The sequence below is a fragment of the Vibrio breoganii genome, from assembly GCF_001677275.1.
In the GTDB taxonomy this organism is placed as follows: Bacteria; Pseudomonadota; Gammaproteobacteria; order Enterobacterales; family Vibrionaceae; genus Vibrio; species Vibrio breoganii.
Genome location: NZ_CP016177.1, coordinates 2,247,096 through 2,477,781 on the forward strand (window position 1 = coordinate 2,247,096; position 230,686 = coordinate 2,477,781).

Below are 230,686 nucleotides of genomic sequence, written 5' to 3' on the forward strand. Positions count from 1 at the left end.
TTTTGATTTACCGAAGGACATGGCGCCTTTACCGCCACCGCCTTGCATTTGACGCATGAAGAAAATCCACACACCAATCAGTAGAATCATTGGGAACCATGAGATGAAGATAGTACCTAGAAGGCTTTGCTCTTCTGGTGGTGTACCTGTCACCTTCACGTTTTGATTGATCAAGTCATCAAGAAGCTTTGTGTCGTACACAGGCATATAAGTCACGTTACGTGAGTTATCGCTGCGATAAAAAACGATTTCTTTATCGTTAATCTTGGCTTCGCGAATCTGGCCTTGGCCAACTTCCTGTATAAAAGTGGTGTAATCCACTGATTTTCCGTTACTGTCTCCAGGGCCAAAGCTCTGGAAAACGGACATTAGCACTACAGCTATCACTAGCCACAGAATTAGATTTTTTGCCATGTCACTCAAGGTGTAAGCCTCTCGATAACTAATTGTAATTAAAAGTAGATTACTACAGTTTGGATGCTGTAGCCAGAATGTAAAGCTTTCTCAAGCTTGTTGAGCAGTTAGCCTTTGTAACCTGTTGCTACAATGAAGACTTCACGAGAGCGAGCTCGGGAAGAATCAGGTTTTCGAACTTTAACAGTCTTAAACATTTCACGTACATCTTTGACGAATTGATCAAAACCTTCGCCCTGAAATACCTTAACAACAAAGCTACCATTTGTAGCTAGAACTTGTCGACACATATCAAGGGCTAATTCGACCAAATACATAGCTCTTGGTTGGTCTACAGAGTTATTACCTGCAATATTGGGAGCCATGTCAGACATTACGACGTCCACCATACTCGGTTGAATGCGGTCTAACAGCGCTTCAAGAACGCTCTCTTCACGAAAATCACCTTGTAGAAAGCTTACACCAGCAATAGGGTCCATTGGCAACAAATCACACGCAATAATTTGTCCGTTGTCACCCACTATCTTTGCAGCATATTGCGACCAACCACCAGGAGCGGCCCCTAAATCTACTACGGTCATTCCAGCAGAAAAGAGCTTATCTTTGGTGTGTATTTCTTCCATTTTGAAGTAAGCACGTGAACGGTAGCCTTTTTTTCTGGCTTCGTTGGCGTATTTATCATCAAAATGTTCTTTCAACCATCGACCCGAACTGGCCGAATGCTTTTGTTTACTCATTCAATTTCCAACGTGTTTGGAGAAGGCAATTCGCCTAATATTCCCGTTTCATGGATAAAGTATAGTCTTGAGACCTATATGACGTTAAAATAGGATTTTTCAACCCTTATATAAAAGAAATTGGCCGCGATATGAACTTAAGCACCAAACAAAAGCAGCATCTAAAAGGCTTAGCACACGACCTAAAACCGGTTGTGTTGATGGGCGCAAATGGACTTACTGAGGCTGTTCTAGCGGAGATTGAACTTGCATTGGGTCATCACGAATTGATCAAGGTTAAAGTCGCGTCGGAAGATCGCGAAACAAGAGGCCTAATCATTGACGCTATCGTTCGTGAATCTGGTGCAGAGAAAGTACAAACTATTGGTAAAACACTAGTACTGTACCGCCAATCAGAGCAACGTAAAATCGAACTGCCACGCAAATAGGCCGTAACGATTAATCGTGTTCACTAAAAAAGGCTGCTGATGCAGCCTTTTTGATATCACAAGCCAAATAGCTTAAAGGTATTCTACTCGGTCAATTTCGTAATCTTTTACGCCGCCTGGAGTAGTGATGGTCACTTCATCGCCTTCCATCTTGCCAATAAGGCCACGTGCGATTGGTGAGCTAACAGAAATACGGCCTAGCTTAATTTCGGCTTCATCTTCACCTACGATCTGATACTTGAATTCTTCTTCTGTATCCACATCGATTAGCGTTACTGTCGTGCCAAAGATAACCTTACCTGAGTTATCCATTTTAGTTACGTCAATAACCTGAGCAACAGATAGCTTATATTCGATGTCGCGAATCTGTGCTTCGCAGATGCCCTGTTCTTCACGAGCAGCATGGTATTCAGCATTTTCTTTAAGGTCGCCTAGCTCACGAGCCTCTGCAATAGCGGTAGAGATCAGTGGACGCAGTTTAAGCAGTCTTTCTAATTCTGTTTTTAGTTGCTGTTCGCCACGAACAGTCATTGGTACTTTTTCCATATTTAACCTCATTTGCCCAGCAAATATAGGGCAACAAAAAACCTATTAAGCGAAGGCTCAATAGGTAACTAACTGATAGTGATAGGTCAATTGTACCGAAAAGTCTGCTTTTTTTCATCAAAATTCGACGTGCTAAGTGTTGATAAAAGCGTGATGCAAATCACAGCAAGGTGAGCAAAAAACAAACAAAAACAAGAACCTAAAGATAAATAAATCTAAAATCTGCACATGTCATACCAATTGCAGTGCAACGCTAACGTGTTGTTTTTATTGCACTGCAGTTACATTGACATCTTTTTGATACAAAAAGTTCCCCTCCTTTACAACATTTTACTATCGCCTACTTAATCATCTAGGTCAGAATCCTAACCGAGAACAAATCTTATTAAGCGTAAAACACTGCGTATTACAATAACTTAGTGCAGTGCTTAACCAAGATTTGCTTAAAGGGAGTTTGGGTTTATAACACCCACTTTTTATCGGACAAATACATTCTAGGACTTGGAAATGAACAAAAAGATTATTGCTCTAGCAGTAGCGGCTGCGGCTTTCGGTACTCAAGCATCAGCTGTTGAACTATACAACAACGACGGCTCTACTTTCTCTATTGGCGGTCACGTATCTGTAAGTGCTAAAGGCAACTCAGATGTTGGCGGTACAGACATCATCTCTAACTCGCCTCGTATCAACTTCACTGCAACTCAAGACCTAGGCAATGGCTTCACAGCTGACGCTCGTGGTGAGTACGCTATCAACTACCTTGATGGTGGCGCAGATTCATTCACTACTCGTCTTGGTTACATTGGTGTAACTCACGAAGATTTCGGTCGCGCTGTAGCGGGTACTCAGTGGTCTCCTTACTACGACGTTGCTGGTATTGCTGATATGCCTATCGCGTTCGCGAACGACTTCCTATACGACAACCACGGTGCTCTAGGTACTGGTCGTGCGGAAAACATGGTTTCTTACCGCAACGACATCCAGCTAGGTGACAACCTATCTATCTTTGGTGGTCTAGGTTGGCAGGACAACGCTACTACTGGCTTCGATTCTCGTGGTCAAGTAGCACTTGGTGCAAACTTCTCTGACTTCATGGTTGGTTACTCTTACAACGCTGGTGACCGTACCGACGGTGTAGCTAGCAAACAAGAAGCAACGTCTCACGCGCTTTCTGCTAAGTACGGTTCGTACGGCAACGGTGTTTACGTAGCTGCTGTTTACACAATGAACGAGTACATGCACGGTACTTCTAACTACAACGGTGTTGCTAACCCTGGCGCTGGCATTGCTCTTAAAGACACTGACGCTGTAGAATTCATTGCTGCATACGCATTTGCAAACAGCCTAAACCTTTCTATCAACTACGAAGCAGTTGAAAGCAACGGTAACGACATCACTAAAGGCACTGTATACAGCCAAATGGCTTTCCAAGCTGAATACAACATCACTCCGTCATTCGTTACGTTTGCAGGCTACCAGCTTGACCTAGGTTCTGACCTAACTAACGCAGAAAACGACATGTGGAACGTTGGTGTTCGTTACTACCTATAATGGTATAACAGCCTAAAATCCTAATAAAACACCTGCCTCTTGGCGGGTGTTTTTGTTTATACTGATCTCTAAATTGCCTATTGCCTTGATTAGGGACGTTATGCGCACTCTCACCCTTTTGCTGACCTGTGTTTCAACAGTTGCAGTTGCTTCAATCTCAACTCCTTATGAGGTACTGCCTCCAGGGCAGCTATCCAGTGTTATTGTCACCAAAAATGCCACTGTAGAGTCCTCTGTTAATGCTGAGCAGCTTCTTCCTCCTGCAAGTACCCTAAAGTTGGTCACCGCCCTTGCCGCTAAGCTTCACTGGAAAGAGGGCTATCAGTTTTCTACTCAACTCCTTGAACAAGGCGAAGATTATGCCCTTCGTTTCTCCGGTGACCCTAGTTTAAGCCGCCAAGACCTTGAATCTCTTCTAAAGAATCTAAAAGGCAAAACCATCCTAGGCGATTTGTATTTGGATGGCTCGATATTCAGCGGTTATGACCGCGGTGTTGGCTGGCCGTGGGATGTGCTAGGGGTTTGCTATGCTGCGCCAGCGTCCGCTTTAAGCCTAGAGGGTAACTGCGTTCAGGCATCAATAAAGACGCTGGATAACGGCGCAACTTCGGCATATGTGCCCAAGCACCAGCCGATAAAGGTCATCACCAATGTAAAAGCGGTGAGCTTAGAAGAGAAAAAGAACAGTTACTGTGACCTTAACCTGACCGCCGCGCCCAACAATAACTACACCCTTAGCGGGTGTTTAGTCAATCGAGACAAACCTTTGCCGCTTAAGTTTGCAGTGCAGTCCCCTAGCTTGTTTGTGAAAAAGACTATCGCTGAAATCCTTGAACAAAATAACATCAAGCTCAATGGCAAGGTGAAACTAGGCAAAGCGAAATACAACGCGACACTTGTGGCGGAGCACAAATCAGACTCTTTGGATGAAATGCTTGAGTTCATGCTGCATAAATCCAACAACCTGTACGCGGATAACATAACCAAGCAACTTGGCGCTGATTTTTATGGAGCGCAAGGGAGTTTCAACAGTGGCACCTCTGCCATTAGAGAGATCCTTCTAAAACAAACGGGAATTGACCTTGGCAACGCGGTTCTGGAGGATGGCTCTGGGCTGTCTCGCAATAACCGAGTGTCACCAGAAGTCATGATGCAGATAATGCAGTACATCAAGAATAACGATGAAAAGGTGCACCTTATTGCTTTGCTACCTACATCGGGCTTAGATGGCACCTTGAAGTATCGCCCTAGTATGCGAAATACACCGATCAAGGGCAATATCAAGGGAAAGAGTGGCTCACTGTTTGGCAGTCATAACATGGTGGGCTACAGCTATGATGAGCAAGGAAACATCAAGTACACCTTTGTGCAGTTTGTTAGCAACTACCACCCAGAACCTAAGGTCAAAGGTGTTGAGCCAGCCATTACTCAGTTTGAAAAGGCTTTTTACGAATCCTTAGTGACTCAGTAAACTAGAACATAAAAAATGGGCTCAGTAATGCTAAATTACTGAGCCCGTTTTTTATTGTGCTTTTTATTAGGTTAAGCCTAAGAAGTAATTGACCGAGCTAAAGTAAATCCACATCCCGGTAATATCTACGATAGATGCCAATACGGGGCTCACAAGTACCGCAGGGTCTAACTTGAAGGCTCGCGCTATGATAGGAAGCACACCGCCCAAAGTGGTTGAGATCGAGATCTGAATAAACAAGGCTACCGCAATCGCTAAGGCAATGATATTGAGATCATGACCGCCGGTAGAGACGCCATCACTAAACAATAAAATGCGGCCGACGATGACTATGGCGATAACAAAGCCAATACACAGCGCCACTCGGCTCTCTTTCCAAAGCACTGACAGCCACTGCCTTTTCTTAAGCTCTCCCGTTGCCAACGCTCTGATCACTAGCGTTGCCGACTGAGTACCTGTGTTACCACCCGCAGCGGCAATAACCGGCATATAGATAGCAAGAAGCACCAGTTGGCTTAAGGTATCCTCATAACTTGCGATGATAAGACCTGAAACGATGCCCATCAAAGCCAAGCCAATGATCCAGCCTATGCGCTGCTGCACATGGGCAAGCACACCCGTTGAAAGATACCCTTTGTGAGGTTCAGCCTCAGAGCGTATAAATCCTAATTGATGAGCAAAATGACGCGCTCTTACATCTTCCCCAACCACTTCTAATTCAGCAATAATATGCTGAACATAAGCCACTGAGCACTGATTAAGAATCGCCACTGCCTCTTCAATAGGCATGACTTGTAGCAGTTTAACCTGCTGTTTTTCATCATATTTCAAAAATGCGCTGGTTGCTGCGCAGATTTCCTCACGAGAAAAGTTCGATACATCGTGAGCTAAAGTTGTGTTCATTACCGTCATGGCGAATCTCCCGATTAGCTGTGTCGACACCAGCAAAAAAGCTGATATAAATGGGGTAACGACCATCGAAATAACACGTAAGCTTCGCATCAGAATAGCGAGGCAATTCCGTGATTATTTATGACTAGAATGTGAGGAGAAAAATCGAGAGAGAATCAGAAAAGATTTGATAAAAGTTCTCTACCACTGAGGTAGAGACGAGGAACGTACACACCGACAGAGGGTTATTTTTCTCCCTTCATACTAGGAGGATGGTCGGTAGTGTTCATAGTGTTCTCCAAAGGTTACTGGGATGTCCCAGCGGCGCGTAATATATCAAAAACACGACGCAGTTCACAAGTTCACAGATGTAAAAAAGGCGCCAAACAGGCGCCTATTAATCAACGGTTACAACTTAGCCTATTTAAAGGTAAGTCGAGCAAACTTACGCTTACCTACTTGGAACACATACGTGCCCGCTTGAGGTACAAATTTGCTGTCAGTGATCTTCTCACCGTCAATTTTTGCTGCGCCCTGTTTTACCATGCGCATTGCTTCAGAAGAAGACGAACACAGTCCCGCTTCTTTTAACAGGTTACTTACTGGGCGACCTACCTCAAATTCAAACTCAGGCATTTCGTCTGGGATAGCACCCTTTTGAAAGCGATTAATGAACTCTTGCTCTGCTGCATCAGCATCCGCTTGAGAGTGGAAGCGAGCAATGATCTCTTTAGCAAGTAGGATCTTAACGTCACGAGGGTTCTTGCCGTTCTCTACATCGGCTTTAAACTGCTCAATCTCAGCCAAAGGACGGAAAGAAAGTAACTCGTAGTAGCTCCACATCAATACATCAGAGATAGACATGATCTTACCGAACATCTCGGTTGGAACTTCGCTCACACCAATGTAGTTATGAGCCGATTTTGACATCTTCTTCTCGCCATCAAGGCCAACAAGAAGAGGCATAGTCAATACTGCTTGAGGCTTTTGACCGTGAGACTTTTGCAGTTCACGCCCCATTAGCAGGTTGAACTTCTGATCAGTACCACCAAGCTCAACGTCTGTTTCCATTGCTACTGAGTCGTAACCTTGTAGCAGTGGGTACATAAACTCATGGATAGCGATTGGCTGGCCGCCAGCATAACGCTTTTTAAAGTCATCACGCTCTAGCATGCGCGCTACAGTTTGGTTAGCAGCAAGACGCAACATACCCTCAGCACCTAGCTCACCTAGCCATTCAGAGTTGAATGCAATCTTGGTTTTAGCCGGATCTAGGATCTTGAACACCTGCTCTTTATAGGTTTCCGCATTACGCAGAACGTCTTCACGAGTCAGAGGTGGACGAGTTGTGTTTTTACCCGTTGGATCACCCACCATACCGGTGAAGTCACCGATTAAGAAGGTAACGTCATGACCAAGGTCTTGGAATGTACGCAGTTTATTTAGAATAACTGTGTGACCAAGGTGGATATCTGGTGCCGTTGGATCTGCGCCTAGTTTAATGCGTAGAGGACGGTTTTCTTTCAGCTTGGCGATCAGCTCTTCTTCTGGAATCAGCTCTTCAACGCCGCGCTTGATCTCAGCTAAGGCAGCTTCAAAACTTGCCATATTAGTGTGCTCCCACAAAATCAGGAAAAAATATATCCCGACAGTGTACTTGAATAGCGATTAGTTTTGAAAGCAGTTAGACTAATCAAATACCAATTTTTCACTGATTATTTAACGAATCGGGATATGCTGACCATTTTTCAACGTTTACCTCTTTTGCACCGAGCGTTAATTTGCTGTTTTAGTGCACTTATTGTTGTCGCTCTATTCCTTCTTCCCGATCCTAGAAGCCTTCACGAGCAAGAAAACAACTATCAAGTTGGTCGCATTTACCCTCTAGAAATTAACGCTAAAGCCTTATCTCCTACAGATCAAAAGCTGCCTATGGCGGTCATGCGCTGGGATACTCATAAGGTGCGATCCGGTGAAAGTGCCTCTGTATTGTTTGACCGTATTGGTTTGTCTCCTCGCCTATTGCATACCCTAGTCACCAGTGATGATGAAATTAATAAACAGTTGTCTCGCCTGCGTCCTAATGATGAATTGATTTTTGGGTATGACGATCAAAACAACCTCATTCAATTGCAGCGAAAAATCAGCCCTTACGAGACCTTTAAGGCCGTAAAAAGCGGCGATAAGTTTAAGGCTGTGATAGATAAGAAAAAGGTCTACACCCAGCTAAATTATGCGGAAGCGAACATTACCTCCAGCTTTTGGAACGCCGCGATTGGGGCAAAATTAACACCGAATCAGATCATGAGCGTTGCCGGGATCTTTGGTTGGGATATCGACTTTGCCTTGGATATTCGCCCAAATGACAGCTTTAAGGTGTTATTTGAAGAGAACATTGTGGAAGGCGAGTTCGTGGGTAGAGGCAAGATTTTGGCCGCGCAATTCAGCAACCAAGGGGATACCTTCAAAGCCGTTTTAGATGAAGACAGTGGCAACTATTACGACGAAAAAGGGCGAGCAATGAAGAAAGCCTTCTTGCGTTCTCCAGTTGATTTTCGCCGTGTAACCTCTAACTTCAACCCTAACCGTCGCCACCCAGTAACAGGCAAGGTAAGGGCTCACAGAGGTACCGATTATGCAGCGCCTGTTGGCACCCCAATCTACGCCGCGGGTGATGGTGTTGTACTTAAATCCGGCTACAACCAATTCAACGGCAACTATGTGTTTATTAAACACAGCAATATCTACATCACTAAATACCTACACCTTCAAAAACGTAGAGTGAAAGGTGGACAAAGGGTTAAGCAGGGACAAACCATTGGTACTCTAGGCGGAACAGGCCGAGTCACAGGCCCTCACCTTCACTACGAATTCTTGGTCAATGGCGTTCACAAGAATGCACGCACGGTTAAGCTGCCAGAGGCTAAATCCCTTACTGGCAACAAGAAGAAAGAGTTTATGAAGGTTGCGAATAAGCGTTTAGGCGAATTAGAGCGTTATCAGCATTTGCTTACTGCATCGAAGTAATAACAGGGTGCAAAGCCTACTATGTGCACACTAAGATCCTGAATCAAGTTCAGGATGACGTCTCTTTTGACTTCCGTAGTTGAAGTTATATTCAGATGAGCAACAAAATCCAATTTCACGTCATGCTGGCGAACGCCAGCATCTTGGAGAGTGCAAAATCCAGCTCTGTACGCACTAAGATCCTGAATCAGGTTCAGGATGACGCCTGTTTTGGCTTCCATAGTGGCAGTGGTATTCAGTGCACCCACTGCCTTTGCTCTTCCTGACAGCTGAAAGCTTGAAGCTGTCAGCCAACAGTAGCTACTCCTCTGTCACCTTATTCCTTCCAAACATCAACAAGCAAGGCGTCAGTACCAGCGTGAGTACTGTAGCGAAGGCTAGGCCGCCGGCAATGGCGGTGGCGAGCTGAGTCCACCACTGCGTACTTGGTGCGCCAATTTCAATCTTCTGATTGATTAGGTCTACATTGGTTTGCAGAACCATAGGCATTAAACCAAGGATAGTGGTAACCGTAGTCAGCATTACCGGTCGTAGACGCTGTACACCCGTTCGCAGTATCGCTTCTTCCTTTGATAATCCACGTTGGCGCAACTGGTTAAAGGTATCGATCAATACAATATTGTTATTAACGACAATACCTGCCAACGCAATCACCCCAATGCCCGACATTACAATGCCAAATGGGCGCTGGAACAGCAGCAAACCGGCAAACACCCCAACGGTTGAGAACAACACGGCACTCAAGATCAAAAACGCTTGGTAAAAGCTATTAAATTGAGTGATCAGGATCAGCGCCATTACAGCCAATGCTGCCAAAAACGCCGACTGCAGGAAGCTTGAAGAGTTTTGCTGCTCTTCATTTTGTCCCTTAATTCTAAACTCAACGCCTTCTGCTAGATCTAACTCTTGCAATGCTTGCTGAATCGATGGCAACTCAATGGCGAGATTATAGCCCTCGCTCATGTCCGCCACGACATTAACGATGCGCTTGCCATCCAAGCGGTTAATGGTGTCTTGCTTAGGCTCAGGTTTTACCTTCGCAAAATTGGTAATAGGCACTAGTCCTGCGTGTGTTTTTACCCTGAGTTCATCGAAGCGCCCAATATCTCGTTTGTCTTCAGGGTAACGAACCAATATATCGACCTCATCATCGGTATCATCGGGTAGGTAATCCCCCACCCTTAAGCCATTAGTGACGAACTGAACCGTATTGCCTACCAGCGAGGCATCCGCGCCAAATCGAGACGCATCAGCGCGGTTAACATCGATAGTCCAATCAATGCCTTCCTTGCTTGAGTTATCGCTGACATTGGTCAGTGCAGGGTTACCATCAGCCCATAATCGTATTTTCTTGGCGGCCGAATCAATCAAGTTAGGGTCTCGAGAGGTCACCTCTATGACTAAGTCATTCTCTACTGGAGGCCCTGCATCCGGAAACTTATACTCGATCTCGACACCAGCAAAATTATCCGTTCTTTCACGAAGCTCCTCTATGATTTCTTTCACCGAGCGGCGATCCTGCCAATCTACTGGCGTCACCTGTATCGTGCCGATTTCGTCTTGGCCGCCAGTGCGAGTGTAAACACTCTCAAGCTCAGGGTGACCTATGATCTCACGTTCCAACTCGCGCATTATGCTGTCTTTCTCAACAATAGACAGGTCGCCATAGGAGCGAGCCTTAACATTAAAGTAAGGCGGATCCACCTCAGGAAAGAATTCGGCGCCAAGCCCAGCCTTGTTGTAGGCAAAGCCCACAGCAAATGCTAACAATACCGCGCTCAGCAGCACTTTGAGAGGGTGTTTAATGGCGATAGCCAGGGTGTGGTAATAAAGCTTGGTAATGCCTGTGGCCTTTTCAAAGTCACCATCATGAAGCTGCTGCATACGTGTCTGCGTCGCTGCATTCATAAACTGTGGCTTACCAATCAAACTGCCCAACACAGGGACAAATACCAGCGCCATCACCAAAGATGCACTCAGCGTTGCTATCAAGGTCAGCGGCAGATACTTCATAAACTCGCCGGTCGTATCAGGCCAGAATAGCAGTGGGGCAAATGCCGCTAAGGTCGTTGCGGTAGAGGCTGTGATAGGCCAAGCCATTCTTTTAGCTGCATCTCGATAGGCTTCTTTCCGAGGCGAGCCCTCTTGCATCTTTCTGTCGGCAAATTCGGTGACCACTATGGCCCCATCCACCAGCATTCCCACCGCCATGATCAGCGAGAACAACACGACGATATTCACCGTCAAACCAAATACAGACAGTACCAATAAACCGGTAAGAAAAGAGCCAGGAATTGAGATGCCGACCAACAGAGCGGTGCGCATTCCCAAGATGGCAATGATAACGATCACCACAAGGATGATGGCTGACAGCACGTTATTTTGAAGGTCCGTCAACATGCGATCAACGTCTTCAGAATCATCATAGGTGTACTTAACCAATAGGTTACTCGGCCAATCAGGCAACTTTTGAGCCTCAGCAATAACCGCCTTAACGATATCCACCGACTCTATAATATTTTCTCCTGCGCGCTTCTTAACATCCAGCACAACAGCGCTTTCACCATCTAATCGCGCAAAGCTTTCTGGGTCTCTAAAGGAGCGTCTTACCGAGGCGACATCTCCAAAGGTAATCACTTGTTTGCCATCCACCTTAACCGGCAATTCAAGCACATCTTGTAGCGAGGCAAACACCGAAGGCACCTTCACTGAAAATCGCCCATAGCCCGTATCCACAAAACCTGCTGCGACTACGCGGTTGCTAGCGGCAATTAAGTTGTAGATATCACCTTGATCTAGGCCGTAGCTCTCCATCAATAGGGGATCGACGATCACCTCGACTATATCGTCACGGTCACCGGCTATATCCACTTCCAGGATTTGCTTAAAGCTCTCTAGCTTGTCTTGAATACGACGACCAATCTGAACTATGGTTCGCTCAGGAACAGTGCCATACAAGGCCACCGACAAAATGGGCTGCTCGCTGGCAAGGGTCACTTCGTTTACTGTGGGATCGTCACTATCATCGGGAAGCTTTGATTTAGCAAGGTCCACCGCCTCGCGAACATCCGTCATAGCTTTGTTGAGATCACTGCCTGCGACAAACTCTAAAGTCACGGAGCCGTGACCTTCGGATGCGGTAGAGGTCATTTTCTTAACGCCCTCAATTGAGCGAAGTTCTTGCTCGATTGGGCGTACTAACATGCGCTCGGCATCAAGAGGTGAGATACCTTGATGACCAACAGAAACATAGATAATGGGGATGGTAATGTCTGGACTAGATTCTTTCGGGATCGTGATATACGTGTACACCCCTGCCAGAATCAGCATAAACAGTAGTGTTAATACCGTTCTAGAACGGTTAAGAGCCGCATCAATGATAGAGAGCATAGCTTACCCTCTACTGTCTAATGGCGATGACAGAGTCACCATCACGAACAAAGCCCTGCCCTTTAGTGACAATCTCAACGCTGTCACCTAAGCCACTTAGCCAGACACCATCTTGCTCTGCTTTAACAATCTGAATGCCCACAAAATGAACCTTGTCCTCTTGCAGTGTTTTCACTCCAAGGTTACCGGCCTCATCCAGCGCTAGCATTGCAGGCGTCACCTTAACGGCCATCTTAGTTTCCAACTCCAACTCCACCTCGGCGCTCACACCAGAGGGAAGCATTTGGTCTTTATTGGCTATTTCTATTTCAATCGGAAAGGTATTGGTCGTCACAGAGGAATTGCGCGACACATAGCGCAGGGTGCCCTGAAGTTTTTCGCCCCCTAGTAAGGTGATGTTCGCCGTTTGCCCTTTCTTTACTAACTGGATATGACGCTCACTAAGATCGGCTTCGATAACCAACTTTTCAAGATCAATAAGATGAGCCACCTCATCACCACGGGAGACATAATCACCAAGCTCAACGTGCAAGCGATCGATGATTCCGTCAAATGGTGCTCGAATAATACTGTTCTTTAGGCCTAACTTAACATTAGCGACGGTCGCTTTTGCATTGGCAAGCTCGGCTTCTGCCTTTGTGAAAGCCACTTCATTCTGTAGTCCGCGTTTTTTAAGAGAGGTCGCAGCATCAAACTCTTTTTGCTTAACTCGCAATAAGGCATTGGCACGATCCAACTGGATCTCTAAATCCCCTTTGTCGATCATGGCAATGATTTGCCCACGCTTGACCGTAGCGCCTTTACGAACCCTTAAGGTTTTTATAGTGCCTGCAAGTTCTGCGCTGAGTTCAACATGACGATTTGGCGCTGTTCGTCCATAGAGTTCGATTTTTCGAGCGACGGGCTCGGCATTAAATTGGGTTACAACCACCTTAGCTAAAGGTACGTTGCGTTCTGTTGCTGGGGACTGCTCTGTGGGCTGTTCTGCCCTAAGGGCGCCAGCTGCAAGCCAAGCGCCGAGGGCAACAACAAGAGTAAGCGAGATGATCCAAGGTCGTTGGGCAAAAAATTGCCCTGTCCTTCTTAACGGCATAACTAAATCCTTTTAATTATCAGTAGGCGACCTTGCCTAGCTGTTTATACGGCACAGCCTTTACAACTGACTACTGTACCGATTACTGCCGGGTATTTCTGAGGGTAGGATCACACGCTAAATGAGGCTCCACAACCGCAAGTGGTTGTTGCATTAGGGTTATTAATGAAGAAGCGTGCGCCTTCAAGTCCCTCTGTGTAATCTACTGTACCGCCAATTAAGTACTGCAAAGACATAGGGTCTACCACTAGAGTCACCTCGTCTTTCACTATAATCGAGTCGCCTTCATTCACTTTCTCATCGAAGGTAAAACCGTATTGAAAACCACTACAACCACCACCTGTGATGTATACACGTAGTTTAAGCTCAGGATTTTCTTCCTCTGTAATCAATACTTTAACGCGCGCTGCTGCTGCGTCAGAAAAATTCAAAGGGACATTTAATTCGCTCACCGAGACCTCTCTTTATTCGATGTTGCCACTCTAGGTGACTGTGTTGTTGTGGCGATTATCTAATACCTGAGCAAAGTGTTCAAGTATTGTAATCCGACACTCACACGAATAGTGAGACACAAGCGTTAGACTTGTGGCCAATATTTATTACAATGCTGTCATTCCCAAAAATGCTATCCGAAAAGCAAGGATTCTTTAATGAGCAAATCAGAAGCACTCTATCAGCAAGCCCAAACCATTATTCCTGGTGGCGTTAACTCACCAGTACGTGCATTTAATGGCGTTGGCGGTTCTCCACTTTTCATTGAACGTGCTGATGGCTCTCGTATCTATGATGCAGACGACAAAGCGTACATCGACTACGTCGGATCATGGGGACCGATGATCTTGGGCCACAACAATCCTGTTATTCGCGATGCGGTTGTTGAAGCAGCGCAGCGCGGTCTTAGCTTTGGCGCTCCAACCGAGCTTGAGATCAACATGGCGAAGCTTGTGTCCTCTCTTGTGCCATCAATGGAACAACTGCGCATGGTAAGCTCAGGTACAGAAGCGACCATGAGCGCAATCCGTTTGGCACGTGGCTACACGGGTCGCGATAAGATCATGAAATTTGAAGGCTGTTACCACGGCCACGCTGATAGCCTATTGGTTAAAGCAGGTTCTGGCGCATTGACTCTAGGTCAACCGAGCTCTCCGGGCGTACCAGAAGATTTTGCTAAGCACACATTAACAGCAACCTTTAACAACCTTGACTCTGTTCAAGGGCTGTTTGATGCAAACCCAGATCAAATCTCATGCATCATTGTTGAGCCAGTTGCAGGAAACATGAACTGCATCCCGCCTATCAATGGTTTCCTAGAAGGCTTGCGTGAAATCTGTGACCAAAATGGCGCACTGCTTATCTTTGATGAAGTAATGACGGGATTCCGTGTTGCTCTTGGCTGTGCTCAAGCGCACTACAACGTAAAGCCTGATCTCACTACCCTAGGTAAAGTTATTGGCGGCGGTATGCCAGTAGGCGCGTTTGGCGGTCGTAAAGAAGTAATGCAACACATTGCTCCAACGGGCCCTGTATACCAAGCGGGTACTCTATCAGGTAACCCTATCGCTATGGCTGCTGGCTATGCATGTCTAACTCAATTAGCACAAGCAGGTAACGAAGAGCGTCTTAATGAAATCACAGCGAAATTAGCTCAAGGTTTCAAAGAGCGTGCTGACAAGCATGGCATCCCGCTACTGGTGAGCCAAGTAGGCGGTATGTTTGGTTTCTTCTTTACTGATCAGCAGCAAGTTAACTGCTACGAAGAAGTGGCGAAGTGCGATGTTGAGCGATTCAAACGCTTCTTCCATCTGATGCTAGAAGAGGGCGTTTACCTTGCGCCATCAGCGTTTGAGGCAAGCTTTACCTCTCTGTCTCACTCTGATGACGATATTGAGCAAACCCTCGCTGCTGCTGATCGTTGTTTTGCCGCTTTAGCTGCTTAATAACCCGCTGTACATTGTGAATAAGGAGCCTGCTGGCTCCTTTTTTATTTCTAGCGATTCATGTTGCATAACGCTATGATTTATCATCACAAACACTATAAGTGGGCCGTTCAAAGTGCCAAAAAGATTCCAACTCACGTCTAGCCAATGGCTATTAATTGCTGCGCTACTGGTTTTCGCGTATGCCTGCTTTGTTTTAATCCGACCTTATATCAACTCAATCGTAATGGCGTTTATCATCTCACTGCTGATGTTCCCCATTCACGAGTGGCTTGATAAGAAGATGCCGACCATGAGAAACACCACTGCCCTGCTCTCATGCATCATCTTAACCTTTATCATTGTGATACCGCTGTTGTTTGTCTTCACGGCAATCATCCAGCAAGGTTCCTCTTTTTCGCAGGGTGTTTATCACTGGGTAACCGACGGCGGTGTGCAGGAGCTATTCGCACAGCCTTGGGTGGTTAAGGTCCTCGATATAGTCAATACCTACTTACCGTTCGACACCCTAAAGCCGTCTGAGATTGGGCAAAAGGTCGCAGAACTGGCCAGCACGTTTGGCTCTAACTTAGTGGCTATTAGTGCCTCCGTTGTGGGCAGTGCCACCAGCTTTTTGGTGAACTTCGGCTTGATGCTGTTTGTACTGTTTTTCCTACTGCGCGACCATGACAAAATCATCAACAATATGCGTCACATCCTTCCTCTGTCTCGCTCACAAGAAGACAGGCTACTAGACGAAATTGAGAAGGTCTCTAAATCTGCCGTGATGGGCTCTTTCTTAACGGCGATTGCTCAAGGCGCTGCCGGTGGTTTTGCTATGTGGTTGGTGGGATTCCCCGCCCTATTTTGGGGAACAATGATGGGCTTTGCTTCCTTTATCCCCGTTATTGGTACCGCATTAATTTGGGTGCCAGCCTGTCTGTACCTTCTTTTGACTGGAGAAACTGGCTGGGCCATATTCTTGTTGATTTGGTCAGTAGCGGTCGTTGGTTCTATCGATAATATTCTTCGCCCTCTGCTGATGCAGGGAAGTGCAGGGATGAATACCTTAATGATCTTCTTTTCTTTGCTTGGCGGTTTGCATGTCTTCGGCTTAATTGGTTTAATCTACGGCCCGCTGATCTTCGCCATCACTATGGTGCTGTTCAACATGTATGAGGAAGAGTTCAATGACTTCCTCGATCAGCAAGATAACAACTAGTAAGAGTAAATAAATGAGTGCCTACACCGCCCCAAGCCAGATAGCTGAACGTCAACTTGCCTACTTCGCAGGAAAACGCGTCGTCATTGCAGGAGAAGCAGAGGATCATTTCCCAAAACAGCTACAACAGCACGCTGAAGCGGTAACCGTGTTCACGACGCATTATGGCTATCATCAGCAGATGCAACGTATCGGTGTGGATAGCCAATTTGGTGTTGAGTTTGAAAACAGTGTTGATGCTGACATGCTTTTGCTTTACTGGCCAAAGGCAAAAAGTGAAGCTAAGTATCTGCTAGAGATGATGCTCAGCAAACTGCCCCCTGAGACAGAGGTTGCCGTTATCGGCGAGAATCGTTCCGGGGTAAAAAGCATTGAGAAAATGTTCAAAGAGTTTGGTCTTATTAATAAATACGACTCAGCACGCCGCTGCTCTTTTTACTGGGGCTTAAGCCAAACGCCACCAGCCTCCTTTGAGCTCAACGACTACTTTAAGTCTTATCAGGTTGAGCTAGAGGGTGTCTCTATCGAAGTTCAAAGCCTACCTGGCGTATTCAGCCATGGTGAATTTGATTTAGGGTCTAAACTGCTGCTCGCTAATCTCCCAAAACTCAATGGCAAGGTTCTCGATTTTGGCTGTGGTGCAGGCATTATTGGTGCGGCGATGGCACTGAAAAATTCATCAATAGAACTAGAGATGTGTGATGTGAGCGCTTTTGCGGTGGAATCAAGCAAGCGCACCTTGCAAGCGAACGGGCTTAAAGGGCGTGTTTTTGCCACCGACGTCTACTCTGAGGCGAGCAAGGACTACCAATTTATTGTCAGCAACCCTCCTTTTCACTCCGGATTAGATACCAGTTACAGCGCGACAGAAACCCTACTCGCCGAGGCACCAAAGCATCTTTCTCGTAGAGGTGAACTGGTCATTGTGGCGAATAGCTTCTTAAAATACCCTCCGATTATCGAAAAAGCCTTTGGTAATTGCGAAACGACAAGTAAAACCAATAAGTTCGCGATCTACCACGCAACGAAATAAAACTGTGTGAGGCAACACGCTTTTTTAAGCCTTTGCTTGCCTCACTGTATTTGGCGGGTACATTTCAGCAATGATGATCTCTTTATCAGACCCTAGTACCCTATGTCAAAAAATCACACTCGCCCAAAGTTTAAACGTCTGCAAAGCACCCTTATGGGCGCCTTTATGCTGGTCAGCCTTATTCCTATGCTGCTGGTTGCTTTCTTCTTTCTTCGTTCCCACACTCAAGACCTCCAAGAGCAAAGCACCACGTATCTAACCTCGATGAGGGATGGCAATGCTAATAAGGTTACCGCTTATATCGGCAATCTCGACTCAGAGGTGATTGGTTTTGTGCATTCGGAACTGGCTTACGCCAGTGGTGGACGATTTTATGGGTTGATTGACTCTTTCAGGCGCTTAGGTAAAGACTTAGACGAGTCTAGAAGCATTGGCCAACAGAGATACATTCCAGGCTCTGGAAATGCCATTCGTACGAAAACCGTCAGAGGCAATGAAAACTACACCAGTGTTGAGCGCTACCGATTACTGCACAAGCGCTATCATTCTACCTTCCAAAGTTTGTTAGAGCGCTCGGACTTCGACGATATCGCCTTGGTTGATCTTGAAGGCAACGTCGCCTATTCCGTGCAAAAATACGATTACTACGCAACGAACCTGAATTCAGAGCGCTACAAGAAAACCGAACTGGGTGGGCTATTCAAACAACTCAAAGACTACGTCGCCTCAAACAAAGACTCCTTAGAACAATACAATGACATCGTTCTGATGAGCGACTTTTCTATTGACGGTAACTCTGACAGCACAGAGGAAGTGGCTTGGTTTGCCGCCCCGATTGTGCAAAGAGGCTACTTACACAGCTACGCATTTTTCCGACTTCCACTGTCTGCGCTCACAGACCTTATCTCAGAGGAGCATCTGGTTAACCTGAATGTATCCTTGTTTGATAAGTCTTTAAAACTACTCGCAGACAGTAGCGAGGGCGTTGATTCAAAGCAAAGCTCCCCGGTCGCCATAAAGGCCCTTGAGGGTTCTGCCGAGGTTGAAACGTACGCCAACTTATCTGGCGACAATACCATCGCAGCCTACGCGCCTATCGATGTGCATGGCCTAACATGGGCAGTGGTGGTTGAGACCCCAGAAGAAATCGCATTTGAGCGAGTAAATCAGCTATTTAAGCTGTTTTTTATCATTGTATTAAGCGCTGCTGTTATCGTAGTGATCACCTCTCACTACCTATCGAACTTCATAACCAACCCTCTGCTTAAGCTTACCTGGGCCGCAGAGCGAATCTCGGCTGGCGACCTTAAAGAAAATGTAGAGGGCACTGAGCGCAAGGATGAGATAGGACGACTTGCAGTCAGCTTTGAGAGGATGCAACGTTCAATTCGAGAAAAGATTGAGTTGATCAAAGAGCAGAACAAAGAACTCGAGTTCAACCTAGATACCATCGCCACACAAAATGGTGAATTGCAGCTAGCGGATAAACTAAAAGATGAATTTTTGGCTACCACCTCTCATGAGCTAAGAACCCCACTACACGGCATGATTGGCGTCGCCCAAGCTATGCTCAGTGAGGCGCATGGAAGCGTGCCACCATCTCAAAAATATCAGCTAGAGATCATCATCAATAGTGGACACAGATTGTCCAACCTAGTGGATGATCTTTTGGATTATCATAAGATGCAATATGGCCATTTGCAGCTTGAACCTACTGCGGTTTCACTGTCGTCTGCATCTCAATTGGTTGTGGAATTATCAAAACACTTAGTCGATAAAAAACCCGTTCGCATCATCAATCAAATAGACAGCAGCTTGCCTATGGTCAGCGCCGATCCACAAAGGCTTGAGCAAGTGCTGTACAACCTTGTTGGCAACGCAATCAAGTTCACCTCAGAAGGTAAGGTGATCTTAAACGCAGATCAGCAAGGCGAACAGCTAAGAATACAGGTCATAGATACCGGACATGGCATCCCTAAAGAAGACCTAGACAATATCTTCGAGCCACTGACTCAAAGCAATTATTCTGGCTACCATCAAGGTACTGGTCTTGGGTTATCTATCAGTAAGCGCTTGATTGAAATCATGCGCGGTGAACTGACTGTGACTAGCCAACCTATGCTCGGCACTACCTTTACCATGACCCTGCCACTTGCGAGCAAGCAAGAGCTTGAAACCTTTAATAGTGAATCAGACACAGAGCACTACTCTCGTGAGGAGTTTCATCAAACCGAGTTTGATGAACAGTCTCTCTCTTTGCCCAATAATCCAGACGGAAAACTCGTCATGATTGCGGATGACGAACCCGTTAACCTCAAGATACTGGAGAGTTTCTTGCGAGTAGAAGGGTATAGGGTGGTGAGTGCACATAATGGTCGAGAGGTGCTCGACCTCATTGGCGAAGAAAAGCCCGATATTCTGCTGCTGGATATCATGATGCCAGAATTGAGCGGATTCCAAGTTTGTGAGTACTTACGTAATCAGTACAACTACAACGAGCTGCCAATCATCATGCTCACCGCCTTGAATCAAACAGAGGACAAAGTGAAGGGCTTTGACTGTGGCGCTAATGATTACCTAGTTAAGCCCTTTAATAAGCAAGAGCTATCAGCACGAATTCAGGTGCACATAAATGCCAGTCTCTCGGAAAGGCGCAAGCAGGAAAACGACTCATTGAGCGCTGAGCTAACCCAACGTGAAAGGGTTGAGTCTTTACTTTTGGAAACGCAAACCAAGCTTCTCGAGCAGCTAGAGAGCACTCCAGAGGCGATTGTTTGTATCAATGAGAACCACAAGATCACCTTTGCCAACAAATCTGCGACTGAGCTTCTCAAGCGCTCTATTGAGCAGATTAAGCGCTCACAGATTGAAGAGTTCATCGCGCCTAAGTACCTACAGTTTGATCAGCCTCACCGAAGCATGGATATCGATGTCTTCGTAGGTGAAACCAAGCAGGTCATTGCCAGCGATATCTTTACCTTGCCGTTGGAAACGGGCCTGCGAGGCATGATTATCTTCAATTCAGACCCAGATGACGCTAACCAACGCATCAACAACCTTGAAGTGGCGCTAGATGCCTTAGCCAGTTACGCGTTTGCTGGAGATAAGTCCCAACTGGAAGAGCTCAAAGAGCTTGGCGATGAGTTTGCAGACTTGGTTGGACAGTTGGATAACAGCAAGGACAGCAAGCAGCAGAATATGCGACAGCTTCTTGTAGACTGTATGTCATCCGCACTTGAATATTGGGAAAGCCATGACGGTAATACTAAATTCAATTTTGCTGAACAAAGTGGCCTGTGGCGTGTTTATCTTGATAGAAGCACCTTGCAGACAAGAACGCTAGACAAATACTTAAGGGTAGAAACTCTGCCTAAAACGCCTCGCTGGCGTACCGTTCTCAATTCCTTAGACTTTATTCTTGCGCACTCTAATCACGATGATGCGCAGCGAGCACAGCTGCTTGAATTAAGAGAGCAATTACAGAACTTAGTCGCACAATAATTCTCTCTTAAAGAGCTTATTACGCACTGTAATGAGCTCTTTTTTTTATTTCCGTCCCTTATTTTCCCTTTCTAAATAAGCCCTAAGAAAGGCAATTCATCCCGCTATAAAAAGCTCAATACAGGGCTCTAAGGTGCTGATTTATTCAAAATTGCGAGCATAATCACAACAAACTCATAGTCATATTTTTAACTTGCGAATAAAGTAATAAATCTTTGTTTAACCAAGATCACTGAGTTATAGCAACACATTGCAATCAATGCAGTTAAAAGTACAAAGAGTAAGTAAGCACTAACAATGCACGTACTTAGCATTATTCTTTGTATAAAAAAAGAACTTAAGTAGTGCTCACTAACGACACAATATTAACGATTTTGACATCAAAACCGTCTTGTTTAACGTTTTTGACGGGAATGTAAATTGACGATTTTGACTGGAGAGACAATTCTACTCTCAACCAATGGTTATCAGAGTCATACAGATGATCCGCCACAGTTAAGCAGTCACGTCGTTGGGTGGCACTGTTTAAGCAATAGGCTCAGGCAATCAAGCTTGGTTACTTACTAATAAAGAAGCAAACACAGACTAAGGATAAACTATGCTTGCTAACATAAAAAAAACAGTTCTTGCTACAGCGGTAATCGCAACTGCAGCTACTGCAATCTCAGCTCCAGCAGCAGCAAGATCGGAACTTACTATCGTACCTGATTTCTACCCTACAATGGTTCGCAACTTTAACCCCTACTTAGCAACGAACCTGCGTACTACTAGTGATTTTATCTATGAGCCACTGGTTGTTTTCAATGAGATGCACGGTAATACGCCTGTGATGCGTCTTGCTGAAAACTTCACAATGGCTGCTGACCTTAAGAGCGTTACCTTTGATATTCGCAAGGGCGTAAAATGGTCTGATGGTGAAGCCTTTAGCGCTGATGATGTGGTTTTCTCGTTCAACCTCGTGGCGTCACACGCGGCACTAGATCAAACTGGCATCAACAAATGGGTAAGCAAAGTAGAAAAGGTTAATGACCACCAGGTTCGCTTCCTTCTAACAGAAGGCAACTCAAACGTGCCTTATGAAATTGCCAAAGTCCCTGTTGTTCCAGAACATATTTGGTCAAAGGTTGAAGATCCAACGTCTTTCACCAATGAAAACCCAGTGGGTTCAGGTCCATTTACTGAAATTGATACCTTTACACCTCAGTTGTACATTCAGTGTGAAAACCCTAACTACTGGGATGCAGACAACCTAGATGTTGACTGCCTTCGTGTTCCCCAGATTGCCAACAACGATCAGCTTCTAAGTAAGATTGTGAACTCTGAGCTGGATTGGACATCGTCTTTCATTCCAGACATTGACCGCACCTACAAAGCCGCTAACCCTAATCACGGTTACTGGTACCCACCAGCAGGCACGCAAGCTCTGGTCGTTAACTTTAAGAACCCAGATCCAGCGAAAAACGAAGCACTTACTAATGTAGACTTCCGCCGCGCTATGGGTATGGCCATTGACCGTGAAACCATCATTGATATCGCGTTCTATGGCGCAGGTACTGTGAATGACTTTGGTTCAGGTCTTGGCTATGCATTCGAGGCTTGGTCTGATGAAGGCACTCACAGTCAGTTCCAGAAATTCAACTCATACCACCCAGAAGATGCACAAAAGCTACTGAAAGAAGCTGGGTTTAAGGACACTAATGGCGATGGTTTTGTTGAAACTCCATCAGGTAAGTCTTTTGAGCTGTTAATCCAATCTCCAAACGGTTGGACAGACTTTAACAACACCGTTCAACTGGCTGTAGAGCAGTTAAACGAAGTGGGTATCAAGGCGCGCGCTCGTACTCCTGAGTTTGCGGTATACAACCAAGCCATGCTTGAGGGTACTTACGATGTGGCTTACACCAACTACTTCCACGGTGCAGATCCTCACCTATATTGGAACAGCGCATACAACTCTGCTCTGCAAGAAGGCAGCGGTATGCCTCGCTTCGCAATGCACTTCTACAAAAATGAAGAGCTAGACAACCTATTGAACAGTTTCTACAAAACTGCAGATAAAGGTAAACAAATGGAGATTGCCCATGGTATTCAGCGCATCATTGCTGAACATCAGGTCACCATCCCAATCATGTCTGGTGCAAGTAACTACCAGTACAACACCACTCGATTCACAGGTTGGTGGACTGAAGACAACGCTAAGGGCCGTCCAAATGTATGGGCTGGTATTCCTGAGCGCCTACTTCACGTGCTGGATCTAAAACCTGTCGAGTAATCGACGCTCAAAGGCGCACCAAATGGTGCGCCGTTAATTCCCCTCAAAGTCAATAACAACTATGGCGCGAAAACGTCAGGGGATTCTTCGCTCAAAAAGCGAAATTTATCCGATATAAGGAATAAATCGGATACTTAAGGTGTAGGTATGGGATATTTTCTAAGACGTTTATCGTTCTATTTTATCGCGTTGCTGGTAGCAGCGACGATTAACTTCATTATACCGCGAGCAATGCCTGGTGACCCCGTTACCATGATGTTTGCGAACGCGACAGCCCAAGTGACTCCAGAGCGCATCGAGGCAATGAAACAACTGTTGGGTTTCGTTGATGGTCCTCTATGGATGCAATACATCACTTATATCAAGAGTATTCTTAGCTGGGAGCTAGGTACTTCGATCAAATTCTACCCATTGAGCGTTAATGAATTACTGGGCGGCGCCTTTGGTTGGTCTTTATTTCTAGCTGGAACCGCAGTAGTACTTTCATTCTCTATTGGCTCAATACTGGGGATCTTCGCCGCTTGGAAGCGTGGCAGTAAGTACGACACCTTTATCACCCCAGGCATGCTAGTTATTCAAGCCGTACCTCAGGTCGTTATCGCTATGTTGGCGATGTTCATCTTTGCCATTGGTCTTAAATGGTTCCCTACCGGTTACGCCTATACCGCAGGCATTACACCAGACTGGACAAGTTGGGAGTTCGTAAAGAACGTTGCCTATCATGCCGTACTGCCTTTGGTTTGTGCCTCAATCGTGCAAATTGGTGGCTTCCTCGTGAATATGCGTAACAACATGATCAACTTGCTCGCCGAAGATTACATCACCATGGCAAAGGGGAAGGGGCTTAGCGAAAACCGCGTTGTGTTTAACTACGCGGCGCGAAATGCCTTACTACCAAGTGTCACCGCCCTTTCTATGTCACTCGGGATGGCGATTGGTGGACAGTTAATTATCGAAATCATCTTCAACTACCCAGGCCTTGGCACTGTGCTGTTTAATGCCATTACTGCTCGCGATTACCAAGTGCTGCAAGGGCAACTGTTGATCATGACCCTATTCATGCTGTTCTTTAACTTGCTAGCCGACATGCTGTATGTGCTGCTAGATCCTCGCCTACGCAAGGGAGGCAAGTAACATGAAAGACATACTAAAACTGGTTCGAGGCAATACGGTGGCCATGATAGGTGTGGCGATCCTAAGTACATTTTTATTTATCGCTATTGCTGCCCCATTGATCACTCAACACGCTCCGGACAAACGTACCGGTAAGCCCCATGAGTATCCAGGCTTGATAGTGAAAGCCGCTCAAGCAAACCCGGAGGGGTGGGTTGCACAAAATCTGGCAACGGATAGCCGCACTCTACGAATGTCTAAGAAGGCAGAGCACACCTTAGGCACAACGCGTATGGGACGAGATGTCTGGGCACAGGTCGCCTATGGCGCTCGCGTATCTTTGGCTGTTGGCTTTGGTGCTGGCTTAACCGTGTGTTTTCTTGCCACCATTATCGGTGTTTCCGCTGGTTACTTTGGTGGCAAGGTTGATGAATTTCTGACGGCCGCCATGAACATCATGCTGGTTATCCCTCAATATCCATTGCTGTTTGTTGTTGCCGCATTTATTGGCGAGGCAGGACCACTAACCATAGCGCTAATTATCGGTCTCACCTCTTGGGCGTGGGGTGCTCGCGTTGTCCGAGCCCAGACCCTCGCATTGCGCGAAAAAGAGTTTGTTAAGGCGGCTGAAGTATTGGGTGAGTCCTCATTTAGAATCATCTTTGTCGAGATACTGCCAAACCTTATCTCTATCGTAGGGGCTAGTTTCATTGGCTCCGTGATGTACGCCATCATGATGGAGGCCACCATCTCCTTCTTAGGAATGGGCGACCCTAACACCATCAGCTGGGGCATTATGCTTTACAACGTACAAACCTCCTCTTCTATGCTGATTGGCGCTTGGTGGGAGTTATTGGCTCCTTGTATGGCACTGACACTATTGGTCACAGGCCTAGCTCTGCTTAACTTTGCAGTTGATGAAATTGCTAACCCACAACTTCGTTCTCACAAGGGTATGCGTCGCTGGAAGAAAATGGCCAAGTTAGACAAGAAAGAACGTAAGCCTGAACCGGTTAAGGTTCCAACCCACCCTATCATGCGCGGAGACTGATCATGACTGAACCACTAATTTCTGTGCGCAATCTTTGTGTGGATTACATTACCGATGCTGGCGATGTACGAGCGTGCAATAACGTAAGCTTTGATATCGCTCCCGGTGAAGTATTTGGCCTAGCGGGTGAATCTGGCTGTGGTAAATCCACCGTCGCCTTCTCTCTTATGCGCCTGCATAAGCCACCTGCTTTTATCTCAGGTGGAGAGGTGATCTTTAACGGCGAAGACATTCTTCAATACAGTGATGATCGTATGCAGGCGTTTCGCTGGAGTGAGATGTCTATGGTATTTCAAAGTGCCATGAACGCCCTTAACCCAGTATTGCCAATGGAAGAGCAGTTCTGTGATGTCATCATGCGACACACTAGCATGACTCGAGAGCAAGCCATTAAACGCGCAGAAGGGCTACTGGAGATCGTTGATATCCACCCTAGCCGACTCAGTGATTACCCGCACCAATTCTCAGGCGGCATGCGTCAAAGATTGGTGATTGCGATTGCTTTGGCCTTGAACCCTAAGATGATCATTATGGATGAGCCCACTACAGCACTTGATGTGGTGGTGCAGCGAGAGATCTTGCAGAAGATCTACGCGCTAAAGGAAGAGTTTGGTTTCTCTATCTTGTTTATCACACACGACCTTTCACTGATGGTGGAGTTTTCTGATCGCATTGGCATCATGTACTCAGGTGAGCTGATTGAAGTGGCTCCTGCCAAGCAAATTCTTGAACAGCCGTTCCACCCTTATACTCGCGGCTTAGGCAGTTCTTTCCCTCCGTTGACGGGCCCTAAAACCAAATTAACGGGTATTCCTGGTAACCCATTGAACCTACTAGAAATCCCTGAAGGTTGTCGCTTTCAGGCACGTTGCTCTCAGGTTACTGAGCGATGCAAAACAGTGCCCACACAATTGCGTCAAATAGAGCATCAGCGCTTTTCAAACTGTCACCTGTTTGGTGAACCTATCGCACAACAAGAAGTTAGCTAAGGCCAATGGAGAAGTAACATGAGCAAAGCAACAGGCGAACTACTCATTGAAGGCAAGAACTTAGTTAAAGACTTTCCTGTGAGCAGCAACGCACTAAAAAACCCGATGATGCGCGCGATCAATGACGTGTCATTTAAGATGTATAAGAGCCGTGGATTATCGGTAGTCGGCGAGTCAGGCTCAGGTAAATCTACCACCGCTAAGATGATCGCCAAGATGTATGCACCCAGTGGCGGCAGCATCGAATATCGTGGTCGTGATATCCAAACCATCACTAAAAAGTCAGACCTCATGCGCTACCGCGAGGGCGTGCAAATGGTATGGCAAGACCCGTTTGGCTCTCTCAATCCAACCCACAACATCTTTCACCATATTGCTAGACCCCTTCTGATCCATAAGAAGGTGTCATCAGGAAATAAGAAAGAGCTGCAAGAGCGCGTGTATGATCTTCTTGAGCAGGTGGGCCTCATCCCGCCAAAGGAAACAGCAGAGAAATTCCCGCATCAACTCTCTGGCGGTCAACGCCAAAGGGTAAACCTAGCGCGAAACATTGCCGTTGGTGCAGAGGTGGTACTTGCTGATGAACCCACCTCAATGCTGGATGTGTCTATTCGTGCAGGCGTGCTAAACCTGATGGAAGAGATGAAGTTTGAAAAGCAAATGTCTCTTTTGTACATCACTCACGACATCGCGACGGCACGCTACATAGCAGAAGATATCGCCGTTATGTATGTGGGTCACATGGTGGAATGGGGTGATACCGATGAAGTGATTGCCCACCCGCAACACCCATATACGCAATTATTAGTCTCTGCAGTGCCCGATCCTGCCAAATCTATTCATGAAAAACTGGCAGGAAATAAAGGTGAGATACCGCTTTGGACCCCAGAATCTGCTGGCTGTCCTTTTGCTGGGCGCTGCTTACACGCTACCGATAAATGTAAAGATAAACTCCCTGAAGTCACTCAACTGTCCGATAACCACTTTGTTCGCTGTTACTTGCACGAGGGTTAAGGGTGGCTTCTGTTTTGGCCCCCATTATTGGGGGCTATTTTTCTATAAGGAATAACGACTTATGCAGTTGTTAATCAATCAAATCGGCTACTCCACTACTGCCGATAAACAGGGTGTCCTGCTCTCGCCTCACCCTCTACCTCTTCAAACCGTCGACAATGCCGATATCATCATTGTTGATACAAAGACTCACCAAGAGGTAGCCCGTGTACCCCTTCAGCCCGGCGCTCAGGTGGATCAATGGAATATAGGCTGGTGCTACACTTTTGACTTTAGCAAGATCAACAAGAGCGGCACCTATCAGGCTCGCTTTGAAGGCTGTGCATCGCACTCTTTTGAGATTCAACCTCAGCTATTGTTCAAGCGCACCTTCTCTGATCTTTTGCATTATTTCAAATCGCAGCGCTGTAGCGGTATCTACGATCAAGCGGATCAACAGGCAACACTATTGGGCTCAGAGCGAACTATTGATGTCTCTGGCGGTTGGTATGATGCCTCAGGAGATGTAAGCAAGTACCTAAGCCACCTATCCTACGCCAACTACCTGAACCCACAGCAAATTCCTATGCTGGTTTGGAATCTACTCTCTAGCCTAGACAAGCTAAAAACTGAGCCAAGCTGCCACCCGTTTACTCAAACCCGTCTGATGGACGAGGCGCTATTCGGCGCTGATTTTCTAGTGCGAATGCAAGATGCAGACGGTTTCTTCTACATGACAGTGTTCGACCAATGGAGCAAAGACCCTGCCCAGCGAGACATCTGCGCCTATAAGACCCAAGCCGGTATTAAGCTTGAGAATTATCACGCAGGCTTTCGCCAAGGCGCAGGGGTTGCCATTGCAGCCCTTGCCTCTGCCGCTAGACTTGAACACTGCGGTGAGTTCAACAGCGAAATCTATTTAGAAAAAGCACAGCTTGGTTATTGGCATCTAACAGAGCATAACCAAGACTACCTAGACGACGGCACTGAGAACATTATTGATGAGTATTGCGCGCTCCTTGCTAGCGTCGAGCTGTATAAAACAACCCATGATTCTCGCTATTTAGATGAGGCTCGCCAATGGACTCAGAAGCTAAATTCACGTCAGTCTAGTGATGATGACTGTCACAACTTTTGGTCCGCCAATAGGGATGGTACTCGCCCTTATTTCCACGCAGCAGAAGCTGGGTTGCCCGTAATCACGCTATGCTGTTTTCTTGATATCGAGACAGATACTGCAATAAGAAGTCAGGTAATCGACACCATCAACGCCTCAATGCTGTTTGAGCTGAGCATCACTCAGAGAGTGGCCAATCCTTTTGGCTATCCAAGGCAGTACGTCAAGGATGTGAGCGGCGAGAAGCGTGATGCCTTCTTTATTGCTCAAGACAATGAATCAGGCTATTGGTGGCAAGGAGAAAATGCTCGTCTCGCTTCCCTTACTGCAATGGCTCATTTTGCGCTTCCTTATCTATCTGCGCACTTGATCCCTCAGGTAAAAAACTACGCACAGCAGCCCCTTAACTGGATTCTAGGCCTCAATCCCTATGATATGTGCATGCTCGATGGGCATGGGCACAACAACCCTGACTACCTCCCTGAGTTGGGTTTTTTCAATGCGAAGGGAGGGATTTGTAATGGCATTACCGCAGCCTTTGATAACCCGTTAGGCATTGGGTTCAAACCCGAAGAATACGCCGATAACTTAGAGCAAAACTGGCGCTGGGGAGAACAGTGGTTACCCCACGCGGCATGGTATCTATTAGCAATCGCCCATCAAACCAGTGATGAATTATCAGGAGACTCTCAATGAGCCTATTTCGTCTCGACCTAAAGGTCATTAATCAAACCGAGCAGCGCACTCGATTTTCAATGACCCTTAGCAACCACTCTTCACTGACACTCGAAGATTGGACTCTCTATTTCTCTATTACCCGCTTTTTAGACTCGAGCAGCAACACTCAAGGTAATCTCTCTCAACTCGGTAGCTTTTGCACTTTACAGTCACTGCCAACGCTACAAGCTGATGGTCAATTTACCACTGAGTTTGAGATGCCAACACCACCGTTGCAGCTACAATGTGATGGTATTTTAGAGGCGTTTATTACCGCGCCAGAACAATACGCTGTGGATGTGACGCCCCTGCAGCTCATTGAGCCAAAGTCGAACCCACAACCTATAGAAACCGTAAGCAAGGCGAGCGTAGGCATTATCCCTAAACCTCAAGAGATACAAATTGACTCTGGTGCCTTTGAATTTGCCCATGATGAGGTGATATTCACTGACTGTGACCAAGCAAAAGAAGCCGCTTTATGGTTGATAGAAGCAAAGCCTGAGCTTGACTTATCCCTAAGTGAAGAAGCAAACAGAGTCGAGTTTAAGTTGCTTAAAAGCTTACCTCACCAGTCATACCAATTAGAGGTATCTAGTAACTCAGTCACTCTATTTGCCAGTGATTATCAAGGGTTCAGCCACGGCGTTGCTTCCCTATTGCAACTGCTTGGCAATGGCATCAAAGCCACTTGCATTCAGATATCAGATAGCCCTATTTATGACTATCGAGGAATGATGCTGGATTGTTCAAGGCACTTCCATCAACTAGACCAAGTGAAATTGATCATCGATCAACTCGCCCGCTATAAGTACAACCACTTTCATTGGCATCTCACCGATGATGAAGGCTGGCGCATTGAGATCAAAGCCTTCCCTGAGCTGACCGATATTGGCGCGTGGCGAGGCAAAGATCTGCCCCTTACGGCTCAGTTCAAACACATCGATTCCAAATATGGCGGCTTCTATTCCCAGGAGCAGATTAAAGAAGTCATCACTTACGCCAAGCGTCGTGGGATCACTGTGATCCCCGAAATCGACATACCGGGCCACTGCCGAGCAGCGATCAAGGCCCTGCCCCATCTTTTGCTCGATAGGGATGACAAGTCCATCTACCGCAGTGTGCAGCACTACACCGACAACGCGCTCTCACCCGCGCTAGAGGGAACGTATGAGTTCCTCGATAAGGTGCTCAAAGAGGTGGCAGAATTGTTCCCTGCCCCTTATGTGCATATCGGCGCTGATGAAGTTCCTGAAGGGGTTTGGACAGAGAGCGAAAAATGCCAGGCCGTAATGACTGAGCACGGTTATTCTGATGCCAAAGAACTGCAAGGACATCTTCTACGCTACGTAGAAAACAAACTCAGCAGCTTAGGTAAGCGAATGCTTGGCTGGGAAGAGGCGCAGTATGGCGACAAGGTTAGCCAGCAAACGGTGATCTATTCATGGCAGAGCGAAGAAGCCGCCATAAAATGTGCCCGTAAAGGCTTTGATGTGGTACTTCAGCCTGGTCAATATACCTATCTCGATATGGCCCAAGAATTTGATGCCACTGAGTCAGGCTTCTATTGGGCGAACATTACCCCGCTAAAACACGCTTATCACTATCGCCCTTTGAGTGAGATAGACGCCAATGACCCTATCCAACAAAAGGTATGGGGGATCCAAGCGGGATTATGGTGCGAACTCATTGATAGTGCCGAGCGACTGCAGTATATGGTGCACCCTAGGTTGCAAGCCATCGCAGAGGTGGCGTGGACTAAAGAAACCAACAAAGACTGGAATGATTTCTTATCTCGTTTACAGCTTGATCTGGAAGGATTACAGGGCCGCGGTATCCACTACCGCAACCCTTTTTAGAAGGCCAGAAGTTGAGTTGGCGTTAAGGTAACGTCAACTCGGCTACCAATATCTAGTTGCTCTATGGAGCTAGACAGTAGCTTGTGCCCATCCACATCAATAACGTAGCGGAAGTGATCACCCATGAACTGCTGCTCTAATACCTTGGTCAGTCCCTCTGGGTTTGCGGTCAGTTGCAGATGTTGAGGCCTAAACAATATATGAGCCTGCTCATCGGTACTTTGCTGCTTGGATAGCGCTTTAACCACACCAAGGGCAGTTTGATACAGCCCTTGCTCTACTCTAAGCCCCGGTAAATAACTGCCACCACCAAGAAAATCTGCAACAAATCGACTTGAGGGGTTGTGATACAAATCACTCGCAGTGCCAAATTGCTCAATCACACCCTTGTTCATCACTGCCATTTTATCGGCAAAGGCAAAGGCCTCTTCTCGGCTATGGGTAACAAAAATAGCGGTTACGCCTGCTTGCTTGAAGATAGCGCGGATCTGAGCAATCAATTTATGACGTACTTGGGTATCGATATTTGAGAAGGGTTCATCGAGCAATAATAGATCAGGTTTATAAGCAAGAGAGCGCGCAATAGCCACACGCTGCTGCTGACCACCAGATAGCTGATGCGGATATCGATCGCCAAGCTCCTGCAAATGAACCATCTCAAGCATTTGCAGAACACGCTCTTTTTGCACTTCTTTTGCCAGTTCTTGAATGCCAAAACAGATATTCTCGGCCACCGTTAGGTGCGGAAATAGCGCATAGTCTTGGAAGATCATCCCGATATTACGCTGCTCTGGTGCAACCCAATGCTTACCATCATCAATAACGTTACCGTTAAGTTCGATATAGCCTTTAGTGAGAGGCAACAAGCCTGATATCGCCTTAAGCAGCGTGGTTTTACCACAACCACTGGCACCCAACAAACAGACGATTTCTCCCTGTTTAACCTTCAAAGACAAAGACTCTAAAACAGTCTGATTGTCATACTTACAGGTGAGGTCTTTAATGGCTAAGGTACGGCTCATTAGTGTGGTTGCTCCAAAGAACGGTTGACGATAATTAACGGAATCAATCCAACGAGCACAAGCAGGACTGCAGGCATCGCCGCGATTTCCAGTTGCTCGTCAGAGGCAAAGTTGTATACGTAGGTGGCAAGTGTTTCAAAGTTAAATGGTCGCAATAGCAATGCCGCATTCAACTCCTTCATCGACTCGATAAACACCAATAAAAAGGCGATCAGTGCCCCACGCTTCATTAGCGGAATATGCACGCGCTGTAGCATTTGCGTACTGTTACAGCCCATAGTGCGTGCGGCCATATCCAATGAGGGTGATACCTTGTTCATACTGCTCTCAATAGTGCCAATGGCGACCGCAGAGAAACGCACAACAAAAGCAAATACAATGGCAAACATAGAGCCTGAGAAGATAAGTCCAGGTCTTCCCCAATCCATCGCCTTGGCAATATCATTAATAAAATGGTCAGCCGTTAGTACCGGCACCATCACACCAATCGCAAGCACAGTTCCAGGAACAGCGTAGCCTAGAGAGGCTAAACGCACGAACACATTGCTACTGGTTGTCGCAGATAAGCGATTATAGAAGTTCAGTACCACTGCGATAACCAAGGCAATCAATGCCGCCAGCACTGACACCTGCAGACTGTTCATCGCATATTGATAAAACTGAGTCGTCCAGCTTTCTGAAAAGTAGCGATAGGCGTACTGACAAAGCTGAAGTAACGGGAAGATAAAAGCGACAGCGACAATGGACCAACACCAGGTCACCGCTGCCCACTTTTTCCAGCCTTTCAGCTCATAACGGAAGTTTTCATGGCTATTAAATTGATTTTGGAACAATTTCTGCTTACGACGGCTGTATCGCTCAGCACTGATCAGCAGAATAATCACGAGCAGCATTATCGCTGAAATCTTAGCGGCTGCGCCTAGATTAGAGTAACCAAGCCAAGTATCAAATACCGCAGTGGTGAGAGTATTCACTGCAAAGTAACTGACAGTACCAAAATCACCAATGGCCTCCATTGCTACAAGGGATAGACCAACGGCAATAGAAGGACGAATAATCGGTAGCGATATACGCCAAAAGCTCTGCCATGGAGAGCACTTGAGCAATCTAGCCGATTGCAGAATGCTCACGCTCTGCTCCATGAATGCCGCGCGACACAGCAGATAAATATACGGATAGAGAACTAAAGACAACACCCAGATGGCGCCACCTAAAGTACGCATATCAGGGAACCAGTAGTCTCCTGGCCCCCAACCAGTGATGTCTCGCAAGAAAACCTGTAAAGGACCGGCAAAATCAAACCAATCCGTAAACACGTAACCGACGATATAACCAGGCATAGCCAGAGGCAGTACCATTGCCCACTGCAACACTTTTTCTGATGGAAGGCGACACATGGCCATTAGCCAAGCGCTTGGAATACCAATTAGAAGAGACAGTAACATCACTCCAAATACCAACCAGAAGGTATTTGAGACGTAGGTGGGCAACACCGTATCAAAAAGGTGTGCGAACAAGTCGTTATCACCACCGATACTGGTGTAAAAAATGGCTAAAATTGGCAAAACCAGTAGTACAGCTAAGAGTGCACTACTGGTTCGAAATACGGGATACTTTTCTTTCATCAAATAACTTGAAAAGGCGTCCTAAAGACGCCTTAATTCTAAACCTTAAAGTTTATAGGTGTTTAACCCATGCAGTGTATTACAGGTCAAACTTAGTTTCATCCAATAGCTTCACAGCAATCGCATGATTTTCAGCAATTTTCTCAAGTGCTAGTGTATCTGCTTTGAAATCACCCCATGAAGCTACTAACTCAGAACGCTTCACGCCTTCTTTCACTGGGTACTCATAGTTAATTTCTGCGTACATTTGCTGAGCTTTGTCGCCCGTTAAGAATTCCATCAGCTTCTGAGCATTGTCACGGTTTGGAGAGTGCTTAGCCATTGCCATACCACTCACGTTTACGTGTGTACCGTTAGAATCTTGACCAGGGAAGTTAATGTAAACTGATTCAGCCCACGCAACTTGCTTAGGATCGTTAACCATCTTGCCTAGGTAGTAGCTGTTACCTAGTGCTAGGTCACACAAGCCTTCTTTAATCGCTTTAACTTGTGCGCGGTCGTTACCTTGAGGTTTACGATCTAGGTTTGCTTTAACGCCTTCAAGCCAAGTTTTTGCTTCCGCTTCACCGTAGTGCGCCACCATAGAAGCCACTAGAGAAACGTTGTATGGGTGCTTACCGCTACGAGTACAAATCTTGCCTTTGTACTCTGGGTTAGCTAGGTCTGTGTAATCAAAATCAGAGCCAAGCTTGCCAACGCGATCACGAGAAGAGTATACGTTACGTGCACGTAGAGTCAGTGCAAACCACTCGCCTTCAGTGTCACGGTATTGAGCAGGGACATTTTCATCAATCACCTTGCTATCAACACTCTGTACAACGTCTTTATTGCTTAGTTCAACCAAACGACTGATGTCTGTAGTCAATACTACGTCAGCTGGGCTGTACTCACCCTCTTGAACTAGTTTCTCAGCGATACCTGTATTAGAGAACTTAACGTTTACCGTGATACCCGTTTGTTTAGTAAATTCATCAAACATTGGTTCAACCAAAAATGGCTGGCGGTAAGAGTATACGTTCACTTCTTCTGAAGCTGATGCGATTGGCGCGAATACACCGCTAATAGCAGCAGTCAACACAAGTAATTTTTTCATTCTAGCTCCCTTAATTGAAAGTGAGAATAGTTATCAATGCGTTTATTATATTCAAGAACTCGTTTCAAACAATGATAAAAAACAACTAAATTACGATTTATTTAACTTTGTTATCAATTTCTGTGATTCAGTCAGGCAAAAGCACGTCTTTAAAGATAGAGTGTGCTCCTCAAAATATTCAATTTAGTAGATAAGTTCCACTAAATTACTCGAACTCACGTATTTCACTCACAAAAAAAGGCCTACTCGAAAGTAGGCCTTTTGTTAAATAATTGATTTATAGAATTATTGTTTCACTGTCATGAACTCTGGGTAAGCACCGATACCACAATCGTGAACATCCATGCCTTCCATCTCTTCTTCTTCTGTTACTCGGATACCCATAGTTGCTTTCAGTACAGCCCACACAACCATGCTTGCACCGAATACCCAACCGAAGATTACTGCAGCACCTAGAAGCTGAGCAGCAAATGTTGCATCACCATTGCTTAGAGGCACAACCATCAGGCCGAAGAAACCACACACACCGTGAACAGAGATAGCACCTACTGGATCATCAATCTTGATTTTATCGAAGCCTACGATGCTGAATACTACGATTGCGCCGGCTACTGCACCAATACTCACTGCTGCAAGTGGTGATGGTGATAGAGGGTCAGCAGTAATCGCAACTAGACCTGCCAATGCACCGTTAAGAATCATAGTAAGGTCAGCCTTACCCCAAGTAGTCTTACACACTAGAAGCGCTGCGATTGCACCCGCTGCTGCAGCTGCGTTAGTGTTTAGGAAGATTTGACCTACTGCAGTTGCGTTCTCAAAGTCAGAAACCATTAGCTGAGAACCGCCATTGAAGCCGAACCAACCAAACCAAAGGATAAACGTACCTAGTGTCGCTAGAGGCATGTTTGAGCCAGGGATAGGGTGAACCGAACCGTTTTTAGCGTATTTACCCTTACGAGCACCAAGTAGAATTACACCAGATAGAGCTGCTGCTGCACCTGCCATGTGTACGATACCAGAGCCTGCAAAGTCACTAAAGCCAGCTTCTGATAGGAAACCACCGCCCCAAGTCCAGTAGCCTTCCATTGGGTAGATAAAGCCAGTAAGAACCACTGTGAATGCGAGGAAAGCCCAAAGCTTCATACGTTCAGCTACAGCACCAGAAACAACTGACATTGCCGTTGCTACGAACACTACTTGGAAGAAGAAATCAGACTCTAGAGAGTGATCTGCGCCTTCGGCTTGTGTTCCAATTAGGCTGCCAAATGATGGTAGGTAACCGCCACCGCTATTGTCTACGTACATGATGTTGTAACCCACCAGCAAGAACATAGTACAAGCGATTGCGTACAACACGATGTTTTTAGTTAAGATTTCAGTGGTATTTTTAGAGCGTACTAAGCCTGCTTCTAGCATGGCAAAGCCTGCTGCCATCCACATAACTAACGCACCTGAAATAAGAAAGAAAAAAGTGTCTAGTGCGTAACGAAGTTCCGTTACTGTAGCTGTAAGTTCCATAATAAATTCTCTTGTCCGTTATTCTTAAAGGGCTTCTGTATCCATTTCGCCTGTACGAATACGTACAGCCTGAGATAGGTCGTAGACAAAAATCTTGCCGTCACCAATCTTGCCTGTGTGTGCGGCTTTACTCACAGCCTCAACAACACGGTCAACGTTCTCAGCCTGTGTTGCGATTTCTAGCTTAACCTTTGGCAAGAAATCTACTTGATACTCTGCACCACGGTACAACTCAGTGTGACCTTTCTGACGACCAAATCCCTTGACCTCAGAAACAGTCATACCTTCAATTCCCACATCCGATAGAGCTTCACGGACATCGTCCAGTTTGAAGGGTTTTATAATTGCATTGATAAGTTTCATCGCTTTCCCTCTGCATAATTAGTTTCATCAACACTTTTATATATACAAAGGGCGTGCCAAGTTTTTAAGACTATGAATTTAAAGGATTTAAGGGATAAACAGGAAAAGGAGAGAATTTAATTGCACCACATGAGTGCATGACGCTCACCAAAAGTGCACAAGATGTTAAAAAATGTCACAAGATTGTGCAATTAAGGGGAAAGGGCCTATCGACCCGTAATTAAGAAGCGCTGCCACTGGTGAATAAGGGTCGAGAAGTCCTCTAGGCCGCACATACCAGAGCTTTCGCTGTCATAAAAGTCCATATCTGGCTCAAACTCTTGTTCATATTGCTGCAGTAATACATTTTCTTGCACGGTCACTTCACCCGCTTCAATAATGATGCTGATCTCCGTACCGGGAAGATTAAACACGTCTGCCAGATTATTGTTCGCCTGCTCTATCAAACTAAGAACTTGGCTGATCTTTTCCCTATCATTACCAATCTCTTCATTCAGCCAACGGCCAATGATCTCATGCCCCATGCTGCATTGAACGGAGTACTTTCCAAATACGCGTCTAAATTCAAACTCCATAACTCAACCTATACTGCAATAATAACCAAGCGCTACAAGCTCGGCAGTATACCATTATCTTTTTAGAAACGAGCATCTTGACGCGTTTGCCGTTACTATCCTGCCGCCAATGCCAGAAACAAATGCCTTTAAAGATGAGAGCCCGTTATGCAACTGAATGAAATGATCGCCAGACAAATTGTTGAACGAACAATGAAGATCATTCCCTACTCCATCAATGTCATGGATGATAATGGACGTATTATTGGTTCCAGCGATGCTACTCGTTTGCACCAAAAGCATGAAGGAGCCGTGCTGGCCATCACCGAGTCTCGCGTTGTAAACATCGATGAAGCGACTGCAGAGCATCTGAAAGGTGTCAAACCAGGCATTAACCTACCCATCTTCTTTCAAGACCACGTTATTGGAGCAATCGGTATTTCAGGAACACTGCAACAAGTGCATCATTTTGGTGAACTAGTGAAAATGACCGCAGAGCTTATTGTCGAACAAGCCGCACTCATGTCACAGGTCGAATGGAACAAAAGGCACCGAGAAGAATTGGTGCTTCAATTGATCCGTGGCAGTACCCTAAATGACATGCAACTGCAGGCTATTGCCCAGCGTTTGGATCTCGACCTTGAACAACCTCGAATTGCCGCCGTCGTAAAGGTATTACCTATAGGCAACAAAGCCCCTTCATTAGAGAACCTGCAGCAATTGGTGCACCTATTGGAATACCCAGAGCGGGACAACCTAGTCGGGATCTTATCCGTTTCACAAAATGAAGTGGTGGTATTAAAGCCCATTACACTAACAGCAAGTGGTTGGTCTAAAGAGGCGGAAACCAAGCGCGTGAATCTGCTTCTTAAACGAATAAAGAAAGAAGCCAAGTTTCAAATCAAAATTGCTCTAGGGGATTACTTTGCAGGACTCGCCGGACTCGCGCGCTCCTACGATACAGCCGAACTGACCATGCACAGCGTAGGCAATCGCTCTGGCGAGGTGTTCTTTTATCAAGACCATCGACTTCCTGCCATTATGAGTAGCCTATTAGAAGACCCTTGGATTCGCGAACAGCTGGAGCAGTCTTACCTGCAGCTGCAAAAGCACGACGGCAAAGGGCTACTTATTAAAACCCTTAAGACATATTTGAAGCAGAATTGTGATTCAGCTCTCACCTGTAATGAGCTACACATTCACCGTAACACCTTGCGTTATCGAATAGAGAAGATCAACCAAATAACCTCATTAAATATCAACAACATAGACGATCTATTTCAACTGTATATCGCTATCAATTTGTTCCATTGGAAATAGCCTTAATTGTGCAACTGCACAATTAACGACACCAGAATCCCTCGTTTATTTGTGGCAAGTGCTAAAGACTTGTCACACCTCCCTCTCTATATTTGCCGAAAAATTACAAATTGTTACTTGGGGAATATCACATGATTGAAGTTTCAACCCTCGGCGCACTTGCAGCACTTATTGTCGCTATCGCACTGATCCTGAAAAAAGTTCCACCCGCCTACGGCATGATTATTGGTGCCTTGATCGGCGGTATTGTGGGTGGTGTATCACTGACAGATACCGTTGGCCTAATGATCGGTGGTGCTCAAGGCATAGTGACAGCAGTTCTGCGTATATTGGCTGCTGGTGTGTTAGCGGGTGTACTCATCGAGTCTGGCGCTGCCACCTCTATCGCCGAAACCATAGTTAAAAAAGTGGGTGAAACGCGAGCTCTACTGGCGCTAGCGGTAGCCACCATGATTTTGACGGCTGTTGGCGTATTCGTTGATGTGGCGGTTATTACTGTATCTCCAATTGCCCTAGCGATTGCTCACCGTGCAAACATCTCCAAGACAGCAATCTTGCTGGCAATGGTGGGTGGCGGTAAAGCAGGTAACGTTATGTCGCCAAACCCCAATGCAATTGCAGCCTCTGATGCGTTCAACGTTCCACTGACCTCTGTAATGGCAGCCGGCGTTATCCCTGGACTATGTGGCATGCTATTGGCGTACTTTATCGCTAAGCGCTTAGTCAACAAGGGCAGCAAAGTTTCAGCATCTGAGATCGTCGCCGTTGATCATAGCAAGCTACCGTCATTTGGCGCTGCGATTGTTGCTCCTCTTGTCGCTATTGCTCTACTGGCACTTCGCCCTATTGCAGGCATTAACGTTGACCCTCTTATTGCTCTACCTCTTGGCGGCCTTCTTGGTGCAGTGGTTATGGGGCGCTTCAAAGACTCTAACCAATTTGCGGTTGCGGGACTAAACCGCATGGCTCCAGTAGCAGTAATGCTTCTGGGTACAGGTACCCTAGCGGGCATCGTAGCTAACTCAGCATTAAAAGGTGGGCTTATCGATATCTTGACGGCGTCTGGTTTGCCTTCATACCTACTCGCGCCAATCTCTGGTGCCATGATGTCTCTTGCTACCGCTTCAACCACAGCAGGTACAGCCGTTGCGGCGAGTGTATTTAGCCACACGATTTTAGAGCTTGGTGTTCCCGCTCTTGCTGGTGCTGCAATGATTCACTCTGGTGCGACCGTTCTTGATCACATGCCACACGGCAGCTTCTTCCATGCTACCGGCGGTGCTGTGCATATGGGTATTCGTGAACGTCTAAAACTGATTCCTTACGAGTCTGCAGTAGGTCTGATGATCGCGTTTGTTTCTGTGATGATCTTCGGCGTATTTGGTCTGTTTGTTTAAGTTTAAGGGTTTCAAAATGAAAATTGTAATTGCTCCTGATTCATACAAAGAAAGCCTATCTGCAATGGGCGTAGCTCAAGCAATTGAAAACGGCTTCAAGCAAGTAATGCCAGACGCTGAATACATTAAACTGCCGATGGCAGATGGTGGTGAAGGCACGGTTCAATCACTGGTTGATGCAACGAGTGGCTCTATCATAAAACATACTGTGACCGGTCCATTGGGTGAAGCCGTTGAAGGCTTTTACGGCATGCTAGGTGATGGCAAGACTGCGATCATCGAAATGGCAGCGGCCTCTGGTCTTGATTTAGTTGCACCAGAGAAGCGCAATCCCTTAAAAACCACCACCTACGGTACGGGTGAGCTCATCAAAGCGGTATTAGATAAAGGTGTTGAGCATATTATTGTTGGTATCGGTGGCAGCGCCACCAATGATGGTGGTCTAGGAATGGCTCAAGCCCTTGGCATTCGTATGCTAGATGCTGAAGGCATCGAGCTTGGTTTTGGTGGTGGTGAGTTGTCAAAACTGGCAACCATAGATCTCAACGACCTAGATCCACGCCTGCAAGACGTACGCCTTGAGATTGCTTGTGACGTTGACAACCCATTGTGTGGCCCTAAAGGTGCCTCACATGTATTCGGACCACAAAAAGGCGCAACACCAGAAATGGTTGAACAGTTAGACGCTAACCTTGCCCACTACGCAAGCATCATGAAAGAGCAACTAGGGGCGGACGTCATCAACCTACCTGGTGCGGGTGCTGCTGGTGGACTTGGCGCGGCGCTAGTGGGTCTACTCAGTGCTGAACTTCGCCCTGGCATCAACATTGTCATGGATGCGGTTGATCTAGATAGCGTGGTTGCGGATGCAGACCTTGTGATTACCGGTGAAGGCCGTATTGATAGCCAAACCATTCACGGTAAAACGCCGATTGGTGTTGCTCGCACCGCCAAAAAGCATAACCTACCAGTCATCGGCATTGCCGGCTGTCTCGCTGCAGATTGTGGTGTGGTTCATGGGCACGGTATCGACGCAGTGTTTTCGGTTGTGAATCGCGCGGTAGACCTGCCAACTGCATTGGCAGAAGCGGCTGAGAATATTGAACTCACCGCTCGCAATGTTGCCGCTCTGTATGCGATGAAACGCTAAGCGTATTCGTACTAGATAGAAGCAAAAAATAAGGCCGCTTGATAGCGGCCTTATTCATATCTGCTGTAAATCAGACGTTATGCTGGTTCTTGGAAAATGACCGTGTCTGCTTTTTCAGTGTACTGTCCCATACGATGGAAGTTCAGGTATCGATAGGTATCCGCTGCCGTCGCATCAATCTGCGATGAGTACTCTAGGTATTCTTCTTTGGTCGGAATACGACCTAAGATTGCACCGACTGCCGCAAGTTCTGCTGAAGCCAAGTAAACGTTCGCACCAGTACCTAAACGGTTCGGGAAGTTACGAGTAGACGTAGACATTACCGTTGCTTTGTCCGCAACGCGCGCCTGGTTACCCATACACAGTGAACAACCAGGAGTTTCGATACGAACCCCTGCACGTCCAAAGATGCCGTAGTAGCCTTCTTCTGTCAGTTGGTCACGGTCCATCTTAGTCGGTGGTGCTACCCAAAGACGGGTATCTAGCTGGCCGTTGAATTTCTCCAATAGCTTACCTGCAGCACGGAAGTGCCCAATATTGGTCATACATGAACCAATGAATACCTCATCGATATCAGTACCTTGTACTTCTGATAGTGGACGTGCATCATCAGGATCATTGGGTGCACACAAGATTGGCTCATCGATCTCAGCCAGATCAATCTCAATCACATGCTTATACTCAGCGTCTTTATCCGCTTCCATAAGCTCTGGATTATCTACCCACTCTTGCATAGCGGTAATGCGACGCTCAATAGTACGGCGGTCACCGTAACCTTCAGCGATCATCCACTTAAGCATAACGATGTTAGAGTTCAAGTACTCTTCGATAGACTCTTGAGAGAGCTTAACCGTACAACCGGCAGCGCTTCGCTCCGCAGACGCATCAGATAGCTCAAATGCCTGCTCTACGCTTAGATGTTCAACGCCCTCAATCTCAAGAACGCGACCAGAGAATTCATTGATCTTGCCTGCTTTCTCAACCGTGAGTAGACCTTGCTTGATGCCGTAATAAGGGATGGCATGAACCAGATCACGTAGCGTGATACCTGGCTTCATTTCGCCTTTAAAGCGCACCAAGATAGATTCAGGCATATCCAGTGGCATAACGCCCGTTGCTGCAGCAAAGGCCACAAGACCAGAACCTGCAGGGAAAGAGATACCTAGAGGGAAACGAGTATGTGAATCACCGCCCGTACCGACAGTATCAGGAAGCAACATACGGTTTAGCCATGAGTGGATAACACCATCACCAGGGCGAAGCGATACACCACCACGGTTCATGATGAAATCAGGTAGCGTATGATGAGTATTTACATCAACAGGTTTTGGATACGCTGATGTGTGACAGAAAGACTGCATCACAAGGTCAGCAGAGAAGCCCAAACATGCTAGGTCTTTTAGCTCATCACGCGTCATAGGGCCGGTTGTATCTTGAGAGCCCACTGTGGTCATTTTAGGTTCGCAGTATTGTCCTGCACGTACACCTTCTACGCCACAGGCTTTACCCACCATTTTCTGCGCTAGCGTGTAGCCTTTACTCGATGCCAATGGGTCAACAGGTTTAGCAAACAAATCAGTTTCTTCTAAGCCTAGAGATGTACGAGCACGGCTAGTCAAGCCACGACCCACAATCAGAGGGATACGCCCGCCTGCACGAACTTCATCAAGGAGTACTTTGCCTAGTTCAAACGTAGAGATTACCTCGCCGTTCTTATGCACTACACCTTCATATGGGAAGATATCGATGACATCTCCCATATTCATGCTTTGCACGTCCAGTTCAATTGGCAATGCACCTGAGTCTTCCATAGTGTTATAGAAAATAGGTGCGATCTTTCCACCTAAACAGATACCGCCAGTACGCTTGTTTGGCACGTTCGGAATATCGTCACCCATAAACCACAGCACAGAGTTTGTCGCTGATTTACGAGAAGAGCCTGTTCCAACAACATCACCAACGTAAGCTAATGGAATGCCATCTTTTTGCAGCTCTTCTATTTGGCGAATAGGGCCTACATTACCTTGCTCATCTGGATGGATGCCTTCGCGCTCCATCTTAAGCATGGCTTTTGCGTGCACAGGGATATCAGGACGTGACCATGCATCTGGTGCGGGAGACAAATCATCAGTGTTCGTCTCACCGGTCACCTTGAATACTTTAACGGTGATTTTCTCAGCAACTTTATCTTTTGAGGTAAACCACTCGGCATCCGCCCACGATTGAACCACTTGCTTAGCGAATTCATTACCCGCTTTTGCTTTCTCTTCTACATCGTAGAAGGCATCGAACATAAGCAGTGTATGAGAGAGTGCTTTTGTTGCGATAGGGGCCAGTTCAGAATCGTCTAACAAGCTAACGAGCGGTTCAATGTTGTAACCACCTTGCATTGTGCCAAGTAGCTCAGCCGCCTTTTGCTTGCTCACTAGCGGTGATTCAACCTCACCTTTAGTGATAGCTGTTAGAAAGCCCGCTTTAACGTAAGCGGCTTCATCTACGCCCGGTGGAATACGGTTTTCTAGAAGGTCTAAGATGAAGGTTTCTTCACCTTGAGGTGGGTTCTTAAGTAATTCAACAAGTGCAGCCACTTGTTCTGCGTCTAGGGGCTTTGGAACCACTCCCTGTTCAGCACGCTCAGCTACGTGTTTGCGATAAGCTTCAAGCACAACATCATTCCTCTGGTTGTGGTCTGTGAGCTGAAAAAGCTACAGACATCCTTTGATCAGACACCTTGTCCTATTGTCGTAATATTTCTGCAACACTTATGCATCGCAGTGAACAAGGGCCAAAATGGTGTACCGAGAATATCAAAATTAACCTTAAATTAAAATCTCGCCATTTTGACCAACATAGCAACTTAGGATGAAATTTTTTACAAATTGTGTCTAAAAATGCCTCCAGAGGCGTTATTTAAAGGCGGTACCCATAATCAAATACACCGCCCCCATACCATCTTCAGTATGACCATAGCCAAGAATAATCGGCCCCACTGGAGAGTCGATTCCGGCAAAAACAGAACCGGCAACAAACAAAGGTGCATCACCAATTTCTTTATCTGGACCAGACCACACCCCGCCATATTCTGCGGATGCGCCCAAATAAACCGGCGACTGGAACATACCGAAATCATTTTCAAACCAGCGGTAACGGTAAACTAATTTAGTGAATACTTTGTTCTGACCTATCAAGCTGTTTCTAGGTAATCCCGATAAGTTTTGAAACCCTCCTAACTCATAAGGATCAATCGGTACTGCTGCGGTATTATTCGCATCAAATAGACCAAGTTCTGCCGTTGCCACTAAAGAGTGCTTTTCAAAAAATGTGACAGCGCCAACCAGATCAATTTTATATTCATCAACTCTTTCATCTTGCTCAGTCTTGGTACCTTGCTCTTCTACCGTGTCAAAAGAGCTCACATACTCTAGATAAACAAAAGTACCTTGCGTTGGAAAAGAGAGGCTGTCTAACGTATCGTGTAAATACCTTGCATAGAGCGCCTTTCGTTCAAACTTAGAAGTGCCAAATGATGGCAGGGTGGATAGCTCTGCTTCACCGAGCGTATATCGAAAACCAACTTTGATTTCATTCCACAATGCAGGTTGTAAGCCCATGCCAACATCAGCAATAAATTGCGTATAACTAACAGAAAAATAATCCTCAACCTTGGAAAGATCATCAATATCCTCTTCAAGCACAGCAGCCGTCGCGATATTTCGACGCTCATCTGAGTATTTTAGTGTTAATGAATTAAACAACAGCTGATTGGCAAAAAATGGCGAATAGAGATCGGCAGAAATCAGCTTGTCAGTACCTAATTCAAAATTGGTTCGCAATTCTGCACCTTGTCGACTGATGTCAGTAAAGTTGATAGACGCACCCAGTCCGTATTGACTCTCTGTTGTAAAATCATCTTCAAGATAGAATCTAAAATTCAGATAATTAGGGCCCCAATCCTTTTCATCAACACTGACTACTATGGCATTTTCGTGCTCTCTTTGTTCTACACGGTAGGTGATTTTCTCGAAGCGATCCAAGGCATAGAGACGAGTGATCCCCTTTTCAATCTCTTCTGGGGTAGGCTGTTCATCAGTGGAAAGGTCTAGACGATGGCTCAAAATCTCAGGGTTGTAATGACTCTGATTTTGCACTTCAATCGCTTCAATAGGAATCTCATCTCCCATGATCAAAAGGTCAGCCCTAAGATCTTTGCTTCTGGTATACGCTGCGTACTCTTCCTCGGTAAGCGAGTAGCGCTGTAGCTGTTCGCGATTGGCCATCGCAGCTTCATACCCCAACTCATAAGCCTCGGGCATAGCGCTAAAATCAGTCGTACCTATTTCACCTACCTTTGGTTTCAAATAGGTATCATCTGCTGTCAGTAATTCGGCTTTTTCTAACGTGCCGCGTTGCACTAAGTAGTTAGAAAGCTGCCCACCCACATCCAAAAAACTTCGCAACTCTTCTTTGGTTTTGTAATTACTCGAGATATCAACAGCAATGACGTAGTCCGCTCCCATATCCTTAGCGAGATCGACAGGCATGTTATTCACCACGCCACCATCGACCAACATTCTTCCATTGACTTCATAGGGAGGCAGTGCACCCGGCACGGACATAGACGCCATCATAGCATCCACCAGATAGCCTTTATCAATGACCACTTCTTCAAGCTCGACGATGTCGGTTGCCACCGCGCGGTAACGTATCGCCATATTGTCAAAGGAATCCATTGCAGGAGGGTTGCGAGACGTTTCACGCAAGATACGCAGCATGCCCTGCCCTTGCACAACACCTTTTGGGGTTTTGATGGTGCCCATACCAACACCTAGGTCGGTATTAATCTGGTAGCGATCTTCGTATTCTTTGTCGCGTAGGCGACGATCCGAGCGATTTACTTGGTCGCGATAACCGGAGTTCCAGTCAACTGTCGTCAGGTAACCTTTGATTTGATCCGCACTTTGCCCGGTAGCATAGAGCCCGCCAACGTACGAACCCATACTAGTGCCGGTGATGATATCAACAGGAATTCGCATCTCTTCAAGGGCTTTAAGTACCCCGATGTGGGCAGCACCTTTTGCCCCGCCACCAGCGAGCACTACGCCAATGGTAGGTCTAGAGTTTGGTTTGACCTGTTTAGACTCTGCTGTGGATGCAGATTGCGCCTGTACAGTAAAAGCAAAGACTGCACATATGCCGACAAGGAATGTGTTACGAAGCAATTGATATTCCTATAAATCCGTTTACTAGAATACCTTTAAATCTAACACACTTCGTAACAAATCATTGACCCTACCAAGGTAATATTTTTTTAAACCAAGGCTTTGCGTTAGATTCACACTCCTCAAGCGCCAAGCCACTCTCATCCCAAACAGGAAGTTTGAAGTCGCTGCTGCAATCTACTGCTAGGCTACCATCGTCCAATTTACGGTATCCCAGTGTACGAATGCCTTTTGGCCAAGGCAGACTAAGCACCTCTGGCTCTCGATGTTTTAGGTAGTCGGCATACACTCGCAATGCACCGGATGACCCCGTCAAATGCGCTTGTTGGTTATCATCACGTCCAACCCATAGGGTCACCACTTCTCTGCCATCCACGCCAACAAACCAACTGTCACGCCCATCATTACTGGTACCGGTTTTACCCGCGAGCGCATAGCGAGAATAATTAGCAGAGAGATAGCGCCCCGACCCCTCAGTCACGACTTTCTTCATCGCAAAGGTGGTAAGCCAAGCCGCTTGCTCTGGGACTACCTGCTGAGCACGAGGAAAGGATTGATAAAGAACCTCATCATCTTGGTTTTTGACCACTCGCAGAGCGCTCAATGGCACTTTTCGCCCAGAGTTAGTTAATGATTGGTACATCTGCGCCACTTGATAAGGCGTTAACGAAAATGCCCCAAGGAACATCGAAGGCAGAGGACGAACCTCATCGTCACCTACCCCGAGTTTTTCAATGGTTTGTTGCACGTTTCTAATACCCAGCGTCATACCCAGTTGCACTGTGGGTACATTCAAGGACTGAGCCAGTGAGCGATAGAGCGGCACGTTACCTCGAAACTTTCTATCAAAGTTTCTTGGTGTCCAGTTACTTCCCTTATTTCCTTTGAGTGAGATAGGCTCATCAACTAAAGTGCTCGCCAATCGATACTTATCCGGCTGCATTAACGCATCTAAATAAACCGCAGGCTTAACCAAAGAGCCGATCTGGCGAGAAGCATTCAATGCACGGTTAAATCCATCATAGCCAGTGCGCCTGCCGCCGACCATGGCGCGAATTTCACCCGTCTGTCTGTCCACGGCAATGGCTGCTGCTTCTAGTTGTTCTGGCTTGCCTTTCTCCAGCCTTGGCAGGGTTTCTGTCACGGCTTTTTCCAGCATTGACTGAGACACAGGGTCTAAGGTGGTAAATAAGCGCAGCCCTGCATGTTGCTGAAAGTCTTCACCAACATACTCATTTAGCTCGTTCTTAAGCTGTTGGAAATAAGCAGGCTGCCTACTGGCAATCTGTGGTGTCTTTTGCAGATCCAGCTCTCTACTGACCGCTTGTTGGTACTGGTCGGAATCAAGCGTCCCTTGTTCAAACAGGAGTTTAAGGATCAAATCTCTGCGATCTTTGGCGCGCTCTGGATTACGAATAGGGTTGTAATACGATGGTCCCTTTACCAATCCAACCAGCATGGCCATTTGGTCAATGCGCAGCTCTTGGATAGGTTGCCCAAAGTAGAAACGAGCCGCTAAGCCAAAGCCGTGTATTGCCTCACTAGCACTTTGTCCAAGATAGACCTCATTCAGGTACGCTTCTAGGATTCGGTCTTTGTCATAGCGATGGTCGATAATGAGGGCGATTAAGGCCTCGCGCACCTTACGTACTAGGGTCTTTTCTCTGGTTAAAAATAGATTCTTGCTTAGCTGCTGCGTCAAAGTACTGCCACCTTGCACCGCACGCCCAGCTTTAAGATTAACCACAAAAGCGCGTGCGATTGCGGTAAGTGAGACACCATCATGCTGATAAAAGTCGCGATCTTCCGTGGTTAACAGAGCATCAATCAAAAACTCTGGATAGTCCTGTCGTTTTACAAACAGTCGCTGCTCCGTGACATCTTTTTCCAGCATACCGAGCATCTTCGGCTCAAGGCGTAAAAAGCCCAACTGAGCTTTCTTCTCTACCGATTCAATCTTGGTAACGCTTGAGCTATCAAAATGGAGCATGACATGACGCTCAGCCTCGGGCCCATCCTGAAATTCAAACGGGCGACGAATGAGCTCTATCTTAGTACTAGAGGCGGAATACTCCCCAGGGAATTTAGGATTGCGTACCTTACGATAATGCAAAACATCCAATTCTTTTAGCATCTGAGAGTGGGTAATTTCGGTACCTGGAGCAAGGTTTAATATGCGCGCATAGACGACGGTAGGCAGGTCGAACAGCTGCCCATCAAAGCGGCGCTCTACTATCGTATTCAGATAAATCATTACAAAGGCAAGCACTGCAAACCCGGTAAGCCCAAGCTTCCAGGTAATGCCCCAAAGCTTCTTTAGCCACGAGCGAGGAGCCTTTTTGTTGGCTTTGCTGTTCTTTGAAGCTGGCTTTCTCGGGGCTGCTTTTTTTGCCGGTGTCTTTTTGGCTTGTGGCTTCTTCACCTGACGACTTTTTGGCGGAGTCCGTTTCTCTGGCACGCTATGATTCCATTTAATGTTTAATGACTCAGTATTGAGGTTTATGGCCTCTATCTGAGGTTACTTAAGATGACGTTTCGTTTTACTGGTGGCTTGGTGTGAGGCAGGGTCATCTGGCCACGGGTGCTTAGGATAGCGACCCTTCATCTCTTTTTGCACCTCTTTGTACGCTCCACTCCAGAAACCGGCGAGGTCTTGAGTGACCTGTAATGGCCTTTGCGCAGGAGAGAGTAATTCAAGTGTCACTTTAACTCTACCTTGCGCCACCGTTGGCGACTGAGGCTCACCAAACATTTCTTGAAGCTTGACCGATAGCTTAGGGTTTTGCCCTTCACTGTAGTGAATTGTTTTTGTCGAACCAGAAGGCACCTTTAAAGCCTTAGGCAGTAAGGTATTAATTTCTTGGTTCAATGGCCAGCCTAATTCAGCATTAAGAATATCCAGCATATTCAAGCGCTGTAGGGCTTTTACCGAGCGAACATTATCAAGGTAGGGTAATAACCAGCTCTCTAGGTTATTTAATAGCCCTTGCTCGCTCCAATCTGGCCACTCTTTCTCCGGAAGCCAAGCCATTGCGCAGTTAACGCGACTTCTCAGAGCCTCAGAGTCCTTGCTCCAAGGCAGTATCTGCAAGCCTTTTTTAACAATGTAATCCAGCAGTCCTTTCGCCAACACCTGAGGCGGTATCTCAGAGGGTGAAATAGGTTTACGCTTGATCACCAACTGACCGATTCGAGCTTGATGCTCGGCAAGCATAGCCTGCTTTTCATCGCTCCATTGCACCACATCCTCTTCTTCAAGACGGTGGTAAGTCTCCAGCTCAGACAAGCTAATACTTGCGGCGGCTAATATGCGACTGGCCGACTGACGCCCCTTCTGCAGGTTGGCAACCGCTAAGTACTCATCGCTCGATAAGCGACTATTCTCATCCACAAACGCGCCATGACCGGAGGCAAGTTGGTACTGATTACCGCTTAAAGAGCGACGCTGCCCGAGACGATCAGGATAAGCAAAACTTAGACACACGCCTACCTGGTCTGTCTGTATCGAGGCAACTGAAAACTTACGATGACACCTTGCTGCTAAACTCTCTACTCTTCTTTTTAGCACGCCTTGCTTAGGGTGCTTCCTCTGTGCAAACAGGGCGACTTGAAATGCGATATCATCACTATTTCTCATCGGCTCTTCCAATACTGCTGCGGTCACCAAGGCGGTATCAAAAAGCGCATCAGGCGCGCGTGAAAGCATGGCGCCCAAACGAGGTTCTACACCTAATTGTAGAGTTCGTCTCCCTTGCTGAGTCAGGGTTAAGTCAGAAGTAAGTAAGGTTAGGCGTTGCAATAAATCACTCGCAGCACTTATCGCCGCGGGTGATGGTTGGTCAACACATTGCAGCGCCGTAAGATCGCTACTTCCCCACTGTACAGCTTCAAGCATAAGAGGCGCTAAATCAGAGCGTAATATCTCTGGCGTGGTGTGCGATGGGTTTTGATTGAATTGAGATTCAGAAAAGAGTCTTACGCAAATCCCTGGCTCTGTTCGCCCTGCACGTCCTGCACGTTGGATGGCCGATGATTGCGATATCCATTTCTGCTCAAGGCGAGTAATACCGCTACTCAAGTCAAAGCTCGCTCGATTCTCTAAACCTGAGTCTATTACGATTCTTACCCCCTCAATAGTCAGCGAGGTTTCTGCAATATTGGTGGTTAATACCACCTTTCTTTCGCCCTTATTGCATGGCTGTATGGCCTGCTGTTGAGCGGCAAAATCCAAGCCACCATGCAAGGGAAGTACCTTGACTCCGTTAACCTGTGATAGCTCGTTGCTCAGCGATTCCAAGCAAGCATTGATGAGCCCAACACTGGGCAAGAAAACAAGTATCGAGCCTGCCTCTTCATTTATCGCTTTGATGCTTTGCTGACAAATATGCGCGATGAGATTTTGATTTGGCTTAAGAGGGGCGTATCGCTGCTCAATAGGATAGCCACGCCCTTGTGAGGTATGAATCACCGCATCAGGCATAATGGAATGCAGACCAGCTTGGTCGAGCGTTGCTGACATCACGATGATCTTAAGCTGTTCATTGAAAACTTGCTGCACCTCAAGTGCCAGGGCTAAACCGAGATCTGCATGGATACTTCTTTCGTGAAACTCATCAAATAGCAGCAGTTCAACGTCACTGAGCTCAGGGTCTGATTGAATCATGCGAGTAAGGACACCCTCTGTGACTATCTCAAGCCGAGTAGATGCACTGGTTTTACTCTCGCCGCGGATTCGATAACCCACGCGCCGACCGACAGGCTCGCCAAGCTGTTTTGCAATAAAGGTGGCGATACTCTTCGCCGCGAGTCTTCTTGGCTCAAGCATAATGATCTTGCCCTGCCATTGTGGATCGAGGAGCAACTGCAATGGCAAAAAGGTCGATTTACCCGCGCCAGGAGGCGCTTGAATAATCAACTGAGAATTGAGCGTAAGAGAGGCGGTAATATCCTCTAAAATTGCGCCAATAGGCAAATTGGATAGTGCTTGAGTCAAGAGAAGGGCCTGTGCCATGATGTGTCCTTGGTCAATTCTACCCAAATGATTTAGAAATGGAATTTTCTCCTGCTTTACAAAGTGGCACTTTAATCAAGCGCTATAAGCGCTTTCTTGCCGACCTTTCATTGGATGACGGCTCCGAACTCACTATCCATTGTGCCAATACTGGGGCAATGACCGGATGTGCTGAACCGGGCAATAGAGTGTGGTTCTCTACCTCTGATAACCCTAAACGTAAATATCCCAATAGTTGGGAGTTGACAGAGACACTAGCGGGTCATCGTATATGCGTTAATACCCTACGCGCCAATGCACTGGCTATTGAAGGAATTAGAGCAGGCGCTATCAAGGAACTGTCTGGCTATGAAGAGCTCAAAACCGAACAGAAATATGGCTCAGAGAACAGTCGTATTGATGTGTTATTACGCTCAACGGATAAAGCCGACTGCTATATTGAAGTAAAGAGCGTCACCTTACTTTCTAATGATGAAGGCTTGGGACAGTTTCCAGATGCAGTAACGACTCGAGGACAAAAACACCTTAGAGAGTTGATCGAGATAACAGAATCAGGGCAAAGAGCCGTACTTTTGTTTATTGTTTTACATTCGGGTATTGAAAAGGTGTCCCCTGCAACCCATATTGATGAGCATTATTCAACTTTACTTAAACAAGCGCAAAAAGCCGGTGTTGAAGTACTTTGTTACAATGCAGTTCTATCGGTTGATCAGATGAAGATCTCTCACAAGTTGCCATTTTACGGGCTGTAAAATGACGAATTGTTCACAGTTATTCGTACATCTAGAAATGTAACTAACAGACTCGTTGCTAAAACAAGGACTTTTTGCTATAGATACCCGCCTTAAATTAAGCCACTTAGTGGTTTGATAAGGTTATTAGGAGATGCGGTATGCCAGAATCTAAGAAAAAAGCGCTAGGCATTCTAGCCATAGCAGGCGTTGAGCCGTACCAAGAAAAAGCTGGTGAAGAATACATGTCACCAGAGCAGATGGCTCACTTTACAAAAATTTTAGGAGCTTGGCGCGACCAATTGCGTGAAGAAGTAGAACGTACAGTTGTACACATGCAAGACGAAGCGGCAAACTTCCCAGACCCTGTAGACCGTGCGTCTCAGGAAGAAGAGTTCAGCTTAGAGTTACGTAACCGTGACCGTGAGCGTCGCTTGATCAAAAAGATCGAGAAAACTCTAAACAAGATCGAAGAAGACGAGTTCGGCTTCTGTGACTCTTGTGGTATTGAGATTGGCATTCGCCGTCTAGAAGCTCGCCCAACAGCAGACCTTTGCATTGATTGCAAAACGCTAGCTGAGCTTAAAGAAAAGCAGATGCAAGGCTAACGCCAACAAAGCAATAGTTTAAACTAAAGGGAGCCTAGGCTCCCTTTTTCAGTCATAAGTGTTTGTATGGATTACGTCGGACGTTTCGCCCCCTCCCCTTCTGGCCCTTTGCATTTCGGCTCACTCGTCGCCGCACTGGGTAGCTATTTCCAAGCTAAAAACCAACATGGAACCTGGTTAGTCCGTATGGAAGACCTGGATCCGCCAAGAGAAATGCCAGGCGCAGCGGAGCTTATTCTAAAAACCCTAGAGGCTTATCATCTCTTCTGGGATGGCGAGGTCGTGTATCAAAGCCAACGACATCCAATTTATCAATCACAAATAGAAGAGTGGCTCACGCAACAAGAAGCCTACTATTGCCAATGCACTCGCAAGCAGATCAAAGCCGATGGCGGGTATTATTTAGGTCACTGCAGAGATAAGCACCTTCAAGCTGAAGGCTGTGCGGTTCGTATTAAGGTTGATACTCCAATCACAGAGTTTTACGACCTTAAGCATGGGCGAATCGCTATACCTCAAGCCATTGCCGAAGAAGACTTTATCATTAAGCGTCGTGACGGCTTATACGCGTATAATCTTGCTGTGGTGATTGACGATATTGAACAAGGTGTAACTGAAGTAGTGCGTGGCGCCGATCTCATCGAACCCACGGGGCGACAAATTGGTTTGTATAACACCCTTGGAGTAACACCCATACAGTATCTGCACTTACCACTAGCGGTCACTGATAATGGCGCCAAGCTCTCTAAGCAAAACCATGCCGAAGGTATTAGCCTAGATAACCCCATTCCGACCTTGCTTGAGGCAATGCGATTTTTAGGTTTTTCTCTGCCCAAAGGTATGGATAGCGCCAAAATTGGTGAAATCATCGCCTGGGGAGTTGAACATTGGCACTTAACTCAGCTTCCAGAAGCGACTCAAATCACAACCTTGTTCTCAAATCGCGTCAGCTAGGCTATTATATGCGCGGATTTGAAGCTGATTCAGACCAAACCTTTATTGAGTGCAACACTAACTATCGCACTCTCGTTCCTACTAAAAAAGAAACCGACAAACTCGATGACATCTGATTTCGATACCAATAACTCAGTTGGGAAAATAGACCTTACGATCTACCCAAGAGACAAACACAATATCTCTAGAGAGCATATCAGTGAGAATGCACTCAAGGTATTGTATCGATTACAAAAAGCTGGGTACGATGCGTTTTTAGTAGGCGGTGGCGTTCGCGACCTTCTCTTAGGAAAATCGCCTAAAGACTTTGATATCGCCACCAATGCGACCCCTGAGCAAATCAAACAGTTGTTTCGTAACTGCCGCTTGATTGGCCGCCGCTTTAGATTGGCGCACATCATTTTTGGCCGAGACATTATTGAAGTGGCGACTTTTCGTGGCCATCATCAAGAGCCTGAAAAGCAAACTGCGGTTCAATCTGATGAAGGCATGCTATTGCGTGATAACGTCTACGGCAGCATAGACGAAGATGCTGAGCGTCGCGATTTCACCATCAATGCCATGTATTACAACATTGCCGATTACTCTATCCATGACTATGCCAACGGCATGCAGGACTTAAACGAAGGTATGGTTCGCCTTATCGGTGATGCCGAGGTTCGCTATCGCGAAGACCCTGTGCGTATGCTTCGTGCTATTCGTTTTGCGTCTAAGTTAGACATGGATATCAGCTTTGAAACTGCCAATCCAATCAACTATCTTGCGCCTTTGCTTCAGGGTATTCCTGCGGCACGTCTGTATGAAGAATCTCTCAAGTTACTTCAATCCGGCCACGGTTTAGATACCTATGACCTGCTGCGTGAGTTTGGTTTGTTTGAGCACTTGTTCCCACAAGTGGCAGAGCTATTTACCGAAGAAGAAAATTCAAAGGCTGAGCTCATGATTGAGCTGGTACTGGAATCAACAGACCAACGCATTGCTGAAGGCAAGCGGGTCAATCCTGCCTTCATGTTTGCGGCTATGTTGTGGTACCCGCTAGAAGCCTATGCTGCGCGCCTTATGGCAGAGCAAGGCATGAGCGAATACGATGCCATGATGGTTGCTGGCAACCATATTCTTGATGAACAAGTTCGCAGCACGGCGATCCCACGTCGCCATACCGCAACCATTAGAGAAGTATGGCAACTACAGTCTCGCCTAGAGCGCCGCTCGGGTAAGAGAGCCTTCCGCCTGCTTGAGTTGAACAAATTCCGCGCCGGATTCGACTTCCTGGAAATGCGTGGTGAAGTTGAACAAGGCGATACGCAAAAGCTGGCTCAGTGGTGGCATACCTTCCAGCACTCTGGTCGAAACATGCGCCAAGCTATGGTGAATGATCTTGCGAGTGGTGGTAAATCAGGTAGCGCACGTCGTCGTCGCCCTGCAAAGAAAAAGCCGAAGAAAACTAATTCATGATTAATGCGTATATTGCAGTAGGAAGCAATCTTGGCGATCCTGTCGCTCAAGCAAAACAAGCGATAGAAAGCCTTAAAGATCTTCCTCGCAGCCGTGTTATTCAGGCGTCATCGCTGTATAGCAGCACGCCTATGGGTCCTCAAAATCAGCCCGATTACATTAACGCTGTCGTTAAAATAGAAACTGAACTACAGCCTCTAGAGCTTCTCGATAACACTCAGAAGATAGAGAATGAGCAGGGTCGCGTGCGCAAAGAGGAGCGCTGGGGACCTCGAACTCTTGACCTCGATATTATCCTTTACGGCGATGAGACCATCGACCAGCCACGCTTAGTGGTACCTCACTACGGTATGCGAGAACGAGAGTTTGTGCTTTATCCTCTTCTAGAAATTGAACCTAATTTAATACTTCCCGACGGAAGTGCACTGAGCCAACTGATTGAGTCTGTAGACAGAAATGGGTTGCAAGTGTGGGACCGAAACTAAGTCCAGCTTCCCGTAAAAGGCCTAGAAATGAAAAAAGTAACCATCAATACGCTAATGAAGCTTAAAGAAGAGGGTCGTAAATTCGCCTCTTCAACCGCTTATGACGCAAGCTTTGCTCAACTATTCGAACAACAAGAGATGCCAGTCCTATTGGTCGGCGACTCTTTAGGAATGGTGCTTCAGGGTAAACCAGATACGCTTCCTGTTACCGTTGAAGAGGTAGCCTATCACACGCGCTGTGTTAGAGCGGGTAGCCCAAACTGTCTACTTATGGCGGATATGCCATTCATGAGTTACGCAACGCCTCAGCAAGCCTGCCTAGAAGCGGCAAAACTGATGCAAGCGGGTGCCAACATGGTCAAACTGGAAGGCGGCTCTTGGCTAGCTGAAACAGTGCGCATGTTGACAGAACGTGCAGTGCCAGTATGTGCTCACTTAGGATTAACGCCACAATCAGTGAATATCTTTGGTGGCTTCAAGGTTCAAGGCCGTGAGCAAGAGCAAGCTGACCAGATGGTGAAAGATGCGCTAGAGCTTCAAGCCGCAGGTGCACAAATTATCTTATTAGAATGTATCCCGGCAGAGCTTGCAGAGCGTATCACTAACGCCTTGAACGTTCCTGTTATTGGTATTGGTACTGGTAATGTAACGGATGGCCAAATTCTCGTTATGCACGATATGTTCGGTATTTCGGCTAACTACATGCCTAAGTTCTCAAAGAACTTCCTAGCTGAAACCGGTGACATGCGCAGCGCGGTAGCAAAATACATCTCAGATGTTGAAAGCGGTGCATTCCCAGGCCCAGACCACACCATCGCCTAGGAGTTAACATGCTTACGATTGAAAACACGACTCAGCTTCGCGAGCAGATTCGTAGCTATAAGCGTGACGGCAAAACCATTGGCTTTGTGCCTACGATGGGCAACCTTCATCAAGGGCACCTCACTCTGGTTCGTAAAGCACAACAGATTGCCGATGTTGTTGTGGTCAGCATTTTTGTTAACCCAATGCAGTTTGGCAATCCTGATGACTTGCAAAACTACCCAAGAACGATGGAACAAGACCTTGCATTGCTGAAAGAGCTAGGTACTGACTTAGTCTTTACTCCAACGCCTGAGATCATGTATCCGAAGGGATTGGACAAGCAGACCTTTGTCGAAGTGCCTCTATTATCAAGCATGCTCGAAGGCGCTTCGCGTCCAGGCCACTTTCGCGGTGTCGCCACTATCGTGACTAAGCTATTCAACCTGGTAAGCCCTGACGTTGCGTGTTTTGGTGAAAAAGACTTTCAGCAAGTAGCAGTAATTCGTCAAATGGTTGAAGACCTAGCAATGGATATCAATATTGTTCCTGTATCTACGGTACGTGAGCAAGATGGTCTTGCTATGAGCTCTCGCAATAACCGATTAACCGCAGACGAGCGCAAGGTCGCGCCAGCTCTGGCAAAAATCATGCTTGAAATGGCTGATAGGATTTTACTGGATCCTACGGATGCAAAGGCTGTTATCGCATTTGGTGAGCAAGCCATTACAGAGGCTGGAATGAAGCCAGATGAGTTGTTTATTCGTGATGCTCATACGCTCGAAGAGGTCACCTCCTCGACCGAACAAGCCGTTGTACTCGTTGCAGCCTTTCTTGGCGCGGTAAGACTTATCGACAACAAGCTTGTTGAACTGAGTTAATTCAGCCCAGTCACTAAAAAGGGAGCCTAATTGGCTCCCTTTTTGTTTTTGCTAGCTTCTTAATCCAATGCCTTTATCGACAAGTCGATAAGCCACTGCAAACAAGATAACCACAAATAGCGTTAGGACAGTGAACGAGCTGACGATATCCACATCAGACACGCCCAAGAACCCATAACGGAATGCATTCACCATGTAGACAATTGGGTTGATCTTAGACACGCCCTGCCAGAATTCAGGCAATAAGCTAATGGAATAAAACACACCACCGAGGTAGGTCAAAGGTGTCAAGATGAAGGTAGGGATGATTGAGATATCATCAAAGGTACCGGCAAACACCGCATTGATCAGGCCACCTAGTGCGAATACTACTGAAGTCATAAATACAGTTGCGATGATAACGCCCCAATGCTGAACCTGCAGATCAACAAAGAACAGGGATACAAAGGTCACGATGGTGCCCACTAGGAGCCCTCGAACCACGCCACCCATAACATATCCTGAGATAATCACATAGGTAGGCACCGGAGCCACTAACAACTCCTCAATGTTCTTCTGAAACTTAGAGCTAAAAAATGATGAAGCTACATTGGAGTAGGAGTTGGTAATTACGCTCATCATGATTAGGCCAGGGACAATGTATTCCATGTAGCTAAAGCCATTCATCTGTCCGATGCGAGAACCAATCAAGTTGCCGAAGATAATGAAATACAGTGTCATGGTAATCGCAGGTGGCACAAGGGTTTGTACCCAAATACGCATAAAGCGATTAATTTCTTTGCCTAGTAGACTCTTAAAAGCCGTCCAATATACGCCATACATTACTGCTGTTCCTCGGTTTGATCTCTCACGATAGTGACAAATAGCTCTTCAAGACGGTTGGCCTTATTGCGCATAGAAAGTACCTTCACGCCTGCATCCGTTAGCTGTGAAAAAACATGGTTCAGCCCCTGCTCTTTCTTTAATTCAATCTCAAGGGAGCCGTTCACTAGGTGCTGGCTCACTACATCATTCAGCGGCTGAGGCTGTACCCCTTCCTCAAGATCTAGAATAAAGGTTTCCACCTGCAATTTATTGAGTAGGCTCTTCATACTGGTATCTTCGATCAACTCACCGCGATTAATGATGCCGATATTACGGCACAACATCTCAGCTTCTTCGAGGTAGTGAGTGGTTAGGATAATAGTGATGCCTTCTTTATTGATCTTCTGCAAGAACTCCCACATAGAGCGCCTTAACTCGATATCAACACCCGCAGTAGGCTCATCAAGAATAAGTAACTTAGGCTCATGCATCAGAGCGCGAGCTATCATTAAGCGACGCTTCATGCCCCCTGATAATGTTCTCGCTCTGTCACTGCGCTTATCCCACAATTCAAGCTGAGAGAGGTACTTCTTCGCTCTCTCTTTTGCATCGGCGCGCGATACGCCGTAGTAGCCTGCTTGCTGCAGTACAATTTGCTCAACCGTCTCGAACATGTTGAAGTTGAATTCTTGAGGTACTAAACCCAAATTCTGTTTTGCGAGTTCAAGGTCTTTGTCGATGTCATGACCGAACACAGTAACCGAACCAGAGGTTTTATTGACCAAAGATGAGATAACACCAATGGTCGTGGACTTCCCTGCGCCGTTAGGGCCTAGCAGTGCATAAAAGTCGCCCTTTTTGACGCTAAGGGACACGCCTTTTAGTGCCTCAAAGCCACCTTTGTAGGTCTTTCGTAGATTTTCTATTTCTAATGCGTACATATGAAGTTGATTCTTAGTGGTTATTTGTCACAAATCCGATTTGATTTGAGCGAATTTTAGGTATAGTAACCCAAGATTCAAAAAAGGACTTAACATGCCAGAAATTAAACAGTTATTTGAGAATAATTCCAAATGGTCAAAATCTCGCACAGCTGATGAGCCTGAGTACTTTACTACATTAGCGCAGGGACAAAACCCTGATTTCCTATGGATAGGATGCTCTGATAGCCGAGTTCCAGCAGAACGCCTTACTGGGCTTTATTCTGGAGAGCTATTTGTTCACAGAAACGTAGCAAACCAAGTAATACATACGGACTTGAACTGCTTATCTGTTGTTCAATATGCCGTAGATGTGCTGAAAGTGAAACACATTATTATTTGTGGCCACTATGGTTGTGGCGGCGTTAATGCCTCTATCGATAACCCTAAACTAGGCCTTATCAATAATTGGCTGTTGCACATTCGCGACCTCTACCTAAAGCATCGTGACTACCTTGATGGCTTTTCCGAAGAAGAGCGCTCAAACAAGCTTTGTGAAATCAACGTAGCGGGACAAGTATACAACCTAGGACACTCGACCATCATGCAATCTGCATGGGAACGAGGCCAAGAAGTAGAGATACATGGCGTCGTATACGGTATCGATGATGGCAAACTAGAAGACTTAGGCGTACGTTGCTCAAGCAAAGAAACGCTAGAAGCAAACTTCCCCGTCGCTATGGCGAAGATCCTTAAGCAGGATTAATCGAATCCCCATAAAATAAATACCCGCTCTAAGCGGGTATTTCTCTAACTAGCTTGCGTTAATTATAACGGTACTACTTTACCAATGTATGGCAGGTTGCGATATTTTTGCGCGTAGTCGATGCCTACACCAACCACAAACTCATCAGGGATCTCAAAGCCAATCCACTTCACATCTACCTTAACTTCTCGGCGAGAAGGCTTATCAAGCAGAGTCGCGATTTGAATCGAGTTAGGCTCACGGATAGATAGGATTTCACATACCTTGCTTAGCGTGTTGCCCGTATCAATGATGTCTTCCACCAGCAACACATCTTTGCCTTTGATGTCATCATCAAGGTCTTTCAAGATACGTACGTCACGAGAGCTTTCCATGGTGTTGCCATAGCTAGACGCCGTCATGAAGTCAACGCTGTGGTTTACCGTAACTGCGCGAGATAAGTCAGCCATAAACACAAACGAGCCACGTAGAAGTCCTACCATAACTAGCTCTTCACTGTCTTTATAGTGCTCATTGATCGATGCACCAAGCTGTTGTACTCGCTCTTGAACCTCTTGTTCAGAGATCATCACTTCTACGGTATGTTTCATACTGTTCTCTCGTTTACTGGACTCGCATCAACTATAGCCACCTGTTGCCATACTGTCGCAAAATTTTGCGTTTGAATGGCAAGACGTGCTCAAAAAGTCGTTGCGCTTAAAATGGGCGAGCATTGTAACAAACAATGTTTGAAACCGAAAAAAAACCCAGCTAAAAAGCTGGGTTTTATTTTCAAACTAATTGTTCAGCAAATTAGAAATTACTTCTTCTTCACTGCTTTCTTGTTTGGAAGGTCAGTGATAGAGCCTTCAAAGACTTCAGCCGCAAGACCAACAGACTCGTGAAGTGTTGGGTGAGCATGGATAGTCAGTGCGATATCTTCCGCATCACAACCCATCTCGATAGCTAGACCGATTTCACCAAGAAGCTCACCACCGTTAGTACCCACAACAGCACCACCGATTACGCGATGAGTATCTTTGTCGAAGATCATCTTAGTCATGCCGTCAGCACAATCTGATGCGATTGCACGACCAGAAGCAGCCCAAGGGAACGTAGACACTTCGTAGTTAATGCCTTCAGCCTTCGCTTCTTTCTCAGTCTTACCAACCCACGCCACTTCTGGCTCAGTGTAAGCAATTGAAGGAATAACTTTAGGGTCAAAGTAGTGCTTCTTACCAGAGATAACCTCTGCTGCTACGTGACCTTCATGCACACCTTTGTGCGCAAGCATTGGTTGGCCAACAACGTCACCGATAGCGTGAATGTGTGGCACATTAGTACGCATCTGCTTATCAACATTGATGAAGCCGCGCTCATCAACCTCGATACCCGCTTTTTCAGCGTCGATTAGTGCACCATTTGGCACACGGCCGATAGCAACAAGAACGGCATCATAGCGCTCAGCTTCTGCTGGTGCTTTTTTGCCTTCCATTGATACGTAGATACCGTCTTCTTTCGCTTCAACAGCGGTCACTTTAGTTTCAAGCATTAGCTTGAACTTGTCTTTGATACGCTTAGTGAAGACTTTAACGATGTCTTTATCTGCTGCTGGGATCACTTGATCAAACATCTCAACAACGTCAACTTTAGAACCTAGAGAGTGGTATACCGTACCCATCTCAAGACCGATGATACCACCACCCATGATAAGCAGTTTTTCTGGTACTTCATTCAGTTCTAGTGCATCCGTAGAATCCCAAATACGTGGGTCTTCATGCGGGATGAACGGCAGTTTGATTGGGCGAGAACCCGCTGCAATGATTGCGTTATCGAAGCTAACGGTGGTTGATTCTTCGCCTTCCACTTGGATAGTGTTAGGACCAGTGAATTTACCAAAACCGTTCACAACCGTTACTTTACGCATCTTAGCCATGCCGTTAAGGCCGCCAGTCAGTTGGTCTACAACCTTCTCTTTCCAGATACGGATTTTGCTAATGTCTGTAGTTGGCTCACCAAATACAACACCGTGCTCAGCCATTGCTTTTGCTTCTTCGATAACTTTAGAAACGTGAAGAAGTGCTTTCGATGGGATACAACCCACGTTCAGACAAACACCACCTAGAGTGCTGTAGCGTTCAACAAGTACAGTTTCAAGACCTAAGTCTGCGCAGCGGAAAGCGGCAGAGTATCCAGCAGGACCTGAACCCAGTACCACAACTTGGGCTTTAATTTCTTTGCTCATTTTGACCTCTTGTAGTCATTATCCCTAACAGGCTAATTGGGTATTTGCGTCACCCCAGTTTACAAACTTGTAAACTAAGAGAAAACTAATTCCATTTAGGCTGTGAGCTATACAACAATTCGGCGCTACTTTATCTCAAGTCGCGCCCAATTTTGTTAAATATTTGCGACAAAAAGCAGCTCTTGCGAGCTGCTCTATTTTTTACATTACCAGACGACGGATATCGCTTAGGCATTGGTTTAAGAAGGTAATGAATCTTGCACCTTCTGCACCATCGATAACACGGTGGTCATAAGACAGTGATAATGGAAGCATTAGGCGAGGAGTAAACTCACTGCCGTTCCATACTGGCTTCATCTCAGACTTAGATACACCAAGGATACCCACTTCTGGTGCATTCACGATTGGCGTGAATGCTGTACCGCCGATGCCACCTAGGCTTGAGATAGTGAAACAGCCACCCTGCATATCTGCAGCTGTTAGCTTACCAGAACGTGCCTTCTTAGAGATAGCCGCTAGTTCAGCAGACAACTCGTAGATGCCTTTCTTGTTTACGTCCTTAAATACAGGAACAACAAGACCGTTTGGCGTATCTACTGCGATACCAACGTTCACGTACTTCTTAAGAATGATGCTTGCGCCATCTTCAGATAGAGACGAGTTGAATGAAGGGAACTCTTCAAGCGCTTTCGCTACAGCCTTCAAGATAAACACAAGTGGAGTGATCTTGATACCAGAGTCTTTCTTCGCTTCAAATGCGTTTTGCTCTTTACGGAACTTCTCAAGCTCAGTGATATCTGCGTTATCCCACTGTGTAACGTGCGGGATCATTACCCAGTTACGATGCAGGTTAGCGCCAGAGATCTTCTTGATCTTAGACAGTTTCTGAACTTCAGTGTCACCAAACTTGCTGAAGTCCACTTTTGGCCATGGTAGTAGGCCAAGTGCACTCCCGTCACCTTTGCCTGATGCGCCAGCACCAGATTCAAGGCGCTTAAGTGCGTCTTTAACAAAGTTCTGTACATCATCTTTTAGGATGCGGTTCTTACGGCCTGTGCCTTTAACCTTAGAAAGGTTAACGCCAAACTCACGAGCAAGACGACGAACAACAGGAGATGCGTGTGCATACTCGTGGTTCTCTTGAAAGTCGCCTTTAGTTGCTGGTGCTTGAGCCGCTGCTGGTGCTGCTGCTGCCGATGCGGCAGGTGCTGCCGCTACTGGTGCAGGTGCCGCCGCCGCTGGAGCCGCTGCTCCGCCGCCAACTGTCTCAAATACCATGATTAGAGAACCAGTGGTTACTGAATCGCCTTCAGTAATCTTGATTTCTTTAACCGTACCCGCAAGTGGTGCTGGTACTTCCATAGAAGCCTTATCGCCTTCTACAGTAATGAGTGACTGTTCTTCTTCAACGCTATCACCAACAGAAACCATGATTTCAGTCACTTCGACTTCATCACCACCAATGTCAGGTACGTTAACTTCTTGACGTTCCGGCGTGCCGGCTGCTGATGCTGCTGCCGGAGCTGCAACAGGTGCAGATGCTACTGGAGCAGGAGCTGCTGGAGCACCTGAACCGGCCACCGGAGTGCCGGCCACTTCAAATACCATAACTAGAGAACCAGTTGATACTGAGTCGCCAGAAGCGATCTTGATTTCTTTTACTGTACCCGCAAATGGTGCAGGAACTTCCATAGAAGCCTTGTCGCCTTCAACAGTTAGAAGAGATTGCTCTTCTTCTACTGTATCGCCAACTGCAACCATGATTTCAGTCACTTCGACTTCATCACCGCCAATGTCAGGTACATGAACTTCTTTTAGTTCAGAAGCGCCGCCCGCAGGAGCTGCTACTGGAGCTGCTTCAACTGCTGGAGCTACAGGTGCTGCAGCTGCAGAACCCGCTTCTTCAAAAATCATAATTAAAGAACCCGTCGTTACTGAATCGCCTTCAGATACTTTGATTTCTTTAACGATACCCGCTTGAGACGCTGGTACTTCCATTGAAGCTTTGTCGCCTTCAACAGTGATCAGTGACTGTTCTTCTTCAACCTTGTCGCCAACGTTAACCAGAATCTCAGTTACTTCAACCTCATCAGCACCGATATCAGGTACATTAATTTCGATTGTCATTGTTTATTTCCCTTAATAAATGGAAGTCTTATGCGTATTGCGGGTTAATTTTGTCTGCGTCGATGCCGAATTTAGCAATTGCTTCTGCAACTACTGACTTCTCAACATCGCCACGTTTCGCCAGTTCAGTAAGCGCAGCAACGACTACGTAGCCAGCGTTAACTTCGAAGTGACGACGTAGGTTTTCACGGCTGTCTGAACGACCGAAGCCATCAGTACCAAGAACCTTGTAAGACTCAGAAGGCATGAATGCACGCACTTGCTCAGCGTAGTTCTTCATGTAGTCAGTGACTGCGATTGCAGGCTCGCTACCAAGAACCGTTGTGATGTACGGTACTTTCTCTTCCGCTTCTGGGTGAAGCATGTTGTCACGCTCTACCGCTTGACCGTCACGAGTTAGCTCGTTAAACGATGTTACAGAGAAGATGTCAGAGGCTACGCCGTACTCTTCGCTTAGGATCTGAGCGGCTTTACGCGCTTCGTTCATGATAGTACCAGAGCTCATTAGCTGAACTTTAGACTTGTCACCTGCGTAAGACTCAAGCTTGTAGATACCTTTACGGATGCCTTCTTCAGCGCCTTCTGGCATTGCTGGCATTGCGTAGTTCTCGTTCATTACTGTTAGGTAGTAGTAAACGTTCTCTTGCTCAGGACCGTACATGCGACGGATACCGTCTTGCATGATTACCGCTAGCTCGTAAGCAAACGTTGGGTCATAAGAGATACAGTTAGGTACAGTGTTCGCCATGATGTGCGAGTGACCATCTTCGTGCTGTAGACCTTCACCGTTTAGCGTTGTACGACCTGCTGTAGCACCTAGTAGGAAGCCACGAGCTTGTTGGTCACCTGCTAGCCATGCCATGTCGCCAATACGTTGGAAACCGAACATTGAGTAGTAGATGTAGAATGGGATCATTGGTAGATCGTTGGTGCTGTATGACGTTGCTGCAGCAACCCAAGACGCCATTGAACCTAGTTCGTTGATACCTTCTTGAAGAACCTGACCAGAAGTCGCTTCTTTGTAGTAAGAAACAATGCCTTTATCTTCAGGCGTGTAGTCTTGACCGTGCGGGTTGTAGATACCGATTTGACGGAATAGACCTTCCATACCAAAGGTACGTGCTTCGTCACAGATGATAGGAACGATGTTCTTACCAACGCTCTTGTTCTTCAACAAGATGTTCAGTGTACGAACGTACGCCATAGTGGTAGAGATTTCACGCTTCTGAGCACCCAGTAGAGGAGCGAACTCTTCTAGTTCTGGTACTTGGAATTCTTGAGTGAACTTAGGCAGACGCGCTGGAGTGTAACCGTGTAGAGCGTTACGACGAGCATGCATGTATTCGTATTCAGGAGTGCCAGCTTCAAGCTTCAGGTAAGGAAGTTCAGCTAGTTTGTCATCTGAAAGGATGTCTTCTAGGCCTAGACGGTCACGCAGGTGTTGAACATGAGTCATGTCCATTTTCTTCACGCCGTGTGCAATGTTCTTGCCTTCTGCTGCATCACCCATGCCGTAACCTTTAACGGTTTTAGCTAGGATAACCGTTGGCTTGCCGCCAGTTTCTTTCGCATTGTTGAATGCTGCGAATAGCTTAGATGAATCATGACCACCACGCTTAAGAGCGAAGATTTCGTCATCAGTCATATCGGCAACAAGTGCTGCAGTCTCAGGGTATTTACCAAAGAAGTGCTCACGTACGTACGCGCCATCTTTAGATTTGAATGTTTGGTAGTCACCGTCGATAGTTTCGTTCATTAGCTGAAGAAGCTTACCTGTGGTGTCTTTTGCAAGTAGTGAATCCCAGTTGCTACCCCAGATAACTTTAACAACGTTCCAACCAGCGCCTTTAAATAGGCCTTCTAGTTCTTGGATGATGCTGCCGTTACCCATTACAGGGCCATCTAGACGCTGTAGGTTACAGTTGATTAGGAAACATAGGTTGTCCAGTTTTTCACGAGCAGCAAAAGAGATTGCGCCGCGTGATTCTGGCTCATCCATCTCACCATCACCTAGGAATGCGTAAACGCGCTGAGCTGAAGTATCTTTTAGACCACGGCCTTCAAGGTACTTCAAAAAGCGAGCTTGGTAGATAGCAGAGATCGGGCCTAGACCCATAGATACTGTTGGGAACTGCCAGAATTCAGGCATCAACTTAGGGTGTGGGTAAGAAGGGATACCCTTGCCATCAACTTCTTGACGGAAGTTGTCTAGCTGCTCTTCAGTTAGACGACCCTCAACGAATGCACGAGAGTAAATACCTGGAGAGATATGACCTTGGTAGTAAACCAAATCGCCACCGTCCGTCTCATTTGGAGCGCGGAAGAAGTGGTTGAAGCAAACTTCGTAGAATGCAGCTGCTGACTGATAAGAAGCCATGTGACCACCTAGGTCTAGGTCTTTCTTAGAAGCACGCAATACAATCATGATTGCGTTCCAGCGGATGATTGAGCGAATACGACGCTCAAGCGTTACATCACCAGGGTAAGCTGGTTCTTGTGCGGCCGGAATGGTATTGATGTAGTTAGTGTTAATGCCTGTAGGCATATCAACACCGTCTAAGCGAGCCTTATCTAGAACTTGTTCTAGTAGGAACTGCGCGCGTTCTACACCTTCTTCACGTACTACTGACTCAAGCGCTTCTAACCAATCTTGAGTTTCCAGAGCATCTACGTCATGCTTCATATCAGACATGGCGAACTATCCTTTTTTATTAAGTTAGGTCAACTACTAGGGTGGTATACCCTAAGCAAAAGCTTACTGTTTGTTCTGTTGAATTCGACGCAATGAACGAGCTCTTCTGCCCTGTTCTTCGGTCAAGTCCGACAATGTTTCATCGATAAACGCTAAATGAGTCTCAGACATTTCACGGGCTCGTTGTGGCTCTCTCGATGTAATCGCCTTAACGATGTCCGCTCTGTGCTCATTTAATTTTTGAATTACGTCTTCACGGCTGTGTAGAAGCATCAGGTTTTGTGACACGTTCTTTTGCAACAGTGGAGATAAACTACGAACAATGTGCAATAGCACGACGTTATGTGAAGCCTCTGCAATAGCAATCAGAAACTCCATGATGGCTTCAGATTCTTGCTCAACGTCATCGCTATCCACCGTAACGCTCATCGCCTTTTGGCACTGAGTAATACGCTGGAAGTCCTCTGCTGTTCCTCTTAAAGCTGCAAAATAGGCAGAGATACCCTCGAGTGCATGTCGCGTCTCTAATAGGTCTCTTTGCGTATCAGCATGATTTGAAAGAAGGTTCAAAAGAGGATCGGTTAGATTAGAAGACAAGCTTTCACAAACAAAAGTTCCTCCACCTTGGCGACGAGTTAACAACCCTTTGGCTTCTAGCCTTTGAATTGCTTCGCGTACCGACGGTCTAGAAACATCAAACTGCTTGGCAAGTTCTCTCTCAGGCGGCAATTGCTGGCCTGGAGACAATATGCCATCCAAAATCAATGTTTCCAACTCACGCTCTATCACATCAGATAGCTTAGGTTGGCGAATACTTTGAAAGGAAACTTTTTGCATCTAAATCTCTGCGTCCTGCTCGATGTTAATTGGTATTACCAATTTCAACTTGACGCGAAACTTAACATATCAATTTCTCACCTGTCTAGGGAAAATTTGATTTAAATCATAAAACAGGGAGCGTGATAACAAAATAATGCTAAAGAAACGGGGGGCTGTGACGTATTTGTTAACAAATATGTATTCACGCGAACTATATGTTCACTCACACACTTGTATGACAAATGTATCAATCATGCACTAACCTGCGATCATCTTGCGGAATCTAGACCAATTAAAGGACAAGCCTGGATCGGTCTTTCGCAGCGGCGCGATATACTGATGGCCAGTAATTCTAGATGGAGTGAGCTTAGGATAGGCGTCGAGTAGAAACTGAGTCAGCATGGCTAGGGATTGATATTGATCCTGTGTATAAGACACATAATCCGTTCCCTCTAGCTCAATACCAATTGAATAGTCATTGCACTTATCACGACCGGCAAAAGAAGAAAGGCCGGCATGCCACGCTCGTTTTTCAAATGGGACAAACTGTACTATTTCACCATCCCTTTTAATTAAGCAATGCGCCGAAACTCGCATACCGCTAATGCCTTCAAAAAACGGGTGCAAAGAGGCATCCAGTTTCCCTTGAAAAAAGGCTTCAATATTGCCGTTATTAAATTCAGCGGGTGGAAGGGAAATATTATGTACTACCAGTAAAGAGATGTCCTTGGGATCAGGTCTCTCATCACAATGCGGAGATGGGATGGCTTTGGCGTACGGATACCATAAATTAGCGGACATTTTTCTTCCCTGAGAGCAATTGTTGCTGAATTATAATTCAAGCAAGAGTATCATTCAGCACAAATCAGTATTCGACAACATAGTGAAAGTTTTGGTTATGAAAAATACCCACGACAGTGACGCTCGTTTAGCGTACCTAAAGCAACAACTGCCTCACGAAGTATCTCGCGCAGTAGAAGAGACACTTAAAGAAGATCTTGGGGGCTCTGTTGACGCTTCTGTGGACATCACCGCAAATCTCATTGCAGAAGATACTCAAGGTATAGCAACTATTATCACTCGCGAACACGGTGTGTTCTGTGGGCAGATGTGGGCTGACGAAGTCTTCAAGCAACTTGGCGGACAAGTGACGGTTGAATGGCACGTTGCCGATGGTGACACGGTAGAACCTAACCAAACGCTATGCACTCTTACAGGCCCAGCACGCACGCTATTGACTGGCGAGCGCAATGCTATGAACTTCATCCAAACACTCTCTGGCTGCGCTACTGTTGTTGCCGAGTATGTGAGCAAGATAGAAGGTACTGGTTGTAAGCTACTTGATACTCGAAAAACCATCCCTGGTTTACGCAGTGCATTAAAATACGCTGTTGCCTGTGGTGGCGGTTTCAATCACCGTATTGGTGTATTTGATGCCTACCTTATCAAGGAGAACCACATCATTGCCTGTGGTGGTATTGAGCAAGCTATCTCTACGGCCAAAGAGCTCAGCCCTGGAAAGCCTGTTGAGGTGGAAACAGAAAGCCTTGATGAGCTTAAGCAAGCCATTGATGCTGGCGCGGATATCATCATGCTCGATAACTTCACTTTAGATATGATGCGCGAAGCAGTCGCAATCAACCAAGGTCGCGCGGTACTTGAAAACTCAGGTAACGTTACCCTAGAGACTATCCGCCCTATGGCTGAAACGGGGGTTGATTTCATCTCAGTTGGTGCCCTAACTAAGCATTTGAAGGCAATGGACCTATCCATGCGCTTCAAATAGCCACCAGTTCAACACGCTATACAGAAAGGTCAGCATTGCTGGCCTTTTTTGTATCTCAACGTTTTAGAAATAGTTCACTCTATTGCGACAGGCTTTCCCTTTATTACTGCTTCTACACACATCTGTTACTCCATTCACTGCGAGGCACTTAGCAAGGGCTTGCTCCCTTTCTTTTACCACAGCTCATAGCTTCTAGTTTTATTGCCACCAGCAAACCTTGAGTTACCCAAGGAGAAAACAATAATGAGGAAAGAGCAATGAGCAGAAAACAAACCGGCTTCACCTTAATCGAACTGATGATTGTCGTCGCTATCATAGGCGTGCTGTCCGCTATCGGCATTCCCATGTACAAAGACTATGTAAAAAAGTCTGAACTGGCTTCAGCAACCGCGACCTTACGCGGATTGCTAACCAAGGCTGAACTCTATTATTTAGACCAAGGTTCTTTTCCTACCACTCTGAATCAAATCAATACGGTATCGAGTGCCGGCGGCAGTATTGGGGAGGTGGGGATTAGTGGCAATCAGCTTCAATTCACCTTTAGCTCAACGGGCAGTTCATTAGATGGGGCATCTGTGTCCTTTGCTCGTGACGATACCTCGGGTTGGAGTTGTAGCGTAAGTGGCGCTGGCAGTACTGTCTTACCAAAAGGCTGCCAATGATCCACTCTATTATTGCTTCACTCAGCCCTGCAATACTCAATCAAGCTGATGTGGAGCAATTGTCCAACAGGAGCATAGAATCGACCGCTGACGCACTCTATCAAATATCGCAAGTCAGCCGGCATTCATTAGCACAGCTAGGGCAGATGCTGGCTAATCATCACCAACTTGCTTTCAATCCGAGCCCTAATCGAAGCGTTAAACTTGAAGCTATAATAACCGTCATTAAAGAGCTCCATCTTGAGTCGATTGTTGTTCAGTATCCTATTATCCCAATATCACTGAATGACGGAGTGTTGCACCTGCTCTCCTTTGATCCTCTTCTCAAGTCTCTATTAGCCGAACTGCAATTTCACCATCGCCTTAATACCCAGCTAATTCTCACTGATATCGAGCAATTCCAGTATCTGTATACTCAGGTAAAGCGCCAGCTAAGCTCTTCGCATAATCAAGACAGTGGCGACCTGAATCTTCTTCCCAAAATAATGGAGCAAGGCCAACAGAGGGATGCCTCAGATATCCATATCGAGCCGGATAAACAACAGGCTCGAGTGCGAATACGCTGTGATGGGTTACTCGTGACCATCATGCAGTTCCCAATAGATAAAATGATGGCGCTTGTCAGTCAGATAAAAATCTATGCCGAGCTGGATATCACCGAGCAGCGATTGCCACAAGATGGGCGCATGAGCTATGCCCTTTCTGAAAAAGAAGAAATAGAAGTTCGCGTCTCCACCCTCCCTACCCTATGGGGTGAAAAGCTAGTGATGAGAATTGCAAGGGAGAGAGAAAGCCTGCCCAAGCTTGATCAACTAGGACTCAAGCAAGAACAGCACCACGCATTAAAGCAGGCACTTAAACAACCTCAAGGGCTCATATTGGTGACTGGGCCAACCGGCAGTGGCAAGACCATCACGCTCTACTCTTGCCTCAGCGCCATCGCTAACGCCAGTATCAATATCTGCACAGTAGAAGATCCCGTAGAGATCCACTTTGAAGGGTTCAATCAAGTCCAAACCAATGTCCATATTGGCCTTAACTTTGCTAGGTGCCTTCGCTCCTTACTACGTCAAGATCCTGATGTGATCATGCTAGGCGAGATACGTGATGCTGAAACCGCAGAGATCGCCATTCACGCAGCACAAACCGGTCATCTGGTGCTCTCGACCCTACACACTAATTCAGCCTTTAGCGCTTTAGAGCGCCTATATCAGCTTGGCATTAATCAAGCAGACCTTATCGACAGCCTGCAGTTAGTTATAGCCCAGCGCCTGCTACGCAAGTCGTGCCCGAACTGCGTTCAAAACATCTCCAGCGATATTTGCCATCACTGTAATGAAGGCTACAAAGGTCGAACTGGTGTATTCGAACTGTTACCCATCACTCGCCAACTACTGTGCAATATTACGCAACTACAAGATGGCAAAGAAGAGATAAACGATTATCTCATTGGTGAGCAAGGTCTACATAATGTCGCCAAAGAGCTTTGCTTGAAACGAGTTACTACCCATCAAGAGATCGAGCGAGTGCTGGGGCATGAGTAGCTTACAGCTGTTTATTTGGCTCGGCGCTGGCGACTCTAAACCTAGGATTACCGGCCACCTTTTAGCCTATTCAGCTCTCCAACTAAAAAGGATATTAAGGAGTAAAGGCATTGAGCTTCGTAAATTCATAGCAAAGCCGGTTCCCTTTACCTCAGCTTACAAGCATGAGGTGAAATATGGTGATGTCACCACTTTTACCCATCAGTTATCCTTAATGCTTGAGGCTGGACTGCCACTATCTCTGGCTTTGAATGAACTGCAACACTCCAGCCAACGACAAGGCGTGCGGGCCTTGTTAGAAGAGCTGCATTTTCAGATTCAGCAAGGTCAAAGGCTTTCTGTAGCAATGCAGATGTTTAGCTTTCTCGATTCTATTTACCTTCAGTTTGTACGAATCGGTGAGGAGAACGGTGACCTTTCCACAGCACTGGGGTATTGCACCCAGCACAGAGAGAAAAATCAGCAATTACTCAAGCAGGTAAAGTCAGCGCTCATCTATCCCGCTTCCGTCATCATAACGGCGTGTGTGGTATTTGCTGTAATGATGGTATTTGTCATCCCGCAGTTCTCGAGCTTGTTCCATAGTTTTGGCGCCGAATTGCCAGCACTCACTCAGTTCACCGTAGAGCTCTCAACTTGGCTTCAGCGGTATTTTGGGGCACTACTATTGTGCCTATCGGTAATCACTAGCCTTATCTATCTGTGTTATCGGAAAAGTCAGGCTTTTCGTCATAGCATTGCTAAACACAGCTTAAGCATCCCGATACTGGGTCACTGCATTCTTGTGAGTGAGTTAGCTCGTTTCAATTTGCTATTGTGCAATGGAATACAAGCGGGTCTTCCGCTCGTCACTTGTCTGAACAACGCCTCGTTTGGCGTGCGCAATGACTTTATACGTCAGGCACTAAGTAGTGCAAATGATAGTATCAAGGAAGGCAAAAGCCTTTATTACTCCCTAGAAGCCCTTACTTTCCTCCCATCAATCATGCTAAAGATGATTAAAATTGGCGAAATAAGCGGAACCCTAGCGGTGATTACCGGGAGATTGGCTACACTTTTTGAACAGCAACTAAAGGAAGCAACGGACAAATTAGGCCAATTAATAGAGCCCTTAGTCATTGTTTTTCTTGGTACTCTTGTGGGAGGACTGGTGTTAAGTATGTATTTACCTATTTTCAGCCTTATGAGTGCAGTTGGATAAGATTATCTCTGAGATAGGTGTAAACAAGCACTTAAAGTTGCGATAACATACCCACAGACTTTCTCAATATTGGCTCAAGATGCTCGATTTTTATTTTTTGCACTACCCTTTGCTATTTCCGATACTCGCCACCATTCTTGGCTTGATCATTGGTAGCTTTCTCAATGTAGTGATCCATCGACTTCCGATCATCATGGAAAGAGAATGGCAGAAAGAATTTGCGGAAGCCTACCCAGAGCTAAAACTAAAAGTACCTGAAGGGGTCTTTAACATAAGCCTCCCCCGCTCACGTTGCCCTAAATGTGAAGCGCCAATTAAAGCGATACATAACATTCCGGTTATCGGTTGGCTAAGCCTTAAAGGGCGTTGCCGTGCCTGTGGCGATAAAATCAGCCCTAGATACCCACTAATAGAGCTTCTTTCGGGTGCTCTTAGTCTCACCATCGCTCTCCTATTCGAACCAAGCTTATACGCTGTCGCAGTACTTGGATTTACCTGGGTGCTGCTTTGCGCCACCTTCATCGATTTAGACACTATGTTGCTGCCAGATAGCTTGACCCTACCTCTAATGTGGGCAGGTTTGGCTTTATCGGTATTTGGGATCAGCCCATTATCACTGCAAGATGCGGTTATCGGTGCGATGGCAGGTTATCTTTCTTTGTGGAGCGTCTACTGGTTATTCAAGTTGCTCACTGGCAAAGAAGGCATGGGCTATGGTGACTTCAAACTATTGGCGGCGCTGGGTGCGTGGTTAGGTTGGCAGTCGTTACCACTTATCATCTTACTTTCTTCTTTAGTTGGCCTAATATTTGGCATTATCCAGCTTAGACTCAAGCAACAAGGCGTTGAAAAAGCCTTCCCCTTCGGTCCATACCTAGCCATAGCAGGTTGGGTCTACTTGATAGTTGGTGATGATATTGTAACTTGGTATCTCAGTCGCTACATTGGAGGGTACTAATGTCCAAGATAATCGGTTTGACGGGGGGGATAGGAAGTGGAAAAACTACCGTAGCCAATCATTTCCATGACAATTACCATATCGATATCGTTGATGCTGACATTGTTGCTAGAGAGGTGGTAGAGCCAGGTAGTGAGGGCTTAACGGCGATTGAACATCACTTTGGTCGTTCAATTCTAAATGAAGATGGCACCCTAAATCGCGCTCAATTGCGTGAACGGGTATTTGCCGATCCAAGTAATAAACAATGGATCGACAATCTGCTACACCCAATGATCCGCCAGCGAATGCAACAACAGCTAGAAATGGCCACCTCACCCTACTGCCTACTGGTCATCCCATTGATGGTAGAGAATGGCTTGCAAAGCATGGCTGATCGCGTTTTAGTTGTGGATGTTTCTCCTGATACACAAATAGATCGAACTTTAGCGAGAGATGGCGTATCTAAACAGCAAGTGCTGTCAATATTAAAGGCACAAGCAACGCGAGAGCAAAGATTGGCCATCGCCGACGATATCATCAACAACGATAGTGACAATGGACATTTAGCAGAAAAAATTGCTGAGTTGCATCGTAAATATCTAGCCTTGTGTCACTGATTTCTGGGAGAATAACCATTATGTCTAAAGCAGGATGCAATGTATGACAATCCAAAGATATGAACATCCTCTGAATGAGAAAACCAGAACTTATCTGCGTATTGAAAGCCTTCTTCGTCAAGCGCAACACTGCGCGACGTTTTCAGACCCGCAACACTATCAAGTTCTTTTTCGTTCCTTGTTCGATCTATTAGATATATTTGAACAAATACAGCTAAAGCCTGAGTTGCTAAAAGATTTAGATAAACTAAAACTGACCTACAGTAACTGGTTAAATGTACCGGGTGTAGACCAACAGCGCCTACAAGGTCTATTAAGCGAAATAGCTCTAGTGCACAAAGAGGTATTAGGGGCTCAACGATTTGGCACCAAACTTAAAGAAGACAGTTTTTTGTCTTCCATTAGACAGCGCTTTAACCTGCCTGGCGGGGCATGCTGCTTTGATCTTCCTGCGTTGCACTATTGGCTTCATCAGCCTCTAGAAAAGCGCATGGCGGATGCTCAGCAGTGGCTGAAATCATTGGCTCCATTAAACCATGCGTTGCAGCAGTGGCTAAACCTCACTCGCAGCTCCGCACAATTTAAAGCCCAGATTGCGCGCAATGGCTTCTTCCAAAGCGATGCAGACGAAGCCAATATACTCAGACTGCACTTTGCCCACGATTATGGGGTATATCCCATGGTTTCAGGGCATAAGAATCGCTTTGCCATCAAGTTTATGCACTTTGATACCGGCCAAGCCAGCACCCAAGATATCGAATTTGAACTGGCTATTTGTAGCTAATCAATACAGTAAGAGAAGTAACACTATGAGCAAGATTACCATCGTACCCTGCCCAACCTGTGGCAATGATGTTGAGTGGGGAGAACAAAGCCCACACCGTCCTTTCTGTAGCAAGAAGTGCCAAATGATCGACTTCGGTGACTGGGCAGACGAAGAAAACTCCATCGCTGGTGCACCAGATATGTCGGATAGTGATGGGTGGTCGGAAGATCAATACTAAGTGGATTAGCTGTCAGCTATCAGCTGCAAGCCGTCAGACAGAGCTGCATCTTTCACACCGTCATCCTGAACTTGATTCAGGACCTTAGAGCCAACAGAACTCAAAGCAGATATGTGTTCGCATCGACAATGCTGTAATCATTTGAAATAACCAGCTATAAACCGAAAACAAAAAAAAGGAGACCGAAAGGTCTCCTTTTTTCTTATGAGAAATGCAGGTTTGCATTACTTCTTAGTAAGTTTCTCTTTAATACGAGCTGACTTACCAGAACGCTCACGTAGGTAGTACAACTTGGCACGACGTACTGCACCACGGCGTTTAACTTCAATGCTATCAACCATTGGAGAGTGAGTTTGGAATGCACGCTCAACACCTTCACCGTTCGAGATTTTACGAACTGTGAATGCAGAGTGTAGACCACGGTTACGAATAGCGATTACAACGCCTTCGAATGCCTGTAGACGCTCACGGTCGCCTTCTTTTACCTTAACCTGAACTACAACAGTATCACCTGGTGCGAATTTAGGAAGGTCTGTTTTCATTTGCTCTTGCTCAAGAGCGTTGATGATATTACTCATGTTTCTATACCCTAGAATAAACTGAATCTAAATTTAATAGGTTACTTGCTGTCTTTATTCGTGCGCTTTCGCTCCATCACGAACTCGGCAAGTAAGTGTTCCTGTTCGTCAGTCAGAGCTAGGTTTTCCAGCATCTCTGGCCTTCTTAGCCAAGTACGGCCTAACGATTGTTTCAATCGCCAGCGACGAATGTCCTTGTGGTTTCCAGATTTTAGTACCGCTGGTACCTCTTTTCCATCCAACACTTCAGGACGCGTATAGTGGGGACAATCCAGTAACCCATTTGCAAAGGAGTCTTCCTCTGCTGACGCAAAATCACCTAGTACACCCGGTATAAACCTTGATACTGAGTCGATTAAGGTCATGGCTGGCAGTTCACCACCTGTCATCACAAAATCTCCAATTGACCATTCTTCGTCAACCTCAGATTGTATGATGCGCTCATCTACCCCTTCATAGCGGCCACAAATAAGAAGCAAGTTCTCGTTTGTTGCCAACTCTTCTACGCCTTGCTGGTCGAGTTTACGACCTTGAGGGCTAAGATAGATAACCTTCGTCTTTCCAGGAGCCGCTTGTTTGGCAGTGTTAATAGCATCGCGCAAAGGCTGTACCATCATCAACATACCAGGGCCACCCCCGTAGGGTCTATCATCGACAGTTCGATGTTTGTCTTGTGTAAAATCGCGGGGATTCCACGCTTCTACCGACAAAAGACCTTTTTTAACCGCTTGACCTGTTACACCAAAATCAGTGACAGAGCGGAACATTTCTGGAAACAGGCTTATTACGCCAACCCACATAGTTCACTCTCTAATTTTGATTTAAAAGGCAGGATCCCAGTCAACTTCGATCCGTTGAGCTTCGCGATCAACTTTGATGATCACTTGCTCTTCAAGGAACGGAATTAGTCGTTCCTTTTGGCCAAAAGCATCTTTCAGATTAGCTTTCACCACCAAAACATCGTTTGAACCCGTCTCAAGCATGTCTGAGACTTCGCCTAGGTCATAACCTTTAGTGGTTACAACTTTCATTCCAAACAATTCACGCCAGTAGAATTCTTCTTCTGACAGTTCCGGTAATGAAGATGAGGCTACTGAGATTTCAAGGTTAGTCATTAGATGTGCATCTTCACGTACATCAAGACCTTCCAGCTTACACACATAACCTTTGTTATGACGCTTCCAGCTTTCTACCTTGCACTCAACCCATGTCCCCTTTTGGTTCAAGAACCAAGGGCTATAATCGAAAATGTTTTCAGCATTGTCTGTAAAGGAATGAACTTTAAGCCAACCACGAATGCCATAAGTAGCGCCTAGCTTTCCTACAACAATTTTTTCGTTTTGTTCACTCATTCATTCTTTTCCTTAACATCGAGATAAATTGCTGATTAAGCCGCTTTTTGAGCGTCTTTAACTAGCTTAGCTACGCGGTCAGAAACTGTAGCACCTTGTGAAACCCAGTGGTTCACACGGTCTAGGTCTAGACGTAGACCTTCTTCTTGACCTTGAGCTGTAGGGTTGAAGAAACCTACTTTCTCGATGAAACGACCTGTAGCTGCGCGACGGCTGTCTGCTACTACGATTTGATAAAATGGACGCTTTTTAGCGCCGTGACGTGCCAAACGAATGGTAACCATGTCGTCCTCTTTGCTTTCTCAATAAAATAATTAACCCCAAACTACTCTTAGAGTTGCATGGGGTCTCGTGCCAAAATAAAGCTAGCGAATTTTACTCTTATTCCCAGTCTTTGCAAGGACTTTAGCTACTTTTTAAACAACTAATTGAATGTGAGCTAGTTAACAACTTGAAATAAAAAGGCTCTATCTAAATAGAGCCTTAAAAATACAGAGATTAGCTTAGAGCTTTCAGCGGTAGAGCCTATCGGCCGAATGGACCACCCATTCCGCCCATACCACCGCCGCCCATGCCGCCCATCATGCCTTGCATGTTACGCATCATGCCGCGCATTCCACCTTTCTGCATTTTCTTCATCATCTTCTGCATCTGAGTGAACTGCTTCAGTAGGCGGTTTACGTCTTGTACCTGAGTACCTGAACCTGCAGCGATACGCTTCTTGCGAGAGCCTTTGATTAGTTCAGGGCGCAGACGCTCTTTCATGGTCATTGAGCTGATGATGGCTTCCATCTGCTTAAACATCTTGTCATCTACCTTGTCTTTCATATTGTCAGGTAGATTACCCATGCCAGGCAGTTTGCCCATCATGCCAGCCATGCCGCCCATGTTTTCCATTTGGCCTAATTGTTCACGGAAGTCTTCAAGGTCAAAACCTTTCTTCTCCTTGAACTTCTTAGCCATCTTCTCTGCTTTATCGGTATCTACGTTGCGCTGTAGATCTTCGATAAGAGAAAGAACATCACCCATACCAAGGATACGAGAAGCCACTCGATCTGGATGGAAAGGTTCTAGTGCGTCAGTTTTTTCACCCACACCCAAGAACTTAATGGGCTTACCTGTGATGTGTTTAACCGATAAAGCCGCACCACCACGTGCATCACCATCGACCTTAGTTAGAATCACACCGGTCAGTGGCAGTGCATCGCCAAATGCTTTTGCTGTATTTGCCGCATCTTGACCCGTCATGGCATCAACGACAAATAGCGTTTCAACAGGATTAATCGCAGAATGAAGCTGCTTGATTTCTCCCATCATCTCTTCATCGATGGCTAGACGACCTGCGGTATCCACCAAGAGTACGTCGTAGAATTTCTTCTTCGCATGGTCGATAGCCGCATTAGCGATATCTAGAGGCTTTTGGTCTGCGCTTGATGGGAAGAAATCCACACCGACATCAGATGCTAATGTCTCTAGCTGTTTGATCGCTGCAGGACGATATACGTCGGCAGAAACAACCAATACTTTTTTCTTATCTCGCTCAGAAAGAAGTTTAGAAAGCTTACCTACACTGGTGGTTTTACCCGCACCTTGTAGACCTGCCATTAATACTACAGCCGGTGGCTGAGCAGCGAGGTTGAGACCTTCGTTGGACTCACCCATTACAGCTTCTAATTCAGACTGAACAATTTTAATGAACTCTTGGCCTGGAGTGAGAGATTTAGATACCTCTACACCTACCGCACCCTCTTTAACACGCTTGATGAAATCGCGTACTACAGGAAGGGCGACATCCGCCTCTAAAAGCGCCATGCGAACTTCGCGCAGCGTCTCTTTTATATTGTCTTCGGTCAGACGACCTTTACCGCTGATGTTCTTCAGCGTCTTGGATAATCGTTCTGTTAAGTTATCAAACATCGTGCTCTCTTCGCGTTGAATTGCGATTAATTACTCGAAGTATACCCCACAGCCACTATTTACAAAACCATGCGCAATAAGTACATAGCCAGTAATGTGGTATTGGGTGTATAATTTCCTTTTAAATCCAAATACTAATGTCGACTAAATATGGACTTTGTGGTTGTTATCCTAGCCGTACTTTTATACCTAACGGCAACCTTTCTTATTCTTCCGGGGCTATTACGTCAGTCGGAAATCAATAAAAAGGTCGTTTTAGGCATAGCGTTTGTTGCTTTGATCCTGCACTTTTCAACGTTAGTTGAGGGTATCTTTGCGCCCTACGGGCAAAACATGAGTATTCTCAATGTCGCTTCATTGGTGAGTAGTATCATCTCACTGGTGCTGACCTTGGCTATGTTTAAAACTCGCTTGTGGTTTTTGCTGCCCATTGCCTACGGATTTTCTTGCCTTAGCCTTATTGCTGCCGAATTTGTTCCGGGTACCTTTATCACCCACTTCGAGCATTCACCGGGCTTAATTGTTCACATCACGCTCGCTCTGTTTTCGTATGCCACTTTGATGATTGCGGCTTTGTATGCGATGCAGCTGGCTTGGCTTGATTTCAAGCTAAAACAAAAGACTTCTCAAGCATTAAACCCTAACCTACCTCCTTTAATGAAGGTGGAGCGCCAACTTTTCAATATCATTTTGATCGGAAATGGCTTACTTACCCTTACATTGATGAGTGGCCCGCTATTTGTTGAAGACTTTTTAAGTAGCGGCAAAACCCATAAAGCCTTGCTGTCCTTTATCGCTTGGCTGGTATTCAACGTGTTATTATGGGGTCATTATAAGCTGGGATGGCGTGGTAAAAAGGTCACTTGGTTCTCAATTATCGGGGCATTTTTGCTAACCCTTGCCTACTTTGGTAGTCGATTTGTCCGTGAGATCATACTGACCTAATCGGCACATATGGTTGACAGTTGCCGGTAAATCATTCATTAATTGAAAAGAGCTAAATAAAAGGATTCATTTAATTTGGACGACATATCAACCGGGGTACTGTTTACCCTCCTTGCATGTCTTATCATTATATCAGGCTACTTTTCAGGTTCAGAGACTGGGATGATGTCCCTGAATCGTTATAGATTAAAGCACCTTTCAAATCAGGGGCATAAGGGAGCGCGTCGTGTAGAGAAGCTTCTTACCCGCCCCGATCGCTTAATCGGCCTTATTCTTATTGGCAACAACCTCGTCAATATTTTGGCATCTGCCATCGCTACCATACTCGGCATGCGTTTGTACGGTGATATCGGTGTTGCCATAGCCACAGGTGTCCTCACCTTGGTGGTGCTGGTTTTCGCCGAAGTCACGCCTAAAACCCTCGCAGCCATGTATCCTGAGCGCGTCTCCTACACCAGCAGTATTTTATTAAAGATACTGATGAAGTTGCTGTCACCTCTGGTCATTCTGGTTAACTTTATTACCAATGGTTTTTTGAGGCTATTAGGCATCAAGGGCATAAGCAATAAGTCTGATCACCTTAGCTCTGACGAACTACGAACAGTGGTGAACGAAGCGGGTAGCTTGATACCGAGTCGTCACCAAGACATGCTGGTCTCCATTTTGGATCTCGAGAACGTCACCGTGAACGATATTATGGTGCCGCGAAATGAAATTACCGGTATCGATGTTAATGATGATTGGAAGTCGATTGTTCGTCAGCTGACCCACTCCCCTCATGGCCGAGTGGTTCTATACCGCGACCAAATCGATGAGGTTGTAGGTATGGTTCGTCTGCGCGAAGCGTATCGCTTGATGCTTGAGAAAAATGAGTTTAATAAGCAGACTCTACTCAAGTCTGCTGATGAGATTTATTTCATCCCAGAGGCGACGCCACTCAATGTGCAGCTGATAAAGTTCCAGCGCAACAAAGAGCGTATTGGATTAGTTGTGGATGAGTATGGCGACATCATTGGCTTGGTCACCTTAGAAGATATCTTAGAAGAGATCGTAGGGGAGTTTACTACCTCGATGGCACCGAGCCTTGCTGAAGAAATTACACCACAGCCTGATGGTAGTTACCTTATAGAAGGTAGTGCAAACATCAGAGACATTAACAAAGGGCTGCAGTGGGACTTACCTACCGATGGGCCAAGAACGCTTAATGGACTCATACTAGAGCACCTGCAAGACCTTCCTGAAACTCACATCAGTATTATGGTGGCAGAGCACAATATGGAAGTGATCGACTTTTCGGAAAACAAAATCAAGATGGTGAAGGTTCATCCCATTCAGTAATTCGCGATTTTGCATCCACTAGAAACCAAAAAGGCTCCCATCGGAGCCTTTTTATTAGTAGAAGTAACACTACACCTTAAGCGTTTGTAGCATCTCTTCTGGCAGTGCAAGCTCATCATTTTTGTTCACTGATACGCCCGCTTCTAAAATAGCGCTAGCAATGGCTTTCGCTTCTTCTAGAGAGTGCATATCTGCAGTGCCACATTGATATTCATTCAGCTCAGGGATCTTGTTTTGTCCCTCAACCTTAAGTACGTCTTCCATTGAGGCAACCCATGCAGTAGCTACATCAGATTCTGATGGCGTACCAATCAGGCTCATGTAAAAGCCTGTGCGGCAACCCATTGGAGAGATATCGATGATCTCAACAGAATCACCATTTAGATGGTTACGCATGAAACCCGCGTAAAGGTGCTCAAGTGTATGAATCCCTCTTTCTGAAAGGATATCTTTGTTTGGTTGAGTGAAGCGAAGGTCGAATACTGTAATAGTATCGCCACTTGGAGTCTGCATCGTTTTTGCCACACGCACTGCTGGTGCATTCATTTTTGTGTGGTCAACTGTAAAACTGTCTAATAGGGGCATAATCGGCTCTCCAAGGTTATTTCAGATACGCGAAGTATTCTTCTAAGTATTGTTCAAAATCTACCGAATCGGCAGCTTCAATGTGTTGTTGTTTTTTCACAGAGTTCGCGACTTCTTGATCCATCGCTTGCTGAGAATAAACGCTGTAATTGTGTTGACGGTACTGCTGCTGATAGCGATCGCCCAACTGCATACCGAACTGGCCATTTCCGCCTTTTTCTTTTACTTCGGCAAGCATTTTACCAGACAGGGTTAATTCTGGTTCATCAATCCAATCACGCAGTTCGTTGCAAACATCTTGATAACCCGTACTGCCGTTAGCTTCATCCATCACCTTGGCGATCTCTTCAAACTGATCAAAGATGCGATGCACCCATTGTTGCAAGGTGAGCTTTTCACCATCACAGCCAATCGTCAGGTATACACCCTTGCGTCGGCCTTCGGTGATCACTGAATTCCAGTTGTGTTTCCAGCAATTGAGCTCACAGTCATCCATTGGGTCGGATTCTGTCAGCGCACACCAGGTCAGGAAGATATCAAGGAAGCGGATCTGACGCTCACTAATACCCACAGGGTTAAACGGGTTGACGTCTAGCGCACGGATCTCAATGTATTCAACACCGTCACGTTCAAGCGCTTCTGAAGGCTTTTCACCACTCTTCGCAACTCGTTTAGGTCTGATAGGCGCGTAAAGCTCATTTTCTATCTGCAGAACATTGCTGTTTAGCTGCTTGAATTGGCCATTTTCTTTAACGCCAATCTTAGAGAATTTTGCTGAAGGCTTACGAATCGCTCGATTCAAGCCTTCAAGATACTCACCGACGCTATTGAAGCTTATCTTTAGCTCGCTTTGCTCACTATTGGTATAACCTAGGTCACTCATGCGCAAAGAGGTCGCGTAAGGCAGGTACAAGGTACCAGTGCCTTCCAGCTTTTTAAACGGCAGGTCTGTTTCGCGGCCTTGAATAAAGGTTTCACAAATGGCAGGAGATGCACCAAAGAAGTAAGGGATCAACCAGCCAAAGCGATAGTAATTTCGAATCAATCCAAAGTAAGCATCGGACTTAGAGTCTTGACGCTGTTGCGTGTCTTGCTCGCCATATAAACTGTCCCAAAAACTCTCAGGAAACGAAAAGTTAAAATGGACCCCAGAGATAATCTGCATCAAGCTTCCGTAGCGATGCTTTAACCCCTGGCGGTAAAGGGTTTTCATTTGGCCTGAGTTAGAAGAACCATACTGTGCAAGCGCAATGTCGTCTTCATCAGCGACAGCACACGGCATAGACAATGGCCATAGCTGCTCTTGGTCCAACTTGCTATGAGCGTAGTGATGGATATCCTGCAATTGAGATAACAGAGTAGGGATATCATTTGAAACAGGAGTAATAAACTCCATCAGTGATTCAGAGAAATCAGTGGTAATCCACTCATGGGTCAAAGGAGAACCCAAGCTTTCTGGATGAGGGGTTGTTGCTATGTGGCCATCGGGTTTATAGCGAAGCGTTTCTCGCTCCACGCCGCGTCCATACTGCGTAAATACCTGCTTATTGGCAGCCACCTGTGCTAGGCGGTTAGAAAATATAGTCAAAACAAGGCCACTTTTATTTTTAGAGAGTACTCTCTCAATAGACAGCCCTGCACTTGAGAACAAGCACAGGGCATACAACTACCCCATAGATGGGTCGACTAAGGCGCAATTTCAAGTGTTTGAATAGGGAAATTTAGCGTCTTAAGTTGAGGCATTAGCTGTTTCGCATCCCCGACAACAATAATTTGATAATCGGCTGGATCAAACCACTTACTCGCCATTTCGTTGAGCGTCTCTTTTGATACGTCAGCAACAATATTATTGCGCACAGCGAGATAGTCATGATCTAAGTTGTAGGTCAGTATTGAGCTTAACAAATAGGCTTTTTGCCCCGGTGTTTCATACTTGAGCGCGTCTTGTTGCCCAACTGCTAATCGCATGAATTCAATTTCTTTATCAGTAAAGCCCTCTTTTGCAGCACTGTCCATTTCTTTGATCAGTTCTTTAATCGCAGGTGCGGTTGAATCTGCTCTGACTTGAGCTGTTGCAACGACAGCCCCAATCTCTCTATTTGCTGAAATGTAGCTACTTGCCCCGTAGGTGTAACCCTTGTCTTCACGCAAGTTTTGATTGATTCGGCTGTTAAAGTTACCGCCTAGATTAAAGTTAGCCAGCTGAGTAAGGTAACTCTCACCCGTGGCATCAAACGGCAGTCCTCTGCGAACTAGGCGCACCGCTGTTTGAGGTGCTCCTGGTTTATCGACCAAGAATAGCGTTTGCTCTCCCATCTCTGGCAGGCGTCGCTGGCGCAGCATCGGCGGTGTTTCGCCCTGCCACTCTTGTAAGCTATCAAGCTCTTTGCGCACTTGCTTCTCAGACAAGTCACCGACGACTAAGATCTGTGTGCCCTTTGGCGTGTAGTACTTATCATAAAAGGCTTTTACATCATCAAGGGTTAGGCTTTTCACAGACGCCATAGTGCCCGATGAAGAGCGTCCATAAATGGTATCGCCGTATAGCACTTGTCTTGTTGCTTGAGAGGCCAACCAGCTTGGCGTTTGGTGCTCGTATACAATCCCTTCTAACATCTGGCGCTTCACACGCTCAAAGTCTTCTTCTTTCAGTAATGGATTGAACAGCGCATTTTCAACCAGTTCCATTGTGGCAGTGAAGTTTTTACTCAAGCTCGAAATCGTCAGAGTTGTATTGTACTGACCGGCACTGAGTGAAGCGCTACTGCCCAATTTGTCCAGTTCAGCCGTGAGCTCTTCACTGGTTAGGGTTTTATCTCCCTCTGACACCATAGATGCAGTAAGGCTAGCGAGCCCTTCTTTACCAACTGGGGCATAGCGGTTACCTGCAGGCATCTTAATCTGCATAACAACGGTAGGAGTTTCCGATGTTTCACTGCCCAGTACTTCAATATCATTGTTTAAGTGGAATGAATAAAGCTCAGGCATAGTGCCAGTGACCGCAGACTGCACTTGCGGCATAACCGAGCGATCAAACGAATCATTCACGAAGCGATAATCGAGCTCGCTCTCTTCGATCTTCTGGTGTTCCGGCAGTGTTCTTGGCGGCGTTTCAAAGGTCGCTGTCTTGGCCGCTAGATCGAGTTTACCGCGAGGGACTACCGATAAGGTCACCTTGTGCTTATTGTCGATAAACTCTTGATATACCTTATAAATAGACTCTGGTGTCACCTTACGTAAGCGATCAAGTTCAATCTGCAGACGATCGGGCTGCTGATAGAAGGTCTCATTAGACGCCAATTGCGTCACCTTGCCACGCACACTCTGCAGGGCAAAGATTGAGCTTGCTTCTGCGCTACCTACGATTTGTTGTAGCGAATCAGGATTGATATCAGCAAGCTGCAGATTCTCAATGATGTCATACACTTCATCGTACAAAGGCGTTAAATCGGCTCGCTTACTGGAGTCGGCCATGACGTAGACATAAAAATTACAAGCGAGCTCAGTACATTGATGGAACGCACCTGCATCAAGCGCCTTTTCAGTCTTAACGAGTTTTTGGTAAAGAATACTATTTCGCCCGCTCCCCAATACCTTAGCTAATACGTCAAGATCAGCATTGCGCGCTTCCCCTTGGTAAGTCGTTGGCCACCCCATGACAAGCATTGGCTGTTGGATCATACGATCTTCAAGGGTAACGTAGCGATCTTCATTGAGGACTGCTGGTTGCTTAGGTTGTGCCTCTACTTCTGGGCCTCGAGGAATTGGACCAAAGTACTTCTCTACCCATTCAAGTACTTGTTTTGTTTCAAAATCACCACCTATGGTCAGAACGGCATTGTTCGGACCGTACCAACGTAAGAAGAAGGCTTTAAGATCATTCACATCGACCTTATCTAAGTCTTCAACATAACCAATGGTCTGCCATGAGTAAGGATGCCCTTCCGGGTACATAGCCTCACCCATTTTTTCCCACATTAAGCCATACGGGCGGTTATCATAGTTTTGAGCACGTTCGTTTTTAACGGTATCGCGCTGAATCTCGAATTTACGTTGTGAGACAGCCTCTAGTAAAAAGCCCATGCGATCGGACTCTAGCCAAAGCATCTTCTCTAGCTGATTCGATGGCACTGTTTCAAAGTAGTTGGTGCGGTCACGGTTAGTCGTACCGTTGAGAGAGCCGCCAGCTTCGGTGATGATCTTAAAGTGTTGCTGATCTGCCACATGCTTTGATCCTTGAAACATCATGTGCTCAAAGAAGTGGGCGAAGCCAGATTTACCAATGTCTTCTCTCGCTGATCCCACATGATAGGTCACATCAACGTGAACCAGAGGATCTGAGTTATCAGGCGCTAAGATTAAGGTTAACCCATTGGCAAGCTTGTATTTAGAATAAGCGATCGAGGCCTTGCCCGGTGTGGCATCGACTTTTTCAACTAACTGAATAGCTGAATCATTTGATGTTGATTCAACGGTATTCTCTTGAGTCGAGCAAGCCGCTAATAGAGTCACGGCCGTCAGCGTGCCCACAAGCTTATACTTGGACAATGACAGGTTGAGACGAGATAAGATCATTGTTATTCCTTATAGATTACCCAGCCCAGTGTATAACCCTACTAGTACCGCATAACGAACCAGTTTTCCTAGGGCTATCAACACCAAACAGGGAAGAAAGCGCATTCGAAGCCACCCAGCGGCTAAACACAAAGGGTCACCAATAACGGGAGCCCAGCTAAACAATAGACTCCAATAGCCATACTTTTGCAACCAAGCTATGGCTTTGTGACCATGTTTTTCTTGCTGAGTTCGATTTGGTATCCACAAACCTAGCCAATAGTTGGTTAAACCGCCGAGAGTGTTGCCTAACGTAGCCACCAACAAGATGCTAAAAATTGAATATTGATTAAGGCTCAGTGTTGCGATGAGCGCCGCTTCTGAACCACCAGGAAGTAGCGTTGCGCTCAAAAAGCCCGTAGCAAACAGTAAGGTTAGAGCCGAGTCTGCAAACCAAACACCGAGCTGAGAAAACACAGCATCCATTAGTTTACGGTCTCAAAACAATAAGCATTAACAAGGTATACGTGACGAGTAAACGAGATAAGCCATAGAGGCATACTTTTCTGACCATTTGAGATGCATATCGTTACATATTACCGACAATTCTCAGGAATATCATTGTTTTGCTGTCAGAGATAAGTGAAAAAAAAGGATGCAAAAATGCATCCCTTTCTCAATATAGAAATTGATTAGCTCAAGATCATCCCACTAGTGCAAGTAGAATACCAGCCGCCACTGCCGAGCCTAATACACCCGCTACGTTCGGGCCCATAGCATGCATTAATAAGAAGTTCTGAGGGTTTGCCTGCAGACCGACCTTGTTAACCACGCGAGCCGCCATTGGAACCGCAGAAACACCTGCTGCACCAATGAGAGGGTTAATGTCTTCTTTAGACACCTTATTCAGCAACTTAGCCATCAATACGCCACCCGCAGTACCGATGCTAAAGGCAACAGCGCCAAGACCAAGGATACCTAAGGTTTCAATGTTCAAGAACTTGTCCGCTTGCAGCTTTGAACCTACGCCAAGACCTAAGAAGATGGTGACTATGTTGATGAGTTCGTTCTGAGCCGTTTTACTCAAACGATCCACAACACCCGCTTCACGCATCAGGTTTCCAAGACAGAACATTCCAACCAGAGGCGTTGCCGATGGCAAAAATAGAATGGTCATGAGCAGAACACCTAGCGGGAAGAAGACCTTCTCACCTTTACCCACATGACGTAGCTGCGCCATTTTAATAGTGCGCTCTTCAGGAGTGGTCAAAGCCTTCATGATCGGTGGCTGGATAATTGGAACCAAAGCCATGTAGCTGTAGGCAGAAACAGCAATCGCACCCAGTAAATCTGGAGACAATCGACTTGCCAAGAAGATAGCGGTTGGACCATCCGCACCACCGATAATGGCAATAGACGAGGCATCCGCCAAGCTAAATTCCATACCCGGTACATAGTTAAGCAAGATAGCGCCAAACAAAGTCGCAAAGATACCAAACTGAGCTGCAGCGCCTAACCATAAGGTTTTAGGGTTCGCAATCAAGGCGCCAAAATCCGTCATTGCCCCTACGCCCATAAAGATAAGCAATGGGAATACCCCAGTTGAAATCCCTACCTCATAGACGTAGTACAGCAATCCACCGGGCTCGGTAAAGCCAGCATTGGGGATATTCGCTAGGATGGCACCAAAGCCAATCGGCAATAGCAGTAAGGGCTCAAAGCCCTTACGAATAGCAAGAAACAGCAGCCCGCAACCCACCAAGATCATGCAGATCTGGCCAAATTCAAAGTTAGCGATGCCCGTCTCTCTCCAGAGAGTAAGTAAACCGTCCATGTTGTATTGGTTCCTTACGCTAGGCTAAGCAGCGGTGAGCCAACAGAGACAGAATCACCTTCTTTCACATGCAAACCTTGTACTACGCCACCTCGTGCCGCTCGTACTTCAGTTTCCATCTTCATGGCTTCTAGGATCAGTAGCACATCGCCTTCTTCAACCACAGCGCCACTCGACACATTCACCTTGAAGATATTGCCTGCCAAAGGTGCTGGAACATCTTCTGCATTGCTCGCCACAGGTGCTGCAACTGGCGCAGCAGCCGCAGTCGCACCTGCTGGAGTTACAGAAGTAAGCTCTCCTTGAGGCCCCACTTGCACATCAAAGACCTGTCCATCGACCTTGACGCTATAGGCTTCTACTGTGGTATTTGCGCTTGCAACCGGAGCAGGTTTTGTTTCTTCAACCTCAGTGCCTGGTACAGGTTCGAACATAGATGGGTTATGACGATTCTTAAGGAACTTAAGACCCACTTGAGGGAACAGCGCATAGGTTAGTACATCATCTTCAATGTCTTCAGCCAGTGAAATATTTTCCGCTTTGGCCTTCTTCTGAAGATCCAGTGTCAAAGATTCAAACTCGTCTTCTAGCTTATCCGCTGGGCGACACGTAATTGGCTGTGCACCGTCTAATACTTTCTGTTGCAGCTCGGCATTTAGCTCCGCTGGTGCTTTGCCGTACTCGCCCTTAAGGATACCGGCTGTTTCTTTAGTGATGCTCTTATAGCGTTCGCCCGTTAAGACATTGATCACCGCTTGTGTACCCACAATTTGAGAGGTCGGTGTAACCAAAGGAATATAGCCAAGGTCTTTACGTACGCGAGGGATCTCTTCTAGCACTTCATCTAAACGATCAGCAGCGCCCTGCTCCTTTAACTGGCCTTCCATGTTAGTGAGCATTCCACCAGGAACCTGAGCAATCAAGATACGAGAATCAACCCCTTTCAACTGGCCTTCAAACTTCGCGTATTTTTTACGCACTTCTCGGAAGTAAGCCGCAATCGGTTCGATTTGGTCTAGTTTCAGGTTGGTATCGCGCTCTGTGCCTTCAAGCATCGCTACTACTGTTTCCGTTGGCGTATGGCCATAGGTGCAGCTCATAGAGGATATAGCGGTATCTAGGATATCTACGCCCGCCTCAACCGCTTTAACCGCAGTTGCTGTGCTCAAGCCTGTTGTTGCATGACAGTGAAGGGCTAGTGGAACATCACACGCATCTTTAATACGCGTAATCAGCTCTTCAGCCTCATAAGGCTTAAGTAAGCCTGACATGTCTTTAATACATAGAGAGTGACAACCTAGGTCCTCTAGACGCTTAGCAAGATCAACCCAGGTATCAGAATTGTGCACAGGGCTTGTTGTGTAAGAGAGTGTGCCTTGAGCATGAGCGCCCACATCCACCACTGACTTAACGGCTTTCTCGAAGTTACGCACGTCATTCATCGCATCAAAGACGCGGAATACATCCATACCGTTGGCATGAGCACGCTCTACAAACTTTTCAACCACATCATCCGCGTAGTGACGGTAACCTAAAAGGTTTTGTCCACGCAGCAACATTTGCATTGGGGTATTGGGCATGGCTTTCTTAAGCTCACGCAAACGCTCCCATGGGTCTTCTCCAAGAAAACGAATACACGAATCGAAGGTCGCTCCGCCCCACGTTTCTAGTGACCAATAGCCAACTTTATCCAGTTCAGCTGCAATCGGCAGCATATCTTCTAGTCGCATACGGGTTGCGAATAAAGATTGATGCGCATCTCGCAGTACTACGTCTGTTATTGCAAGTGGTTTAGACATGCTCATTAACTCCTTTTAATTTTTGTTGTCTATTGGGCTACAGCTGAACGATGACGATGCACAGCGGCCGAAATAGCGGCCACAATTTTTGGATCGACTCGATGGGTAGATTCAGCTTGAGTAACTTGTTTAAGATTTTGCGGGCTCACTGGTGCCACTGGTTGTTCTGCCGGAAGTAACTTCGACATCAAACGAACCACAAACACCAATAAAGTAAGAAAAAGAAAAACCATAGCCATACCAATGGCCATAATTGAGGCAGCTTCCGATAGCAAACCTGAGATGTTATCCATAATAAAATTCCCTTATTTGTCTTCCTGACAATTCGACGTTTTTACATCGAGCACCTGATTATCTAGATTGATGAAAATTTGTCAATTTTCTTTATACAGGTGCATGCAGGCAAACCATTGCATAGAAAGTATGCGAATTGAAGACAAAATACTGAGATCAGACCAGAATTTATCAAAAACACTTAGAAAACAGTGCTTTATGTAAATAAACGGTTATGGGAATGCTAATGAAATGTTATAAAAAAAACCCCGCCGAAGCGAGGTTTTGTGATGTGGCGCGTCCTGGAGGATTCGAACCTCCGACCGCCTGGTTCGTAGCCAGGTACTCTATCCAGCTGAGCTAAGGACGCGCAATGCTTCTTTTCAGAAGACTTTATAGAAAAGCTGATACTGATACCAACCCTTCGTTGTAGTGGCGCGTCCTGGAGGATTCGAACCTCCGACCGCCTGGTTCGTAGCCAGGTACTCTATCCAGCTGAGCTAAGGACGCGCAATGCTTCTTTTCAGAAGACTTTATAGAAAAGCTGATACTGATATCAACCCTTCGTTGTAGTGGCGCGTCCTGGAGGATTCGAACCTCCGACCGCCTGGTTCGTAGCCAGGTACTCTATCCAGCTGAGCTAAGGACGCGCGATGCTTCTTTGCAGAAGACTTTATAGAAAAACTAATACTGGTATCAATTCTTCGTTATAGTGGCGCGTCCTGGAGGATTCGAACCTCCGACCGCCTGGTTCGTAGCCAGGTACTCTATCCAGCTGAGCTAAGGACGCGCAGTGCTTCTTTACAGAAGGCTTATATAGAACCGTTAATATTACTATCAACCATTCGTTGTAAAGTGGCGCGTCCTGGAGGATTCGAACCTCCGACCGCCTGGTTCGTAGCCAGGTACTCTATCCAGCTGAGCTAAGGACGCACAGTGTTCTCGTTCTGAGAAGGGTGCGAAGTCTATCACACTTTCCAGTTTAGAAAACAAAAAAATTGACCATAAGGTCAATAAATGGCGGTGAGGGAGGGATTCGAACCCTCGATACGGCTACAAACCGTATACTCCCTTAGCAGGGGAGCGCCTTCGGCCACTCGGCCACCTCACCGCATTATCACTAACAAGTTAGTATTGTCATATCAAAAAATGATATGGCGCGTCCTGGAGGATTCGAACCTCCGACCGCCTGGTTCGTAGCCAGGTACTCTATCCAGCTGAGCTAAGGACGCGCATTGTGTTCCGTTAAGAACGTTCGCAAGAATGGCGGTGAGGGAGGGATTCGAACCCTCGATACGGCTACAAACCGTATACTCCCTTAGCAGGGGAGCGCCTTCGGCCACTCGGCCACCTCACCGTCTTGCGGAGGCACATATTACGATTTACCAAAAATATGTCAAACATTTTATTGGCAAAATCACATAAAAAACGGTTAACAGAACAACTTTCAACCAAACCGCTTAAAAATGCTAGTTATATGTACTTTATGCCTACTATAAAACAAGAAAGGCTAGTCCTATGACCAGCCTTTCAATAGAAACTTAGTAGTTGCCTGATGCAACGTTTCCATTACCTTTTTCTGCTTGAATGCGCATGTAAATTTCTTCACGATGCACAGAAACTTCTTTAGGTGCGTTTACACCGATACGCACTTGGTTTCCCTTAACACCCAGTACAGTAACGGTCACTTCATCCCCAATCATTAGGGTTTCACCAACACGGCGAGTCAAAATTAGCATTCGATAGCTCCTTGCTGTCACTCAAAATACTTTGAGATCTATTATTCAATAAAAATAACAACTTGGTAAAGAACTTATTACAAAATAAGCGCTTTTTTGTCTGTAGCAACACTATGAGACTGCTCAATGTATTGAGCATGAATAAAATTGGCAGCCCGATCCAGATGTTCCGGTAATAGTAGCAACTTCACTACCCTATCACACCTAAAACTATCAAGAACTTTGATATCTTTCGCCAACAATTGAGGTAAAACATTAAGATGTAGCCCCTCAAGCTCAGCACCGACAATAGTCAAAGCGCTAATAGGTTCAACATTGTTGACGTCTTCAGATAGGATCTGTAATAGCTTGGAGACATCATTATTGTTAACAATTAAATGTTTGGTCGTTTGAGAATGCACGGCGATGCCCAGCAATTGACACTGCATTGCAACCTGCTCCGCTTTATCTTCATTAACAATTAAGCGAGCAAGCTCTCGCTGCAGTGCTAAACCACACACATTTTTTTTGCTTTGTAAGCGAGTAACCAAGGTACCTTGTTTTGGTGAGAACGAAGATAAGACTCGAATATCAAGATTGTACTTAGCGGCAAACTCTACACACGGTTCGTGTAAAACCTTAGCGCCGTGCCTTGCCATGGTTTGCATGTCATCAAAGTCGACATGTTCTAGTTTCAAAGCCGATTCAACAACCCTAGGGTCGCAGCTATACACGCCATCAACATCAGTGAAGATCTGGCATTCACTAGCCCCTAATAGCCCAGCAAGAGTCACTGCGCTAGTATCTGAACCGCCGCGTCCTAGAGTGGTAATCGCGCCGGCTTGGTTAACGCCTTGGAAACCCGCCACAATCACTATCTGATCGTCATTGAGTAATTGGTTAAATTTCTCATTATCCACCGACTGAATCGTTGCTTGATTGTGCATATCATCGGTAACAATGCCCGCTTGCCATCCCGTTAACGAGGTTGCTTTGTGGCCGAGCTTATTGAGAGTCATCGCTAATAGAGCAATGGTGACCTGCTCCCCAGCGGACAAGATGACATCGAGCTCTCTAGAGTTAGGTACGCTATCAACTTCATAGGCTAAGCCTTGCAAGCGATTCGTTTCACCGGACATAGCCGAAACCACAACCACAACTTGATTGCCCTGCTCTTTGGTCTTTATGACCTGCTCGGCAACCGCTCGAATTCGCTCAACTGAACCTACAGATGTCCCACCAAACTTTTGCACGATTAATCGGTTCTTCACTTACTTTCCACCTTCCTAAAACAGTCTTCTGTTCTTTGTACACAGGACACTTTAAAAACAACAAAACCAAGCACTTTGCGATAACAAAAATGCTTGGTTCCTATTACTTTCCTTGGGCACTGAATGTACCCAAGTTAATCACTCTTCGCTTACAGGCGCTCTTCCAACCACGGAATAACAGACTGTAGGGCTTCCGGTAGTGCAGCCACGTCTGTACCGCCCGCTTGAGCCATATCAGGACGACCGCCGCCTTTACCACCGACTTGAGTCGCAACCAAGTTAACTAGCTCACCCGCTTTCACTTTACCAGTGAGGTCTTTCGTTACGCCCGCAACCAAGCCGACTTTGTCGTTGGCAATATTGGCGAATAAAATGACACCAGTACCAATACGGTTTTTCGTATCATCGACCATGTTGCGAAGGTTCTTGTTGTCCGCGCCTTCAAGTGCAGCAATAAGCACTTTAGTACCGTTGATTTCCTGTACCTTACCCATGATATTGGCGCTTTCTGCCGCTACCATTTTGTCTTTCAGGTACTGAATCTCTTTTTCTAGTGATTTCGCTTTCTTCGCTGACTCCACTAGCTTCTGTTGCAGCTTTTCTTGCTCAGCATCGATAGCGTCTAGAGCTGCATCAGCGGTTACCGCTTCGATACGACGAATACCGGCAGCAATACCCCCTTCAGAGGTAATCTTGAACAGGCCGATATCACCGGTGTTAGCCGCGTGAATACCACCACATAATTCAGTAGAGAACTCACCCATAGAAAGCACGCGAACTTCATCGTCATACTTCTCACCGAACAGTGCCATCGCACCTTTCTGCTTAGCAGACTCGATATCCATGACATTGGTTTCAATGTCGTGGTTAGTACGAACTTGTGCGTTAACCATACGCTCAACTTCTTTCAATTCAGCAGCCGTTACCGCTTCTAGGTGAGAGAAGTCAAAACGAAGGTTCTCAGCTTTAACCAGTGAGCCTTTCTGAGTTACGTGCTCACCTAGAACCTTACGCAATGCAGCGTGCAGCAAGTGAGTTGCTGAGTGGTTCAGTGAAATTTGTGCACGACGCACTGCATTAACAGCGGCTTTAGCTTTTTCACCTAAGCTCATCACGCCTTCAACAAGCTCACCATGGTGTGCAATGGCATTGCCTAGCTTCTGCGTGTCAGTAACCTTAAATTCACCGAGCTCAGTTTTTAGGATACCCGTATCACCAGATTGACCGCCTGATTCGGCGTAGAACGGAGTTTGCTCAAGAACAATAATGGCCTTTTGACCACTTGATAGGTTCTCTGTTGGTTGACCTTCTACAAAGATAGCTTCAATGTTGCTCTCGCCATCTGTCGCAGCGTAACCACAAAATTCTGTTGTGCTGTCTAGCTTGATTGTTTCATTGTAATCAGTGCCAAACTGACCCGCTTCACGGGCACGCTTGCGCTGTGCTTCCATCGCTTTCTGGAAGCCTTCTTCATCAATGTTGAATTCACGCTCACGTGCAACATCATTGGTTAAGTCAGCTGGGAAACCATAGGTATCGTACAATTTAAATACTGTCTCACCATCAAGCGTTGATTTACCTTCGCTCTTCAAGCCATCCAGTGCGTCGTTAAGAATGCTCATACCGCGCTCTAGGGTGCGGCCAAAGTTCTCTTCTTCAATACGAAGTACTTTCTCAACCAGTGCTTGCTGTTTCTTAAGTTCAGCGCCAGCTTCACCCATAACATCAGCCAATACGCCCACTAGAGTGTGGAAGAATGCACCTTGAGCACCTAACTTATTACCGTGACGAACTGCGCGACGAATAATACGGCGAAGTACGTAGCCACGGCCTTCATTTGACGGCATAACACCATCAACGATAAGGAAAGAACATGAACGGATATGGTCGGCGATTACACGCAAAGACTGATTTGAAAGGTCTTCGTATCCAACCGCTTCTGCAGAGGCTTTGATTAGCGTTTGGAAAACATCAATTTCATAGTTTGAATGCACGCCCTGCATGATTGCAGAGATACGCTCAATACCCATACCTGTATCAACAGCCGGCTTTGGAAGAGGTTCCATAGTACCGTCAGCGTGACGGTTGAACTGCATGAATACGTTGTTCCAGATCTCGATGAAGCGATCACCGTCTTCTTCTGGTGTGCCTGGACGTCCGCCCCAAATATGCTCACCATGATCATAGAAGATCTCTGTACATGGACCACAAGGACCTGTGTCACCCATTGTCCAGAAGTTATCAGACTCGTAGGCTTTGCCACCTTTTTTATCACCAATGCGGATGATACGATCAGCTGGAATGCCCATCTGCTTATTCCAGATATCAAAGGCTTCATCGTCAGTTTCGTAGATAGTAACCAACAATTTCTCTTTTGGTAGGCCAAGAGATTCAGTAAGGAATTCCCAAGCAAACTTGATTGCGTCTTCTTTAAAGTAGTCACCAAAACTGAAGTTACCTAGCATTTCAAAGAAGGTGTGGTGACGAGCAGTAAAGCCAACGTTTTCTAAGTCATTATGTTTACCACCAGCACGAACACAACGTTGCGCCGTAGTCGCTCGCGAGTAGCTACGCTTTTCAGCTCCTAGGAAGCAGTCTTTAAACTGGTTCATACCTGCGTTAGTAAACAGCAGTGTAGGATCGTTGTGAGGTACAAGAGAAGAACTCTCTACAATCTGGTGCCCTTTGCTCTCAAAGAACTTTAAAAAGGCACTACGAATTTCGGCGGTGCTCATGTACATGTGGCAATTCCTGAAACGTTCAAGTTAGATTTTTGCCACATTGTAAATCAAGCAAGGGAGAACGACTAGTTTTCTGTCTAATTTGCCTGAAAATGCTAGTGAATTAACGAAGATTTGTTAGAAGGGCTTTACTTACTGCTGGGTAATAGAAGTAAGTGTGCTGTTTATATCTCTGAATTTACTCAGGATTTAGCGCATATTGGATCTGCTCGGGGCTAAACCCGCGATATTGTAGAAAACGCACTTGTTTGGAGTGTTCGTAACTCTCGCAGGTAAGATTATCTTCTAAGTACTTTTTTACTGATAGCTTAGCCAGTTCAAACCAATTTTGAGGCTCTTCTGCTAACGCTTGATCGATAACCTCACTGCGCACGTGCTTAACGTGCAAATCCTGACGAATCCTACGTTCACCATGGCCTTTTTTCACATGCTGTTTGATTTGATCTTTAGCGTAACGCAGGTCATCTAAATAATGATGTTCTCGACAAAACTCGACGGCTTCATCAATATCACTTAACTCAAAACCTTTGTTCAGTAACTTTTGTTGTAGCTCGTACCGACCATATTCACATCGGCTCAATAGATCTAGTGCGGTCTTTTTAGCGGTCCAAGTAGGAGTAAGAGAATACATACACACCTCGTTAGATTCAGTGCGAAGAAAAAAGAGAGAAGCTAAGGGAAAGTACTGAGCCTTAGGATAAAGGCTCAGTATATTAGGAGCATAATTGAGCTAAGGTTACTCTACCTCAGCCTCTTTAGTGTCTTCAAGCTGAGCCGTAGTCAGCAGCATTGCACGTAGCTTGCTATCGATTTCTAGCGCTGTTTCTGGGTGCTCACGAAGGAATTTACCTGCGTTTGCTTTACCTTGGCCAATCTTGTCGCCTTGGTAGCTGTACCAAGCACCGGCTTTTTCGACTAGCTTGTGCTTCACACCTAGATCAATCAACTCACCTTCACGGTTAAAGCCTTGACCGTACATGATTTGGGTTTCAGCTTGTTTAAACGGTGCAGCAATCTTGTTCTTAACAACCTTAATACGGGTTTCGTTACCAACAACCTCATCACCATCTTTAATCGCGCCAGTACGACGGATATCAAGACGAACAGAAGCGTAGAACTTAAGTGCGTTACCACCAGTGGTGGTCTCTGGGTTACCAAACATCACACCAATCTTCATACGGATTTGGTTGATGAAGATACACATACAGTTAGATTGTTTCAGGTTACCGGTTAGCTTACGCATTGCTTGAGAAAGCATACGAGCTTGAAGGCCCATGTGGCTGTCGCCCATCTCACCTTCGATTTCAGCTTTTGGTGTTAGTGCCGCGACTGAATCGACAACCAATACGTCGATAGCGCCAGAGCGAGCGAGTGCGTCACAGATCTCTAACGCTTGCTCACCTGTATCTGGCTGAGAAACTAAAAGAGCATCAATGTTTACGCCAAGCTTTTGCGCATAGATAGGGTCAAGTGCGTGCTCTGCATCGATAAAGGCACACGTTTTACCTTCACGTTGAGCTGCAGCAATCAACTCTAGCGTTAGTGTTGTTTTACCCGATGATTCAGGGCCGTAGACTTCTACGATACGTCCCATTGGCAAGCCACCAGCACCCAGAGCGATGTCTAGAGACAGTGAGCCAGTAGAAATAGTTTCTACGTCCATGGTGCGGTTATCACCAAGGCGCATAATTGAGCCTTTACCGAATTGTTTTTCTATTTGGCCAAGTGCAGCCGCGAGAGCTTTTTGCTTGTTGTCGTCCATTTTATGCTCCATGGAATCGGGTATTTCTAATTGATGAATCAATTATTACTGTTAATTCATACAGTGTCTAGATGAAAAAGTGTTTTTTTTGCATCCAACAAAGAATTACTTACTTTCTATATATTTTTCAATTAGTTGAAGAGCATGATAAACGGACTGATTTCTCACCTGTGCACGATCACCAGCAAAAATACAGCGTTGTACCTGTATAAGATCAGTATTTAACGCTAATGCAAAACACACAGTGCCAACGGGCTTATCTTCACTGCCGCCACCAGGACCTGCAATCCCAGTAATAGAAACCGCAATTTGAGCTGCAGAGTGCTCTACCGCGCCTAACGCCATCTCTTGTGCAACCTCTTCACTCACTGCGCCAAAGCGCTCTAATGAGCTAGAGTTCACGCCCAGCATCTCCATCTTAGCCTCGTTGCTATAGGTGACAAACGCTCGATCAAACCACGCTGAGCTACCGGCAATTTCCGTTACCGCTTGCGCCACACCGCCACCAGTGCATGATTCAGCGGTTGCCATCATCCAGCCATTTTTCTCAAGCAGTATTCCCACTTGAGCACTTAAGTTATCCAATGTTCTTTCCGACATCTGACTGATTCGCTTTACCCATTAGTTGTGAATCATTTATCCTAAGCCTCTATAGAAATAATGAAAAGCAACAGAAGTGATTATGTCGGTAAAATCAAAGCCAAAACACACCCCAATGATGCAGCAATATCACAAGCTCAAAGCAGAGAACCCTGAGATCCTGCTTTTTTACCGCATGGGTGACTTCTATGAATTGTTTTATGATGATGCAAAGCGCGCCTCTCAGCTGCTCGATATCTCGTTAACCAAACGCGGCGCATCTGCGGGCGAACCTATCCCAATGGCCGGCGTGCCTTTTCATGCTGTTGAAGGCTACTTAGCCAAGCTGGTTCAATTGGGTGAGTCTGTGGCTATATGCGAGCAAATTGGCGACCCTGCTACGTCAAAAGGTCCCGTTGAGCGTAAGGTCGTTCGTATCATTACCCCAGGTACCGTTACCGATGAAGCCTTGCTAGCAGAACGTGTAGATAACCTGATTGCCGCTATCTACCAGCACGATGACAAGTTTGGTTATGCCACTTTAGATATTACCTCTGGCCGCTTCTTAATATGTGAACCACAAACCGAAGAAGCGATGCTCGCAGAGCTGCAGCGAACCAGCCCTAAAGAGCTGCTATTTCCAGAAGACTTCGCGCCAGTGCACCTAATGGAAGGTCGTCATGGCAACCGTCGTAGACCCGTTTGGGAGTTTGAGTTACAAACAGCAAAGCAGCAGTTGAACATCCAGTTTGGTACAAAAGACTTAGTGGGATTTGGCGTTGAAAAAGCAGAGCTGGGCCTTTGCGCCGCAGGCTGCCTGATTCAATACGTCAAAGATACGCAGCGCACCGCTATGCCACATATCCGTTCGATCACAATGGAGAGGCAAGATAACTCGGTTATCCTAGATGCCGCCACAAGACGCAATCTAGAGATCACGCAAAACTTATCCGGTGGCCTTGATAATACCCTAGCTGAGGTATTGGATCATACCGCGACAGCCATGGGCAGTCGTATGCTTAAGCGTTGGCTGCATCAACCTACTCGTGAAGTCTCAGTGCTGAATAATCGCTTGGACGCAATTTCCGAGTTAATTGAGCAGGGGCTTTTCCCCGAGCTGAGCCAAACCTTAAAACAGATTGGCGACATTGAGCGTATTATCGCCCGATTGGCGATTCGCTCTGCTAGGCCGCGCGATCTCGCTCGTCTACGCACCGCACTGCAACAGTTGCCCGAACTAGAAACAACACTAGAAAGCTTAGTGAATCCGCACCTGAAAGGTTTATCCAACGATGCGAAACCTATAGACAGTTTATGTGAACTGTTAGAGCGAGCAATCAAAGAGAACCCACCTGTGGTCATTCGTGATGGCGGCGTACTCGCTGAGGGGTATAACGAAGAGCTTGACCAATGGCGCGATCTTGCTAATGGCGCTACTGAGTACCTAGAGAAACTTGAATCCGACGAGCGAGAGCGACACGGCATAGATACCTTGAAGGTAGGCTACAACGCCGTTCACGGCTTTTACATTCAAGTCAGTCGTGGGCAAAGCCACCTTGTGCCGCCTCACTACATTCGTCGTCAAACGCTGAAGAATGCTGAGCGCTACATTATTCCCGAGCTAAAAGAGCACGAAGACAAGGTACTCAACTCTAAATCTAAGGCTCTAGCGGCTGAAAAGGCATTGTGGGAAGAGTTATTTGACCTGATATTGCCTCACCTTAATAAGCTGCAACTGCTGTCGTCTGCCGTCTCTGAGATTGACGTATTGCAAAACCTTGCTGAGCGCGCGGAAACCTTAGAATACTGCCGCCCAACCATTAAAAGTGACATCGGATTATCCGTTACTAACGGCCGACATCCCGTTGTAGAGCAGGTACTAGAAGACCCGTTCATTGCCAATCCTATTGAGCTTCACCCTAAACGTAAAATGCTGATCATTACAGGCCCGAACATGGGGGGTAAATCCACCTATATGCGTCAAACGGCCTTGATTGCGCTGCTTGCTCATATTGGCTCTTATGTTCCTGCAGAGTCTGCAGATATTGGCTTGCTTGATCGTATATTCACCCGCATTGGTGCTTCCGACGATCTGGCCTCAGGGCGCTCCACCTTCATGGTGGAAATGACGGAAACAGCGAATATCTTGCACAATGCCACCAACCGAAGCTTAGTGTTGATGGATGAGATTGGGCGAGGAACCAGTACCTATGACGGACTCTCTTTGGCATGGGCTAGCGCGGAATGGCTGGCGAACCAGATCAGTGCTCTTACCCTATTTGCCACCCACTACTTTGAATTAACAGAGTTACCTGCTCAGCTAACAGGATTGGCAAACGTGCATCTTGATGCAGTAGAGCACGGCGATGACATTGCCTTTATGCACGCAGTACAAGAAGGCGCTGCCAGCAAGTCTTATGGCCTAGCAGTGGCTGGGTTAGCTGGTGTACCTAAGCCTGTAATCAAGCAAGCGAGACAAAAACTCAACTTACTAGAACAGCTTAGCCACCAGCCACAAGCAAACAACCCAAGTAGTGTAGAGATTGCGAATCAGCTTAGTTTGATCCCAGAGCCAAGTGACGTGGAGCTCGCGTTGGGCGCCATTGATCCTGATGATCTGACACCAAGACAAGCTTTAGAAGCACTGTATCGGTTGAAGAAGATGATGTAAAAACAAGCTATCAGATGTCAGCTTCAAGCTTCAAGCTTCAAGCTAGGAGCTAGGAGCTAAAACAAAAAAAGGTCAGCGAATGCTGACCTTTTTATTGGGTACTTATAGAGTGTTATTCACTGTCGAAGTTAAACAGCGACTCCATATTCAGTCCTTGCTTCAATAGAATCTCACGCAATCGACGGAGACCCTCAACTTGGATCTGACGTACGCGTTCACGAGTTAGGTTAATTTCACGGCCTACCTCTTCTAACGTAGACGGTTCATAGCCAAGCAAGCCAAAGCGACGAGCAAGTACTTCTTTCTGTTTTGGATTCAGCTCATCAAGCCAATCGATAAGAGAGTGCTTAATATCGTCATCTTGAGTGGACACTTCAGGGTCTGAGTTGTTGATGTCAGGAATGATATCAAGCAATGCCTTATCACCGTCACCACCAATTGGAGTATCTACTGAACTGACACGCTCATTAAGACGTAGCATTTTGCTGACATCATCTACTGGCTTATCCAGTTGCTGAGCAATCTCTTCGGCTGTTGGTTCATGGTCAAGCTTCTGAGATAACTCACGAGCCGTTCTCAGATAAATGTTCAGCTCTTTAACCACGTGGATCGGCAAGCGAATTGTGCGGGTTTGGTTCATCAAGGCACGTTCGATGGTTTGTCGAATCCACCAAGTTGCGTAGGTTGAGAACCTGAAGCCACGTTCAGGATCGAATTTTTCTACGGCGCGAATTAGACCAAGGTTCCCCTCTTCAATTAGGTCTAATAGAGCTAAGCCACGATTGCTGTAACGACGCGAGATCTTAACAACCAGACGCAGGTTACTTTCAATCATACGCTTGCGCGCTGCTTCGTCTCCGCGAAGTGCTCGTCTTGCGTATAGAACCTCTTCTTCTGCTGTTAGTAGTGGGGAGAAGCCGATTTCGCCTAGATAAAGTTGAGTTGCGTCTAGATTCTTTGTTGAGGCATCAAACTCTTCTTTTACCTGAGTTTCTATCTTTTCAACAATGCTACTTTCTTCTACTTCCGCACTAACTTTGTCTTCTGTTAGGTCTTCCACTTTTGCTGCAGTGTTATCCATACTCATAGCGCCTCCAATGGCTCAACAGGTTGGCATTACCGCTTTTAATGCCATCAGTTAGGGTAAATATCTTTCCGGGTTAACGGATTTTCCTTGATACCTAATCTCAAAGTGCAGTTTAACGCCGCTAGTGCCAGAGCTACCCATGGTTGCAATCTTTTGCCCCGCCGATACTGTCTGTCCTTCATGGACCAACAAACTATCGTTGTGAGCATAAGCACTAAGGTAATCATCATTATGTTTAACAATAATAAGGTTGCCATAACCACGAAGGGCGCTACCGGAATAAACCACACTACCATTGGCAGTTGAGATAACCGATTGGCCACGTTGACCTGCTATATCAATCCCTTTATTGCCTTGTTCTCCTGATGAGAACTTGCTGATGACTCTTCCTTTAGTTGGCCACTCCCATGACGAGACCGCTTTATTTGCTGGCGGTTTCGATGTTGCGACACTGTTAACACTTTGTTTAGAACCAACATACTCCTTTGTGGACTGCTGATCAACCTTTGCGGTAGCACTTTTTTGTGGATTTGTCGAAGTCTGTCCCGAATTTTGTGCTGTACTCTGCGCAGGTGGAGGACTCTTTGTAGTGGAAGTTTGAGCTACAGCAACAGGTTTACTTGAACTATAAGCTGGAGTTGTATCTTTATAATCAGGATGCCAAAGCTTAATTCTTTGGCCGACACGCAGGGTATAAGGTGCTTTAAGATTGTTGAAGCGGATAAGATTATTGACGTTGCGATCCGTAATATAAGCGATGTAGTAAAGGGTATCGCCCTTATCTACCTCATAAAAACTGCCTCGAAAGCTACCACGATCGAGCTGCTTATAATCACGATTTTTGGCAGAAAATCCGCTAGGGGCGCAACCTACTAAGGCTGCTATCAGAGCAATACCAATGATCGAACGCAAAATCTTATCCATAAACCTAAGCTAGCTCTCCCTGAACTAAAGGCACAAATCGTACATCTTCTATAATTTCAGACTGAACCCCAGACTCGTGCTTCACAATTTTCAATAATTGTTGCTGTGAGTCTCCAATTGGTATGATCAGTCGTCCGCCAACCGCCAACTGGTCAACAAGAGCTTGGGGAAGCTCCGCTGCTGCCGCTGTTACAATAATAGCGTCAAATGGTGCATGTGCGCCCCACCCTTTCCAACCATCACCATATTTCGATGACACATTATAAATATCGAGTTTAGACAAGCGACGCTTTGCATCCCACTGCAGCGTTTTAATACGCTCAATGGTATGCACACGTTCAACCAACTGTGCTAACACCGCTGTCTGATAGCCTGAGCCTGTTCCCACTTCTAAGACCTTAGAGGTGTAATCCAGTTCTAATAGTTCTGTCATTCTTGCGACAATATAAGGCTGAGAGATGGTTTGCCCATTACCGATAGGCAGGGCGTTATTATCATAGGCCTGATGTCTCATTGCCTCAGATAAAAATGATTCTCTAGGCAGATTAGCCATCGCCTTCAACACAGCAGAGTCTCGTATGCCCAACTGCTGCAAATGCTCTGACAAACGTTGAGCTTGATAATGTCCCATCTACGATCCTTTCAACCACTTATTCATACTAGGCAGAGACTCATGCGCAGTCAGGTCTACTTGTAGAGGTGTGATAGAGACCTTTTTCTGCTCAAGTGCATAAAAGTCAGTACCAATTCCTGCATCTTGCTCTTTACCCGGAGGACCAAGCCAGTAGATCTGCTTTCCTCTCGGGTCGAGTTGCTTAATCATGTTTTCTGCGTGATGTCTCGCGCCTAAACGAGTCACTTTAATGTCACCGAGGTCTTCCCAGGCAACATCAGGAATATTTACGTTCAGCAGTCTATTGGTTGGTATAGGTTGACGCTGGTGGTGCTCCACCAACTGGCGCGCTATCTTAGCCGCGGTATTAAAATGTGTGTTTCCAACCAAAGACAATGCAATAGATTGCACGCCAAGAAAGTGCCCTTCCATTGCCGCTGCAACGGTTCCAGAATACAGCACATCATCACCTAGGTTTGCACCATGGTTGATACCACTCAATACCAAGTCTGGATAATCGTCTTTCATTAGCTCATTCAAGGCAAAGTGCACGCAGTCCGTTGGCGTTCCCTGCACGGAATGAACATTAGGGGCAATCTCATTAACCCTAAGAGGGTTTTCCAACGTCAGTGAGTTTGACGCACCGCTGCGGTTTCTGTCTGGTGCCACAATGATCACGTCTGCAATCTGTTTTAGCTCCTCAGCTAAAACTCGAATACCTTCGGCATGTACGCCATCATCATTACTTAAAAGAATCTTCATTAAACTTAGGTACTCTTAATCAAACGAACGTTCGAAAGGAATCTCTTCAATTACCTCTCGCATGATAGAGGTAGCGAAACAGCCTGAATCCAGCCAGAACTTCACTACCACTTCATCGTTACTGCTTTCCCAACTCAGTTGCTCAGGCAGCAATTTAATGGCTCTGCGGTCATGACGCATGCGATTGCCTCGAATCAAAGCCATTAGATCGGGTTCTGCATCTACAGCGGCCTGCTCTATCTCTAGTGCAGTGTCTGAGGTTGGCAGTGCATTATCACCGGCTAAAGCTGCGGTAATTTCACCCGACTCAGAGAGCACATCACCATCAATAACTGAGTCAAAACACTCTTGGTTTAGGCGCTCAGAGACAATCTGATTAAAGATCCATGAGCGTGCTGTTGAGAGATATAAGCTACGTTTGTTTTGATTTCGAGTACGAACGTTATCTCGGCCCCAGCGACGAGCTTCATCAAGGTTATTGCCGTTGTTTCCAAAGCGCTGTGCACCAAAGTAATTTGGCACGCCACTTTCTAAAATAGCCTGCAAGCGTGCTTCAACTGCCATTACGTCCGTCACTTCACTTAAGGTGAGTTCGAAAAAATTCCCCTTTAAATCACCAGGGCGAAGTTTCTTGTTGTGCCTAGTGATTTCTAGGATCTCGACACTTGGATGCATTTTTGTAAATAGTGCGAAGTCCAAGTCATCGTTTTTTGGAAGGTGCACACTTAGCCATTGCTCAGTGACGGCATGGCGGTCTTTCAAGCCAGCCCAACTTACGTCTTTAGACTTTACGCCACAGAATTTAGCTAACTCATTTGCTACAAAGCTGGTGTTCTCGCCAGTTTTGCGAACACGTAACATCAAATGCTCGCCAGTGCCTAATAACTCAAAACCTAAATCTTCTTTCACTACAAAATGTTCGGCTTTAGCTTTAAGTTTGGCTTTAGCGGTTGGCTTACCGTGTTGGTAAGCAAGATTTGATAGTATGTCACTCATAGTCTGGAGTGCGCCTCTAGTTAGAATGTTGAATCAGAACCACGGCTTCCACCGCAATCCCTTCTTTACGTCCGGTAAAGCCCAAACGCTCTGTTGTTGTTGCTTTTACGTTGACGTTGCCAAGCTCAGTCTGCAGGTCTTGCGCAATCGCTTCTCGCATACTTTGAATATGTGGCGCCATTTTAGGCGCTTGTGCCATGATAGTGACATCGAGATTGCCCAGTACATACCCAAGCTCTTGCACACGTCGGTATACCTCTTTGAGTAACTCGCGGCTGTTTGCGCCTTTCCACTTATCATCTGTATCAGGAAAGTGATGGCCAATATCTCCCGCGGCAATAGCGCCAAGCAATGCGTCGCATACGGCATGCAGGGCCACATCACCATCAGAGTGAGCAACTAGGCCTTGTTCATAAGGAACAGCAACACCGCCTATGATAACTGGGCCTTCGCCGCCAAATTTGTGTACATCAAAGCCGTGTCCAATACGGATCATAACTGCTCCTGAATCGTAGGTTTTAAATAGAATTCAGCCAAGGCTAAATCCTCTGGCTGGGTTACCTTGATATTATCCGCGCGTCCTTCAACAAGAAGTGGTGATAGCCCTATCAGCTCCATACAGGAGGCTTCGTCAGTCACTTGAGAGTGATTATTCAAAGCCGACTGCAGGGCTTGCTGCAGTGGATAGCAGCGGAACATTTGCGGCGTTAAGGCATGCCAGAGGTTCACGCGATCGACAGTGCTTTTGATCTCGTTAGCCTGCGATGAACGCTTCATGGTATCGCGCACCTTTGCCGCCAAAATAGCGCCTACTTGATGTTTGCACCCTTGTTCAATGAGCGTTGTGATATCCTCATGACTCACATTAGGCCTTGCAGCATCATGCACCAACACCCACTCTTGATAGTCTTGTTGTTTAAGATAATCCAGAGCATTCAATACTGAGTCGCAACGCTCTTTTCCACCCGCAACACGAGTCACTAGTGGGTGGTTCGCGATAGTCGTCTCAGAGAAATATTCATCCTCTGCACTCACAGCAATCACCACCTTAGAAATGGCAGGGTGCGATAGCAGTTTTTCTACTGTGTGTTCTAAGATAGTTTTTCCGTGCAGCATGAGATACTGCTTCGGTCGATCTGCCTGCATTCGACTGCCAACTCCGGCAGCAGGGACAATAACGATATATTTATTCAAGTTGAGAACCGGTTATACAAAATTAGTCCGAATCGATAATACGGTAGAAGGTTTCGCCTTCTTTCACCATTCCGAGTTCATGGCGAGCTCGCTCTTCGATGGCATCAAGTCCTTGTCTTAGGTCGTCAATCTCAGCAAACATCTCATCGTTGCGCTTGCGTAGCTCCGAGTTCACTGAGCTTTGAATTGCAATCTCATCTTGAACCTGGCGATAATCGTTAACGCCATTTTTACCGGCCCACAGCTTTGCTTGCATCAGCACCAGTAAACCAAACAGCAATACGGAAAATACACGCACGAAAAAATCCTTCTCTAATAACTGACTCTCATAGCCTTTCAGCCCAAGAACCCGGCTAACCTTAGTTAATTAATATTTATAACATATTCGTGTAATAGACGACACGCATCAAACTTAATGACAAGAAAAATACAAAAAAAAACACCCCGCAAACGCGAGGTGTTTATGATTTAAAGCTGACAGCCAAAAGCTATAAGCTTCAAGCTAAGCTAATAATTAAGCTTGGCCTTTAACTTCTTTAAGACCGTTGTAAGGAGCACGTTCACCTAGTGCTTCTTCGATACGGATAAGTTGGTTGTACTTAGCAACACGGTCAGAACGGCTCATAGAACCAGTCTTAATTTGACCTGCAGCAGTACCTACCGCTAGATCAGCGATAGTTGCATCTTCAGTTTCGCCAGAACGGTGAGAGATTACAGCTGTGTAACCTGCATCTTTAGCCATCTTGATTGCAGCTAGAGTCTCTGTTAGAGAACCGATTTGGTTGAACTTGATAAGGATAGAGTTAGCAACACCCATTTCGATGCCTTTAGCAAGGATCTTAGTGTTAGTAACGAATAGGTCATCACCTACTAGTTGAAGCTTGTCACCTAGTAGTTCAGTTTGGTGCTTGAAGCCAGCCCAATCAGACTCGTCTAGACCGTCTTCGATAGAAACGATTGGGTATTGGTTAGCTAGGTCAGCTAGGTAGTGGTTGAATTCTTCAGAAGAGAAGATCTTACCTTCACCTTTCATGTTGTAGTTGCCAGCTTCTTTGTCGAAGAACTCAGATGCAGCACAGTCCATAGCTAGAGTAACGTCTTTACCTAGCTCGTAACCAGCAGCTTCTACAGCTTCTTTGATTGCAGCTAGAGCAGCAGCGTTAGACTCAAGGTTAGGAGCGAAACCACCTTCGTCACCAACTGCAGTGCTTAGGCCTTTCGCCTTAAGTACTTTAGCTAGGTTGTGGAATACTTCAGCGCCTACACGTAGAGCTTCTTTAAGAGTTTTAGCGCCAACTGGTTGGATCATGAACTCTTGGATGTCAACGTTGTTATCAGCGTGCTCACCACCGTTGATGATGTTCATCATTGGTAGAGGCATAGAGAATTGACCTGGAGTGCCGTTTAGCTCAGCGATGTGCTCAAAAAGAGGCATGCCTTTAGCTGCAGCAGCTGCTTTTGCGTTAGCAAGAGAAACAGCAAGGATTGCGTTAGCACCGAACTTAGACTTGTTTTCAGTACCGTCTAGGTCGATCATCACTTGGTCGATAGCAACTTGGTCTTTAGCGTCTTTGCCAGCTAGAGCAGTAGCGATTTCACCGTTTACAGCGTCAACAGCTTTAAGAACACCTTTACCTAGGAAACGTGCTTTGTCGCCGTCACGTAGCTCAAGAGCTTCGCGAGAACCAGTAGATGCGCCAGATGGTGCAGCAGCCATACCTACGAAACCGCCTTCTAGGTGTACTTCAGCTTCTACAGTTGGGTTACCACGTGAGTCGATAATTTCACGACCTAGAACTTTAACGATCTTAGACATTAAATGTTTCCTCTTATAATCAAAAAAATGTCAATTTTAAGGGGTGCTATACATCTCCGCTCAACACCCCTGCATTCCTTTACTTGTCGAATTCACCGCGTTGGAATTGACCAGCCGCTTTAACGAAACCAGCGAATAATGGGTGCCCATCACGTGGTGTCGAAGTGAATTCTGGGTGGAACTGAGCCGCCACGAACCAAGGGTGCGCAGGGTTCTCGATAACTTCCACCAATTTTTTGTCTGCTGATAGACCTGATACTTTAAGACCAGCTTTCTCGATCAACGGACGTAAATTGTTGTTCACCTCATAACGGTGACGGTGACGCTCGTGGATCTTAGCGCTGCCGTAGAGTTCATAGGCTTTAGTGCCCTTCTCTAGGTGACATAGCTGAGAACCAAGGCGCATTGTACCACCAAGGTCAGAGGTTTCGGTACGCTCTTCAACGTTACCTTCTTTATCAACCCATTCGGTGATCAAGCCTACCACAGGGTTTGGTGTTTCTTTGTTAAATTCTGTTGAATGCGCATCAGCGAGGTTAGCAACATTTCGCGCGAATTCAATCAGCGCTACCTGCATACCAAGGCAGATACCTAGGTACGGGATGTTGTTCTCACGAGCGTATTGTGCAGCACGAATTTTACCTTCAACACCACGGTCGCCAAAGCCACCTGGTACTAGAATTGCGTCTAAACCAGCAAGTGCTTCTTCGCCCTTGCTCTCAACATCTTGAGAGTCCACATACTTAATGTGGACGTTGAGACGGTTTTTCAACCCTGCATGCTTCAATGCTTCGTTCACAGACTTATAAGCATCTGGTAGTTCGATGTATTTACCGACCATACCGATGACCACTTCACCTGTTGGGTTTGCTTCTTCGTAGATGACTTGTTCCCACTCAGACAAGTCTGCTTCTGGCGCATTAATGCCGAAACGGGTACAAACTAGATCGTCTAGACCTTGTGACTTGATAAGCTGAGGAATCTTGTAGATAGAATCTACGTCTTTCATTGAGATAACTGCTTTCTCTTGTACGTTACAGAACAAAGCAATTTTCTTGCGCTCATTTGCAGGAACCATACGGTCACTACGACAAACAAGAATATCAGGTTGGATACCAATCGAAAGCAACTCTTTCACTGAGTGCTGGGTTGGTTTTGTTTTCACTTCGCCCGCTGCCGCTAGGTAAGGTACCAGCGTTAGGTGCATGAACATAGCGCGTTCACGGCCTAGTTCAACAGCTAGCTGACGAATCGCTTCCATAAATGGTAGTGATTCGATATCGCCCACGGTGCCACCGACTTCAACGATCGCTACATCATGACCTTCAGAACCCGCGATTACACGGTCTTTGATAGCGTTAGTGATGTGAGGGATAACCTGAATGGTCGCGCCTAGGTAGTCGCCACGACGCTCTGCTGCTAGAACGTCTGAATAAACACGACCCGCTGTAAAGTTGTTACGCTTGGTCATCTTGGTGCGAATGAATCGCTCGTAGTGACCAAGGTCAAGGTCAGTTTCAGCGCCATCTTCCGTGACAAACACTTCACCATGCTGAGTTGGGCTCATTGTACCCGGATCAACGTTGATGTAAGGGTCAAGCTTCATCATGGTCACTTTAAGACCACGAGCTTCTAAAATAGCCGCAAGAGATGCTGCTGCAATACCTTTACCGAGTGAGGAAACAACCCCGCCAGTAACAAAAATGTAATTTGTCGTCATGTTTAACCTGAAATTGGTTGAATGAGGGAAATGGATATCTTCTGGACGGGATGCAAATATACCAGAAGCCCTTTATCGCCACAACGTGAAACTTATCACAGGCATTTTTTTTATTTTTTGCTTCAAATCAATTCAATCTTCTAAAGCCAATTTTACTTCCGCTCATCTTGTTTTACTAAATCCCACAAAGAATCAAGATACTCAAGGTCACAATCATCTAGCTTGCGACCTTGTTCTTGAACCTTTTTTTCTACTGCTCTAAAGCGTCTTTCAAATTTGTTGTTTGCCTTGCCCAGAGCGACCTCTGGGTTGCAATTTAGGTGCCTAACTAGGTTAACTGTAGCGAACAAAAGATCACCCAACTCATCCTCGACTTTCTCTTGCACAACAGTTACTTGCAAGGCTTCATCGAGCACCTCTTGCACCTCTTCATGCACCTTGTCTACCACAGGTCCTATGGTGTCCCAATCAAAGCCATGTTTAGCACAACGTTTTTGAATTTTGTTGGCACGACTCAGTGCAGGTAAAGACTTAGGTACAGAGTCTAGAATACTTTTTTCAACATTGCCCGAACGAGCTTTCTCTTTCGCTTTTTCGGCTTCCCAGTTGTCATTTATTTCTTGTTCATTGGCAAACTTCTCGTCAGAAAAAACATGCGGATGACGGCGCATAAGTTTTTCATTGAGCACTTCTAGCACATCTTCAAAATCAAACAGTTGCTGCTCTTTTGCCATTTGCGAGTAGAAAATCACTTGAAAAAGTAGGTCGCCCAGCTCTTCTTTTAGATTATCCCAGTCTTGATTTTGAATGGCATCGACCACTTCATAAGTTTCTTCAATGGTATGGGGAACGATAGTGTCAAAGCTCTGCTTTTTGTCCCATGGGCAACCCTGTTCAGGGTCACGGAGCGTGGCCATTATGGATAGCAATTGTTCGATGGAGTTTGAAGCTGACATAATATTTCCAATTCACATTCAAAAAAGAAAGCCCCTTTTCAGGGGCTTGTTAGATGGGTTAGCCAAGACGTTTGACGGAGATAACGTCTTTGATCTGCTCGATTCGAGATTGAACCCGAGAGCTAATTTCAACACTGTTCACTTGAACATCGAGATCCATAATCGACATTTGGCGCTTGTGATCGGTGCGTGAACGCATACTCGCTACCTTGAGCTTTTCGTTAGTAATCAAGGTAGTAATGTCCTTTAACAGACCTGTGCGCTCTAGCGCTTCCACTCTCAAGGTCAGAATAAACGAGCCAACAAAACCACTTCCCCATACCGTATCTATGATTCGTTCTGGGGCATGATGCCTTAGCTCGTTGAGTTGGTCACAATCACTGCGATGCACAGAGATACCGCGACCTTGTGTAATGTAACCACTGATTCGGTCACCCGGTATCGGCTGACAACAGCGCGCCAAGTGGGTCATGAGATTATCAACCCCTTCAACCACCACCGCGTCTTTGTGTGGCTTGCTCTCAATCGGCGCTGTCGAGTCTACACTCTTAAGCTTTTCAAGGGCTTGCTTATCTTCCTCTTCCGCTGTTGGCTTGTTGACTAGGGCATTGATGTGATTAACCACTTGGTTAATACGCAAGTCACCACTGCCGATCCCAGCATACAACTCATCAGCTGAATTGACGTTAAAGCGTTTCAAGGCGTAGAGGTCAGCGTCTTTTAAATTAGCGCCAATCTTAGCCAGTTCAACTTCTAGGATCTCTTTACCCGCATCGATGTTCTTCTCTCGACTTTGTTTTCTAAACCAAGCATTTATCTTGGCACGAGCGCGGCTTGAGTGAACAAAACCTAATGATGGGTTTAGCCAATCTCGAGAGGGATTTGGCTCTTTTTGCGTGATGATCTCAACCTGATCGCCCATTTCCAATTGATGGGTAAACGGTACGATTCTTCCTGCGACCTTAGCGCCAATACAACGGTGCCCTACCTCAGAGTGAATGTGGTAAGCAAAGTCGAGAGGCGTCGCCCCCATCGGCAGGTCGACTACATCACCACGAGGGGTAAAGGCATAAACGCGATCATCAAACACTTGAGAGCGCAACTCGTCCAGCATCTCACCGGAATCCGACATCTCTTCTTGCCAATCAAGCAGTTTGCGCAGCCAAGTAATCTTCTCATCGTAGCCACTGCGACCACCTGAACTGCCCTCTTTGTATTTCCAGTGGGCAGCCACACCAAGCTCAGAGTCTTCATGCATTTGCTTGGTACGGATTTGAATCTCTATGGTTTTGCCTTCAGGCCCAAGCACAACGGTATGAATAGATTGATAGCCGTTAGGTTTTGGGTTCGCGACATAGTCATCGAACTCACTGGGAAGGTGCTTATATTTGGTGTGTACGATGCCTAGAGCGCCGTAACAATCTTGCAGTTGGTCAGCAATGATTCGCACTGCACGCACATCAAAAAGCTCATCAAAGGCGAGCTTTTTCTTCTGCATCTTACGCCAGATACTAAAGATGTGTTTCGGACGACCACTTACCTCAGCATTAATATTGGTGCGCTTCATTTCTGATTCGAGATCATCAACAAATTCGGTGATGTAGCGCTCGCGGTCTATGCGTCGTTCAGCTAATTGCTTGGCAATTTTTTTATAGGTAGTCGGATTTTGATAGCGAAACGCGTAGTCTTCGATTTCCCATTTTAGCTGACCAATACCCAGGCGATTAGCAAGCGGTGCATAGATGTTGGCACACTCTTTAGCAACGGCTTGGCGCACTTCATCTGGGGCGTTTTTCACTTCACGTAAATTACAGATCCGCTCGGCGAGCTTAATGATGACACAGCGGAAATCATCCACCATAGCCAGCAACATGCGTCTAACGTTATCAATCTGGGAAGAAGCGCTACTGCTCTCTAAGGAGGCGTTTAGTTGGCCAATGGCGGCCATCTCTTCAACGCCCTCAATCAATTTCATGATCTCTTGGCCGTAACGCTCTTTAAGCTCTTCGGTGTCAAATAAACCACTGGAGACAACTGGGAATAATTGCGCTGCAAGCAGGGTCGCTCTATCCATAGATAGAGTGATCAATATTTCGATCATCTCACGCCCACGCCATAGCAATAATTCCTTTTGCTCATGACTTGCTAGCATCTCTTCACAATCGATGTACAGCTTGCGCAGCTTGTTCTCGGTTTTTTGCCCTTGCTTTAGACTGCCTATCCAGCCATCAAGGTTAAACTCTTCATCCTTTTTTATGTGCGCACTGCGTACCGCAACCATATTTCGTCCCTAAATAACTATGATTTTACTCTCGTACATTTCTTGCAACAGTATACCCCTAGGGCGATTCAGCTGTTTAGCAAAATTTGGAAATTTGCGTCATTTCTCAAATAACACCATGGATTCTAGATGCCCAGTATGTGGGAACATATCTAAAATTCTCATTTTCACCACCTTATAGCCTTGCTCAAGTAAAGATTCACTATCACGAGCTAGAGTCGCAGGGTTACAAGATACATACACGATGCGCGAAGCCTCAAATGAAGAGAGCTTTTCCACCACACCCGCAGCGCCCGCTCTGGCAGGATCCAAAAGGATTTTATCAAAGCGCTCCGTTGCCCAGCCTTCCTTTCCGGTAAGCTCTGCAAGGTTAGCTTGATAAAATTCGGCCGTATCTATGCCCAGCGTCTTCGCATTGTCACTCGCTCTAGAGACCATCTCATCGACCCCTTCAATGCCAACCACCGCTTTTGCCTTAGCACTGAGTGGGAAGGTAAAGTTGCCAACGCCACTGAACAGATCCAGCACTCTTTCATTCTCGTTCACATCAAGCCATTCGATAGCTTGAGAAACCATCTGTTGATTCACAGAGCGATTAACCTGAATAAAATCGGTAGGCAAGAAATCCAACTCGAAACCTGTCTCATTGCACCTTGGTGATTCGCCGCACATTTTTTTCGGCTTGCTCTGCCCCTCATGAAGATACAAGGTAAGGTTATGCTGCTGGGCAAAATCTAACACTGCTTTGCTGTCTTTCGCTCTTAGTTCAGCACTAGTGCGAAGCAAGATAACCTTAGTATTATCCGCTTCTACCAGTTCTAGGTGACCAAGAATCTTAGGTTGAGATACCCCTTCTAAGAGGGTCTTCATTTCAGGAAATAGACCTGCAAGAGAATCGGCTAGCACGGGACACTGATTAACGGTCACTATATTTTTGCTCTGCCCTTCTCTGAAGCCAAAATGCAATTTGCTCTTTTTGGTATCCCACAGCAGGCTAATGCGCGCTCTACGACGATAGCTTTTACTATTACCCACTATCGGCGCTTCTAATTCTTGTTGCGGTGCAACCTTAGACATCACCTTAGAGAAGGCCTGTTGCTTCACCTCTAACTGCTGCTCGTATGGCATATGCTGCAAGGTACATCCACCACATTGCTGAAAGTGCGGGCAAAATGCCGCCACACGCTCATCACTGACCTTTAATACTTTGATTAATTTAGCCTTTATGAATTTCGCTTTGCTCTCTACAGGCTGACATACCACTTCTTCACCCACCAAGGCTCCAGAAATGAACACTGGCTTTCCTTGGGCGTATGCCATCCCTGCACCCTGAAAGTCGTATTTTTCGATGGTCAGACTCAAGTGCTTTTGGGTACGGTTGTTATTTTTTTGCGGTTTGTAAAAGTTAGCCATAGAGGTGTGCCTAGTAAGTTTTAACGGTCATGCATCAAGCTTTTGACTGAGTTTTCAGTCTGACAGAGTTCTTGGGAAGCAATTTTAATTTCAATGATTTAGACTTAGGTTCAAGTTTAGGAAACTCAAAAGCCTTTGAAGGCTTATTTTTTCACATCCGGCACATTAATAAAACATGACAAGATACGGACTTCGCGCACGCGTAATAACATTGACTCTCGCCCCAACACTCATCGTTGGGATGTTGTTGAGCGTGTTCTTTACTTCAAATCGATACAACGACCTTGAAGCGCAATTGATCACCGCCGGTACCAACATTGTGGAACCTCTGGCGATTGCCAGTGAATTCGCCATGTTACAGCAAAATCGCGAAGCGGTGAGAAGGCTGATCAGTTACAGTCATCGCAAGCGCTCAGATGTGGTGCGAAGTATCGCAGTATTCGATGCCAATCACGAACTATTTGTTACCTCAAACTTTCATCCTAATTTCCAAAGCCTGATGTTCCCACAATCAGAGCCCATTCCACTGCACAGCACCGTTCAGTTAATTGATACCAAGCTGATTATCAGAACGCCAGTCATCGCCGAGGCTCAATTTGTCGCGCCTCAAGCAGACTCAAAAGAAAGTAATCAAGTGTTGGGCTACATCGCCATAGAGCTGGATCTCTCTAGCTTGAGGCTGCAACAGTATCAAGAGATCGTGGTAGCGCTGGTTGTGATGTTCCTTGGCGTAGGGCTATCCGCCTTTTTCGCCTATCGATTAATGCAAGATATTACTGCGCCGATTACCCACCTCAAAAATAGTGTGGACCGAATTCGACGCGGACAGTTAGACGTACGTATTGAAGGCAAAATGCATGGTGAGCTTAATTCACTGAAGAACGGTATCAATGCCATGGCAATGTCGCTCTCTGAATACCATATAGAGATGCAGCACAGTATCGACCAAGCGACTTCCGATCTTCGTGAAACCCTAGAGCAGCTGGAAATCCAAAACGTTGAGCTGGATATTGCTAAGAAACGCGCTCAAGAAGCCGCGCGCGTGAAGTCTGAGTTCTTAGCCAATATGTCACACGAATTAAGAACACCGCTCAATGGCGTGATCGGCTTTACTCGTCAAATGCTCAAGACCAATTTGTCGCATAGCCAAACCGATTACCTGTTAACTATCGAGCGTTCAGCCAACAATTTACTTAGCATTATCAATGACATCTTAGACTTTTCTAAACTTGAGGCGGGTAAACTGCTTCTAGAAAATATCCCATTTGATTTCCAAGAATCTCTGGAAGAAGTGGTCAATCTTCAGGCCCCAAGCGCGCACGAAAAAGGACTCGAGTTAACCCTGAAGATCGACCCTAAGATCCCGGCTGGGGTGGTAGGCGATTCATTACGCATTCAGCAAGTACTGACTAACTTAGTGGGTAATGCAGTTAAATTTACCGAACGCGGCAACATTGACGTCAGCATTGAACTTCGAACACAAAAAGAAGATCAAGTTGAGATCCAGTTTATGGTCAAAGATAGCGGTATCGGTATCTCTGAGCGCCAGCAAGCCCAACTGTTCCAAGCATTTAGCCAAGCGGATGCCAGCATCTCAAGACGCTATGGTGGTACAGGTCTTGGCCTTGTCATTACCCAGAAACTGGTGCGCCAAATGGGCGGTGAGATCAGCCTAACCAGTCGTCTGCACCAAGGCTCAACCTTCTGGTTCACTATTCGCCTCAATACCACCGACTTGCCACTTGAACAGATCGATCTTTCAGATATTCGTGGCAAAGAAGTGCTGTTGATTGAGCAAAACCTGCAAGCGGCCAATGTACTGCAACAACTGTTAACTCAAGAAAGTATTGTTACTCAGTATCGCTCGGCAATTCCTGAGTCCATTACTCCCCATGATTATATTATCTATAACGTTCCAGTGAATGAGATCATGGGAGAGGCAGAACTGGTCGAGTTTATCTATCAAGCCAAAGCGGTTTGTCCGAATGTGATTATTGGTCTGCCAAGTAACCAGTTAGCCCTATCTGAAACCTTGATGGCTCAGCATTCTGTGACCTGTATTATCAAGCCACTGACACGTACCAAGATCATGCAGGCGATGCTACGCGGCCAAGACAGCAGTGTGCCTATCTACGAAAAACCCGAGCCTCTGTTGCTTGAGAAACTACCACTTAAAGTGATGGCCGTTGACGACAACCCTGCCAACCTAAAACTCATCAGCGCCTTACTTGATGAGCACGTAGAATCCGTAACGACCTGCTCCAATGGTCAGAGCGCCGTCGACGAAGCCACTCGCACCCACTTTGATTTGATCTTGATGGATATTCAGATGCCAGGGTTAGATGGTGTGGCGGCTTGCCAAGCCATTAAGCAAACGGCAACCAACAAAGATACGCCTATCATTGCGGTGACCGCTCATGCGATGAGTGGTGAGCGCGATAGACTGCTGCAAGCGGGTATGGATGACTACCTCACCAAACCTATTGAAGAGCGAGTTCTGCTTAAGGTACTCAATCATTGGGGTGGAAACCCAATTGATGAGCCAGTGGCAGTCTCTGCACCAGAAGTCGTCTCTACGCCAAGCAGCGACGTCATCATTGACTGGCGAGCGGCCTTAGCTCAATCCGCCAACAAGGAAGATTTAGCCAAAGAGATGCTGCAGATGCTCGTGGATTACATTCCAGAGGTGAATGAGATTGTAGAGCAAGCAATTGATGAGCAGTTAGGCTCACGCGAAGACCTTATCCACCATATCCATAAACTGCATGGTAGTAGCAGCTATTGCGGTGTTCCTAAGCTTAAGAAGGCCTGTGCGTTGCTCGAACAGATGTTGCGCTCAGGAGAGACCATTGAGGATATTGAGCCTGAGTTGTTAGAGCTTCAAGATGAAATGGAGAAGGTACAAACGACCGCTCGCTTGTACCTACAGGGTTAACGCTCGAGAATAACCGTAGCGACGGCGTAGTGCCTTTCATCAGATATTGAGAGATGAATATGCGCAACGCCAAGCTGCTGCGAAATGTCTTGAGCCTTACCCGACAGCAGTAGCACAGGTTTGCCCAAGGCGTCATTACTAACGGTGAAGTCTTGGAATGACACACCTTTTGCTATGCCAGTACCTAAAGCCTTAGAGGCGGCTTCTTTGGCGGCAAAGCGTTTGGCTAGGAACTTAGCCTTTGAGGTGAGCTCATGAAATCGCTCCATCTCAACCTCAGTTAGAATGCGCTCAGCAAAACTAACACCGGTACGATTGAGCGCCTTTTCTACGCGCTCAATCTCTGCAATGTCAGTTCCTAAACCAACAATGGCCATTACTTACGAGCCTGATCCATGATGGCTTTCATGTCAGCGACCGCTTTGTTCAAACCATCGAATACTGCACGACCCATAATCGAGTGACCTATGTTCAGCTCATAGATTTCAGGCAATGCCGCAACAGGGCCAACGTTATGATACGTCAGACCGTGTCCCGCATTTACCGTGATGGCTAAGCCTGATGCATAGGTTGCCGCTTCGGCAATAACCTTAAGCTCTTTGTGTTGCTCTTCTTCAGTCTGCGCTTCTGCATAGTGACCCGTATGAAGCTCAATGAAAGGCGCGCCAGCCGCCTTCGATGCATCGATTTGCTTCGAATTTGGATCAATAAACAGCGATACCTTGATGCCTGCTGCTGCCAGTTTTTCTGTAGCGGCTTTGATCTTGTCGAACTGACCTACTACGTCTAGACCGCCTTCCGTCGTTAGCTCTTCACGCTTCTCAGGAACCAAGCAGACGAATTCTGGCTTAGTCTTAAGGGCGATATCCACCATCTCGTCAGTGACGGCCATCTCAAGATTCATGCGAGTCTGAATCGTCTCAGCTAGGATACGAACGTCTCTGTCTAGGATATGACGACGGTCTTCGCGTAGGTGAATCGTGATGCCATCAGCACCTGCACGTTCGGCGATTTCTGCTGCGTGAACTGGATCTGGATACTTAGTTCCGCGCGCATTTCGTAGGGTCGCAATGTGGTCAATGTTGACCCCAAGTAAGATTGGATTCATTTTCCGATACTCCGTGTTCGGGGCATAAATAACTCCCGACTTTTTATTGGTTTTCCGCCAAGATAAGGCTTCAAGGCTATACGTGTAAAGCGCTTTGCCGCGCTCAACTGAGATTTTGAGGTAAAACGTCTTTCACTCAAGGCGATCAACTCTTCCCCCATAAAGGTTAGGTTGTCTTTTCGCACCGATGCAATGAAGCCTTGCTGTTCCCGATAACGATAGGTCATCTTAGGGTCTATGGGTTCGCCTGTGCCCGAGCAGTGCATAAAATCAACGCCATACCCAAGCGCATTCAGCAAAGCGAGTTCAAAGCGGCGCAGTGCGGGTTCTGGGTTATCGGCTTGAGCAAGCTCGGTTAACGCATGCAGATAGTCAATAAACAGCTCAGGATAGGGCACCTCTTGTGCAATCACTCGCACCAAGATTTCATTGATGTACATGGCTGAATAAAGAGTTACGCCACTCAAAGGTAAACCGAGACTAATGGGTTCGGCTTGGCGTAGGGTTTTCATAGAACCGCCCCCCGACCACTTGAGCAGTAGGGGTGTAAAGGGTTGCAGAGCCCCTTTTAATGGTGAGCGCTTGCTTCTGCCGCCTTTACTCAGGATGGTCACACGACCAAATTCCTCAGAAAAGACATCTAAGATCAAGCTAGATTCTGTATAAGGACGACGATGCAATACAAAGCAACGTTGGAAGCCTTCAATTACCGACATAGTATTGATGCCATAAAAAACTCCACGTCTAAGGTGGAGTTTTGAGTTTAATCTTTATAGGTCATCCATGTAGCCCAATGAACGAAGTGCTCGCTCATCGTCAGCCCAACCAGATTTGACCTTAACCCAAGTCTCTAGGTAAACCTTGCGACCAAATAACTCTTCCATATCTAAACGAGCTTCTCGTCCGATGGTTTTTATCTTGTCACCACCCTTACCAATGACCATTTTCTTCTGGCCACTACGCTCAACGAGGATCAGAGCGTTAATGTGGAAACCATCATTATCAGGGTTGTAATCAAAGCGTTCGATTTCCACAGTCACTGAGTATGGTAGCTCGTCACCAGTGAAACGCATTAATTTCTCACGCACGATCTCTGAGGCCATAAAGCGCTGAGAGCGGTCTGTTACGTACTCTTCAGGGAAGTGGTGAGTCGCCTTTGGTAGGAAGTCACGAACGTGCTTGCGCAATACGTCGGTGTTCTTGCCTAGTTTTGCAGAGATAGGCACCACATCAACGAAGTCCATCTTCTGCGTCATCTCTTGCATGTGCTGCATGACAAGGTTGCGGTCTTGTACTTTATCAACCTTATTCACACACAATACAACAGGGAAGTTTGCCGCTCTTAGCTTGTTTAGCACCATCTCATCATCAGCAGTCCAGTGGGTGCCATCGACCAAGAAAAATACCAGGTTTACATCACTCAAGGAACTGTTCGCTGCGCGGTTCATCAAACGGTTGATCGCGCGCTTTTCTTCGATGTGAAGCCCTGGGGTATCCACAAAGATAGCCTGAAAATCACCGTCAGTGTCTACACCCATAATACGGTGACGAGTTGTCTGAGGTTTACGCGAGGTAATCGAGATCTTCTGACCAAGGATATGGTTAAGAAGCGTTGATTTACCTACGTTAGGTCGACCCACAATAGCGATAAAGCCACAGTGTTGGTTGTCCACAGAGGTTGCTTTTTCTTGGTTGTGCGAAGCAAAGTACGCATCAAGGTCGATACCTTGATCTTCTGGCTGATCGTGATTAGACATTAGTTAATTTCTCCAACGCAAGTTCAGCCGCAGCTTGTTCAGCTTTGCGACGACTGGTGCCTTTACCCGTAAAAGGTCTTTCTACACCTGATACTACGCAATCAACGGTAAACTCTTGGTTGTGAGCCTCACCCTTAATCTTAGTTACGTCGTAAGTCGGTAAGGGCTTACGACGACCTTGCAAGAACTCCTGAAGACGTGTCTTAGGGTCTTTTTGCGATACACCAGGTTCTATCGCCTCAAGGCGACTCATGTACCAGCTAAGAACAATCGCTCGCACTGGCTCTGTACCGCTGTCTAGGTATATAGCTCCGATAATGGCTTCTACCCCATCTGCAAGGATAGAGTCACGACGGAATCCGCCACTCTTCAACTCACCTGGACCTAATTTTAAGTAGTCTCCGAGTTCAAATTCACGCGCGAGTTCAGCCAGAGTTTTACCTCTTACCAATGTGGCACGCATTCGACTCATGTCACCCTCGTTTACCTTAGGGAAACGGTGGTACAAATCATCTGTGATGACAAAACTTAAAATTGAATCGCCCAGAAACTCCAGTCGCTCATTATGTTTGCCATTGGCGCTGCGGTGGGTCAGCGCCAAGTTCAGTTTATCTAAGTCATTGAATTTGTATCCAATGCTCTTTTCTAATCTAGCTAATTGAGAAGTCATACTCTCTGATTACTCTATGCCGCCAATGCGGTTTAAACGGATACCGGTTGGAATCCAAGATGGCAGGAAGCTGTCGTCACTGCGATCAAACTCAAAGCTCACCCATATTCCAACTGCTTTACCAACTAGGTTGGCTTCGGGAACAAAGCCCCAATAACGGCTATCTGCGCTGTTATCACGGTTGTCACCCATCATGAAATAATGCCCTTGTGGCACAATCCATTCACGAACACCAGCTCTAGGCTGATACGCCGCTACGTTATCCTGACGCAGTGGATTCACCAATATTTGGTGCTGATGTTCACCCATGGTTTCGTCTAGACGAATCAATGGGATGTTATTTTGTATAAACTCACTTTCCGTATAGTTGATTAGAGGCACTGGCGTACATTGCTTCTCACCACTTGGCTTAATACAAAGTTTCTTATCTTGAGTATAGCGAACCGTATCACCCGGCAAGCCGATTACTCGCTTAATGTAGTCAATGTTTGGTTGAGGTGGGAATTTAAAGACCGCTACGTCACCGCGCTCTGGCTTGCCCGTTTCAACTAACTGGTTGCGCCATACAGGGTCTTTCAAGCCGTAAGAGAATTTCTCAACAACGATGAAGTCACCAATCAGCAAGGTTGGCATCATAGAGCCCGATGGGATCTGAAAGGGTTCGTAGATAAACGAACGCAATACCAACACGAAGGCGATCACAGGGAAAATAGAAACACTGTTCTCAATCCACCATGGCTGATGAGCAATCTTAGCCTTGGTTTTATCGTCCAAACCCGTTGTTTGAGCCTCAACCTCTGCCACCTTGGCCGCTCTTTTCTTTGCCCAAACGAACTTTTCTAGAGCGTAGACAATACCAGTAACCAAAGTCACACAGACTAGGATTAGTGAAAACGTATTAGCCATTGAAATCCCTTAAATTTAACTGTTTCTAAAACAACGAAAGTGAAAGGGTCATTAACCCTTTCACTTTGTAATTCTTACTTAACCATTTTTAATGGTTAGTCTTTGCCTACGTGAAGAATCGCTAGGAAGGCCTCTTGCGGAAGCTCAACGTTACCGATTTGCTTCATACGCTTCTTACCTTCTTTCTGCTTCTTCAAAAGCTTTTTCTTACGACTTATATCACCACCGTAACATTTAGCGATTACGTTTTTACGCAACTGCTTAACGGTTGAACGAGCGATAATATGGTTACCAATTGCCGCCTGAATAGCAATATCAAACATCTGGCGAGGAATGAATTCCTTCATTTTCTCAACCAACTGACGACCGCGTGTTTGCGAGTTGTCTTTATGAGTGATGATAGCCAATGCATCAACGGTATCGCCATTAAGCAATACGTCTACACGCACCATGCTTGACTCTGCGTAGCGGTGGAAATTGTAGTCTAGAGATGCATAACCACGTGATGTTGATTTTAGACGGTCAAAGAAGTCTAGTACCACTTCTGCCATTGGCAGATCGTAAGTAAGAGCAACTTGATTTCCGTGATAAACCATATCAACCTGAATACCACGCTTCTCAACACAAAGGGTAATAACATTACCTAGGTAGTCTGATGGTACTAGGATGTTACAGCGAGCAATAGGCTCACGGATCTCTTCAAGATCATTTACCGCTGGTAACTTCGCTGGACTATCAACGTACAGTAAATCACCACTGGTCTTAACCACTTCGTATACTACCGTTGGTGCCGTAGTAATAAGGTCTAGATCGTATTCACGCTCTAGACGTTCTTGGATAACTTCCATGTGAAGCATACCCAAGAAACCACAGCGGAAGCCAAAGCCTAGCGCGGCTGAACTCTCTGGCTCATAGAACAATGACGCGTCGTTTAGGCTCAATTTACCTAGTGCATCACGGAAGTTTTCGTAATCGTCAGAGGATACAGGGAATAGGCCCGCGTAAACCTGTGGTTTCACTTTTTGGAAACCAGGCAGTGCTTTTTCACAGCCGCCTTTAGCGTGAGTTAGGGTATCGCCTACTGGCGCACCTAGGATGTCTTTAATACCACAAACAACCCAACCTACCTCACCGGTGTTCAGTTCTGTTGTATCAAGCTGTTTTGGCGTAAAGATACCGATACGGTCAATGCCCCAAACTTGGCCTGTACTCATTACTTTGATCTTGTCGTTCTTCTTAAGCTTACCGTGTTTTACACGCACTAGAGATACAACGCCAAGATAGTTATCAAACCATGAATCAATGATCAGCGCTTGCAGAGGTCCTTCAGGATCACCTTCTGGCGCTGGAATAGAGCTAACGATGGTCTCAAGAACTTCATCAACACCGACGCCTGTCTTAGCAGAACAGCGAGTTGCTTCCATCGCATCAATACCAACGATCTCTTCGATTTCTTCTGCGACACGCTCAGGATCAGCGGCTGGAAGGTCAATCTTATTCAAGATTGGCACTACCTCTAGATCCATTTCGATTGCGGTATAACAGTTAGCTAGCGTCTGCGCTTCAACGCCCTGGCCTGCATCAACCACCAGCAAAGCACCTTCACAGGCCGCTAGAGAGCGAGAGACTTCATAAGAAAAATCCACGTGTCCTGGAGTATCGATGAAGTTCAGCTGATAGGTTTCCCCATCATTTGCTTTGTAGTCTAGAGTCACACTCTGAGATTTGATCGTGATGCCACGCTCTCTTTCAAGATCCATAGAATCAAGAACTTGCGCTTCCATTTCGCGATCACTAAGGCCTCCACAAACTTGAATCAGGCGATCTGATAAGGTGGATTTACCATGGTCAATGTGGGCAATAATCGAAAAGTTACGAATGTTCTTCATAGTAAGGTGCGGTTAGACTCATACAAAATTGAAAGGGAAAATGATGGTTTTTTCATCATCATTTTGCTCAGGTTGGCAGATTCTACCCAATTTCAGCGCTTGCCGCTATCTTCATTTTACTTCTAATTGTTGGCCTAGGGTACGAATCAGAGTTACTTGTTGTTCTGCGTCATGATTAGTTTGTCGGAGTTTGGCTTTCACAACCATCCCACTCAACAAGGCAAAACCGGCTCCAAAGAGTATACTTACCCATTCTTGGCCATTGAACATGACCTCAGAAATCTCAGCACCAATCACAGCACCAAGGAACAAAAACAATAGAGGAACGAGATAAACTAAGGCTGCAGCAGACAGCAAGGCTTTTTCTGGTAGGCCAATCTCTACGATGTCGCCTTCTGAGACCTGTACAGGTGTTGTCAGCGACCAAGCGTGTTGTTTATTGCCAATGGCTTTGGTGACTTGACCTGTGGCACAACTGGATTTAGAGGCGCAGCTGTTGCAACTGGTCTGTTGCTCACAGGATAGATCGACTTTAAAAAGTTTAGCTCGTGAGTTGGGTGACGCTACCTCTGTCACCCTTGTCACTTGAGCCAGTGCGTTCATCATGATCAGTTACCTAATGAAAAGTCACTGATTGTAATATACGTTGCGCAGTACTAGGAGGAATATCTCCCACTACAATTATTTCATGCTGATTCACTACAGCACTTTGCAGAGTACGTCTGCCCTGCCTGACAAGCTGACGCTTCAACGATAAATCATCTTCAGGGGCAACATAGATAGAAAACTGAAACAAGCCATCTGAATAGATCTGGCTCTCTACCATTCGGTCTGAACCAAACAAGGGATGACTTTGCATCTTCTTGCTTTCAAAACCTCTAGGCATCCAATCGGCACTCCAGGAGATCTCATCAACACTACTGTCTGGCAATGTCACCACATCTGGCAGTGTTGCTTGCTCTAAGCTCTTCATGATTGGGATAAGATGATCGGTCACAGAGTAAGACACCGTTCGATATTGCTCTAGGATTTCGCCATCTCTGTCAATCAAATCGGCTCGAAGAGGTAGGGCTGATTGTTCATCAATCCACACGATGTACGAATATCGTTGCCCGTCTTTAGGCACAACACGCACAACTTGAGTCGGGGCTCCCGCTTCACGAGCACGACCAACCTTAACAAAGTCGTAGTAGTCTTTTAAACGCTCGGTATCGACACGGAGCATAGGCATTAACGGCGCGACCATTTTATCTGACGCAATCGTGAAAGGGTCGATACCCGGTTCGATATAACTGACTTGATCGCCTCTACGAATCACTTCTCGCACAGGACCACTCAAATACATGAGTTGGGCAAATCGCGTGTCGTTATCATTGGCTTGGCGATAGACCAAAGGCTCAATACTGCTCTTTCGAATCAACACATACGACATCTCATAATTGAGGGTATCGCTAGCATCGCTCATCTTGTGGAGAAGAGCCTCAGCAGGATTATCTTCTGCTAAGGCTAAAGGAGAGGCTGTTAAGCTGAGCAGCGCTAAAGCGCTGGCCAGAAATTTCTTCATTTGACTTCCGTTTCTACGTCAGAGTTCGTTTCGCTATGGTTAAGGCGAAGCTGCAACTCATAGTCTTGCAACACAGTGTTAATGCGGCGACGTTGCTCTGCAATTTGCTCATCCTGTGGCGAAACCTTGTTCGCATCAGTTTTTGCACGCACAGAGTCACGAGTTAAGCTTACTGGCTCAACACTACCCGCCATAGGGATAGTCTGCAGAACAGGAAGGGTTTCCGCTACCTGTGAAGGCTGTCCATCAACACTACCACCGTACTGTTGAACCCCTAGAATGACCGCAAAGGATACACAAGCAGCGACCGCTACTTGACTAAATTGGGTTAGCCATTGAGGGAGGCCTTTTTTAGCCTTAGTCGGCGCAGGTTGCTCTTCGAGCATTGGCTGAACCTTGTTTGAGTGAGCTGGCTCATCTTCAAGGGCAAGGGCCACTCGGCTGGCGATATCCCAGTTAGGGTTATCCGGAGCGTCCCCTCGCATCACATCACCAATCAGATGGTAGTTCTGCCACGTCTGTTGAGCATCCTTCTCATTTTCCACCTCAGAGATCAGGCCGAGGTCTACCGACTCGCCATCCATCAAAGCTGAGATTTTCTCTTTGTTAGACATTACTTTCACCATTGTGATTATCTTCTAACGCTGAAGAAGCGGTTGCATTTTTTTCTCTACCGCTTCTCGAGCTCTAAATATTCGCGAACGAACTGTGCCCACAGGGCAATCCATAACAGCTGCGATCTCTTCATAACTTAATCCATCAAGTTCTCGCAACGTCATAGCGGTTTTCAGGTCTTCTGGTAGTGCTTCAATTGCATTGAAAACTACCTCCTTCAATTCATTCGACAACGTTAAGTTTTCTGGGTTCGATATTTCTTTTAGCGCATTCCCAGTTTCTAAGTATTCGGCGTCCTCAGCGTCTACGTCAGTAGCAGGCGGCCTGCGTCCTAGTGCGACAAGATGATTTTTAGCCGTGTTCACCGCAATGCGATATAGCCAAGTATAAAATGCACTTTCTCCCCTAAAATTAGGGATAGCACGATACGCCTTAATAAAGGTCTCCTGCGCCACATCGGCTACATCGCTTTGATTATTCACGTATCGAGAAATCAAGTTACACACTTTATTCTGATATTTAACTACCAGAAGATTAAAGGCTTGCTTATCTCCATTTTGAATGCGCTCAATCAGTACCTGATCGGTCAACTGCTCGTTCATTCGAGCTTTTACTCCTATGTTCAGCTCTCATCTTCTCAGATATGAGTTTTTTCAGTGCATAATGTATTATTGACAGCACCAATTACTTGAGCACTATTGTGACTCAATCAAAGTACAAAAGTTCATTTTGATTAAGGTTTTTTTAAAACTTAGTCAAAAATGTGATGTACTAGGCGCTTGATAGCCAATTAGAAGCGAACTTCAGTCTAAGGTTAGAACTGTTGATGCAGCGCAATGCTTTGCGCGACAAGTAGTAGTCGAATAGTAGCACCCTAGTACCCGGGTGGGTTAAGAACACGTCAAAAACTATAACATTAAGCGAGTGTTCGGCTAGGGGTTAATAGTTAGCGCATAGGCTAACAGACAACAAAGGAAACAACGTCTCAATGAATTCAATCTCTCAGCATCAATGTGATGTACTGGTTATAGGTAGCGGTGCAGCTGGGCTATCTTTGGCTCTTCGTGTTGCCAAAAAATCCAAGGTTATCGTATTAAGTAAAAGTCTAAGTCGTGAAGGCGCTACCTTCTACGCACAAGGCGGCATCGCTGCCGTATTCGATGAAGCGGACACTATAGAGTCTCACGTTGATGACACTTTAATTGCCGGCGCTGGCCTTTGTGAAAAAGACAAGGTTCAGTTTATTGCTGAAAACGCCAAAAAGTGTGTCCAATGGCTCATCGATGGCGGTGTTCCATTTGATCAAGAAGAGTCCGACGATGACGATGATACGCCTCGCTATCACTTAACTCGTGAAGGTGGACACAGTCACAGACGTATTTTGCATGCGGCAGATGCCACGGGAATGGCCATGCAAACCTCTCTTCAAGAGAATGTCCTTAACCACCCAAACATTACAGTGTTAGAGCGACATAACGCCGTCGATTTAATCACTGAAGATAAGATTGGTGGTGATGCACAAAAAGTTGTGGGCGCATATGTGTGGAATCGCGATTCAGAACATGTAGAGACGATCGCAGCTAAGTTTGTCGTGCTGGCGACAGGTGGCGCTTCGAAGGTGTATCAATACACCAGTAACCCTGATGTGTCTTCTGGCGATGGTATAGCCATGGCATGGCGCGCAGGATGCCGTGTTTCGAACCTTGAATTCAATCAGTTCCATCCAACGTGTTTATTCCACCCTGAAGCGCGAAACTTCTTATTGACCGAAGCGCTTCGCGGTGAAGGGGCGTACCTTCTAAGACCTGACGGTTCGCGCTTTATGCCGGACTTTGACTCTCGCGAAGAGTTGGCACCACGCGATATCGTTGCTCGCGCTATCGACTTTGAAATGAAACGCCTAGGTGCCGATTGCATGTACCTCGATATCAGCCATAAATCCGCTGATTTCATCACTAAGCACTTCCCTACAATTCACATGCGTTTGCAAGACCTTGGACTTGATATGACCAAGGAACCCATCCCGATTGTTCCTGCGGCACACTACACCTGTGGTGGTGTAATGGTGACCCCAGAAGGCCAGACAGACGTTAAGCAATTGTATGCCATAGGCGAGGTAAGCTATACCGGATTGCACGGCGCAAACCGCATGGCGTCGAACTCTTTACTTGAGTGTGTGGTGTATGCATGGTCTGCAGCGAAGAGCATTCTTAAGCAACTGGACCAAGCTGAAATGCCCGATAACTTGCCATGCTGGGATGAGAGTCAGGTATGTAACTCTGATGAAGAAGTTATCCTTCAACACAATTGGCATGAGCTAAGGCTGTTCATGTGGGATTACATGGGCATAGTCCGCACCGACAAGAGGCTTGAGCGCGCCCTGCGACGCATTCAGCTCCTGCAACAAGAAGTAAACGACTACTACAGCAACTTCCGCGTCTCAAACAACCTACTTGAGTTACGTAACCTGTTGCAAGTCGCGGATCTGATGGTTCGCTGTGCGATGGAGCGAAAAGAGAGTCGAGGCCTGCACTACACCCTGGACTACCCAGAGATGCTAGAAGAAGCTAAGCCGACCATCTTGGTGCCTAACCGTTCAGATAAAAGCTACCCAAACTGATCAAAACACTCTCATTTAGAGTAAAGACTAAAAAGGCGCTCATTGAATGAGCGCCTTTTCTATAAATGCTGTTCGTGCCGCGAGCTTAAGAGCGAACCTTACTCAGGTTATGCGCAACGACTTTATCAATCATCGAAGCTAACGCTAAGTTTTCACTGCGACCATGACCCATCACCCAAGTAAATAGATCCGGATCATCACACTCTAATAGCGCTACAAAATCCTTCTTTTCTTGGTCGGTCAGCCCGTCAAAGCATTCTTCAAAGAAGGGCATAATAACAACGTCCAACTCCAACATACCGCGTCGACACGCCCATTTAATACGTGCTTTTTGCTCTGGTGTGTACATGCGTTACCTCAAAAATAAATCATTCCTTTTGCCCGAGTGTACCAGTCCCGCCAAACTGTAACTATTAGCTTAATCACAGCTTGCAGCTTACATCCGATGATTTATCGACCTTAGGGTTGAAATTGCATCCTTAGACATACACATCAATAGTGATTACCATATACCCAACGACTTAGCTCAAGGAATCACTATGAGTGCAACATCTTCTGTTTCTTTACACTTGCCTTCACTCGCATGGACTTCACTCTCTGACTGGCAAGCTATCGCAGTAACCGGTGCGGACAGCAAATCTTATCTTCAGGGTCAGGTAACCTGTGATGTCGTCCAATTGGACGCTGAGCGTTCTACCTTAGGTGCTCACTGCGATGCTAAAGGGAAAATGTGGAGCCTGTTTCGACTGTTTCATCACAATCAAGGTTACGCCTTATGGCAGCATAAGTCGGGTATTGAAACCGCCCTACAAGAAATAAAAAAGTATTCGGTTTTTTCAAAGGTAGACCTTGAGCTGTCATCGCAAATCAGTATTGGTGTGCTCGGCGAACAAGCTGACAGCTTTATCGACTCTATTACTGACGGACAAGGGGATGTGCGTTCTATCGCTTCTGGCAGCGCGATAAAAATTGATTCGCAGCGCTGGCTATTGCTGGTTAATGAAGATGAACACGAAAGTCTAAAGCCACAGTTGCAAAACGCCGAAGAGATCAGCGCTGATGCGTGGGACTATGTTGATGTGGTTAATGGTATCCCTCGAGTGATTCAATCTCAGCAAAACACCCATATTCCTCAAACATTGAACCTGCAAGCACTCGACGGCATTAACTTTGAAAAAGGCTGTTACACCGGTCAGGAAACCGTTGCCAGAGCCAAGTATCGCGGGACAAACAAAAAAGTCATGCGCTTACTGCAAGGCACAGCAAACGAGAACGTTGCTTTCACCTTTGAGCGTCAGGTGGGCGAAAACTGGCGTGGTGCCGGTGAAGCGATCGCGCAATATCGCAACCAACAGGGTGAGGCTTTGGCATTGATTGTCCTTAACAAGGACATTGAGTTTGATACTCAGTTTAGACTGGCTGGCGACACCACTAACACTTGGTCTTTGGTGGAACTGCCCTACGATATCGAACAGTAAATGCTAGAAACTGCGGTCACCCAGTTTTTACAAAGGAATGGAGTGGGTTTCACTATGTTGCCCCACTCTACTCCTGCTATCTCCATTGACGATGCAGCCAAACAGCGAGGTATCTCCTCATACATCATGTTAAAAACGGTGTTGCTGAGAGATATGGGCGGTAAGCTTTTCTTGGCGTGCATACCTGGAGATCAGCAAGTCGATCCTAAAAAGGTTCGCGCACACTTCAACTGCCGGCGCACAACCTGCGTCAATGCAGAGGAGGTGGCTCATATCACTGGCTTTAAGCCAGGCACTTTAACTCCTCTAATGCTCCCTGAATCGATTACGGCGATCTTCGATCACTCTGTTTTGCAGCTCGCAGAAGTCACCATCAGTAGTGGTAGCGATATGGCTGGGATCATGCTTCGCACCGAGGACGTTCTGAAGTTTTGTAAGCCTCAGTTTTCACACATCACAAAAGCTATTAACACCCCATAAATCCGCATTTCCTCCCTGCACATTAACACTTAGTTACACCTACAATTCTATTGGCTAGAACTTTTTCAGCAATTTCACGGTCTATATGAAGGTAAATGCAGTTTATAGGCGACAAAGTCAGTACTTAAACCTATACAAACCTAGATGGACACCATTTAAATCTGAGCTAAATCGCAAAATCAGTTTAAAACATCAGATCAGATGAGCGTTCTGTTTATTAATCCAGTTGCATCACAATTTCGTAGAAACAAATAACCTATAATCGTTCTCGCCATGGAGGCAGAGAATAAATAAAAATTAGAAAGGGTTCAGAAATGAGACTGTTTAAGCGTTATGTTCCTAGCATGATTGCAAAACACGTAAGTAGACTATTCAAGGGAAGAATTTATATTTACGGCGTCGGTAAGTTTGAGTTTGATAACGGGAAGTTAATCCTTCCTCATCACGCTGAAGAACGTCACTTCAAAACAGTAAAAGAAGTGAACGTCGAAGTGAAAAGACTGCGAGCTTGCTACATTTAGTTGGCTAAAATAAAGGAGGCTCTCGCCTCCTTTTTTTTATTTCAAGTTTTGCTATTTGGCTAGCCTAGGAAGGTCTCCCTTCAAGCCTAAAGCATGCTTCATTACTTCATTCTTTACGCCCGGTAATGTCCCAGCAAGATTCATCCCTACGCCGCGCAGTAATTTCTTTAACGGATCGCCTCCGTTAAACAACTCTTTAAAGCCCTGCATACTAGAGATCATCTTCACCGCTTCAGTTTTTCTCCAGCGCTCAAAATGACGCAAATTGGCGTAATCACCAATATCTTTGCCTGTGTTCCAGTATTGTTCGATTTCTTGGGCCAAGGTTGCCGCATCAAGAAGGCCAAGGTTAACGCCCTGTCCTGCCAGAGGGTGGATCGTATGCGCTGCATCACCAATCAGAGCCACTCTGTTCTTTGCAAAGTCTCGTGCATAGCGCATCTTTAAAGGAATGGCTTGTCTGGTGGTTAAGTGCTTAACCTGACCTAAGCGCATATCAAAATCGACTGCTAATTGCTTGCAGAAGTCTTCCTCTGACAGCGCCATTAACTGCTGAGCTTTATCTGTAGTTTGTGACCAAACGATAGAGCACAGATTCGGTTCATGAAGAGGTAAGAAGGCTAATGGGCCGGTTTCGGTAAAGACCTGTCTTGCTATACCATTATGGGGCTCCGCCATTGTCACATTGGTCACGATGGCAGTGTGGTCATAGTCCCACTCAGTCAACGGGAAGTCTTGCTGTTGGCGCACCCATGAATTCGCTCCATCAGCGGCAACCACAAGCTTGGCGGTCAAGTTCAGGCCATTATCAAGGGTTAACCACGCTTCTCTTTCTCCTACCGCTAAGTTAGAGCACTTATTGGGCTGGAAGAGGCTGACGTTTGGCAATTGCTTCACTTGTTCAACAAGGAAGTGCTGGATAATCTGATTCTCAACAATATACCCAAGGTTCGTTTCATGCAGGTCTTTGGCCGAGAAGTCTATCTTGGCAAAGGTATCTTTTTCCCATACTTGCATGGCTGAATAGGCGGTGCAGCGATGATGAGCAATACCCTCCCAAGCCCCCAGTCTTGCTAGAATTTTTTCACTGGCACGGCTCAATGCTGATACGCGAGAAGTGGCTAACGGAGTAATCTCGTTGGGCTCGTTGCTTTCAATAATCGCAATTCGAATATCGGTTTCTTTTAAGGCCAGGGCAAGCGTCAATCCAACCATGCCGCCACCAACAATCACCAAATCTACATTTTTCATCATTCTGTGTTCTACACCAGTCCTAGGCTACGATTTTTAACCGGGCCTTGCATGGAGGGGGCTATATCAAAAATAGCGAGCCCTAGATTTCGAGCGACCACCATAGGCAGCCATTCATTTGAAAATATTCTTACCAAAGAAGAGGTCATAGTGCAGGTCGCTTCGCGATCTTGTTCACGAAGGCACTTAAACTCCGCCAAACAAGCATACTCACCACTATCTGTGTATTTAGTAGCGACATCAACCAGTGTTGCTACATCGCGAATACCAAGGTTAAAACCCTGCCCTGCTATGGGATGAAGCGTCTGAGCCGCATTGCCGACAAACGCCACGCGGTGATGAGTCAGGCGATCTCTTTTGTGTAGTATCAAAGGATAACTGGCAAGGCTTCCCACTTTATTAAAGCGACCTAAGCGCCAGCCAAACTCTTGTTGTAGTTCAGATAAAAATTGCTCTTCATTCCAAGATAAAGCCTGCTGCAACATAGACTCTGTCATGCACCACACCAATGACATACGATTGTCTGCCATTGGTAATAACGCCACAGGGCCATGAGAAGTAAAACGTTCATAGGCTCGATTGTGATGCGGTTGTTCAAGTTCAATATTTGCTATCAACGCATGCTGCTCGAAATCATCCACAGATTTGGACACATTGATAAGCTCAGCCACTTTGGAATTTGCACCATCCGCCGCTACGACAAGCTTTGCACTCAGCGTTGTTCCTGAGCGAAGAACCGCTTCAACACCCTCTTGATGCTGAATAAGTTGCTCGATTGCATCAGGACAAAAGAGATCGATGTTGGGATCTAGCTGCAGCTTTTCTCGATAGACTGCGCCTACATCAGCGAGTTCGACCACAGAACCGAGCAACTCTTTGCCCAGTTGCTCTGCATCAAACCCTGTTTGCGCAAAGTGACCACGGTCCGATACATCAATAGATTTAATTGCGGTAGCCTTCGGCTGGATGTCATCCCAAAGCCCATAATGGCGTAATAGATCGACACTGCCTAGTGAAAGGGCAATGGCTCTGGAGTCAAACCCAGGGTGCTTTGAAGAATCGGCAATCGCTTCTACTACAGCTACTTTTTTATTTGCCATGCGACTCAATGCCAGAGCTAACGTTGCCCCGCTCATCGCACCACCAATCACCACCACATCGTACTGCAAAGCAAACTTCCTTATTGTATCGCGCGATTAATGAACTGTTTTCGTTTCAGGCTTTGCGGGCTTTGTGCCCAGCTCAGCGTGAACCGTTAACGCACAAACTTTAACATGCTCTAGCACCTGCTCCAGCAGAACCGCCTGTTCCTCTAGATCATCTTCAGGGTCAACTTCTAACTTTGCGATCTCTAGCAAGTCTTGAAGTGCCTCTTTGGTTTGCTCACTGGCTTTGTTTACCTGTGCATCTATCAAGCCTAACCCTGATACAAAGTGGCTTACCCATTCACTCAATGCCCCTGAGTACTCAACGATATTGCTGTCTACCGGCAATAAAATACTTAATTCAAAGTTGTCATCAGCCAACTCTTCTCGAGCGACCTTTAAGGTCTGCTCTGCGAGAGCCAAACATGCCATCGGCCAGCCCATACCGTCATTGGTGTAGTCAAACAACAGTGCTTGCCATGCATCACTGTCTTTCGCTAATCCACCACTTAACATACCAATAAGTAGGCCATGCATCTCTGCTGGGGTCACGGCAATGCCGGCTGTTTTAAGTTCATCAGCAACGGATAGGTAATTAGGTAAAGAGGTTTGGCTCATAAAAGGGTGTCCTAAATGGGAGTAATGTGGTTATCTTATCATTTGGTTAAGACTCGATACAGACGCAAAACTAGACTCAGCTCTCTCATTTTTCGTATCAATCACATCTAGGTTATACTGAGAATGTCGAGCAATTGAGCAAATTGCTCTGTTTCTAGCTAGTTGAGCCCCCTATCTCTCGTACATGAGCGGAAAAGCTTGAATCTTAGTGGGGGTTTTTCTATAGTTTCTTGCCTAAAGGTGCACTGGACGCACAAGGCTTTTTTGGAGCGGTAACGAGTTGTCGAGCATGAGCAATCAAGCAGTTGAAGTCGAAATTTTAGGTAAGATTACTCGCGTTAATTGTCCAACGGGCAAAGAGGGTGCTTTACGTCAAGCAGCGCAAAATCTTGATCAGCGCATCAAGGATATGGCTGAGAAGACAAAAGTCGCCAATACCGAAAAACTTCTAACTATCGCAGCGCTTAACGTTTGCTACGAATTACTAGAAAAAGAAATTTCTTCTGAAATTCAGCATGATATCGAGCAACGCTTAGAACTACTCGATGGCAAGCTAGACAAAGCTCTAACTAAAGAGTAACAATACATAGCCAAGTGGATGGCAGAATTAAAATTACCCTGGGGTGTGCGTCAGCTGGATTTATGTCCCTGAGCCGATAAGCAATCCTTAAGGGTTAGTACTTGATGGCTATTGAGCAAGCTCGACTCGTATCGAGAAGCCTACGGTCAACATTGCTGATCCGCCTTGAACCAGCTGGTTCAAGGGCCAAAATCCGCAACGGCACTCTGGGGTCCCTCATGCAATCACTCATCACTCGTAGTGACATTCGCAAACACATCCGCACGCTTCGTGTGGCACTCACTGAATCAGAACAACACTCAGCAGCCTCTCAATTAGTGACTCAGTTTCGCCAACTACCTGAACTGGCAAGCGCCAAAAATGTAGCCCTGTATCTCGCCAATGATGGCGAAATAGATCCAAGCCTAGCCATACAATGGTGCTGGAAGAACAACATCAACACTTGTATCCCTGTACTTCATCCGTTTTCTAAAGGGCAGCTACTGTTTCTTCGTTTCACCGCAAACACCAAGCTCATTCCCAACAAATATGGCATTCTTGAGCCCAAATTATCGGTGACGGAAATCGTACCGGTGGCCGATTTGGATATCATCTTTACGCCGTTAGTGGCCTTTGATACTCGGGGGCACAGACTAGGAATGGGCGGTGGATATTATGACCGCACCTTAACTCCCTTTATTGATAGTCCCACTCCAAAGCCGATAGGTATCGCACACGAATGCCAACAACTCGAGAAGTTGCCGAGCAAGGACTGGGATGTGCCATTGGACAAAATCATTACTCCAAGTAAAACCTGGAGTTGGTAATCCCCCCTTGTCGATTCAAATATTCTATCAATGAGTATATAATCGCGACGACCCCCTTTACCTCTTATCTGGAGAATCAGAATGACCCAAGATGAAATGAAAAAAGAAGCTGGTTGGGCAGCGCTTAATTACGTTGAACCTGACACAATCGTCGGTGTTGGTACGGGCTCTACCGTAAACCACTTTATCGACGCCTTGGGTACCATGAGCGATAAAATTAAAGGGGCAGTATCAAGCTCTGTTGCATCTACAGAGAAACTTGAGCAACTGGGCATTAAAGTGTTTGATTGCAATGAAGTTGCCTCTTTAAGTGTCTATGTTGATGGCGCTGATGAAATCAATGCGGATAAAGATATGATTAAGGGCGGCGGCGCTGCACTGACTCGCGAAAAAATTGTTGCCGCTATCTCAGAGAAATTCGTGTGTATCGTTGACGGCACCAAAGCGGTTGATGTGCTGGGTGAGTTCCCTCTTCCGGTTGAAGTTATCCCTATGGCACGCTCTTATGTGGCGCGTGAGCTAGTTAAATTAGGTGGTGACCCTGTCTATCGTGAAGACTGCATCACAGACAACGGCAACGTGATCCTTGATGTGTACAACATGAAGATCACTAACCCTAAACAACTTGAAGATCAGGTGAACGCTCTACCTGGTGTAGTTACCGTTGGCCTATTTGCTCATCGCGGTGCGGATGTGGTTATTACAGGCACGCCAGAAGGCGCGAAAATTGAAGAATAAGATATAGTTTTTAGCTATTAATGCATAGCTAACCACTTGATTTTGCTATTCAAATGAAAAAGCAGAGGCTCAAAAGAGCGTCTGCTTTTTTTTTATTGTAATTTTCTTACCCAAATTGTTCTTTTTTTGATAATTTAGAGAGAGTTCACTTTTAGAAAACGTTTGCTTTTCGAAATTAATTTACCCATATGTTAAGGAATAACCGTTATGACCAGAGTCTCTTTACACAAAGATAAGATAAAAATCTTGCTTCTTGAAGGTCTGCACCCTTCGTCAGTTGAAGTGTTAGAGGCGGCAGGTTACTCCAACATTGAATACCACAAAGGCTCAATCTCGGAAGAAGAGTTAATAGAAGCGATAAAGGATGTGCATTTCGTCGGTATTCGCTCTCGCACTAACCTAAATGAGCGCGTATTGGCTGCGGCCAACAAGTTAGTTGCTATCGGTTGTTTCTGTATCGGTACAAACCAAGTTGACCTGAATGCAGCGGCGGCTAAAGGCGTGCCGGTATTCAACGCACCATTCTCTAATACTCGTAGTGTTGCTGAATTAGTGCTGGGACAAATCTTATTACTTATGCGTGGCATTCCAGAAAAGAACGCCCTCGCCCACCGTGGTATCTGGAAGAAAAGTGCAGACAACTCTTACGAAGCTCGTGGAAAGCGTTTGGGTATCATCGGCTACGGTCATATCGGCACCCAGCTAGGTATTATCGCTGAAAACCTTGGCATGCGAGTCTACTTCTATGACATTGAGAACAAGCTTTCACTAGGTAACGCGACCCAAGTACAAACGATGGCTGAACTACTCAACAAATGTGATGTTATCAGTCTGCACGTGCCTGAAACCCCAGGAACCAAAGATATGATGGGCGCTAATGAGTTCGCTCTAATGAAGCCTGGCGCTATCTTTATCAATGCGGCACGCGGCACAGTTGTTGATATCCCAGCACTGTGTGCTTCACTTGACTCAGGCCACCTTGGCGGCGCAGCTGTGGACGTGTTCCCTGTAGAGCCAAAAACCAACGCTGACCCATTTGAATCTCCACTAATGCAGTTTGATAACGTTATCCTGACTCCGCATGTGGGTGGTTCAACACAAGAAGCTCAAGAGAATATCGGTGTAGAGGTTGCTGGAAAGCTAGCGAAATACTCAGATAACGGTTCAACGCTTTCAAGCGTGAACTTCCCTGAGGTATCTTTGCCACAACATCAAAGTGCTTCTCGCTTACTTCACATCCATGAAAACCGTCCAGGTGTACTAACACAAATCAACACCATCTTTGCGAGCGCCGGCATTAACATCGCAGGTCAGTATCTACAAACAAACGGTGATCTTGGTTATGTGGTTATCGATGTTGAAGCTGAGCGTTCAGAAGAAGCATTGGCAAAACTTAAAGAGATCGACGGTACTATCCGTGCCCGCCTACTTCACTAAGCTGTTGTAAAGTATAAAAATACAAAAGCCCCTGTAGCGAATATCGTTACAGGGGCTTTCTTCTCTCTGGTGTTCACTACTTCAGTTTATAAACTACCTGCACTCTATCTTTGATCACTATGGTTGCATCTTGATAGCTATTTGAGCGCTCTGACGCATCCATAGCCATACTTCTAGAAAGCATAGGTCTAACTTGTGGGGATTGGTAATTAACCTGCCACACGCCTTCTAAGGTCTTATCAAAGCCTTCAGCTACTGACTTTGCTTTTGCTTGTGCGTCTTTAATGGCTTCACTACGGGCAATGGCTTGATACTTCGAAGGATCTTTTACGCTCAGCTGTACTTGATCGATACGATTGATGCCTGATTCCAGTGCTACATCAAGTAACTTGGGTAAAGATGTTAATTCATCAACGGTCACCCTCACTTGCCTAGAGGCTCTATAACCCTTTTGTTCTGGCTTGGCATTTTTCGGATAATGCATTTGAGGCATGAGTTGGATGTTACCACTTTGAATATCTTCTCGAGAGAGTCCCGCAGTTTGTAAACTGGCAAGGAACTTATCCACCACTGAATCAACCTCTGATTTCGCTTCTTCAGCACTGTCCTTGATTGCCACTACCTGTACTGAAAATTCCGCCATATCTGGTTCGGCAAGAACCTCTCCATAACCGGTCGTGCTTAAGTGAGGGAAGTCGAACGACTGCGCCTGCGCACTGACAACCCATATCGATAAAAGCGCACCAAACATCAACTTGACCATTTTCATATTACTCTCCATTTGCTGTTTCTTTTTTGACTACTCAAAGCGCAGAAGGTTGCACATGCCCATAAACGAAAAAGCGCGCCATCAGGCGCGCTATATAAACTATCAATATCGATTACGACTCGACTTTGTTGAGATGTACATCCATTTGCGGGAATGGGATCTCGATACCATTCTCATCAAGCGCAATCTTAATGGCTTGGAGGGTATCAAAGTACACATCCCAGTAATCTTCTGTACGACACCAAGGGCGAACGACGAAGTTTACTGATGAGTCTGCAAGAGCAAGTACACCAATCTGGATACCCTTGTCTTTTAGAAGACGCTCGTCGGCTTCAAGAGTCTGACGGATAACCTGCTCAGTCTTCTTAAGGTCTGCGCTATAAGAGACGCCGATGATATGGTCAACACGTCGCGTTGCATGCCTTGAGTAGTTGGTAATAGGACTGCCAATTACGCCACCATTAGGCACTACTACCATTTTGTTATCTGGGGTAGTCAGCACTGTTTGGAAGATCTGAATAGAATCTACAGAACCTGCAACACCGCCTACCTCAACATAGTCACCCGATTTAAATGGACGGAAAGCGACAATAAGAACGCCTGCTGCAAAGTTTGATAGTGAGCCTTGCAATGCAAGACCAACCGCTAAACCTGCGGCACCAATGACAGCAACAACCGATGCCGTTTGAACCCCTAAACGTCCAAGGGCAGCAATCAGAACAATAACAAATAATAGATAACGAACTAAAGCATGAACAAAATCAACGACCGCTTTATCCATACGACGTTTTTCAAGCATCTTGGAGACGCTATTAGCGACCATCTTGGTAACGATATTACCGATAAACAGGATCAGTACAGCGGTAATAATATTCACAGCATAACCAATCAACAAATCAGAGTTATTGGTTAGCCAGGTATGCGCTTCCTGCATCCCTTCGTGAAGGGCATCGACGCTTGGGACTTCTGGTACTTCAGGGGTTTCTTGTGACATTGTAAGTTTCTCTTCCGTAATAAAGTGTTACAACTGAAATGCGACAGCATCATACTTGTGTATGTGCATTTTAGGTCAGGTATCTGTTAAAACTCAGCTTCCTGCAAATTATAAGAATAACACTAAAAAACTATAGTACAGAAGACAAAAAAAACCCGCTATAAAAGCGGGTTTTTCTAAATTAATTAATAAGTTGCAAACTTATTACAGTACGTCAACCGCGTTAAGGTCAGCAAATGCTTTCTCAAGACGAGTAACCATAGAAGCTTGACCTGCACGTAGCCATACGCGTGGATCGTAGTACTTCTTGTTTGGTTGGTCTTCACCTTTAGGGTTACCGATTTGACCTTGTAGATAATCACGGTTTTCAGCTTCGTAAGAACGGATGCCGTCCCAAGTAGCCCACTGTGTATCAGTATCGATGTTCATTTTGATAACACCGTAGCCGATAGACTCTTTGATTTCTGCTTCAGAAGAACCAGAACCACCGTGGAATACGAAGTTTAGAGCGTTAGGTGCGATACCGAACTTCTCTGCACAGTATGCTTGAGAGTCACGTAGGATAGTTGGAGTAAGAACTACGTTACCCGCTTGGTAAACACCGTGTACGTTACCGAAAGATGCTGCGATAGTGAAACGAGGGCTGATAGCGCTTAGTTTCTCGTATGCGTAAGCAACGTCTTCTGGAGAAGTGTAAAGCTCAGATGCGTCCATGTCAGAGTTATCTACGCCGTCTTCTTCACCGCCAGTACAACCTAGTTCGATTTCTAGAGTCATGCCTAGTTTAGCCATACGCTCTAGGTACTTAGCACAGATTTCGATGTTCTCTTCTAGAGACTCTTCAGAAAGGTCAATCATGTGAGAAGAGAATAGAGGCTTACCAGTTTGAGCGAAGAACTCTTCACCTGCGTCTAGTAGACCGTCAATCCAAGGAAGAAGTTTCTTAGCTGCGTGGTCAGTGTGAAGAATAACTGGCACACCGTAAGATTCAGCAACAGCGTGCACGTATTTAGCGCCTGCAACAGCACCAAGGATTTGAGCACCTTGACCTTCTAGTTTCACGCCTTTACCAGCGAAGAAACCAGCACCGCCGTTAGAGAACTGAACTACTACTGGAGCTTTAGCTTTAGCCGCAGCTTCTAGTACACCATTTACAGAGTCTGTGTTTACAACGTTTACCGCTGGAAGAGCAAATTTGTTTTCTTTTGCTACTTCAAAAACTTTTTGAACGTCGTCGCCAGAGATAACACCTGGTTTTACAAAATCGAAGATCTTAGACATGGAATAAGTCCTATTTTCTGTCGTTTAGTATTAAATTGCACTTTTGCAAAGATTAAAAAACCTTGCTTACAACGCAAAGCATTGTAGCAAAATTAACAAAAAGGCGAGAACAAAGTCCTCGCCTTAAAAAATTACGCTTTTGCGCGCTCTTCTAGCATAGCAACTGCTGGAAGAACTTTACCTTCTACAAACTCAAGGAAAGCACCGCCACCCGTTGAGATGTAAGAAACGTCAGCCTTGATACCGAACTTGTCGATAGCTGCTAGCGTGTCACCGCCACCTGCTACAGAGAAACCTGCAGAGTCAGCGATTGCTTTAGAGATACCCGCTGTACCCGCTTCGAAGTTTTTAAATTCGAATACGCCTACAGGGCCGTTCCAAAGGATAGTTTTTGCATTGCCGATGATTTCAGCAAGTGCTGCAGTTGAATCTGGGCCAAGGTCGAAGATCATGTCGTCGTCTTGAACTTCAGAAACATGCTTGATTTCAGCTTCTGCGTTTTCGTCAAATGCTTTTGCACATGCAACGTCAGTCGCAACTGGAATTGCACACTCTTTCATTAGTTTCTGAGCCGTTTCAACTAGGTCTGCTTCGTATAGAGACTTACCTACGTTGTGGCCTTCAGCTGCGATAAAGGTGTTTGCGATACCGCCACCAACAACAAGTTGATCAGCAATTTTAGAAAGTGACTCAAGAACAGTCAGCTTAGTAGATACTTTAGAACCGCCTACGATAGCAACTAGTGGACGCTCAGGGTTATCCATTGCTTTGCCAAGAGCTTCAAGCTCAGCAGCAAGTAGAGGACCAGCACAAGCTACAGGAGCGTGAGTACCTACACCGTGAGTAGACGCTTGCGCGCGGTGAGCTGTACCAAATGCATCCATAACGAAGATGTCACAAAGAGCAGCGTATTTCTTAGATAGCTCTTCTTCGTTTTTCTTCTCGCCTTTGTTGAAACGAACGTTCTCAAGAACAACTAGCTCACCAGCGTTTAGTTCAAGACCTTCTAGGTAGTCTTTCGCTAGTTTAACTTCGCAATCTAGTGCGTCGTTTAGGTAGTTTACTACTGGTAGTAGTGAGAACTCTTCTGCGTATTCGCCTTCAGTTGGACGACCTAGGTGAGAAGTAACCATTACTTTAGCGCCAGCTTCTAGGCAACGCTTAATAGTAGGAAGAGATGCAAGGATACGAGCATCAGAAGTTACTTTACCGTCTTTTACAGGAACGTTTAGGTCGGCACGGATAAATACGCGTTTACCTGCTAGTTCCAGGTCAGTCATCTTGATTACAGACATTGTTAGTCCTCTAAGGTTTTAATTTAAAAACTTTCCACCTGCCCTCGCAACCTGCAAGCACAAGCGTTCGAAATCCATCTAATGTAAGCTTACATTGGGCCGTTTGTTTAATAGTTCAAGAGCTAGAACAAAAAAGCTACTGATTTATTTCACGCAATGTAATTAATGTGAAGTATGCATCGCTAAGGCCGTATCTAGCATCCTATTTGCAAAGCCCCATTCATTGTCACACCACACTAGCATCTTCACTAGTTGGCCATCACTGACACGGGTCTGCGAACCATCGACAATCGCACTGTGGGAGTCGTGGTTAAAATCTATCGAAACAAGCGGCGCTTCAGTATAGTCAACTATCGACTGTAATGTACACTGAGACGCCTGCAGGATGGTTTGATTTACGTCATTAACTTTCACGTTTGTATCTAAAGTTACACTGAGATCCATCGCCGTGACATTTACTGTGGGCACACGCACAGATATCGCCTCAAACTTGTTTTCAAATTTCGGGAATATTCTTTCTATGCCTTTGTGGAGCTTGGTATCCACAGGAATAATCGACTGGCTGGCACTGCGTGTTCGTCTCAGATCCGGATGATAGGCATCAATCACCTGCTGATCATTCATCGACGAGTGAATAGTAGTAATAGTGCCTCTTTGAATACCATAGGCATCATCTAACACCTTGATAATTGGCACAATACAGTTTGTGGTACACGAACCATTAGACACCACTTTATGCTCAGGCTTCAGGGTTTCGTGGTTGATGCCGTAGATAATGGTGTTATCAAGGTCCTGAGAACCAGGATGAGAAAATAGAACCTTATCCGCCCCAGCTAAGATATGCTGCTGACCATCCGCTTGAGTGCCGTAGACGCCGGTGCAATCCAGCACGATATCCACATCAAGATCACGCCAAGGAAGCAAATCCAGCTCAGCAAGATGCAAGATACGAATCTCATCCTTACTACCATCGAGGTGATGGATATTCAGATACTCTTGAGTATGGCTAACCTTGTGGTGAAAGCGTCCGTGACTGGTGTCGTATTGAAGAAGATGCGCCATAGCATCCGGCTGCGCCAGTTCATTAACTGCCACCACCTTTATTAAGTCTTGCTTACCGCTCTCATAAACTGCACGCAACACATTGCGCCCGATACGACCAAATCCATTTATTGCGACTCTTAGCATACCTACACTCCCACCAAGGCCTACTATTATAGTAATGGTGCGAGAGTTTATCAGATCACAACATTATTCCGAACATAAAAAAACCAGCAGTAAACTGCTGGTTTTTGTCTTTCAAGAAAGTCCTAAGCTATTAAGCTAGAAGCTCTTTCGCTGTGTTCACTACGTTTTCAGTAGTAAAGCCGAACATCTTGAATAGTTCGCCTGCTGGAGCAGATTCACCGAAGGTAGTCATGCCGATGATCTTGCCACCGAAGCCAACGTACTTGTACCAGAAGTCAGCGATGCCCGCTTCTACCGCGATGCGTTTAGTGACTGATGATGGTAGTACTGACTCGCGGTACGCTTCATCTTGCTTGTCGAACGCGTCAGTAGAAGGCATTGATACTACACGTACCGCTTTGCCTGCTGCTGTTAGTTCAGCTTGCGCTGCAACTGCTAGTTCTACTTCAGAACCTGTTGCAATGATGATGAGCTCTGGAGTGCCAGCACAATCTTTAAGGATGTAAGCACCCTTAGCGATGTCAGCCACTTGAGAAGCGTCACGCTCTTGCTGTGCTAGATTTTGACGAGAGAAGATTAGCGCCGTAGGCGCGTCTTTACGCTCGATAGCCAGTTTCCATGCTACTGCAGACTCAACTTGGTCACATGGACGCCATGTGCTCATGTTTGGAGTCAGACGTAGAGATGCCATTTGCTCAACCGGTTGGTGAGTTGGGCCATCTTCACCCAGACCGATAGAGTCATGAGTGTAAACTTGAATGTTCTGAATCTTCATCAGAGCAGCCATGCGCATTGCGTTACGGGCGTATTCCATGAACATTAGGAAGGTTGCGCCGTACGGTACGAAACCGCCGTGTAGAGCAATACCGTTCATGATAGCCGTCATGCCGAACTCACGTACACCGTAGTGGATGTAGTTGCCCGAGAAGTCATTTGCTTCAAGAGACTTAGAGCCAGACCACATGGTTAGGTTTGATGGCGCAAGGTCAGCAGACCCACCCATGAACTCAGGAAGCATTTGACCAAACGCTTCTAGTGCGTTTTGTGATGCTTTACGTGATGCAATGTTGGCAGGGTTTGCTTGAAGGTCAGCAATGATTTGGTTTGCTTTCTCTTCCCACTCTGCTGGAAGTTCGCCGTTAACGCGACGTTTAAGCTCAGCCGCTTCAGCAGGGTATGCTGCTGCGTAAGCTTCAAATTTTGCATTCCAAGCCGCTTCTTTTGCAGCGCCAGACTCTTTAGCGTCCCACTCTGCATAGATGTCAGCAGGAACGTCAAATGGACCGTGCTCCCAACCAAGGGCTGCTTTAGTCGCAACGATTTCGTCTTGACCCAGTGGTGCGCCGTGACAGTCGTGCGTGCCCGCTTTGTTTGGAGAACCAAAGCCAATCACTGTCTTAGTACAGATAAGTGTTGGACGAGGGTCTGCTTTTGCCGCAAGGATAGCCGCGTTGATTGCTTGTGCATCATGGCCATCTACTGCTGGAATGACATGCCAGCCGTACGCTTCAAAACGCTTAGGCGTATCATCAGAGAACCAGCCTTCAACTTCACCATCGATAGAGATGCCGTTGTCATCCCAGAAAGCAACTAGCTTGCCAAGACCTAGAGTACCCGCAAGAGAACACGCCTCGTGTGAGATACCTTCCATCAGACAGCCGTCACCCATGAATGCATAGGTGTAGTGGTCAACAATGTCGTGACCTTCTTTGTTGAACTGTGCTGCAAGTGCTTTTTCAGCCATTGCCATACCAACCGCGTTGGTGATGCCTTGACCTAGAGGACCTGTCGTGGTCTCGATACCAGGTGCGTAACCATATTCTGGGTGGCCTGGAGTTTTAGAGTGCAACTGACGGAAGTTCTTAAGGTCATCGATAGATAACTCGTAACCCGTCAAATGAAGCAGAGAGTAGATCAGCATTGATCCGTGACCATTTGACAGAATAAAACGGTCGCGGTCAGCCCACTCTGGGTTTTGTGGGTTATGGTTCAAATGACCACGCCAAAGTACTTCAGCGATGTCAGCCATACCCATAGGTGCACCTGGGTGACCAGAGTTAGCTTGTTGAACACCATCCATGCTAAGAGCACGGATTGCATTGGCTAGATCTTTACGAGAAGACATGTCTGCTCCTGAATGCATAAGCAATTTATTAAAAATAAGTCCTGATCCCAACGGAGGGTGTTGGGCGCCGTTATTGTCGCAAAGCGCCTCTATTACTGCAAACCCTTTCCCGAGCAAAATTCAAACTATGAGAGATTAATTTGTTTAACATCTCACTATTTTAACTAAAAACTTGTGTGACCCAGCGCAAACGTTTGGCTCACTTAAATCGTAAAAAAGCTTGTATTTCACACATTCAAAATTAGAATAGACGTCTAGAAGTAGAAACACCTACTAAACAGCACGATTCAAAAGACGCCAAGATGCGTCTTTTCTTAACTAAGAAATAAGGGAGCCCATCATGGCTAAGCACCTGTTTACTTCTGAGTCAGTATCAGAAGGCCATCCAGATAAAATCGCAGACCAAATCTCTGATGCGGTTCTAGATGCAATTCTTGAGCAAGACCCAAAAGCTCGCGTTGCTTGTGAAACCTACGTGAAGACAGGCATGGTAATGGTGGGTGGTGAAGTCACTACCTCTGCTTGGGTTGATATCGAAGAACTAACTCGTCAAACCGTTCGTGACATCGGTTACGTACACTCAGACATGGGCTTTGATGCGGACTCTTGTGCGGTACTAAACACCATTGGTAAGCAGTCTCCAGACATCAACCAAGGTGTTGATAAAGCAGACCCTAAAGATCAAGGCGCAGGCGACCAAGGTATCATGTTTGGTTACGCGACTAATGAAACGCCTATCCTAATGCCAGCTCCAATTACTTACTCTCACCTTCTTGTTAAGAAGCAAGCTGAAGTACGTAAGAGTGGCAAGCTAGACTTCCTTCGTCCAGATGCTAAGTCTCAGGTAACCTTCCAGTACGACCAAGGTAAGATTGTTGGTATCGATGCTGTTGTTCTTTCAACTCAACACTGTGATTCAGTAACAACACCTGACCTACGTGAAGCAGTGATGGAAGAAATCATCAAGCCAGTACTTCCTTCTGAGTGGATCAACAAAGACACTAACTTCTTCATCAACCCAACAGGCCGTTTCGTAATCGGTGGCCCAATGGGTGACTGTGGTCTAACGGGTCGTAAGATCATCGTTGATACCTACGGCGGCGCAGCTCGTCACGGTGGCGGTGCATTCTCTGGTAAAGATCCATCAAAAGTTGACCGCTCTGCAGCATACGCCGCTCGTTACGTTGCGAAAAACATCGTTGCTGCTGGCATGGCTGACCGTTGTGAGATTCAACTGTCTTACGCTATCGGTGTTGCTGATCCAACGTCTATCATGGTTGAAACCTTTGGTACTGAGAAAGTAGCTCACGAGATCATCATTGAAGCGGTTCGTCAAAACTTTGACCTACGCCCATACGGTCTACAAGAGATGCTGAACCTACTTCAGCCTATCTACAAGCAAACTGCTGCATACGGCCACTTCGGTCGCGAAGAGTTCCCATGGGAAGCAACCGATAAAGCAGAAATCCTTAAAGATTTCGCAGGCATCAAGTAAGCTTAAAAACACGATTGCTAAGACCTCAGCCATGGTGCTGAGGTTTTTTTTGCTTCAAACCTACCTCCTTCTGATTAATTTCCGCACAAAATTTGTAATTCCCCTCATCCAAGACGATAGTTATAAAAGTTAACAAACTGTTAAACTGATCAACTTTTTTAACAAGAGGGTCGTATTAATAACAGGCAAACTCCCTTGGTCTTTCTATTAGAGATGCGCTGCTCTATGCATCGAGGGTAATCATTACGGGACAGAATCAGGAGGATTACCATGCCTCGTACATACGATGAAGACGGCTTCCAGAAAACAACAGAAGTCAAAGACAGTGACTACGCAAAGACACTGCCGTGCAACAAAATCACCATTAGCGATCCCTTTCAGTGGTTATCGCTGGGGCTTAATGACCTTGTTAAGTCACCACTAATTAGTCTTTTCTATGGAATCTGCTTTGCCGCCGCGGCGGCTGGCATTGTTGGCCTTATCTATCTGCAAGGGAATCATTCACATCTAGTGATACTCCCCGCTCTTATTGTGTACATGCTAATCGGCCCCTTCCTCGCTCTGGGTCTATACGATGCCAGCTGGGCGAGAGAACGAGGAAAACAGCCTAGCTTGCTTCATTCCATGAAAGCCATTGGGCGTAATTCAACCTCTCAATGGAGTTTTGCCGTCCTGTTAGTGGTAGCCATGATTTTCTGGATGAGAGTGGCTGCATTACTACACGCTCTCTACCCTTCAGTTGAAGGGGCTAGCATCGTTGAATTTGCGCCCTTCCTCATTACAGGGTCAATTGCAGGCTTCATCTTGGCATCCGTCGTATTCAGTATTTCAGTATTCTCAATGCCACTGATGCTAGAGCGCAGGGTAGATATTATGACCGCGGTATTTACCAGCTTTAACGCTGTTCGCAGCAATCCAGGACCAATGCTAGTATGGGCTGCAATGATTTGTGGTGGCGTATTGATAGGATTTGCAACTTACGGGATCGGCATGATAGTCACCATGCCAATTCTTGGGTATGGCACATGGCATGCTTATCATGCCACCATTCAAAAGAAGCACTAATTTAGCTGTTCTTTACTAGGGAAGCATTCGCTTCCCTTTTTTATCTCTGTGACCCATCCTAAATAAGGTTGCCTCTTTTTTGTATAAACAGATTGCGCTAGAGTGCATGCATATACAGTTAGTACACTCAATTTAATGACCCCGATTCAGTATCAACTCTCCAAGACAACAGCACAGCTAATAGAGGTTGCAAATAAGCACTTCCAGCAAAGCTTCCCTATACCCAAAGTAGAAGTCGATATGCGAGGAAAAGCAGCCGGCAAAGCGTTGTTGCAACTCAATACCATCAAACTGAATAAAGTGTTATTTGCTGAAAACCAACAAGCGTTTATAGATGAAGTGCTACCACACGAGTTAGCACACCTAATCACCCATCAGGTGTTTGGCAGAGTTAGGCCTCATGGTAAAGAGTGGCAATACGTGATGGCTAAAGTGTTTGGCATTAAGCCTGAGCGAACCCACACTATGGATGTCAGTTCAGTACAAGGTAAAACCTTTGAATATCAGTGTGGCTGTCGTAGCTATCCTCTTTCTATTCGCCGCCACAACAAGGTCCTGCGCAGAGAGAGCCAATATACCTGTCGCAGTTGTGGTAACGGATTAACCTTCACTGGCAAGCAGCTCAGCTAATCAACGCACCTGTTTCTTATAAAACGAACTAACTCCACTGGAAGTACCGTCATACTCAGTTGAACAAAATCTGGTCAATTTATTTAAAAATCGTTATCCTACGCTCTGTTTCTCCTCATTGAACGTTGTTTATTCTTGATACGCTTTATTTTTCCAATTATCAGCCTAGTACTTGTTGCTGCATCGGTTGATGCTAAACCGCAATCCTTCTATAAGTCTAAGCAACTTGCCGTTGGTATCTATCAGCAACACCCCGAGTCCTTTTACTGTGGGTGTAAGATAGATTGGCAAGGGAAGAAAGGTACCCCGCAACTGGCTGATTGCGGCTACCAAGTTCGCAAGCAAGAGCGACGCGCAAACCGTATTGAGTGGGAGCATGTCGTTCCTGCAGCACACCTTGGCAAGCAAAGACAATGCTGGCAAGAAGGTGGCCGCTCGAATTGTACTAAGAGCGACCCCATCTATAAAGAAATGGAAGCCGATCTGCACAACCTAGTGCCCGCGATTGGCGAAGTGAATGGTGATCGCTCGAACTTTGATTTCAACCAATGGAACGGGGAACGCGGGGTTAGCTATGGTCAATGCCAAATGCAGATTAGCTTTAAAGATGACAAGGCGATGCCACCAGCGCAATCTCGAGGCGCTATTGCTCGCACCTATCTGTATATGGAGAAGCAATATCCCATCACTCTATCCGATCAACAAATCAAGCTAATGCAGGCGTGGAACAAAACCTACGCTGTGACTGACTGGGAATGCCAGCGCAATCAATTGATCTCCGAAGCTCAGGGCAATTCAAACCCATTCGTTGAGCAAGCGTGTATACACTAAAAATTCATCTCTATCAGACTGCGCTACACCTCTTGTTATTTGCTACCATAGCAACCATATTTAGTGAGTTCAGTTAGTTACGGGTAAGAATTTAATGCGTACACCAAGGATATATCATCCTGAGTCTTTGTCTTCAGCTACACATGTCCAGTTATGTGATGATGCCGCAGGGCACATTGGTCGTGTATTAAGAATGCAGACAGGACAAGCAGTTACCTTGTTTGATGGCAGCGATGTAGAGTATTCCGCTGTTATTACAGAGGTTTCTAAGAAAAATGTCGCAGTTGAGATAACGGATTCTCAACAGCACAGTGTCGAATCACCACTCGATATCCATCTAGGACAAGTCGTTTCTCGCGGCGATAAGATGGAGTTCACCATTCAAAAATCGGTGGAACTTGGCGTCAATACTATTACCCCTCTTATTTCTGAACGTTGTGGCGTTAAACTCGATGCCAAACGATTTGAGAAAAAGCTCATGCAGTGGCAGAAAATCGCGATTGCAGCTTGTGAGCAAAGTGGTCGCAATGCCGTTCCCGTGATTAGACCTATCATGCAATTAGAAGAGTGGTGCAGTGAAGAGTATCAAGGGCTTAAGCTCAATCTTCATCCTAGAGCTCCCTACTCTATTAACACCCTTCCACAACCAATCAAACACGTTAAGTTATTGATTGGTCCTGAGGGTGGGCTATCTGGCTCTGAAATCGACATGACCACTGAACATAACTTCGAACAAACACTGTTGGGGCCGCGCGTTCTTAGAACAGAAACAGCAGCCCTTACCGCAATTACCGCACTCCAAGTTCGCTTTGGCGACCTTGGCTAGGAGAAATAAATGATCAAGATCGGCATAGTGATGGACCCTATCTCGTCCATCAACATCAAGAAAGATTCAAGTTTTGCCATGCTTCTCGAGGCACAAAAACGTGGCTACGAGATCCATTACATGGAAATGAACGATCTGCACCTAGATCAAGGTGTAGCGGTTGCTGATACGAAAACCCTAAGAATCGAGAAGAACGCCGAATCTTGGTATGAATTCCTTTCAGAGCAAACCATCAGACTCTCTGAGCTAGACGCTGTATTGATGCGTAAAGACCCTCCGTTTGATACTGAGTATATTTACGCGACCTACATTCTTGAGCGTGCCGAAGTTGAAGGCACACTGATCGTCAACAAGCCTCAAAGCCTGCGCGATTGCAACGAGAAGCTATACACAGCTTGGTTTGCCGATATGACCCCAACCACTATCGTGACCCGTAAAGCCGAGAAGATCAAAGCCTTCCAACAGGAGCATGGCGATGTGATCCTTAAGCCACTAGATGGTATGGGTGGCGCATCTATCTTCCGCGTAAAAGACGGCGATCCAAACGTATCTGTCATCATAGAAACATTGACTAACCACGGACAAAATTACGCGATGGCACAAGCATTTGTGCCTGACATCAGCAATGGTGATAAGCGCATTTTGATCGTTGATGGTGAGCCAATGCCTTACTGCCTAGCTCGTATTCCAGCGAAGGGCGAAACTCGCGGCAACTTGGCTGCAGGCGGACGTGGCGAAGCGCGTCCTTTAAGTGAGACAGATTTTGCGATAGCCAATGCGATAGGTCCTACACTTAAAGAGAAAGGATTGATCTTTGTTGGTCTAGACGTCATCGGCGATAAAGTTACTGAAATCAATGTCACCAGCCCAACCTGTATTGTTGAGATTGAAACTGAGTTTGGTATTTCAATCACAGGCAAACTGATGGACGCTATTGAGCGACGCATTGGCAAGTAACTCAAGGCCCCGTCTTGGCATAACGCGTAGCCACCGCACAGCGGTGGCTTGTTTTCGGAGGTAGCGCATGAACCTTACTAATCACTTCTTAGTAGCCATGCCATCAATGCAAGACCCCTATTTCAAGCGCTCTGTTATCTATATCTGTGAGCACAATGAAAATGGCGCTATGGGTATCATGATCAACGCCCCAATCGACATCACTGTCGGTGGCATGTTGAAACAGGTAGAACTGAAATCAGAGCATATCCAGGCCGGTGATAGCCTAAAGCAGCCTGTACACAATGGTGGCCCTGTCGCAGAAGACCGTGGGTTTATCCTTCATCAGCCTAAAGGCAGTTATCAGTCCAGCATAGAAATGGCCAATGGCCTAACTATGACGACGTCTAAAGATATATTGTCAGTGCTAGGAACCCAAGAAGAGCCAGAGCAATACCTTGTCACACTCGGTTATTCGGGCTGGGAGGCTGGGCAGCTGGAGAATGAGTTAGCTGAAAACTCATGGTTAACGATGGAAGCTGACCCCAATATTATTTTTGCCACACCGGTACAAGATCGCTGGGCTAGCGCCGTACAGTCGCTAGGCATAGACGCATCTCAATTATCAACACAAGCAGGACATGCATGAGCAGAACCATAATGGCGTTTGATTACGGCACCAAGAGCATTGGTAGCGCCATCGGCCAAGACATAACAGGCACCGCCACTCCGCTAAAGGCCTTTAAGGCGAAGGATGGTATCCCACACTGGGATGACATAGGAGCACTACTAGAGGAATGGAAACCCGACCTTGTGGTTGTAGGCCTGCCAACAGATCTACATGGTAAAGACCTAAAGACCATAACTCCAAGAGCAAAGAAATTTGCTCAGCGCATTCATGGCCGCTTTGGGGTGCAAGTAGAGCTTCACGATGAGAGGCTTTCTACTACTGAAGCGAGAGCAGACCTATTTGCCATGGGTGGCTACAAAGCCCTAAGTAAGGGCAATGTGGACTGTCAGTCTGCTGTGGTTATTTTAGAAAGTTGGTTTGAGAGTCAATGGGGAGAATGATCCTCACCCCATATCAATTTTAATATCATCTAACGGACCGCTACTGCTAGTCCCTTGATGATTCTTAAGCATTAAGCGCAGATCGTTTGCAGAGTCTGCGCTTCGCAAAGCCTCTTCCTCACTCACCCTACCCTGCACGACTAAATCAAAGAGTGATTGATCAAAGGTACAGATCCCCTGCTGCTTGGTCTTAGACATGTAGTTCTTGATCTCTGCGATCTCTCCCTGACGAATAAGATCCGACGCTCTCGGCGTCACCAATAAGATCTCTAGTGCGGCATGGCGTCCGCTATCATCTTGTGCCTTAAGCAGTTGCTGACCTACGATCCCTTTCAGGTTAAGAGAGAGATCGAGTAAAAAGTGCTCTCGCTGACCTTGAGGAACTAAATGTAAAATACGTTCTAGTGCTTGGTTGGCATTGTTTGCATGCAAGGTCGCAACACACAAGTGCCCCGTCTCCGCAAAGGTCATCGCATAACGCATGGTTTCTGGTGTTCGAATCTCACCAATGACGATCATATCTGGAGCTTGTCTTAGAGAGTTCTTTAAGGCAATTTCATAGCTCTCAGTATCTAAGCCAACCTCACGCTGAGTGACTATGCTCTTTTGGTGCTGATGCACAAACTCGATAGGGTCTTCTACCGTAAGAATATGCCCTCGTTGGTGTTGATTTCTATGTCCCACCATAGCGGCTAACGTCGTCGATTTACCTGAGCCCGTCGCGCCAACCACCAGCACTAAACCGCGCTTGACCATTGCGAGATCTTTTAGCGTATCCGGTAAGCCAAGCTCATCAAAAGAAGGAATGTTGGTTTCAATATGACGAATGACAGCGCCAGGAAGATCTCTCTGAAAGAAAGCACTGACCCTAAAGCGTCCCGATTCACTTTCTATGGCAAAGTTTGCTTCCCTAATGGCTCGATATTCTTTACGCCTATCGTTGTCCATGATGCTATCAAGGATGGCGGTTACTCCAGATTGATGCAGTTTTTCGCCAAAAGGCTGAAGCTCACCGTCCACTCGAAACATACAAGGAGAATCTACAGTGATATACAGATCCGATGCCTTATGCTCTGTCATCGCATCTAACAGTTCTTTTAATTCCATGTTCTTCTCCTTGTCGGTTTTGCCAACACCTAAAAGCCAGAACCTAAGCTAGGTTGTATCTCAACCTTAGCCTCTGCTTCTTCGCGGCTAACCAGATTTTGTTGCATCAATTGATTTACCGATTGCTCCATAGTTCTCATGCCTTGAGCCGCGCCAGTTTGGATAATGGAATACATCTGCGCCACCTTATCCTCTCGAACAAGGTTGCGAATAGCAGGGTTCGCCAGCATGAGCTCATGACAGGCTACTCGGCCTCCGCCAATACGCTTTAGCAATTTTTGCGCGATAACGGCGCGCAATGACTCTGACAACATAGAGCGAACCATGTTTTTATCGCCCGCAGGGAATACATCAATAATACGGTCTATGGTTTTGGCCGCAGAACTGGTGTGCAGGGTACCAAAGACCAAATGCCCCGTTTCCGCTGCAGTAAGCGCAAGACTTATGGTTTCTTGATCTCGAAGCTCACCCACTAGAATCACATCCGGGTCTTCACGCAGTGCAGAACGAAGCGCCGCCTTGAAGCTATGCGTATCACGATGCACTTCTCGTTGGTTGATCAAACACTTAGAGCTTTGATGAACAAACTCAATAGGGTCTTCAATGGTTAGGATGTGTTTATTGTGATGACGATTAATGTAATCAACCATGGCCGCTAAGGTGGTTGATTTACCCGACCCCGTAGGCCCAGTCACCAAAACCAATCCCTTTTCATAATTCGCTATTTTTTCAAATATAGGTGGGCAATCAAGTTGCTCAAGAGTCGGAATAGTAGTGGGAATGGTTCGAAACACCGCAGAGGCACCACGGCTTTGATTAAAAGCATTAACCCTAAATCGACCCACTCCACCCAGCTCAATGGAAAAATCCAACTCAAGATTGGACTCAAACTCACTTCGCTGTGCATCATCCATAATGTCGAAGATAAGTTCATGCACCTCAGCTTCACTAAATTCAGGCATTTCCAAGCGTCTCACATCACCATCAATCCTTACCATTGGCGGTAGTCCCGATGAAAGATGTAGATCTGAGGCATTATGCTTTACACTAAAGCGAAGCAATTCGGTGATATCCATAAAATTTCCTGTTAAGTCAAAACTATGCAGACAATCCAATCAAATTTAGAACATATTCATCAGCAGATTAAAGAGTCTGAACGTAAGTTTGGGCGCGCAACTGATTCCGTGCAACTTCTTGCCGTAAGTAAAACTAAGCCCAACCAAGCAATTGTAGACGCTTGTGTTGCCGGACAGCGTCTATTTGGCGAAAACTACGTGCAAGAGGGTGTTGAAAAAGTTCAATACTTTCAAGAACATCATAGCGACTTCGAAATAGAATGGCACTTTATTGGACCGATACAATCCAATAAAACACGCCCTATTAGTGAGAACTTCGACTGGGTTCACTCTATTGATCGAGCTAAAATCGCACAGCGTCTTAATGACCAAAGGCCTGACGATAAAGAGCCATTGCAGGTACTCATCCAAGTCAATACCAGTGGTGAGGCGAGTAAGTCCGGCATTTCAGCTCAGCAAGCGTTAGAGTTAGCCTCTTCTATTGAAGCGCTACCAAATCTAACCTTGCGTGGATTAATGTCCATACCCGCAGCGGTTGCAGGGTATGAGGAACAACTCGTTGCCTTTAATCAGCTCAAAGACTTGTTTGAGGCGATTAAAGCCCAATATCCTCAGGTAGATACCTTATCTATGGGCATGAGCGGTGATATGGAAGCCGCTATCGAAGCCGGTAGCACTATGGTTCGTATCGGCACCGCCATTTTTGGTGCGCGAGACTATTCAAGCAAACAGTAAGTCAAACAAACAGTAAGGGATAAAGCTCTTGGCAAATTCAGCACGTAACATCGCCTTTATTGGTTCGGGCAATATGGCTAGCTCCATCATTGCAGGGCTTTTAGACAGCGGTTACCCCGCGAACGCATTAACAGCAACCGCTCCGTCACAGCAAAGCCGTGACAGAATCAGTCAGCGCTTTTCCATTACTGCGACATCGGATAACCGAGCTGCAATCACTCAAGCGGATGTCATAGTACTCTCGGTTAAGCCGCAGATTATGTCTGAGGTATTGGCTGAACTTTCTGATATCGACTTTAGTAACAAGTTACTGATCTCTATTGCGGCAGGTATTACGATCCCTAGATTGCAGTCAATGCTGGGACAAGATGCTGACTTTGTACGTGTCATGCCAAACACCCCTTCCTTGCTTGGGCTTGGTATGAGTGGCCTTTATGCACCAGAGCAAATCAGTGAAGAAGATAGAGCCTTTGCTGGAGAACTCATGCAAGCGGTAGGTAAGATCTGCTGGGTGGAGACAGAGGCTCAAATCAATTCCATTATTGCAGCGGCGGGAAGCTCTCCTGCTTACTTCTTCTTGTTCATGGAAGCCATGCAGCAAGAAGCCATCGCCCAAGGTTTTGATAAAGACACCGCGCGCATGCTTGTACAGCAATCGGCCATAGGCGCTGCACAAATGGTCGCTGAAAACCCAGAATTAGAGCTATCAACTCTTCGTCAGCAAGTGACCTCAAAAGGCGGCACTACCGCTGAGGCCATTGCCACATTTAATCAACACCAACTCTCTGACACCGTTGCTACCGCCATGCAGGCTGCAGTAAAACGTGCGCAAGAGATGGAATCCCTTTTTTAACCTCATCAAGGATTTGTAATGAATTCAATGCAGTTTTTAGTGACGACCTTTTTTGATCTCTACATCATGGTTGTCATCCTTAGAATCTGGTTGCAGGCAGCTCGCGCTGATTTCTATAACCCGTTCTCTCAATTTATAGTGAAAGCTACCCAGCCGGTATTAAAGCCTTTACGTCGCGTCATTCCATCCATTGGTAATATCGACTTAGCCACACTGACCTTTGCTTATGCACTGTGTGTACTGAAGTTTGTACTTCTGATGTTGATGGCGTCAAATGGCGCAGTAGGCTTTAGCCCTGATTTTCTGATCATTGGCTTGCTTGCCCTAATCAAGGCTGGCGGTAAGCTTCTGTTTTGGGTACTGCTACTTCGCGCAATCCTTAGCTGGGTTAGCCAAGGCCGCAGCCCTATCGAATACGTATTCCATCAATTAACCGAGCCAATGCTGGCACCGATTCGTCGCATTCTTCCTTCTATGGGTGGACTAGACTTAAGCGTATTGGTGCTATTTATTGCATTGCAGTTTGCTAACGTTTTGATGGGTTATATCACCAGCACCCTATTTGGTCCAATTTGGTACCGCCTGTAATAAGGCTCAAACATGATTTTAGGGGGAAGAATGACAAAGCTACTCACCAGAGCACTGTGCACATTATTGATTGCCGGGTTTGCCATGCCCAGTTGGGCTGAGCAGTTTGTGCGTATGAAGGATATTGAATTGCATTACTCTGCATTTAATTCCACCTTCATTGCCCCTGAAATTGCCAGAGATTTGAAACTAAAGAGAAACCCAAACGTTGCTCTAATCAACATCAGTGCCCTTGATCTCTACAGCGTTGGTAAAAAACCAACGCAGGTAGCACTTAAAGGCACAGCCAAAAATCTTGTTGGCAATACTCGAACACTAGAGTTTCGAGAAATCACTCAAGGCGAGGCCATCTACTACCTTGCTGAGTTGCCAATCACAGAGAATGAAACCTATCGCTTTGAGATAAAAGCAGACGCTGGCTCTAAAGGCAGTGGCATTCTCCGATTTAACCAAACTTTCCATATTCAGGAGTAATCCTTTGTCTGCAAAAAATAAACTCGTGCTTGCTACAGGAAATCAAGGCAAGGTACGTGAAATGGCGAACCTGCTTTCTGACTTTGGCTTTGAGGTGCACGCCCAAAGTGAATATCAGGTCTCAGATGTCGCTGAAACAGGCACAACCTTTATTGAGAACGCCATCATCAAGGCTCGCCATGCCGCGAAAGAAACGGGTCTACCTGCCATTGCTGACGATTCAGGATTGGAGGTCGACTTTATTAAGGGTGCACCTGGGATTTACTCTGCACGCTTTGCAGGCGAAGGGGCAACTGACCAGCAAAACCTAGACAAACTACTCAATGAGCTAGACGGTGTTGCTGAGGAACAACGCAGTGCGCGCTTTCACTGTGTATTGGTGTACATGCGTCACGCGGATGACCCTACACCTATCGTTTGCCATGGAAAATGGGAAGGACGTATCTTAACTAAAGCCCATGGTGACAATGGCTTTGGTTATGACCCGATCTTCTATGTTCCAGAAGATGGATGTGCCTCTGCAGAATTATCCCCTGAGCGTAAAAAGCAGCTCTCTCATCGAGGAAAGGCGCTAAATGAGCTATTCCAACAGCTAAAACAGGCTCTATGAGCACGCTAACGCCACCCGCACTAGGCCTTTATATTCACATACCTTGGTGTGTGCAAAAGTGCCCCTATTGCGACTTCAACTCCCATGCTCTGAAGGGTGATATCCCTGAAGAGTTGTATATCGATGCCCTTCTCGAAGATTTGGATAGCGATATCAGTAAATATACGGACTCCGTTGGCGAAAGAGTGCTTACCTCCATCTTCATTGGTGGCGGTACGCCAAGTCTGATCTCTCCACAGCAAATTGCACGCTTGCTCAGTGGCGTTCAACAGCGCGTTGCCTTCTCGAAAGATATAGAGATCACCATGGAGGCGAACCCTGGCACCATTGAAGCGGAGCGATTTGCTCAGTATGTCTATGCGGGAGTCACACGTATTTCCATAGGCGTGCAAAGCTTTGAGCAGCAAAAGCTTGAGCGCTTAGGTCGCATACACGGTAAAGATGAAGCGGTGAATGCAGCCAAGCTAGCCCATACCATTGATTTGAATAGCTTCAATCTAGACCTGATGCACGGCCTTCCGGAGCAAAGTATTGAGCAGGCGCTGGATGACTTAGGCAAAGCCATTGAACTGGATCCACCACACCTATCTTGGTACCAGTTAACCATTGAACCCAACACTCTGTTCTATTACAAAACGCCGACACTGCCTGATGATGATGACCTTTGGGATATCTTCGAAAGAGGGCATGAGAAGCTGAATGCTGCAGGGTATGTGCAATACGAAATATCAGGTTACAGTAAGCCCGGTTATCAGTGTCAGCACAATCTTAACTACTGGCGCTTTGGTGATTACCTCGGTATCGGCTGTGGTTCACATGGCAAGCTTAGCTTTAGCGACGGACGCATTGTTCGCACTACCAAGACAAAGCACCCTAGAGGCTATCTAGCCAGCTATCAAAACATGGTTAAGCCATACCTAGATACAGAACATATAGTGGCCGATGAAGACCGTCCATTTGAGTTCTTTATGAACCGCTTTAGATTGATCGAAGCCTGCCCTAAGCAGGACTTTGTGAACACAACGGGGCTGCCAATTAGCGCGATTCAATCCACTATCGATTGGGCAATTGAAAAGTCTTACTTAAGTGAAACCGAAAGCCACTGGCAAATCACCCAAAAAGGAAAGCTATTTCTAAATGATTTGCTCGAGGCCTTTATGGTCGAAGAGGATTAGTGGGCAGCTGTCAGAAGAGTAAACGACGGTTAATGGCTTTTCACTAAACACTCAAAAAATTGAGCGCCCTATGCGCTCAGATAGAAGCTCTAAAGCTCTCGTACCTGCCAATGAGTTGCCTGATGCATCAAGCTCAGGCGACCATACTGCGATAGTCATATCACCGGGCACAACAGCAATGATGCCTCCACCCACACCAGACTTCCCCGGCATGCCCACTCGGTAGGCAAATTCACCCGCACCATCATATAAACCACAGGTGGCGAGTAAGGCGTTTAACTGCTTACTTTGAGTCACGGAGACCACACGTTTACCGGTTCTCACCGATATACCCTTGTTGGCCAAATAACTAAAGGTTTTCGCTAGGTCAACACAGCTCATCTTAAGGGCGCAGGCGGTAAAGTAATTCTCCAGAACCGGAATCACCTCACTGTTAAAGTTGTCAAAAGAACGCATTAAATAGGCAATGGCCGCATTGCGATCTCCGTGCATCATCTCCGATGCCGCAACCACCTTGTCATAGACAATATGCGTATCACCTGACAACTGACGCACAAACTCCAGAAGATACTGCCTTGGAGCAGACAAGCGACAATTAAGCAGATCAGCAACCACTATAGCCCCGGCATTGATAAATGGGTTGCGAGGAATGCCTTGTTCCATTTCCAGCTGGATCAGTGAATTAAATGCTTGGCCAGAGGGCTCTTTTCCGACTCTTGTCCAAATGTCTTCTTGCTCATACAGGCGCATGGCAAGGGTTAAACTAAGAGCTTTAGATATAGACTGGATGGAGAATGCCTCGTCCGCATCTCCTGCCTTGAAAACTTCACCTTGATTGGTATATACAGCGATGCCGAGTTTAGTACTCGGGACTTGAGCGAGTGCAGGAATGTAGTTTGCCACTTTCCCTTGCCCTATCAAGGGAGCGACTTCTGCTAGGATGTCTTGCAATAATTCAGCTGTTGGTTTCATTTCTTACCTTGGGTTATTCAAGGACAAAAAAGCCAACACTAGGTTGGCTTTAGGGAAGTCGCTATTTAAGGCTAGTTTAAGGTTTAACAGCAATAAAGATATTGCGGTTAATTGACTGGTCTACGCGGTGCAGATATCCAGTGTAAGGTTCTTTATCTTGCACCTCAAAGCCTTGCTCGGCAAACAGCTCTGCTAGCTCAGTCCACTTCAGAGTGAACTCATTGAACGACAACACTATCGCGCCCTTTGGCTTCAATACACTCTTCCACGCTGGAAGTGCTTCCTCAATCAACTCTAGTGGGCTTCGAGCCATCTTAGTGTCTTTGGCACTCTTGCTACCATGTTGCACACCATAAGGAAGGTCAGAGACCATCACATCACATGAGTTCTTCTTGATGATTTGATTCACAATGCGTGTATCAGCTGCGTACAACTTCATCGATTGCCCAAGGTCTTTCACAAAGTCTTCTTTGTTGACCGCTGCATTAACCACAAAGCCATCGGCAATCTTTTTGCCCGCACTTCCGGTACGTTTTTCCTTGGTCACTTTATGCTTATAACGACCATTTTTCATGTACTTAACGATAAAGGTTTGGATCTCTTGAACCCATTTGGCATTGATCTCTACACCCATAACGTCTAGACCTTGGATCAAGCCCTCATATAGGGTTGTTCCTTTGCCACACATAGGATCCATCAGACACTTTCGCGTGCTGTTAGTTGTAGCCGCACTTAAACCTAAATTAACCATCAAGCGAGTAAATTGCTCATTGGTTTTTCCTGTGTAGCGCAGGATCTGACTCATGCTTTCAGGGAAGGTATTGAACGCTTCAGGTTGCAGTGGCTTGAGTAGTCCCGCCTCTACGACTTGGAAAATGGCATAGTAAATCGACGACGACGACAGTCTTTTGAGTTGCTGCGCGTCCAGTTCTTTATCTGTTTCAAACACTAGAGCTGCAGGTAAACCGATATCCTTTTCCAAGACTTCATCCACGATGATGTCCATAGAAGCAAGAATCGCTTTTAGCTCTGAACACGCGATCTTTACTGCGGTATCAAAGTAGATACGGTTGTGACCCGGATTGGCCAAAATAGCGTATTGAAACATCCAAAAACCTTATTGTTAAATTTGAGCAAGATAGAAATAAAAAAGGGCTACCTAGTAGCCCCTCGATATCAATTAAGCAGTGCGCTTATATTTAATATCCCAGACACCATGTCCAAGGCGATGACCTCGAGCCTCAAACTTGGTCAAAGGACGCTCCTCTGGGCGAGGAATATAGTCACCCTCTGTAGCAATGTTAGCAAAGCCTGGAGCTTGATTCATAATCTCAATCATGTGCTCTGCATAGTTTTCCCAGTCAGTCGCCATGTGGAAAATACCCGTTTCCATCTGAAGCTTTGAACGAAGCATCTCAGCAAACTCAACCTGCACGATACGACGCTTGTGGTGACGCTTCTTGTGCCATGGGTCAGGGAAGAACAGCTGAACGGTCTGTAAGCTGCCATCCTGGATCATGTTCTCAAACACCTCAACGGCATCGTGACACATAACACGAAGGTTAGTGATACCCTCATCACGAGCAAGACCTAGACAAGCACCAACACCTGGGCGGTGAACTTCAATACCAATGAAGTTCTTCTCTGGAGCAGCCTTCGCCATTTCGACTAACGAAGCGCCCATACCAAAGCCAATCTCAAGTACGACTGGGTTAGTGTTACCAAACACCTGTGCCCAATCTAGCAATTCATTTTGATAATCGATGCCCATCGTCGGCCAACATTCGTTCAAAGCGGTTTCCTGACCTTTAGTCAATCGACCTTCTCGACGCACAAAACTGCGGATTTTTCTCACCAGTTTGCCATCTTCGGTATATTCGTTAGTCGTTACTTCGCTCATTCTGTTGCCTGTTCATCGATTAATCAAAGCGGGAATTATCCAAAGAAATCTTCATTACGCAAGTGCATAAATCATTTCAAAGGCAAATTATTCCAATTTCTATGCATATTGGCTGTCTATCGCGCTTAATCAGCACAACTTAGTTTTACTTAACCTAACTATTATGGTGCAATTTCTAACCTTTGATGACTAATTTTGTGGGCTCTCAGTGACACCATTCGCAAATCAGATACTTACTTGGTATCAGCAATACGGTAGGAAACACCTTCCTTGGCAGCAAGACAAAACAGCTTACAAGGTATGGCTATCAGAAATAATGCTACAGCAGACGCAAGTGGCCACTGTCATCCCTTATTTTGAGCGCTTTTTAGAACAATTTCCTGATGTTAACTCTCTGGCTAAGGCTCATATTGATGAGGTGCTGCACCTTTGGACAGGGCTTGGCTATTACGCCAGAGCGCGCAATCTACACAAGAGTGCACAAATCGTAGCAGACCAATATAACGGTAGCTTCCCATTAGATATTGAAGAGCTTAATGCTCTGCCCGGCATTGGTCGCTCTACTGCAGGCGCGATATTGTCATCGGTATTTAATCAGCCTCACCCTATCCTAGATGGCAATGTAAAAAGGGTTCTTGCACGATGTAATGCCATTGATGGTTGGCCTGGTAAAAAGGTCGTTGAAAACGCGTTATGGGCAGTGGCTAGTGAGCATACCCCTGACAAGCGAGTAGACGAATACAACCAAGCTATGATGGATATGGGAGCCATGGTTTGCACTCGCAGCAAGCCTAAGTGTTCGTTGTGCCCCGTTTCTGAGCACTGCGTTGCTTTTAAGCAGCAGAACCAAACTGACTATCCGGGTAAAAAGCCCAAGAAAGAGAAACCTACAAAACAAACTTGGTTTGTGATTCTTCATCATAACGATGAGGTGTGGCTGGAACAAAGACCCTCATCAGGTATCTGGGGAGGCTTACATTGTTTTCCCGAGCAACCTAACGCCGATATCCAACACTACCTACAGACCTTAGGTTGTAGTGAGGGTGAAATTAACAATGCGAAAACGTTGATCGCCTTTAAGCATACTTTCAGTCATTATCACCTAGATATTACGCCTGTATTGTTAAACCTAGAGCAAGTTCCTAGCCTTGTAATGGAACAAAACCAAGGTCTTTGGTATAACTTGTCTCAACCACAGAAACTTGGGCTGGCTGCACCGGTTAAGAACCTGCTAGCAAACCTCAAGTATGATCTAACATAAGGAACACTCATGAGTCGCACAGTATTTTGCGAGCATCTAAAGAAGGATGCAGACGGTCTGGATTTTCAACTGTATCCCGGTGAACTTGGCAAACGCATCTTCGATGGCATCTCTAAAGAAGCTTGGGCCATGTGGCAAAGCAAGCAAACCATGCTAATCAACGAGAAAAAGTTGAACATGATGGATCCTGAGCATCGAAAATTACTAGAAACAGAAATGGTTAACTTTCTGTTTGAGGGCAAAGACATCGTTATCGATGGCTATACGCCACCTAGTCAATAATCCTATCGAGTGGCTTTTGCCACTCTTTTTTTAGTTTTTGGATGCCAATGAAAAAGCTGCTTTATCTTGCCCTTCCCTTAATTCTTGCTGGTTGCAGTCGTGAATTTGTAGAAAAAATCTACGACGTAAACTACGAACCTACTAGCCGATTTGCGGAGAAAAATTTAGCGCCTAAGCCCGGACAGTTTGAAAAAGACACCGCAGCTCTCGACTCATTGATCAGTAGTTTTACCGGTGATATTGAGAAAAAGTGGGGGAAGCAGCAGGTCAAGGTTGCTGGTAAAAGCAACTATGTGAAGTACATAGATAACTATGACAGCCGAGCTGAAGTTAACTTTTCAACAGGTAAGATCACGATCGAAACCGTGGCCTCTAATGATCCAAAAGCCCACCTAAAAACGGCGATCATCACCACTCTATTGACGCCTGATGATCCTGCGCATGTTGATCTTTTCTCTTCATCCAACATTAAGCTAGAAGGTGAACCCTTTTTATATCAACAAGTTGTAGATCAAGAAGGCAAGCCAATCCAGTGGAACTGGCGAGCGAATAAGTTTGCAGACTACCTCATTGCAAACAAGATGAAGACTAAAAAAGTGGACTATAAAATAGCCCACTATGTAGAAATACCTATGGTCGCTACGCACTCAGATGTGCGCTCCTATAAGTACGCCGATATTGTACGAAGGGCGTCGCAGCGCTACGACATTCCAGAAGACCTGATCTACGCGATCATTAAAACAGAAAGCAGCTTTAACCCCTACGCAGTGAGTTGGGCGAATGCCTACGGACTTATGCAGGTGGTACCCAAAACCGCAGGTGCCGACGTGTTTAAGCTGGTTAAAAAGAAGCCTGGCATCCCTACCCCGGAGTATCTGTTCAATCCTGAAAATAATATTGATACCGGTACCGCTTACTTTTACATTCTGAAGAACCGCTACTTGAAGGATGTGAACAATTTCTTATCCCTTGAGTACAGTATGATCTCAGCATACAACGGCGGAACGGGTGGAGTATTGAACACCTTTGATCGAAACAGTCGTAGTAATGCGATGAAAAACTTAAATTCTTTGCAGCCAAATCAAGTTTATTGGGCATTAACCAATAAACATAGCAATGCTGAAGCTCGAAGATATTTGGAGAAGGTGACCAAATATAAGCGCGATTTTAACCAAGGAAAGGGATAATTTGAGCAATATGCTCAAATTAAAAGCAAACAACACGCTTTTTGAAAAAAAACCAAAAAACAGGTTGACGAATTCCTCAAAAATACGTTTAATAGCGCTCCGTTGCCCGGATAGCTCAGTCGGTAGAGCAGAGGATTGAAAATCCTCGTGTCGGTGGTTCGATTCCGCCTCCGGGCACCACAATTTGATTGTTGGTGTTCAAGTAACGTCAACATTGCACAAAGAATAAAGTGTGCCGACTTAGCTCAGTAGGTAGAGCAACTGACTTGTAATCAGTAGGTCACCAGTTCGACTCCGGTAGTCGGCACCATTCTTTATGCCTCGATAGCTCAGTCGGTAGAGCAGCGGATTGAAAATCCGCGTGTCGGTGGTTCGATTCCGCCTCGAGGCACCATTATTTGGTGCTGAATGTGAAAACATTGCACAAATAATTCCCCTTTAGTTCAGTTGGTAGAACGGCGGACTGTTAATCCGTATGTCGCAAGTTCAAGTCTTGCAAGGGGAGCCACATTATAAGCCCTAGTCTTCGGACTGGGGCTTTTTTGTATCTATCGAATTTTGAAAAATAGCTTTGTGAACAGTGAATATGTCACAACCGAAACTCGGCGTGTTAAGTCTCACAAGGGGAGCCACATTAGAAGCACTAGTCTCCGGACTGGGGCTTTTTTGTATCTGTTGGTTTTGGAAGATCATTAGCTTTGTGAACAATGAATATGTCGCAACCGAAACTCGGCGTGTTAAGTCTTGCAAGGGGAGCCACATTATAAGCCTCAGTCCTAGGACTGGGGCTTCTTTGTATCTGCTGGTTTGGAAAATTAGCTTTGTGAACGATGAATATGTCACAACCGAAACTCGGCGTGTTAAGCCTTGCAAGGGGAGCCACATTACAAGCCTCAGTCTTCGGACTGGGGCTTTTTTGTATTTATCGAATTTTGAAAAATAGCTTTGTGAACAGTGAATATGCCACAACCGAAACTCGGCGTGTTAAGTCTTGCAAGGGGAGCCACATTATAAGCCTCAGTCTTCGGACTGGGGCTTTTTGTATTTGTTGGTTTTGGAAGATAATTAGCTTTGTGAACGATGAATATGTCACAACCGAAACTCGGCGTGTTAAGCCTTGCAAGGGGAGCGACATTATAAGCCTCAGTCCTAGGACTGGGGCTTTTTTGTATCTGTCGAATTCTACCTGCGTTCAGCAACCAAGCTTCCCCATTACCGTCGTCTCCGAAGTCTTTTATCGGAGACCTCTTCAATTGCAGATCTAACCAGATCCCCGATAAAACCATTCGGGGATGACGCTGATTAACCCTTTATACAAGTTAGCTACCAATCAGCTCACTTCTTACTTCATCAAGTGCTAACCATCTTCAGCAACTCAAGCTTTCCCACTACCGTCGCCTCCGAAGTCTTTTATCGGAGACCTCTTCAACTGCCGAACTCATTAGATCCCCGATAAAACCATTCGGGGATGACTTTGTTTTACCTTTTGGACGCAAGGTAACTGGTAAGCTGCGCACTTCTTTCTTCATCAAGTGCTAACCAATCTTCAGCAACTCAAGCTTTCCCACTACCGTCGTCTCCGAAGTCTTTTATCGGAGACCTCTTCAATTGCCGAACTAATTAGATCCCCGATAAAACCTTTCGGGGATGACGTTGATTTGCCCTTTACGCACCAGTGAACCAGCCATTAGCAGAATCAAGCTCACTTAATATTTCTTCTCTCAATAATCCCCCTCTTTACCTCTGCTACTAAAAGAATAATAAACCAACACTCAAAAACTTATCTCTCAGCTAATCTCTAGATATGCTCACAGTTAGCGACCAATAAGTTATTACTCAGTACGATCTCCCTGTCATCATCACTAAGTCATAGGTTTATCAATCGCTACCCTATATGTGGTGAGCGATGAATGTAGCAATAAGAAAAGAATTCGTTATTAATTGGTGAAAAAATCGCTCTTTTATACATAAAATGTACGCTTCGGACTAGAATTTCATCAAGCGGAATATTTTTTGCATTTTTTTGTTGACCTGAATAACGAAAAACCGTTTAATACCCCCCGTCGCCCGGATAGCTCAGTCGGTAGAGCAGAGGATTGAAAATCCTCGTGTCGGTGGTTCGATTCCGCCTCCGGGCACCACAATTTAATTGTTGGTGTCTTAGACATCAGTAAAGAATATAGTGTGCCGACTTAGCTCAGTAGGTAGAGCAACTGACTTGTAATCAGTAGGTCACCAGTTCGACTCCGGTAGTCGGCACCATTTATTTACTTTAAAAGTAATTCCCCTTTAGTTCAGTTGGTAGAACGGCGGACTGTTAATCCGTATGTCGCAAGTTCAAGTCTTGCAAGGGGAGCCATTTTTCATCACTAGCTAATGCTATTGATACGGCGCCGACTTAGCTCAGTAGGTAGAGCAACTGACTTGTAATCAGTAGGTCACCAGTTCGATTCCGGTAGTCGGCACCATTTATTTGCTTAAAAGTAATTCCCCTTTAGTTCAGTTGGTAGAACGGCGGACTGTTAATCCGTATGTCGCAAGTTCAAGTCTTGCAAGGGGAGCCACATTATAAGCCCAGTCCTCGGACTGGGCTTTTTTGTATCTGTCGAATTTTGAAAAGTAGCTTTGTGAACAGTGAATATGTCGTAACCGAAACTCGGCGTGTTAAGTCTCACAAGGGAAGCTACATTAGAAGCCCTAGTCCTCGGACTAGGGCTTTTTTGTCTCTGAAGAACTTTGTGTACAGCGGATATGTCACTACGGAGGCTAGGCTAATTACATCGTCATTCCAGCCTTGAGCTGGAATCTTAGGTAGATCTGAAGCATCCAAGATACTGGCCTTCGCCAGTATGACACTTTAAAACGTTGGCTACAGGGAAGGTACTCAAAAGCCCTTCATCTAAATATTCCTCTTTCCAAAAAAGTACTAACCACTATTGATTATTCGCTCCCACATCATTCTGGCAATGCAGCATCCAACGGATACCAAACTTATCAACGAGCTGCCCAAAGTGTGCCCCCCAAAACATATCGGTTAGAGGCATAATCACCTGCCCTTCTTCCGCCAATGCATTAAATATCTCAGCCTGTTGGCTCATATCGTCAAGCATTATAGATAGGGCAATAGGTCCGTCTCTCTCTGTGCTTTTCAGGCCGTCTGACATCATCAGTGAGAAGTGAGGGCATTTAAACTCGGCATGCATAACCCAATGAGGCTCGGCGCCCTCTATAACCTGGGGAGCGTCAGAGAAGAGCTGCTGTGAAACAACCTCACCAGAGAATACATCACAATAAAAAGCTAGGGCCTGTTCGCATTTCCCTGAGAAAAATAAATATGGAGTCAGTTGGCTCATATGTACACCTTGAGTGAGTTTGTCTGTATCTCAAAACTAGGAGTGTCACGAACAATCTTCAAGTTAGAGCCTTCATAAAAACCCGGTAATTCCCTAATATTAATCACTACAATATAAAGCAGACTCCACGCCCCCAAGATCAATGGCTCTACATCTGTTTGCCAGTTCACATAGGTTAAAACGCAGATCCTCACTTTTTTAGAATATCACCCTGCCAATAATGTAATTTAATTACAAGATGTTACTGACACCCCTTACTCGCGCAAAAACCACACAGACAAAGTCTACAAACCAACCATTTATTCACTGTAATTATGCATGAAATGCAATAAATGAGATCTGCATCACAATAAATATTCTCCCCAAAGAGGAAAAACTGTGACCTACATCTGCAGTAAATGAGAGTAAATCTCAATAAGTTGTTTGTGTAATTTATTGACACCCACTTTATGTGACCTAGATCACCCTTAATTGATAATACAAACAGCTCGACCGTGATTGTGATCACATTTAATGGGTGTCACGTGCGTTTTTAAATTTATGTGATAGATTTTTGTCAACGTTAACCAGAACAACACTGCCAACTGGCTCAAATAATAAACGAGGTCACCCTATGCTATCTCCCGAAGCTAAGATCAAAGTACAGAACTTTGGTCGTTTCCTCTCCAACATGGTTATGCCTAATATTGGGGCATTCATTGCTTGGGGTTTCATTACCGCCCTATTCATTCCAACAGGCTGGATTCCTAACGAAACGTTAGCCGCTATGGTTGGTCCTATGATTACCTACCTTCTACCGCTCTTAATCGGTTATACAGGTGGTAAAATGGTCGGAGGCGACCGTGGAGCTGTAGTAGGTGCAATCACTACTATGGGTGTTATCGTTGGTACTGACATTCCAATGTTCATGGGTGCAATGATCGTAGGTCCTCTAGGCGGCCTAGCAATCAAGAAATTTGACGCTGCTGTTCACGGTAAAGTGAAGAGTGGCTTTGAGATGTTGGTAAACAATTTCTCTGCCGGTATCGTTGGTATGATTTGTGCCATCCTAGCATTCTTAGTTGTTGGTCCTGCGGTTAAACTTCTATCTTCAGCACTTGCTGCTGGTGTAGACGTAATGGTAAACGCTGGCTTGCTTCCTTTAGCTTCTATTTTTGTAGAGCCTGCGAAGATTCTGTTCCTAAACAACGCAATCAACCACGGTATCTTTACTCCACTAGGTGTTCAGCAATCTGAAGAACTAGGTCGTTCAATCTTCTTCCTGATTGAAGCGAACCCAGGTCCAGGTCTTGGTCTACTTCTAGCGTACATGGTATTTGGTAAAGGCAACGCTAAGCAATCTGCTGCTGGTGCTTCTATCATCCACTTCTTTGGTGGTATTCACGAAATCTACTTCCCATACGTATTGATGAACCCTCGTCTAATCCTTGCTGTAATCGCAGGTGGTATGACTGGTGTATTCACTAACGTAGTATTTAGCTCAGGTCTGATTTCTCCAGCATCTCCTGGCTCTATCTTTGCTGTTCTAATCATGACACCTAAAGATTCATTCATCGGTGTAATTCTTTCTGTAGTAGCAGCGGCAGCGGTATCATTCCTTGTTGCATCATTGCTAATGAAAACTCAAGCTCAAGCAGACGATGAAGAAGACTCTCTAGAGAAAGCAGCAAGTCAAATGAAAGACATGAAAGCGTCTTCTAAAGGCCAAGCTGCAAACGCTGACGTAAACATGTCAGCAGTAAAAAACATCATTGTAGCGTGTGACGCAGGTATGGGTTCAAGTGCAATGGGTGCAGGTCTACTACGTAAGAAAGTAGAAGCGGCTGGCCTAGATATTTCAGTAACTAACCTAGCAATCAACAACCTACCGCAAGATGTCGATATCGTTGTAACGCACAAAGATCTTACTGACCGTGCTCGTTCAGTTGTTGATAGTGCTTACCACATTTCACTGTCTAACTTCCTAGACGGCGCTGTGTACGACAATCTCGTTGCACAACTCCTAGAAGCTCAAGGTGCTTCAGAAGCCCCAGCAGTTGCTAAAGAAGAGACAGAGCAGCAAGGTACATTGAAACTGTCAAACGACAATATCTTCCTTGGCATGCAAGCAAAGACTAAAGAAGAAGTCATTAAATTTGCCGGTGAGCAACTGGTTAAGCTTGGCAATGTTCGCCCAGAATATGTAGACGGCATGCTTGCTCGTGAAGAGTTGGTATCAACCTACCTAGGTGAGTCAATTGCTGTACCACACGGCACTATCGAAGCTAAGCAGTATGTTGAAAGCACTGGCATCGTGTTCTGCCAATTCCCTGAAGGTATTCAGTGGGGTGAAGACGAAGATGATGTTGCGAAGATGGTAATCGGTATCGCGGCACAAGGTGACGAACATATTCAAGTTATCACCGCTATCACTAATTCACTTGATGACGAAGAAGCTGTTGAACTGTTGAAGACTACATCGAACCCTCAAGATGTATTGAATATCCTCAACGGAAAATAAAATTGCTTTAAGTCACGCTCCTAAGTAAGTGACGAGGCCAGCTCCCCTTATTATTACGCTGGCCTCCTTTTTATTTTTATTAATTTCTATTGGTTAGGTACTGTTATGAAAGCTTTACATTTTGGCGCAGGTAACATTGGTCGTGGTTTTATCGGTAAGCTGCTTGCTGACGCTGGTATCGCAGTGACATTTGCAGATGTAAATGAAACTGTAGTGAACGCTCTTATCGAGCGAAATGAATATTCAGTTAAGGTTGTTGGCGCAGATTGTGTTGTAGACACAGTTTCAAACGTAACCGCTGTTAACTCAACTAGCCCTGAAGTTGTGAACTGCATTGCAGAGTCAGACATGGTGACAACTGCAGTAGGACCAACGGTTCTAAACATCATCTCAAAAACCATCGCACAAGGCCTTGAGCTACGTTTCTCACAAGGTAATGAAGCACCACTAAACATCATTGCTTGTGAAAACATGGTACGTGGTACGACTCAGCTTAAAGAAGCCGTTTACGGCCACCTAAGTGATGAAGCACAAGCGAAAGCCGACCAATATGTAGGCTTTGTTGATTCAGCAGTAGACCGTATCGTTCCACCAGCAGAAGAAGGTGAAACGGACCCACTAGCCGTGACCGTTGAAACCTTTAGTGAGTGGATCGTCGATCAAACTCAATTCAAGGGCGAGATTCCTAACATCCCTGGTATGGAATGCACTGATAACCTAATGGCATTTGTTGAGCGTAAACTATTTACCCTGAACACTGGCCACTTAATCACTGCATATCTCGGCGTTCTTGCAGGTCACGAGACCATCAAGGATTCTATCGAAGATCCTGCGATTCTTGCAGAAGTACAAGCGGCAATGGAAGAAAGTGGTGAAGTATTGATTCGTCGCTACGGCTTCGACCCTGAAGCTCACGCTGCTTACATTCAAAAGATTCTTGGTCGATTCGCCAACCCGTTCCTTCGTGATGAAGTGGATCGCGTAGGCCGCCAACCTATTCGTAAGCTAAGCCCTCAAGACCGTTTGATCAAGCCGCTTAACGGTACTCTAGAGTACAACCTACCGAACACGCACCTGCTAAAAGGTATCGCTGCTGCATTCCATTATAAGAATGACGACGATCCACAAGCAGTTGAACTTCAAGCTATGTTTGCTGAAAAAGGCTTTGCTGAGACATTAGCGCACTACTCTGAGCTGAATGTTGATGCTGAAGTTGTTAAACTAGCGGAACAAGCTTACCTAGCGATTAAATGATCCAAACAATAGGTGCCTCTTATGAGGCGCCTTTTAATTTTAGTCCCCACAACAATAAGAGTAGTATGCCCATAACCCCTGAGCATGAAACAGAACTCCTTGAGGCCCTTTCTGAAGCAGAGAGCGCTCACGAGTGCCTGCTAACTGCCTATGATGCATTAGACGATACCGTTGACGCATTGCTCAAGAGTATCTTTTTCAAAGATGATTATGCGGTTAAATTTGTGGTTGATCCCTTACTAACGAACGATGGTCCTTTAGGGGAAATCCAAGTAAGAACCAAGCTTTTGTTAGGGTTAGGAAGTATCTCCAAAGAGATTTACGACGATATAGAGATCTTCGTGACGTTAAGGGAATGGGCTAAGATTCAGGGAGAAGAAGTCAGCTTCACAGAGGTTGATGTGTTATTTGAGCTCAACAAGATAAACTCAATTAAGGGCATTATGCCACTTGAGTTTGATGCGACCTTTGCTGAAGGTATGAGTGGCGCCACATTAGACATGTTTCTAACTCGGCACTTCCAGAGAGTACGCTCTACCCTAGTGCTCGCCATCACGGATATCATCAACAAACTCTGTCGTGAAAATGACTTAACCTCCTAAGACAAAAAAACCACCTTGCGGTGGTTTTTTATTAACTATTCAATCGAACCAAGCTTATAGATCTTTGATGTTCTCAGCTTCTAGCTCGTTAAAGTACTTAACCGTTTTCACTTTAAGCTCTTGCTGTGCTGGTTCATCAGCAACGATGATTGCCTTATTGTGAAGCTGTAGAGCCGTCACTGTCCACATGTGGTTTACGCTGCCTTCAACTGCCATTTGCAATGCTTGCGCTTTGTTGTGGCCTAGGGAAAGAATCATCACTTCTTCCGCATCAAGCAAAGTAGCAACGCCGATAGTTAGTGCGTATTTTGGAACTTGGTTGATGTCGCCATCAAAGAAGCGAGAGTTCGCAATGCGAGTATCTTCAGTTAGAGTCTTGATACGTGTACGCGATGATAGAGATGAGCCTGGCTCATTGAAAGCAATGTGCCCATCAATACCAACACCACCCATGAATAGGTTAATCTTGCCGTAAGACTTCATTTTAGCTTCGTATGCTGCGCAGTGAGCATCGATATCGTCAGCCAAGCCATCAAGCAGGTTGATGTTTTCTTCTTGAACATCAACATGATTAAAGAAGTTGTTGTACATGAAAGAGCGATAAGATTCTGGATGCTCAGGGTCAATGCCTACATACTCATCCATGTTGAAGGTAACAACGTTCTTGAAGCTCACTTCACCCGCTTTATACAATTCAATTAATGCTTTGTAAGTGGTTAGTGGAGTGCCACCTGTTGGTAGACCCAGAACAAATGGTCGCTCTGCTGTTGGTTGGAACTTGTTGATGCTTGCAACGATATGACGAGCAGCCCACTTACCTACTTTTTCAGCATTGCTTAACGGAATCAGTCTCATAACTCTACCTTTCTAGTAATTAGGGTTTTAATGTTTTTTTGTAGTGTAAAATAAGTAGTAATTTTGTCCAACCCTTATTAGCGATTTTTTGACCTAGATCAGCCATAATCAGCAAAACTCAGGCCTTAAACCTTCAATAAATGCCCTTTCATTGCCTTTCTAAACGAAAGATAGCAAGCGTAAACACCCAAATAATTCTCTTCGAAAATTATGCTTTTCAATTCATAAATAACAGTACCTTATGACAAAAGGCCGTGACCTTACTGGTTTCGACTGGCTTTCGAAGTGTAGACATTTAAGTTTCGATATGAAAGAATGCACCCACTAAAACGAAAGAAACCGAATATGACTAAACGAAATACTCAAATTCGACGCAGTGCTATCGCCTCTCTTGTAGAGGAACAAGGCGAAGTGACTGTTGAAGAACTAGCAAAACGCTTTGATACATCAGAAGTTACTATTCGTAAAGACCTCGCATCGTTAGAACAAAGTGGACAGCTACTCCGTCGCTATGGTGGCGCCGTCTCTATCCCAACCGAAACGGTAGCCGAAGAGCTCAATATACTGATTTCAGAAGAGAAGCTATCTCTAGCCTCAGTCGCCGCCTCCTTGGTTCGTGACCACAATCGAATATTAATCGATAGCGGCAGCACCACTGGTGCTCTTATTTCTAAGCTAAATACCAAGAAAGGCTTAGTGGTAATGACCAATTCATTAACCGCAGCGAATGCGCTTAATGAGCTAGAGAGTGAGCCGACCCTATTGATGACTGGTGGCACTTGGGATGCACATTCAGACTCATTTCAAGGCCAAGTCGCCGAAGCAGCTCTTCGTTCGTACGATTTTGACCAGCTGTTTGTTGGCGCCGATGGTATCGACCTTGAGCGAGGAACGACTACCTTTAATGAACTTATTGGTTTAAGTCGCGTGATGGCTGAGGTATCTCGCCAGGTTATCGTCATGATTGAGTCAGACAAGATTGGTCGTCGCATTCCCAACTTAGAACTCGCTTGGGACAGCATCGATATCGTAATTACCGATAAAAACCTGTCTGACGAATACAAACAAATTATCGAATCAAAAGCTGTTCGCGTTATCCGAGCAGCCAACTAAATTTAAAACTACTATCGTCTTTGCTGTATACGTAAAGACAAACCGGAGAATAAAACATGTGTGGAATTGTTGGTGCAGTAGCACAGCGTGATGTAGCAGAGATCCTTGTCGAAGGCCTTCGTCGTCTTGAGTACCGTGGTTACGACTCAGCAGGTGTTGCTGTTGTTGACGCAGAGTCAAACCTAACTCGCGTTCGCCGCTTAGGTAAGGTTCAAGAACTTGCAGACGCTGTAGATGCACAAAACGTTCTAGGCGGTACAGGTATCGCACACACTCGCTGGGCAACGCACGGCGAGCCAAGTGAAGTAAACGCTCACCCTCATATGTCGGGTGACATTGCTGTTGTGCACAATGGCATCATCGAAAACCACGAAGAGCTGCGTGAGCTTTTAGTTGGCCGTGGCTATGTCTTTACTTCTCAAACCGATACTGAAGTTATTGCTCACCTAGTTGAGTGGGAACTAAGAACATCAGCATCTCTAGTTGAGGCTCTACAAAAGACCGCTAAGCAACTAGATGGTGCTTACGGCACAGTAGCAGTTGATCGCAAAGACCCAAGCCGTATCGTTGTCGCTCGCTCTGGTAGCCCAATTGTGATTGGTTTAGGTGTAGGTGAGAACTTTCTTGCTTCAGATCAGCTAGCGCTACTTAACGTAACGCGTCGCTTCATCTACCTAGAAGAAGGTGATATCGCAGAAATCACTCGCCGTGACGTATCTATCTTCGATGCAGAAGGTCACTCAGTAGAGCGTGAAGAGCACGAATCTAACGCTGAGCACGATGCAGGTGATAAAGGTAAATACCGTCACTTCATGCAAAAAGAGATCTTCGAGCAACCTACAGCGCTAATTAGCACTATGGAAGGCCGTATCTCTGCAGATTCAGTCATCACTAACGCTATCGGCGTTAAAGCAGAAGAAATCCTTAGCAAGGTAGAACACGTTCAGATCATTGCTTGTGGTACTTCATACAACTCAGGCATGGCTGCTCGTTACTGGTTCGAATCTATCGCTGGTGTAAGCTGTGACGTAGAAATCGCATCTGAGTTCCGTTACCGCAAATTCGTAACTCGTCCAAACAGCCTACTTGTGACTCTTTCTCAATCAGGTGAAACGGCCGATACGCTAGCTGCACTTCGCCTAGCAAAAGAAAAAGGTTACATGGCGGCAATGACCATCTGTAACGTGGCAGGCTCTTCTCTTGTTCGTGAATCTGATTTTGCCTTCATGACTCGCGCAGGAACAGAGATCGGTGTTGCTTCAACAAAAGCATTCACCACTCAACTTGCAGCAATGCTGATGATGGTAGTTTCAATTGGTCGTCTGCAAGGTCGCGTCGATTCAGCTCGTGAAGCTGAGATTGTTCAAGCTCTACATGAACTGCCAACGGCTATTGAAAAAGCGCTAGCGTTCGATAAAGAAATCGAAGCTCTAGCCCCTGATTTTGCTGACAAGCACCATACATTATTCCTAGGCCGCGGTGAGTACTACCCAATTGCTATGGAAGCATCTCTTAAACTCAAAGAGATCTCTTACATCCATGCTGAAGCTTATGCAGCAGGTGAATTAAAGCACGGTCCTCTTGCTCTTATTGATGCCGATATGCCAGTAGTGGTTATCGCACCAAACAACGAGCTTCTAGAGAAGCTGAAATCTAACGTTGAAGAAGTACGTGCACGTGGTGGACTACTGTATGTATTTGCTGACGAAAAAGCGGGCTTTGAGAGCGATGAAAACATGAAGATCATCAAGATGCCTCATGTAAATGAAATTACAGCGCCTATCTTCTACACAGTTCCAATGCAGCTACTGTCGTACCACGTAGCATTGATCAAAGGTACCGATGTAGACCAACCTCGTAACCTAGCAAAAGCGGTTACTGTTGAGTAAGCAAAACATAAGTTTATGAATTAAAGGGACCTTTGGTCCCTTTTTTATTATCAAACTTATAATAATCGCCATTACATATAATTAATCAACAAGTAAATAAAACTCCATTCGATATATTATTAATAACTAATCATTACAGGTTATTCTACTCTTTATACAGACTGTTAAGACTTGGTTACTAGATTGGTATATAAGTTACAGGTTTAACCTATCTTTTTATTTATCTAAGATATCTTCATTGTGAAAGTGTTCATTATGTTTTTTCGTATCACGTTTATTATATTCACCGAATGAGTTTAAGATCACAACATCGTATTGACTCAGTGTATGAGTTTGCACTCTACTGGTAGACTCATGCGACTTTGTTTTGACTCTATGGCTTATTGTTTTTATGGATAGGAAATATCGAATAAACTTGCTATTCAATGCAAATAAGGTTTATGACCGACAAGTAATTGAAGGCATTGGCGAATACTTACAAGCAACTCAGTGTGACTGGGATATTTTTCTTGAGGAAGACTTTACGACTCACTTGGAGAATGTTCAAGCTTGGCAAGGCGATGGCATCATTGCAGATTTTGACAATCCGGAGATAGAGCGCTTACTTTCAAACTCAAACATTCCTGTGGTCGGCGTGGGTGGCTCTTACCAGTCTGAAAATGATTACCCCGACGTCCCCTATGTGGCTACAGATAACCAAGCCTTAGTGGAAATGGCATTCCAACACCTAAAAGGCAAAGGGCTACAAAATTTTGCTTTTTATGGCATCCCTGATGCGCCTTGTCGCCGCTGGGCCAGCGAAAGAGAAAAGGCATTCAAAAACATCGTCGCTCGCGAGGGCTATGCTAGCGCAGTGTTTCGTGGCAATGAGACCTCATCAGGCAGTTGGCAATATGATATGAACCGCCTTGCTGATTGGCTACAAAGGCTTCCAACCCCCACAGGGATTATTGCAGTAACAGACTCAAGAGCTAGACATCTGTTGCAGGTATGCAGCCATTTAAACATCATGGTCCCTGACAAAGTTGCTGTGATTGGCATCGACAATGAAGAGGTAACTCGATACCTCACAAGAGTATCCCTGAGCTCTGTGGCTCAAGGTAGTAAGGAAATGGGTTATCGCGCGGCTAAGATGCTCCACAACATCTTAGATACCCAAGCTAACTCTGAAAATGCAGCCTTAGTTCCTACAGCAAGACCTAGAGTCATGATTCCACCATCAATGGTGTATGAGCGTCAAAGCACTGACTACCAGGCCTTAAACGATCCTTATGTGATTCAGGCGATGCACTTTATTCGTCACAATGCCTGCAAAGGAATCAAGGTCGATCAGGTACTCAGCTATGTGGGTATCTCTCGTTCAAACATGGAAGTGCGATTTAAAGAGGCCAGAGGACACTCTATCCATCAAGAGATTCATAACTCAAAATTGAAGAGAGCTTGCAACCTACTCACCAGCACCTCACTCTCGATCAATGATATCGCAGAGGTCTGTGGCTACCCATCGTTACAATACATGTATACGGTATTTAAAAAGAACTTTGAAATGACACCTAAAGACTTTAGAGAAAAGTCAGCTTAGAGAAGTAAAAACTCTTTCATATTAAAAAGCCCCGTTATAAATACGGGGCTTTATTAATTAAAGCTCTGTTTGGGGGTGAGCTTATTATAAATAATCAATCAGTAATTATTATATCAATCAATTTAAATAGTAATACCTAGGCGATTGATTGAAATTACTGTTATTAGCAACTTAATTATGCAATCTGGTTTATGTGATAAACATCTAAAAACTGATAAGGCTTGCTCAATAATCCATCACAAATAATTCGAGAAACGTTTTTCAGTTCCTGAATGAGACTTGTCGCACAAATAACAAATACATGAATTTTAGTACTAAAAATCGTAATTGAAGGAATGAGATAAAAAGTAAATTATGACTATCGAAGCCTGTTACTCATTTTGGATATTACGATTATGACCGAATTCTTTAAAAACATTAATAAAATTAAATTTGAAGGCACCGAGTCTTCAAACCCTCTTGCTTTCCGCCACTACGACGCCGACAAAATGGTACTGGGCAAAAGCATGAAAGAGCACCTGCGCTTTGCTGCATGCTACTGGCACAACTTCTGCTGGGCTGGCTCTGACGTATTTGGCGCTGGCACTTACGACCGTCCGTGGCTAAAAAGCAACGACCCAATGGAAGTGGCTCGCATGAAAGCCGACCACGCCTTCGATTTCTTCTCAAAGCTAACCGTGCCTTACTACTGTTTCCACGACACCGATGTGGCTCCTGAAGGCAACTCTATCAAAGAGTACATCAACAACTTCCAAACTATGGTTGACGTACTAGAGCAGAAACAAGCCGAAACCGGCACCAAACTACTTTGGGGTACAGCCAACGCCTTCTCTAATCCTCGCTACATGTCAGGTGCAGGCACTAACCCTGACCCGAAAGTGTTTGCGTATGCGGCAACTCAAATTTTCAACGCTATGGGCGCAACTAAGCGTCTAGGTGGTGAGAACTACGTGCTTTGGGGTGGCCGTGAAGGCTACGAAACACTGCTTAACACTGACCTTCGCCAAGAGCGCGAGCAATTAGGCCGCCTAATGCAGATGGTGGTTGAGCACAAACACAAGATTGGCTTTAACGGCACTATCTTGATTGAGCCAAAGCCACAAGAGCCGACTAAGCACCAATACGACTACGATACAGCGACTGTATATGGCTTCTTGAAGCAATACGGCCTAGAAGATGAAATCAAGGTCAACATCGAAGCAAACCACGCTACTCTTGCAGGGCACAGCTTCCACCATGAGGTGGCAACTGCGACCTCTCTAGGTCTATTCGGCTCTATTGATGCAAACCGTGGTGATGCTCAGCTAGGTTGGGATACTGACCAGTTCCCTAACAGCGTTGAAGAAAACACATTAGTGATGTACGAAATCCTGAAAGCAGGTGGCTTTACCACTGGTGGCTTTAACTTTGATGCCCGCCTTCGTCGCCCATCTATCGACGCTGAAGACCTATTCCACGGCCATATCGGCGGCATGGATGTGATGGCGAAATCTCTAGAAAATGCAGCCGCAATGCTAGAAAACGACGTGCTAGGTAAGCTGACTTCTGAGCGCTACGCAGGCTGGAATGACGACCTAGGTAAGAAAATCCTAAGCGGTGAAATGAACCTTGAACAAGTGGCTAAGTTTGCTCAAGAGAAAAACATTGCACCTAAGATGGTATCGGGTCGTCAAGAGCACCTAGAAAACATCGTTAACAACTTTATTTTTAAATAACAAAGCGATACGTTAACCAATCGAGCCCGAGCACCATATACATTAAGGTTCTCGGGCTTTTTAATAAACAAATTCGCAGTGAACTACAAGAATAAGAAATGACAATGACACATGTAATCCAAAACCCAATACTTAAAGGCTTTAACCCCGATCCTTCCATAGTTCGAGTGGGCGATGATTATTACATTGCCACTTCAACGTTCGAGTGGTTTCCTGGCATTCAGATCCACCATTCTAAAGACCTAGTCAACTGGCGTCTCGCCGGGCATGTTCTTACTCGCACCTCACAACTAGACATGAAAGGCATGGATAACTCTGAAGGTGTCTACGCCCCTACTCTTACTTATGCTGACGGTAAGTTCTGGGTTTGTTTTTCCAACGTACACTCATGTCGAGGTGGCAACTGGATGGCAACCCCTTGCTTTGTTGTGACCGCAGAGGACATCGAAGGTCCATGGAGTGAGCCAGTTTCCATAGGAAACTATGGCTTTGATCCTTCACTGTTTCATGATGACGACGGCAAGAAATACATGGTCAATATGGTGTGGGATGGTAGACAAAAAACCAATTTCTTTGGTGGCATTGTAGTTCAAGAATTTGACGTCGATACACAGTCTCTGGTTGGAAAGCCGCACAATGTGTTCAAAGGCACCCAACTTGGCTGTACCGAAGGGCCACAGATCCTCAAGAAAGACGGCTACTACTACCTAATTACTGCAGAAGGTGGCACTGATCGTAATCATGCTGTCACTGTATGTCGTTCTAAGAATATATTGGGGCCTTATGAGGTTCATCCTGAAAACCCAATCCTAACTACGCGCTTTCAAGAAAATGCGCCTCTTGAGCGTGCTGGACACGGCTTCTTTGTTGAGACCCAAAATGGTGAGTGGTATTTAAGCCATCTATGTAGCAGACGCATTCCAAATCCAGAGGGCTATCAATTTATACCCGATTATGACAATGGCTACTCGATTCTTGGGCGTGAATCGGCGATTCAAAAAGCGCACTGGCAAGAGGGTTGGCCTTATGTCACTTCAGGTCGTATACCTGCCCTCGAAGTAGAGGCTCCAGATCTTCAGCCTCATCCTTGGCCAAGTAAACCAAGTCGTGACAACTTCGAATCCACAACCCTTGCAGTTGATTATCAAACACTAAGAGAGCCCGCTGACGAGTCTTGGTTGTCTCTAACCGAGCGCCCAGGGTATTTGAGACTAAAGGGCCGCCACTATCTCTCGTCAAGGTACGATCAAAGCATACTGGCTCGCCGCTTTCAGGCTTTCTATTGCACCGTAGAAACTAAGCTAGAGTTTGCACCTGAAACGCCTTATGAGATGGCCGGCTTGTGCGCCTACTACTCGCGCAATGGCCACTATTTCTTAAAGATGAGCGCCGATGATGAAGGAAACAGACTGCTACAAATAGTTGGAAATATAAACGATGTCTACGGGGAGTATTCTGAGGAGGTGTTTATTGGTGATACCGACGCTGTCTTTATGCGTCTCGAGCTCGATTGCCAGTGGTATCGCTTTAGTTATTCATTAGACGGACAGACTTGGCAACAGATAGGCCCTTCTCTAAACAGTACGCCACTGTCCGATGAAGGTGGCCCAGATATCTTCCGTTTCACCGGCAGTTTTGCAGCGTTATTTGCTGCTGATATTCGCGGACAAAAGCGAGCTGCTGACTTTGAGTATTTCGACTACATCGAACATCAAGACAAGCAATAAAACCCAACAAAAAGCGCATTGCCCAATCAGGTAGTGTGCTGTTAAAAGATTAAATGACTATTTGAGTGAGAATATTATGAATGACACGACAGCAACAGCAAGCGAACTGAGTGATGCAGAGAAGGTAACGGCACGCGATCTTGAGCGTGCTAGCTCACTAAAGCCGATCTCTTCGCCTTTGGTTACCCACATGTATACAGCGGATCCCTCCGCGCATGTTTTTAATGGCAAGATCTACATCTATCCTTCTCATGATATCGAAACGGATCAGCCTCTAAACGACAACGGTGATCACTTTGATATGCGTGATTACCATGTCATCTCTCTTGACCAACCTTTTGGCAAGGCAACAGATCACGGCAATGCACTAGACGTTAAAGACGTGAAATGGGCAGAGCGTCAAATGTGGGCGCCAGATGCCGCTGAGAAAGACGGTAAATATTACCTGTATTTCCCTGCTAAAAATGCCGAGGGCATCTTTCATATAGGCGTGGCAGTCGCAGACCAACCAGAAGGTCCTTTTACCCCAGAAGAAACTCACATCCAAGGTACCTACAGTATTGATCCTGCGGTATTCCAAGATGAGGATAACCAATACTACCTTTACATTGGTGGCCTATGGGGCGGTCAACTGCAAAATTGGCGTGATAACCAATATGGTGAAGAGATATTCCCACAAGATCACGAACTAGCCCTTTTACCAAAAGTGGCCAAACTCGCAGACAACATGGTTGATCTTGCAGAAACACCTCGTGACATCGAGATCCTTGATGAGAATGGAGACCTGCTTCTAGCAGGAGATACCGACCGTCGTTACTTTGAGGGCCCATGGCTACACAAACACAACGATACTTACTACTTCTCATACTCTACCGGTGATACCCATAAAATAGTGTATGCCACCAGCGAGTCACCGTATGGTCCGTTTACTTATCAAGGCGTTATTTTAGAACCAGTTTTAGGCTGGACAACTCACCACTCAATTGCTGAGTTTGAAGGTAAGTGGTACTTGTTCTACCATGACAGCACCTTATCCGGAGGTCAGACACACCTTCGCAATATCAAGATGACAGAGCTGATTCATAACGAAGATGGCAGTATTCAAACCATTACTCCTTATCTCGATATCTAAAATTAAGACACCAATTCCCCTTCAAGCGCACACCAAAACGGTGTGCGTTTTTTATGGTTTCTGTTAATTATCTAGGCACAAAAAAAGAGGTGACCTAAGCCACCTCTATTTCAATTTACTCAATAATCTAACGCAAGGTTATCCTAGTTAACTCCTCACCAAGATAAGACATATTGCTCCCCGGTACTGGGTAAAGTTGATAGTTACGTCCCTCTCCGTCGTTGTCTGACAGGGCAATATTCCACTGAATGCTTTCGCCATCTTTTAGCTCTGAATCAAGTTCAATAGCAAACATTAACTGTGTGCCCTCCTCGTTCCATTGCGCTTCATAGCCAAGTGCATAGTTGGTCGGCTCAAAACCTTTCCCAACCACAGTTCTAAACTGCGTCATATCCTTGTCGCCCTGCTGAACAAACACCTCAACGTTATCGTTTTCATAGCTTTGTTCAGCGCCAGTAAAGGTCACATCATCTTGTCTTTCTACAACACCGTACAACCATTTACCGTGAACACCAACCTGCCACGAGCCCGATACATCCGTATCATCAAAGCTCATATCCCTCTGATTTAGCTGATTAAAAGCAAACGAGTAACGATAGGCATTTTCCCAAACAGCATCATCAGAACTGCTTGGTGCCTTGCTTAATTGACTCATAGAAAACGTCGGTGGTGTAGAGATTGGATTCGGTGACACAACAGCATTCTGTCCATTCATGAACAGCTCGCCAAACTCTTCTCCCTGCCAACCCACGTTGTTACCCGTCAGCGGATAAAGCTGAGCTTTGCGGTTGCCATCGTCTGTATCGTTATCATTATCCGATAGCGCAATATTAAAGCCTAACGTCTCACCCACTAAGTCTTCAAAACCGTCAAATTCAATGACAAAATCAAACACCTTACCGTCGTCACTCCAAGTTCCAGAGGCTTTTCCAGGGAAACCTAACGGAGCAAAGTCTTGGCCTACGATTGAACGGAACTGCCAGTATTGTTCACCAAGTCGAATGAACACCTCAACATTGTCATTCTCATGCACAAGGCTATGGTTGGTCACCGTTGTCTCGTCTGAGCGAATCACTTGGCCTATGAGTTTGTTCTTGTAGTAACCCACGCCCCATTTGCCGCTCACCGTCTCTGAGTTAGGCAGTCTTTGGTCTTTGCCATTAAGTTGGTTGTAAACAAATGGGTAATAAACCACAGCTTCAGCATTTAATGATTCTGACGACAAAGGCTTAGCATTGAATGGGCTGACATGGCGTTTTGCATTACTTAGGTCGGTAATGGGTTCATAGCCAAAGTTTCCGGTTACCGCATCCACCAATACATCTTGCACCGCCAAATAGGCCGGTTTTGCGCGGTAGTCTTTATCCAGCATCAAGGCTCTGCCGTAACCCTCAAACCAAGACGGCACCCAAGAGTATTTGTCACTTAATCCCCAGGTGGTATACATGTCCACTTCAGGATAATAGGCCGCAAGCTTCATTAACGTCTCATAATGCTTTGCTTGGTCATTGAGCCCCGCCTGACCTTCACTGTCTCGCATACGCACATCTATCTCAGTGAAGTGCGTATCCAGTCCAATCTCAGAGAATCGTTCAATATTGCGGGCGATAGACGCCTCACCAATAGGGTATTCACTCATCAGGTGTAACTGCGTACCTACGCCATGGATTGGCACACCTTTATCTAGCAAGGCCTTTAAGTGACGATACACGGCATTGGATTTAGGCCCCATGGCTTCTGTGGAGTAATCGTTATAAAACAGCACAGCATCGGGATCCGCTTCATGCGCCCATCGAAAAGCCATCTCGATATATTCTTCACCTAATACTTGATACCACAGTGTTTCTCTAAAGGTGCCGTTGTCATTAAAGGCTTCGTTGACCACATCCCAGTAAGCTACCCGACCTTTATAATGGCCGACCACTGTCTTAATGTGCTGCTCTAGAACCTCACTCAGCTCTTCTTTAGTCCATTTGGTTTCTTCTAGCCATTTAGGGTTTTGGATGTGCCAAACGAGGGCGTGTCCTTTGACGACCATGTCATGCTCTTCAGCAAACTCAACGAGTTGGTCTGCTTTACTAAAATCGAACTGACCACGCTCGGGCTGAACATAGCTAAACTTCATCTCATTCTCTGGCGTGATTTGCGAAAAGTCGCGGATCAATACCTGACGAAATAGAGGGTCTTCTAAGTGTCGAGTCTCTACCGCAGCACCTATCGCAAGGTTGATTTGATCAGCCAGAGATTTAAGAGGCATACCCGGAAGTTCGCCCGGTTTAGCCATAGCGGGTGTGGTTTCTTGAGTGGGCTGATTGGATTGTTCGGCGGAGCAAGCTGAGAGTAATGCGAGACAGAGCGAAGGGAAAAGTAACTTTCTCATCTTTATTTCCTTTTCTAGATGCAATTACACAACTGGATGCCTTAGTAGCATCCAGTATGTGGTTGTCATCAAATAGTGAGTAGGTGAAGGTTTATCCTTTAACAGCACCAGAGGTAAGTCCGTCGATGAGTCGACGTGATGCCAGTATAAATAGAATAAGTAGTGGCAATACTGCGATGGCAGCACCGATAGAGACGGCGCCCCAAGGCACTTGTCCCGTTCCCTGCAGGGCACGAAGAGCCAGCGGCACTGTAAACATCTTCATGTCGTTCATTACCACCAAAGGTCCCATGAAGTTGTTCCATGTTCCGATAAAGGTAATCAAACCTAAAGTACCGAATGCAGGCGTAATTAGAGGCACGATAACTCGGTAGTAGATCTTAAACTCACCACAGCCATCCATTCGCGCCGCTTCAACCAGCTCTTTAGGAATAGAGCTTGCAATGAACTGTCGCATCATGAAGATCCCCATCGCTCCACAAGCCGCAGGGATGATCAGTGCCTTAGGATCGTTCATCCAACCGATAGTAGACATGATCATTGCCGTTGGGATCATTCCTAGGAATGGAGGTAGCAACATGGTCGCCATAATGCCAACAAAAAGCGCGTTCTTGAACTTAAAGTCAAACATAGCGAAGGCGTAGCCAGCCAGTGAACAGAACAATAGGTTCAAGAAGGTCACCACAATGGCAACATATAAACTCAAGCCAAGGTTGTGCCAAAAGTAAGGTAGAAACTCCAATAAGGTATTAAAGTTTTCTACTAAGTAATCACCCAACCCAATCGGTGGCGGTACAGACAAGATGCCCGCATTCGAATGAGAGGAGAATATAAACATGAAGTAGAACGGAGCAATCATGATTACTGCTCCAACGGCTACAAAACCGTAGGCAATGAGCTTATCTTTTTCTATTACTTTTCTCATTGGTTGTTCCCACCTAAAAGCTTGTTATTTATTAGCGTCAATCCGGCAATAATCATGAATAGAATCCAAGAGATTGCTGACGCTGTACCAAAGTCACTTTCAACGAATGCTGTGATGTACATGTGCATCGCGGCTGTCTTACCCGCTTGCTCTAAGCCACCAGTACCGCCAGTGATGATGAAGGGTTCTTCAAACAACTGCAGGTTACCGATGATGGTGAGTGTTACTGCAAAGAAGGCCATCGGTTTTAGCATTGGCAAGGTGATATGCAGGAACTGCTGATAACGGTTCGCACCATCGATGATGGCTGCTTCATAGATATCTTTTGGAATAGTCTGCAGTGCTGACAAGTACAACACGGTGTTCCAGCCAACAAATCGCCAGAAGACCACAAATGAGATCATATCTTTGGTATAGGCAGGTTTAGCCCAATCAATGTTCTCTGTAGGGAATAGCCACGACAGAACCTTGATATCAGCAATAGTGAAGTTACCCAGTGAGGTAAGCACCTGGTTGATCATGCCAAAATCACGCGAGAATAAGGTAGTGAATACCAAAGAGATCGCGACCGTAGACGTAATGTAAGGAACAAAGTAAATACCAATCACGGTATTTCGCATTCTCATAAAGCTAGTATGAATGAAAAATGCTAACGGCAGAGCAACAGCGTGTTGCGGAATACCCGACTTAAGGGCAATAACAAAGGTGTTATATATTGAGGTTTGGAACCATTCATCTTGTAGGGCGAATGTATAGTTCTCAATACCTACCCACTCCATTGCAGCGAGACCCGCTGCAGGCTCCCAATAATGGAATGACAAATACAAAGAAAATAAAAGTGGAAATAATCCGAAGATGCCAAATATTACGAAGAATGGCAGCACAAAAATATAAGGGGCAACTTTGTTGCCTTTGCGCAGCCAAAAACGACTCTTTTGTGGCGAAGTAGGACTGGTAGCTAATAAAGAACTCATAATCTTATCCCAACTAAAAAACAGCGGGTTAGGGTCATTGCCCTAACCCGGGCGTTACTTAACGACGACGTGCACGACGTTTGATTTGCTTCTCAGCATTCGCTAGTACCTGATCGATATCAGCGTCTTTTTCTAGCACTTGCTCAAGTGCATCATTGATAACTTGGCGAGCGACTTCGTCATAGCGGTCAGCAACACGTGCTGGTACTTTCTCTGATGCGGCACGCCAAACTAAGCGAGCTTGTTGTCCACCTAGGTAAGGCACTTCTTCGTTGAAGAACTCAGCTGAATGAACTGATTGCAGTGCAGGGAATGCGTTGATCTCTACGAAACCTAGCATTTGTACTTCAGGGTTCGTTGCCATGAACTCGATGAACTTCCATGCCGCTTCTTTGTTTTTCGCTTTCTTAGGGATGCCGTAGAAAGATCCACCCCAGCTTGCATATGCCTCAGCAGGAAGTTGAGCCGTACGCCACTTACCTACTTCTTCAGGAGCAATCCAGTCTTGTAAGTGACCGCCTAACCAAGCACCCATCATTTGCGATGCAATCGTTCCGCGACGCAGACCTTCTGTCCACTCATTTGACCAAGCACCTACTTCAGCATCAATGCCAGCATCACGCGCTTTTTTCGCTAAACGGAAGGCTTCTTTAAAGCGTGGAGAGTTAACCAAGATGTTATGTTCACTATCGAAGTAAACACCCTCGCCATCTTTTAAATTGGCACGAATGTAAATGTCTTTGATATCAACCGCATTTGCTAGCAAGTAGCTGCCTGTTGTCTCCTTAACCTTGATACCAGCCTCAATGAATGAGTCCCAATCCTTAGTCAGTTCTTCTTCAGTCACACCCGCTTTATCAAGTATGTCTTTACGATAGAACGTCGCACCAGGACCGATGTCAGCCGGGACACCAGACAATACGCCTTTTGAGTTTGTGCCTTGAGCTACAGCATAAGGTACAAGCTGATCGGTAAATTGAGTGGCGTTGTATGGTGCTGCACCTAGGTCTTCTAAGCCGCCCCCTTCAATGAATCGACCAACATAGCCATACTCAATGCCCATCACGTCAGGCACATTGGCACCAGTCGCAAGCGCTGTTGTCATCGCATTATGGTGATCGCCGTAAGCTAGAGTGACGACTTTGACCTTAATGTCTGGGTATTGCTTCTCAAATAAAGGAACTGCAGCTTCTGCTACCTGGTTAAAGTTGGGAAAAGAGGCAACGCTAAGCTCCACAGTCTCTGCCTGAGCATAGCCAGCAACGGCGGATGCTATCGCAAGAGACATTACCTTGAGATTTAACTTTTTCATTATTCTTCCTTTTTATAGTAGGGTAATGCTTTGATTTTCATCGAAATAGTGAACATTTCGAGAGTCAAAATACACGTTAATACGATCGTCTAGATCTTCTTCTTGGTATGGGGTTTCGATGGTGATTCGCTTTGAACCAAGCAAACCATTCACATGAATAACGGAGCCCAAGACTTCATGCCCAATAACATCGACCTTGGCAGAACAGCGGTGAGTCGCATCGACATCGTTCTCAGTTAAGGTGAAGTCCTGTGGACGAATACCAATGGACTCAACCGTATTGATATCGATGGAATGCGGCAGGCAACTGACGAAGTCTTGTTCAGTAGAAGGCATGATGTTGATTTCAGGACTACCGATGAATTTGGCGACAAACTTAGTGCGAGGCTTTTCGAATATCTCTTTTGGCGTTCCCACCTGTTCAATAACACCGTTATTCAGAATCACAATTCGATCCGCTAGCGTCATCGCTTCAACTTGGTCATGGGTAACGTAGATAACCGTGGTTTGAACACGCTTGTGTAAGGCTTTTATTTCTTTGCGCATTGCTCCGCGCAGCTTCGCATCCAAGTTAGATAGGGGTTCATCAAATAGGAATACCTCGGGGGTACGAACCATTGCACGTCCCATCGCGACACGCTGTCTTTGACCACCCGATAGATCTTTAGGCTTTCTATCAAGTAGAGGCGTCAGCTCCAAAACCTCTGCCACTTCAGCAACCATCTCTTTACGCTTAATCTTATCCACCTTCATGTTCTCTAGCGCAAAGCCGATATTTTGTTCTACTGTCATATGCGGGTAGAGAGCATAGCTTTGAAATACCATTGCGATATTTCGCTCAATTGGGTGCAGGTCGTTTACAAGTAGGTCATCAATGTAGATTTCGCCGTCACTGATGTCTTCTAGGCCCGCTAGCATTCTTAAGGTGGTGGATTTACCGCAGCCAGAAGGTCCTAACAGAACCACAAACTCACCATGTTTTATGTCTAGGTCAACGCCTTTTACTACTTCCGTATCGCCGTAGGATTTTTTTAAGTTGTTAAATTTTACAGATGCCATTTACATCACCTAAGAGTAATAAACCTTCAAAATTTTCTGTCATTCATACTGTGAAATAATAAGCTCATCAGCAATTGTGAAATTTCATATCAAATTTATTCTTTTTATTTGTCAGCGAGGTTTATCTCAATAATTAGCTATTGCTCACATTTATAATTCCTTTACAGCACATGGCATTGACAGGTTGAGTTTATTTATCAAGATTCCCAAATCAATTAATAGAGATGAGCTAAATAGAGCTAAGCCAAAACCTAATTCCTTCTACTTTTATATGTGAACTCGGTCACTTATTTTATTATTTTTGATGCTAAATAACTTAGAGATGTGATCATTCGCAAATTAGTCAAATAACTTAAAGTCAGTAATAAATTTCATAATTGAGGAAATAGCTAAAACTAATTCATGATAGGGCAAATGATTCATCCTTTTGGACTTAGGTAGAGACGATGGCAACTGTAGAGTTTAGAGGCGTAGACAAGATTTACTCCGGAGATACGCACGTAGTAAAGGACTTCAATCTTAAGATTGAGGATGGCGAATTTGTAGTATTGCTAGGTCCCTCTGGCTGCGGTAAATCCACCACCCTTAGAATGTTGGCTGGCCTAGAAGACATCAGCAACGGTGAAGTTGTCATTGATGATCTGGTCGTCAATGACCTGAATCCAAAGGATAGAAATATCGCAATGGTATTTCAAAGCTATGCCCTATACCCACATATGACGGTGGCAGAAAACATAGGTTTCTCCCTTAAGATGGCAGGGGTAGATAAGAAAGAAGTTGAGCAACAAGTTCGCCGTGTTTCTGACATGTTGCAACTGACACCACTACTAAATAGAAAACCAAGAGCCTTGTCTGGAGGACAACGTCAGCGTGTCGCTATGGGTCGTGCAATGGTTCGTACACCCGAGGTATTCTTGTTTGATGAACCCCTATCAAACCTAGATGCTAAGCTGCGTAATACCATGCGCACTGAACTAAAAGAACTGCATAGAAAACACAACAAAACCACCGTTTATGTCACCCACGATCAAATAGAAGCAATGACCCTTGCAGACAAGGTAGTTATATTACGTGATGGTTTAATAGAGCAAGTTGGAACGCCAAAAGAGATATTCCATAAGCCGGTAAACCAGTTTGTTGCGACCTTTATCGGCAGTCCAACTATGAATATGTTGCCTGTGAATATTCATAAAAAGGCTGAACTATGGGAGCTTAGAGTAGAAGATACAAACTACCTTCTTTCTGAGGCCTATCACAATTCAAGTATCCAAGAAGGCCCGGCAACCTTAGGTATCAGACCATCGGATATCAGCAGTGAAGAAAGTGACAACTCGATCCCTATCGAATTGTTTGTTGAAACAACTGAGCTACTGGGTGCAACGGTGCAAATCAATGGCATTTACCAAGATGTAAATGTAGTGATTGAAGTTGATTCTGATAAAAGTGTGTCTGCCAATAAAATGCATCGCTTCTATATCGATAGAAATAGAATGCATATTTTTGATAGTGCAGGTAAGGCTTTAATTTAGTTCTTATATAGAATTATTAAAAATAACCGCAGTGATCATTAATTCACTGTGGTTATTTTGCTGTCATAAATAAACTCAAATCAATAATAAATTACCTAAACAACAAATAAAATTTCATAATTGTAATTAAAACGCTGAACATTGATCATTGAATTCGAAGATTAATCCTACTAACTGGGTACAAAAATTATGTCCGAATTCTTTAAAAACATCGATACTATTAAGTTTGAAGGTTCTAACTCTTCAAACCCTCTTGCTTTCCGCCACTACGACGCCGACAAAATGGTACTGGGCAAAAGCATGAAAGAGCACCTGCGCTTTGCTGCATGCTACTGGCACAACTTCTGCTGGGCTGGCTCTGACGTATTTGGCGCTGGCACTTACGACCGTCCGTGGCTAAAAAGCAACGACCCAATGGAAGTGGCTCGCATGAAAGCCGACCACGCCTTCGATTTCTTCTCAAAGCTAACCGTGCCTTACTACTGTTTCCACGACACCGATGTGGCTCCTGAAGGCAACTCTATCAAAGAGTACATCAACAACTTCCAAACTATGGTTGACGTACTAGAGCAGAAACAAGCCGAAACCGGCACCAAACTACTTTGGGGTACAGCCAACGCCTTCTCTAATCCTCGCTACATGTCAGGTGCAGGCACTAACCCTGACCCGAAAGTGTTTGCGTATGCGGCAACTCAAATTTTCAACGCTATGGGCGCAACTAAGCGTCTAGGTGGTGAGAACTACGTGCTTTGGGGTGGTCGTGAAGGCTACGAAACACTGCTTAACACTGACCTTCGCCAAGAGCGCGAGCAATTAGGCCGCCTAATGCAGATGGTGGTTGAGCACAAACATAAGATTGGCTTTAACGGCACTATCTTGATTGAGCCTAAGCCACAAGAGCCGACTAAGCACCAATACGACTACGATACAGCGACTGTATATGGCTTCTTGAAGCAATACGGCCTTGAAGATGAAATCAAGGTCAACATCGAAGCAAACCACGCTACTCTTGCAGGGCACAGCTTCCACCATGAAGTGGCAACTGCGACTTCTCTAGGTCTGTTTGGTTCTATTGATGCAAACCGTGGTGATGCTCAGCTAGGTTGGGATACTGACCAGTTCCCTAACAGCGTTGAAGAAAACACATTAGTGATGTACGAAATCCTGAAAGCCGGCGGTTTTACTACTGGTGGTTTTAACTTTGATGCTCGTCTTCGTCGCCCATCTATCGATGCTGAAGACCTATTCCAAGGCCATATTGGCGGTATGGATGTGATGGCGAAATCTCTAGAAAATGCAGCCGCAATGCTAGAAAACGACGTGCTAGGTAAGCTGACTTCTGAGCGCTACGCAGGCTGGAATGACGACCTAGGTAAGAAAATCCTAAGCGGTGAAATGAACCTTGAACAAGTGGCTAAATTTGCTCAAGAGAAAAACATTGCACCTAAGATGGTATCGGGTCGTCAAGAGCACCTAGAAAACATCGTTAACAACTTTATCTACAAATAACTCCAACGGATGCCAGGGTCTACTCGCTGGCATCTCCCCCTAGATTTCACTTTCTCCTAACACCCTAGGATTAATTAACATGAACAATGCACTGCAACAGCTAAGAAAATTCACTACTGTCGTTGCCGATACCGGCGAAATAGATGCCATTAGAAAATACGCACCTCAAGATGCAACCACCAACCCATCATTGATCTTAAAAGCAGCGCAAGTGCCTGAATACGCGCCCTTGATCGATGAAGCGATTGTCTATGCAAAATCGCAAAGCAATGACAAAGCAACGCAGATCCAAGATACCTGTGACCGACTTGCTGTAAACATAGGTAAAGAGATCCTCACCACGATTCCAGGCCGTATTTCAACAGAAGTAGATGCGAGATTGTCCTATGACACAAACGCGAGTGTCAGTAAGGCTCGCCAATTGATCAAGATGTACAACGACGCAGGCATTAGCAATGACAGGATCCTGATCAAACTCGCCTCTACCTGGGAGGGGATCCGCGCCGCAGAGATCTTAGAAAATGAAGGGATCAACTGTAACCTAACACTGTTATTTTCTTTTGCTCAAGCTCGTGCCTGTGCGGAGGCGGGGGTATTTTTGATCTCGCCATTCGTGGGCAGAATCATGGATTGGTACAAGGCCAAGCAAGGCCAAGAGTTCGAAGCGTCAGAAGATCCTGGCGTGCTGTCTGTTACTACGATCTACAACTACTACAAACAGCATGATTACAACACTATAGTGATGGGTGCCAGTTTCCGAAATATCGGCGAGATCATCGAACTTGCGGGCTGCGATCGCCTCACCATTAGCCCTAATTTACTTCAAGAGCTCGAAGAAACTGAGCTTGAGATCAGCGAAAAGCTACATGCCAATCAGTCGGTGCAACATCGCCCAGAGCCATTAACTCATGCCGAGTTTCTGTGGCAGCACAACCAAGATCCAATGGCCATAGAAAAGCTTGCGGAAGGCATTCGTAACTTTGCTATCGACCAAGGCAAACTTGAAACGATGATCGCTGAAAAGCTTTAACCCATTTCCTTGTATCTAATCAGAGCGTTTGTCATCGTAAACTCATACCGTAAACAAATGCTCTGTTAGATAAGCCAACCACTTTCCTTTTATCTATAGAGACATTCACATATGGACCGTAAACTCCTCGCCAACGCGATCCGTGCATTGAGCATGGATGGTGTGCAGCAAGCCAATTCTGGACACCCAGGTGCACCAATGGGCATGGCTGACATTGCCGAAGTACTTTGGCGTACACACCTAAACCATAACCCGACCAATCCTAACTGGGTAGACCGTGACCGATTCGTGCTATCAAATGGTCATGGCTCAATGCTTATCTATTCTTTGCTCCACCTCAGTGGCTACGACTTATCTATTGATGACTTAAAGCAATTTCGACAATTGCACTCTAAAACACCAGGTCATCCTGAATATGGCTATGCCCCAGGCATAGAGACGACCACAGGCCCGCTGGGACAAGGGATCACTAACGCTGTAGGTATGGCCATTGCAGAGAAAACCCTAGCGGCGCAGTTCAACCGTGACAATTTTGATATCGTTGACCACCACACCTACGCGTTTATGGGCGATGGCTGCCTAATGGAAGGCATCTCCCATGAGGCTTGCTCTTTGGCTGGAACCTTGGGCCTAGGCAAGCTTGTCGCTTTCTGGGATGACAATGGTATCTCCATTGATGGTGAGGTTGAAGGCTGGTTCTCCGATGATACTCCTAAGCGATTTGAAGCCTACGGTTGGCAGGTAATTGCGGACGTTGATGGTCATGACCCCATTGCCATCAATACTGCAATTGAACAAGCGAAGGCAGACAGCTCACGCCCTACCCTAATCTGCACCAAAACCATTATTGGTTTCGGCTCTCCAAACAAGTCGGGTTCTCATGATTGCCACGGTGCACCATTGGGAGCTGAGGAAATTCTTGCAACACGAAAACAACTAGGTTGGAACTATGGCCCGTTTGAGATTCCATCGGAAATCTACGCACAATGGAACGCGGCTGAGGCAGGCTCAGCTAAGGAAGCAGCGTGGAACCAGAAGTTTGCTGATTATGAAAAGGCACACCCTGAACTCGCCAGCGAATTCAAACGCAGAACCCATGGTGAACTCCCAGAGCAATGGCAAGAGCTAAGCCAAAAGGTCATCGATGATCTACAAGCAAACCCTGCGGATATTGCCTCTCGAAAAGCATCGCAAAACGCCCTTGAGGCCTTTGGTAAGATCTTGCCTGAATTCTTAGGAGGATCAGCTGATCTTGCCCCATCTAACCTCACTATGTGGTCAGGATCTAAGGCGATCTCTGCGGAAGATGCCACAGGCAACTACATGCATTACGGGGTTCGTGAGTTTGGTATGACCGCTATCATGAACGGCATCACCTTACATGGTGGCTTTGTTCCCTACGGCGCTACCTTCTTAATGTTCATGGAATATGCGCGCAACGCCATGCGCATGGCCGCATTGATGAAGATCCAAAACATTCAGGTGTACACCCACGACTCAATCGGCCTTGGTGAAGACGGACCCACCCACCAGCCAGTTGAACAGATAGCATCATTGCGCTTAACGCCAAACATGAGTACTTGGCGTCCTTGTGATCAGGTGGAATCAGCTGTAGCTTGGAAGCTGGCTATAGAACGTAAAGATGCGCCAAGCGCATTGATATTCTCTCGCCAAAACCTTACTCAGCAACCAAGAAACCAGCAGCAACTCGCAGACATTACAAGAGGCGGATACATCCTGAAAGATTGTTCTGCCAAACCTGAGCTTATCCTGATTGCGACGGGCTCTGAAATGGAGTTAGTCGTTAATGCGGCGGCAGAACTAACCGCACAAGGCAAGCAAGTGCGCGTAGTCTCTATGCCATCAACAGACACATTTGATAAGCAGAGCGCGGAATATAGAGAGTCTGTATTGCCATCTGCGGTTACCAAGCGTATTGCTATTGAGGCCGGTATTGCTGATTACTGGTACAAATACGTAGGCTTTGATGGCGCTATCGTTGGCATGACCACATTTGGTGAATCCGCTCCAGCGGGTGAGCTATTTAAAATGTTTGGTTTTACCGTCGATAACATTGTTGACAAAGCAGCTGAACTACTGAAATAACACACCAAAAAGCGAGTACTGAGGCGCTTAGTCTTCAGTGCTCGCTTTTTATGCTTTCCGTAAGATAAAACCTACCCTCGATTTCAAAAACAAAAAAAGGCCAGCCTTATAGGCTGACCTCAAATAATCAAATCAACAATGCTTAGAACAATCCCTTAAGCTGGGAATATAGCGCCTGATAAGTTCCGCGTTTACTCGCGTACAGCTCTGTAACCGCTAGGTCAGGCATATGTACTTGCACGACAGGAGGCACAGGGCATACATCAGTTATAGTAGCACCTTCTTCAACGCCTAATCGTGCCAGCCTTGCAGCGCCTAGAGCCGGACCTACATCACCACCTTCTCTGAACACTACCTTCATACCAAAGATATTGGACAGCATTTGACGCCAGTACGCACTGCGCGCACCACCACCAATCAATGAAATTTCTTCTGGTACTAGTTTTGTTTCGTGCAAGGCATCAAGGCCATCTGCAAACGCAAAACCAACCCCCTCAAGCACAGCCTGAACAAGGTCATACTTAGTCGTAGAGTGCGTCATTCCAAAGAATACGCCCTTTGCAGTAGGGTCATTGTGTGGCGTTCTTTCACCAGAAAGATAAGGCAAGAAATAAACCGCTGATTCTTGATTTGCCTTAGCTTCAGTTTCCGCCAGCATCTGACCAACATCTTCAAAATCACTCAGCTGCGCAACCCAATCTAGACATGAAGCCGCACTCAAGATCACTGACATTGCATGCCAAGTACCTGGCAGCGCATGACAGAAGCTGTGCAGCGCCGATTCAGGATTAGAGATATAGCCGTCACTCACTGCGAAATACACACCCGAGGTACCAAGAGACAGCATCGCTTGTCCTGGTTCGGTAATACCAACACCGACAGCGCCTGCAGCATTATCACCACCACCAGCAATAATCGGCACCTCTTTCATTCCCCAGCGAGCAGCAAGCTCAGAGTTGAGATGACCTGTCACCTCACTACCCTCAAACAATTCTGGCATTTGCTGACGAGTCAGTCCGGTTGCTTTGAGTAACTCTTCGCTCCAATCTCTCTTAGCGATATCAAGCCACATTGTACCGGCAGAATCAGACATGTCTGATGCGTAGTCACCACTGAGTTTAAAGCGCAGGTAATCCTTAGGAAGTAGCACCATATCGACCTTAGCAAAGACTTCTGGCTCATGGTTGGCCACCCACTTCAGCTTAGGGGCAGTGAACCCTGGCATCATCAAGTTACCGACAATATCGCGGCTGTTAGGCACGGCTTTCTCAAGCTCAATACACTCGGCAGCACAGCGACCATCATTCCACAAAATAGCCGCTCTTAGCACTTCGCCTTGGCTATCCAATAGGGTCGCACCGTGCATCTGCCCAGATAAACCTATCGCTGTAACCGCTGACATATCTATTTGCTCAGCAAGGCTATCAATAGCCGTTTGTGTTGCCTCCCACCAAGCATGAGGGTCTTGCTCTGACCAAAGAGGTTGTGGCCTTTGTACCATCAGCGACTGTGTAGCTTGTGCGACGATTTTATCTTGATTATCCAGTGCGATAACCTTCACACCAGATGTGCCTAAATCTACTCCAATATACATACCGATTACCTGCTCATTGAAAACTAATATCATCGCGTATTGTTCAATACAACGAATTGCTTGATATCGATAATGAGCGCTCCAAGGCACACCCTCAATTACGTTTTTTGTTTCTTAAATTCAGGGATTTCACGACTGGGGGGTGGATCACATTGAAATAGTCCATCAAGCCTTGCCGACTTCGCTGAGGCTTTTTGTATGTGAGTACTTATAAGTTTTGGACTGTAAATAAGCATTGCACCAATTTCCCCCAAAACGACGAAAGACCGCTATAAATAGCGACCTCTCTTTGTCATGGTACCGGCGGGCGGAGTTGACTGGGCTTGCATCCAACTGGGCTTGCATCCAACTGGGCTTGCATCCAAGCCACCACTAAAGATACAACATCACTACAATGATTACGTTCCAGACACGAAAAAGCCCTAGTCTTTCGACTAGGGCTTTATCTAAATATGGTACCGGTGGGCGGACTTGAACCGCCACGCCCGAAGGCAACGGATTTTGAATCCGTCGTGTATACCAATTTCACCACACCGGCATTGCGCACCTTTAAGGTACGTTTTGCATTATACGTAAGCCAAAGGGGCACGCAAGGGCAAATATTGTAATTATGATTCGTTCGCATGTTTTTTAGACATGGATGCCACTTTTTTACACTGAATCTCTTTGCAGTCAGGCAACAAATGGCTATTCTGAGCCACAAATTACAATGATTAGAACTTCAAAACGAATGAATTCACAAAACTCTCTACCTAAAGCAGGCTTGATGCGACGTCTTGGTGCTTGGCTTTATGACGCACTAATTGTAATTGCGATTGAGATGATGGCGGCCGGTGTCGTCGTTGCAATCTTTGAAGCATTAGTTGCAGCCGGTCTAATGGACTATGGTCAATACATTGATGTCAGTGACTATCTTACTCAGCACCCGCTATGGAGTGTTCTATTCACTTCCTACCTAGCCATTATCTGGATTGGATTCTTTGTGTATTTCTGGACTAAAGCAGGACAAACCCTGGGAATGCGAGCTTGGAAGCTGAGAGTACAGAACAAAGACGGCTCACTCATCAGCGTGACTCAAGCCTGTATCCGCATTGCAACCTCAGCCTTCGGTTTGAGTAACTTAGCGGTTCCCGTCGATACTGAAAAACGCGGTTTCCACGATATCTGGGCAAAAACTGAAGTGGTCGTGTTACCGAAGGCTATCTAGAAAACTGGCCCATAAAAAAAGGATGGCAAATTTGCCATCCTTTTTTATTTGTTTCGTTTAAAGCTTACGCCTCAACAACATAATGGCTACCAGCATAAAGGCGACGCTCGGAGCTAGGGCTCCCCACATTGGCGGGATTTGATAAACAACACTCAAGGGTCCAAAAAACTCTGACGAGATATAGAAAGAGAATCCCGCAATAACCCCAGAAAGTATCCTTGCCCCCATAGTCACACTACGCAGCGGACCAAATACAAAGGACAGCGCCAACATCATCATTACCGCAATGGATAAGGGCTGAGTTATCTTCCGCCAGAAGGCCAGTTCATATCGAGAGGCATCCTGCTCTGAGTCTTTAAGGTAGGTGACATAACTGTACAGCCCCGATAAAGATAGCTCTTCAGGCTTAACCGTTACAATCTCAAGTCTTTCTGGCGCTAGCGTGCTCTGCCACTCCAGCTTACTTTGCTTGCTTTTATCAATCTCTGTTTCGTTGGTATACAAGGTTGTAGTGACATTATTCAAGGTCCAAATATTGTCACCCTTGTAGTCCGCACTTTTCGCAAACAGGCTGCGCATCAGGTCTTTGTTTTCGTCATACTCCCAAATGTTTATGGCAGTTAACTCTTCGCCATTCACTCGACCAATATAGATAAAGTCGTTGGCATCTTTAGCCCAAACACCTGCTCGTGTTGATACCATTTGGCCACCAGAGACTGAGATTAATCTCAAGTCACGCGCCATTTTCTGCGCTTGCGGAGCACCCCACTCACCTAACAGCATGACCATCATCATTAGCGGCAGTGCTGTTTTCAGCACTGACATGCCGATGTTAACTTTGGAGTAACCCGAAGCCTGCATTACCGTTAACTCTGAGCTTGTTGCCAAGGTTCCCAACGCAATCAATGCGCCTAGTAAGGCTGCCATAGGGAAGAACAGTTCGATATCGCGTGGCACACTCAACAATACAAAGTAAAGTGCATGCAACAAGTCATAAGTACCACGTCCAACTTTACGCAATTGTTCAACGTATTTGATGATGCCTGACAAACCCACCAAGGTAACCAAACAGATAGTGGTGGTACCGATAATGGTTCTGCCAATGTATAAATCTAGAATCTTAAACATCTAGGCAGCCCTCTTTTGGCGAATCTTATCTTTCCAGCGTCGTACCGGTAAACTATCCATTGAATTAAGCGCTAACCCCACTACCAATAAACCAATATTCATCGGCCACATCCCTAGTACTTCGGAGATTTTTCCATCTTCAATCGCCGACTTTGCCGCACTAATAGACATAAAGTACGCCAAATAAAACAGAATAGCGGGTCCCATTTTAGCAAAGCGACCTTGTCGAGGGTTTACCGCAGAAAGCGGGATAACCACAAGGGTGAGCAGCGGAATACAAATAATCAAACTGAGACGCCAATGAAGCTCAGCCTTTGCTCGCTTATCCGGATTGTTCCACAGTTGAATCGTTGGTAGCGCCTCAAAGTCTCGCCCCTTAGGCTTGACCTCACGCTGACCGATTAACGCATCGTACTCATCAAAATCCGTTCTCATATAGTCAAGCTGAGTGGGTATCCCCTCCCAGCGCGTACCATTGAACAACGTTAAGATCTGGCGACCGTCAGACAACTCTTGCGCTAGCCCTGAATCTGCAAATGCAACGCTTGGGCGAATCGAACCTTCACCCACAGTTTGTGCAATAAAGACGTTAGTCAGTCGTTTATCTTTCAACTCATCGATAAAGACTACAGCAGTGCCATCAGGCGTTCGCTGGAACTGACCTTTCTGCAATAGCTCAACGCTCGTGTCAGCAGCCAAATCCTCCATTATCTGTGCTTCTTTATCTTGAGCCCAAGGCGAGAAGTACAAAGAGTTAAACGCTGCCACACCAGAAGTAATAAGTGCCAGATACAAAGCCGCCTGAATCAAGAACTTGTTCCCGATCCCTGTTGCATTCATAACAGTTATCTCACTTTCAGCGTACAAGCGGCCAAAAGTAAGCAAAATACCAATGTATAAACTCAGCGGTAGCATTAACAAGCCCATAGCGGGCATGTTTAAACCAACCACTGTCATGATAAGTCTGGCGGGAATATCGCCATTTGAGGCTTCGGCCAACACACTGATAAACCTTTGGCTTAAAAAGATTAAAAACAGTACGAAAAAGATGGCCAGCTGGCTCTTGATTGTCTCGCGGATCAAATATCTAACAATAATCACGCTAAAGTCCCTATAAGCTCGGATGCAAAACTTGTATTTTTACAGGAATCGCTATAATTTCTGATTGAACCTTTTATTTTTCAATTTTTCTGACTAATCGATAATCAATTAACTTGCTTACGCTCATTGAGTAAACATAGCTCTTGACCAAGATTCAACAAGTTAAGCAGTTATTATCTAACATTTATTGTGGTTTGTCTTCAGGATGTAGGAGTAGGCATGGAGTTCAGTGTAAAAAGTGGTAGCCCAGAGAAACAACGTAGCGCATGTATCGTTGTTGGGGTGTTCGAACCACGACGCCTTTCACCAGTTGCAGAACAACTGGATAAAATCAGTGATGGATACCTAAGTTCACTGCTACGCAGAGGCGATCTAGAGGGTAAACCCGGCCAAATGCTGTTATTGCATCAAGTACCAGGTGTGTTGTCCGAACGTGTTCTGTTAGTAGGTTGTGGTAAAGAGCGTGAGCTTGGCGAGCGCCAGTACAAAGAAATTATTCAAAAAACCATCAGCACGCTAAACGAAACAGGTTCAATGGAAGCAGTTTGTTTCCTGACTGAGCTTCACGTTAAGGGACGCGATACCTACTGGAAAGTACGCCAAGCAGTAGAAGCAACACATGATGGTCTTTACACTTTCGATCAGTTTAAGAGCAATAAGCCAGAGACACGTCGTCCACTGCGTAAGCTAGTGTTCAATGTGCCAACGCGCCGTGAACTCAATATCGGCGAGCGCGCGATTAGCCACGGTCTAGCAATAGCATCGGGTGTTGCCGCTTCTAAAGACCTAGGCAATATGCCACCAAACGTGGCCAACCCAGCTTACCTAGCCTCACAAGCGCGCCGTCTAGCGGATGACTATGAAACGGTCACCACTAAGATTATTGGCGAGCAAGAGATGGAAAAACTGGGCATGACCTCTTACCTAGCGGTAGGTCGTGGCTCACACAACGAATCTATGATGTCAGTCATGGAGTATAAGGGTAACCCTGAATCAACTGCTAAGCCTATCGTGCTTATTGGTAAAGGTTTGACCTTTGACTCTGGCGGTATCTCTCTTAAGCCGGGTGACGGCATGGATGAGATGAAGTATGACATGTGTGGCGCGGCGAGTGTCTTCGGCACAATGAAGGCCCTTGCTCAGCTTAACCTACCCATCAATGTGGTAGGTGTACTTGCTGGCTGTGAAAACATGCCGGGAAGCAACGCATATCGTCCTGGTGACATCCTAACAACTATGTCAGGTCAAACAGTCGAGGTGCTAAACACCGATGCTGAGGGCCGCCTAGTATTATGTGATGCTCTAACGTATGCCGAGCGCTTTGAACCGGATTGCGTGGTTGATGTCGCAACCCTAACCGGTGCTTGCGTGATTGCCCTTGGCCATCACATCAGTGGCGTTATCTCAAACCATAACCCGCTATCTCACGAACTCGTGAATGCATCAGAGCAATCGGGTGACCGTGCGTGGCGTTTACCTATGGCTGACGAGTACCAAGAGCAGATTGCTAGCCCGTTTGCAGATATGGCAAACATCGGTGGTCGCCCTGCCGGTACTATCACTGCGGGTTGTTTCCTTTCTCGCTTCACCAAGAAGTACAACTGGGCTCACCTGGATATCGCAGGTACCGCTTGGAAGTCTGGTCAAGCAAAAGGCTCAACGGGCCGCCCTGTATCACTATTGGTTCAGTTCCTACTAAACCGTAGCGGACAAGAAACCGAAGAGTAATAGCCTCAATACTGTGTGCTAACCTAAATTAAGTAACGCCTCCTCCGGGAGGCGCTTTTTATTGAGAAAGAGCATGTCTATAGCCACCTTCTACTTGATTGAACCCAACAGTGTTGCCGACTCAGAGCAAGGCTTTCGTGATTATGTCTGCTACCTAGTGAGACACTTTACCAAGCAAGGAGCACGCATCTACCTGAATACCAAAGATAAACAACATTCAGACATCTGGGATGACTATCTATTTCAGCTTGATGGTGCAGACTTTATTGCCCACAACCTAACCGGAGAAGGTCCCCGGCAAGGTACTCCAGTCGAGATTGGCAGTGGTTCAACTCAACTTAATCGCAGCCGTAATATTGTCATTAATCTGGCTGAAGATAATACAAACTTTGCGGGAATAGTGTCTCAAGTGGTAGACTTCGTGCCTTGCGATGAAAAAGCGAAGCATATCGCCCGAGAAAGGTATAAAATTTACCGTCAGGCTGGCTATCAAATGCAGACGATATCCATTGCAGAACTGAACAAATAGACCAAACTTCATAGCTAAAGCATTTATCAACTGGCGGTTGATAAACCCTTAATTTATGCAGTTTGCCATCAACCAATTATCCATGTAAGAGCATTATGGAAAAGACATATAACCCACAATCTATCGAACAAGATCTGTATCAGACTTGGGAAGAAAAAGGCTACTTCAAGCCACACGGTGACACCTCGAAAGAATCATACTCAATCATGATCCCACCGCCGAATGTCACAGGTAGCTTGCACATGGGTCATGCATTCCAAGACACCATCATGGATACGCTAATCCGTGCTGAGCGAATGAAGGGCAAAAACACCCTTTGGCAAGTGGGTACCGACCACGCAGGTATTGCCACTCAAATGGTTGTTGAGCGCAAGATTGCGGCAGAAGAAAACAAGACTAAACACGACTATGGTCGTGAAGCTTTCATTGACAAGATCTGGGAATGGAAAGCGGAATCTGGCGGTACCATCACCAAGCAGCTTCGTCGCCTTGGCGCTTCTGTAGACTGGGATCGTGAGCGATTCACTATGGATGACGGCCTATCAGCGGCAACTCAAGAAGTCTTCGTTCGTCTATACGAAGACGACCTTATCTACCGTGGTAAGCGCCTAGTTAACTGGGATCCAAAACTGCACACTGCAATTTCAGATCTTGAAGTTGAGAACAAAGACAAAAAAGGCTTCATGTGGCACTTCCGCTACCCGCTAGCAAATGGTGCTATGACGGCAGACGGTAAAGACTACATCGTTGTTGCGACCACTCGTCCAGAAACCATGCTGGGTGATACTGGTGTTGCTGTAAACCCGGAAGATCCTCGTTATAAAGATCTTATTGGTCAGCACATTGAACTGCCAATCGTAGGTCGTCTAATTCCAATCGTAGGCGATGAGCATGCGGACATGGAAAAAGGCACTGGTTGTGTGAAAATCACTCCTGCTCACGACTTTAACGATTATGAAGTTGGCAAGCGCAACAGCCTTCCAATGATCAACATCCTAACGTTCAACGCTGATATTCGTGATGCTGCTGAAGTATTCAATACCAACGGTGAAGAAAGTGATGAATACAGCACTGACCTTCCTGCTAAATACCATGGCATGGAGCGTTTCGCTGCTCGTAAGGCTATCGTTGCTGAATTTGAAGAGCTTGGCCTTCTTGATGAGATCAAAGATCACGACCTAACCGTTCCTTACGGTGACCGTGGTGGTGTGGTTATTGAACCAATGCTAACGGACCAATGGTACGTACGCACCGCTCCTCTAGCGGAACCAGCTGTAAAAGCGGTTGAAGACGGTCAGATTCAATTTGTACCTAAGCAGTATGAAAACATGTACTTTGCGTGGATGCGTGATGTACAAGACTGGTGTATCTCTCGTCAACTTTGGTGGGGCCATAGAATCCCAGCATGGTACGACAATGACGGCAAAGTCTACGTAGGTCGCACTGAAGAAGAAGTTCGCGAGAAGAACAACCTAGCGCCAGTTGTAGTACTGCGCCAAGACGATGACGTTCTCGATACCTGGTTCTCTTCTGCACTTTGGACATTCGGCACGCAAGGCTGGCCTGAAGATACTGATGCACTGAAAACATTCCACCCATCTGAAGTTCTAGTATCAGGCTTTGATATTATCTTCTTCTGGGTTGCTCGTATGATCATGATGACCATGCACTTCGTGAAAGACGAAGACGGCAAACCTCAAGTACCGTTCAAAACCGTGTACATGACGGGTCTTATCCGTGATGAAAACGGCGACAAGATGTCTAAGTCGAAGGGTAACGTACTTGACCCTATCGATATGATTGATGGTATTGGCCTTGAAGAGCTGGTTGAAAAGCGTTGTGGCAACATGATGCAGCCACAACTAGCGAAGAAGATCGAAAAGAACACTCGTAAGACCTTCGAAGACGGCATTGAACCTTACGGTACTGATGCACTGCGCTTTACTCTAGCAGCAATGGCCTCAACGGGTCGTGACATCAACTGGGACATGAAGCGCCTAGAGGGTTACCGTAACTTCTGTAACAAGCTGTGGAACGCAAGTCGCTATGTTCTCATGAACACAGAAGACCAAGATTGCGGCTTTGCACCAGATGCAGAACTAGAGTACTCAATCGCTGACAAGTGGATTGAATCTCAGTTTGAACTTACTGCGAAAGAGTTTAACGCTCACCTAGACAACTACCGTTTAGACATGGCTGCGAACACGCTTTATGAGTTCATCTGGAACCAATTCTGTGACTGGTACCTAGAGCTAACTAAACCTGTTCTTTGGAAGGGTACAGAAACTCAGCAGCGCGCAACACGTCGCACTCTGATCACGGTTCTTGAGAAGACTCTGCGTCTTGCTCACCCTGTTCTTCCTTACATCACAGAAACAATCTGGCAGAGCGTGAAGCCACTTGTTGACGGTGTAGAGGGCGATACCATTATGACTCAAGCTCTGCCTCAGTATGACGCAGCTAACTTCAACCAAGAAGCGCTTGATGATATTGAATGGGTTAAAGCCTTCATTACTAGCATCCGTAACCTGCGTGCAGAATACGACATTGCTCCAAGCAAGCCACTAGACGTAATGCTGAAAGCCTCTGATGCAAGCGACGTAACTCGCCTAGAAGCAAACAAGGCCGTACTTATGTCTCTAGCCAAGCTTGAGAACATCACGGTTCTAGAAGATGGCGCTGAGACTCCTGCATGTGCAACTTCTCTAGTTGGCAAGTCTGAGCTAATGATCCCAATGGCAGGTTTGATTGACAAAGACGCTGAACTTAACCGTCTAGCGGGCGAAATCAAGAAGACTGAAGGCGAGATCAAGCGCATCGAAGGCAAGCTAAACAACCAAGGCTTCGTTGCGAAAGCACCTGAAGCGGTTGTTGCTAAAGAGCGAGAGAAGCTTGATGGTTACAAAGATACACTGACTAAACTCGCTGAGCAGCAAGCGACCATCGCTGCGCTGTAATAGTAAGTATTTGAATAGAAAGGGTTGACGAGAGTCAGCCCTTTTTTGTGTCTGCTGTTCCTTATTGTTGCCGGTATCGAGTGTAGAGTGAGTCATTTGTCTAAAGAAGCTTTCGTGCTTTCTAAGGTTCTGGATCAAGTCCAGAATGACGGGATCGCACAACTGAACTCGTACACTATTCCCAATCTCACCAGCATCGTCATTCCGGCCAACGAGCCGGAATCTTGGGTTGCACGGAGTAAGTCCTTCGTACTCACCAAGGTTCTGGATCAAGTCCAGAATGACGGGTTCACATAACTGAATTTATAAACTTTCCCCAACCTCACCAGAATCGTCATTCCGGCCAACGAGCCGGAATCTTGGGGCGCACAGAGTAAGTCTTTCGTACTCACCAAGTTTCTGGATCAAGTCCAGAATGACGGGATAACACAACTGGATTCATACCCCCCCCTCAATCTCACCAGAGTCGTCATTCCGGCCAATGAGCCGGAATCTTGGGTCGCACAGCGTAAGTCCTTCGCACTCACCAAGGTTCTGGTTCAAGTCCAGAATGAGGGGATCGCACAACTGAACTCATACACTATTCCCAACCTCACCAGAATCGTCATTCCGGCCAACGAGCCGGAATCTTGGGTCGGACAGAATAAGTCCTTCGTACTGACTAAGGTTCTGGATTAAGTCCAAAATGACGGGCTAAATACCTTCATCGTTTTTCCCTATCAAACTAATCATAAAATAACCATTGAACAAATGAGAATAATTATCAATACTATTTTTAACAAGGAAAAACACTATAGGCTCAACAATGAAAAAGACACTTAGCTTTGCAGTATTACACTTCTCAATTGCGTTCACCGTAGCTTACGTTCTTACGGGTGATGTGATCCTAGGTAGTCTAATTGCAATGATTGAGCCTAGCGTTAACACTGTGGCATTTTACTTTCATGAAAAAGTTTGGAACTCAGTGCCTTACCTAAAAGCGAAGCAGGCGTTCTCACAGATTAAAACCACCAGCTTTGCCATTGTTCATTTTAGTGTTGCGTTTACTGTGGTGTACCTAATCTCTGGAGATGCTTTAGCGGGTGGTTTGTTGGCTTTAGTCGAACCTACTATTAATACTGGAGCTTACTACTTTCATGAACGTGTATGGCGTAAATACTTCACTCAGCCAACACTTAGCCACGCTTAATAGCAACTAGAAGTACTTTCCTATAGACACAAAAAAGCTCGCTAAATAGCGAGCTTTTTCAATTAGAAAAACAAATAACGATTACTCGTCTTCATCATCTTCTTCGTCATAAACAAGTGCGTCTTCGCCCTCGTAGTATGTGCCCCAGCCGTCATAAATAATGTCGTATTTTTCAGCTAGGTTAATCAGCTTCTCAACTTGCTGATCGATCAGCTCAGGGTCTAAAGTACAAGTCATTGTAGCATCACAGCACAATAGCTTTTTGCCATCTTCGTCTTCAGTTTCTTCTGCTTCTAGAACCTCAAAACCCATCTTGAAGGCTTCAACAACCGCTTTTTCTAAAGTCTCAAAGTCTTCAGCAAAAAGATGATGTTCAATTTCATACAAAGCATCAGGTTCACTACCGTCTTCAAGCAAAGCGGCGATAATGTCGCGCGTCTCTTCTTTCTGAAATTCGATAAGTTCTTCGACTGATAGATACTCTTCCACTTGTGACATGGGTGTGCTCCCGAACAGGTAAAAATAATAGATTTATATACCGACGAAATATGGCACGGTTCGACACGAAATACCATATCTAGGCTCGATCTAGGGGGAGATTTCTCAATTATCTCCCTTGCTTACCTCTGTAACTTGCAACTTCACTCCATCCTTGTCATAAAGGGTGGGTCATAATGAGAAAGGATGCATAATGAGTAAGCTGTACGTCGGTTCAGAAGTGGGACAACTGCGCCGTGTTTTACTTAATCGCCCAGAAAGGGCACTCACCCACTTAACACCGTCAAACTGCCAGGATTTACTGTTCGACGATGTACTGGCGGTGGAAGCCGCTGGTGAAGAACATGATGTTTTTGCCCAGGCACTGCGTGACCAAGATGTCGATGTACTCCTGCTGCACGATCTTCTAGCCGAAACACTCGCGATTCCCGAAGCCAAGCAATGGCTACTGCAAAATCAAATCTCAGATTATCGATACGGCCCCACTTTTGCCAATGAGCTCCGTGAGCACCTAGCAGAAATGGACAACGATCATCTCGCCACCGTACTCACTGGTGGTCTTGCCTATTCAGAGCTGTCCATAACTTCGACGTCAATACTGCCGAAGATGCACAAGGCACTGGATTTTGTTATTGACCCACTGCCCAACCATTTATTCACTCGCGATACCTCCTGTTGGATCTATGGCGGTGTCTCGCTAAACCCAATGATGAAGAAGGCCAGAAAGAGAGAAACCAACCATCTTCGAGCTATTTATCGTTGGCACCCGACCTTCGCCAAGCAAAGTTTTGAAAACTATCTCGGAAATGAAAATGAGCACTACGACAACACCAATATCGAAGGCGGTGATGTACTAGTAATTGGCCGAGGTAGCGTGTTGATCGGTATGTCTGAACGCACGACTCCACAGGGTGTGGAAAACTTAGCCCATCGACTCTTTGAGACAGGACAAGCGACGCAGGTCATCGCATTGAGGTTACCTAAAACACGTTCATGCATGCACCTAGATACGGTAATGACCCAGCTAAATGTGGATACCTTTTCTATCTACCCAGAAGTCATTAATTCCTCTTTAGAGACTTGGGTTCTCACACCGTCAGATAAAGGCCGTGTGCACGCAGTTCAAGCTGACTCATACGCTAGCGCCATAAAAGATGCCCTTGGTTTACAAGAACTGAAGATAGTCACCACGGGAGGCAACAGCTATGAAGCAGAGCGCGAGCAATGGAATGATGCCAATAACGTTTTAACCGTGAAGCCTGGCGTAGTGATTGGTTACGAGCGCAATGTCTATACCAATGAAAAATACGAACAAGCCGGCATCAAGGTGATATCCATTCCTGGAAACGAACTCGGTAGAGGACGTGGTGGCGCTCGTTGTATGAGTTGCCCTATTGAAAGGGATGCGATCTAAGTGAATTTATATTTGATTTAAAAGAATTTATATGCAATAAATCATAAATAACACCGAATGAGAGAACCCGTATGGCCTACAACCTAAGAAACCGTAACTTTCTAAAACTTTTAGATTTTACTCAAAAAGAAATTCAGTTCTTATTAGACCTATCTGCAGACCTGAAAAAGGCTAAGTATGCAGGTACAGAGCAAAAGCGATTACAGGGAAAAAACATCGCTCTAATTTTTGAGAAGTCTTCTACAAGAACACGCTGTGCATTTGAGGTAGCGGCCTTTGATCAGGGCGCTCAGGTTTCTTATTTAGGCCCATCAGGTTCTCAAATTGGCCATAAAGAGTCGATGAAAGATACCGCTCGCGTCCTTGGACGCATGTATGACGGCATCGAGTATCGCGGTTTCGGACAAGCTATTGTCGAAGAACTGGGCGAGTACGCTGGCGTGCCTGTTTGGAACGGTCTAACGGACGAGTTCCATCCAACACAAATCTTGGCAGATTTCCTAACCATGCAGGAGCATGCACGCGGCAAGCAGCTTCATCAAATCAGCTTTGCTTATCTTGGTGATGCGCGCAACAACATGGGAAATTCGTTACTGGTGGGCGCTGCCAAGATGGGTATGGATATTCGCTTAGTTGCGCCAAAAGCCTATTGGCCAGAAGAAGAGCTCGTCGCGCAATGTCAGGAAATCGCTCAAAGCAGCGGCGCGACCATCACGCTCACTGAGGATGTCGCCTCTGGCGTAGAGGGCTGTGATTTCTTGTACACTGACGTTTGGGTCTCTATGGGCGAGCCTGCTGAAGCTTGGGAAGAGCGCATTGCCGTAATGAAGCCCTATCAAGTGAATATGGATGCCATTAAGGCAACCGGCAACCCACACGTTAAGTTCATGCATTGCTTACCGGCTTTCCACGATGACCAAACCACTGTGGGTAAAGAAATAGCCGCCAAATATGGCATGCAAGGTCTTGAGGTTACCGATGAAGTCTTTGAGTCTGAGCACTCAATTGTCTTTGATGAAGCGGAAAATCGCATGCACACCATCAAGGCAGTAATGGTTGCCACCTTAGGTCAATAATTCTGACGCAAACGCTTGCGATCGTATACTTAGCGCGTATAATCCCAGACGATAAATAGGAGGGTTGTATGCTACACCGTGGCAATCAAAACGTGACTAAGGAACACTGCCAACGCCGTGTTCCACTCCTATTCATTCAGAATTGATTCTAGCCTCCCTTTTTAGGGGGGCTTTTTTATGTGCGTACTATCAGGGGAAGAAACCATGCAAAACACGCTTTTCAATAAGCACATCATCTCCATTCCAGAGCTAAACCGCGAAGAGCTTGAGCTTATTGTGCAAACGGCAGGAAAACTCAAATCAGAGCCAATGCCTACACTGCTAAAGAACAAGGTTGTCGCTAGTTGCTTTTTTGAGCCTTCTACGCGCACACGCCTATCATTTGAAACCGCTATTCAACGCGTTGGCGGCAGTGTCATTGGTTTCGACAACGGCGGAAATACCTCACTGGCTAAGAAAGGTGAGACCCTAGCGGACTCAGTACAGGTAATCTCAACCTACGTTGACGCATTTGTAATGCGCCACCCTCAAGAAGGTGCAGCGCGACTAGCATCTGAGTTTTCCAACGGCGTTCCAGTGATCAATGCTGGTGATGGTTCAAACCAACACCCTACGCAAACCTTACTCGACCTGTTCTCAATCTACGAAACTCAAGGCCGTCTAGACAACCTTAACGTTGCCTTTGTTGGCGACCTTAAATACGGTCGTACTGTGCACTCTCTTACTCAAGCATTGGCGAAGTTTAACAACGTTCGCTTCTACTTTATTGCACCAGAAGCGTTAGCCATGCCAGATTACATCTGCGAAGAGCTAGATGAATCAGGCATTCAATATAGCCTGCATACGGATATGGAAAGCGTCATTCCTGAGCTAGATATTCTGTACATGACTCGTGTTCAAAAAGAACGTTTTGACGAGTCTGAGTATGCGCACATCAAGTCGGCTTACATTCTCACAGCAGCACTGCTGACAGAAGCACGTGACAACTTAAAGGTGTTACACCCGCTACCACGCGTTGATGAAATCACCGTTGATGTCGATAAAACACCGCATGCCTACTACTTTACGCAGGCTGAAAATGGTGTGTATGCACGTGAAGCCCTGTTAGCGCTTGTTCTTAACCAAACCCTGTAATAGAGGAGATTTAACCATGACTAAACCAACTCAATTACAAGTTGAAGCCATTAAAGACGGTACTGTAATCGACCATATCCCTGCACATGTGGGTATCAAGGTACTGAAGCTCTTCTCAATGCAAAAATCGAACGAGCGTGTCACCGTTGGCTTAAACCTGCCTTCATCGGCACTGGGCGCGAAGGATATCCTTAAGATTGAAAACGTGTTCATCAATGAAGAGCAAGCGAGCAAGTTAGCCCTTTACGCTCCTTATGCGACAGTCAATCAGATTGAAGACTACAAGGTGGTAAGGAAGCTTGAGCTTGAACTGCCAAGCCAAGTTCGTGGTGTGTTTGCTTGCCCGAACAGCAACTGTATCACCCACGGCGAACCAGTAGAAAGCCAGTTCAATGTGGTGGAAAAGAAAGACAGCATTCGTTTGAAATGCAAATACTGTGAAAAAGTGTATTCACGTGAAGTGGTCACTGAGTTATAACTAGTATTCGCTAAAACAAAATAGAAATGGAATGAAAATGACGAAAGTACTGCATACTGACAATGCTCCAGCAGCAATCGGCCCTTATGTTCAAGGTGTTGACCTAGGCGGCATGGTAATGACTTCAGGTCAGATCCCTGTAAACCCAGAGACAGGCGAAGTGTCTTCTGATATTGCAGAGCAAGCGAGACAGTCTCTAGAGAACGTAAAAGCTGTGGTTGAATCATCAGGTCTAACTGTTACTGACATCGTTAAGATGACGGTATTCGTTAAAGACCTAAATGACTTCGGTACAGTCAACGAGGTATACGGTAAGTTCTTCGACGAGCATAACGTAGCAAACTACCCTGCTCGCTCTTGTGTAGAGGTTGCTCGTCTTCCAAAAGATGTAGGCATCGAGATCGAAGCGATTGCAGTTCGCAAATAAGACGATCTGCTTTTGCGAATGACTAAAAAGGGAGCCTCGGCTCCCTTTTTTCTTGTTTAGTTTTTCGCGCCGTCAGCGGCATTTCTTGCGTCGACTTCTTCATCCAAGTCTTTCAGCTTCGCTTCCATCTGACTACGACAAAGCTCTGCAAGTTCGCGCACATTAGACTTACTGTATTGTGATGTATCCACTGGTGGTAGCATCTCAATAATAACGTGACCGTTATTCCAACGATTCAGTTTTACCTTATCTTGAGTCGTGCTACATACAATAGGAATGATGGGGGTCTCAGCGCCAATCGCGGCATGAAAAGCACCGGTCTTAAATGGCAGTAAACCACGTCCGCGTGAACGCGTCCCTTCAGGGAACATCCATACTGACAAGCGAGTTTGCTTCATCTTATCGACCACCTGATCAATCGTGCCCATGGCTTTTGAGCGGTTAGCTCGGTCAATCAAGATATTACCCGTTAGCCAATAAAGCTGACCAAACAGTGGTAACCAAAGCAGACTTTTCTTACCTACTGTTACTACGTTTGGGGTCACCGCAGAAGATACAGTAAACAGATCCCATGAGTTCTGGTGATTAGCGATATAGGTTGCCTGACCACGCTTATAAGCATCTTCAGGAAGACGCAGTTCCAACTTGATACCAAATACGCGGTGCATTGCGCCAAAGTAGCGACCAAATCTAAATACGTGTTTTGGGTTTCTAGGGCTAAATAGGCAGTAGCCACAGCCAAACACAAACATCAGTACAGCAAAAATTGCGACCATAAATATGCGCAGTAAAGCAATCATTGTTTCATTCCTAGCGATATCCTTCGCAGTTATATGGTTATACCCGACATATCCAAATCTCGGGGACATTATTCTTTAAGAAGGTTGCGGCCCATGTTGACCTAGGGCTAATTGCATAAGCCCGCAGACAATAGCGGTATTTAGCCCTACAAGTCTACCAAATAAAAAAGCCGAAACCATATGGTTTCGGCCTGAAATAGCATCTAAATAACCTAATTAGTCACTAAACCTTTCGATATTGGCACCCAGCAAGCTGAGCTTATGTTCAATGCGATCATAACCACGATCAATGTGGTAAATACGATCGACGATTGTTTCGCCCTTAGCGATGCAACCTGCAATCACCAAACTCGCTGATGCACGAAGGTCTGTTGCCATAACCTGAGTACCACTTAGCTCATCACTATCACCACAAATCACTGTGTGGCCTTCGATTTCTGCTTTTGCGCCCATACGCTGCAGTTCAGGCACATGCATGAAGCGGTTCTCAAAGATGGTTTCAGTAATGACACCGCCACCTTTAGCCATCATGTTAAGCAGAGTAAACTGCGCTTGCATGTCGGTCGGGAAACCTGGGTGTGGGGCTGTACGAACAGTGATAGCCTTAAGCTCACGACCTGTCATATCAGCAGAGATCCAATCTTCTCCGGTTTCAACCTTAGCGCCCGCCTCTTCTAGCTTCGCTAAAACGGCTTCGAGCAAAGATGCACGAGTATTGCGACACACGACCTTGCCACCTGACACAGCAGCAGCCACAAGGAAGGTACCGGTTTCGATGCGATCAGGAACAACGGTATGCTCACCACCACCAAGACGCTCTACACCCTCGATAGTAATCGTATCCGTGCCTGCACCCGAGATTTTTGCACCTAAAGTATTTAAAAACTCAGCGGTATCAACAATCTCAGGCTCACGAGCCGCGTTGTCCAAAACCGTAGTGCCTTCTGCTAGTGTTGCTGCGCTCATAATGGTGATAGTAGCGCCTACGCTCACTTTATCCATTACGATGTGTGAGCCCTTTAAGCGCCCATCAACCTTAGCTTTCACATAGCCATCTTCTAGAGTGATTTCTGCGCCAAGATGCTCAAGCCCCTGAATGTGCAAATCCACAGGGCGTGCGCCGATAGCACAGCCACCCGGCAGACTCACTTGGCCTTCGCCAAATCTTGCCACTAGTGGGCCCAACGCCCAAATTGATGCACGCATGGTTTTTACTAGCTCATAAGGAGCACAGAATTCGTTGATGCCCGATGAATCTACCTGCAAAGTGGTGGTATCGCCATCGCGTGATGCTTTTGCACCCAACTGCTGCAGCAGTGCCATGCTTGTATCGATGTCACGCAGTTTAGGTACGTTGTGCAGCGATACAGGCTCTTCTGCTAAGATCGCAGAGAATAAAATAGGTAAAGCCGCATTTTTAGCGCCAGAAATCGAAACCTCACCACTGAGTGGTGCCGACGATCCAGTTACTCGAAATTTTTCCATTACTTATCCTTAAAGCGACATAAGTTTTTTATCGCGCTGCCACTCATCAGGAGTAAAAGCTTTGATTGATACCGCGTGGATATCATTGCGTTGGATGTATTCCATCAAAGGTGCATAGATAAGCTGTTGCTTCTTAACACGACTCATACCGTCAAAAGATTCGTCAACGGCAATGACCTCATAGTGGCTACCTTCGCCTTTCACATGAATTTCTGCTAGCTGCAACGCGTCGTCGAGCAATTTCTTAACTTGTGTACTATCCACTTTTACCCTCAATCTCGATTTCTATATGCCCCGCCAGTAACGGCATTGCATTACTTACTTCAAATAGTGTAAGCAGTTTATTTGGTACAGATCGCAACATTATATGGCAGTTACAATTTTTTGCATGTTCAATTAAGTGCAGAATGAGTGCCATTGCCGCAGAATCGGAATTTAGCACCTCATTTAGGTTGATTTCTAGCCGCTCTGCACTTGGGGACCATTGCAATATCTGCTGCCAAAGCTGCGGAACACTGTTTCTATTTAACACACCACTAATCTCGGCATGCTGTTCATCAATGACGATCCAAGACGCTGTAGTGCTCATTATTTTGCAGGCTCATAGCGAATTGGAGTCTTAGCAAGCCTTGCTAGCTCTTCTGTTACCGCAGGAAGGCCATCACTACGGATCTTTCCGCCCCACTCGGATTGCTTGCTGGATATCAGACTGACACCTTCAGCCACCATATCAAAGGCTTGCCACTCGCCGGTTTTCTTATCTTTACGCCACTTAAATTCAATCTTAATCGGTGGGCGATCACCTTGCACAATTTCAACCGGAATAGACACGATACGTTGGTCAGCTCTTATAGGTTTAGATTTTGAGTAATTAATCTGTTGGTCTTTGTATTGGGTAAGCACCTGTGCGTATGAGGTGACCAAATACTCACGAAAGGCCACCAAGAAGTCAGCCACTTCGGCTTTATCAGCTTTTTTCAGGTAACTCCCTAATACCTTTAAGCCTGCATAACGGTCATTAACGTACGGCATTAGCTCTTCTTCTACGACAACTTTAAGTTGGTCTGGAGATTCTCTTAATTGCGTCTGCTCATTTTTGAGTCTGTCAAACGTATTGCTCCCAACTTGCTCCATCATCTGATACGGCTGAGTTTTATCAATAGTTGCGCCCAAGACAATCGGCGAACAAAGCATTAAAATCAATGAGATAAATCTAAGAATGCATTTCATACTTATTCTCCTGAGCCATCACCAACGCTATATAAGAACTGTCCAATCAAATCCTCAAGCACCAGTGCCGATTTAGTATCCTCTATCAGGTCACCATCTGCGAGTAAGTCTACATCCTCGTCAATAAAGCCAGGTATCAAGCTAATGTATTGCTCCCCTATTAGGCCTGAGGTCAAGATATGTGCACTTGAGGTATCAGGAAAATGACCATAGTTTTCGCCAATCGAAAGGGTCACTATGGGAGTATAGTACTCGGTATCTAAGCTAATATCCGATACTCGCCCTACCACTACCCCACCGACCTTGACCGGGGAGCGCACCTTAAGGCTACCTATATTGTCGAAATAAGCTCTTAACTTATAGCTGTCTTGGCTTCCTATTGACTTTACATCAGCAACCTTCAGCACCATAAATAGCACCGCTATGATGCCAAGGATCATAAAACTACCGACCCAAAACTCTAACTTCCTTGATTGACTCATACTTAACTTCCAAACATTAATGCGGTAAGCACAAAATCTAGCCCCAATACGGCTAGAGATGAATGCACTACTGTGCGAGTAGTTGCTTGACTGATGCCCTCTGAAGTAGGCACTGCGTCATAGCCATTGAACAAAGCAATCCAAACCACGGTAATAGCAAATACCAAAGACTTAATGAGGCTGTTGCCAATATCTCTGCCTAATTCCACAGAAGACTGCATTGCTGACCAAAAACTTCCGTGGTCGATGCCCTTCCAATCAACACCCACAAACTGGCCACCTAAGATGCCAATGGCAATAAAAATCATAGTAAGTAGTGGCATCGATATCACACCGGCCCAAAATCTTGGATTAATGATGCGTTTTAGTGGATCGACAGCCATCATCTCTAGGCTTGATAACTGTTCTGTTGCCTTCATTAAACCTATTTCAGCGGTCAACGCTGAGCCCGCACGCCCAGCAAACAGTAGAGCAGTGACCACAGGACCCAACTCTCGCAATAGCGACAAGGCAACCATCTGCCCCAAGCTGCCTTCTGCACCATAATCGACGAGCACGACATAACCTTGAAGGCTCAACACCATGCCGATAAACAGCCCTGACACCATAATGATGGCCAAGGATTGCACACCAACCGAGTGAAGCTGCTTGATCAGCAGAGGGAAGCTTTTTAACGGCTCAGGTTTACTAAACAAAGCACCGAGCATCATAAAGGTCGCTCTACCAAAAGAGCGGCTTAGCCTCACTCCTGAAGCGCCAAAATCAGCCACCTTGTTAACCACTTTAGACATCATCGCAGAAACAAGTCCTTTTCTAATTGCTGTGATGGAAACGCAAAGGGCACCGCACCATCCGCATTGCCTTGCAAAAACTGCTGAACCCTTGGATCGGCGCTTTGCTCAATCTCTAACGGGTTTCCTTTGGCTATGATCTTCTTATCCGCCATCAAATACACATAATCCGCGATACTCATTACCTCAGGTACATCATGCGAAACCACGATAGAGGTAATGCCCAAGGCTTGGTTGAGCTTTTGAATCAACTCCACCAGCACCCCCATAGTAATAGGGTCTTGCCCCACAAAAGGTTCATCGTACATGACCACTTCAGGGTCCAGCGCTATTGCTCGAGCTAGAGCCACTCTTCGCGTCATACCTCCAGACAGTTCGCTAGGCATTAAGTCTGCAGCACCTCTCAAACCAACCGCTTCCAACTTCAAAAGTACTATGGTGTGAATGAGCGACTCGGGCAAAGTCGTATGCTCACGAATAGGAAAGGCGACGTTGTCAAAAACGGTCAGGTCGGTAAACAGTGCCCCCGACTGAAACAGCATGCTCATTTTCTTTCGGGTTTGGTATAGCAACCCTCGGCTCAGCGCTGGAATATTACGGTCTTCAAACCATATCTCTCCGCTATCGGGCTGAATCTGCCCACCAATGAGCTTCAATAGTGTGGTTTTACCAATGCCCGACGGTCCCATAATTGCCGTGATCTTCCCTTCTGGAATCGACAGACTGATGTCATCAAAAATCACCCTATTGCCACGCGAGAAGGTGACATTATTGAGAATGATTTTGGGATTTGGTTCAGCCATCGACACTCCTTGTCCAGACTCTGTACGCGCAAAATATTAAAAAGGTTGAATAAATCAGTTAGTTGCTCGACTTAATCATAGGAATTTTATTAGACTTATGTGTAAATAATTTGTCTAAAATCTTCCCTTTTTGACAGCTTAACGTCAAAATCACTGTTTAACTCGCATCAATTAATAAAGAGTCCACTAATGATCGTAGCGATTTGTCTTCTTATCGTTGGCTTAATCTTGCTGGTATGGAGTGCCGATAGACTGGTATTCGGTTCCGCAGCCCTGGCCAGAAACTTCGGGATTTCTCCACTAGTCATCGGTATGACCATTCTTGCCATGGGCTCTTCTGCTCCTGAAATGATGGTATCTGCAACGGCGGCTCTAGAAGGTAAAACCGATACTGCGGTAGGTAACGTGCTGGGCTCTAACATCGCAAACATCGCCCTTATTCTCGGTATCACTGCGCTAGTTAAACCACTTTCAGTAAGCTCTGGCGTATTGCGTCGCGAACTGCCTCTAATGATAGGTGTGACCTTGGTTGCCGGCGGCATCATGTGGAACCACTACCTAGGTTTTATGGAAGGTGTATTGTTGGTCGTGTTGTTTGCCGCATTCATCATCACCATGCTACGTATCTCGCGCGCAGAGAAGCTCAAGGGCGATACCATGATCAGCGAGCAAGAGTCTGAAGTACCCGATGGCGTAGAAAATAAAAAAGCCATTTTTTGGGTCGTTGTGGGTCTTATCGTCTTGCCTATTTCAGCAGATCTACTGGTCAACAATGCTGTCATCATTGCCAAGTACTTTGGCATGAGTGATTTGGTTATCGGCCTGACGATTATCGCAGTGGGTACCAGCCTTCCTGAGCTAGCGGCTTCTCTTGCCGGTGTGATGAAAGGCGAAGATGACATGGCAGTGGGTAACATCATCGGCTCAAATGTATTTAATATTCTTGCTGTAATGGGTATTCCAGGCCTTCTTAATCCATCATTCCTCAACGAAGACGCGATGAACCGTGATTTTTGGGTGATGCTAGGCGTTTCTTTGCTATTAGTGGTGATGGCGCTCGGTAAGTCCAGAAGCATCAACCGAATCGAAGGTAGTATCCTGTTCCTGTTATTCATCGCCTATCAAGGCTACTTGATCATGAACGTATAAAATTGAACATCAAAGGAATCAACCGTGTCTTCAAAATTTGACTATCAAAAAGCTGCACAAGAAGTTCTAGATATAGAAATTGCAGGACTGACTCAGCTGTCTCAATATTTTAATGCCGATTTCAATCGTGCCTGTGATGCCATATTAGAAAACAAGCACGGCAAGGTTGTGGTAATGGGTATGGGTAAATCTGGCCATATTGGTAACAAGATTGCAGCCACATTGGCAAGTACGGGCACCTCTGCCTTTTTTGTTCACCCAGGAGAAGCAGCACACGGCGACCTTGGTATGATTGCTCAAGGAGATATCGTTATCGCTATCTCCAATTCTGGTGAATCTTCTGAGATTTTATCGCTGTTTCCAGTATTGAAGCGTCTGAACATTCAGATCATCAGCATGACAGGTAAGCCAAACTCAAACATGGCTAAACTGGGTGATATTCACCTGTGTATCGCCGTTCCTCAAGAAGCTTGTCCTAGAGAGTTAGCACCAACGAGCAGCACAACCGCTACCTTGGTGATGGGCGATGCCTTAGCTATGGCTCTGATGCAGGCGAGAGGCTTTACCGCTGAGGACTTTGCACTGTCTCATCCGGGTGGTGCACTGGGTCGCAAGTTGTTATTAAAATTAGAAAACATTATGCACACTGGCTCAGCAGTTCCTAAAGTTAAAGCAGGCGCTTTGATTAAGGATGCCCTGATTGAAATCAGCCAAAAAGGCTTAGGCATGACGGCCATTGTTGATGATCAGGACAAAATCCAAGGCATATTCACCGATGGTGATTTACGACGCCTTTTAGATAAGCGTATTGACATTCACAGCACTAAGATTGGTGATGTAATGTCAAAGAATCCAAGCTTTGCCTCGCCATCTCTATTGGCGGTTGAAGGGTTGAATATGATGCAAGAACGCAGCATCACAGCCTTATTACTATGTGAAGACGACAAACTGGTTGGTGCTCTCAATATGCACGACCTTCTTAAAGCCGGAGTAATGTAATTCATGACTGAAATGGTCAACTCTCTATACGGTCCAGTTTCAACATCTGTTTTTGCCATAGCAAAAGAGATAAAACTACTCATCTGTGATGTGGATGGCGTCTTTTCTGACGGCCTTGTTTACATGGGCAATGATGGCGAAGAATTAAAAACCTTTCACACCCGAGATGGCTATGGTGTGAAGTCGCTGATGAACGCAGGAATTGAAGTCGCCATCGTTACTGGTCGCAAATCGCAAATCGTTGAAAACCGTATGCGCGCTTTAGGTATATCTCTTATCTATCAGGGCCAAGATGACAAAATCAAAGCCTACAACGACATCGTAGATAAGTTAGGTATTCAACCAGAACATACCGGATACATCGGTGATGACCTGATTGACTGGCCTGTAATGGATAAGGTTGCTCTCAAGGTATGCGTCAATGATGGACACCCATTATTGGTTCAGCGTGCCAACTACGTCACCAAGATTAAAGGCGGACACGGCGCAGTGCGCGAAGTCTGCGATCTCATCCTAGAAGCTAGGGGTGAACTTGAGCAACACAAAGGCTTGAGTATATGACGGGTTCTCGCATTTTTCAGATAGTGCTAATCGGAGTCATCTGTTTTTCCGGTTACTACTTACTGACAAATCAAGAACAAATGGTCATTCAGGTGGAGCCGAGTGCCGAACTGCCTATGTTTACAGGGCGATTAGTGACGAATACCAATTATGACCTAGAGGGTATTCGTAATTACAAGATCACCTCAGAGAAGCTCGAGCATTATGCCGACAGTGGTGATACCTTATTTGATAACCTCGTGATGTATGTGTATCGTGAGGGGATTGTCGAAGAGTGGCAAGTAGTTTCAGATAAAGCCGTTTTAGATAAAAATCATCACCTGACGCTGGAAGGTAATGTCATTGCGACCAACTTACTGCCCGACGCCAGCTTTGAAACATTAACTACAGACAAAATGACAATTGAACTGGACACCAAAGACTTCAACTCTGACGTTCAAGTTACTCTAGAAGGGCCACAGTTTGTGAATATTGGCCAAGCACTAGAGGGCAACCTGGATGACAATGAAGCGGTGCTGTTCAATAGTGTACAAGGGATCTATGAAAACTCTCAGCCTTAGTCTTTTACTAGGAATATTGCTGTCTCCTGCTGCTCTCGCGCTATCAACAGATTCAGAGCAACCGGTTTACATCGACTCAGACAGTCAGCACCTCGACATGAAGAGCAACAAAGTGACCTTTATTGGCGATGTAAAAATGCGCCAAGGAAGCATCAATGTTGAGGGCGATAAAGTCATTGTTTTCCGTAATCCAGAAGATGGCTCAATCAAAGAAATCGAAGCCTATGGAGAGCTAGCTAAGTTCTCTCAACTTACTGATGACGGTAAAACCATTCGCGGTCACGCAGAAGAGCTCTACTACAACATGTCTGAAGACCAATTAACCATGGTCAAGCAGGCGATGCTGGCTCAGGATGACAGTACAATTAATGGTCAGCGCATCGTATACCATATTACTACCGAGAAAATGATCGCCGAAAGTGGCGAGGGCTCTCGAGTTTCAACGGTATTACAGCCACAGCCAAAAGAGAAGAAATAGTCAACCTATGGCAATACTCAAAGCTGAACACCTAGCGAAAAGCTACAAGAACCGCAAAGTGGTTGCTGACGTGAGTCTGCAAGTAGAATCAGGACAAATCGTGGGTCTATTAGGGCCTAACGGTGCGGGTAAAACGACATCGTTCTACATGATTGTAGGCCTAGTGGCTCGCGATGAAGGTCAGATCCTCATTGACGATCAGGACATTAGTATTCTTCCTATGCATAGCCGCTCAAGAATGGGTATCGGCTATTTGCCTCAAGAAGCTTCCATATTCAGAAAGCTTTCTGTTGAAGATAACATCTATGCCGTATTGCAAACTCGCAACGAGATATCCAAGCAAGAGCGAGACGAGAAGCTAGAAGAGTTGCTCGACGAGTTTAATATTCAGCACATTCGCAAGAGTAACGGTATGGCACTTTCTGGTGGCGAACGTCGCCGTGTAGAAATCGCTCGAGCGCTAGCTGCAAATCCACAGTTTATCTTGCTAGATGAACCCTTTGCTGGTGTTGATCCAATCTCTGTTATCGATATCAAAAAGATCATAGAACATTTACGAGACCGTGGCCTAGGTGTACTCATCACTGACCACAACGTTCGTGAAACATTAGACGTATGTGAACGCGCCTACATTGTTAGCCAAGGACACCTAATAGCAGAAGGAACCCCTGAGCAAGTCCTAAGCAACGACCAGGTTAAGAAAGTTTACCTTGGTGAACAGTTCCGTCTGTAGACGGTTCGTTTCGGGCGACTCATTATCATGAAAGCGGCATTACAACTCAAATTTGGTCAGCAGCTCGCTATGACCCCTCAGTTGCAGCAAGCGATTAGGCTGTTGCAACTGTCGAGCCTTGAGCTTCAGCAAGAGATTCAGGAAGCCCTAGATTCCAATCCACTTCTTCAAGTTGTAGAAGACAACAATCAAACCGAAGAAAAAACAGATTCCTCACAAGACACATCGACAGAAAACGCCACTGAAACGAGCGCTCAAGATAGTGCAGAACTGATGGCATCTAATTCCATTGGTGAAGACTTGGCGATGGACACTTCATGGGAAGACGTTTACAGCTCTAATTCAGGTAATACGGGTATCGCAGCGGATGATGAATTACCCATTTATCAAGGCGAGACCCAAACCAGCTTGTATGACCATCTGTTATGGCAATTGGAGCTCACTCCCTTTACCGAAACAGACCATGCCATTGCAATAGCCATCATCGATGCTATCGATGACAGAGGCTTTCTAACCCTTACCACTGCTGACATTACCGCGAGCTTGTCTCTTCCCGACATCGAAGAAGATGAAACTATCGCAGTGCTTAAACGCGTTCAACAATTTGAACCTTTAGGGGTGGGTTCGCGTAACCTACAAGAGTGTTTGTTACTGCAGCTTAATGCTCTCCCTGACGATACTCCGCGTAAGCAACAGGCTTGCGAGATCTTAGAAAACTATATCGAACATTTAGCCAATCGCGACTACAAAATGATCGTTAAAGAAACTAAGCTCAAAGAGAGTGATTTGATCGCGGTTTTACAGCTAATTCAGCAACTCGATCCGCGACCGGGAAGCCAAATTGGTGAAAACGACATCGAGTACGTGATACCTGATGTTAATGTGATAAAAGTGAATGGTAAGTGGACGGTATTTCTCAATAACACGAGTACACCTAAACTAGAAGTTAATCAGCATTACGCGACCATTACCGGTGCAAATAGCGATGACAATCAATACATCAAAGACCAGCTTCAAGAAGCAAAGTGGCTCATTAAGAGTTTAGAGAGTCGTAATGATACTCTGCTCAAAGTTGCTAGATGCATTGTCGAGACTCAACAAGAGTTTTTCGACAAGGGCGAAGAAGCCATGCAACCGATGATATTGAACGACGTTGCGCAAGCTATTGATATGCACGAGTCGACTATTTCACGTGTCACAACTCAGAAATATATGCACACACCGCGTGGTATTTTTGAGCTAAAATATTTCTTCTCAAGTCACGTCAGCAATGATGAAGGTGAGGACAAGTCCTCGACAGCTATCAGAGCATTAATCAAAAAATTGGTAGCCGAAGAGAACAGTGCTAAACCATTGAGCGATAACAAAATTGCCACCCTACTCGCTGAACAAGGGGTGAAGGTAGCGAGACGCACCGTGGCAAAATACCGTGAATCACTGGGTATTGCCCCGTCGAGTCAGCGAAAACGCCTAGTTTAGGCATCACTAGAAGGAACGCTTATGCAAATCAATATCAAAGGCCATCATGTAGAGCTTACAGAGTCACTTCAAGAGTACGTTGATACCAAGTTTCAAAAATTAGAGCGTTTCTTCGAGCACATCACCAATGTGCACGTGATCTTAAAACTCGAGAAAGTTAATCATATCGCAGAAGCCACATTACACGTTAGCCAAGGCGATATTCATGCAGCAGCAGAAGAAGACAACATGTACGCTGCTATCGATGCACTAGTTGATAAGCTAGTACGCCAGCTGACCAAGCATAAAGAAAAGTTAAGTAATCACTAACCATGCAAATTAATGAAGTATTGTCGTTGGACTGCACTAAAAGTGCAGTCCATTGTACGAGTAAGAAGCGCGCACTAGAACTCATCAGTCAAATCGCAGCCACACACACAGGTCATGATTCAACGGACCTGTTTGAATGCATGCTGGGCAGAGAAAAGCTAGGTAGTACCGGTATTGGCAATGGCATTGCTATCCCTCACGCACGTATGAGTAATTCAGACAAGGCGATTGCTGTGCTCCTGCAGTGTGATGAGGCCATTGAATTTGATGCCATCGATAATCGTCCGGTTGATCTGTTGTTTGCGCTACTTGTTCCTGAAGACCAGTGCAAAGAACACCTTAAAACCCTTTCTTGTATGGCTGAACGCCTTAACGACAAGAAAATCCTCAAACAACTTCGTCATGCCAAGTCCGACGAAGAACTATTCGAGATCATGATCTCTGAATCGATTGAGTGTCCAAAGGGATAAATAGATGTCCGAACCACGCCAGCTAGTTGTTGTCAGCGGTAACTCCGGTGGTGGCAAGAGTGTTGCCTTACGTGCTCTAGAAGATATTGGCTACTACTGTGTTGATAACCTTCCGGTAACGCTGCTTAGCGCTTTTGTTGATGGTCTGAGCCCACAGCAAAGAAAGGTTGCAGTCAGTATTGATATTCGCAACCTACCGACAAATCCAAGTCAAGTTGCTGCTGTACTGACAACCCTTGATGATTCGGTTCAGGTAACCGTCTTGTATCTCGAAGCCAATGAAGAAACGCTGGTTAAACGATACAGCGAAACTCGAAGGATTCACCCGCTCTCTCTCGTTGAAGATTCACGCTCATTGCAGCAAGCCATAGTAGAAGAGAAGCGACTGCTCTCCGCACTTAAAGAGCAAGCTGACCTGGTCATCGATAGCAGTAAGCTTTCTATTCATGAGCTGAGCGAGATGGTGCGTAAACGCATTCTAGGTCGCGATGGCCAAGAGTTGGTCATGGTGTTCCAATCCTTTGGTTTCAAGCACGGCCTGCCCTCAGATGTCGATTATGTGTTTGATGTACGATTCCTACCGAACCCTCACTGGGAACCAGAACTTCGCCCTCTTACGGGTTTAGATAAGCCCATTCAAGACTACTTGTTTGGCTTTGAGGATGTGGTTGAACTCAAGGGTCAGATACAGGCCTTCATCGAGCGTTGGCTACCCTCTTTAGAAAAGAATAATCGTAGTTATCTTACTGTGGCTATAGGTTGTACTGGCGGTAAACATCGTTCCGTTTTTCTAACTCAGCAAATCGGTGAACACTTCCTAAAACAAGGCCAACACGTACTGATTCGTCACAACGAATTGGAGAAAGGCCAATGACAGAATCTCGCACCCTGCTTATCGTTAATAAGCTAGGCTTGCATGCGCGCGCTGCCGTTAAACTGGTCGAATTGGCACAAAGTTTCGATGCTAAGGTCAGCGTTCATAACGAAGAAAGCAGTGCTGAAGCAGACAGTGTAATGGCCTTATTGATGCTTGAGTCTGCTCAAGGTGAGCACGTAACAGTCACGGCCGATGGTGCTGAGGCATCGCAAGCTCTGAACGCCATCTGCTCGCTTATCGAAGGAAAGTTTGAGGAAGACGAATAGTTTTCGCCCACTCAAGTTAATTTTATCTTTTAGCTCTAATAACTTATTAACCCCTTGAATAAAATAAGCTAATATCCTTCTATTAAACTATTCAGTGAACAAAAATCTAACGGAGGCAAATAATGGCGGAACAGATCGAGTTTGATCAAGCCCACCAAACGCTCCAAGAAGTTAGTGATGCACTGGATAATGGTCGCTTTGTCTTCGTACGACGCCAACTGCAAGGTATGGAGCCGGAGGATATTGCTCACCTCCTCGAAGCCTCTCCAAGAAAAAGTCGTGAAGTCTTATGGCAACTCACCGATCCTGAAGATTACGGTGAAATCCTTGATGAGCTAAGCGAAGATGTAAAAGATAACCTCGTCTCTAAAATGGCCCCTGGTAAGCTTGCAGAAGCAACCGAGGGTATGGATACCGATGATGTTGCCTACGTACTTCGAAGCCTACCTGATGACGTCTCACAGCAAGTTCTAGGTCAAATGGATGCGGCAGATCGACTTCGTGTCGAGAAAGCCCTCTCTTACCCAGAAGATACTGCTGGCGGTATCATGAATACCGACGTAACCACTATTCGTGATGATGTCGATATTGACGTAGTTCTTCGCTACATGAGAATGAAGGGCGAACTGCCAGAGGCAACAGATACCTTATATGTTATTGATAGTGATGACCGACTCATCGGTAACTTATCTCTAACAACACTACTGACCACTCAGCCCGACATTCCTGTCATTGATGTAATGGAAGATGCCGATGAGGCTATCTCCGTAGACCTCAGTGATACCGATGTCGCTAGCCTGTTTGAACGTCGAAACTGGGTATCAGCCCCTGTTGTCGATGAGAATCAACATCTGGTCGGTCGTATCACCATCGATGACGTAGTTGATATCATTCGTGAAGATGCCGAGCACTCGATGATGAGTTTGGCGGGTCTCGATGACGACGAAGATACCTTTGCCCCGGTAGTAAAATCAGCGCGCCGTCGAAGCGTATGGCTAGGGGCGAATGTTCTAGCCGCATTGGCAGCAGCTTCTGTTTCGAACATGTTTGAGGCAACCCTCGAACAAATGGCCGCGATTGCTATCTTAATGACTATCGTGCCATCAATGGGCGGTGTTGCGGGCAACCAAACCGTGGCATTGGTTATTCGTGGCTTGGCATTGGGTCATATTGGTGACAGTAACCGAAAAGAACTATTGATGAAAGAGGCTGCCATAGGCTTCTTGAACGGCATTCTATGGGCGCTGATCATCGGTGCGATTGTGGTATTCTGGAAGGGTGATTGGGTGCTAGGCATGATCATCTCCGCCGCTATGCTAACCAACCTATTTATCGCTGGCGTCGCCGGTGTAACTGTACCTATTGTGCTGAAGAAGATGAATATCGACCCTGCGCTCGCGGGTGGTATGGCTTTGACTACCATTACGGATGTTATTGGACTATCGGTGTTTCTTGGATTGGCGACGGTGTTTTTGCTTTAGCAGAATTAAAGCTGACAGCTTTAAGCTATCAGCAATAAAAAAACGAGCCAAACGGCTCGTTTTTTTGTTTCTAATTAGCGGGTTTAAGCGCCTGCCACCTTCATCGATTCAATGAGCATCGAACCGGTTTGGATTTGAGAGCGGGTCTCCACATCGTTGCCTACGGCAACAATTTTCTGGAACATATCTTTTAGGTTACCGGCGATAGTGACCTCGGATACAGGGTATTGAATCACGCCATTTTCTACCCAGAAGCCAGCCGCACCGCGAGAGTAGTCACCGGTTACGCCGTTAACACCTTGGCCCATCAATTCAGTGACCAAGAAACCTGTGCCTAGCTCTTTAAGCATGGCTTGATAATCTTGACCTGTAGATTGAACAAACCAGTTGTGAATACCACCAGCATGTCCTGTGGTAGTCATGCCCAGTTTACGAGCGGAATAGCTGGTGAGTAGATAGGTCGCAAGCTTACCATCTGTGATGATATCGTAGTCTTTAGTCTGAACACCTTCGCTATCAAACGGCGTTGATGCCAATCCACGTAGCAGGTGTGGCTTCTCGTTAACATTGAACCATTCTGGCAATATTTGCTTGCCTAGGTGATCAAGTAAGAATGACGACTTACGATATAGACTACCACCGCTGATCGCACTGACTAGGTGGCCCATCAATCCAGTTGCTACTTCTGCAGCAAACATAATTGGGTATTCACCGGTTTCAATCTGGCGAGCATCGAGACGGTCTACGGTTCTTTGCGCGGCCTTCAAGCCCACTTCTTTCGCTGACCAAAGGTCTTCAGCACGACGAGCCACACTGTAGCTATAGTCACGCTCCATATCGCCCGTAGCACCCGCGCCAATCACACAGCAGCTCACACTATGACGACTCGATGGGTAGCTTGCTAATACGCCATGAGAGTTACCGTACACTCGAATACCATAGTGGGTATCGTAGCTTGCACCGTCACTTTGCTTGATCTTATCGCTGTAGCTAAGAGCGGCTTCTTCAGCCTCAATAGCGATTTGTGCAATTTGATCAGGGTTAGGTTCATAAGGATGGAAAAGATCTAGGTCTTGTACCTCTTTGACCATAAGCTCTGCAGGAGCGGGTCCTGCACACGGATCTTCAGAGGTATACTTGGCAATATCTAGGGCTGCAGCCACGGTTTGAGCGATGGCTTTCTCACTCAAATCAGAGGTAGAGGCACTTCCCTTCTTTTGACCTCGGTAAACTGTGATACCCAGAGCACCGTCGCTGTTAAACTCGACGTTCTCCACTTCACACATACGAGTGGATACACTGAGACCGGTAGATTTGTTGATCGCAACCTCAGCACCATCGGCTTGAGCAGAGGCTAAACTCAATGCTTTTGAGACAGCTTCTTCTAATTCTACTTTTTGTTGGGCAATTTGTTGTCTAGCGTCCATAGTTAAATCAAATATTTGCAGGCAATAAAGGTTAGAATAACAAGCTTTTCGCATTCTCCCCACTTTGTTTGGTAAAATAAACGACATAAAGCGAAATACGCATTAAGAATTGAGTAACTAAGAGCAGATTATGGCCAGAAAAAATCAGAAAGCCCCTTGGGAAGAAGAAGAGGAAATCATTTGGGTAAGTAAAACCGAAATGAAAGAGGACATGGAAGCCTTGCAGAAACTCGGTGAAGAACTAGTAGAATTGAAACCTTCTGTACTAGAGAAGTTTCCACTACCTGATTCCCTTGCCGACGCAATTAAAGATGCTCAACGCTTCAATAAAGAAGCAAAGCGTCGCCAATTGCAGTTCATTGGTAAGCTAATGAGACAAATTGACGTCGAGCCAATTCAAGCTGCGCTCGATAAGCACCACAACAAACACTCACAAGCATCAGCAGAGCTACACAAGCTAGAAGCGTTGCGTGACCGCGTTGTAGAAAATGGCGACTCAGCCATTGAAGAAGTGCTGAATCAGTTCCCATCAGCAGACAGACAGCGCCTGCGCCAGTTATCACGCCAAGCGAACAAAGAGAAAAAAGCGAGCAAGCCACCTAAGGCTTATCGTGAGATCTTTCAGCTGCTGAAAGAGTTGAACGAAGAAGCTTAATACGCCAACTGGCGCCCTGAACTTGATTCAGGATCTTCGGTATAACCTTGGGTAATGCTTATAAAGAAATGGTAAAGTTCTGCACTGCCCAAGATTCTGGATAGTCGCTAGGCGACTTCCAGAATGACGTGATTGTAGCTACAAAATGCCATTAAACGTCGTCATCCTAGAAAGTTCGGAGAACTTATCTAGGATCTTAGAGAGTGCCTAACCCAACCATGTGCACTCTAAGGTTCTGGATGAATGCTTTGCATTCTCCAGAATGACGTAATTTGGTTTATTAAGAGTATATACAACTCTACTCAGTACCACCCACAGTAATACTGTCTAGCTTCAATGTAGGCTGGCCAACACCAACAGGGACACTTTGTCCTGCCTTGCCGCACACGCCAACACCCTTATCGATCTGTAGGTCATTGCCGACCATAGAGACTTGTTGCATCGCTTCAATACCAGAGCCAACCAAAGTTGCGCCTTTCACTGGACGAGTGATTTTACCGTCTTCAATCAAGTAGGCTTCCGAGGTTGAGAACACAAATTTACCTGACGTAATATCAACCTGGCCACCCGCAAAGCTTGGGGCATAAATCCCCTTCTTCACGGTAGAGATGATCTCTTCCGGAGTATGTTGACCCGGCAGCATGTAGGTATTGGTCATGCGAGGCATTGGAAGATGAGCAAACGACTCACGACGGCCGTTACCCGTAGGTGCTACCCCCATCAAACGAGCGTTAAGCTTATCTTGCATGTAGCCCTTCAGAACGCCGTTCTCAATCAGGGTATTGTATTGTCCTGCAACGCCTTCATCATCAATATTCAATGAGCCACGGCGATCTGTCATGGTGCCATCATCAACGATAGTACAAAGATCTGAGGTTACCTTTTCTCCCACTTTTCCAGAGAAAACAGATGACTGCTTGCGGTTAAAGTCACCCTCTAGACCATGCCCAACCGCTTCGTGCAGTAGCACTCCTGGCCAGCCCGCACCCAGTACTACGGGCATAGCACCTGCAGGTGCCGCATCTGACTCTAGATTCACAAGAGCAAGACGGATTGCTTCATCAGCCATGTGTGTCGCTACTGTCTTGTCACCGTCCATGTCTAGGAATCGCTGATAATCGTAACGACCACCACCACCTGATGAGCCGCGCTCACGGCGCTCTCCCCGCTGAGCAAGCACACTGATAGAGAGACGTACTAGTGGACGAATATCGGTGGCATAGGTGCCATCGGTTGCTGCGACTAGCACCTGCTCATAGACACCACTAATGCTGATATTCACCTCAGAAACCAACGGCTCCTTAGTGCGAATATAAACGTCTAGCTCTTTAAGCAGATCGATCTTTTGTTGTTTCTCAAGACTTTGAAGCGGGTTTACTCCAGAGTAGTGCTGGTTAGAGTGATGACGAGAAAATGCCTGCACTTTCGCTGTTTGGCCTTGCTTTGCAATACCACGAGCGGCAATCGCACTTTGTTTTAAGCTATCAGCCTGAATTTGGTC

General features: G+C 45.9%; 204 protein-coding genes, 18 tRNA genes and 1 other RNA gene (2 of these 223 only partly in view). 110 read left to right on the forward strand and 113 right to left on the reverse strand.

The features are described from left to right. Together ftsH and rlmE are read right to left on the reverse strand one after the other, a co-directional pair. Positions 1-414 carry the 5' portion of an ATP-dependent zinc metalloprotease FtsH gene (ftsH, locus tag A6E01_RS10360; protein WP_017028358.1) on the reverse strand. Its footprint begins 1,506 nt before the window's first position, so only the first 414 of its 1,920 coding nucleotides appear in the window; it begins with the start codon at positions 412-414; the stop codon falls past the left edge of the window. 107 nt (positions 415-521) lie between these two features. Further along, positions 522-1,151 (reverse strand): 23S rRNA (uridine(2552)-2'-O)-methyltransferase RlmE, encoded by a 630-nt coding sequence (gene rlmE, locus A6E01_RS10365; RefSeq protein WP_017028359.1) that lies wholly within the window; start codon positions 1,149-1,151, stop codon positions 522-524. A gap of 131 nt (positions 1,152-1,282) precedes the next feature. On the opposite strand from rlmE, the gene yhbY reads away from it, so the two are divergent. Further along, positions 1,283-1,579, forward strand: a complete 297-nt coding sequence (gene yhbY, locus A6E01_RS10370) for a ribosome assembly RNA-binding protein YhbY (protein WP_017028360.1) — start codon at positions 1,283-1,285, stop codon at positions 1,577-1,579. A gap of 72 nt (positions 1,580-1,651) precedes the next feature. Here yhbY and greA read toward each other — a convergent pair whose 3' ends face one another. Next, a complete protein-coding gene (gene greA, locus A6E01_RS10375; protein WP_017028361.1) occupies positions 1,652-2,125 on the reverse strand; it encodes a transcription elongation factor GreA in 474 nt (157 codons plus the stop codon). A gap of 507 nt (positions 2,126-2,632) precedes the next feature. Here greA and A6E01_RS10380 point away from each other — a divergent pair. Further along, positions 2,633-3,676, forward strand: coding sequence for a porin (locus tag A6E01_RS10380; RefSeq protein WP_065210180.1), 1,044 nt, complete (start codon positions 2,633-2,635; stop codon positions 3,674-3,676). 100 nt (positions 3,677-3,776) lie between these two features. Further along, a complete protein-coding gene (gene dacB, locus A6E01_RS10385; RefSeq protein WP_065210181.1) occupies positions 3,777-5,147 on the forward strand; it encodes a serine-type D-Ala-D-Ala carboxypeptidase in 1,371 nt (456 codons plus the stop codon). A 66-nt stretch (positions 5,148-5,213) separates the two neighbouring features. Here the strand turns inward: dacB and A6E01_RS10390 are convergent, their stop codons facing one another. Together A6E01_RS10390 and tyrS are read right to left on the reverse strand one after the other, a co-directional pair. Further along, complete coding sequence (locus A6E01_RS10390) at positions 5,214-6,059, reverse strand: magnesium transporter (protein ID WP_017028364.1); 846 nt, start codon at positions 6,057-6,059, stop codon at positions 5,214-5,216. A 399-nt stretch (positions 6,060-6,458) separates the two neighbouring features. Beyond that, positions 6,459-7,646 (reverse strand): tyrosine--tRNA ligase, encoded by a 1,188-nt coding sequence (gene tyrS, locus A6E01_RS10395; protein WP_017028365.1) that lies wholly within the window; start codon positions 7,644-7,646, stop codon positions 6,459-6,461. Between the two features lie 126 nt (positions 7,647-7,772). Here tyrS and A6E01_RS10400 point away from each other — a divergent pair, with 126 nt between their 5' ends. Beyond that, positions 7,773-9,065: a peptidoglycan DD-metalloendopeptidase family protein gene (locus A6E01_RS10400; protein ID WP_017032745.1), complete on the forward strand. Its 1,293-nt coding sequence runs from the start codon at positions 7,773-7,775 to the stop codon at positions 9,063-9,065. Positions 9,066-9,160: 95 nt separating this feature from the next. Further along, the gene (locus A6E01_RS21495; RefSeq protein ID WP_198598460.1) at positions 9,161-9,331 is read left to right on the forward strand and encodes a hypothetical protein; all 171 of its coding nucleotides are present in this window, start codon (positions 9,161-9,163) and stop codon (positions 9,329-9,331) included. A gap of 34 nt (positions 9,332-9,365) precedes the next feature. Here A6E01_RS21495 and A6E01_RS10410 read toward each other — a convergent pair whose 3' ends face one another. The 3 genes from A6E01_RS10410 to erpA form a co-directional block, all read right to left on the reverse strand. Next, positions 9,366-12,455 (reverse strand): efflux RND transporter permease subunit, encoded by a 3,090-nt coding sequence (locus A6E01_RS10410; protein ID WP_017032746.1) that lies wholly within the window; start codon positions 12,453-12,455, stop codon positions 9,366-9,368. 10 nt (positions 12,456-12,465) lie between these two features. Then, positions 12,466-13,548 carry an efflux RND transporter periplasmic adaptor subunit gene (locus A6E01_RS10415; protein ID WP_065210182.1) on the reverse strand — a complete coding sequence of 361 codons (1,083 nt, stop codon included), beginning with the start codon at positions 13,546-13,548 and terminating at the stop codon, positions 12,466-12,468. A gap of 110 nt (positions 13,549-13,658) precedes the next feature. Beyond that, positions 13,659-14,000, reverse strand: coding sequence for an iron-sulfur cluster insertion protein ErpA (gene erpA, locus A6E01_RS10420; protein WP_017028370.1), 342 nt, complete (start codon positions 13,998-14,000; stop codon positions 13,659-13,661). 198 nt (positions 14,001-14,198) lie between these two features. Between erpA and hemL the strand changes: the two genes are divergently transcribed. The 11 genes from hemL to A6E01_RS10475 all read left to right on the forward strand — a co-directional run bounded on the left by hemL (position 14,199) and on the right by A6E01_RS10475 (position 31,328). Next, complete coding sequence (gene hemL / locus A6E01_RS10425) at positions 14,199-15,485, forward strand: glutamate-1-semialdehyde 2,1-aminomutase (protein WP_017028371.1); 1,287 nt, start codon at positions 14,199-14,201, stop codon at positions 15,483-15,485. A gap of 115 nt (positions 15,486-15,600) precedes the next feature. Beyond that, positions 15,601-16,686, forward strand: a complete 1,086-nt coding sequence (locus A6E01_RS10430; RefSeq protein WP_065210183.1) for an AI-2E family transporter — start codon at positions 15,601-15,603, stop codon at positions 16,684-16,686. A gap of 13 nt (positions 16,687-16,699) precedes the next feature. Further along, positions 16,700-17,719, forward strand: coding sequence for a 16S rRNA (guanine(1207)-N(2))-methyltransferase RsmC (rsmC, locus tag A6E01_RS10435; RefSeq protein ID WP_065210184.1), 1,020 nt, complete (start codon positions 16,700-16,702; stop codon positions 17,717-17,719). 102 nt (positions 17,720-17,821) lie between these two features. Next, a complete protein-coding gene (locus A6E01_RS10440) occupies positions 17,822-21,220 on the forward strand; it encodes a hybrid sensor histidine kinase/response regulator (RefSeq protein WP_065210185.1) in 3,399 nt (1,132 codons plus the stop codon). A 598-nt stretch (positions 21,221-21,818) separates the two neighbouring features. Next, positions 21,819-23,492, forward strand: coding sequence for an ABC transporter substrate-binding protein (locus tag A6E01_RS10445; RefSeq protein WP_017242574.1), 1,674 nt, complete (start codon positions 21,819-21,821; stop codon positions 23,490-23,492). A gap of 147 nt (positions 23,493-23,639) precedes the next feature. After that, positions 23,640-24,626, forward strand: a complete 987-nt coding sequence (locus A6E01_RS10450; RefSeq protein WP_017028376.1) for an ABC transporter permease — start codon at positions 23,640-23,642, stop codon at positions 24,624-24,626. A 1-nt stretch (position 24,627) separates the two neighbouring features. Further along, positions 24,628-25,656, forward strand: a complete 1,029-nt coding sequence (locus A6E01_RS10455) for an ABC transporter permease (protein ID WP_017028377.1) — start codon at positions 24,628-24,630, stop codon at positions 25,654-25,656. Between the two features lie 2 nt (positions 25,657-25,658). Then, entirely contained in the window at positions 25,659-26,645 is a 987-nt protein-coding gene (locus A6E01_RS10460; RefSeq protein WP_017028378.1) for an ABC transporter ATP-binding protein, read from the forward strand. 18 nt (positions 26,646-26,663) lie between these two features. Next, positions 26,664-27,659: an ABC transporter ATP-binding protein gene (locus A6E01_RS10465; protein ID WP_065210186.1), complete on the forward strand. Its 996-nt coding sequence runs from the start codon at positions 26,664-26,666 to the stop codon at positions 27,657-27,659. A 61-nt stretch (positions 27,660-27,720) separates the two neighbouring features. Then, on the forward strand, positions 27,721-29,451 hold the full coding sequence (locus A6E01_RS10470; RefSeq protein ID WP_017032751.1) for a glycoside hydrolase family 9 protein: 1,731 nt from the start codon (positions 27,721-27,723) through the stop codon (positions 29,449-29,451). Further along, positions 29,448-31,328, forward strand: coding sequence for a beta-N-acetylhexosaminidase (locus tag A6E01_RS10475; RefSeq protein WP_065210187.1), 1,881 nt, complete (start codon positions 29,448-29,450; stop codon positions 31,326-31,328). Before A6E01_RS10470 ends, A6E01_RS10475 begins: the two co-directional genes overlap by 4 nt. On the opposite strand, the gene A6E01_RS10480 is transcribed toward A6E01_RS10475, so the two are convergent. The 6 genes from A6E01_RS10480 to A6E01_RS10505 all read right to left on the reverse strand — a co-directional run bounded on the left by A6E01_RS10480 (position 31,325) and on the right by A6E01_RS10505 (position 37,524). Further along, positions 31,325-32,350, reverse strand: a complete 1,026-nt coding sequence (locus tag A6E01_RS10480) for an ABC transporter ATP-binding protein (RefSeq protein ID WP_017028382.1) — start codon at positions 32,348-32,350, stop codon at positions 31,325-31,327. The genes A6E01_RS10475 and A6E01_RS10480 overlap by 4 nt on opposite strands. Then, on the reverse strand, positions 32,350-33,975 hold the full coding sequence (locus tag A6E01_RS10485) for an ABC transporter permease (RefSeq protein ID WP_017028383.1): 1,626 nt from the start codon (positions 33,973-33,975) through the stop codon (positions 32,350-32,352). The genes A6E01_RS10480 and A6E01_RS10485 overlap by 1 nt, the downstream gene beginning before the upstream one ends. A gap of 79 nt (positions 33,976-34,054) precedes the next feature. After that, the gene (locus tag A6E01_RS10490) at positions 34,055-35,068 is read right to left on the reverse strand and encodes a Fe(3+) ABC transporter substrate-binding protein (RefSeq protein WP_065210188.1); all 1,014 of its coding nucleotides are present in this window, start codon (positions 35,066-35,068) and stop codon (positions 34,055-34,057) included. Between the two features lie 285 nt (positions 35,069-35,353). After that, positions 35,354-36,586, reverse strand: coding sequence for an ammonium transporter (locus tag A6E01_RS10495; protein ID WP_017032754.1), 1,233 nt, complete (start codon positions 36,584-36,586; stop codon positions 35,354-35,356). Between the two features lie 24 nt (positions 36,587-36,610). Next, positions 36,611-36,949 carry a P-II family nitrogen regulator gene (glnK, locus tag A6E01_RS10500; RefSeq protein ID WP_017028386.1) on the reverse strand — a complete coding sequence of 113 codons (339 nt, stop codon included), beginning with the start codon at positions 36,947-36,949 and terminating at the stop codon, positions 36,611-36,613. 206 nt (positions 36,950-37,155) lie between these two features. After that, the gene (locus A6E01_RS10505; RefSeq protein WP_017032755.1) at positions 37,156-37,524 is read right to left on the reverse strand and encodes a YacL family protein; all 369 of its coding nucleotides are present in this window, start codon (positions 37,522-37,524) and stop codon (positions 37,156-37,158) included. A gap of 147 nt (positions 37,525-37,671) precedes the next feature. Here A6E01_RS10505 and A6E01_RS10510 point away from each other — a divergent pair, with 147 nt between their 5' ends. The 3 genes from A6E01_RS10510 (at position 37,672) to A6E01_RS10520 (ending at position 41,370) form a co-directional block, all read left to right on the forward strand. Beyond that, a complete protein-coding gene (locus tag A6E01_RS10510) occupies positions 37,672-38,823 on the forward strand; it encodes a sugar diacid recognition domain-containing protein (protein ID WP_065210189.1) in 1,152 nt (383 codons plus the stop codon). 131 nt (positions 38,824-38,954) lie between these two features. After that, positions 38,955-40,220 (forward strand): GntP family permease, encoded by a 1,266-nt coding sequence (locus A6E01_RS10515; RefSeq protein WP_065210190.1) that lies wholly within the window; start codon positions 38,955-38,957, stop codon positions 40,218-40,220. Positions 40,221-40,236: 16 nt separating this feature from the next. Continuing rightward, positions 40,237-41,370 carry a glycerate kinase gene (locus tag A6E01_RS10520; RefSeq protein WP_065210191.1) on the forward strand — a complete coding sequence of 378 codons (1,134 nt, stop codon included), beginning with the start codon at positions 40,237-40,239 and terminating at the stop codon, positions 41,368-41,370. A 77-nt stretch (positions 41,371-41,447) separates the two neighbouring features. On the opposite strand, the gene acnB is transcribed toward A6E01_RS10520, so the two are convergent. The 4 genes from acnB to hrpB form a co-directional block, all read right to left on the reverse strand. Next, positions 41,448-44,036, reverse strand: a complete 2,589-nt coding sequence (acnB, locus tag A6E01_RS10525; protein WP_017032759.1) for a bifunctional aconitate hydratase 2/2-methylisocitrate dehydratase — start codon at positions 44,034-44,036, stop codon at positions 41,448-41,450. A gap of 240 nt (positions 44,037-44,276) precedes the next feature. Continuing rightward, a complete protein-coding gene (locus A6E01_RS10530; RefSeq protein ID WP_017028392.1) occupies positions 44,277-46,589 on the reverse strand; it encodes a patatin-like phospholipase family protein in 2,313 nt (770 codons plus the stop codon). A 70-nt stretch (positions 46,590-46,659) separates the two neighbouring features. Then, complete coding sequence (gene mrcB / locus A6E01_RS10535) at positions 46,660-49,047, reverse strand: penicillin-binding protein 1B (protein ID WP_065210192.1); 2,388 nt, start codon at positions 49,045-49,047, stop codon at positions 46,660-46,662. A gap of 60 nt (positions 49,048-49,107) precedes the next feature. Beyond that, on the reverse strand, positions 49,108-51,600 hold the full coding sequence (gene hrpB, locus A6E01_RS10540) for an ATP-dependent helicase HrpB (RefSeq protein ID WP_065210193.1): 2,493 nt from the start codon (positions 51,598-51,600) through the stop codon (positions 49,108-49,110). Positions 51,601-51,638: 38 nt separating this feature from the next. On the opposite strand from hrpB, the gene sfsA reads away from it, so the two are divergent. From sfsA to panC, 7 genes are all read left to right on the forward strand, one after another. Then, positions 51,639-52,352: a DNA/RNA nuclease SfsA gene (gene sfsA, locus A6E01_RS10545; RefSeq protein WP_017028395.1), complete on the forward strand. Its 714-nt coding sequence runs from the start codon at positions 51,639-51,641 to the stop codon at positions 52,350-52,352. 140 nt (positions 52,353-52,492) lie between these two features. Then, on the forward strand, positions 52,493-52,939 hold the full coding sequence (dksA, locus tag A6E01_RS10550) for an RNA polymerase-binding protein DksA (RefSeq protein WP_065210194.1): 447 nt from the start codon (positions 52,493-52,495) through the stop codon (positions 52,937-52,939). A 66-nt stretch (positions 52,940-53,005) separates the two neighbouring features. Beyond that, the gene (gene gluQRS, locus A6E01_RS10555) at positions 53,006-53,893 is read left to right on the forward strand and encodes a tRNA glutamyl-Q(34) synthetase GluQRS (protein ID WP_065210195.1); all 888 of its coding nucleotides are present in this window, start codon (positions 53,006-53,008) and stop codon (positions 53,891-53,893) included. A gap of 105 nt (positions 53,894-53,998) precedes the next feature. Beyond that, a complete protein-coding gene (gene pcnB, locus A6E01_RS10560) occupies positions 53,999-55,348 on the forward strand; it encodes a polynucleotide adenylyltransferase PcnB (RefSeq protein ID WP_065210196.1) in 1,350 nt (449 codons plus the stop codon). Beyond that, positions 55,345-55,833, forward strand: a complete 489-nt coding sequence (gene folK / locus A6E01_RS10565) for a 2-amino-4-hydroxy-6-hydroxymethyldihydropteridine diphosphokinase (protein ID WP_065210197.1) — start codon at positions 55,345-55,347, stop codon at positions 55,831-55,833. The genes pcnB and folK overlap by 4 nt, the downstream gene beginning before the upstream one ends. 27 nt (positions 55,834-55,860) lie before the next feature. Continuing rightward, a complete protein-coding gene (gene panB / locus A6E01_RS10570) occupies positions 55,861-56,655 on the forward strand; it encodes a 3-methyl-2-oxobutanoate hydroxymethyltransferase (RefSeq protein WP_065210198.1) in 795 nt (264 codons plus the stop codon). A gap of 8 nt (positions 56,656-56,663) precedes the next feature. Continuing rightward, positions 56,664-57,515, forward strand: coding sequence for a pantoate--beta-alanine ligase (panC, locus tag A6E01_RS10575; RefSeq protein ID WP_017028401.1), 852 nt, complete (start codon positions 56,664-56,666; stop codon positions 57,513-57,515). Between the two features lie 51 nt (positions 57,516-57,566). Here panC and A6E01_RS10580 read toward each other — a convergent pair whose 3' ends face one another. Further along, positions 57,567-58,337 carry an ABC transporter permease gene (locus tag A6E01_RS10580; protein WP_017028402.1) on the reverse strand — a complete coding sequence of 257 codons (771 nt, stop codon included), beginning with the start codon at positions 58,335-58,337 and terminating at the stop codon, positions 57,567-57,569. Further along, a complete protein-coding gene (locus A6E01_RS10585) occupies positions 58,337-59,260 on the reverse strand; it encodes an ABC transporter ATP-binding protein (protein WP_017028403.1) in 924 nt (307 codons plus the stop codon). The genes A6E01_RS10580 and A6E01_RS10585 overlap by 1 nt, the downstream gene beginning before the upstream one ends. A gap of 94 nt (positions 59,261-59,354) precedes the next feature. Between A6E01_RS10585 and can the strand changes: the two genes are divergently transcribed. After that, complete coding sequence (gene can / locus A6E01_RS10590; protein WP_065210199.1) at positions 59,355-60,005, forward strand: carbonate dehydratase; 651 nt, start codon at positions 59,355-59,357, stop codon at positions 60,003-60,005. A 62-nt stretch (positions 60,006-60,067) separates the two neighbouring features. Here can and hpt read toward each other — a convergent pair whose 3' ends face one another. The 6 genes from hpt to ampD form a co-directional block, all read right to left on the reverse strand. Then, complete coding sequence (gene hpt / locus A6E01_RS10595) at positions 60,068-60,595, reverse strand: hypoxanthine phosphoribosyltransferase (protein WP_017028405.1); 528 nt, start codon at positions 60,593-60,595, stop codon at positions 60,068-60,070. A 209-nt stretch (positions 60,596-60,804) separates the two neighbouring features. After that, complete coding sequence (gene lpdA, locus A6E01_RS10600; RefSeq protein WP_017028406.1) at positions 60,805-62,229, reverse strand: dihydrolipoyl dehydrogenase; 1,425 nt, start codon at positions 62,227-62,229, stop codon at positions 60,805-60,807. 201 nt (positions 62,230-62,430) lie between these two features. Further along, positions 62,431-64,356: a pyruvate dehydrogenase complex dihydrolipoyllysine-residue acetyltransferase gene (aceF, locus tag A6E01_RS10605; RefSeq protein ID WP_065210200.1), complete on the reverse strand. Its 1,926-nt coding sequence runs from the start codon at positions 64,354-64,356 to the stop codon at positions 62,431-62,433. A 28-nt stretch (positions 64,357-64,384) separates the two neighbouring features. Beyond that, complete coding sequence (gene aceE, locus A6E01_RS10610; RefSeq protein ID WP_065210201.1) at positions 64,385-67,048, reverse strand: pyruvate dehydrogenase (acetyl-transferring), homodimeric type; 2,664 nt, start codon at positions 67,046-67,048, stop codon at positions 64,385-64,387. Between the two features lie 63 nt (positions 67,049-67,111). Then, positions 67,112-67,885 carry a pyruvate dehydrogenase complex transcriptional repressor PdhR gene (pdhR, locus tag A6E01_RS10615; protein ID WP_017027448.1) on the reverse strand — a complete coding sequence of 258 codons (774 nt, stop codon included), beginning with the start codon at positions 67,883-67,885 and terminating at the stop codon, positions 67,112-67,114. A 240-nt stretch (positions 67,886-68,125) separates the two neighbouring features. Continuing rightward, positions 68,126-68,668 carry a 1,6-anhydro-N-acetylmuramyl-L-alanine amidase AmpD gene (gene ampD / locus A6E01_RS10620; protein WP_017032773.1) on the reverse strand — a complete coding sequence of 181 codons (543 nt, stop codon included), beginning with the start codon at positions 68,666-68,668 and terminating at the stop codon, positions 68,126-68,128. A 97-nt stretch (positions 68,669-68,765) separates the two neighbouring features. Here ampD and nadC point away from each other — a divergent pair, with 97 nt between their 5' ends. From nadC to yacG, 8 genes are all read left to right on the forward strand, one after another. After that, on the forward strand, positions 68,766-69,653 hold the full coding sequence (gene nadC, locus A6E01_RS10625) for a carboxylating nicotinate-nucleotide diphosphorylase (protein ID WP_017032774.1): 888 nt from the start codon (positions 68,766-68,768) through the stop codon (positions 69,651-69,653). 257 nt (positions 69,654-69,910) lie between these two features. Next, positions 69,911-70,315, forward strand: coding sequence for a pilin (locus tag A6E01_RS10630; RefSeq protein ID WP_065210202.1), 405 nt, complete (start codon positions 69,911-69,913; stop codon positions 70,313-70,315). Continuing rightward, on the forward strand, positions 70,312-71,859 hold the full coding sequence (locus A6E01_RS10635; RefSeq protein WP_065210203.1) for a GspE/PulE family protein: 1,548 nt from the start codon (positions 70,312-70,314) through the stop codon (positions 71,857-71,859). The genes A6E01_RS10630 and A6E01_RS10635 overlap by 4 nt, the downstream gene beginning before the upstream one ends. Next, the gene (locus A6E01_RS10640) at positions 71,852-73,060 is read left to right on the forward strand and encodes a type II secretion system F family protein (RefSeq protein ID WP_065210204.1); all 1,209 of its coding nucleotides are present in this window, start codon (positions 71,852-71,854) and stop codon (positions 73,058-73,060) included. Before A6E01_RS10635 ends, A6E01_RS10640 begins: the two co-directional genes overlap by 8 nt. 79 nt (positions 73,061-73,139) lie before the next feature. After that, positions 73,140-74,018 carry a prepilin peptidase gene (locus A6E01_RS10645; protein ID WP_017032777.1) on the forward strand — a complete coding sequence of 293 codons (879 nt, stop codon included), beginning with the start codon at positions 73,140-73,142 and terminating at the stop codon, positions 74,016-74,018. After that, positions 74,018-74,617, forward strand: coding sequence for a dephospho-CoA kinase (coaE, locus tag A6E01_RS10650; protein WP_017032778.1), 600 nt, complete (start codon positions 74,018-74,020; stop codon positions 74,615-74,617). Before A6E01_RS10645 ends, coaE begins: the two co-directional genes overlap by 1 nt. 43 nt (positions 74,618-74,660) lie before the next feature. Continuing rightward, a complete protein-coding gene (gene zapD, locus A6E01_RS10655) occupies positions 74,661-75,401 on the forward strand; it encodes a cell division protein ZapD (protein WP_017032779.1) in 741 nt (246 codons plus the stop codon). Between the two features lie 25 nt (positions 75,402-75,426). Continuing rightward, the gene (gene yacG / locus A6E01_RS10660) at positions 75,427-75,621 is read left to right on the forward strand and encodes a DNA gyrase inhibitor YacG (RefSeq protein WP_065210205.1); all 195 of its coding nucleotides are present in this window, start codon (positions 75,427-75,429) and stop codon (positions 75,619-75,621) included. A 224-nt stretch (positions 75,622-75,845) separates the two neighbouring features. On the opposite strand, the gene rplS is transcribed toward yacG, so the two are convergent. From rplS to ffh, 5 genes are all read right to left on the reverse strand, one after another. Beyond that, positions 75,846-76,199, reverse strand: coding sequence for a 50S ribosomal protein L19 (rplS, locus tag A6E01_RS10665; RefSeq protein ID WP_017027439.1), 354 nt, complete (start codon positions 76,197-76,199; stop codon positions 75,846-75,848). Between the two features lie 41 nt (positions 76,200-76,240). Then, the gene (gene trmD, locus A6E01_RS10670; RefSeq protein WP_017027438.1) at positions 76,241-76,999 is read right to left on the reverse strand and encodes a tRNA (guanosine(37)-N1)-methyltransferase TrmD; all 759 of its coding nucleotides are present in this window, start codon (positions 76,997-76,999) and stop codon (positions 76,241-76,243) included. 21 nt (positions 77,000-77,020) lie between these two features. Next, complete coding sequence (gene rimM, locus A6E01_RS10675) at positions 77,021-77,551, reverse strand: ribosome maturation factor RimM (RefSeq protein WP_017027437.1); 531 nt, start codon at positions 77,549-77,551, stop codon at positions 77,021-77,023. A gap of 35 nt (positions 77,552-77,586) precedes the next feature. Then, a complete protein-coding gene (gene rpsP, locus A6E01_RS10680; RefSeq protein ID WP_017027436.1) occupies positions 77,587-77,835 on the reverse strand; it encodes a 30S ribosomal protein S16 in 249 nt (82 codons plus the stop codon). A 241-nt stretch (positions 77,836-78,076) separates the two neighbouring features. After that, complete coding sequence (gene ffh, locus A6E01_RS10685; protein ID WP_017027435.1) at positions 78,077-79,468, reverse strand: signal recognition particle protein; 1,392 nt, start codon at positions 79,466-79,468, stop codon at positions 78,077-78,079. 150 nt (positions 79,469-79,618) lie between these two features. On the opposite strand from ffh, the gene A6E01_RS10690 reads away from it, so the two are divergent. Together A6E01_RS10690 and A6E01_RS10695 are read left to right on the forward strand one after the other, a co-directional pair. Then, positions 79,619-80,413, forward strand: a complete 795-nt coding sequence (locus A6E01_RS10690; RefSeq protein ID WP_017027432.1) for a cytochrome C assembly family protein — start codon at positions 79,619-79,621, stop codon at positions 80,411-80,413. A 75-nt stretch (positions 80,414-80,488) separates the two neighbouring features. Next, the gene (locus A6E01_RS10695) at positions 80,489-81,751 is read left to right on the forward strand and encodes an HlyC/CorC family transporter (RefSeq protein ID WP_017027431.1); all 1,263 of its coding nucleotides are present in this window, start codon (positions 80,489-80,491) and stop codon (positions 81,749-81,751) included. 69 nt (positions 81,752-81,820) lie between these two features. On the opposite strand, the gene luxS is transcribed toward A6E01_RS10695, so the two are convergent. The 21 genes from luxS to pncC form a co-directional block, all read right to left on the reverse strand. Next, positions 81,821-82,336, reverse strand: a complete 516-nt coding sequence (gene luxS, locus A6E01_RS10700) for an S-ribosylhomocysteine lyase (protein ID WP_017027430.1) — start codon at positions 82,334-82,336, stop codon at positions 81,821-81,823. A 16-nt stretch (positions 82,337-82,352) separates the two neighbouring features. Next, entirely contained in the window at positions 82,353-83,924 is a 1,572-nt protein-coding gene (gene gshA / locus A6E01_RS10705; protein ID WP_065210370.1) for a glutamate--cysteine ligase, read from the reverse strand. 98 nt (positions 83,925-84,022) lie between these two features. Then, complete coding sequence (locus tag A6E01_RS10710; RefSeq protein WP_017243659.1) at positions 84,023-86,911, reverse strand: M16 family metallopeptidase; 2,889 nt, start codon at positions 86,909-86,911, stop codon at positions 84,023-84,025. A gap of 9 nt (positions 86,912-86,920) precedes the next feature. Next, positions 86,921-87,376, reverse strand: a complete 456-nt coding sequence (locus tag A6E01_RS10715) for a YqaA family protein (RefSeq protein WP_017029619.1) — start codon at positions 87,374-87,376, stop codon at positions 86,921-86,923. A 217-nt stretch (positions 87,377-87,593) separates the two neighbouring features. After that, the gene (locus tag A6E01_RS10720; protein ID WP_017029620.1) at positions 87,594-88,724 is read right to left on the reverse strand and encodes a sodium ion-translocating decarboxylase subunit beta; all 1,131 of its coding nucleotides are present in this window, start codon (positions 88,722-88,724) and stop codon (positions 87,594-87,596) included. A gap of 14 nt (positions 88,725-88,738) precedes the next feature. After that, entirely contained in the window at positions 88,739-90,523 is a 1,785-nt protein-coding gene (gene oadA / locus A6E01_RS10725) for a sodium-extruding oxaloacetate decarboxylase subunit alpha (RefSeq protein ID WP_017029621.1), read from the reverse strand. Positions 90,524-90,552: 29 nt separating this feature from the next. After that, the gene (locus tag A6E01_RS10730; protein WP_017029622.1) at positions 90,553-90,816 is read right to left on the reverse strand and encodes an oxaloacetate decarboxylase subunit gamma; all 264 of its coding nucleotides are present in this window, start codon (positions 90,814-90,816) and stop codon (positions 90,553-90,555) included. A 273-nt stretch (positions 90,817-91,089) separates the two neighbouring features. Continuing rightward, positions 91,090-91,166: transfer RNA gene (locus A6E01_RS10735), tRNA-Arg, on the reverse strand. Positions 91,167-91,229: 63 nt separating this feature from the next. Beyond that, positions 91,230-91,306, reverse strand: a tRNA-Arg gene (locus A6E01_RS10740). Positions 91,307-91,369: 63 nt separating this feature from the next. Further along, positions 91,370-91,446, reverse strand: a tRNA-Arg gene (locus A6E01_RS10745). A 63-nt stretch (positions 91,447-91,509) separates the two neighbouring features. Beyond that, positions 91,510-91,586, reverse strand: a tRNA-Arg gene (locus A6E01_RS10750). Positions 91,587-91,652: 66 nt separating this feature from the next. After that, positions 91,653-91,729, reverse strand: a tRNA-Arg gene (locus A6E01_RS10755). An 85-nt stretch (positions 91,730-91,814) separates the two neighbouring features. After that, a tRNA-Ser gene (locus A6E01_RS10760) sits at positions 91,815-91,907 on the reverse strand. Positions 91,908-91,951: 44 nt separating this feature from the next. Next, positions 91,952-92,028 (reverse strand) — tRNA-Arg (locus A6E01_RS10765). 32 nt (positions 92,029-92,060) lie between these two features. Next, positions 92,061-92,153 (reverse strand) — tRNA-Ser (locus A6E01_RS10770). A gap of 184 nt (positions 92,154-92,337) precedes the next feature. Further along, positions 92,338-92,535, reverse strand: coding sequence for a carbon storage regulator CsrA (gene csrA / locus A6E01_RS10775; RefSeq protein ID WP_004415691.1), 198 nt, complete (start codon positions 92,533-92,535; stop codon positions 92,338-92,340). A 77-nt stretch (positions 92,536-92,612) separates the two neighbouring features. Then, positions 92,613-93,785 (reverse strand): aspartate kinase, encoded by a 1,173-nt coding sequence (locus tag A6E01_RS10780; RefSeq protein ID WP_065210206.1) that lies wholly within the window; start codon positions 93,783-93,785, stop codon positions 92,613-92,615. A gap of 149 nt (positions 93,786-93,934) precedes the next feature. Beyond that, positions 93,935-96,526, reverse strand: a complete 2,592-nt coding sequence (alaS, locus tag A6E01_RS10785) for an alanine--tRNA ligase (protein WP_065210207.1) — start codon at positions 96,524-96,526, stop codon at positions 93,935-93,937. Between the two features lie 178 nt (positions 96,527-96,704). Next, the gene (recX, locus tag A6E01_RS10790) at positions 96,705-97,157 is read right to left on the reverse strand and encodes a recombination regulator RecX (RefSeq protein WP_017027201.1); all 453 of its coding nucleotides are present in this window, start codon (positions 97,155-97,157) and stop codon (positions 96,705-96,707) included. A 105-nt stretch (positions 97,158-97,262) separates the two neighbouring features. Beyond that, positions 97,263-98,288 (reverse strand): recombinase RecA, encoded by a 1,026-nt coding sequence (gene recA / locus A6E01_RS10795; RefSeq protein ID WP_017027200.1) that lies wholly within the window; start codon positions 98,286-98,288, stop codon positions 97,263-97,265. A gap of 105 nt (positions 98,289-98,393) precedes the next feature. Beyond that, positions 98,394-98,888 carry a nicotinamide-nucleotide amidase gene (gene pncC / locus A6E01_RS10800; protein ID WP_206191624.1) on the reverse strand — a complete coding sequence of 165 codons (495 nt, stop codon included), beginning with the start codon at positions 98,886-98,888 and terminating at the stop codon, positions 98,394-98,396. Between the two features lie 82 nt (positions 98,889-98,970). Here pncC and mutS point away from each other — a divergent pair, with 82 nt between their 5' ends. Then, positions 98,971-101,538 carry a DNA mismatch repair protein MutS gene (gene mutS, locus A6E01_RS10805; protein WP_017027198.1) on the forward strand — a complete coding sequence of 856 codons (2,568 nt, stop codon included), beginning with the start codon at positions 98,971-98,973 and terminating at the stop codon, positions 101,536-101,538. Positions 101,539-101,650: 112 nt separating this feature from the next. Here mutS and rpoS read toward each other — a convergent pair whose 3' ends face one another. The 13 genes from rpoS to rlmD form a co-directional block, all read right to left on the reverse strand. Continuing rightward, entirely contained in the window at positions 101,651-102,625 is a 975-nt protein-coding gene (gene rpoS, locus A6E01_RS10810) for an RNA polymerase sigma factor RpoS (protein WP_017027197.1), read from the reverse strand. A gap of 51 nt (positions 102,626-102,676) precedes the next feature. Beyond that, positions 102,677-103,549 (reverse strand): murein hydrolase activator NlpD, encoded by an 873-nt coding sequence (nlpD, locus tag A6E01_RS10815; RefSeq protein ID WP_065210209.1) that lies wholly within the window; start codon positions 103,547-103,549, stop codon positions 102,677-102,679. 4 nt (positions 103,550-103,553) lie between these two features. Then, on the reverse strand, positions 103,554-104,180 hold the full coding sequence (locus A6E01_RS10820; protein ID WP_017027195.1) for a protein-L-isoaspartate(D-aspartate) O-methyltransferase: 627 nt from the start codon (positions 104,178-104,180) through the stop codon (positions 103,554-103,556). Further along, positions 104,181-104,924 carry a 5'/3'-nucleotidase SurE gene (surE, locus tag A6E01_RS10825; RefSeq protein ID WP_065210210.1) on the reverse strand — a complete coding sequence of 248 codons (744 nt, stop codon included), beginning with the start codon at positions 104,922-104,924 and terminating at the stop codon, positions 104,181-104,183. A 15-nt stretch (positions 104,925-104,939) separates the two neighbouring features. Next, a complete protein-coding gene (truD, locus tag A6E01_RS10830; protein ID WP_065210211.1) occupies positions 104,940-105,920 on the reverse strand; it encodes a tRNA pseudouridine(13) synthase TruD in 981 nt (326 codons plus the stop codon). 16 nt (positions 105,921-105,936) lie between these two features. Continuing rightward, positions 105,937-106,416 (reverse strand): 2-C-methyl-D-erythritol 2,4-cyclodiphosphate synthase, encoded by a 480-nt coding sequence (ispF, locus tag A6E01_RS10835; RefSeq protein WP_017027192.1) that lies wholly within the window; start codon positions 106,414-106,416, stop codon positions 105,937-105,939. Then, positions 106,413-107,114, reverse strand: a complete 702-nt coding sequence (gene ispD, locus A6E01_RS10840; RefSeq protein WP_082961361.1) for a 2-C-methyl-D-erythritol 4-phosphate cytidylyltransferase — start codon at positions 107,112-107,114, stop codon at positions 106,413-106,415. The genes ispF and ispD overlap by 4 nt, the downstream gene beginning before the upstream one ends. A gap of 22 nt (positions 107,115-107,136) precedes the next feature. Continuing rightward, entirely contained in the window at positions 107,137-107,412 is a 276-nt protein-coding gene (gene ftsB, locus A6E01_RS10845; protein WP_017027190.1) for a cell division protein FtsB, read from the reverse strand. A 216-nt stretch (positions 107,413-107,628) separates the two neighbouring features. Then, positions 107,629-108,930, reverse strand: coding sequence for a phosphopyruvate hydratase (eno, locus tag A6E01_RS10850; RefSeq protein ID WP_065210213.1), 1,302 nt, complete (start codon positions 108,928-108,930; stop codon positions 107,629-107,631). A 79-nt stretch (positions 108,931-109,009) separates the two neighbouring features. Further along, on the reverse strand, positions 109,010-110,650 hold the full coding sequence (locus tag A6E01_RS10855; protein ID WP_017027188.1) for a CTP synthase: 1,641 nt from the start codon (positions 110,648-110,650) through the stop codon (positions 109,010-109,012). Between the two features lie 152 nt (positions 110,651-110,802). Then, positions 110,803-111,606 (reverse strand): nucleoside triphosphate pyrophosphohydrolase, encoded by an 804-nt coding sequence (gene mazG / locus A6E01_RS10860; RefSeq protein WP_065210214.1) that lies wholly within the window; start codon positions 111,604-111,606, stop codon positions 110,803-110,805. Positions 111,607-111,664: 58 nt separating this feature from the next. Next, positions 111,665-113,887: a GTP diphosphokinase gene (gene relA / locus A6E01_RS10865; protein ID WP_017027186.1), complete on the reverse strand. Its 2,223-nt coding sequence runs from the start codon at positions 113,885-113,887 to the stop codon at positions 111,665-111,667. A gap of 99 nt (positions 113,888-113,986) precedes the next feature. Then, positions 113,987-115,300 (reverse strand): 23S rRNA (uracil(1939)-C(5))-methyltransferase RlmD, encoded by a 1,314-nt coding sequence (gene rlmD / locus A6E01_RS10870; protein WP_065210215.1) that lies wholly within the window; start codon positions 115,298-115,300, stop codon positions 113,987-113,989. Positions 115,301-115,475: 175 nt separating this feature from the next. On the opposite strand from rlmD, the gene barA reads away from it, so the two are divergent. Then, positions 115,476-118,235 (forward strand): two-component sensor histidine kinase BarA, encoded by a 2,760-nt coding sequence (gene barA / locus A6E01_RS10875; protein ID WP_026026065.1) that lies wholly within the window; start codon positions 115,476-115,478, stop codon positions 118,233-118,235. On the opposite strand, the gene acpS is transcribed toward barA, so the two are convergent. From acpS to rpoE, 11 genes are all read right to left on the reverse strand, one after another. After that, positions 118,232-118,612 carry a holo-ACP synthase gene (gene acpS, locus A6E01_RS10880; protein WP_017027183.1) on the reverse strand — a complete coding sequence of 127 codons (381 nt, stop codon included), beginning with the start codon at positions 118,610-118,612 and terminating at the stop codon, positions 118,232-118,234. The genes barA and acpS overlap by 4 nt on opposite strands. Continuing rightward, positions 118,612-119,343, reverse strand: a complete 732-nt coding sequence (gene pdxJ, locus A6E01_RS10885) for a pyridoxine 5'-phosphate synthase (protein ID WP_017027182.1) — start codon at positions 119,341-119,343, stop codon at positions 118,612-118,614. The genes acpS and pdxJ overlap by 1 nt, the downstream gene beginning before the upstream one ends. After that, positions 119,340-120,059, reverse strand: a complete 720-nt coding sequence (recO, locus tag A6E01_RS10890; RefSeq protein ID WP_017242927.1) for a DNA repair protein RecO — start codon at positions 120,057-120,059, stop codon at positions 119,340-119,342. Before recO ends, pdxJ begins: the two co-directional genes overlap by 4 nt. A gap of 54 nt (positions 120,060-120,113) precedes the next feature. Beyond that, complete coding sequence (gene era / locus A6E01_RS10895; RefSeq protein ID WP_017027180.1) at positions 120,114-121,100, reverse strand: GTPase Era; 987 nt, start codon at positions 121,098-121,100, stop codon at positions 120,114-120,116. Further along, positions 121,093-121,770, reverse strand: a complete 678-nt coding sequence (gene rnc / locus A6E01_RS10900) for a ribonuclease III (protein ID WP_017027179.1) — start codon at positions 121,768-121,770, stop codon at positions 121,093-121,095. The genes era and rnc overlap by 8 nt, the downstream gene beginning before the upstream one ends. A gap of 9 nt (positions 121,771-121,779) precedes the next feature. After that, a complete protein-coding gene (gene lepB, locus A6E01_RS10905; RefSeq protein WP_065210216.1) occupies positions 121,780-122,676 on the reverse strand; it encodes a signal peptidase I in 897 nt (298 codons plus the stop codon). Between the two features lie 95 nt (positions 122,677-122,771). Next, positions 122,772-124,565 (reverse strand): translation elongation factor 4, encoded by a 1,794-nt coding sequence (gene lepA / locus A6E01_RS10910; RefSeq protein WP_065210217.1) that lies wholly within the window; start codon positions 124,563-124,565, stop codon positions 122,772-122,774. 111 nt (positions 124,566-124,676) lie between these two features. Beyond that, a complete protein-coding gene (locus A6E01_RS10915) occupies positions 124,677-125,171 on the reverse strand; it encodes a SoxR reducing system RseC family protein (RefSeq protein WP_017027176.1) in 495 nt (164 codons plus the stop codon). A 10-nt stretch (positions 125,172-125,181) separates the two neighbouring features. Continuing rightward, positions 125,182-126,129, reverse strand: coding sequence for a sigma-E factor regulatory protein RseB (gene rseB / locus A6E01_RS10920; RefSeq protein WP_017032806.1), 948 nt, complete (start codon positions 126,127-126,129; stop codon positions 125,182-125,184). Next, positions 126,126-126,743: an RseA family anti-sigma factor gene (locus A6E01_RS10925; protein WP_065210218.1), complete on the reverse strand. Its 618-nt coding sequence runs from the start codon at positions 126,741-126,743 to the stop codon at positions 126,126-126,128. The genes rseB and A6E01_RS10925 overlap by 4 nt, the downstream gene beginning before the upstream one ends. A gap of 24 nt (positions 126,744-126,767) precedes the next feature. Continuing rightward, the gene (gene rpoE, locus A6E01_RS10930) at positions 126,768-127,346 is read right to left on the reverse strand and encodes an RNA polymerase sigma factor RpoE (protein WP_017027173.1); all 579 of its coding nucleotides are present in this window, start codon (positions 127,344-127,346) and stop codon (positions 126,768-126,770) included. A gap of 386 nt (positions 127,347-127,732) precedes the next feature. Between rpoE and nadB the strand changes: the two genes are divergently transcribed. Further along, positions 127,733-129,364 (forward strand): L-aspartate oxidase, encoded by a 1,632-nt coding sequence (gene nadB / locus A6E01_RS10935; protein WP_017027172.1) that lies wholly within the window; start codon positions 127,733-127,735, stop codon positions 129,362-129,364. A gap of 85 nt (positions 129,365-129,449) precedes the next feature. On the opposite strand, the gene A6E01_RS10940 is transcribed toward nadB, so the two are convergent. Next, positions 129,450-129,713: an FAD assembly factor SdhE gene (locus tag A6E01_RS10940; protein ID WP_017027170.1), complete on the reverse strand. Its 264-nt coding sequence runs from the start codon at positions 129,711-129,713 to the stop codon at positions 129,450-129,452. A 190-nt stretch (positions 129,714-129,903) separates the two neighbouring features. On the opposite strand from A6E01_RS10940, the gene ygfZ reads away from it, so the two are divergent. The 3 genes from ygfZ (at position 129,904) to A6E01_RS10955 (ending at position 131,843) form a co-directional block, all read left to right on the forward strand. Beyond that, entirely contained in the window at positions 129,904-130,842 is a 939-nt protein-coding gene (ygfZ, locus tag A6E01_RS10945; protein ID WP_065210219.1) for a tRNA-modifying protein YgfZ, read from the forward strand. Beyond that, the gene (locus tag A6E01_RS10950) at positions 130,843-131,322 is read left to right on the forward strand and encodes an aminoacyl-tRNA deacylase (RefSeq protein ID WP_065210220.1); all 480 of its coding nucleotides are present in this window, start codon (positions 130,843-130,845) and stop codon (positions 131,320-131,322) included. Positions 131,323-131,636: 314 nt separating this feature from the next. Next, positions 131,637-131,843 carry a DUF1107 domain-containing protein gene (locus A6E01_RS10955; protein WP_017027167.1) on the forward strand — a complete coding sequence of 69 codons (207 nt, stop codon included), beginning with the start codon at positions 131,637-131,639 and terminating at the stop codon, positions 131,841-131,843. A gap of 51 nt (positions 131,844-131,894) precedes the next feature. Here A6E01_RS10955 and A6E01_RS10960 read toward each other — a convergent pair whose 3' ends face one another. The 3 genes from A6E01_RS10960 to A6E01_RS10970 are packed head-to-tail and all read right to left on the reverse strand — an operon-like array spanning position 131,895 to position 134,857. After that, on the reverse strand, positions 131,895-133,097 hold the full coding sequence (locus tag A6E01_RS10960) for an FAD-dependent 2-octaprenylphenol hydroxylase (protein ID WP_065210221.1): 1,203 nt from the start codon (positions 133,095-133,097) through the stop codon (positions 131,895-131,897). 8 nt (positions 133,098-133,105) lie between these two features. Next, on the reverse strand, positions 133,106-134,263 hold the full coding sequence (ubiH, locus tag A6E01_RS10965) for a 2-octaprenyl-6-methoxyphenyl hydroxylase (protein ID WP_017027165.1): 1,158 nt from the start codon (positions 134,261-134,263) through the stop codon (positions 133,106-133,108). A gap of 27 nt (positions 134,264-134,290) precedes the next feature. Further along, positions 134,291-134,857 (reverse strand): YecA/YgfB family protein, encoded by a 567-nt coding sequence (locus A6E01_RS10970; RefSeq protein ID WP_017027164.1) that lies wholly within the window; start codon positions 134,855-134,857, stop codon positions 134,291-134,293. A 289-nt stretch (positions 134,858-135,146) separates the two neighbouring features. On the opposite strand from A6E01_RS10970, the gene zapA reads away from it, so the two are divergent. The 5 genes from zapA (at position 135,147) to serA (ending at position 138,418) form a co-directional block, all read left to right on the forward strand. Next, a complete protein-coding gene (gene zapA / locus A6E01_RS10975; protein ID WP_017027163.1) occupies positions 135,147-135,437 on the forward strand; it encodes a cell division protein ZapA in 291 nt (96 codons plus the stop codon). A gap of 32 nt (positions 135,438-135,469) precedes the next feature. After that, a non-coding RNA gene (gene ssrS / locus A6E01_RS10980) (6S RNA) lies at positions 135,470-135,654 on the forward strand. A gap of 1 nt (position 135,655) precedes the next feature. After that, entirely contained in the window at positions 135,656-136,243 is a 588-nt protein-coding gene (locus A6E01_RS10985) for a 5-formyltetrahydrofolate cyclo-ligase (RefSeq protein ID WP_065210222.1), read from the forward strand. 81 nt (positions 136,244-136,324) lie between these two features. Then, a complete protein-coding gene (gene rpiA, locus A6E01_RS10990) occupies positions 136,325-136,981 on the forward strand; it encodes a ribose-5-phosphate isomerase RpiA (protein ID WP_017027161.1) in 657 nt (218 codons plus the stop codon). Between the two features lie 207 nt (positions 136,982-137,188). After that, positions 137,189-138,418, forward strand: a complete 1,230-nt coding sequence (serA, locus tag A6E01_RS10995; RefSeq protein ID WP_017027160.1) for a phosphoglycerate dehydrogenase — start codon at positions 137,189-137,191, stop codon at positions 138,416-138,418. Between the two features lie 76 nt (positions 138,419-138,494). Here the strand turns inward: serA and A6E01_RS11000 are convergent, their stop codons facing one another. From A6E01_RS11000 to tkt (A6E01_RS11025), 6 genes are all read right to left on the reverse strand, one after another. Further along, positions 138,495-139,187 (reverse strand): oxidative stress defense protein, encoded by a 693-nt coding sequence (locus A6E01_RS11000; RefSeq protein WP_065210223.1) that lies wholly within the window; start codon positions 139,185-139,187, stop codon positions 138,495-138,497. A 112-nt stretch (positions 139,188-139,299) separates the two neighbouring features. After that, the gene (gene mscS / locus A6E01_RS11005) at positions 139,300-140,121 is read right to left on the reverse strand and encodes a small-conductance mechanosensitive channel MscS (RefSeq protein WP_102322193.1); all 822 of its coding nucleotides are present in this window, start codon (positions 140,119-140,121) and stop codon (positions 139,300-139,302) included. A 264-nt stretch (positions 140,122-140,385) separates the two neighbouring features. Continuing rightward, positions 140,386-141,462: a class II fructose-bisphosphate aldolase gene (fbaA, locus tag A6E01_RS11010; protein ID WP_017027157.1), complete on the reverse strand. Its 1,077-nt coding sequence runs from the start codon at positions 141,460-141,462 to the stop codon at positions 140,386-140,388. A 131-nt stretch (positions 141,463-141,593) separates the two neighbouring features. Further along, positions 141,594-142,757: a phosphoglycerate kinase gene (locus A6E01_RS11015; RefSeq protein ID WP_017027156.1), complete on the reverse strand. Its 1,164-nt coding sequence runs from the start codon at positions 142,755-142,757 to the stop codon at positions 141,594-141,596. Between the two features lie 162 nt (positions 142,758-142,919). After that, positions 142,920-143,945: an erythrose-4-phosphate dehydrogenase gene (gene epd / locus A6E01_RS11020; protein WP_065210224.1), complete on the reverse strand. Its 1,026-nt coding sequence runs from the start codon at positions 143,943-143,945 to the stop codon at positions 142,920-142,922. 130 nt (positions 143,946-144,075) lie between these two features. After that, positions 144,076-146,070 carry a transketolase gene (tkt, locus tag A6E01_RS11025; RefSeq protein WP_065210225.1) on the reverse strand — a complete coding sequence of 665 codons (1,995 nt, stop codon included), beginning with the start codon at positions 146,068-146,070 and terminating at the stop codon, positions 144,076-144,078. 340 nt (positions 146,071-146,410) lie between these two features. On the opposite strand from tkt (A6E01_RS11025), the gene metK reads away from it, so the two are divergent. The 8 genes from metK to ruvX all read left to right on the forward strand — a co-directional run bounded on the left by metK (position 146,411) and on the right by ruvX (position 152,924). Next, positions 146,411-147,565 carry a methionine adenosyltransferase gene (gene metK / locus A6E01_RS11030; RefSeq protein WP_017027153.1) on the forward strand — a complete coding sequence of 385 codons (1,155 nt, stop codon included), beginning with the start codon at positions 146,411-146,413 and terminating at the stop codon, positions 147,563-147,565. A gap of 270 nt (positions 147,566-147,835) precedes the next feature. After that, entirely contained in the window at positions 147,836-148,630 is a 795-nt protein-coding gene (locus A6E01_RS11035) for a DUF2189 domain-containing protein (protein ID WP_017027152.1), read from the forward strand. Positions 148,631-148,765: 135 nt separating this feature from the next. Continuing rightward, on the forward strand, positions 148,766-149,260 hold the full coding sequence (locus A6E01_RS11040) for a SprT family zinc-dependent metalloprotease (RefSeq protein WP_017027151.1): 495 nt from the start codon (positions 148,766-148,768) through the stop codon (positions 149,258-149,260). A 135-nt stretch (positions 149,261-149,395) separates the two neighbouring features. Further along, positions 149,396-150,091, forward strand: a complete 696-nt coding sequence (locus A6E01_RS11045) for an endonuclease (RefSeq protein ID WP_017027150.1) — start codon at positions 149,396-149,398, stop codon at positions 150,089-150,091. Between the two features lie 94 nt (positions 150,092-150,185). Continuing rightward, on the forward strand, positions 150,186-150,917 hold the full coding sequence (gene rsmE, locus A6E01_RS11050; RefSeq protein ID WP_017027149.1) for a 16S rRNA (uracil(1498)-N(3))-methyltransferase: 732 nt from the start codon (positions 150,186-150,188) through the stop codon (positions 150,915-150,917). A gap of 9 nt (positions 150,918-150,926) precedes the next feature. After that, the gene (gene gshB, locus A6E01_RS11055) at positions 150,927-151,874 is read left to right on the forward strand and encodes a glutathione synthase (RefSeq protein WP_017027148.1); all 948 of its coding nucleotides are present in this window, start codon (positions 150,927-150,929) and stop codon (positions 151,872-151,874) included. A gap of 67 nt (positions 151,875-151,941) precedes the next feature. Then, positions 151,942-152,502: a YqgE/AlgH family protein gene (locus A6E01_RS11060; RefSeq protein WP_017027147.1), complete on the forward strand. Its 561-nt coding sequence runs from the start codon at positions 151,942-151,944 to the stop codon at positions 152,500-152,502. After that, entirely contained in the window at positions 152,499-152,924 is a 426-nt protein-coding gene (gene ruvX, locus A6E01_RS11065) for a Holliday junction resolvase RuvX (protein ID WP_017027146.1), read from the forward strand. Before A6E01_RS11060 ends, ruvX begins: the two co-directional genes overlap by 4 nt. A 3-nt stretch (positions 152,925-152,927) precedes the next feature. On the opposite strand, the gene A6E01_RS11070 is transcribed toward ruvX, so the two are convergent. Continuing rightward, positions 152,928-154,031: a PilT/PilU family type 4a pilus ATPase gene (locus tag A6E01_RS11070; RefSeq protein WP_017027145.1), complete on the reverse strand. Its 1,104-nt coding sequence runs from the start codon at positions 154,029-154,031 to the stop codon at positions 152,928-152,930. A gap of 29 nt (positions 154,032-154,060) precedes the next feature. Further along, positions 154,061-155,107 carry a type IV pilus twitching motility protein PilT gene (locus tag A6E01_RS11075; protein WP_017027144.1) on the reverse strand — a complete coding sequence of 349 codons (1,047 nt, stop codon included), beginning with the start codon at positions 155,105-155,107 and terminating at the stop codon, positions 154,061-154,063. Between the two features lie 24 nt (positions 155,108-155,131). Between A6E01_RS11075 and A6E01_RS11080 the strand changes: the two genes are divergently transcribed. The 6 genes from A6E01_RS11080 to hemW are packed head-to-tail and all read left to right on the forward strand — an operon-like array spanning position 155,132 to position 159,542. Then, entirely contained in the window at positions 155,132-155,842 is a 711-nt protein-coding gene (locus A6E01_RS11080; RefSeq protein WP_017027143.1) for a YggS family pyridoxal phosphate-dependent enzyme, read from the forward strand. Positions 155,843-155,870: 28 nt separating this feature from the next. After that, positions 155,871-156,695 (forward strand): pyrroline-5-carboxylate reductase, encoded by an 825-nt coding sequence (proC, locus tag A6E01_RS11085; protein WP_017027142.1) that lies wholly within the window; start codon positions 155,871-155,873, stop codon positions 156,693-156,695. An 18-nt stretch (positions 156,696-156,713) separates the two neighbouring features. Beyond that, positions 156,714-157,283, forward strand: a complete 570-nt coding sequence (locus A6E01_RS11090; protein WP_065210226.1) for a YggT family protein — start codon at positions 156,714-156,716, stop codon at positions 157,281-157,283. 30 nt (positions 157,284-157,313) lie between these two features. Next, a complete protein-coding gene (locus tag A6E01_RS11095) occupies positions 157,314-157,757 on the forward strand; it encodes a DUF4426 domain-containing protein (RefSeq protein WP_017032834.1) in 444 nt (147 codons plus the stop codon). Positions 157,758-157,761: 4 nt separating this feature from the next. Next, the gene (locus tag A6E01_RS11100; RefSeq protein ID WP_065210227.1) at positions 157,762-158,367 is read left to right on the forward strand and encodes an XTP/dITP diphosphatase; all 606 of its coding nucleotides are present in this window, start codon (positions 157,762-157,764) and stop codon (positions 158,365-158,367) included. Further along, complete coding sequence (gene hemW / locus A6E01_RS11105; RefSeq protein WP_065210228.1) at positions 158,364-159,542, forward strand: radical SAM family heme chaperone HemW; 1,179 nt, start codon at positions 158,364-158,366, stop codon at positions 159,540-159,542. The genes A6E01_RS11100 and hemW overlap by 4 nt, the downstream gene beginning before the upstream one ends. A 51-nt stretch (positions 159,543-159,593) precedes the next feature. Here hemW and glsB read toward each other — a convergent pair whose 3' ends face one another. The 3 genes from glsB to trmB form a co-directional block, all read right to left on the reverse strand. Continuing rightward, on the reverse strand, positions 159,594-160,514 hold the full coding sequence (gene glsB / locus A6E01_RS11110) for a glutaminase B (protein ID WP_065210229.1): 921 nt from the start codon (positions 160,512-160,514) through the stop codon (positions 159,594-159,596). A gap of 76 nt (positions 160,515-160,590) precedes the next feature. Continuing rightward, positions 160,591-161,622, reverse strand: a complete 1,032-nt coding sequence (locus A6E01_RS11115; protein WP_065210230.1) for a TRM11 family SAM-dependent methyltransferase — start codon at positions 161,620-161,622, stop codon at positions 160,591-160,593. A 72-nt stretch (positions 161,623-161,694) separates the two neighbouring features. Then, the gene (trmB, locus tag A6E01_RS11120; protein WP_065210231.1) at positions 161,695-162,414 is read right to left on the reverse strand and encodes a tRNA (guanosine(46)-N7)-methyltransferase TrmB; all 720 of its coding nucleotides are present in this window, start codon (positions 162,412-162,414) and stop codon (positions 161,695-161,697) included. Between the two features lie 208 nt (positions 162,415-162,622). Between trmB and mutY the strand changes: the two genes are divergently transcribed. From mutY to A6E01_RS11190, 12 genes are all read left to right on the forward strand, one after another. Then, on the forward strand, positions 162,623-163,675 hold the full coding sequence (gene mutY, locus A6E01_RS11125; RefSeq protein ID WP_065210232.1) for an A/G-specific adenine glycosylase: 1,053 nt from the start codon (positions 162,623-162,625) through the stop codon (positions 163,673-163,675). Between the two features lie 9 nt (positions 163,676-163,684). Next, positions 163,685-163,957 carry an oxidative damage protection protein gene (locus A6E01_RS11130; protein ID WP_017027133.1) on the forward strand — a complete coding sequence of 91 codons (273 nt, stop codon included), beginning with the start codon at positions 163,685-163,687 and terminating at the stop codon, positions 163,955-163,957. A gap of 47 nt (positions 163,958-164,004) precedes the next feature. Continuing rightward, positions 164,005-165,144: a membrane-bound lytic murein transglycosylase MltC gene (mltC, locus tag A6E01_RS11135; protein ID WP_065210233.1), complete on the forward strand. Its 1,140-nt coding sequence runs from the start codon at positions 164,005-164,007 to the stop codon at positions 165,142-165,144. Between the two features lie 104 nt (positions 165,145-165,248). Next, a tRNA-Phe gene (locus A6E01_RS11140) sits at positions 165,249-165,324 on the forward strand. Positions 165,325-165,378: 54 nt separating this feature from the next. Beyond that, positions 165,379-165,454: transfer RNA gene (locus A6E01_RS11145), tRNA-Thr, on the forward strand. An 8-nt stretch (positions 165,455-165,462) separates the two neighbouring features. Beyond that, a tRNA-Phe gene (locus A6E01_RS11150) sits at positions 165,463-165,538 on the forward strand. A gap of 38 nt (positions 165,539-165,576) precedes the next feature. Next, a tRNA-Asn gene (locus tag A6E01_RS11155) sits at positions 165,577-165,652 on the forward strand. Between the two features lie 1,557 nt (positions 165,653-167,209). Continuing rightward, positions 167,210-167,285 (forward strand) — tRNA-Phe (locus tag A6E01_RS11170). Between the two features lie 45 nt (positions 167,286-167,330). After that, positions 167,331-167,406 (forward strand) — tRNA-Thr (locus A6E01_RS11175). 21 nt (positions 167,407-167,427) lie between these two features. After that, positions 167,428-167,503 (forward strand) — tRNA-Asn (locus A6E01_RS11180). Positions 167,504-167,536: 33 nt separating this feature from the next. Further along, positions 167,537-167,612: transfer RNA gene (locus A6E01_RS11185), tRNA-Thr, on the forward strand. Positions 167,613-167,632: 20 nt separating this feature from the next. After that, positions 167,633-167,708, forward strand: a tRNA-Asn gene (locus A6E01_RS11190). Between the two features lie 369 nt (positions 167,709-168,077). Here A6E01_RS11190 and A6E01_RS11195 read toward each other — a convergent pair. Continuing rightward, positions 168,078-168,497 (reverse strand): VOC family protein, encoded by a 420-nt coding sequence (locus A6E01_RS11195; RefSeq protein WP_017026781.1) that lies wholly within the window; start codon positions 168,495-168,497, stop codon positions 168,078-168,080. A 613-nt stretch (positions 168,498-169,110) separates the two neighbouring features. Between A6E01_RS11195 and A6E01_RS11200 the strand changes: the two genes are divergently transcribed. The 3 genes from A6E01_RS11200 (at position 169,111) to A6E01_RS11210 (ending at position 172,853) form a co-directional block, all read left to right on the forward strand. Beyond that, positions 169,111-170,997 carry a PTS mannitol transporter subunit IICBA gene (locus tag A6E01_RS11200; RefSeq protein ID WP_065210235.1) on the forward strand — a complete coding sequence of 629 codons (1,887 nt, stop codon included), beginning with the start codon at positions 169,111-169,113 and terminating at the stop codon, positions 170,995-170,997. A 105-nt stretch (positions 170,998-171,102) separates the two neighbouring features. After that, on the forward strand, positions 171,103-172,251 hold the full coding sequence (locus A6E01_RS11205; RefSeq protein ID WP_065210236.1) for a mannitol-1-phosphate 5-dehydrogenase: 1,149 nt from the start codon (positions 171,103-171,105) through the stop codon (positions 172,249-172,251). A 65-nt stretch (positions 172,252-172,316) separates the two neighbouring features. Beyond that, the gene (locus tag A6E01_RS11210; RefSeq protein ID WP_065210237.1) at positions 172,317-172,853 is read left to right on the forward strand and encodes an MltR family transcriptional regulator; all 537 of its coding nucleotides are present in this window, start codon (positions 172,317-172,319) and stop codon (positions 172,851-172,853) included. A gap of 54 nt (positions 172,854-172,907) precedes the next feature. Here the strand turns inward: A6E01_RS11210 and nagB are convergent, their stop codons facing one another. After that, on the reverse strand, positions 172,908-173,708 hold the full coding sequence (gene nagB, locus A6E01_RS11215) for a glucosamine-6-phosphate deaminase (protein ID WP_017026777.1): 801 nt from the start codon (positions 173,706-173,708) through the stop codon (positions 172,908-172,910). A gap of 345 nt (positions 173,709-174,053) precedes the next feature. Here nagB and A6E01_RS11220 point away from each other — a divergent pair, with 345 nt between their 5' ends. The 6 genes from A6E01_RS11220 to A6E01_RS11245 all read left to right on the forward strand — a co-directional run bounded on the left by A6E01_RS11220 (position 174,054) and on the right by A6E01_RS11245 (position 182,866). After that, the gene (locus A6E01_RS11220) at positions 174,054-174,821 is read left to right on the forward strand and encodes a DeoR/GlpR family DNA-binding transcription regulator (protein ID WP_017026776.1); all 768 of its coding nucleotides are present in this window, start codon (positions 174,054-174,056) and stop codon (positions 174,819-174,821) included. 56 nt (positions 174,822-174,877) lie between these two features. Next, positions 174,878-176,710: a glutamine--fructose-6-phosphate transaminase (isomerizing) gene (glmS, locus tag A6E01_RS11225; protein WP_017026775.1), complete on the forward strand. Its 1,833-nt coding sequence runs from the start codon at positions 174,878-174,880 to the stop codon at positions 176,708-176,710. A gap of 391 nt (positions 176,711-177,101) precedes the next feature. Beyond that, on the forward strand, positions 177,102-178,292 hold the full coding sequence (locus A6E01_RS11230; RefSeq protein WP_038132521.1) for a XylR family transcriptional regulator: 1,191 nt from the start codon (positions 177,102-177,104) through the stop codon (positions 178,290-178,292). A 395-nt stretch (positions 178,293-178,687) separates the two neighbouring features. Continuing rightward, positions 178,688-180,007 (forward strand): xylose isomerase, encoded by a 1,320-nt coding sequence (gene xylA / locus A6E01_RS11235; protein ID WP_065210238.1) that lies wholly within the window; start codon positions 178,688-178,690, stop codon positions 180,005-180,007. Between the two features lie 104 nt (positions 180,008-180,111). Beyond that, positions 180,112-181,734 (forward strand): glycoside hydrolase family 43 protein, encoded by a 1,623-nt coding sequence (locus A6E01_RS11240; protein WP_065210239.1) that lies wholly within the window; start codon positions 180,112-180,114, stop codon positions 181,732-181,734. 76 nt (positions 181,735-181,810) lie between these two features. Beyond that, positions 181,811-182,866, forward strand: a complete 1,056-nt coding sequence (locus tag A6E01_RS11245) for a glycoside hydrolase family 43 protein (RefSeq protein WP_065210240.1) — start codon at positions 181,811-181,813, stop codon at positions 182,864-182,866. Between the two features lie 127 nt (positions 182,867-182,993). Here the strand turns inward: A6E01_RS11245 and A6E01_RS11250 are convergent, their stop codons facing one another. The 5 genes from A6E01_RS11250 to A6E01_RS11270 all read right to left on the reverse strand — a co-directional run bounded on the left by A6E01_RS11250 (position 182,994) and on the right by A6E01_RS11270 (position 189,516). After that, complete coding sequence (locus tag A6E01_RS11250) at positions 182,994-185,246, reverse strand: endo-1,4-beta-xylanase (RefSeq protein ID WP_065210241.1); 2,253 nt, start codon at positions 185,244-185,246, stop codon at positions 182,994-182,996. A 91-nt stretch (positions 185,247-185,337) separates the two neighbouring features. Further along, positions 185,338-186,171: a carbohydrate ABC transporter permease gene (locus tag A6E01_RS11255; protein ID WP_017026786.1), complete on the reverse strand. Its 834-nt coding sequence runs from the start codon at positions 186,169-186,171 to the stop codon at positions 185,338-185,340. Then, positions 186,168-187,145, reverse strand: a complete 978-nt coding sequence (locus tag A6E01_RS11260; protein ID WP_017026785.1) for a carbohydrate ABC transporter permease — start codon at positions 187,143-187,145, stop codon at positions 186,168-186,170. Before A6E01_RS11260 ends, A6E01_RS11255 begins: the two co-directional genes overlap by 4 nt. Positions 187,146-187,203: 58 nt before the next feature. Beyond that, on the reverse strand, positions 187,204-188,457 hold the full coding sequence (locus tag A6E01_RS11265; protein ID WP_065210242.1) for an ABC transporter substrate-binding protein: 1,254 nt from the start codon (positions 188,455-188,457) through the stop codon (positions 187,204-187,206). Positions 188,458-188,469: 12 nt separating this feature from the next. Continuing rightward, entirely contained in the window at positions 188,470-189,516 is a 1,047-nt protein-coding gene (locus A6E01_RS11270; RefSeq protein WP_017026783.1) for an ABC transporter ATP-binding protein, read from the reverse strand. 446 nt (positions 189,517-189,962) lie between these two features. Between A6E01_RS11270 and A6E01_RS11275 the strand changes: the two genes are divergently transcribed. The 4 genes from A6E01_RS11275 (at position 189,963) to tkt (A6E01_RS11290) (ending at position 195,690) form a co-directional block, all read left to right on the forward strand. After that, the gene (locus tag A6E01_RS11275) at positions 189,963-191,045 is read left to right on the forward strand and encodes an ABC transporter ATP-binding protein (protein ID WP_065210243.1); all 1,083 of its coding nucleotides are present in this window, start codon (positions 189,963-189,965) and stop codon (positions 191,043-191,045) included. A 189-nt stretch (positions 191,046-191,234) separates the two neighbouring features. Further along, positions 191,235-192,554 carry a xylose isomerase gene (xylA, locus tag A6E01_RS11280; protein WP_065210244.1) on the forward strand — a complete coding sequence of 440 codons (1,320 nt, stop codon included), beginning with the start codon at positions 191,235-191,237 and terminating at the stop codon, positions 192,552-192,554. Positions 192,555-192,633: 79 nt separating this feature from the next. Further along, a complete protein-coding gene (gene tal, locus A6E01_RS11285) occupies positions 192,634-193,584 on the forward strand; it encodes a transaldolase (RefSeq protein WP_017030014.1) in 951 nt (316 codons plus the stop codon). A gap of 111 nt (positions 193,585-193,695) precedes the next feature. Next, positions 193,696-195,690 (forward strand): transketolase, encoded by a 1,995-nt coding sequence (tkt, locus tag A6E01_RS11290; protein ID WP_017030013.1) that lies wholly within the window; start codon positions 193,696-193,698, stop codon positions 195,688-195,690. 142 nt (positions 195,691-195,832) lie between these two features. Here the strand turns inward: tkt (A6E01_RS11290) and xylB are convergent, their stop codons facing one another. Both xylB and A6E01_RS11300 read right to left on the reverse strand, forming a co-directional pair. Beyond that, a complete protein-coding gene (xylB, locus tag A6E01_RS11295; RefSeq protein WP_026012903.1) occupies positions 195,833-197,284 on the reverse strand; it encodes a xylulokinase in 1,452 nt (483 codons plus the stop codon). A gap of 453 nt (positions 197,285-197,737) precedes the next feature. After that, a tRNA-Leu gene (locus tag A6E01_RS11300) sits at positions 197,738-197,822 on the reverse strand. A 192-nt stretch (positions 197,823-198,014) separates the two neighbouring features. On the opposite strand from A6E01_RS11300, the gene A6E01_RS11305 reads away from it, so the two are divergent. Beyond that, on the forward strand, positions 198,015-198,491 hold the full coding sequence (locus tag A6E01_RS11305; RefSeq protein ID WP_017030011.1) for an RDD family protein: 477 nt from the start codon (positions 198,015-198,017) through the stop codon (positions 198,489-198,491). Positions 198,492-198,548: 57 nt separating this feature from the next. Here the strand turns inward: A6E01_RS11305 and lptG are convergent, their stop codons facing one another. Beyond that, positions 198,549-199,619: an LPS export ABC transporter permease LptG gene (lptG, locus tag A6E01_RS11310; RefSeq protein WP_065210245.1), complete on the reverse strand. Its 1,071-nt coding sequence runs from the start codon at positions 199,617-199,619 to the stop codon at positions 198,549-198,551. Further along, complete coding sequence (gene lptF / locus A6E01_RS11315) at positions 199,620-200,720, reverse strand: LPS export ABC transporter permease LptF (RefSeq protein ID WP_017030009.1); 1,101 nt, start codon at positions 200,718-200,720, stop codon at positions 199,620-199,622. 219 nt (positions 200,721-200,939) lie between these two features. Between lptF and pepA the strand changes: the two genes are divergently transcribed. The 4 genes from pepA to A6E01_RS11340 all read left to right on the forward strand — a co-directional run bounded on the left by pepA (position 200,940) and on the right by A6E01_RS11340 (position 207,123). Further along, the gene (pepA, locus tag A6E01_RS11320) at positions 200,940-202,448 is read left to right on the forward strand and encodes a leucyl aminopeptidase (protein ID WP_017032853.1); all 1,509 of its coding nucleotides are present in this window, start codon (positions 200,940-200,942) and stop codon (positions 202,446-202,448) included. A gap of 73 nt (positions 202,449-202,521) precedes the next feature. Next, the gene (locus A6E01_RS11325) at positions 202,522-202,977 is read left to right on the forward strand and encodes a DNA polymerase III subunit chi (RefSeq protein ID WP_017032854.1); all 456 of its coding nucleotides are present in this window, start codon (positions 202,522-202,524) and stop codon (positions 202,975-202,977) included. 95 nt (positions 202,978-203,072) lie between these two features. Continuing rightward, the gene (locus tag A6E01_RS11330; protein WP_065210246.1) at positions 203,073-205,934 is read left to right on the forward strand and encodes a valine--tRNA ligase; all 2,862 of its coding nucleotides are present in this window, start codon (positions 203,073-203,075) and stop codon (positions 205,932-205,934) included. Between the two features lie 805 nt (positions 205,935-206,739). Continuing rightward, the gene (locus tag A6E01_RS11340; protein ID WP_017028805.1) at positions 206,740-207,123 is read left to right on the forward strand and encodes a DUF2061 domain-containing protein; all 384 of its coding nucleotides are present in this window, start codon (positions 206,740-206,742) and stop codon (positions 207,121-207,123) included. Between the two features lie 81 nt (positions 207,124-207,204). On the opposite strand, the gene rraB is transcribed toward A6E01_RS11340, so the two are convergent. Next, positions 207,205-207,621, reverse strand: coding sequence for a ribonuclease E inhibitor RraB (gene rraB, locus A6E01_RS11345; protein WP_017032856.1), 417 nt, complete (start codon positions 207,619-207,621; stop codon positions 207,205-207,207). 193 nt (positions 207,622-207,814) lie between these two features. Between rraB and arcA the strand changes: the two genes are divergently transcribed. The 5 genes from arcA (at position 207,815) to A6E01_RS11370 (ending at position 212,150) form a co-directional block, all read left to right on the forward strand. After that, positions 207,815-209,035, forward strand: a complete 1,221-nt coding sequence (arcA, locus tag A6E01_RS11350; RefSeq protein WP_017028807.1) for an arginine deiminase — start codon at positions 207,815-207,817, stop codon at positions 209,033-209,035. 71 nt (positions 209,036-209,106) lie between these two features. Further along, on the forward strand, positions 209,107-210,111 hold the full coding sequence (locus tag A6E01_RS11355) for an ornithine carbamoyltransferase (RefSeq protein WP_017032857.1): 1,005 nt from the start codon (positions 209,107-209,109) through the stop codon (positions 210,109-210,111). 204 nt (positions 210,112-210,315) lie between these two features. After that, positions 210,316-211,245, forward strand: coding sequence for an aspartate carbamoyltransferase (gene pyrB, locus A6E01_RS11360; RefSeq protein ID WP_026026184.1), 930 nt, complete (start codon positions 210,316-210,318; stop codon positions 211,243-211,245). 16 nt (positions 211,246-211,261) lie between these two features. Continuing rightward, complete coding sequence (gene pyrI / locus A6E01_RS11365) at positions 211,262-211,723, forward strand: aspartate carbamoyltransferase regulatory subunit (protein WP_017028810.1); 462 nt, start codon at positions 211,262-211,264, stop codon at positions 211,721-211,723. A gap of 37 nt (positions 211,724-211,760) precedes the next feature. Next, positions 211,761-212,150, forward strand: coding sequence for a RidA family protein (locus A6E01_RS11370; protein ID WP_017028811.1), 390 nt, complete (start codon positions 211,761-211,763; stop codon positions 212,148-212,150). Between the two features lie 56 nt (positions 212,151-212,206). Here the strand turns inward: A6E01_RS11370 and A6E01_RS11375 are convergent, their stop codons facing one another. From A6E01_RS11375 to mlaF, 8 genes are all read right to left on the reverse strand, one after another. Next, positions 212,207-212,950 (reverse strand): 1-acylglycerol-3-phosphate O-acyltransferase, encoded by a 744-nt coding sequence (locus A6E01_RS11375; RefSeq protein ID WP_017028812.1) that lies wholly within the window; start codon positions 212,948-212,950, stop codon positions 212,207-212,209. A gap of 216 nt (positions 212,951-213,166) precedes the next feature. Next, positions 213,167-214,435, reverse strand: coding sequence for a UDP-N-acetylglucosamine 1-carboxyvinyltransferase (gene murA, locus A6E01_RS11380; protein ID WP_017243823.1), 1,269 nt, complete (start codon positions 214,433-214,435; stop codon positions 213,167-213,169). A gap of 9 nt (positions 214,436-214,444) precedes the next feature. Next, complete coding sequence (gene ibaG, locus A6E01_RS11385) at positions 214,445-214,699, reverse strand: BolA family iron metabolism protein IbaG (RefSeq protein WP_017028814.1); 255 nt, start codon at positions 214,697-214,699, stop codon at positions 214,445-214,447. After that, complete coding sequence (locus A6E01_RS11390; protein ID WP_017028816.1) at positions 214,692-215,024, reverse strand: STAS domain-containing protein; 333 nt, start codon at positions 215,022-215,024, stop codon at positions 214,692-214,694. The genes ibaG and A6E01_RS11390 overlap by 8 nt, the downstream gene beginning before the upstream one ends. Further along, a complete protein-coding gene (mlaC, locus tag A6E01_RS11395) occupies positions 215,024-215,665 on the reverse strand; it encodes a phospholipid-binding protein MlaC (RefSeq protein ID WP_065210248.1) in 642 nt (213 codons plus the stop codon). Before mlaC ends, A6E01_RS11390 begins: the two co-directional genes overlap by 1 nt. A gap of 2 nt (positions 215,666-215,667) precedes the next feature. Next, positions 215,668-216,147: an outer membrane lipid asymmetry maintenance protein MlaD gene (gene mlaD / locus A6E01_RS11400; RefSeq protein WP_017028818.1), complete on the reverse strand. Its 480-nt coding sequence runs from the start codon at positions 216,145-216,147 to the stop codon at positions 215,668-215,670. Between the two features lie 2 nt (positions 216,148-216,149). Continuing rightward, positions 216,150-216,938: a lipid asymmetry maintenance ABC transporter permease subunit MlaE gene (gene mlaE, locus A6E01_RS11405; RefSeq protein ID WP_237334521.1), complete on the reverse strand. Its 789-nt coding sequence runs from the start codon at positions 216,936-216,938 to the stop codon at positions 216,150-216,152. Then, positions 216,938-217,741, reverse strand: a complete 804-nt coding sequence (gene mlaF, locus A6E01_RS11410) for a phospholipid ABC transporter ATP-binding protein MlaF (RefSeq protein WP_017028820.1) — start codon at positions 217,739-217,741, stop codon at positions 216,938-216,940. Before mlaF ends, mlaE begins: the two co-directional genes overlap by 1 nt. A 189-nt stretch (positions 217,742-217,930) precedes the next feature. Between mlaF and A6E01_RS11415 the strand changes: the two genes are divergently transcribed. The 12 genes from A6E01_RS11415 to mgtE all read left to right on the forward strand — a co-directional run bounded on the left by A6E01_RS11415 (position 217,931) and on the right by mgtE (position 227,103). Next, complete coding sequence (locus A6E01_RS11415; protein ID WP_017028821.1) at positions 217,931-218,890, forward strand: calcium/sodium antiporter; 960 nt, start codon at positions 217,931-217,933, stop codon at positions 218,888-218,890. A gap of 24 nt (positions 218,891-218,914) precedes the next feature. Next, positions 218,915-219,889 carry an arabinose-5-phosphate isomerase KdsD gene (kdsD, locus tag A6E01_RS11420; RefSeq protein ID WP_017028822.1) on the forward strand — a complete coding sequence of 325 codons (975 nt, stop codon included), beginning with the start codon at positions 218,915-218,917 and terminating at the stop codon, positions 219,887-219,889. A gap of 3 nt (positions 219,890-219,892) precedes the next feature. Then, a complete protein-coding gene (kdsC, locus tag A6E01_RS11425) occupies positions 219,893-220,450 on the forward strand; it encodes a 3-deoxy-manno-octulosonate-8-phosphatase KdsC (RefSeq protein WP_017028823.1) in 558 nt (185 codons plus the stop codon). Continuing rightward, positions 220,447-221,010: an LPS export ABC transporter periplasmic protein LptC gene (lptC, locus tag A6E01_RS11430; RefSeq protein WP_017028824.1), complete on the forward strand. Its 564-nt coding sequence runs from the start codon at positions 220,447-220,449 to the stop codon at positions 221,008-221,010. The genes kdsC and lptC overlap by 4 nt, the downstream gene beginning before the upstream one ends. Continuing rightward, complete coding sequence (gene lptA, locus A6E01_RS11435; RefSeq protein WP_017028825.1) at positions 220,991-221,488, forward strand: lipopolysaccharide transport periplasmic protein LptA; 498 nt, start codon at positions 220,991-220,993, stop codon at positions 221,486-221,488. The genes lptC and lptA overlap by 20 nt, the downstream gene beginning before the upstream one ends. 7 nt (positions 221,489-221,495) lie before the next feature. Continuing rightward, positions 221,496-222,221, forward strand: a complete 726-nt coding sequence (gene lptB, locus A6E01_RS11440) for an LPS export ABC transporter ATP-binding protein (RefSeq protein ID WP_017028826.1) — start codon at positions 221,496-221,498, stop codon at positions 222,219-222,221. Between the two features lie 27 nt (positions 222,222-222,248). After that, on the forward strand, positions 222,249-223,700 hold the full coding sequence (locus tag A6E01_RS11445; protein WP_017028827.1) for an RNA polymerase factor sigma-54: 1,452 nt from the start codon (positions 222,249-222,251) through the stop codon (positions 223,698-223,700). A 21-nt stretch (positions 223,701-223,721) separates the two neighbouring features. After that, complete coding sequence (hpf, locus tag A6E01_RS11450; protein WP_017028828.1) at positions 223,722-224,009, forward strand: ribosome hibernation promoting factor; 288 nt, start codon at positions 223,722-223,724, stop codon at positions 224,007-224,009. Between the two features lie 2 nt (positions 224,010-224,011). Next, on the forward strand, positions 224,012-224,479 hold the full coding sequence (ptsN, locus tag A6E01_RS11455; RefSeq protein ID WP_017028829.1) for a PTS IIA-like nitrogen regulatory protein PtsN: 468 nt from the start codon (positions 224,012-224,014) through the stop codon (positions 224,477-224,479). 4 nt (positions 224,480-224,483) lie between these two features. After that, a complete protein-coding gene (rapZ, locus tag A6E01_RS11460; protein ID WP_017028830.1) occupies positions 224,484-225,353 on the forward strand; it encodes an RNase adapter RapZ in 870 nt (289 codons plus the stop codon). Beyond that, complete coding sequence (locus A6E01_RS11465) at positions 225,350-225,622, forward strand: HPr family phosphocarrier protein (RefSeq protein ID WP_017028831.1); 273 nt, start codon at positions 225,350-225,352, stop codon at positions 225,620-225,622. The genes rapZ and A6E01_RS11465 overlap by 4 nt, the downstream gene beginning before the upstream one ends. Positions 225,623-225,744: 122 nt before the next feature. After that, on the forward strand, positions 225,745-227,103 hold the full coding sequence (gene mgtE / locus A6E01_RS11470; protein ID WP_017028832.1) for a magnesium transporter: 1,359 nt from the start codon (positions 225,745-225,747) through the stop codon (positions 227,101-227,103). 83 nt (positions 227,104-227,186) lie between these two features. On the opposite strand, the gene pmbA is transcribed toward mgtE, so the two are convergent. Continuing rightward, positions 227,187-228,530: a metalloprotease PmbA gene (gene pmbA / locus A6E01_RS11475; protein WP_026012900.1), complete on the reverse strand. Its 1,344-nt coding sequence runs from the start codon at positions 228,528-228,530 to the stop codon at positions 227,187-227,189. Between the two features lie 130 nt (positions 228,531-228,660). On the opposite strand from pmbA, the gene yjgA reads away from it, so the two are divergent. Beyond that, positions 228,661-229,185: a ribosome biogenesis factor YjgA gene (gene yjgA / locus A6E01_RS11480; RefSeq protein WP_017032864.1), complete on the forward strand. Its 525-nt coding sequence runs from the start codon at positions 228,661-228,663 to the stop codon at positions 229,183-229,185. A 298-nt stretch (positions 229,186-229,483) separates the two neighbouring features. Here yjgA and tldD read toward each other — a convergent pair whose 3' ends face one another. Next, positions 229,484-230,686, reverse strand: the 3' portion of a protein-coding gene (gene tldD / locus A6E01_RS11485) for a metalloprotease TldD (RefSeq protein WP_017028835.1). Its footprint extends 243 nt past the window's final position; 1,203 of the gene's 1,446 nt are visible here — the last part of the coding sequence; its start codon lies off the right edge, out of view; the stop codon is at positions 229,484-229,486.

Bases quoted from the DNA above. Each gene is read 5' to 3' on its own strand.
- A6E01_RS10950 (WP_065210220.1), top strand. From the start codon at position 130,843: ATGCTAGAAACTGCGGTCACCCAGTTTTTACAAAGGAATGGAGTGGGT.
- A6E01_RS10445 (WP_017242574.1), top strand. From the start codon at position 21,819: ATGCTTGCTAACATAAAAAAAACAGTTCTTGCTACAGCGGTAATCGCA.
- gluQRS (WP_065210195.1), top strand. From the start codon at position 53,006: ATGGATTACGTCGGACGTTTCGCCCCCTCCCCTTCTGGCCCTTTGCAT.
- A6E01_RS10495 (WP_017032754.1), bottom strand. From the start codon at position 36,586: ATGGAACTTACAGCTACAGTAACGGAACTTCGTTACGCACTAGACACT.
- A6E01_RS10455 (WP_017028377.1), top strand. From the start codon at position 24,628: ATGAAAGACATACTAAAACTGGTTCGAGGCAATACGGTGGCCATGATA.
- zapD (WP_017032779.1), top strand. From the start codon at position 74,661: ATGACAATCCAAAGATATGAACATCCTCTGAATGAGAAAACCAGAACT.
- dacB (WP_065210181.1), top strand. From the start codon at position 3,777: ATGCGCACTCTCACCCTTTTGCTGACCTGTGTTTCAACAGTTGCAGTT.
- nlpD (WP_065210209.1), bottom strand. From the start codon at position 103,549: ATGGATAAGATTTTGCGTTCGATCATTGGTATTGCTCTGATAGCAGCC.
- xylA (WP_065210238.1), top strand. From the start codon at position 178,688: ATGACCGAATTCTTTAAAAACATTAATAAAATTAAATTTGAAGGCACC.
- barA (WP_026026065.1), top strand. From the start codon at position 115,476: ATGACAAGATACGGACTTCGCGCACGCGTAATAACATTGACTCTCGCC.
- ampD (WP_017032773.1), bottom strand. From the start codon at position 68,668: ATGTCCGCTAATTTATGGTATCCGTACGCCAAAGCCATCCCATCTCCG.
- A6E01_RS11240 (WP_065210239.1), top strand. From the start codon at position 180,112: ATGACACATGTAATCCAAAACCCAATACTTAAAGGCTTTAACCCCGAT.
- pmbA (WP_026012900.1), bottom strand. From the start codon at position 228,530: ATGGACGCTAGACAACAAATTGCCCAACAAAAAGTAGAATTAGAAGAA.
- lepA (WP_065210217.1), bottom strand. From the start codon at position 124,565: ATGAAGAACATTCGTAACTTTTCGATTATTGCCCACATTGACCATGGT.
- A6E01_RS10415 (WP_065210182.1), bottom strand. From the start codon at position 13,548: ATGCCGTTAAGAAGGACAGGGCAATTTTTTGCCCAACGACCTTGGATC.
- A6E01_RS10710 (WP_017243659.1), bottom strand. From the start codon at position 86,911: ATGATCTTATCTCGTCTCAACCTGTCATTGTCCAAGTATAAGCTTGTG.
- folK (WP_065210197.1), top strand. From the start codon at position 55,345: ATGATTAATGCGTATATTGCAGTAGGAAGCAATCTTGGCGATCCTGTC.
- pyrB (WP_026026184.1), top strand. From the start codon at position 210,316: ATGCAAAACACGCTTTTCAATAAGCACATCATCTCCATTCCAGAGCTA.
- mlaE (WP_237334521.1), bottom strand. From the start codon at position 216,938: ATGTCTAAAGTGGTTAACAAGGTGGCTGATTTTGGCGCTTCAGGAGTG.
- A6E01_RS11015 (WP_017027156.1), bottom strand. From the start codon at position 142,757: ATGTCTGTAATCAAGATGACTGACCTGGAACTAGCAGGTAAACGCGTA.
- pcnB (WP_065210196.1), top strand. From the start codon at position 53,999: ATGACATCTGATTTCGATACCAATAACTCAGTTGGGAAAATAGACCTT.
- rnc (WP_017027179.1), bottom strand. From the start codon at position 121,770: ATGACTTCTCAATTAGCTAGATTAGAAAAGAGCATTGGATACAAATTC.
- A6E01_RS10410 (WP_017032746.1), bottom strand. From the start codon at position 12,455: ATGCTCTCTATCATTGATGCGGCTCTTAACCGTTCTAGAACGGTATTA.
- yjgA (WP_017032864.1), top strand. From the start codon at position 228,661: ATGGCCAGAAAAAATCAGAAAGCCCCTTGGGAAGAAGAAGAGGAAATC.
- A6E01_RS11070 (WP_017027145.1), bottom strand. From the start codon at position 154,031: ATGGAATTAAAAGAACTGTTAGATGCGATGACAGAGCATAAGGCATCG.
- nadB (WP_017027172.1), top strand. From the start codon at position 127,733: ATGAATTCAATCTCTCAGCATCAATGTGATGTACTGGTTATAGGTAGC.
- A6E01_RS10985 (WP_065210222.1), top strand. From the start codon at position 135,656: ATGCAATCACTCATCACTCGTAGTGACATTCGCAAACACATCCGCACG.
- A6E01_RS11375 (WP_017028812.1), bottom strand. From the start codon at position 212,950: ATGATTGCTTTACTGCGCATATTTATGGTCGCAATTTTTGCTGTACTG.
- greA (WP_017028361.1), bottom strand. From the start codon at position 2,125: ATGGAAAAAGTACCAATGACTGTTCGTGGCGAACAGCAACTAAAAACA.
- rsmE (WP_017027149.1), top strand. From the start codon at position 150,186: ATGCGTACACCAAGGATATATCATCCTGAGTCTTTGTCTTCAGCTACA.
- pdxJ (WP_017027182.1), bottom strand. From the start codon at position 119,343: ATGAATCCAATCTTACTTGGGGTCAACATTGACCACATTGCGACCCTA.
- oadA (WP_017029621.1), bottom strand. From the start codon at position 90,523: ATGTCTAAACCACTTGCAATAACAGACGTAGTACTGCGAGATGCGCAT.
- tyrS (WP_017028365.1), bottom strand. From the start codon at position 7,646: ATGGCAAGTTTTGAAGCTGCCTTAGCTGAGATCAAGCGCGGCGTTGAA.
- pdhR (WP_017027448.1), bottom strand. From the start codon at position 67,885: ATGCAAAAAGTTTCCTTTCAAAGTATTCGCCAACCTAAGCTATCTGAT.
- A6E01_RS10730 (WP_017029622.1), bottom strand. From the start codon at position 90,816: ATGGATAACATCTCAGGTTTGCTATCGGAAGCTGCCTCAATTATGGCC.
- A6E01_RS10440 (WP_065210185.1), top strand. From the start codon at position 17,822: ATGTCAAAAAATCACACTCGCCCAAAGTTTAAACGTCTGCAAAGCACC.
- A6E01_RS11075 (WP_017027144.1), bottom strand. From the start codon at position 155,107: ATGGATATCACCGAATTGCTTCGCTTTAGTGTAAAGCATAATGCCTCA.
- mazG (WP_065210214.1), bottom strand. From the start codon at position 111,606: ATGTCAGCTTCAAACTCCATCGAACAATTGCTATCCATAATGGCCACG.
- A6E01_RS10820 (WP_017027195.1), bottom strand. From the start codon at position 104,180: ATGGGACATTATCAAGCTCAACGTTTGTCAGAGCATTTGCAGCAGTTG.
- A6E01_RS11230 (WP_038132521.1), top strand. From the start codon at position 177,102: ATGGATAGGAAATATCGAATAAACTTGCTATTCAATGCAAATAAGGTT.
- surE (WP_065210210.1), bottom strand. From the start codon at position 104,924: ATGAAGATTCTTTTAAGTAATGATGATGGCGTACATGCCGAAGGTATT.
- era (WP_017027180.1), bottom strand. From the start codon at position 121,100: ATGTCTAATCACGATCAGCCAGAAGATCAAGGTATCGACCTTGATGCG.
- nagB (WP_017026777.1), bottom strand. From the start codon at position 173,708: ATGAGACTGATTCCGTTAAGCAATGCTGAAAAAGTAGGTAAGTGGGCT.
- A6E01_RS10645 (WP_017032777.1), top strand. From the start codon at position 73,140: ATGCTCGATTTTTATTTTTTGCACTACCCTTTGCTATTTCCGATACTC.
- A6E01_RS10580 (WP_017028402.1), bottom strand. From the start codon at position 58,337: ATGTATGGCGTATATTGGACGGCTTTTAAGAGTCTACTAGGCAAAGAA.
- A6E01_RS11095 (WP_017032834.1), top strand. From the start codon at position 157,314: ATGACAAAGCTACTCACCAGAGCACTGTGCACATTATTGATTGCCGGG.
- nadC (WP_017032774.1), top strand. From the start codon at position 68,766: ATGAAAAATACCCACGACAGTGACGCTCGTTTAGCGTACCTAAAGCAA.
- recA (WP_017027200.1), bottom strand. From the start codon at position 98,288: ATGGACGACAACAAGCAAAAAGCTCTCGCGGCTGCACTTGGCCAAATA.
- A6E01_RS11255 (WP_017026786.1), bottom strand. From the start codon at position 186,171: ATGAGAAAAGTAATAGAAAAAGATAAGCTCATTGCCTACGGTTTTGTA.
- aceE (WP_065210201.1), bottom strand. From the start codon at position 67,048: ATGTCTGATATGAAGCATGACGTAGATGCTCTGGAAACTCAAGATTGG.
- rraB (WP_017032856.1), bottom strand. From the start codon at position 207,621: ATGTCACAAGTGGAAGAGTATCTATCAGTCGAAGAACTTATCGAATTT.
- lptC (WP_017028824.1), top strand. From the start codon at position 220,447: ATGACGGGTTCTCGCATTTTTCAGATAGTGCTAATCGGAGTCATCTGT.
- rpoS (WP_017027197.1), bottom strand. From the start codon at position 102,625: ATGAGTATGGATAACACTGCAGCAAAAGTGGAAGACCTAACAGAAGAC.
- A6E01_RS10630 (WP_065210202.1), top strand. From the start codon at position 69,911: ATGAGCAGAAAACAAACCGGCTTCACCTTAATCGAACTGATGATTGTC.
- luxS (WP_017027430.1), bottom strand. From the start codon at position 82,336: ATGCCCCTATTAGACAGTTTTACAGTTGACCACACAAAAATGAATGCA.
- mlaD (WP_017028818.1), bottom strand. From the start codon at position 216,147: ATGAGTCAATCAAGGAAGTTAGAGTTTTGGGTCGGTAGTTTTATGATC.
- rapZ (WP_017028830.1), top strand. From the start codon at position 224,484: ATGTCCGAACCACGCCAGCTAGTTGTTGTCAGCGGTAACTCCGGTGGT.
- A6E01_RS11195 (WP_017026781.1), bottom strand. From the start codon at position 168,497: ATGAGCCAACTGACTCCATATTTATTTTTCTCAGGGAAATGCGAACAG.
- A6E01_RS10520 (WP_065210191.1), top strand. From the start codon at position 40,237: ATGAAAATTGTAATTGCTCCTGATTCATACAAAGAAAGCCTATCTGCA.
- A6E01_RS10505 (WP_017032755.1), bottom strand. From the start codon at position 37,524: ATGGAGTTTGAATTTAGACGCGTATTTGGAAAGTACTCCGTTCAATGC.
- yhbY (WP_017028360.1), top strand. From the start codon at position 1,283: ATGAACTTAAGCACCAAACAAAAGCAGCATCTAAAAGGCTTAGCACAC.
- ispF (WP_017027192.1), bottom strand. From the start codon at position 106,416: ATGATCCGTATTGGACACGGCTTTGATGTACACAAATTTGGCGGCGAA.
- rpoE (WP_017027173.1), bottom strand. From the start codon at position 127,346: ATGAACGAGCAGTTGACCGATCAGGTACTGATTGAGCGCATTCAAAAT.
- tal (WP_017030014.1), top strand. From the start codon at position 192,634: ATGAACAATGCACTGCAACAGCTAAGAAAATTCACTACTGTCGTTGCC.
- A6E01_RS11390 (WP_017028816.1), bottom strand. From the start codon at position 215,024: ATGAGCACTACAGCGTCTTGGATCGTCATTGATGAACAGCATGCCGAG.
- A6E01_RS10380 (WP_065210180.1), top strand. From the start codon at position 2,633: ATGAACAAAAAGATTATTGCTCTAGCAGTAGCGGCTGCGGCTTTCGGT.
- A6E01_RS11200 (WP_065210235.1), top strand. From the start codon at position 169,111: ATGCTATCTCCCGAAGCTAAGATCAAAGTACAGAACTTTGGTCGTTTC.
- rlmD (WP_065210215.1), bottom strand. From the start codon at position 115,300: ATGGCTAACTTTTACAAACCGCAAAAAAATAACAACCGTACCCAAAAG.
- can (WP_065210199.1), top strand. From the start codon at position 59,355: ATGCCAGAAATTAAACAGTTATTTGAGAATAATTCCAAATGGTCAAAA.
- A6E01_RS10720 (WP_017029620.1), bottom strand. From the start codon at position 88,724: ATGGACGGTTTACTTACTCTCTGGAGAGAGACGGGCATCGCTAACTTT.
- lepB (WP_065210216.1), bottom strand. From the start codon at position 122,676: ATGGCTAATACGTTTTCACTAATCCTAGTCTGTGTGACTTTGGTTACT.
- A6E01_RS10490 (WP_065210188.1), bottom strand. From the start codon at position 35,068: ATGAAAAAATTACTTGTGTTGACTGCTGCTATTAGCGGTGTATTCGCG.
- A6E01_RS11325 (WP_017032854.1), top strand. From the start codon at position 202,522: ATGTCTATAGCCACCTTCTACTTGATTGAACCCAACAGTGTTGCCGAC.
- A6E01_RS10485 (WP_017028383.1), bottom strand. From the start codon at position 33,975: ATGAAAGAAAAGTATCCCGTATTTCGAACCAGTAGTGCACTCTTAGCT.
- trmD (WP_017027438.1), bottom strand. From the start codon at position 76,999: ATGTGGGTTGGCGTAATAAGCCTGTTTCCAGAAATGTTCCGCTCTGTC.
- A6E01_RS11260 (WP_017026785.1), bottom strand. From the start codon at position 187,145: ATGAGTTCTTTATTAGCTACCAGTCCTACTTCGCCACAAAAGAGTCGT.
- serA (WP_017027160.1), top strand. From the start codon at position 137,189: ATGACCAGAGTCTCTTTACACAAAGATAAGATAAAAATCTTGCTTCTT.
- A6E01_RS10635 (WP_065210203.1), top strand. From the start codon at position 70,312: ATGATCCACTCTATTATTGCTTCACTCAGCCCTGCAATACTCAATCAA.
- csrA (WP_004415691.1), bottom strand. From the start codon at position 92,535: ATGCTAATTTTGACTCGCCGTGTTGGTGAAACCCTAATGATTGGGGAT.
- acpS (WP_017027183.1), bottom strand. From the start codon at position 118,612: ATGGCCATTGTTGGTTTAGGAACTGACATTGCAGAGATTGAGCGCGTA.
- glsB (WP_065210229.1), bottom strand. From the start codon at position 160,514: ATGAAACCAACAGCTGAATTATTGCAAGACATCCTAGCAGAAGTCGCT.
- panB (WP_065210198.1), top strand. From the start codon at position 55,861: ATGAAAAAAGTAACCATCAATACGCTAATGAAGCTTAAAGAAGAGGGT.
- A6E01_RS10470 (WP_017032751.1), top strand. From the start codon at position 27,721: ATGCAGTTGTTAATCAATCAAATCGGCTACTCCACTACTGCCGATAAA.
- A6E01_RS11090 (WP_065210226.1), top strand. From the start codon at position 156,714: ATGAATTCAATGCAGTTTTTAGTGACGACCTTTTTTGATCTCTACATC.
- A6E01_RS11445 (WP_017028827.1), top strand. From the start codon at position 222,249: ATGAAAGCGGCATTACAACTCAAATTTGGTCAGCAGCTCGCTATGACC.
- aceF (WP_065210200.1), bottom strand. From the start codon at position 64,356: ATGACAATCGAAATTAATGTACCTGATATCGGTGCTGATGAGGTTGAA.
- A6E01_RS10915 (WP_017027176.1), bottom strand. From the start codon at position 125,171: ATGATGAACGCACTGGCTCAAGTGACAAGGGTGACAGAGGTAGCGTCA.
- A6E01_RS11205 (WP_065210236.1), top strand. From the start codon at position 171,103: ATGAAAGCTTTACATTTTGGCGCAGGTAACATTGGTCGTGGTTTTATC.
- recO (WP_017242927.1), bottom strand. From the start codon at position 120,059: ATGTCGGTAATTGAAGGCTTCCAACGTTGCTTTGTATTGCATCGTCGT.
- A6E01_RS10715 (WP_017029619.1), bottom strand. From the start codon at position 87,376: ATGGATGCTGTGTTTTCTCAGCTCGGTGTTTGGTTTGCAGACTCGGCT.
- panC (WP_017028401.1), top strand. From the start codon at position 56,664: ATGCTTACGATTGAAAACACGACTCAGCTTCGCGAGCAGATTCGTAGC.
- mlaF (WP_017028820.1), bottom strand. From the start codon at position 217,741: ATGGCTGAACCAAATCCCAAAATCATTCTCAATAATGTCACCTTCTCG.
- truD (WP_065210211.1), bottom strand. From the start codon at position 105,920: ATGAGTGACATACTATCAAATCTTGCTTACCAACACGGTAAGCCAACC.
- A6E01_RS10510 (WP_065210189.1), top strand. From the start codon at position 37,672: ATGCAACTGAATGAAATGATCGCCAGACAAATTGTTGAACGAACAATG.
- A6E01_RS10970 (WP_017027164.1), bottom strand. From the start codon at position 134,857: ATGAGCCAAACCTCTTTACCTAATTACCTATCCGTTGCTGATGAACTT.
- A6E01_RS11040 (WP_017027151.1), top strand. From the start codon at position 148,766: ATGACCCCGATTCAGTATCAACTCTCCAAGACAACAGCACAGCTAATA.
- A6E01_RS11330 (WP_065210246.1), top strand. From the start codon at position 203,073: ATGGAAAAGACATATAACCCACAATCTATCGAACAAGATCTGTATCAG.
- A6E01_RS10400 (WP_017032745.1), top strand. From the start codon at position 7,773: ATGCTGACCATTTTTCAACGTTTACCTCTTTTGCACCGAGCGTTAATT.
- A6E01_RS11305 (WP_017030011.1), top strand. From the start codon at position 198,015: ATGAATTCACAAAACTCTCTACCTAAAGCAGGCTTGATGCGACGTCTT.
- A6E01_RS11340 (WP_017028805.1), top strand. From the start codon at position 206,740: ATGAAAAAGACACTTAGCTTTGCAGTATTACACTTCTCAATTGCGTTC.
- hrpB (WP_065210193.1), bottom strand. From the start codon at position 51,600: ATGGCACAGGCCCTTCTCTTGACTCAAGCACTATCCAATTTGCCTATT.
- rseB (WP_017032806.1), bottom strand. From the start codon at position 126,129: ATGAAGAAATTTCTGGCCAGCGCTTTAGCGCTGCTCAGCTTAACAGCC.
- eno (WP_065210213.1), bottom strand. From the start codon at position 108,930: ATGTCTAAGATCGTTAAAGTTCTAGGTCGTGAAATTATCGACTCACGT.
- A6E01_RS11245 (WP_065210240.1), top strand. From the start codon at position 181,811: ATGAATGACACGACAGCAACAGCAAGCGAACTGAGTGATGCAGAGAAG.
- pyrI (WP_017028810.1), top strand. From the start codon at position 211,262: ATGACTAAACCAACTCAATTACAAGTTGAAGCCATTAAAGACGGTACT.
- A6E01_RS10960 (WP_065210221.1), bottom strand. From the start codon at position 133,097: ATGATGAAAAATGTAGATTTGGTGATTGTTGGTGGCGGCATGGTTGGA.
- A6E01_RS11370 (WP_017028811.1), top strand. From the start codon at position 211,761: ATGACGAAAGTACTGCATACTGACAATGCTCCAGCAGCAATCGGCCCT.
- A6E01_RS10460 (WP_017028378.1), top strand. From the start codon at position 25,659: ATGACTGAACCACTAATTTCTGTGCGCAATCTTTGTGTGGATTACATT.
- mgtE (WP_017028832.1), top strand. From the start codon at position 225,745: ATGGCGGAACAGATCGAGTTTGATCAAGCCCACCAAACGCTCCAAGAA.
- hemL (WP_017028371.1), top strand. From the start codon at position 14,199: ATGAGCAAATCAGAAGCACTCTATCAGCAAGCCCAAACCATTATTCCT.
- A6E01_RS11250 (WP_065210241.1), bottom strand. From the start codon at position 185,246: ATGAGAAAGTTACTTTTCCCTTCGCTCTGTCTCGCATTACTCTCAGCT.
- A6E01_RS10515 (WP_065210190.1), top strand. From the start codon at position 38,955: ATGATTGAAGTTTCAACCCTCGGCGCACTTGCAGCACTTATTGTCGCT.
- A6E01_RS10585 (WP_017028403.1), bottom strand. From the start codon at position 59,260: ATGTACGCATTAGAAATAGAAAATCTACGAAAGACCTACAAAGGTGGC.
- A6E01_RS10465 (WP_065210186.1), top strand. From the start codon at position 26,664: ATGAGCAAAGCAACAGGCGAACTACTCATTGAAGGCAAGAACTTAGTT.
- tkt (WP_065210225.1), bottom strand. From the start codon at position 146,070: ATGTCTTCTCGTAAAGATCTAGCCAATGCAATCCGTGCTCTTAGCATG.
- A6E01_RS11275 (WP_065210243.1), top strand. From the start codon at position 189,963: ATGGCAACTGTAGAGTTTAGAGGCGTAGACAAGATTTACTCCGGAGAT.
- A6E01_RS11220 (WP_017026776.1), top strand. From the start codon at position 174,054: ATGACTAAACGAAATACTCAAATTCGACGCAGTGCTATCGCCTCTCTT.
- A6E01_RS10690 (WP_017027432.1), top strand. From the start codon at position 79,619: ATGGACTTTGTGGTTGTTATCCTAGCCGTACTTTTATACCTAACGGCA.
- ruvX (WP_017027146.1), top strand. From the start codon at position 152,499: ATGAGCAGAACCATAATGGCGTTTGATTACGGCACCAAGAGCATTGGT.
- arcA (WP_017028807.1), top strand. From the start codon at position 207,815: ATGAGTAAGCTGTACGTCGGTTCAGAAGTGGGACAACTGCGCCGTGTT.
- relA (WP_017027186.1), bottom strand. From the start codon at position 113,887: ATGGTTGCGGTACGCAGTGCGCACATAAAAAAGGATGAAGAGTTTAAC.
- fbaA (WP_017027157.1), bottom strand. From the start codon at position 141,462: ATGTCTAAGATCTTCGATTTTGTAAAACCAGGTGTTATCTCTGGCGAC.
- mutS (WP_017027198.1), top strand. From the start codon at position 98,971: ATGTCGGTAAAATCAAAGCCAAAACACACCCCAATGATGCAGCAATAT.
- A6E01_RS11035 (WP_017027152.1), top strand. From the start codon at position 147,836: ATGCCTCGTACATACGATGAAGACGGCTTCCAGAAAACAACAGAAGTC.
- glnK (WP_017028386.1), bottom strand. From the start codon at position 36,949: ATGAAACTTATCAATGCAATTATAAAACCCTTCAAACTGGACGATGTC.
- A6E01_RS11465 (WP_017028831.1), top strand. From the start codon at position 225,350: ATGACAGAATCTCGCACCCTGCTTATCGTTAATAAGCTAGGCTTGCAT.
- lpdA (WP_017028406.1), bottom strand. From the start codon at position 62,229: ATGAGCAAAGAAATTAAAGCCCAAGTTGTGGTACTGGGTTCAGGTCCT.
- glmS (WP_017026775.1), top strand. From the start codon at position 174,878: ATGTGTGGAATTGTTGGTGCAGTAGCACAGCGTGATGTAGCAGAGATC.
- xylA (WP_065210244.1), top strand. From the start codon at position 191,235: ATGTCCGAATTCTTTAAAAACATCGATACTATTAAGTTTGAAGGTTCT.
- kdsC (WP_017028823.1), top strand. From the start codon at position 219,893: ATGACTGAAATGGTCAACTCTCTATACGGTCCAGTTTCAACATCTGTT.
- rpsP (WP_017027436.1), bottom strand. From the start codon at position 77,835: ATGGTTACCATTCGTTTGGCACGTCACGGCGCTAAAAAGCGTCCATTT.
- A6E01_RS10450 (WP_017028376.1), top strand. From the start codon at position 23,640: ATGGGATATTTTCTAAGACGTTTATCGTTCTATTTTATCGCGTTGCTG.
- A6E01_RS10855 (WP_017027188.1), bottom strand. From the start codon at position 110,650: ATGACGACAAATTACATTTTTGTTACTGGCGGGGTTGTTTCCTCACTC.
- alaS (WP_065210207.1), bottom strand. From the start codon at position 96,526: ATGTACATGAGCACCGCCGAAATTCGTAGTGCCTTTTTAAAGTTCTTT.
- A6E01_RS11115 (WP_065210230.1), bottom strand. From the start codon at position 161,622: ATGTTTCAATACGCTATTTTGGCCAATCCGGGTCACAACCGTATCTAC.
- A6E01_RS11265 (WP_065210242.1), bottom strand. From the start codon at position 188,457: ATGAAAAAGTTAAATCTCAAGGTAATGTCTCTTGCGATAGCATCCGCC.
- xylB (WP_026012903.1), bottom strand. From the start codon at position 197,284: ATGTATATTGGAGTAGATTTAGGCACATCTGGTGTGAAGGTTATCGCA.
- gshB (WP_017027148.1), top strand. From the start codon at position 150,927: ATGATCAAGATCGGCATAGTGATGGACCCTATCTCGTCCATCAACATC.
- A6E01_RS11270 (WP_017026783.1), bottom strand. From the start codon at position 189,516: ATGGCATCTGTAAAATTTAACAACTTAAAAAAATCCTACGGCGATACG.
- A6E01_RS10955 (WP_017027167.1), top strand. From the start codon at position 131,637: ATGAGACTGTTTAAGCGTTATGTTCCTAGCATGATTGCAAAACACGTA.
- dksA (WP_065210194.1), top strand. From the start codon at position 52,493: ATGCCAGAATCTAAGAAAAAAGCGCTAGGCATTCTAGCCATAGCAGGC.
- lptA (WP_017028825.1), top strand. From the start codon at position 220,991: ATGAAAACTCTCAGCCTTAGTCTTTTACTAGGAATATTGCTGTCTCCT.
- A6E01_RS11000 (WP_065210223.1), bottom strand. From the start codon at position 139,187: ATGAAAATGGTCAAGTTGATGTTTGGTGCGCTTTTATCGATATGGGTT.
- sfsA (WP_017028395.1), top strand. From the start codon at position 51,639: ATGGAATTTTCTCCTGCTTTACAAAGTGGCACTTTAATCAAGCGCTAT.
- A6E01_RS10925 (WP_065210218.1), bottom strand. From the start codon at position 126,743: ATGTCTAACAAAGAGAAAATCTCAGCTTTGATGGATGGCGAGTCGGTA.
- A6E01_RS11130 (WP_017027133.1), top strand. From the start codon at position 163,685: ATGAGTCGCACAGTATTTTGCGAGCATCTAAAGAAGGATGCAGACGGT.
- A6E01_RS11080 (WP_017027143.1), top strand. From the start codon at position 155,132: ATGCAGACAATCCAATCAAATTTAGAACATATTCATCAGCAGATTAAA.
- hemW (WP_065210228.1), top strand. From the start codon at position 158,364: ATGAGCACGCTAACGCCACCCGCACTAGGCCTTTATATTCACATACCT.
- yacG (WP_065210205.1), top strand. From the start codon at position 75,427: ATGAGCAAGATTACCATCGTACCCTGCCCAACCTGTGGCAATGATGTT.
- rplS (WP_017027439.1), bottom strand. From the start codon at position 76,199: ATGAGTAATATCATCAACGCTCTTGAGCAAGAGCAAATGAAAACAGAC.
- trmB (WP_065210231.1), bottom strand. From the start codon at position 162,414: ATGAGCGAAGTAACGACTAACGAATATACCGAAGATGGCAAACTGGTG.
- A6E01_RS10390 (WP_017028364.1), bottom strand. From the start codon at position 6,059: ATGACGGTAATGAACACAACTTTAGCTCACGATGTATCGAACTTTTCT.
- A6E01_RS10475 (WP_065210187.1), top strand. From the start codon at position 29,448: ATGAGCCTATTTCGTCTCGACCTAAAGGTCATTAATCAAACCGAGCAG.
- lptG (WP_065210245.1), bottom strand. From the start codon at position 199,619: ATGTTTAAGATTCTAGATTTATACATTGGCAGAACCATTATCGGTACC.
- mltC (WP_065210233.1), top strand. From the start codon at position 164,005: ATGAAAAAGCTGCTTTATCTTGCCCTTCCCTTAATTCTTGCTGGTTGC.
- A6E01_RS11210 (WP_065210237.1), top strand. From the start codon at position 172,317: ATGCCCATAACCCCTGAGCATGAAACAGAACTCCTTGAGGCCCTTTCT.
- epd (WP_065210224.1), bottom strand. From the start codon at position 143,945: ATGCTAAGAGTCGCAATAAATGGATTTGGTCGTATCGGGCGCAATGTG.
- A6E01_RS10480 (WP_017028382.1), bottom strand. From the start codon at position 32,350: ATGAGCCGTACCTTAGCCATTAAAGACCTCACCTGTAAGTATGACAAT.
- ygfZ (WP_065210219.1), top strand. From the start codon at position 129,904: ATGAGTGCAACATCTTCTGTTTCTTTACACTTGCCTTCACTCGCATGG.
- A6E01_RS11415 (WP_017028821.1), top strand. From the start codon at position 217,931: ATGATCGTAGCGATTTGTCTTCTTATCGTTGGCTTAATCTTGCTGGTA.
- pncC (WP_206191624.1), bottom strand. From the start codon at position 98,888: ATGTCGGAAAGAACATTGGATAACTTAAGTGCTCAAGTGGGAATACTG.
- zapA (WP_017027163.1), top strand. From the start codon at position 135,147: ATGAGCAATCAAGCAGTTGAAGTCGAAATTTTAGGTAAGATTACTCGC.
- A6E01_RS11355 (WP_017032857.1), top strand. From the start codon at position 209,107: ATGGCCTACAACCTAAGAAACCGTAACTTTCTAAAACTTTTAGATTTT.
- rpiA (WP_017027161.1), top strand. From the start codon at position 136,325: ATGACCCAAGATGAAATGAAAAAAGAAGCTGGTTGGGCAGCGCTTAAT.
- pepA (WP_017032853.1), top strand. From the start codon at position 200,940: ATGGAGTTCAGTGTAAAAAGTGGTAGCCCAGAGAAACAACGTAGCGCA.
- A6E01_RS11060 (WP_017027147.1), top strand. From the start codon at position 151,942: ATGAACCTTACTAATCACTTCTTAGTAGCCATGCCATCAATGCAAGAC.
- tkt (WP_017030013.1), top strand. From the start codon at position 193,696: ATGGACCGTAAACTCCTCGCCAACGCGATCCGTGCATTGAGCATGGAT.
- coaE (WP_017032778.1), top strand. From the start codon at position 74,018: ATGTCCAAGATAATCGGTTTGACGGGGGGGATAGGAAGTGGAAAAACT.
- ptsN (WP_017028829.1), top strand. From the start codon at position 224,012: ATGCAAATTAATGAAGTATTGTCGTTGGACTGCACTAAAAGTGCAGTC.
- ffh (WP_017027435.1), bottom strand. From the start codon at position 79,468: ATGTTTGATAACTTAACAGAACGATTATCCAAGACGCTGAAGAACATC.
- A6E01_RS21495 (WP_198598460.1), top strand. From the start codon at position 9,161: ATGAGCAACAAAATCCAATTTCACGTCATGCTGGCGAACGCCAGCATC.
- rlmE (WP_017028359.1), bottom strand. From the start codon at position 1,151: ATGAGTAAACAAAAGCATTCGGCCAGTTCGGGTCGATGGTTGAAAGAA.
- mlaC (WP_065210248.1), bottom strand. From the start codon at position 215,665: ATGAAATGCATTCTTAGATTTATCTCATTGATTTTAATGCTTTGTTCG.
- hpf (WP_017028828.1), top strand. From the start codon at position 223,722: ATGCAAATCAATATCAAAGGCCATCATGTAGAGCTTACAGAGTCACTT.
- murA (WP_017243823.1), bottom strand. From the start codon at position 214,435: ATGGAAAAATTTCGAGTAACTGGATCGTCGGCACCACTCAGTGGTGAG.
- A6E01_RS10940 (WP_017027170.1), bottom strand. From the start codon at position 129,713: ATGTACACACCAGAGCAAAAAGCACGTATTAAATGGGCGTGTCGACGC.
- rsmC (WP_065210184.1), top strand. From the start codon at position 16,700: ATGAGTGCCTACACCGCCCCAAGCCAGATAGCTGAACGTCAACTTGCC.
- lptB (WP_017028826.1), top strand. From the start codon at position 221,496: ATGGCAATACTCAAAGCTGAACACCTAGCGAAAAGCTACAAGAACCGC.
- recX (WP_017027201.1), bottom strand. From the start codon at position 97,157: ATGTATTCTCTTACTCCTACTTGGACCGCTAAAAAGACCGCACTAGAT.
- A6E01_RS10640 (WP_065210204.1), top strand. From the start codon at position 71,852: ATGAGTAGCTTACAGCTGTTTATTTGGCTCGGCGCTGGCGACTCTAAA.
- rimM (WP_017027437.1), bottom strand. From the start codon at position 77,551: ATGAGTGAACAAAACGAAAAAATTGTTGTAGGAAAGCTAGGCGCTACT.
- metK (WP_017027153.1), top strand. From the start codon at position 146,411: ATGGCTAAGCACCTGTTTACTTCTGAGTCAGTATCAGAAGGCCATCCA.
- mscS (WP_102322193.1), bottom strand. From the start codon at position 140,121: ATGCAGGAAGCGCATACCTGGCTAACCAATAACTCTGATTTGTTGATT.
- hpt (WP_017028405.1), bottom strand. From the start codon at position 60,595: ATGAAACATACCGTAGAAGTGATGATCTCTGAACAAGAGGTTCAAGAG.